The sequence below is a fragment of the Paenibacillus woosongensis genome, from assembly GCF_030122845.1.
GTDB classification, from domain to species: Bacteria; Bacillota; Bacilli; order Paenibacillales; family Paenibacillaceae; genus Fontibacillus; species Fontibacillus woosongensis_A.
In genome coordinates this window covers 2,533,777-2,764,462 of sequence record NZ_CP126084.1, presented here as the reverse complement: position 1 = coordinate 2,764,462, position 230,686 = coordinate 2,533,777, and the positions used below count along the sequence as shown (strand labels likewise).

Annotated in this window: 203 protein-coding genes, 1 pseudogene and 3 riboswitches (2 of these 207 running past the window's edge); of the genes and pseudogenes, 55 read left to right on the top strand and 149 right to left on the bottom strand. The window is 48.4% G+C overall.

Annotated features, from left to right (window positions below):
* Positions 1 to 2,253, bottom strand: the 5' portion of a protein-coding gene (locus QNH46_RS12600; protein ID WP_283924625.1) for a glycosyl hydrolase. Its footprint begins 42 nt before the window's first position; only the first 2,253 of its 2,295 coding nucleotides appear in the window; the start codon lies at positions 2,251 to 2,253; its stop codon lies off the left edge, out of view.
* Positions 2,254 to 2,420: 167 nt separating this feature from the next.
* Positions 2,421 to 2,792 (bottom strand): ArsR/SmtB family transcription factor, encoded by a 372-nt coding sequence (locus QNH46_RS12595; protein ID WP_283924624.1) that lies wholly within the window; start codon positions 2,790 to 2,792, stop codon positions 2,421 to 2,423.
* A 436-nt stretch (positions 2,793 to 3,228) separates the two neighbouring features.
* Between QNH46_RS12595 and QNH46_RS12585 the strand changes: the two genes are divergently transcribed.
* From QNH46_RS12585 to xerS, 5 genes are all read left to right on the top strand, one after another.
* Positions 3,229 to 5,439 carry a heavy metal translocating P-type ATPase gene (locus tag QNH46_RS12585; RefSeq protein WP_283924623.1) on the top strand — a complete coding sequence of 737 codons (2,211 nt, stop codon included), beginning with the start codon at positions 3,229 to 3,231 and terminating at the stop codon, positions 5,437 to 5,439.
* A 65-nt stretch (positions 5,440 to 5,504) separates the two neighbouring features.
* Positions 5,505 to 5,669, top strand: a complete 165-nt coding sequence (locus QNH46_RS12580; protein ID WP_283924622.1) for a class I SAM-dependent methyltransferase — start codon at positions 5,505 to 5,507, stop codon at positions 5,667 to 5,669.
* 273 nt (positions 5,670 to 5,942) lie between these two features.
* Positions 5,943 to 6,506: a pyridoxamine 5'-phosphate oxidase family protein gene (locus QNH46_RS12575; RefSeq protein ID WP_283924621.1), complete on the top strand. Its 564-nt coding sequence runs from the start codon at positions 5,943 to 5,945 to the stop codon at positions 6,504 to 6,506.
* A 48-nt stretch (positions 6,507 to 6,554) separates the two neighbouring features.
* Positions 6,555 to 7,781, top strand: a complete 1,227-nt coding sequence (locus QNH46_RS12570) for a copper amine oxidase N-terminal domain-containing protein (RefSeq protein WP_283924620.1) — start codon at positions 6,555 to 6,557, stop codon at positions 7,779 to 7,781.
* 177 nt (positions 7,782 to 7,958) lie between these two features.
* On the top strand, positions 7,959 to 9,029 hold the full coding sequence (gene xerS, locus QNH46_RS12565) for a tyrosine recombinase XerS (RefSeq protein ID WP_283924619.1): 1,071 nt from the start codon (positions 7,959 to 7,961) through the stop codon (positions 9,027 to 9,029).
* Positions 9,030 to 9,368: 339 nt separating this feature from the next.
* Here xerS and QNH46_RS12560 read toward each other — a convergent pair whose 3' ends face one another.
* The gene (locus QNH46_RS12560) at positions 9,369 to 10,214 is read right to left on the bottom strand and encodes a S1C family serine protease (RefSeq protein ID WP_283924618.1); all 846 of its coding nucleotides are present in this window, start codon (positions 10,212 to 10,214) and stop codon (positions 9,369 to 9,371) included.
* Positions 10,215 to 10,445: 231 nt separating this feature from the next.
* Here QNH46_RS12560 and QNH46_RS12555 point away from each other — a divergent pair, with 231 nt between their 5' ends.
* Positions 10,446 to 12,422: an ATP-dependent DNA helicase gene (locus QNH46_RS12555; RefSeq protein WP_283924617.1), complete on the top strand. Its 1,977-nt coding sequence runs from the start codon at positions 10,446 to 10,448 to the stop codon at positions 12,420 to 12,422.
* Between the two features lie 324 nt (positions 12,423 to 12,746).
* Here QNH46_RS12555 and QNH46_RS12550 read toward each other — a convergent pair whose 3' ends face one another.
* The 12 genes from QNH46_RS12550 to QNH46_RS12490 form a co-directional block, all read right to left on the bottom strand.
* A complete protein-coding gene (locus QNH46_RS12550; protein ID WP_283924616.1) occupies positions 12,747 to 12,989 on the bottom strand; it encodes an XRE family transcriptional regulator in 243 nt (80 codons plus the stop codon).
* Between the two features lie 324 nt (positions 12,990 to 13,313).
* Positions 13,314 to 13,949, bottom strand: coding sequence for a copper amine oxidase N-terminal domain-containing protein (locus tag QNH46_RS12545; protein ID WP_283924615.1), 636 nt, complete (start codon positions 13,947 to 13,949; stop codon positions 13,314 to 13,316).
* 187 nt (positions 13,950 to 14,136) lie between these two features.
* Complete coding sequence (locus tag QNH46_RS12540; protein ID WP_283924614.1) at positions 14,137 to 14,709, bottom strand: TetR/AcrR family transcriptional regulator; 573 nt, start codon at positions 14,707 to 14,709, stop codon at positions 14,137 to 14,139.
* A 419-nt stretch (positions 14,710 to 15,128) separates the two neighbouring features.
* On the bottom strand, positions 15,129 to 16,007 hold the full coding sequence (rarD, locus tag QNH46_RS12535; RefSeq protein WP_283924613.1) for an EamA family transporter RarD: 879 nt from the start codon (positions 16,005 to 16,007) through the stop codon (positions 15,129 to 15,131).
* Positions 16,008 to 16,446: 439 nt separating this feature from the next.
* On the bottom strand, positions 16,447 to 16,863 hold the full coding sequence (locus tag QNH46_RS12525) for a VOC family protein (RefSeq protein WP_283924612.1): 417 nt from the start codon (positions 16,861 to 16,863) through the stop codon (positions 16,447 to 16,449).
* Between the two features lie 63 nt (positions 16,864 to 16,926).
* On the bottom strand, positions 16,927 to 17,223 hold the full coding sequence (locus QNH46_RS12520) for a helix-turn-helix domain-containing protein (protein ID WP_283924611.1): 297 nt from the start codon (positions 17,221 to 17,223) through the stop codon (positions 16,927 to 16,929).
* Between the two features lie 471 nt (positions 17,224 to 17,694).
* Complete coding sequence (locus QNH46_RS12515) at positions 17,695 to 18,198, bottom strand: DUF3600 domain-containing protein (RefSeq protein ID WP_283924610.1); 504 nt, start codon at positions 18,196 to 18,198, stop codon at positions 17,695 to 17,697.
* On the bottom strand, positions 18,188 to 18,751 hold the full coding sequence (locus QNH46_RS12510; RefSeq protein WP_283924609.1) for a sigma-70 family RNA polymerase sigma factor: 564 nt from the start codon (positions 18,749 to 18,751) through the stop codon (positions 18,188 to 18,190). Before QNH46_RS12510 ends, QNH46_RS12515 begins: the two co-directional genes overlap by 11 nt.
* Before the next feature lie 194 nt (positions 18,752 to 18,945).
* Positions 18,946 to 20,118, bottom strand: a complete 1,173-nt coding sequence (locus tag QNH46_RS12505) for an NAD(P)/FAD-dependent oxidoreductase (RefSeq protein WP_283924608.1) — start codon at positions 20,116 to 20,118, stop codon at positions 18,946 to 18,948.
* A 5-nt stretch (positions 20,119 to 20,123) separates the two neighbouring features.
* Positions 20,124 to 20,855: a methyltransferase domain-containing protein gene (locus QNH46_RS12500; RefSeq protein ID WP_283924607.1), complete on the bottom strand. Its 732-nt coding sequence runs from the start codon at positions 20,853 to 20,855 to the stop codon at positions 20,124 to 20,126.
* The gene (locus QNH46_RS12495; protein WP_283924606.1) at positions 20,845 to 21,999 is read right to left on the bottom strand and encodes a type III polyketide synthase; all 1,155 of its coding nucleotides are present in this window, start codon (positions 21,997 to 21,999) and stop codon (positions 20,845 to 20,847) included. Before QNH46_RS12495 ends, QNH46_RS12500 begins: the two co-directional genes overlap by 11 nt.
* Before the next feature lie 186 nt (positions 22,000 to 22,185).
* Positions 22,186 to 22,788 (bottom strand): TVP38/TMEM64 family protein, encoded by a 603-nt coding sequence (locus tag QNH46_RS12490; RefSeq protein ID WP_283924605.1) that lies wholly within the window; start codon positions 22,786 to 22,788, stop codon positions 22,186 to 22,188.
* 445 nt (positions 22,789 to 23,233) lie between these two features.
* Between QNH46_RS12490 and QNH46_RS12485 the strand changes: the two genes are divergently transcribed.
* Entirely contained in the window at positions 23,234 to 23,767 is a 534-nt protein-coding gene (locus QNH46_RS12485) for a CueP family metal-binding protein (protein WP_283924604.1), read from the top strand.
* 108 nt (positions 23,768 to 23,875) lie between these two features.
* Here the strand turns inward: QNH46_RS12485 and QNH46_RS12480 are convergent, their stop codons facing one another.
* Positions 23,876 to 24,229 carry a DUF2200 domain-containing protein gene (locus tag QNH46_RS12480; protein WP_283924603.1) on the bottom strand — a complete coding sequence of 118 codons (354 nt, stop codon included), beginning with the start codon at positions 24,227 to 24,229 and terminating at the stop codon, positions 23,876 to 23,878.
* A gap of 539 nt (positions 24,230 to 24,768) precedes the next feature.
* Here QNH46_RS12480 and QNH46_RS12475 point away from each other — a divergent pair.
* A complete protein-coding gene (locus QNH46_RS12475) occupies positions 24,769 to 25,614 on the top strand; it encodes an aldo/keto reductase (protein WP_283924602.1) in 846 nt (281 codons plus the stop codon).
* Between the two features lie 25 nt (positions 25,615 to 25,639).
* Positions 25,640 to 26,434, top strand: a complete 795-nt coding sequence (locus tag QNH46_RS12470) for an SDR family NAD(P)-dependent oxidoreductase (RefSeq protein ID WP_283924601.1) — start codon at positions 25,640 to 25,642, stop codon at positions 26,432 to 26,434.
* 57 nt (positions 26,435 to 26,491) lie between these two features.
* Here the strand turns inward: QNH46_RS12470 and ppsA are convergent, their stop codons facing one another.
* Positions 26,492 to 29,110, bottom strand: a complete 2,619-nt coding sequence (gene ppsA, locus QNH46_RS12465) for a phosphoenolpyruvate synthase (protein WP_283924600.1) — start codon at positions 29,108 to 29,110, stop codon at positions 26,492 to 26,494.
* A gap of 376 nt (positions 29,111 to 29,486) precedes the next feature.
* Entirely contained in the window at positions 29,487 to 30,488 is a 1,002-nt protein-coding gene (locus tag QNH46_RS12460) for an aldo/keto reductase (RefSeq protein ID WP_283924599.1), read from the bottom strand.
* A 113-nt stretch (positions 30,489 to 30,601) separates the two neighbouring features.
* Here QNH46_RS12460 and pdxR point away from each other — a divergent pair, with 113 nt between their 5' ends.
* Positions 30,602 to 32,014 carry a MocR-like pyridoxine biosynthesis transcription factor PdxR gene (gene pdxR / locus QNH46_RS12455; RefSeq protein WP_283924598.1) on the top strand — a complete coding sequence of 471 codons (1,413 nt, stop codon included), beginning with the start codon at positions 30,602 to 30,604 and terminating at the stop codon, positions 32,012 to 32,014.
* A 237-nt stretch (positions 32,015 to 32,251) separates the two neighbouring features.
* On the opposite strand, the gene QNH46_RS12450 is transcribed toward pdxR, so the two are convergent.
* The 8 genes from QNH46_RS12450 to QNH46_RS12415 form a co-directional block, all read right to left on the bottom strand.
* Complete coding sequence (locus QNH46_RS12450) at positions 32,252 to 32,635, bottom strand: VOC family protein (protein WP_283924597.1); 384 nt, start codon at positions 32,633 to 32,635, stop codon at positions 32,252 to 32,254.
* Between the two features lie 356 nt (positions 32,636 to 32,991).
* Positions 32,992 to 33,456, bottom strand: a complete 465-nt coding sequence (locus tag QNH46_RS12445; protein WP_283924596.1) for a DUF8821 family protein — start codon at positions 33,454 to 33,456, stop codon at positions 32,992 to 32,994.
* A gap of 225 nt (positions 33,457 to 33,681) precedes the next feature.
* Entirely contained in the window at positions 33,682 to 34,065 is a 384-nt protein-coding gene (locus QNH46_RS12440) for a VOC family protein (RefSeq protein WP_283924595.1), read from the bottom strand.
* A 185-nt stretch (positions 34,066 to 34,250) separates the two neighbouring features.
* Positions 34,251 to 36,506: an ATP-binding cassette domain-containing protein gene (locus QNH46_RS12435; RefSeq protein ID WP_283924594.1), complete on the bottom strand. Its 2,256-nt coding sequence runs from the start codon at positions 36,504 to 36,506 to the stop codon at positions 34,251 to 34,253.
* Between the two features lie 134 nt (positions 36,507 to 36,640).
* Entirely contained in the window at positions 36,641 to 37,039 is a 399-nt protein-coding gene (locus tag QNH46_RS12430) for an SRPBCC family protein (RefSeq protein WP_283924593.1), read from the bottom strand.
* Complete coding sequence (locus QNH46_RS12425) at positions 37,036 to 37,365, bottom strand: ArsR/SmtB family transcription factor (protein ID WP_283924592.1); 330 nt, start codon at positions 37,363 to 37,365, stop codon at positions 37,036 to 37,038. Before QNH46_RS12425 ends, QNH46_RS12430 begins: the two co-directional genes overlap by 4 nt.
* Positions 37,366 to 37,490: 125 nt before the next feature.
* A complete protein-coding gene (locus QNH46_RS12420; RefSeq protein WP_283924591.1) occupies positions 37,491 to 38,684 on the bottom strand; it encodes a macrolide family glycosyltransferase in 1,194 nt (397 codons plus the stop codon).
* Between the two features lie 96 nt (positions 38,685 to 38,780).
* Positions 38,781 to 38,885 carry a DUF6254 family protein gene (locus QNH46_RS12415; RefSeq protein ID WP_283924590.1) on the bottom strand — a complete coding sequence of 35 codons (105 nt, stop codon included), beginning with the start codon at positions 38,883 to 38,885 and terminating at the stop codon, positions 38,781 to 38,783.
* A gap of 267 nt (positions 38,886 to 39,152) precedes the next feature.
* On the opposite strand from QNH46_RS12415, the gene QNH46_RS12410 reads away from it, so the two are divergent.
* Positions 39,153 to 40,634, top strand: a complete 1,482-nt coding sequence (locus QNH46_RS12410; protein ID WP_283924589.1) for an amidase — start codon at positions 39,153 to 39,155, stop codon at positions 40,632 to 40,634.
* Between the two features lie 238 nt (positions 40,635 to 40,872).
* On the opposite strand, the gene QNH46_RS12405 is transcribed toward QNH46_RS12410, so the two are convergent.
* The 6 genes from QNH46_RS12405 to QNH46_RS12380 all read right to left on the bottom strand — a co-directional run bounded on the left by QNH46_RS12405 (position 40,873) and on the right by QNH46_RS12380 (position 47,094).
* Positions 40,873 to 41,214 (bottom strand): hypothetical protein, encoded by a 342-nt coding sequence (locus QNH46_RS12405; protein ID WP_347342914.1) that lies wholly within the window; start codon positions 41,212 to 41,214, stop codon positions 40,873 to 40,875.
* A 465-nt stretch (positions 41,215 to 41,679) separates the two neighbouring features.
* Complete coding sequence (locus QNH46_RS12400) at positions 41,680 to 41,895, bottom strand: helix-turn-helix domain-containing protein (protein ID WP_283924588.1); 216 nt, start codon at positions 41,893 to 41,895, stop codon at positions 41,680 to 41,682.
* 10 nt (positions 41,896 to 41,905) lie between these two features.
* Complete coding sequence (locus QNH46_RS12395) at positions 41,906 to 42,388, bottom strand: DUF2975 domain-containing protein (RefSeq protein ID WP_283924587.1); 483 nt, start codon at positions 42,386 to 42,388, stop codon at positions 41,906 to 41,908.
* Between the two features lie 212 nt (positions 42,389 to 42,600).
* Positions 42,601 to 44,985 (bottom strand): glycoside hydrolase family 16 protein, encoded by a 2,385-nt coding sequence (locus QNH46_RS12390; protein ID WP_283924586.1) that lies wholly within the window; start codon positions 44,983 to 44,985, stop codon positions 42,601 to 42,603.
* Between the two features lie 214 nt (positions 44,986 to 45,199).
* The gene (locus QNH46_RS12385; RefSeq protein ID WP_283924585.1) at positions 45,200 to 46,480 is read right to left on the bottom strand and encodes an MFS transporter; all 1,281 of its coding nucleotides are present in this window, start codon (positions 46,478 to 46,480) and stop codon (positions 45,200 to 45,202) included.
* A gap of 92 nt (positions 46,481 to 46,572) precedes the next feature.
* Positions 46,573 to 47,094, bottom strand: coding sequence for a GNAT family N-acetyltransferase (locus QNH46_RS12380; RefSeq protein WP_283924584.1), 522 nt, complete (start codon positions 47,092 to 47,094; stop codon positions 46,573 to 46,575).
* Positions 47,095 to 47,247: 153 nt separating this feature from the next.
* Between QNH46_RS12380 and QNH46_RS12375 the strand changes: the two genes are divergently transcribed.
* Positions 47,248 to 47,922 carry an SOS response-associated peptidase gene (locus tag QNH46_RS12375; protein WP_283924583.1) on the top strand — a complete coding sequence of 225 codons (675 nt, stop codon included), beginning with the start codon at positions 47,248 to 47,250 and terminating at the stop codon, positions 47,920 to 47,922.
* A gap of 55 nt (positions 47,923 to 47,977) precedes the next feature.
* Here the strand turns inward: QNH46_RS12375 and QNH46_RS12370 are convergent, their stop codons facing one another.
* Positions 47,978 to 49,186, bottom strand: coding sequence for an MFS transporter (locus QNH46_RS12370; protein WP_283928425.1), 1,209 nt, complete (start codon positions 49,184 to 49,186; stop codon positions 47,978 to 47,980).
* Between the two features lie 43 nt (positions 49,187 to 49,229).
* Positions 49,230 to 49,607 carry a hypothetical protein gene (locus QNH46_RS12365; RefSeq protein ID WP_283924582.1) on the bottom strand — a complete coding sequence of 126 codons (378 nt, stop codon included), beginning with the start codon at positions 49,605 to 49,607 and terminating at the stop codon, positions 49,230 to 49,232.
* Positions 49,608 to 49,882: 275 nt separating this feature from the next.
* Here QNH46_RS12365 and QNH46_RS12360 point away from each other — a divergent pair, with 275 nt between their 5' ends.
* Complete coding sequence (locus tag QNH46_RS12360; RefSeq protein ID WP_283924581.1) at positions 49,883 to 51,532, top strand: catalase; 1,650 nt, start codon at positions 49,883 to 49,885, stop codon at positions 51,530 to 51,532.
* A gap of 65 nt (positions 51,533 to 51,597) precedes the next feature.
* Here QNH46_RS12360 and QNH46_RS12355 read toward each other — a convergent pair whose 3' ends face one another.
* A complete protein-coding gene (locus QNH46_RS12355; RefSeq protein ID WP_283928424.1) occupies positions 51,598 to 52,413 on the bottom strand; it encodes an undecaprenyl-diphosphate phosphatase in 816 nt (271 codons plus the stop codon).
* A gap of 277 nt (positions 52,414 to 52,690) precedes the next feature.
* Here QNH46_RS12355 and QNH46_RS12350 point away from each other — a divergent pair, with 277 nt between their 5' ends.
* Positions 52,691 to 52,993: an ArsR/SmtB family transcription factor gene (locus tag QNH46_RS12350; RefSeq protein WP_283924580.1), complete on the top strand. Its 303-nt coding sequence runs from the start codon at positions 52,691 to 52,693 to the stop codon at positions 52,991 to 52,993.
* A gap of 24 nt (positions 52,994 to 53,017) precedes the next feature.
* Positions 53,018 to 54,409: an aldehyde dehydrogenase gene (locus QNH46_RS12345; protein ID WP_283924579.1), complete on the top strand. Its 1,392-nt coding sequence runs from the start codon at positions 53,018 to 53,020 to the stop codon at positions 54,407 to 54,409.
* 23 nt (positions 54,410 to 54,432) lie between these two features.
* Here the strand turns inward: QNH46_RS12345 and QNH46_RS12340 are convergent, their stop codons facing one another.
* The 6 genes from QNH46_RS12340 to QNH46_RS12315 form a co-directional block, all read right to left on the bottom strand.
* On the bottom strand, positions 54,433 to 55,323 hold the full coding sequence (locus QNH46_RS12340; RefSeq protein ID WP_283924578.1) for a hypothetical protein: 891 nt from the start codon (positions 55,321 to 55,323) through the stop codon (positions 54,433 to 54,435).
* 151 nt (positions 55,324 to 55,474) lie between these two features.
* Positions 55,475 to 55,975, bottom strand: coding sequence for a GNAT family N-acetyltransferase (locus QNH46_RS12335; RefSeq protein WP_283924577.1), 501 nt, complete (start codon positions 55,973 to 55,975; stop codon positions 55,475 to 55,477).
* 65 nt (positions 55,976 to 56,040) lie between these two features.
* A complete protein-coding gene (locus tag QNH46_RS12330) occupies positions 56,041 to 56,343 on the bottom strand; it encodes a Dabb family protein (protein WP_283924576.1) in 303 nt (100 codons plus the stop codon).
* A gap of 97 nt (positions 56,344 to 56,440) precedes the next feature.
* Complete coding sequence (locus tag QNH46_RS12325; protein ID WP_283924575.1) at positions 56,441 to 57,463, bottom strand: NADH:flavin oxidoreductase/NADH oxidase; 1,023 nt, start codon at positions 57,461 to 57,463, stop codon at positions 56,441 to 56,443.
* A 131-nt stretch (positions 57,464 to 57,594) separates the two neighbouring features.
* Positions 57,595 to 58,041: a MarR family winged helix-turn-helix transcriptional regulator gene (locus tag QNH46_RS12320; protein ID WP_283924574.1), complete on the bottom strand. Its 447-nt coding sequence runs from the start codon at positions 58,039 to 58,041 to the stop codon at positions 57,595 to 57,597.
* A gap of 528 nt (positions 58,042 to 58,569) precedes the next feature.
* Positions 58,570 to 59,661: a glycosyltransferase family 4 protein gene (locus QNH46_RS12315; RefSeq protein ID WP_283924573.1), complete on the bottom strand. Its 1,092-nt coding sequence runs from the start codon at positions 59,659 to 59,661 to the stop codon at positions 58,570 to 58,572.
* A 225-nt stretch (positions 59,662 to 59,886) separates the two neighbouring features.
* Between QNH46_RS12315 and QNH46_RS12310 the strand changes: the two genes are divergently transcribed.
* A complete protein-coding gene (locus QNH46_RS12310; protein WP_283924572.1) occupies positions 59,887 to 60,645 on the top strand; it encodes a YheC/YheD family protein in 759 nt (252 codons plus the stop codon).
* Between the two features lie 208 nt (positions 60,646 to 60,853).
* Entirely contained in the window at positions 60,854 to 61,681 is an 828-nt protein-coding gene (locus QNH46_RS12305) for a collagen-like triple helix repeat-containing protein (protein WP_283924571.1), read from the top strand.
* 13 nt (positions 61,682 to 61,694) lie between these two features.
* On the opposite strand, the gene QNH46_RS12300 is transcribed toward QNH46_RS12305, so the two are convergent.
* The 3 genes from QNH46_RS12300 to pelA form a co-directional block, all read right to left on the bottom strand.
* A complete protein-coding gene (locus QNH46_RS12300) occupies positions 61,695 to 62,786 on the bottom strand; it encodes a tetratricopeptide repeat-containing glycosyltransferase family 2 protein (RefSeq protein ID WP_283924570.1) in 1,092 nt (363 codons plus the stop codon).
* Between the two features lie 107 nt (positions 62,787 to 62,893).
* On the bottom strand, positions 62,894 to 63,874 hold the full coding sequence (locus QNH46_RS12295) for an aldo/keto reductase (RefSeq protein ID WP_283924569.1): 981 nt from the start codon (positions 63,872 to 63,874) through the stop codon (positions 62,894 to 62,896).
* Between the two features lie 254 nt (positions 63,875 to 64,128).
* On the bottom strand, positions 64,129 to 65,088 hold the full coding sequence (gene pelA / locus QNH46_RS12290; RefSeq protein WP_283924568.1) for a pectate lyase: 960 nt from the start codon (positions 65,086 to 65,088) through the stop codon (positions 64,129 to 64,131).
* Positions 65,089 to 65,222: 134 nt separating this feature from the next.
* Here pelA and QNH46_RS12285 point away from each other — a divergent pair.
* Positions 65,223 to 66,211, top strand: a pseudogene (locus QNH46_RS12285) (arsenic resistance protein).
* 15 nt (positions 66,212 to 66,226) lie between these two features.
* On the opposite strand, the gene QNH46_RS12280 reads toward QNH46_RS12285, so the two are convergent.
* The 5 genes from QNH46_RS12280 to QNH46_RS12260 all read right to left on the bottom strand — a co-directional run bounded on the left by QNH46_RS12280 (position 66,227) and on the right by QNH46_RS12260 (position 74,917).
* Complete coding sequence (locus QNH46_RS12280) at positions 66,227 to 69,379, bottom strand: bifunctional cytochrome P450/NADPH--P450 reductase (protein WP_283928423.1); 3,153 nt, start codon at positions 69,377 to 69,379, stop codon at positions 66,227 to 66,229.
* 101 nt (positions 69,380 to 69,480) lie between these two features.
* Positions 69,481 to 70,050: a TetR/AcrR family transcriptional regulator gene (locus QNH46_RS12275; protein WP_283924567.1), complete on the bottom strand. Its 570-nt coding sequence runs from the start codon at positions 70,048 to 70,050 to the stop codon at positions 69,481 to 69,483.
* Between the two features lie 191 nt (positions 70,051 to 70,241).
* Positions 70,242 to 72,140: a beta-glucoside-specific PTS transporter subunit IIABC gene (locus QNH46_RS12270; RefSeq protein ID WP_283924566.1), complete on the bottom strand. Its 1,899-nt coding sequence runs from the start codon at positions 72,138 to 72,140 to the stop codon at positions 70,242 to 70,244.
* 248 nt (positions 72,141 to 72,388) lie between these two features.
* A complete protein-coding gene (licT, locus tag QNH46_RS12265) occupies positions 72,389 to 73,219 on the bottom strand; it encodes a BglG family transcription antiterminator LicT (protein WP_283924565.1) in 831 nt (276 codons plus the stop codon).
* 258 nt (positions 73,220 to 73,477) lie between these two features.
* Positions 73,478 to 74,917, bottom strand: a complete 1,440-nt coding sequence (locus QNH46_RS12260; RefSeq protein WP_283924564.1) for a 6-phospho-beta-glucosidase — start codon at positions 74,915 to 74,917, stop codon at positions 73,478 to 73,480.
* Between the two features lie 308 nt (positions 74,918 to 75,225).
* Between QNH46_RS12260 and cdaS the strand changes: the two genes are divergently transcribed.
* Positions 75,226 to 75,843, top strand: coding sequence for a sporulation-specific diadenylate cyclase CdaS (gene cdaS / locus QNH46_RS12255; protein WP_283928422.1), 618 nt, complete (start codon positions 75,226 to 75,228; stop codon positions 75,841 to 75,843).
* On the opposite strand, the gene QNH46_RS12250 is transcribed toward cdaS, so the two are convergent.
* Positions 75,824 to 79,282 (bottom strand): glycoside hydrolase family 2 TIM barrel-domain containing protein, encoded by a 3,459-nt coding sequence (locus tag QNH46_RS12250; protein ID WP_283924563.1) that lies wholly within the window; start codon positions 79,280 to 79,282, stop codon positions 75,824 to 75,826. The two genes, cdaS and QNH46_RS12250, sit on opposite strands and share 20 nt — an antisense overlap.
* A gap of 578 nt (positions 79,283 to 79,860) precedes the next feature.
* On the opposite strand from QNH46_RS12250, the gene QNH46_RS12245 reads away from it, so the two are divergent.
* Positions 79,861 to 81,711 (top strand): hypothetical protein, encoded by a 1,851-nt coding sequence (locus QNH46_RS12245; protein WP_283924562.1) that lies wholly within the window; start codon positions 79,861 to 79,863, stop codon positions 81,709 to 81,711.
* A gap of 689 nt (positions 81,712 to 82,400) precedes the next feature.
* Here QNH46_RS12245 and treR read toward each other — a convergent pair.
* From treR to QNH46_RS12190, 11 genes are all read right to left on the bottom strand, one after another.
* Positions 82,401 to 83,126 carry a trehalose operon repressor gene (gene treR / locus QNH46_RS12240; protein ID WP_283924561.1) on the bottom strand — a complete coding sequence of 242 codons (726 nt, stop codon included), beginning with the start codon at positions 83,124 to 83,126 and terminating at the stop codon, positions 82,401 to 82,403.
* 74 nt (positions 83,127 to 83,200) lie between these two features.
* Complete coding sequence (gene treP, locus QNH46_RS12235) at positions 83,201 to 85,162, bottom strand: PTS system trehalose-specific EIIBC component (protein ID WP_283924560.1); 1,962 nt, start codon at positions 85,160 to 85,162, stop codon at positions 83,201 to 83,203.
* A gap of 56 nt (positions 85,163 to 85,218) precedes the next feature.
* Positions 85,219 to 86,937 (bottom strand): alpha,alpha-phosphotrehalase, encoded by a 1,719-nt coding sequence (gene treC / locus QNH46_RS12230; RefSeq protein WP_283924559.1) that lies wholly within the window; start codon positions 86,935 to 86,937, stop codon positions 85,219 to 85,221.
* Positions 86,938 to 87,210: 273 nt separating this feature from the next.
* Complete coding sequence (locus QNH46_RS12225) at positions 87,211 to 88,326, bottom strand: DNA alkylation repair protein (RefSeq protein ID WP_283924558.1); 1,116 nt, start codon at positions 88,324 to 88,326, stop codon at positions 87,211 to 87,213.
* Positions 88,327 to 88,467: 141 nt separating this feature from the next.
* Positions 88,468 to 89,618 (bottom strand): IS3 family transposase gene (locus tag QNH46_RS12220; RefSeq protein WP_430691933.1). Its coding sequence is split into 2 segments (ribosomal slippage): positions 88,468 to 89,357 and positions 89,357 to 89,618, totalling 1,152 coding nucleotides; the frame shifts between segments, so codons are not numbered across the junction.
* Between the two features lie 106 nt (positions 89,619 to 89,724).
* Entirely contained in the window at positions 89,725 to 90,294 is a 570-nt protein-coding gene (locus tag QNH46_RS12215) for a phosphocholine cytidylyltransferase family protein (protein ID WP_283924557.1), read from the bottom strand.
* Between the two features lie 18 nt (positions 90,295 to 90,312).
* A complete protein-coding gene (locus tag QNH46_RS12210) occupies positions 90,313 to 90,651 on the bottom strand; it encodes a glycosyltransferase family protein (RefSeq protein WP_283924556.1) in 339 nt (112 codons plus the stop codon).
* Between the two features lie 138 nt (positions 90,652 to 90,789).
* Entirely contained in the window at positions 90,790 to 91,077 is a 288-nt protein-coding gene (locus QNH46_RS12205) for a hypothetical protein (RefSeq protein ID WP_283924555.1), read from the bottom strand.
* Positions 91,078 to 91,170: 93 nt separating this feature from the next.
* Positions 91,171 to 91,797 carry a DUF1796 family putative cysteine peptidase gene (locus QNH46_RS12200; protein ID WP_283924554.1) on the bottom strand — a complete coding sequence of 209 codons (627 nt, stop codon included), beginning with the start codon at positions 91,795 to 91,797 and terminating at the stop codon, positions 91,171 to 91,173.
* A gap of 181 nt (positions 91,798 to 91,978) precedes the next feature.
* Positions 91,979 to 93,817, bottom strand: coding sequence for a UbiD family decarboxylase (locus tag QNH46_RS12195; RefSeq protein WP_283928421.1), 1,839 nt, complete (start codon positions 93,815 to 93,817; stop codon positions 91,979 to 91,981).
* 233 nt (positions 93,818 to 94,050) lie between these two features.
* A complete protein-coding gene (locus QNH46_RS12190; RefSeq protein ID WP_283924553.1) occupies positions 94,051 to 95,535 on the bottom strand; it encodes an MDR family MFS transporter in 1,485 nt (494 codons plus the stop codon).
* Positions 95,536 to 95,721: 186 nt separating this feature from the next.
* Here QNH46_RS12190 and QNH46_RS12185 point away from each other — a divergent pair, with 186 nt between their 5' ends.
* The gene (locus QNH46_RS12185; protein WP_283924552.1) at positions 95,722 to 96,603 is read left to right on the top strand and encodes a TetR/AcrR family transcriptional regulator; all 882 of its coding nucleotides are present in this window, start codon (positions 95,722 to 95,724) and stop codon (positions 96,601 to 96,603) included.
* Positions 96,604 to 96,688: 85 nt separating this feature from the next.
* Here the strand turns inward: QNH46_RS12185 and QNH46_RS12180 are convergent, their stop codons facing one another.
* The 3 genes from QNH46_RS12180 to QNH46_RS12170 form a co-directional block, all read right to left on the bottom strand.
* Complete coding sequence (locus QNH46_RS12180; RefSeq protein WP_283924551.1) at positions 96,689 to 97,408, bottom strand: YebC/PmpR family DNA-binding transcriptional regulator; 720 nt, start codon at positions 97,406 to 97,408, stop codon at positions 96,689 to 96,691.
* Positions 97,409 to 97,503: 95 nt separating this feature from the next.
* Positions 97,504 to 99,231: a proline--tRNA ligase gene (locus QNH46_RS12175; protein ID WP_283924550.1), complete on the bottom strand. Its 1,728-nt coding sequence runs from the start codon at positions 99,229 to 99,231 to the stop codon at positions 97,504 to 97,506.
* Positions 99,232 to 99,618: 387 nt separating this feature from the next.
* Positions 99,619 to 100,809: a cytochrome P450 family protein gene (locus tag QNH46_RS12170; protein WP_283924549.1), complete on the bottom strand. Its 1,191-nt coding sequence runs from the start codon at positions 100,807 to 100,809 to the stop codon at positions 99,619 to 99,621.
* Positions 100,810 to 101,152: 343 nt separating this feature from the next.
* On the opposite strand from QNH46_RS12170, the gene QNH46_RS12165 reads away from it, so the two are divergent.
* Positions 101,153 to 102,592 (top strand): glycosyltransferase, encoded by a 1,440-nt coding sequence (locus QNH46_RS12165; protein WP_283924548.1) that lies wholly within the window; start codon positions 101,153 to 101,155, stop codon positions 102,590 to 102,592.
* A gap of 16 nt (positions 102,593 to 102,608) precedes the next feature.
* Positions 102,609 to 103,667 carry a glycosyltransferase gene (locus QNH46_RS12160; protein WP_283924547.1) on the top strand — a complete coding sequence of 353 codons (1,059 nt, stop codon included), beginning with the start codon at positions 102,609 to 102,611 and terminating at the stop codon, positions 103,665 to 103,667.
* Between the two features lie 87 nt (positions 103,668 to 103,754).
* Here the strand turns inward: QNH46_RS12160 and QNH46_RS12155 are convergent, their stop codons facing one another.
* From QNH46_RS12155 to QNH46_RS12135, 5 genes are read right to left on the bottom strand one after another with little or no spacing between them, the layout of a single operon-like run.
* Complete coding sequence (locus tag QNH46_RS12155; RefSeq protein WP_283924546.1) at positions 103,755 to 104,402, bottom strand: acetyltransferase; 648 nt, start codon at positions 104,400 to 104,402, stop codon at positions 103,755 to 103,757.
* Complete coding sequence (locus tag QNH46_RS12150) at positions 104,395 to 105,504, bottom strand: DegT/DnrJ/EryC1/StrS family aminotransferase (RefSeq protein WP_283928420.1); 1,110 nt, start codon at positions 105,502 to 105,504, stop codon at positions 104,395 to 104,397. The genes QNH46_RS12155 and QNH46_RS12150 overlap by 8 nt, the downstream gene beginning before the upstream one ends.
* Before the next feature lie 17 nt (positions 105,505 to 105,521).
* Positions 105,522 to 106,217, bottom strand: a complete 696-nt coding sequence (locus QNH46_RS12145) for a glycosyltransferase family 2 protein (RefSeq protein ID WP_283924545.1) — start codon at positions 106,215 to 106,217, stop codon at positions 105,522 to 105,524.
* Positions 106,174 to 108,723, bottom strand: coding sequence for a glycosyltransferase (locus QNH46_RS12140; protein ID WP_283924544.1), 2,550 nt, complete (start codon positions 108,721 to 108,723; stop codon positions 106,174 to 106,176). Before QNH46_RS12140 ends, QNH46_RS12145 begins: the two co-directional genes overlap by 44 nt.
* A 57-nt stretch (positions 108,724 to 108,780) precedes the next feature.
* Positions 108,781 to 109,515, bottom strand: a complete 735-nt coding sequence (locus tag QNH46_RS12135; RefSeq protein ID WP_283924543.1) for a glycosyltransferase — start codon at positions 109,513 to 109,515, stop codon at positions 108,781 to 108,783.
* A gap of 201 nt (positions 109,516 to 109,716) precedes the next feature.
* Here QNH46_RS12135 and QNH46_RS12130 point away from each other — a divergent pair, with 201 nt between their 5' ends.
* The gene (locus tag QNH46_RS12130) at positions 109,717 to 110,454 is read left to right on the top strand and encodes a glycosyltransferase family 2 protein (protein ID WP_283924542.1); all 738 of its coding nucleotides are present in this window, start codon (positions 109,717 to 109,719) and stop codon (positions 110,452 to 110,454) included.
* A gap of 53 nt (positions 110,455 to 110,507) precedes the next feature.
* On the opposite strand, the gene QNH46_RS12125 is transcribed toward QNH46_RS12130, so the two are convergent.
* The 10 genes from QNH46_RS12125 to QNH46_RS12080 form a co-directional block, all read right to left on the bottom strand.
* Positions 110,508 to 112,613, bottom strand: coding sequence for a serine hydrolase domain-containing protein (locus QNH46_RS12125; RefSeq protein WP_283924541.1), 2,106 nt, complete (start codon positions 112,611 to 112,613; stop codon positions 110,508 to 110,510).
* Between the two features lie 236 nt (positions 112,614 to 112,849).
* On the bottom strand, positions 112,850 to 114,580 hold the full coding sequence (locus tag QNH46_RS12120; protein WP_283928419.1) for an ABC transporter ATP-binding protein: 1,731 nt from the start codon (positions 114,578 to 114,580) through the stop codon (positions 112,850 to 112,852).
* 228 nt (positions 114,581 to 114,808) lie between these two features.
* Complete coding sequence (locus tag QNH46_RS12115) at positions 114,809 to 115,621, bottom strand: alpha/beta hydrolase (RefSeq protein WP_283928418.1); 813 nt, start codon at positions 115,619 to 115,621, stop codon at positions 114,809 to 114,811.
* A gap of 114 nt (positions 115,622 to 115,735) precedes the next feature.
* Complete coding sequence (locus QNH46_RS12110; RefSeq protein ID WP_430691824.1) at positions 115,736 to 116,770, bottom strand: FecCD family ABC transporter permease; 1,035 nt, start codon at positions 116,768 to 116,770, stop codon at positions 115,736 to 115,738.
* Positions 116,763 to 117,770 carry a FecCD family ABC transporter permease gene (locus QNH46_RS12105; protein ID WP_283928416.1) on the bottom strand — a complete coding sequence of 336 codons (1,008 nt, stop codon included), beginning with the start codon at positions 117,768 to 117,770 and terminating at the stop codon, positions 116,763 to 116,765. The genes QNH46_RS12110 and QNH46_RS12105 overlap by 8 nt, the downstream gene beginning before the upstream one ends.
* An 11-nt stretch (positions 117,771 to 117,781) precedes the next feature.
* Positions 117,782 to 118,807 (bottom strand): ABC transporter substrate-binding protein, encoded by a 1,026-nt coding sequence (locus QNH46_RS12100; RefSeq protein WP_283924540.1) that lies wholly within the window; start codon positions 118,805 to 118,807, stop codon positions 117,782 to 117,784.
* Between the two features lie 672 nt (positions 118,808 to 119,479).
* The gene (locus QNH46_RS12095) at positions 119,480 to 120,475 is read right to left on the bottom strand and encodes an iron-hydroxamate ABC transporter substrate-binding protein (protein WP_283928301.1); all 996 of its coding nucleotides are present in this window, start codon (positions 120,473 to 120,475) and stop codon (positions 119,480 to 119,482) included.
* Positions 120,476 to 120,563: 88 nt separating this feature from the next.
* A complete protein-coding gene (locus QNH46_RS12090; RefSeq protein ID WP_283928300.1) occupies positions 120,564 to 120,923 on the bottom strand; it encodes a mechanosensitive ion channel family protein in 360 nt (119 codons plus the stop codon).
* A 162-nt stretch (positions 120,924 to 121,085) separates the two neighbouring features.
* Positions 121,086 to 121,997, bottom strand: coding sequence for a LysR family transcriptional regulator (locus tag QNH46_RS12085; protein WP_283928299.1), 912 nt, complete (start codon positions 121,995 to 121,997; stop codon positions 121,086 to 121,088).
* A 135-nt stretch (positions 121,998 to 122,132) separates the two neighbouring features.
* On the bottom strand, positions 122,133 to 123,710 hold the full coding sequence (locus QNH46_RS12080) for a sensor domain-containing diguanylate cyclase (RefSeq protein WP_283928298.1): 1,578 nt from the start codon (positions 123,708 to 123,710) through the stop codon (positions 122,133 to 122,135).
* Positions 123,711 to 123,833: 123 nt separating this feature from the next.
* Here QNH46_RS12080 and QNH46_RS12075 point away from each other — a divergent pair, with 123 nt between their 5' ends.
* Entirely contained in the window at positions 123,834 to 123,965 is a 132-nt protein-coding gene (locus tag QNH46_RS12075) for a hypothetical protein (RefSeq protein WP_283928297.1), read from the top strand.
* Positions 123,966 to 124,115: 150 nt separating this feature from the next.
* On the opposite strand, the gene QNH46_RS12070 is transcribed toward QNH46_RS12075, so the two are convergent.
* From QNH46_RS12070 to QNH46_RS12025, 10 genes are all read right to left on the bottom strand, one after another.
* Positions 124,116 to 125,708: a methyl-accepting chemotaxis protein gene (locus QNH46_RS12070; RefSeq protein ID WP_283928296.1), complete on the bottom strand. Its 1,593-nt coding sequence runs from the start codon at positions 125,706 to 125,708 to the stop codon at positions 124,116 to 124,118.
* A gap of 52 nt (positions 125,709 to 125,760) precedes the next feature.
* A complete protein-coding gene (locus tag QNH46_RS12065) occupies positions 125,761 to 126,210 on the bottom strand; it encodes a chemotaxis protein CheW (protein WP_283928295.1) in 450 nt (149 codons plus the stop codon).
* Positions 126,211 to 126,267: 57 nt separating this feature from the next.
* A riboswitch (cyclic di-GMP riboswitch) is annotated at positions 126,268 to 126,363 on the bottom strand.
* A 303-nt stretch (positions 126,364 to 126,666) separates the two neighbouring features.
* Positions 126,667 to 127,140: a NanQ anomerase/TabA/YiaL family protein gene (locus QNH46_RS12060; RefSeq protein ID WP_283928294.1), complete on the bottom strand. Its 474-nt coding sequence runs from the start codon at positions 127,138 to 127,140 to the stop codon at positions 126,667 to 126,669.
* A gap of 39 nt (positions 127,141 to 127,179) precedes the next feature.
* Positions 127,180 to 128,034, bottom strand: coding sequence for a MurR/RpiR family transcriptional regulator (locus QNH46_RS12055; RefSeq protein WP_283928293.1), 855 nt, complete (start codon positions 128,032 to 128,034; stop codon positions 127,180 to 127,182).
* 11 nt (positions 128,035 to 128,045) lie between these two features.
* Entirely contained in the window at positions 128,046 to 128,924 is an 879-nt protein-coding gene (locus tag QNH46_RS12050; protein ID WP_283928292.1) for an ROK family protein, read from the bottom strand.
* Complete coding sequence (locus QNH46_RS12045; RefSeq protein WP_283928291.1) at positions 128,921 to 129,613, bottom strand: N-acetylmannosamine-6-phosphate 2-epimerase; 693 nt, start codon at positions 129,611 to 129,613, stop codon at positions 128,921 to 128,923. Before QNH46_RS12045 ends, QNH46_RS12050 begins: the two co-directional genes overlap by 4 nt.
* 30 nt (positions 129,614 to 129,643) lie before the next feature.
* Entirely contained in the window at positions 129,644 to 130,486 is an 843-nt protein-coding gene (locus QNH46_RS12040; RefSeq protein ID WP_283928290.1) for a carbohydrate ABC transporter permease, read from the bottom strand.
* Positions 130,487 to 130,500: 14 nt separating this feature from the next.
* Positions 130,501 to 131,379: a carbohydrate ABC transporter permease gene (locus tag QNH46_RS12035; protein WP_283928289.1), complete on the bottom strand. Its 879-nt coding sequence runs from the start codon at positions 131,377 to 131,379 to the stop codon at positions 130,501 to 130,503.
* Between the two features lie 90 nt (positions 131,380 to 131,469).
* Positions 131,470 to 132,882, bottom strand: a complete 1,413-nt coding sequence (locus tag QNH46_RS12030) for an ABC transporter substrate-binding protein (RefSeq protein WP_283928288.1) — start codon at positions 132,880 to 132,882, stop codon at positions 131,470 to 131,472.
* Between the two features lie 54 nt (positions 132,883 to 132,936).
* Positions 132,937 to 133,851: a dihydrodipicolinate synthase family protein gene (locus QNH46_RS12025; RefSeq protein WP_283928287.1), complete on the bottom strand. Its 915-nt coding sequence runs from the start codon at positions 133,849 to 133,851 to the stop codon at positions 132,937 to 132,939.
* Positions 133,852 to 134,260: 409 nt separating this feature from the next.
* Between QNH46_RS12025 and QNH46_RS12020 the strand changes: the two genes are divergently transcribed.
* Positions 134,261 to 134,968: a DNA alkylation repair protein gene (locus QNH46_RS12020; RefSeq protein WP_283928286.1), complete on the top strand. Its 708-nt coding sequence runs from the start codon at positions 134,261 to 134,263 to the stop codon at positions 134,966 to 134,968.
* Between the two features lie 20 nt (positions 134,969 to 134,988).
* On the opposite strand, the gene mgtE is transcribed toward QNH46_RS12020, so the two are convergent.
* The gene (gene mgtE / locus QNH46_RS12015; RefSeq protein ID WP_283928285.1) at positions 134,989 to 136,323 is read right to left on the bottom strand and encodes a magnesium transporter; all 1,335 of its coding nucleotides are present in this window, start codon (positions 136,321 to 136,323) and stop codon (positions 134,989 to 134,991) included.
* A gap of 257 nt (positions 136,324 to 136,580) precedes the next feature.
* On the opposite strand from mgtE, the gene QNH46_RS12010 reads away from it, so the two are divergent.
* The 6 genes from QNH46_RS12010 (at position 136,581) to QNH46_RS11985 (ending at position 144,145) form a co-directional block, all read left to right on the top strand.
* The gene (locus tag QNH46_RS12010) at positions 136,581 to 138,008 is read left to right on the top strand and encodes a PTS mannitol transporter subunit IIBC (RefSeq protein WP_283928284.1); all 1,428 of its coding nucleotides are present in this window, start codon (positions 136,581 to 136,583) and stop codon (positions 138,006 to 138,008) included.
* 75 nt (positions 138,009 to 138,083) lie between these two features.
* Complete coding sequence (locus QNH46_RS12005) at positions 138,084 to 140,156, top strand: BglG family transcription antiterminator (RefSeq protein ID WP_283928283.1); 2,073 nt, start codon at positions 138,084 to 138,086, stop codon at positions 140,154 to 140,156.
* 3 nt (positions 140,157 to 140,159) lie between these two features.
* Entirely contained in the window at positions 140,160 to 140,597 is a 438-nt protein-coding gene (locus QNH46_RS12000; RefSeq protein WP_283928282.1) for a PTS mannitol transporter subunit IIA, read from the top strand.
* Positions 140,594 to 141,751: a mannitol-1-phosphate 5-dehydrogenase gene (locus tag QNH46_RS11995; protein ID WP_283928281.1), complete on the top strand. Its 1,158-nt coding sequence runs from the start codon at positions 140,594 to 140,596 to the stop codon at positions 141,749 to 141,751. Before QNH46_RS12000 ends, QNH46_RS11995 begins: the two co-directional genes overlap by 4 nt.
* 202 nt (positions 141,752 to 141,953) lie before the next feature.
* Entirely contained in the window at positions 141,954 to 143,429 is a 1,476-nt protein-coding gene (locus QNH46_RS11990) for a DHA2 family efflux MFS transporter permease subunit (protein ID WP_430691912.1), read from the top strand.
* A gap of 269 nt (positions 143,430 to 143,698) precedes the next feature.
* On the top strand, positions 143,699 to 144,145 hold the full coding sequence (locus QNH46_RS11985) for a GNAT family N-acetyltransferase (RefSeq protein WP_283928279.1): 447 nt from the start codon (positions 143,699 to 143,701) through the stop codon (positions 144,143 to 144,145).
* A 43-nt stretch (positions 144,146 to 144,188) separates the two neighbouring features.
* On the opposite strand, the gene QNH46_RS11980 is transcribed toward QNH46_RS11985, so the two are convergent.
* From QNH46_RS11980 to QNH46_RS11945, 8 genes are all read right to left on the bottom strand, one after another.
* Positions 144,189 to 145,052: an alpha/beta hydrolase gene (locus tag QNH46_RS11980; protein WP_283928278.1), complete on the bottom strand. Its 864-nt coding sequence runs from the start codon at positions 145,050 to 145,052 to the stop codon at positions 144,189 to 144,191.
* A 129-nt stretch (positions 145,053 to 145,181) separates the two neighbouring features.
* Positions 145,182 to 145,643, bottom strand: coding sequence for a PTS sugar transporter subunit IIA (locus tag QNH46_RS11975; RefSeq protein ID WP_347342985.1), 462 nt, complete (start codon positions 145,641 to 145,643; stop codon positions 145,182 to 145,184).
* Between the two features lie 4 nt (positions 145,644 to 145,647).
* A complete protein-coding gene (locus tag QNH46_RS11970) occupies positions 145,648 to 147,024 on the bottom strand; it encodes a fructose-specific PTS transporter subunit EIIC (protein ID WP_283928276.1) in 1,377 nt (458 codons plus the stop codon).
* Between the two features lie 40 nt (positions 147,025 to 147,064).
* Complete coding sequence (gene pfkB, locus QNH46_RS11965) at positions 147,065 to 148,003, bottom strand: 1-phosphofructokinase (RefSeq protein ID WP_283928275.1); 939 nt, start codon at positions 148,001 to 148,003, stop codon at positions 147,065 to 147,067.
* Positions 148,000 to 148,785, bottom strand: a complete 786-nt coding sequence (locus QNH46_RS11960) for a DeoR/GlpR family DNA-binding transcription regulator (RefSeq protein ID WP_283928274.1) — start codon at positions 148,783 to 148,785, stop codon at positions 148,000 to 148,002. Before QNH46_RS11960 ends, pfkB begins: the two co-directional genes overlap by 4 nt.
* A 322-nt stretch (positions 148,786 to 149,107) precedes the next feature.
* Entirely contained in the window at positions 149,108 to 150,178 is a 1,071-nt protein-coding gene (locus tag QNH46_RS11955) for an LLM class flavin-dependent oxidoreductase (RefSeq protein ID WP_283928273.1), read from the bottom strand.
* A 28-nt stretch (positions 150,179 to 150,206) separates the two neighbouring features.
* Positions 150,207 to 151,058, bottom strand: coding sequence for a VOC family protein (locus tag QNH46_RS11950; RefSeq protein WP_283928272.1), 852 nt, complete (start codon positions 151,056 to 151,058; stop codon positions 150,207 to 150,209).
* Between the two features lie 14 nt (positions 151,059 to 151,072).
* A complete protein-coding gene (locus QNH46_RS11945) occupies positions 151,073 to 151,480 on the bottom strand; it encodes a DoxX family protein (RefSeq protein ID WP_283928271.1) in 408 nt (135 codons plus the stop codon).
* A 189-nt stretch (positions 151,481 to 151,669) separates the two neighbouring features.
* On the opposite strand from QNH46_RS11945, the gene QNH46_RS11940 reads away from it, so the two are divergent.
* Complete coding sequence (locus tag QNH46_RS11940) at positions 151,670 to 151,978, top strand: winged helix-turn-helix transcriptional regulator (RefSeq protein WP_283928270.1); 309 nt, start codon at positions 151,670 to 151,672, stop codon at positions 151,976 to 151,978.
* A gap of 119 nt (positions 151,979 to 152,097) precedes the next feature.
* On the opposite strand, the gene QNH46_RS11935 is transcribed toward QNH46_RS11940, so the two are convergent.
* Positions 152,098 to 152,955 (bottom strand): VOC family protein, encoded by an 858-nt coding sequence (locus tag QNH46_RS11935; RefSeq protein ID WP_283928269.1) that lies wholly within the window; start codon positions 152,953 to 152,955, stop codon positions 152,098 to 152,100.
* Positions 152,956 to 153,187: 232 nt separating this feature from the next.
* Here QNH46_RS11935 and QNH46_RS11930 point away from each other — a divergent pair, with 232 nt between their 5' ends.
* Positions 153,188 to 154,366 (top strand): copper amine oxidase N-terminal domain-containing protein, encoded by a 1,179-nt coding sequence (locus tag QNH46_RS11930; protein WP_283928268.1) that lies wholly within the window; start codon positions 153,188 to 153,190, stop codon positions 154,364 to 154,366.
* 84 nt (positions 154,367 to 154,450) lie between these two features.
* Here QNH46_RS11930 and QNH46_RS11925 read toward each other — a convergent pair whose 3' ends face one another.
* From QNH46_RS11925 to thrC, 3 genes are all read right to left on the bottom strand, one after another.
* Complete coding sequence (locus tag QNH46_RS11925) at positions 154,451 to 154,705, bottom strand: hypothetical protein (RefSeq protein ID WP_283928267.1); 255 nt, start codon at positions 154,703 to 154,705, stop codon at positions 154,451 to 154,453.
* 202 nt (positions 154,706 to 154,907) lie between these two features.
* Positions 154,908 to 155,069 carry a hypothetical protein gene (locus QNH46_RS11920; protein WP_283928266.1) on the bottom strand — a complete coding sequence of 54 codons (162 nt, stop codon included), beginning with the start codon at positions 155,067 to 155,069 and terminating at the stop codon, positions 154,908 to 154,910.
* Positions 155,070 to 155,553: 484 nt separating this feature from the next.
* On the bottom strand, positions 155,554 to 156,843 hold the full coding sequence (gene thrC, locus QNH46_RS11915; protein WP_283928265.1) for a threonine synthase: 1,290 nt from the start codon (positions 156,841 to 156,843) through the stop codon (positions 155,554 to 155,556).
* Between the two features lie 130 nt (positions 156,844 to 156,973).
* On the opposite strand from thrC, the gene QNH46_RS11910 reads away from it, so the two are divergent.
* Positions 156,974 to 157,876: a LysR family transcriptional regulator gene (locus tag QNH46_RS11910; protein ID WP_283928264.1), complete on the top strand. Its 903-nt coding sequence runs from the start codon at positions 156,974 to 156,976 to the stop codon at positions 157,874 to 157,876.
* A 33-nt stretch (positions 157,877 to 157,909) separates the two neighbouring features.
* On the opposite strand, the gene aroC is transcribed toward QNH46_RS11910, so the two are convergent.
* Entirely contained in the window at positions 157,910 to 158,965 is a 1,056-nt protein-coding gene (gene aroC, locus QNH46_RS11905) for a chorismate synthase (RefSeq protein WP_283928263.1), read from the bottom strand.
* A 177-nt stretch (positions 158,966 to 159,142) separates the two neighbouring features.
* Here aroC and QNH46_RS11900 point away from each other — a divergent pair, with 177 nt between their 5' ends.
* Both QNH46_RS11900 and QNH46_RS11895 read left to right on the top strand, forming a co-directional pair.
* Positions 159,143 to 160,075 (top strand): LysR family transcriptional regulator, encoded by a 933-nt coding sequence (locus QNH46_RS11900; RefSeq protein ID WP_283928262.1) that lies wholly within the window; start codon positions 159,143 to 159,145, stop codon positions 160,073 to 160,075.
* A gap of 67 nt (positions 160,076 to 160,142) precedes the next feature.
* Positions 160,143 to 160,310, top strand: coding sequence for a hypothetical protein (locus tag QNH46_RS11895; RefSeq protein ID WP_196427160.1), 168 nt, complete (start codon positions 160,143 to 160,145; stop codon positions 160,308 to 160,310).
* Between the two features lie 96 nt (positions 160,311 to 160,406).
* On the opposite strand, the gene QNH46_RS11890 is transcribed toward QNH46_RS11895, so the two are convergent.
* The 6 genes from QNH46_RS11890 to QNH46_RS11865 all read right to left on the bottom strand — a co-directional run bounded on the left by QNH46_RS11890 (position 160,407) and on the right by QNH46_RS11865 (position 166,601).
* Positions 160,407 to 162,026, bottom strand: a complete 1,620-nt coding sequence (locus QNH46_RS11890) for an Ig-like domain-containing protein (RefSeq protein WP_283928261.1) — start codon at positions 162,024 to 162,026, stop codon at positions 160,407 to 160,409.
* 84 nt (positions 162,027 to 162,110) lie between these two features.
* Positions 162,111 to 163,175 carry a hypothetical protein gene (locus QNH46_RS11885; protein ID WP_283928260.1) on the bottom strand — a complete coding sequence of 355 codons (1,065 nt, stop codon included), beginning with the start codon at positions 163,173 to 163,175 and terminating at the stop codon, positions 162,111 to 162,113.
* A gap of 42 nt (positions 163,176 to 163,217) precedes the next feature.
* Positions 163,218 to 164,534, bottom strand: a complete 1,317-nt coding sequence (locus QNH46_RS11880; RefSeq protein WP_283928259.1) for a hypothetical protein — start codon at positions 164,532 to 164,534, stop codon at positions 163,218 to 163,220.
* 310 nt (positions 164,535 to 164,844) lie between these two features.
* On the bottom strand, positions 164,845 to 165,321 hold the full coding sequence (locus tag QNH46_RS11875; protein ID WP_283928258.1) for a pyridoxamine 5'-phosphate oxidase family protein: 477 nt from the start codon (positions 165,319 to 165,321) through the stop codon (positions 164,845 to 164,847).
* 29 nt (positions 165,322 to 165,350) lie between these two features.
* Positions 165,351 to 165,917 carry a peroxiredoxin family protein gene (locus QNH46_RS11870; RefSeq protein WP_283928257.1) on the bottom strand — a complete coding sequence of 189 codons (567 nt, stop codon included), beginning with the start codon at positions 165,915 to 165,917 and terminating at the stop codon, positions 165,351 to 165,353.
* 6 nt (positions 165,918 to 165,923) lie between these two features.
* Positions 165,924 to 166,601: a hypothetical protein gene (locus QNH46_RS11865; RefSeq protein ID WP_283928256.1), complete on the bottom strand. Its 678-nt coding sequence runs from the start codon at positions 166,599 to 166,601 to the stop codon at positions 165,924 to 165,926.
* 243 nt (positions 166,602 to 166,844) lie between these two features.
* Here QNH46_RS11865 and QNH46_RS11860 point away from each other — a divergent pair, with 243 nt between their 5' ends.
* The gene (locus QNH46_RS11860; protein WP_283928255.1) at positions 166,845 to 167,861 is read left to right on the top strand and encodes a hypothetical protein; all 1,017 of its coding nucleotides are present in this window, start codon (positions 166,845 to 166,847) and stop codon (positions 167,859 to 167,861) included.
* A gap of 48 nt (positions 167,862 to 167,909) precedes the next feature.
* Here the strand turns inward: QNH46_RS11860 and QNH46_RS11855 are convergent, their stop codons facing one another.
* The 6 genes from QNH46_RS11855 to QNH46_RS11830 all read right to left on the bottom strand — a co-directional run bounded on the left by QNH46_RS11855 (position 167,910) and on the right by QNH46_RS11830 (position 177,866).
* Positions 167,910 to 168,347 (bottom strand): PaaI family thioesterase, encoded by a 438-nt coding sequence (locus QNH46_RS11855; protein WP_283928254.1) that lies wholly within the window; start codon positions 168,345 to 168,347, stop codon positions 167,910 to 167,912.
* A gap of 28 nt (positions 168,348 to 168,375) precedes the next feature.
* Positions 168,376 to 170,055 (bottom strand): long-chain-fatty-acid--CoA ligase, encoded by a 1,680-nt coding sequence (locus QNH46_RS11850; RefSeq protein WP_283928253.1) that lies wholly within the window; start codon positions 170,053 to 170,055, stop codon positions 168,376 to 168,378.
* 29 nt (positions 170,056 to 170,084) lie between these two features.
* Positions 170,085 to 171,899 carry an acyl-CoA dehydrogenase FadE gene (locus QNH46_RS11845; RefSeq protein ID WP_283928252.1) on the bottom strand — a complete coding sequence of 605 codons (1,815 nt, stop codon included), beginning with the start codon at positions 171,897 to 171,899 and terminating at the stop codon, positions 170,085 to 170,087.
* Between the two features lie 62 nt (positions 171,900 to 171,961).
* Complete coding sequence (locus QNH46_RS11840) at positions 171,962 to 173,164, bottom strand: acetyl-CoA C-acyltransferase (RefSeq protein WP_283928251.1); 1,203 nt, start codon at positions 173,162 to 173,164, stop codon at positions 171,962 to 171,964.
* A gap of 46 nt (positions 173,165 to 173,210) precedes the next feature.
* Positions 173,211 to 175,604: a 3-hydroxyacyl-CoA dehydrogenase/enoyl-CoA hydratase family protein gene (locus QNH46_RS11835; RefSeq protein ID WP_283928250.1), complete on the bottom strand. Its 2,394-nt coding sequence runs from the start codon at positions 175,602 to 175,604 to the stop codon at positions 173,211 to 173,213.
* Positions 175,605 to 175,661: 57 nt separating this feature from the next.
* Positions 175,662 to 177,866 (bottom strand): (Fe-S)-binding protein, encoded by a 2,205-nt coding sequence (locus QNH46_RS11830; RefSeq protein WP_283928249.1) that lies wholly within the window; start codon positions 177,864 to 177,866, stop codon positions 175,662 to 175,664.
* Positions 177,867 to 178,055: 189 nt separating this feature from the next.
* Between QNH46_RS11830 and fadR the strand changes: the two genes are divergently transcribed.
* The 4 genes from fadR to QNH46_RS11810 all read left to right on the top strand — a co-directional run bounded on the left by fadR (position 178,056) and on the right by QNH46_RS11810 (position 182,718).
* The gene (gene fadR, locus QNH46_RS11825) at positions 178,056 to 178,640 is read left to right on the top strand and encodes a fatty acid metabolism transcriptional regulator FadR (protein WP_283928248.1); all 585 of its coding nucleotides are present in this window, start codon (positions 178,056 to 178,058) and stop codon (positions 178,638 to 178,640) included.
* 94 nt (positions 178,641 to 178,734) lie between these two features.
* Positions 178,735 to 179,502 (top strand): electron transfer flavoprotein subunit beta/FixA family protein, encoded by a 768-nt coding sequence (locus tag QNH46_RS11820; protein ID WP_283928247.1) that lies wholly within the window; start codon positions 178,735 to 178,737, stop codon positions 179,500 to 179,502.
* 20 nt (positions 179,503 to 179,522) lie between these two features.
* Positions 179,523 to 180,497 carry an electron transfer flavoprotein subunit alpha/FixB family protein gene (locus tag QNH46_RS11815; protein WP_283928246.1) on the top strand — a complete coding sequence of 325 codons (975 nt, stop codon included), beginning with the start codon at positions 179,523 to 179,525 and terminating at the stop codon, positions 180,495 to 180,497.
* 397 nt (positions 180,498 to 180,894) lie between these two features.
* Positions 180,895 to 182,718 (top strand): ABC transporter substrate-binding protein, encoded by a 1,824-nt coding sequence (locus QNH46_RS11810; protein ID WP_283928245.1) that lies wholly within the window; start codon positions 180,895 to 180,897, stop codon positions 182,716 to 182,718.
* Positions 182,719 to 182,781: 63 nt separating this feature from the next.
* Here the strand turns inward: QNH46_RS11810 and QNH46_RS11805 are convergent, their stop codons facing one another.
* A complete protein-coding gene (locus tag QNH46_RS11805) occupies positions 182,782 to 183,378 on the bottom strand; it encodes a nitroreductase family protein (RefSeq protein WP_283928244.1) in 597 nt (198 codons plus the stop codon).
* Between the two features lie 194 nt (positions 183,379 to 183,572).
* Between QNH46_RS11805 and QNH46_RS11800 the strand changes: the two genes are divergently transcribed.
* Together QNH46_RS11800 and QNH46_RS11795 are read left to right on the top strand one after the other, a co-directional pair.
* Positions 183,573 to 184,727 carry a DUF4062 domain-containing protein gene (locus QNH46_RS11800; RefSeq protein WP_283928243.1) on the top strand — a complete coding sequence of 385 codons (1,155 nt, stop codon included), beginning with the start codon at positions 183,573 to 183,575 and terminating at the stop codon, positions 184,725 to 184,727.
* Positions 184,724 to 184,915 carry a hypothetical protein gene (locus QNH46_RS11795; protein ID WP_155611138.1) on the top strand — a complete coding sequence of 64 codons (192 nt, stop codon included), beginning with the start codon at positions 184,724 to 184,726 and terminating at the stop codon, positions 184,913 to 184,915. The genes QNH46_RS11800 and QNH46_RS11795 overlap by 4 nt, the downstream gene beginning before the upstream one ends.
* An 86-nt stretch (positions 184,916 to 185,001) precedes the next feature.
* On the opposite strand, the gene QNH46_RS11790 is transcribed toward QNH46_RS11795, so the two are convergent.
* Both QNH46_RS11790 and QNH46_RS11785 read right to left on the bottom strand, forming a co-directional pair.
* On the bottom strand, positions 185,002 to 185,277 hold the full coding sequence (locus QNH46_RS11790; protein WP_283928415.1) for a DMT family transporter: 276 nt from the start codon (positions 185,275 to 185,277) through the stop codon (positions 185,002 to 185,004).
* A gap of 38 nt (positions 185,278 to 185,315) precedes the next feature.
* The gene (locus QNH46_RS11785) at positions 185,316 to 185,657 is read right to left on the bottom strand and encodes a DMT family transporter (protein ID WP_213588468.1); all 342 of its coding nucleotides are present in this window, start codon (positions 185,655 to 185,657) and stop codon (positions 185,316 to 185,318) included.
* A 103-nt stretch (positions 185,658 to 185,760) separates the two neighbouring features.
* A riboswitch (guanidine-I (ykkC/yxkD leader) is annotated at positions 185,761 to 185,866 on the bottom strand.
* 165 nt (positions 185,867 to 186,031) lie between these two features.
* On the opposite strand from QNH46_RS11785, the gene namA reads away from it, so the two are divergent.
* From namA to QNH46_RS11770, 3 genes are read left to right on the top strand one after another with little or no spacing between them, the layout of a single operon-like run.
* Positions 186,032 to 187,045 (top strand): NADPH dehydrogenase NamA, encoded by a 1,014-nt coding sequence (gene namA / locus QNH46_RS11780; protein ID WP_283928242.1) that lies wholly within the window; start codon positions 186,032 to 186,034, stop codon positions 187,043 to 187,045.
* Positions 187,046 to 187,065: 20 nt separating this feature from the next.
* Positions 187,066 to 187,767 carry a futalosine hydrolase gene (locus QNH46_RS11775; RefSeq protein ID WP_283928241.1) on the top strand — a complete coding sequence of 234 codons (702 nt, stop codon included), beginning with the start codon at positions 187,066 to 187,068 and terminating at the stop codon, positions 187,765 to 187,767.
* Positions 187,764 to 188,627: a 1,4-dihydroxy-6-naphtoate synthase gene (locus tag QNH46_RS11770; protein ID WP_283928240.1), complete on the top strand. Its 864-nt coding sequence runs from the start codon at positions 187,764 to 187,766 to the stop codon at positions 188,625 to 188,627. Before QNH46_RS11775 ends, QNH46_RS11770 begins: the two co-directional genes overlap by 4 nt.
* 71 nt (positions 188,628 to 188,698) lie before the next feature.
* Here the strand turns inward: QNH46_RS11770 and QNH46_RS11765 are convergent, their stop codons facing one another.
* The 3 genes from QNH46_RS11765 to QNH46_RS11755 all read right to left on the bottom strand — a co-directional run bounded on the left by QNH46_RS11765 (position 188,699) and on the right by QNH46_RS11755 (position 191,582).
* Complete coding sequence (locus tag QNH46_RS11765; RefSeq protein WP_283928239.1) at positions 188,699 to 189,583, bottom strand: radical SAM/SPASM domain-containing protein; 885 nt, start codon at positions 189,581 to 189,583, stop codon at positions 188,699 to 188,701.
* A 37-nt stretch (positions 189,584 to 189,620) separates the two neighbouring features.
* A complete protein-coding gene (locus QNH46_RS11760) occupies positions 189,621 to 190,157 on the bottom strand; it encodes a PCYCGC motif-containing (lipo)protein (protein WP_283928238.1) in 537 nt (178 codons plus the stop codon).
* A gap of 93 nt (positions 190,158 to 190,250) precedes the next feature.
* Positions 190,251 to 191,582, bottom strand: coding sequence for a voltage-gated chloride channel family protein (locus QNH46_RS11755; protein WP_283928237.1), 1,332 nt, complete (start codon positions 191,580 to 191,582; stop codon positions 190,251 to 190,253).
* A 70-nt stretch (positions 191,583 to 191,652) separates the two neighbouring features.
* Positions 191,653 to 191,713: riboswitch (Fluoride riboswitch) on the bottom strand.
* A gap of 110 nt (positions 191,714 to 191,823) precedes the next feature.
* On the opposite strand from QNH46_RS11755, the gene QNH46_RS11750 reads away from it, so the two are divergent.
* Positions 191,824 to 192,942: a chymotrypsin family serine protease gene (locus QNH46_RS11750; RefSeq protein WP_283928236.1), complete on the top strand. Its 1,119-nt coding sequence runs from the start codon at positions 191,824 to 191,826 to the stop codon at positions 192,940 to 192,942.
* Positions 192,943 to 193,009: 67 nt separating this feature from the next.
* On the opposite strand, the gene rpoD is transcribed toward QNH46_RS11750, so the two are convergent.
* Positions 193,010 to 193,906, bottom strand: a complete 897-nt coding sequence (gene rpoD / locus QNH46_RS11745; RefSeq protein ID WP_213588476.1) for an RNA polymerase sigma factor RpoD — start codon at positions 193,904 to 193,906, stop codon at positions 193,010 to 193,012.
* 234 nt (positions 193,907 to 194,140) lie between these two features.
* Complete coding sequence (locus QNH46_RS11740; protein ID WP_283928235.1) at positions 194,141 to 194,296, bottom strand: hypothetical protein; 156 nt, start codon at positions 194,294 to 194,296, stop codon at positions 194,141 to 194,143.
* Between the two features lie 518 nt (positions 194,297 to 194,814).
* On the opposite strand from QNH46_RS11740, the gene QNH46_RS11735 reads away from it, so the two are divergent.
* Complete coding sequence (locus QNH46_RS11735) at positions 194,815 to 195,726, top strand: hypothetical protein (protein WP_283928234.1); 912 nt, start codon at positions 194,815 to 194,817, stop codon at positions 195,724 to 195,726.
* Between the two features lie 271 nt (positions 195,727 to 195,997).
* Entirely contained in the window at positions 195,998 to 198,256 is a 2,259-nt protein-coding gene (locus tag QNH46_RS11730; RefSeq protein ID WP_283928233.1) for an Ig-like domain-containing protein, read from the top strand.
* An 86-nt stretch (positions 198,257 to 198,342) separates the two neighbouring features.
* Here the strand turns inward: QNH46_RS11730 and QNH46_RS11725 are convergent, their stop codons facing one another.
* Positions 198,343 to 198,984 carry a bifunctional 4-hydroxy-2-oxoglutarate aldolase/2-dehydro-3-deoxy-phosphogluconate aldolase gene (locus tag QNH46_RS11725; protein WP_283928232.1) on the bottom strand — a complete coding sequence of 214 codons (642 nt, stop codon included), beginning with the start codon at positions 198,982 to 198,984 and terminating at the stop codon, positions 198,343 to 198,345.
* Between the two features lie 156 nt (positions 198,985 to 199,140).
* Here QNH46_RS11725 and QNH46_RS11720 point away from each other — a divergent pair, with 156 nt between their 5' ends.
* Positions 199,141 to 199,839 (top strand): metal-dependent hydrolase, encoded by a 699-nt coding sequence (locus tag QNH46_RS11720; protein ID WP_283928231.1) that lies wholly within the window; start codon positions 199,141 to 199,143, stop codon positions 199,837 to 199,839.
* A gap of 56 nt (positions 199,840 to 199,895) precedes the next feature.
* Here the strand turns inward: QNH46_RS11720 and QNH46_RS11715 are convergent, their stop codons facing one another.
* Positions 199,896 to 201,122, bottom strand: a complete 1,227-nt coding sequence (locus QNH46_RS11715; protein WP_283928230.1) for an MFS transporter — start codon at positions 201,120 to 201,122, stop codon at positions 199,896 to 199,898.
* A gap of 185 nt (positions 201,123 to 201,307) precedes the next feature.
* Between QNH46_RS11715 and QNH46_RS11710 the strand changes: the two genes are divergently transcribed.
* Entirely contained in the window at positions 201,308 to 202,072 is a 765-nt protein-coding gene (locus QNH46_RS11710) for a DUF4339 domain-containing protein (RefSeq protein ID WP_283928229.1), read from the top strand.
* Positions 202,073 to 202,169: 97 nt separating this feature from the next.
* On the opposite strand, the gene QNH46_RS11705 is transcribed toward QNH46_RS11710, so the two are convergent.
* From QNH46_RS11705 to QNH46_RS11680, 6 genes are all read right to left on the bottom strand, one after another.
* Positions 202,170 to 202,652: a GNAT family N-acetyltransferase gene (locus QNH46_RS11705; protein ID WP_283928228.1), complete on the bottom strand. Its 483-nt coding sequence runs from the start codon at positions 202,650 to 202,652 to the stop codon at positions 202,170 to 202,172.
* Positions 202,653 to 202,663: 11 nt separating this feature from the next.
* Complete coding sequence (locus QNH46_RS11700; protein ID WP_283928227.1) at positions 202,664 to 203,209, bottom strand: GNAT family N-acetyltransferase; 546 nt, start codon at positions 203,207 to 203,209, stop codon at positions 202,664 to 202,666.
* Positions 203,210 to 203,287: 78 nt separating this feature from the next.
* A complete protein-coding gene (locus QNH46_RS11695; protein WP_283928226.1) occupies positions 203,288 to 203,758 on the bottom strand; it encodes a DinB family protein in 471 nt (156 codons plus the stop codon).
* Positions 203,759 to 203,775: 17 nt separating this feature from the next.
* Positions 203,776 to 204,078 (bottom strand): antibiotic biosynthesis monooxygenase family protein, encoded by a 303-nt coding sequence (locus QNH46_RS11690; RefSeq protein ID WP_283928225.1) that lies wholly within the window; start codon positions 204,076 to 204,078, stop codon positions 203,776 to 203,778.
* A gap of 38 nt (positions 204,079 to 204,116) precedes the next feature.
* Positions 204,117 to 205,076 (bottom strand): NAD(P)/FAD-dependent oxidoreductase, encoded by a 960-nt coding sequence (locus tag QNH46_RS11685; protein ID WP_283928224.1) that lies wholly within the window; start codon positions 205,074 to 205,076, stop codon positions 204,117 to 204,119.
* Positions 205,077 to 205,430: 354 nt separating this feature from the next.
* Positions 205,431 to 207,140, bottom strand: a complete 1,710-nt coding sequence (locus QNH46_RS11680) for a glycoside hydrolase family 13 protein (protein WP_283928223.1) — start codon at positions 207,138 to 207,140, stop codon at positions 205,431 to 205,433.
* A 267-nt stretch (positions 207,141 to 207,407) separates the two neighbouring features.
* Between QNH46_RS11680 and QNH46_RS11675 the strand changes: the two genes are divergently transcribed.
* Positions 207,408 to 208,640 (top strand): multidrug effflux MFS transporter, encoded by a 1,233-nt coding sequence (locus QNH46_RS11675; RefSeq protein WP_283928222.1) that lies wholly within the window; start codon positions 207,408 to 207,410, stop codon positions 208,638 to 208,640.
* 110 nt (positions 208,641 to 208,750) lie between these two features.
* Here the strand turns inward: QNH46_RS11675 and QNH46_RS11670 are convergent, their stop codons facing one another.
* The 11 genes from QNH46_RS11670 to QNH46_RS11620 form a co-directional block, all read right to left on the bottom strand.
* On the bottom strand, positions 208,751 to 209,680 hold the full coding sequence (locus tag QNH46_RS11670; RefSeq protein ID WP_283928221.1) for a hypothetical protein: 930 nt from the start codon (positions 209,678 to 209,680) through the stop codon (positions 208,751 to 208,753).
* A 44-nt stretch (positions 209,681 to 209,724) separates the two neighbouring features.
* The gene (locus QNH46_RS11665) at positions 209,725 to 210,651 is read right to left on the bottom strand and encodes a Gfo/Idh/MocA family protein (RefSeq protein ID WP_283928220.1); all 927 of its coding nucleotides are present in this window, start codon (positions 210,649 to 210,651) and stop codon (positions 209,725 to 209,727) included.
* A 132-nt stretch (positions 210,652 to 210,783) separates the two neighbouring features.
* Complete coding sequence (arsC, locus tag QNH46_RS11660) at positions 210,784 to 211,209, bottom strand: arsenate reductase (thioredoxin) (protein WP_283928219.1); 426 nt, start codon at positions 211,207 to 211,209, stop codon at positions 210,784 to 210,786.
* Positions 211,210 to 211,409: 200 nt separating this feature from the next.
* On the bottom strand, positions 211,410 to 211,883 hold the full coding sequence (tnpA, locus tag QNH46_RS11655) for an IS200/IS605 family transposase (protein WP_283928218.1): 474 nt from the start codon (positions 211,881 to 211,883) through the stop codon (positions 211,410 to 211,412).
* A gap of 203 nt (positions 211,884 to 212,086) precedes the next feature.
* A complete protein-coding gene (locus QNH46_RS11650) occupies positions 212,087 to 212,269 on the bottom strand; it encodes a hypothetical protein (RefSeq protein WP_283928217.1) in 183 nt (60 codons plus the stop codon).
* Positions 212,270 to 212,301: 32 nt separating this feature from the next.
* Positions 212,302 to 212,964 (bottom strand): hypothetical protein, encoded by a 663-nt coding sequence (locus QNH46_RS11645; protein WP_283928216.1) that lies wholly within the window; start codon positions 212,962 to 212,964, stop codon positions 212,302 to 212,304.
* 1,375 nt (positions 212,965 to 214,339) lie between these two features.
* Positions 214,340 to 214,813, bottom strand: coding sequence for an IS200/IS605 family transposase (tnpA, locus tag QNH46_RS11640; protein WP_283928215.1), 474 nt, complete (start codon positions 214,811 to 214,813; stop codon positions 214,340 to 214,342).
* Between the two features lie 134 nt (positions 214,814 to 214,947).
* Positions 214,948 to 216,240, bottom strand: coding sequence for an arsenic transporter (locus tag QNH46_RS11635; RefSeq protein WP_283928214.1), 1,293 nt, complete (start codon positions 216,238 to 216,240; stop codon positions 214,948 to 214,950).
* Positions 216,241 to 216,256: 16 nt separating this feature from the next.
* A complete protein-coding gene (locus QNH46_RS11630; RefSeq protein ID WP_155611111.1) occupies positions 216,257 to 216,571 on the bottom strand; it encodes an ArsR/SmtB family transcription factor in 315 nt (104 codons plus the stop codon).
* A gap of 150 nt (positions 216,572 to 216,721) precedes the next feature.
* Positions 216,722 to 218,026, bottom strand: coding sequence for an MFS transporter (locus tag QNH46_RS11625; RefSeq protein WP_283928213.1), 1,305 nt, complete (start codon positions 218,024 to 218,026; stop codon positions 216,722 to 216,724).
* Positions 218,027 to 218,155: 129 nt separating this feature from the next.
* On the bottom strand, positions 218,156 to 218,911 hold the full coding sequence (locus tag QNH46_RS11620) for a glycine betaine ABC transporter substrate-binding protein (protein WP_283928212.1): 756 nt from the start codon (positions 218,909 to 218,911) through the stop codon (positions 218,156 to 218,158).
* A gap of 258 nt (positions 218,912 to 219,169) precedes the next feature.
* On the opposite strand from QNH46_RS11620, the gene chrA reads away from it, so the two are divergent.
* Positions 219,170 to 220,408, top strand: a complete 1,239-nt coding sequence (gene chrA, locus QNH46_RS11615) for a chromate efflux transporter (RefSeq protein WP_283928211.1) — start codon at positions 219,170 to 219,172, stop codon at positions 220,406 to 220,408.
* Here the strand turns inward: chrA and QNH46_RS11610 are convergent.
* From QNH46_RS11610 to QNH46_RS11585, 6 genes are all read right to left on the bottom strand, one after another.
* Positions 220,405 to 221,151: an SDR family NAD(P)-dependent oxidoreductase gene (locus QNH46_RS11610; protein WP_283928210.1), complete on the bottom strand. Its 747-nt coding sequence runs from the start codon at positions 221,149 to 221,151 to the stop codon at positions 220,405 to 220,407. The two genes, chrA and QNH46_RS11610, sit on opposite strands and share 4 nt — an antisense overlap.
* A 24-nt stretch (positions 221,152 to 221,175) precedes the next feature.
* The gene (locus QNH46_RS11605; RefSeq protein ID WP_213588501.1) at positions 221,176 to 221,574 is read right to left on the bottom strand and encodes a hypothetical protein; all 399 of its coding nucleotides are present in this window, start codon (positions 221,572 to 221,574) and stop codon (positions 221,176 to 221,178) included.
* On the bottom strand, positions 221,571 to 222,380 hold the full coding sequence (locus QNH46_RS11600; RefSeq protein WP_283928209.1) for a DUF817 domain-containing protein: 810 nt from the start codon (positions 222,378 to 222,380) through the stop codon (positions 221,571 to 221,573). The genes QNH46_RS11605 and QNH46_RS11600 overlap by 4 nt, the downstream gene beginning before the upstream one ends.
* Before the next feature lie 146 nt (positions 222,381 to 222,526).
* Positions 222,527 to 225,517, bottom strand: a complete 2,991-nt coding sequence (locus tag QNH46_RS11595) for a glycoside hydrolase family 48 protein (RefSeq protein ID WP_283928414.1) — start codon at positions 225,515 to 225,517, stop codon at positions 222,527 to 222,529.
* A gap of 26 nt (positions 225,518 to 225,543) precedes the next feature.
* Positions 225,544 to 228,276, bottom strand: coding sequence for a glycoside hydrolase family 9 protein (locus QNH46_RS11590; protein WP_283928208.1), 2,733 nt, complete (start codon positions 228,274 to 228,276; stop codon positions 225,544 to 225,546).
* A gap of 253 nt (positions 228,277 to 228,529) precedes the next feature.
* The gene (locus tag QNH46_RS11585; RefSeq protein ID WP_283928207.1) at positions 228,530 to 229,414 is read right to left on the bottom strand and encodes an EamA family transporter; all 885 of its coding nucleotides are present in this window, start codon (positions 229,412 to 229,414) and stop codon (positions 228,530 to 228,532) included.
* A gap of 197 nt (positions 229,415 to 229,611) precedes the next feature.
* On the opposite strand from QNH46_RS11585, the gene mscL reads away from it, so the two are divergent.
* Positions 229,612 to 229,992 (top strand): large-conductance mechanosensitive channel protein MscL, encoded by a 381-nt coding sequence (gene mscL / locus QNH46_RS11580; protein ID WP_283928206.1) that lies wholly within the window; start codon positions 229,612 to 229,614, stop codon positions 229,990 to 229,992.
* An 80-nt stretch (positions 229,993 to 230,072) separates the two neighbouring features.
* Here the strand turns inward: mscL and QNH46_RS11575 are convergent, their stop codons facing one another.
* Positions 230,073 to 230,686 carry the final stretch of a glycoside hydrolase family 3 C-terminal domain-containing protein gene (locus tag QNH46_RS11575; protein WP_283928205.1) on the bottom strand. The gene runs 1,681 nt beyond the window's last position, so only the last 614 of its 2,295 coding nucleotides appear in the window; its start codon lies beyond the right edge, outside the window; the stop codon is at positions 230,073 to 230,075.

Sequence of the window (230,686 nt, the reverse complement as noted above, 5' to 3'; positions counted from 1 at the left end):
GGTAACCTGTTCATGGTCTGCGAACTGACTGCTGGAGGCCTTGAACGAGTAATCGTTGGCCTGGTTATAATTGGACCAGTCAGCTTTGGAGAATCGCGCTTGAATTTCTGCGCTTTGGCCCGGATTAAGCGTTCCAGCCGAACTCGTAAAGCCTATTTCCAAATAATAATCGGCTCCGGTAACCGGATTCGCCAGTTTCACGAAATTGCTGGTTACATTTGCACTCCCGATACTGGCCCAGTCGCACCAGAAGTTTTGTGCTTTTTCCCCATCAATTGTATAGTAATAACGGAGTTTTACATCACTAAGCTGAAACGCCGTATTCCCGGTGTTGACTATTTTGAATTTGGGCGAAATTCCGTTGGTAGAGGCGCTTGTGCTGCCGTTAAAGGCTTGGATCGCCAAGCCTCCTGCGGGTATGGGAACACCGCTGTCCACTACATTTACAGTAAGAACTGCGTTTTTTCCTCCGCTGAAATGAAAGGTTATCGCATTTGGGCCCAGCGGCAGCGTGGAAAGATAGGATCTACTCAGCACGGCAGCAGCACTTGACGCTGTATAATCCAGGCCTGACTGAAGAGTATAATTTCCATGCTTTATACTTGCAAGCTGGTGACCGTTTAAGGTGAGGGATACGGAAATATCTTGCTGTAGATTCGCCGCCTTATCAAATGTTATATTCACGGGAGAAATTGCAGCACTTGGTGTTGGAGCGTCAACTTTTAAATTGGGCAGTTCATCCAATGTGATGACATAATCACTTTGATAAAGTGTTGTCAGGGTCTCCGGATAATTAAAGGCAGAACTCATCAGATGCTCGCCATACCAAGGGCAGAAGTAGAGCCATCCCGCTTTTTCCTCGATCAGATTCTGCAGGCTTGGGACGGTGTCGTTCTCCGTCATGGCCACCATTTTCGTGCCGCCGGTTAAATCAACAAGCTGATAGAAAATCGAGGTAATCGCATCCTCATTGGGCACGCCGGATAGACCGTCATGACGGTTGTAGATCGTATTATATTTATCATAGCCGACGATATCCACCTGATCGTCACCGGGATACCATGCGGGAGAAGTGGGATACACGTAGCTGTTGTAGGTCCAGATCAGGTTATGCAAGCCGTACGTCTCGGTCAGTTCGGTATAGAGCAGATCCCACAGCTGCTTGTACACCTCGGCGCCTGCCGAAGCCCACCAGAACCATGCGCCTTCTCCGTTCAACCCGCCGTTGCCCTCAGCCTCATGATAGGGACGGAAAATAACCGGCACATGGTTATCCTGCAGAATCTGCAGCTGTTCTGCTAAATCCTCAATGGTCATCATCACGTATTGATATTCTTTCGTACCAGGAATAACCGCATTAGCTGTATTAAAATTGGTTTCTGTCGGCTTGTAGGTAGCGTCCTTCCAATCCACAAACTCCCCGAGCTGGTAGGTGGTAAAATTTCGGGGCACATTGATATGCCAGCTGGCTGTCGCGATTCCGCCGCGGTTGTTTACCCAATCGATAACCCGATCGGTCGTTCCGTCCTCCCAGCCGTACAACGGGTTATAGTTCATAAAATCAAAGCCGCGGATGGCTGGATACTTTCCGGTTAAGTTGTAGATCCAATCAAACTCCAACTCATAATTGCCGTCATTTCCGCCTCCATAAATCTCCTGCTGGCCGGAAATAATGTGATTACCGTAAACCTCCGTTAAATAATTCATCAAAAGCTGCGTTTCCGGTGTAGCCTCAGGATCAGTGAGGACAGGCTGCACATCCAGAGGGTCAAGATCGGCATAATCCACAGTGAAGGTATCGAAATAAGCGAAGCCCCAACCAGCCTTCAGCTGGATCGTGTTGGTTCCCTGGCTCAACTTATGAAAGCCGAAATCGAAATTCGACCACGTGGTCGTGTAGGGCAGCATATACGAACCCTTGGTAACGCCGTTAACCGTTAAATATTGAAGCCTGCCGTCAGGACTCAGCTCCTGCATATAGCGGGTGGAGATCGCATACATGCCAGTTTCCGGGACAGTCACTGTAAAGGTCATTGTGCCGGAATTCTGCATCCAGACAAATCCACTCCCAGAGAAACCGGGTTTCGGTTGTCCGTAAATTTCCGTCACGACTTGAAGATCGGAGGTGAGCTGAGCGTTTTCGCTTTCAATCGTGAAAAGTGGGGTGTCCGCATGAACGGGCACTGTCATCAAGCCAAGAAGAAGAGTAAATGCCAGCAGCATTGCGCTTGCCTTTTTGAGCCAATTTGTCATGATCAGGCTTCCTTTCCATGTAAGATATGAAAACTATTATACAATCTATCAACTTATGGATACGCTTTCATAGTATCATATATACCAATATATGTAAATCCGTCCATTTGAAGATGAAAGCAAAACAACCCAGATTGCCTATACGCAGTCGGGGTTGTTTTAATCATTCAACTATGATTTGTGTGCTGGAGAGTTTGTATAAAAATTTGCTCAATATGATTATCGTCTAAGGAATAATATACGATTTTACCGACCTTACGGCGTTTTACAATCCTCATATTTCGTAAATACCTTAACTGATGAGAGACAGCAGATTGTCCCATTCCTAAGAGTACCGTCAAATCATGAACGCACAGCTCTCTTTTTAATAATGCACTAATTAATTTAACTCGGGTTGGATCACTAAAAGCTTTGAACCAGTCGGCAAATTGAACAGCTGCCTGATCGTCAATCAGCTCTGCCTTAATTGTGTTTAAATCGGTATCCGATCCAAGGCAAGTTGTGTCACATTCCTCAGCAGAATTTAGAGACTGTGTCATTAAAATCACCTTTCTGTTAGCATCTTTTCCATTATTATAACAAAAAAAAGGACTTAAACGAAATGATTACTATTAACAGCTGTGATATAATCCGAATAAAAAAGAGGAGATTGGGTAGTGCTTCCACTTGCCCTGACCTTGCCAGGGGAGATGGCTACAATTGCAGCGTCTGTCATAGTAACCCAATCCGTTATTGAATTAATCGGGGAGCTAGTATATATCAAATTTGTGCCTAATTTAATTTACCGAGATCTAAAAGTCGCATGATTGCGGCTTTTTTTGTTTTAACGATATATGATCTTGTCAAAGTCTTGGATAACAGCCGCGGGATTAGGGTAAATAAAGCAGTATGTTGACAGCAGTGAGAAGTGAGGAATATACTTTATATGAATAGTTGTTCATGTATAGCTTTTTAATGATGAGGTGAGATAAATATATGGAAACAGGTACTTCTGCCGTTAAGCGAAAGCTGGTGCTGGAGGGTCTGGACTGCGCAAACTGTGCTATGAAGATCGAGAACGGTGTCCAGAAGATTGACGGGGTTTCCGCTTGTTCGGTGAATTTTGCAAACAAAACGTTGACCATGGAGCTGGTGTCAGACCGTTCAGATGACATTCTTGAGCAGACGAAGAAAAAAATTCGTACACTTGAGCCGGGTATCAAAGTACTGGAATACGGAACGGCGGGAAGCCCAAGAGGGGGATCCTTCAAACATAGTCACGCTCACAGCCATGATCACGGTGCCGAAGCGGAGGATGATGGGCATGGACATTCTCATGACCACGGGGCGCAAAGCATCAAAATCATGGTCGCCCGGCTGACCACAGGTCTTGCCATCGGCGTGTTGGCGTTTGCGTTACCGCTGAGCTGGGAGCTTGAACTGATTCTGTTTATTGCGTCCTATCTCATTGTAGGTGGAGATATTGTATTCAAGGCGCTGAAGAACATCGTAAGAGGTCAAGTGTTCGACGAATACTTCCTCATGTCAATTGCGACTGTCGGCGCTTTTGTGATCGGGGAGTATCCTGAAGGTGTAGCTGTTATGCTCTTTTATCAGGTTGGGGAGCTGTTCCAAAGCATTGCCGTCAACCGGTCGCGGAAATCCATTAGCGCATTGATGGATATCAGACCGGATTTTGCCAATTTGAAAACAGGCAACGAGATCAAACGTGTGAGTCCGGAAGAAGTGCGAATCGGCGATTTGATCGTCGTACGGCCAGGTGAAAAGGTACCTCTTGACGGTAAAATTATCGAAGGAAATTCGGCAATGGATACCTCGGCATTAACTGGCGAATCCGTGCCACGCCAAGTGGCCGCGGGCGATAACGTGCTGAGCGGATTCATTAACAAAAACGGGGCGCTGACGATCGAGGTCTCAAAGGTATTCGGGGAATCTACCGTTGCCAAAATTTTGGATCTAGTGGAGAACGCAAGCAGTAAAAAGGCACCGACGGAAAATTTCATTACGAAGTTTGCACGTTACTACACGCCGTTTGTCGTCATTGTCGCTGCATTGCTGGCCGTTGTGCCTCCGCTGCTCTTCAGCGGTGCGACCTTCTCGGATTGGGTGTACCGGGCTTTGGTGTTCCTCGTCATTTCCTGCCCTTGCGCCCTAGTGGTTTCGATCCCGCTCGGCTTCTTTGGGGGCATAGGGGCTTCGTCCAAGAACGGCATCCTGGTTAAGGGCAGCAATTACCTGGAAGCGTTGAATGACGTCAAATACGTCGTTTTTGATAAAACGGGAACGCTGACCAAAGGTGAATTTAAGGTAAACGGCATATATCCGCAAAACGGATGGACCGAACAAGCACTGCTGCGCCAAGCCGCTTTTGCCGAAATGCACTCTACCCATCCAATTGCCGAGTCGATCAGAGAAGCTTACGGACAGGAATTGAATGAAGAGCTGCTTTCGGGTTACAACGAAATATCAGGACACGGCATTCAGGTTGTGCTTGAGGGCAAGGAAGTGCTGGCCGGGAACGCGAAGCTGATGAAACGGGAAAATGTTGATTTTGCCGCGCCATCCGAGCTGGGTACCATCGTGCATATTGCGATCGACAAACAGTATGCCGGATATTTGGTCATTGCCGACGAGGTGAAAGAGGATTCGGCACGGGCGATCCGTTCGCTGAAAAAACTCGGTGTGAAGAAGATTGTCATGTTGACGGGCGACATCAAGACAGTGGGTGAAGCGGTCGGTAAAAAGTTGGGGGTGGACGAGGTTCACTCCGAATTGCTGCCGCAGCATAAAGTCGAAGAGCTAGAGAAGATCGACCGTCAAAAATCGAGCAAAGAAAAGATCGCATTCGTCGGCGACGGCATTAACGACACGCCGGTTCTAGCCAGAGCAGACGTCGGCGTGGCCATGGGCGGACTTGGGTCCGATGCAGCCATTGAAGCTGCTGATATCGTCATTATGACCGACGAGCCTTCCAAGCTGGCTTCCGCCATCCATATTGCGAAGAGAACCCGGCGCATCGTATGGCAGAACATCCTTTTCGCGCTGCTCGTCAAAGCGGTCTTCCTGCTCTTGGGTGCGTTCGGCATTGCGACGATGTGGGAGGCAGTGTTCTCGGATGTGGGCGTTACTCTTCTCGCTGTGTTGAACGCTATGCGCGTATTAAAGATCAAACCTAATTTGGCTTAAAAGGATTGGGGATATGAACAATCGCTGGAATAAATTGATCTATCGGGCGGGGGCTCCGTTTTACGATGTTTTATTTAATGCAGGCTCATTCGCCCGGGCCAGAAAAAAGGTTTTTGCTGATGGATGCGCAGGATCTGCGATTCGCTGACCAGGCCTTCGACCTGGTGATTGCGAGCACAGCCCAGCCATGTTGGGATATGTATCGCAAAATCGTGCTTGAACGAAAATGAAAATGTGTTCTTTCTTTATAGCCAAAATTGTGCCTTTTTAATGAAGGGCCGCAGTTTTGGCTATTTTTACGCCTTAATGATCGAATCATATCTTCCACCTTTAAACCAGACTTCCAAAAAAGTAATCTCTCGCTTTAATCTACAATACTTATGTACTAAAATATGAGTATATATTATATTAATTTTTAGTTAATTAGCCAATCTTAAGCAAATACCATCTCGGCGGTGCTAAGCGTCTTCGAACCAAATTACAAGTTTTAAGGAGGGATTCATTTGGGAAAACAATTTCCGGCCATGCTTCCAGAGCACATGGCCTTTATCCGAAAACAGCATCTATTCTTTGTCGGAACGGCACCTATGTCACGGGATGGGCATGTCAATCTGTCTCCGAAGGGATATGACAGTTTTAGGATTTTGTCCGAGTCTAAGGCAGCGTATTTGGATTTAACCGGCAGCGGCAATGAGACCAGCGCCCATCTCGAAGAGAACGGTCGTATCACGATCATGTTCTGCGCATTTCAGGGGCCTCCGAACATCTTACGCCTGTACGGAAATGGAACAGTAATTCTCCCAGAGGACAGCAAATGGGAGGAGTTATACGAATTATTCGATCCGTTGCCTGGAGTCCGGCAGATCATTACGGTCGACATACATAAAGTCCAGACATCCTGCGGTTATTCTGTGCCGTTCATGTCGTACGAGAAGGAGCGGGACACACTCCGGCGCTGGGCGGAGCAAAAAGGCGAAGAGGGCCTGCAAAGTTACTGGCGTGAAAAAAATATGAGCAGCTTAGACCAATTGCCGACGTCTCTAGGCAAACGCCTAGGGACAAAGTAATCACGGCACAAATTACGGTACAAATTCAAAAAGATGAGGAAATCACCCATGAGAAAATGGCTTGTATGCACGTTAGCTATTATGTTGAGCGTAGCTGCGTTCACTCCCGCTATCTACGCTTCTGGAGTCCGAGTATCCGTGGATGGGCGTAACGTTCAATTCCTGGATGAGCACCCCTATGTCGATCAGAGGTCCAACCTTACAATGGTTCCACTTGCTTTTATATCCGACAAGCTCGGAGCTGCTACGGAATGGGACGGCGAATTAAAACAAATCACGATCTCGCTTAACCGTGACACTGTTATCTTGGTAATTGGCGACCACCATGCACTGGTGAACGGAAAAAGAGTAGACTTTGAAGGGGCCGCAGTGCTTAAGAACGGCCGCACAATGGTTCCGCTGCGTTTTATAAGCGAAGCCCTGCATGCAAATGTAGAGTGGCAGCCCACGCACAAGCTGGTGAGCATTATGAGCTCCGTGGGCAATGTTCCGAAAGGAACATGGATATGGGACACTCACATCATCAAGCAGGATCAAGAGAAAATGATAAGCTTCGCAAAAATGAAAGGTGTCACATCCATTTACCTTCAGGTGAATAGAGATATTGATTCAACGATATATGAGGATTTTATACGAAAAGCCAAACGCGAAGGAATTTTAGTGGAAGCACTTGAAGGGCGCCCCGAATGGGTCTATAAGTCCGGGCAGGAGGATATTCGAAAATTCATCGAATGGGTTAAAACCTACAATTCTTCTGTTGACCCGGAAGCAAGCTTTACGGGACTGCATTTCGATATTGAACCTTATGCGCTTGACGAATGGACAAAGGTCAACAAGGTGATTCTTGAGAGCTGGATGGACAATTTGAGACTGATCGAAAAAGAAACCAAAGGCAGCGGCTTGAAAATTACCATGGACGTTCCGTATTGGCTAAGTACGGTTCATGTCCCCGGAACGAATTACAGCATGAGCGCATGGCTGCTGGAAAAGTTCGATTGTCTCGTCATCATGAATTATCGGAATCATGCGTTAGGCGATAATGGAATTGTGGAAAATGCACAGGACATGCTGAGAGAAGCCTCTACGCTCAAGAAGAAAATTGTTATTGCAGTTGAAACAGTTAAAAGCAAAGAAGGGCCGAGGGTCTCATTTTATTCCATGAGCAATGAAGTGATGGAAAAGGAGCTTCAGTCCGCCCATAATAAATTGGCGCGTTACGCGAGCTATGCCGGCTTTGCCATTCACGATTTCAAAGGCTGGCAGGATATGAAATAAGAAACCGAGGAGCATAATAAATGGTGTGCAAACTGATAACAATTTGCACACCATTTTCGGATAGACGAACAATATGATCTGCCAGTCTGATAGCTAAAGCAACGTAGATAGAACAGGGCCGATAATTACGTAAAATAATAATTTGACGAATAATTATAAATAAACTATATTGGAATTATGGATAAACAAATGAAAATGCACTATATGCAACGAATTGATGAAAAACTGTCAGATTTACCTTGGTATGTTACAGAATTTATCGATAGTAAAAAACGCAAATTATCACCAACGACTCTTCTTAATTATTGCCATGACTACATTATATTTTTTGATTGGCTGATTGCTGAGAATTTAACCTCATCAAGTCGAAAAGAAATAAACTTAGAAACACTGGAGTTATTAACCGTTCGTGAAGTGGAAAATTATTTGTCATTCCTGGATTATCAACTTGGAAACAAGAAACTCACAATAAATCGCAAATTGTCCTCGCTCAAATCTTTGTTTGATTACCTTCAGAATAAAGCTGAAACAAGCGATCTGAAGCCTTATCTTCAACGAAATGTGATGGCCAAAGTAGACTTAAATGCCGTCAAAGAAAGCCAAGAAACCATTGCAAACCGTATTGAAGGAAAAATCCTTAGAGAAGATGATTTTGAATCATTCAGGCAGTTTGTAGCTTATGATTTCGGTGAAATACATAAAGATAATAAGCGGATCTTTACGTTTCATCAATTCAATCGTGAGCGTGACACAGCGATCGTTTCGCTGATACTGGGTTCAGGACTTAGATTGTCTGAGGTTGCAGGCATTAATTTGGATGATTTAGATATGAATAAAGCTTTAGTACGAGTGGTTCGTAAAGGTGATAAAGAACAATATGTTTACTTTAGTAAGCAGGCTTTATCAGATATAGAAAATTATCTGCAGATCAGGGAAGCAAGATATTTACCAGATAAACACGAAAACTATTTATTTATTGCAGCTCCTGTAGGTCGTAAAGGAAGAAGCCGGCGTTTGACACAACGCTCAATTGAAAAACTGGTTGAAAAATATGCAACGGCCTTTGGGAAACCCTCTCTAACAGTACATTCGCTTAGACACTCATTTGCAACGCGATATCATTTAGAAAATAACGATGTCCCAAGATTGAAGAATCAATTAGGGCATTCATCTATTCAAACAACAATGATATACACACACTTAACAGATGAAGAGATGCGTAATGCTGTAAATAATATGGACCGATAACCCGCGTCATTACGCGGTTTTTCTTATACATATTCACAAAATCCGTATTTTGTACATATGTTATAATGTTTCTATTAGACTCTATATAGCTTGAATTTTTTTATGTATGTGATCGAAATAATAATCATCATTATTTTTAAATTCTATGGCAAAAGGTTCTACTACATTTTTTGATTTTTGATAATAGACTAGCCTATCAGAGCCCCTTTGCCCTAAAAATCGATATCATACGAACCTGTAACACTTATGCCAGTAATCCAACCGCCTATGCATATGGGCATATTTCAGGAAAGCTCTCCCCTTTGCATTTATACAAACCTTTAAATCGGCTGCTTACTACTATTGAAACATAATCTTTTCATATTTCTCCAAATAATCAATTGGAATAGCAAGACCTACAGTGATAGATTGGTCCCCCTGTGATGTAATTGTTGTGGCATACACAACTGCAATAACATTCCCCTTATTGTTAATAACAGGGCTGCCGCTGTTTCCGTTATGAATTGGCGCCTGTATCATGAGCATGGGAAGCTGGCGACTCTCTGATGGGGTTAATCCTAGCACAGTGCCTTCAGTGGCGATTCGGTAGAATGCTAGCGGATTTCCAATGACATGAATAGGATCGCCCTCTTGATACGCTATCTCTGTTTCCAATTGCAGTGTAGGTAGGTCGTTCGCATTGTCTCTAATTTTAAGTATGGAGATATCGATCTCGCTGTCACTTACGATAACATCTGCCGGATATGTTTTTCCATTTAAAAATTGGATCATGCCAGCCTTGTCGTCATCCAGGACATGTTGATTCGTAATAATGAGTCCGTTTGGAGCGATATTAAACCCTGTACCTTTCCGACCGCCGGTACTAACATTGACAACGGCTTGCTTATATTGCTGGATCTGTTCATCTTGTGATAACTGTGCATCCTTTTTCAAAAACCGTAGTGTCAGTAGATTATAAATCTGTGGTATAAAAGCGATTAGATTACCGAGTAGCAGAATGGCCAGCATAACAATAATTGTTTTTTTGATCCATGTTCTTTTGGGTCGATAATTCAACTCATCCTCTTCAATGTCATCCTCCGGGTTCCAAAATTCTTCTTCCCATTCAAACGGGACATCGGTATCACTTATTGGATCGACGGATGTTTTGGGATTATTCAGCTCATCGTTACGGATGGAAAACACCTCCCTGCTAATGAGAAATAGAACAAAAACAATGATTCAACATGATTATACCAAACGTTGACAGACTGTGATCGGAAACAAAAGGATATACGTAATGCTATTCTGAGTTTATTCAAGGTAGCTGTCCCGGCTTTACCATAAGCAGTGAGAAAGACAGGTTGCCAAAACTACTCATTCATGAGATAATTTTAGTTTTGCTAATAAGAATATGATAGTGTCGGAGGCGTAAGCGTGGAGCGGTATCCTTTCTCCTATGATCCGTCAGAACCGTTCGTCAAGCAGGTCGGCGATTGGGTTGCGGATATTTTTTATGATGTGTTACCTGAACATGGATTTGATGTCCGTGATGAACAAATATTTATGGCTTACCAATTGGAAAGAGCTTATGCCAGTAAGAAAACTATTTTTGCAGAAGCTGGGGTAGGCACGGGAAAAACACTCGTATATCTGCTTTATGCAGTTAACTATGCCAGATATACACGTAAGCCTGCAGTAATTGCCTGTGCAGATGAGTCGCTCATTGAGCAACTTGTGAAACAGGAAGGAGATATAGCTAAGCTTGCCCGTTATTTGGATTTACAGATTGATGCGCGGCTCGGTAAATCCCCTGATCAATATCTATGTCTCAAAAAAATAGACGGCGCTCGTCTTCAGGATGAAGATGCGGCGGTTATTGAAGACCTGTATGAAAATCTTCCTGATTTTGTTCATTCCCCTGGAACGATGCAATCTTTTTACCCTTACGGCGATCGTAAGGAATACCCACATCTGAATGATGAACAGTGGAATAAGATCAATTGGGATTCATTTCAGGACTGTTTTGTATGTGACAAAAGAAATCGTTGCGGCATGACCCTATCTCGGGACCATTATCGAAAATCTACAGACCTTATTATCTGTTCCCATAATTACTACATGGAGCATGTGTGGACCTATGAGGGAAGAAAAAGAGAAGGTCAGCTTCCCCTCCTCCCGGAACATAGTTCAGTCGTCTTTGACGAAGGACATTTACTCGAATCGGCAGCACAACATGCCCTCAGTTATAAACTGAAGCATAGTGCATATGAAGAGATTATTACTCGTCTTCTAGATGGAGAGATCAGGGAAACGCTAGCCGAACGAATTGAAGATTCCATTGATCAGAGTCAGCTTGTGTTTTCTCTGGTAGCGGAGCAAAGTACAGCGATACCCGGTTCAGATCGTAAACGAATCCGAATGGATGAGAAGCTTCTAAAGGAACTGAATCGCTGGAAAAGTACAATTGAAGCTATTGATGAAGAATTGGTCTTTGAGAGTGGCCTGTATACGCTTGATGAATATAAGCTTCGTATCGTTGAAGAGCATCTGGAGATGATCCAAACTGCGCTTCATCTGTTCCGTGAGCCTGAAACCTACATTTGCTGGGCGGAAGAAAATGAGGATGGTACTGCAACACTCGCCATCATGCCGCAAACGGTCAAGGAAGTGCTGGAGGAACGGGTATTCGGACTTCAGATGCCGATTGTATTCTCTTCAGCAACCTTATCGGTAGATGGATCTTTTGATTACGTAGCGGGAAGTCTCGGAATCAGCGAATTTTTATCTTTTTCTGTGGACTCTCCGTACGATTACGAGAAGCAGATGAAGCTATCAGCACCGAGTCAACTTCTGCAAGATGGAGAGATTCAGAGAGAGGCTGCTGCGTCGAAGAAGCTGGCCCTGGCGGCCAAGCTGATCAAACGTACCGAAGGACGAGCTCTGTTGTTATTCAGAACAATGAATGAGCTGCGCGAGTTTAAGCAAGCCGCTTCGCACCATCCATATTTCGAATCCTATACCATGCTGTATGAAGGTGACCGTGAGATTAGCAGCCTCATAGCTGAGTTCCAAAATACAGAGGAAAGCGTGCTCTGTGCAGCAAACCTATGGGAGGGTCTGGATGTACCGGGACCTTCATTATCCAACGTTATTATTTGGTCACTGCCTTATCCGCCGGAAGATCCTGTATTTATGGCTAAACGGGAAGCCGCTGATTCAGCATATGAAGAAGTAGACCTGCCATATATGCTGCTTCGCTTACGGCAAGGATTAGGTAGACTCATTCGCTCATCGACGGATCAAGGGAGTGCAGCCATCTTGGATGCAGAAGTTTTGCTCAATCAGCATGTCAAAGATAGAGTGGTAGCAGTATTGCCGGCTGGAGCTATACTTGAATTAGAATCGTTGTAGGTAGAAATCATATTCCAATTTTTTAGTTAAAACACGCCTCTTCTGTACGGATTTCTGACCCACTTTACAGAAGAGGTTTTCTACAGTACTTTTCAAATCGGACGACCTCAGTTTCTTGGCTCCCCCCTCCCATTTTCTTCGACCTCTGTGACTCTTCGGTAATATGTCGTCCTCTACATGAAGAAGATCTACTTCAACGGGTCCCGGATTCTCGACCCGCTTCATATGCCAAAATAGCGCCTGCGATTGGAAAAAGCCGTGGAGTGATTCCCTCGCAGCTCTTTCGTCAAACCAGTTTGTATCCGCCTTATTGTTGACTAGCACTTATTCGATTAATCCCCCCATTGCTTCATTATCGTTCGGAATTAATTCATACAAGGCACGAACATCACAACCGATGGAATCGGCGATCGATATCGCAATTTTGAGTGGCATCACTCTTTTGTTTTCAATAAAGTCGTAAACTCGTTCCGGTTTAAAAAGCAAGTCTTTTGCTAGCCATTCCGCTGACTTTCCGGATTCCATCAACCGTTCATTCAGTAAGCAACGCCCTAGTTCATATTTCAAGAAGCGATAACCTCCCGCATAAGATAATACTTAACCTTAAGCGTTGTCCATTGCCAGCATGAATATACTTCATAAGGGGCCCCATAACGATGAGATTCCCCATGGGTCTGCCCAATTTGTTGGACGAGTTCCATCGCCGTGCTATCGCTGAATCGGCGTTCGAATACTCTTTTCCACCGGTGTTGTGTTGGTTTTGAAAAAGAAAAAGCCACCCGATTGAGTGACTTAGATTAGATCATTATCCCTTATTTATCTTTGACTTTCTTCATAGTCCTGTGTTAACCATTCAGCTGTTTCGTTCATCTGCTTTTCAAAATGAGATGGCTAATCTTCTATGTATTCAATTACCGCGTCTGGCGTCAATGTTACTTTATAGTTATGGTTAGTCCCGCTTGAGATGTCTTTTTGATAAACTATCTCTTCTTCTGGTAAGAAATCGAGGAAATCTATCAGAACTAAATTGTTAGTTTTAGTTAATTCCCCTTCTTTGGTGATCTCTAGCGATCCACTTGGAGAGTCATAAATCAGTCCCTCAAAAGATGGGCTGTTTACTAGTACAATATCTACGTCCTTTAGATGTACAACTGTGCTACCTGTCGCTTCCGATACGATACGTAGAGGCACATAAACACTTCCATTTGAATTAAATGGCGCAACTTGGAGTGTTTTATTTACTCCGTTTATGTTCGCCTTCTTGCTCCCTATCGTGAAAGTTACATGCAGTTCCCCCTTAGTGCCTGTTACTTTTTTACTTTTCGAATCATATCCAACTGTTAGTCCTAATTGAGTAAATAATTCTCGAAATGGAACAAAAGTAATATTGTTCTTGTCAATTGCCCCTCCAGATAATGCAAAACCGTCTACTACAACATCTCTTTTCCCCATAAATGCAGATGCTGATATAGGCATTATAGCAAACACCATTATTGCAATCAGCGCTACAAATGATATTTTCTTCATTCAATCTCCTCCATCGTAGGTTTTAAGTAAATTCTACATGAGGGAGGATTTTCCTGCAATAAAATTACCGGCACCATAAGATGCCGGCTATTCAACAAGATATTATTTATATAAGTGAACGTTCATTTACTAATATGCGAAAGCAATCTATGATGACCTCATCGCATCCCCCCTTAAAATGTTAATATTATAGTTTTATAGCGTCCCAGCTCATACCGATAGCTGCGTTTAATTGTCTATCTTCGAATTGGGTTCCATTTTGTAAATGTGCCTTTGCCAGCTTAGCTATAGGCAGGATAGAGTACATGATAAGCATGCGAACATCCTGTTGCTTAAATAAACCTTGGATTTTGCCCATTTCATACATTTCAAAAATAGGTTGGAACAAGCTTGCTGTATCATCCAGACACCATCTCTGAGGCAGCGGTGATGTCATAATTTGCTCCAGAAACAGAAAATACTCCTTAAAGGTTACTATGAACTCGACATAATTGCGGATAATAGAGTCAAACTGCTCTTTAACCGTACGGGTTTTGTCCAATCTCTGAAACATTCGTTCACTCATTTTACTCTTGATTTTCAGGTAAGTTTTAAGCAGTAGGTCCTCCTTATTTTCATGATAAATGTAAATTGTCGCTGCCGATACATTTGCTTTTTTAGCAATTTTGGAGATTGATGCTTCGGCAAACCCAATCTCGTTCACAAGTTGTATTGTTGCATCATAAATGGCTTCAACTTTGTTTTCATCTCTTATTCTCATGAATCATGTAATAAATGATCGTTTACTTATTGTCAAATTCATTTTCAGCAATGGGATCAAGTTCTTGTCCCGAGCAAAGGACAAGAACTTGATCCCATAAAACAAAAAAGCCGCGCGGGGCGCAGGCTCAAATGGGACTATGTTCTTGTCCGCAGACATATGTTGACTGACACTAAACTCCCCTTCATTATTACTCATGTAATAAGATTATATTATACCCTAGATTTCATCTCCACGGGTTACATACACCGAGTAACAGCTGCCTTCGAATTGTTAGCCGTTTTTGTGTGAATTGACTTTCTTATCCTTCTGTCCGCCCGATTATAATCGTTTCCCGTTAACCCCAAACAGAAAACAGCCATCTCCTCCCCAGCGGACGGAAATGGCTGTTATGACGTACCGGGCGGACGTGTTTGCCGTCAGCGCGCCCTCGCGAGTTTCGTGCCGCGAACCGATGCCGCAGCGTATACGGCAAGCGCTGTCCAGATGAGCGCGAAGCCGATGAGAAGAACCGGCGAGACTGATTCCTTGAACACGAATACGCTCAGTAACAGCATGATCGTCGGCCCGATGTATTGTACGAAGCCGAGCGTGGACAGCGCCATCCGGGCAGCCGCTCGCGCAAAGAAAAGCAGCGGTAGCGCTGTTACTAAGCCGGAAAGAAGCAGTTCGACGAACGTGGACACAGGTAGCGTCCATGCCGTCGTCCTCCCCACGGCGGCCAAATAGATCCAGTAGCCGAGCGCAACAGGCAGGACTACAGCTGTCTCCGACAGCAAGCCTACCGAAGCGTCTTGTCTGATCTTCTTCTTCGCGAGGCCGTACAAACCAAACGTCGCGGCCAGTGTGATTGAGATCCATGGGAACCGTCCGTAGTCGATGGCGATGATGAGCACCGCGGCGCCAGCGATGGCTATCGCGAGCCATTGGCCACGGTTTGGCTTCTCACGAAGGAAGACAACCGCAAGCAGCACGTTCAGCAACGGGTTCAAATAATAGCCGAGACTTGTCTCGACGACATGGTCGTTGTTGACCGCCCAGATGAAGATGAGCCAATTAGCAGCGATCAACAGTCCGCTAGCGGTGAGCGACAGCAGGAGCGAGCGGCTAGCCGCAATCCGCTTTATGTCACCCCAGCGACGCTGGAAGGCGACGAGAATACCCATGAAGACGAACGACCAGACAACCCGATGTGACAGAATCTCGCCTGCCGGCACACCGTTAAACAATTTCCAATAAAGCGGGAGAACCCCCCACATGATATACGCGATAATAGCATTGACCAACCCATTGTTCATAATCAATTTCCCTCTTCTCACTCCGATGTCTTAACGGATTATACGCCTCGATCATCGTTTAAGTAAAGGCCCAAAATAATATGTTACGGTATTGTATCACTTATTATAGGAAGGATGGTATCTCGTGAATTTTGCTTCTGTCCGCATCACTTCAATTGTTTTTCCATCCCGATATCCTCTTTTTACTTTGTTTTATCCGTAACTTGGCATGAGGTGGCAATCGGTGAAATCTGAGTGTCAACACCGTTCCCTCCACAACATCTGTGAAGCCTAGGGCGTTCAGCCGTCGTGTGATTTCGTAGCCACAATAAGTAACACGCAGTTTGTCAATGTCGTTTGCACTGATACGGATCTTACATTTTCAACTACACATATCGTTAAAACAAAAAAAGCCGCAGTTATGCGACTTTTAAGTGTGTCAATCCGTGCGGGTTCCATTTCAAATTTCCCATTGCGGGTTCCAAACTACTTCCCATAAATGTCCATCGGGATCTTGGAAATAGCCAGAATAACCACCCCAAAAGGTGTCGTGCGCCGGGACTGTAATAGTAGCACCAGCCTTCTTCGCTTCTTCCATTACCTGATCAACCTCTTCTTTGCTACTTACATTATGACCAAGAGTAAATTCAGCAGGGTTCGGGTGAGTCTGGCTAATTTTCGCATCAAGGGCGAGATTTTTACGTTCAAAAATTGCGAGTCTTAAGCCTGCTTCCAATTCGAAAAAGGCAACGGCACCATGTTCAAATTCTTTTCCAATAATACCTTCAGTAGAAAATCCTAGACCATCTCGATAGAATACCAAGGATCGCTCCAAATCATCTACCCCAATTGTAAGAACCGTAATTCGTGGTTTCATTGAGTCCTCCCTACATTTAATAAGAATTATAATGATAATCTTACTTTAACAGGGTTATTACACCTATGTATTGTAAAAATCGGACATGCTACCAAACTCTCTGATAGCCACACTCAGTGAATCACCATAAAAGCGTTTGAAATCATGTATCATATGTGCTTGATCGAAATAACCATGATCATAAGCAAGGGCATGTTTTTTACCTAACGAATTTGTTATGTCATTAATGACTGCTTGAAACCTAACAATCTCACAAAATCGCTTTGGACTAGTTCCGATCCATCGAATACGGTTCATTTGACGCGTACTTATCACTTCTAATTTGGACAGTTCCTGTACTTTAGCTTTTCCCTTTGTCACAAAGATGTGCTACTCTACCGTTTGCTTGTTTCGGCTGAAATAGAGTATGGATTTGCAACCGCAAGAAGATTGTGTCCCTTCTAGTACTATATTTTTTCAGTTTAACACTTTATTTTTCAGTCCAAAACACTATTTTCTTCCTTGTTTCTCTACCGTAAATTAATCTCCCGGATCTTTTCCAGCGCCACTTTCGGTTTTCGGTCTTCGGTAAGCAGGCCGTTAACCTCAGCTGTACGTCCGTAATCTGCGTATAACAGTAGCCGGAAATAAACGGAATTGAGAGATAGCATTAAAATCATGAGAAATCATGAGGTTTGCGAATCTCTTTGCTTAATGCATTTTTATTCCGTATTGCTCAACAACAAGTTCCACAAACGTTGGCGCTGTATAACAAGAAGCTCATTGCCCAAAGCTCCCTGGACGAGAAAAAAGGGATCCCATCCACATCGGACGGATCCCAGTTTCATTTTCTTACGGATTGGTGGTTCCGTTAATCTTCTCGAAGTACGGGGCCAGCCTGGAGGCGAGCTGCTCAAACTGCTGCTGTTCTTCTTGGGTCAGCCACTCCTCATGTTTGACTCCTCTTTCATCGGTAATCTTCAGCTTTAATTGCACCATCTGCTTGGTCAGCTCCATATACTCCTTGAATTCGTCTTCCGTGAGCTTGCCTTTTGCTGCTTGAAGCATTCCCTCAATCTCTTGATAATCTTCCTGTGAACCGCCGCGCTGTTCAATAGTTGTAACAGAGCCGAATATATCATCGGCTAGATAGGATGAAGCAAATACGGCAGATGGAATCAGAATTGCTGCTGCGACAATACCTGCGAGCATGCGTTTTTTCATAGGAGATCTACCCCTCTTTTCGTTCATATAATGTTGATAGGACTGCCTTACACGTTCGTACAAATCGGGCGGACAGCGCATCGAATCTGACACCTGACGAAGCTCTTCACGCAATTCCTTGTCAATGGACATATTCTTCTCCTCCCGTCATCTCGAATTGTTTTCGGAGTTCTTTCAGTGCCAGATGATGCCTGGATTTCACTGTGCCAACGGGGATCTGCAGAGTCTCTGCGATTTCTTCCAGAGCATAGTCGTGATAATAGCGCAGGATGACAACCACACGTAATTTGTACGACAACTGGCGGACAAGGCTGAACAACTCCTGCTGCCTTTCAGACTGCAGGATAGGTTGGTCCGTCCAGTCGAACTGTTCACTCGTCATTTTGCGGTTTCGTTCAAAGAGGCGAATTCGCCGCCAGGCCTTTCTTCTCCAATCCTGGACAAGACGGATCGTGATCCCGTGCAGCCAAAACCGGAACGGCCGATTCGGGTCGTACTTGTGATAAGACCGCCACATGTGCATGTAAACTTCATTCACGATATCCTCGATGTCCTGTTTGTTGTAGACGAGAAAAGCAACTGTCCGATAGACGTCTTGGTGAGTTGCCTGATAGACAAGCTGAAAGGCGGACTCATCGCCCAATATTGCTTTTTCAATCCACGGAAGTAACTCTTTATCATTCATGGGGGCCCCTCCTGAACATGTTCAACCCTTAATTCGCTCCCGTGGGGAAAAAGGTTCAGTAAAAAGAATAAATTTTTTTCACGGAACTAATTTTTCTATATAGTAAACTATGTTTGCTACAAAAAAACCTCTTCCAAGTTCAACAAACTTAGAAGAGGCCATGTAGTGGCGTATACCATTCGATTGATTTTCAGTCAGCATTCCGTATAAAATTCCAGTGGCTCCAGCGGTTTCAATCTTGTCGCTCGAAATAAACCGTTTGCCAGCAGAGGCGCGAACCGGGCCGCACTTGGCAGAAGCTGCTGAACCGTAGGCTTGTTCATGAGCCATTGCAGCAGACTGCCCCATCTTAAAGGATTGGCGAATTCCTGCCGGATCGCCTGCGTATAGCGTTGTTCCCATTCCAGCAAAGAAATGCTTCCCCGCAAAAAAGCGTCGGCGAGCGGAGCGCATAATGCAGCCGAGCGCAGCGCCATGGACATTCCGTCACCGCACAGCGGAGCGATCATCGCGGCAGCGTCGCCTATGCGAGGAAGCCCGTCCCATGGCGAGGGCTTACGCTGGAGATAGACGGGAGCGATAGCAGCTTGCGTATCGTGCACGGGCACAGCCGTTGCAAGCCGCTCGGCAAGTCTCCGGTTGCGCTGAATCGCCGCTTCCAGAATGGACAACACCGAGTTGCCTTTCTTCACAAATTCGCTACGGTTAAGCAGCGCCGCAGCATTCACGCTGCCATCCTCAACTGGACATAATCCTAAGTATCCACCTTGGAAGAAATACATCTCAATCACCGGTTCCATCTTTAAACCGGCATAATGGGTTTTAATGCCAATGTAGGCTTGCTGGCACGAAGCGGCTGCATCCGGACGATGTCCTGTCTTCGCCATCCGCGAATTCGCACCCCAGGCCGTAATGACAGCCCTGGCATGGAACAGTTTTGTATCCGTCCCCTGTCTAGCTCGAACAGTATAACCTTTTCCGTGCTGCTCAATTCCCGTAACCGTTGTAGTTAAGTGCAGCTGTGCTCCAGTCTGCATCGCGGCTGTATGCAGCGCCTCATCCATCATGTATCGGCTAATTCCCCAGGCAGCGCCAGGGATCAGAAGCTCGATTTCGCGGCCCTGCTCGAAGATGAGCTTAGCCCATTCAATCCGCGTCGGATGAAGAGACACGACCGACTCGGTTAATCCAAGAGCGTGCAGCGTGCTTTGGGCTTCTGGCGAAAGGAACTCCCCGCACACCTTATGACGCGGGAAGTTCCGCCGGTCGATCAAGGCCGTCTCCCACTGCTTTTCCGCGAGCACCTTAGCGATACAGCTTCCCGAGATGCCTCCCCCGAGAACGACGACATCCACATCATGCTTCAATTCGATCAGCTCCGTCCGCTTAAATATGAATCTGGCTTACCGATCACCACTGCATAACGGAACAACGGTCTCCAGGAATACATGAGCTGATTGATTCCCATCGCCTGCTTTAGGCGCTTCCAATCCTGCGAGCGGAAGCCTTTGGCCACGGACAGAGGGCCGTCATTCAAGATATACCTGTTCGATGAAATCGCCCGGGTCGCAAGCCATACCGCCGTCCATGCGATCCAATGCCGATGGATATCATTCACGACAACGCCAAGCCGGGCCGCCCGAAGCATGCTTGAAACGGCATGGGGCACCTCCTCCTCTGAAAAATGATGCAGGAGCTGTGTGCCTGTCACGATATCCGCTCTCGCCTCAGGGAGCGTAAACAAATTGCCGCGTATGACCTGAACGCGCGGCTCATCAATATACAAATGGCGCGCTTCGGCGCAGGCCTCTTCCGTCATATCGACCAGCGTGATCATCAAGGAAACGCCTTGCCGCGATGCCCATTGCAGAACGCGCCGATTCACATCACCAGAGCCTGCACCGACGTCTGTAATGGACAGTTGCTTCGGTTTGCCCGCCGCACGCCACAGCTGCTTAATTCCGTATAGCGTTGGCGAACTTGCCGCGAACAGCCGATTCAAGCGGCGAAGATCCCGCAGTGCCTCGCGAAGCTCCTCGCCACCACTTGTGAAATCGTCCATGAGTTCAGCCGCCGATGCCCGCCGATGCAGCTTAGGAAACATAATGCGCTTTCTCCGTACGGCGCTTGGATGGCACGCTGGAAGCAACATAAGTAATTTTGATCATCTCCGCCGTCAAACCTGGGCCGAAGGCTAACGCAAGCCCGGATGCCCGTTCCTTACCTTGCTCCTGCAGCTGTTCCCTCATCTTCTTCATAACGAACAAAATCGTGGCGGAGGACACATTTCCAATGTCTCGCAGGACACCGAGACTTGGCGCAACCTGTTCATCCCTCAGACCATATTTCGATTGCAGCGCTTCGACAATGCCTTTGCCTCCCGGATGAATCGCCCATAATTCGGGAGGCTCGTCACCACCGAGATGCGCTACTTCGGCTGGAACATGATCGCCAATCAATCTCGGAATATTCGGGGACAGATATAGGTCAAACCCATCATTGCCGATCTCCCAAATCATTTCATCAGCACCCCCAGGCAGCAGCACCGAACGATCATCGCCAAGCTGGTAAACATGCTGTTGCTGCGAAGATGCCACGCCGATTACGCAAGCCGAAGCTCCATCGCCGAAGAAGGAAGCGCCGAACAAAGCTTCCCGATCCCCGGAAGGCTGAATATGGAGAGTGCACAATTCCACACACACAATCAATACGTTCGCATTCCGGTCTCCGGACACCAGCTGCTTCGACAAACATATCGCCTTCATCCCGGCAGCGCATCCGATGAACGTAAGCGGGATTCGCATGACCGAAGGCACAAGCCCTAGCTCTTGAACCAATGCCGCATCGATGCCCGGAAGGAACTGCCCGGTACAGCTAACCGTGATCAGATGCGTGATCTGCTCGGCAGCCATCTTCGCATCCGCTAAGGCCGCTCTCGCCGCAGATAAAGCGAGGGGGACGGATTCCCGCTTATAGACCGCCATCCGTTCTGCTGTCGAGGGCACTTTCGAACGATCTTCTTGCGGCATGTAACGGCATGCCGAAGCTTCTTGCAGCAGTTCCGGCTCGCATGTATACCTGCTCTCGACACCGCATTGCTTGAATATTCTTCTGGCCCAACGGGCTGAATCAGGGCTGCTGCTCAGCGCGTCAACGATCCGTCGTGCCGTATCAGCCTGGTCCATGCGATAAGGCGGCAACGCGGTACCGATACCTGTGATAGCAATCATTGGTCTTACAGCTGCCATAGCATCATTGCCTCCTTAAATATATGTTTACGGCTTCAACTCTACAGTACTTCAAGTTCATTCCAAAGCCGTTCTCATCAGCTTACCCATCTTATGAACATGACAAAACCCAGCCCGGTTCGGACTGGGTTTTGTATAAAGTAGACGCTCGGGGCTCCCCAGGTGGATTAGACTTCTCTCCCCGCCTTATTTCATGTTGTCCGCGGACACAGCCGCCAAGGACGTGAAATAAGCTTGAATCTTCCGGTTCAACCATAGGGAAGCTGCAATAAACAACGCCACGCCAATAAGCTCGACGGGCTGGTGGATAAAATCGGACAGATGCGTTCCGATATAGGAAATGCAGAAGACCATGACTCCTTTGCCTAGAACGACGGCTGCCGCAAAAGGAACCGTCCGCAATCGCGTTAATCCCGCTGCCATGTTAATGACGACGAACGGTCCTATCGGGAGCAGGCTTAAGAGAAAAACGAAGCTAAATCCGTTCCTCTGCGCCCACACCATCGCCTTCTGTACTTTCGGTTTGGCCGCCCAGCGCCGAATAAAGGGTGTATCCGACGCTTTGCGAATCAGCCAGAACGTAAGCAAGCTGCCCATTACGAGGCCGATCCATGAGTATAAAAATCCCAGCCACAACCCATAGATGGCTGCATTAGCGCCAATGATCACGATGGTAGGCAGTGGTGGAACGAAAGATTTCAGAAAAGTTAGCATTATACCGGGCAGAGGTCCCAGCGAGCGGAAACGTTCCAAATAAAGTTCGATGTTTTGCTCCGTAAAATACTCCATTATGCAGATATCAGCACCAAACATTGAATGTGATCCCTCCAATAACTCCAAGTGATTTACATTATATTATAGATCACTAATGGCATTATTTGGGTACATTTGCATATTGCCTGGTTTGTGCTCTATGCTTGGATCAACTCTTCATGTGGAATAAGCCGACGCAGTGTGATGCCTGCCGAATACTCATCCATCTCAAGACTCTCCAGTGCTTTTTTTATCCCCTCTTTCAGTGACTTCATCTGATCAGGCAGAGCTTTCGGAAGAAGTACTGCGATATGCCTATTCCTTACGAGACTCGGCGAACTCTTCTTTCCCATTTTGGAAATGGAACCTCGGCTGCTTGTGAGTGCAATAAATCACTTACTAAATGCCATGAATGGTGTATATACAATTTATGGTACTTATGCAATTCATGAATAATATGAACAATGGGGTGAATAATTCTATGAGAAAAAAATGGTTTTTTATTAGTATTGTCTCAATTATTGTATTAAGTGGATGTATAAGCCAGCAGTCGAAAAACAACAAAGGGCTCACAAGAAGTGACATAGATATTAAACAATTGGTTAGTGATTATAGTAAAGGTAATATTGAAGACCAGTCTGCCTCCATTAATTCCACGCAATTAATAGTGACAAATAAGGATAATAGTCAGTTAACCTATGCATTGCCGAAAGACGAGTTCTTTGTTTCTATTGCACCATACATTGAACAAACTCATCCTTGTGCCACCCATAGCTTGACTGGTTGCCGAGGAGAATTGATAAATACAGAGTTTGAGGTATTTATTGAAGATAGCGAAGGAAACATTTTACGAGATGAAAAATTAACGTCCAATTCCCACGGATTTATTGATTTATGGCTACCGAGGGATAAAGAATATCGTATCTCAATTACCCAAAATGAGAAAAAAGTGGAATCTACATTTTCAACATTTGAAAGTGACGATACATGCATTACAACCATGAAATTGATATAAAAAGAATGAAAATCCTCTTTAAAAATATAAAGGTAAAGGAGCAGCTGCCATCGGCAGATCTGCTCTTTTAATTTTCATAGTGATCGTCGCACTCGAGCACCAAGAACATTATGATTTTCGCAAAATCTTCTCCATTGCTTTTCCCTTTGCTAACTCATCGATCAGCTTATCCAAAAAGCGAATTTCCTGCATCGTGGGTTCTTTGATGTCTTCCACTCGGACACCGCAGACCACACCTTTGATTAAAGCCCGCGAAGGATTCATTTGGGTAGCCTCCGCAAAAAATGTCTCAAAATCTGTTTTTTTCTCCAGATGCGCTTCTAAGTCTTCCTGGCTATACCCTGTCAACCAACGGATGATTTCATCGACTTCTGCTTTCGTGCGGCCTTTTTTCTCTGCCTTTGTAACATAATGGGGGTAAACACTTGCGACACTCGTTGTATAGATCCGATGTTTAGTCATGATATATCCTCGCTTATAACATTTTCTTTATATTTATTATAGTAAAATAACAGTCATTAGGACTATCGGAAACGACCGTGGCAGTCCATCCTGAAAAGGCTATGAGCCGGAGACTGCGATAGCTGCTGAAACGTACCCAGTAATTGAGGTGGTGGTGGCGTAACGCCCGGAGGCAATCCCGCTCAGCCCCTCCCCCAGGTGTTGGAAAAAAGGCGAAAATGGACCGAATGCTCTATTGCTTCTCATGGATCTCACCCTCTCTTATTCGAATCGACATATATGGTTACACTACAGTATGCACAGGCGAAAGCACATGTTCTTCCAACCGACTCTTCCTCCTAATCTATAGGAACAAAAAAGTGCCTATGGAACTATTAAGTATCTATAGCACTTATAAGTGCGTACTTTTCTTCATGACTTATATATTTCATAATAACATTTGCCTGCTGATATTCATCATTTTTTTCATTTCAGCGTATATCTTTATTGCTTAGGGTATGCTGTTTACACTACGCAAAATATTTCTGGAGGTAATTTTTATGATAGCCAAAAACTTGCAAGATAAAACTACTCTGCATAACGGTGTTAAAATGCCCTGGTTTGGAATCGGGGTGTTTAAAGTAGAAGAAGGGCCTGAGTTAGTTCATGCTGTCAAAACAGCCATTAAACATGGATATCGCAGTGTTGATACGGCAGCTATTTACGAAAATGAAGAGGGAGTTGGTTTAGGCATCCGTGAAGGGATGAAAGAAGCCGGCATTTCCAGAGAAGATCTATTTGTGACATCGAAAGTTTGGAATGCCGATTTAGGGTATGAATCTACAATTACAGCCTATGAAACGAGCCTAAACAAACTTGGTTTAGAGTATCTGGATTTATACCTTATTCATTGGCCTGTACAAGGCAAATATAAAGAAGCATGGAGAGCATTAGAGACTCTTTATAAAGCAGGACGTGTAAAAGCTATTGGGGTGAGCAATTTTCAAATCCATCATCTCAAGGACTTGATGCAAGATGCAGAAATTAAACCGATGGTGAACCAGGTAGAATACCATCCCCGTTTAACCCAAAAAGAACTTCAGTCGTTTTGTCAGGAACATGGAATTCAGCTAGAAGCGTGGTCTCCATTAATGCAAGGGCAATTACTTGATGAGCAGGTCTTGAAAGATATCGCTAATAAGTATGACAAGTCTACTGCGCAAGTCATTTTACGTTGGGACTTACAAAACGGCGTTGTAACCATTCCCAAGTCTACAAAAGAACATCGAATAGTTGAAAACGCAACGGTGTTTGATTTTGAGTTAACGAAGGAAGAAATGGAACGAATTAATGATTTGAATCAGAACTATCGAGTCGGTCCAGATCCGGACAATTTTGACTTTTAAAAATACGAATCTCGGAGGGGCAAACATGCATTTGTATTTAAAAGGAAAAACGGCGCTGGTTACTGGTTCCACTTCGGGAATTGGAAAAGCAATCGCCATGTCATTAGTGGCTGAAGGGGCCACTGTACTTATTAATGGACGGCGCGAAGAAAAAGTTATTCAGACTATAAAGGAAATCCAAGCAAAGTATCCTGACGCTATTCTTCAGTCAGTTATCGCTGATCTAGGAACAGAGCAAGGATGCCAAATGGTTATTGAGAAGTACTCTGAAGTAGACATTCTCATTAACAACCTCGGAATTTTTGAACCTGTAGAATATTTTGATATCTCTGATGAAGATTGGTTCAAGCTGTTTGAAGTCAACATTATGAGCGGTGTTCGACTTTCTCGCCAGTACCTGAAACAAATGATTCAAAAAAAAGAAGGCAGAGTCATCTTTATCGCTAGCGAAGCAGCGATTATGCCATCTCAAGAAATGGCTCATTATAGTGCGACCAAAACGATGCAGCTCTCGCTCTCCCGCAGTTTAGCCGAGTTGACTAAAGGAACAAATGTGACCGTAAATACGGTTATGCCTGGTTCCACTTTAACAGAAGGAGTGGAAACGATGTTAAATAGCCTTTATCCTAATGAGAAATTAACAGTGGAGGAAGCTGAAAAGCGATTTATGAAAGAGAACCGGCCAACCTCCATTATTCAAAGGCTTATTCGACCAGAAGAAATTGCACATCTTGTCACCTTCTTAAGTAGTCCTCTCTCTTCTGCCATTAATGGTTCCGCGTTACGAATAGACGGGGGATTAGTACGTAGTGTATTTTAACAACAAGAATGAGCAAGATTCACCGATAACTCATGTGAATCTTGCTCATTCTTTTGGTCATTCCAATATTTCAATATACCCTTCTGTCCCATGCACGCGAATTCGCTGCCCGTCTTTGATCAGATTGGTGGCATTGTCCACTCCGACAACGGCGGGCAGGCCATATTCACGCGCGATAACGGCTCCATGTGTCATCAATCCCCCCACTTCGGTGACTAGGCCTTTTATGCATACAAACAAAGGGGTCCAGCTAGGGTCTGTAAAGGCGGTGACGAGTATATCTCCCTCCTCTAAATCCACATCCTCCATGTTTATAATGACACGTGCTCGCCCTTCGATCACTCCGGAAGAAACAGCTAGACCGGCAATAGCTTCGGCTGGGAGATTTTCTCGTTTATACTCCCCTGCAATGACTTCACCATCAGACGTAATAACACGTGGTGGAGTAAGCTTTGCAAATATGTTGTACTCCTCTTTTCGTTTGCTGATGATCTGGTTATCCAGCTTATTGCTGCTCACGGCCTCGCGGAGTTCTTCAAAAGTGAGGTAGTAAATATCTTCTTTGGTATGAATAACGCCCGCTTGAACGAGTCGTTCGGCTTCTTTCAGCAAAGCCTGCTTATAGACAAAGTAACGATTTACCATGCCGTATTTGGGATATTCCCTATACCCGCTGAAATTCCGGATGAGGTCGATTTTCCGTTTGGTTTCGATCACTTTTTGCTCGCCATCTGGTAACTGCTTCAGTCGATTCAATAACTCTTGTTCCTTTGCCAAAGCCTCCTGCCGTCCTTGTTCAAATTTCCGCTGGCTTTCTTGAGGCTCAACGTTTTTGATGTTGCTCAGAATCAACGGGACAAGTGCGATTGGTTTTTCGCTCCAACGGGTTCTGGTGATATCGATTTCTCCGACACATCGCATGCCGTATTTGACCAAATAAGCATCGATCGCGTCTTTGGTTTCCTGCCCCCCTTCCAACTTGAGCAGTTCTTCTTCAAAGTCATCCTCTTTGACATGCTGCAAATATTCAATGACTTCCGGATAAGGACGGATCGCATCAGCGACATCCAACAACGCCAGGCCCATTTCAGATGTAATATTGCCCGATACAGATTGAGAAAGCGTATCAGCTGCGTTTTTTTCACCCAACCACTCGTACATATGTTCATTGATCCATGTAGAAGCCCCCATAGCAGTCATAATCACGGCTGTACTTTGCGGGTCAAATAACATCTTTTTTAATTGTTGGATATCTTCGAGGATATAATCGAACAAATCCACTCCAGATTTCGTTTGGATGTTTTGTTTCAACTCTTCGACTGAAGCTTGATTCCGCTTTATCAAATCAGAAACGATCGAGGGATCGAATTCGGTTGATTCCTGAACACCCGGAAGCAATGTATCTTTATTGCTTTGACTGGAACTTGGTTCATTTTTTACATCTGGTAGCAGTTTTATAAAACTCCCTCGCTCTACGATGGTCAGAAGCGCGTCTTTAATGAGCGGATCGGACTGTCCCAGGGTATTTAATATCGTTGCCCTACTGTCAGGCGAAGCCAGCATAGGTGTCACATCAACAAACAACCTACCGCCAGCTTTACGCATAGGTGCCGGAGTCGTTAACAGGTAGAAAGAAAGTCCCAATGGTTTCATGGGGTCCGTCATCATTTGCTGATGACCGACAGATACATAGACATGATTTTCTTGATCATTCGCTTCAGGGATCGGGTATAACGTCGTGATTGGCCGACTCTGAACAATATAAAATATATTATCGGCCAAACACCATTCGATATCTTGCGGCCGGCCGAAATAAGCTTCGATCTGCCTCCCGATGCGTGCTAGTTGTAAAATTTGCTGTTCAGTAAGGGTTTGAGTCTTTTGTTGATCAGGTTCGAGCTGCCGAGTCTCGGTTCCTCCTTCTTTTCGGCCATAGATCGCCAATGTTTTGGTTGCTATCCTCTTGTTGACGATTTGCCCTTCTTGAATTTTATAACAGTCGGCGGACACCAAGCCAGAAACCAGTGCCTCTCCAAGTCCGTAACTTGCATCAATGGATAGCACCTTTCGGTTTGAAGTCATCGGATCAGCGGTAAATAAAATCCCTGAAGCTTGCGGAAAAACCATCCTTTGAACGATAACAGACAAATAAACTTGACGGTGGTCGAATCCATTTTGCATACGGTAGATAACCGCGCGATCCGTAAACAGGGAAGCCCAGCATTTGCGGATATGCCACAGAATAGCTTCTGTACCGCTGATATTTAAATAAGTATCTTGTTGGCCTGCAAAAGAGGCATGCGGCAAATCTTCAGCAGTCGCACTAGAACGCACGGCATAAGCATGCTCCTCGCCAAGCTGGGAGAGATATTCCGTCACCGCTTCCACCACATCGGAAGGAATTTCTACTTGCAAAATGATTTGCCTGATCTTCCTGCTGATGTCAGCAATCTGCTCTCGGTCTTCTACGTTTAGCATGGTTAGTTGATCCAATAAGGCGTGGTGCGTAACATTTTGCTCGATGGCTTTTTGATAACCAACTGTGGTCACACAAAATCCTTCGGGGACATGTATTCCATCCATTTTTGATAATGCACCTAAATTCAAACCTTTTCCGCCAACAAGTCTAAGCTGTTTTTTTTGGATTTCCTGGAAGCCGAGTACGAAAGAACTCATTCAACATCTCCCCTAACCATTGGATTGAGAAAAAAATCATTTGACAACAGTTTACCGGCATGATAAAGTTAAAGTGCAAGATAAGTTAATTATGCCTTTTTCTGTATTCTGACAGCGGTGATCTGATTATATCACCGTTTCTGTTCGTGTGCAATAATAAAGAACCTGGTGAATATCCAGGTTCTTTTTTGACTTTCACGATTATTAACTGTCGTCACTTAACTATATTTGAGCCGAGCCAATGAATCTCTCTCGGCTGGTATATTCAAAGCTCGCAATCACCGAAGCACAAAACGAATATAACGAGGTTATTAATAAATATCCAAAATAACCGATACGCTTGCACTTGGTGATAGCGATTCTGGTACTATCCCTACTATGAACTTGCCGTATCGGTCATCAACTGGCTGATTTGCGCCATTTCCGCCGGCGTTAACGGTCCGAATCTCATTGCTTCCGCATTCTCAGTTACCTGTTGTACCGTGCGGAAGCCTGGTATAGGAAGCGTCGTATCGCTTTTTGCCCAAAGCCACGCAAGGGCTCCTTGGGTCAGCGTACGGCCCTTTGAAGTCAAAATATCCCGGATCGCTTGCAGCTGGTGGGTCATCACCGGGGATGGAACTCCATCTTTAAAGTATTTCAACCAGTCCAAGTCGTTTCTGCGCCGAATATCTTTAGGATCTACCACCGTTACTTCCCCCGAATACTTCCCGGTCAGTAGTCCCATGGCAAGCGGTCCCCGATTGATGCTCGACAGTTGATACTTTTCGCATAAGTTCAGCATATCCGTATTGTTGCGAAATAAATTTAACTCGTGTTGAATCGCCGTACAATATGGGCTTTGTGCGAATATTTCGGCTCGGCTAGGCAAGTCGGTTGACCACCCGAAATAACGGATTTTGCCTTCCTGAACAAGTTCCTCAAGCACCCCCTTCACTTCTTGGGCCAGATGTTCGGGGTAATCCCCGATATGGAATTGATACAGATCGATATAGTCGGTGTTCAGTCTTCGCAGTGAAGCTTCGCAAGCCAATCTGATATATTCAGCACTTGCGTTTTGCCCTAAAGCTTCTTTGGTCTGCTCATTTGTAACATTACCGAATTTGGTGGCAATGATCATTCGATCTCGCCTTCCTTGCAACGCTTGTCCGATTACTTCTTCACTGTGTCCGGCCCCATAATTGTCGGATGTATCAATGAAATTAATCCCGTAATCGATTGCGTAGTTAATGGCTGCAATTGATTCACGGTCATCAACCTTTCCCCATCCGTAAGGTTCACCCGTTAACGCATCATGCCAAGGCCCGCCGATCGCCCAACAGCCCATTCCAAGAGCGCTCACGTCCAGACCTGACTTTCCAAGTTTTCTCTTAAACAATGGTTCAATTCCTCCTTTGACGATAAATTCATATTCAGTATAATAGACCATATTGGTAATTTATAGAACCAAAAACGAGTGATTTCGAAGAACCAATTTGGAGGTGTAGAGAATTGTTCGGCTTCATCCCTACAACGGATGGCGGATCGTTTACCAAACAGTTATGCAGCTTTTTACGCGAAAATATTGAAACCGGAGCCCTCGCTCCCGGTCTCCGTCTACCGCCTACGCGTCAGGCTGCCCAAGAGCTGCGTATTGCCCGGAACATTATGGTCGAGGTATATGAGCAGTTGACGGCCGAAGGCTACTTAACGACACGCGTTGGATCGGGCACTTATATTTCTGACGGCATTCAGTCTCGGCCGCTGCGATCTCTTCCCTCCTCCCAGATCTCCCAAACTTCTCGTGTCCCGGCAACTAAAAAGAAAGAAAATTGGATCGACTTCGATGCAGGCTCACCCGATCTTATCCATTTTCCGCGCAGGCTTTGGAGTAAATATGTACGGGATATTACGAATAACGATCCAGACACCGTATTTGATTACAGTGACGTGCAAGGCAAGATAGAATTGAGGGAAACGATATCTCAATATGTATACCGAGTAAAGGGAATACGCTGCAGCAGCGATCAGATCATTGTAACTTCGGGTACTTCCGAGGCTTTTCTGCTGCTTGCGGCATCCTTCTCAGACCTGCTTCGAACCGTTTATGTCGAAGATCCAACGATCGGATTTGTCGCGGATATTTTTCAGAAATGGAAATATAACATTCATCATGTCGACGTCGATCATCAAGGGATGATCATCGACCGCATTCCTGTATCGGAGTCAGGAGGTTTAATCATACTTACACCTTCTCACCAATATCCGACCGGCAGTATCCTTTCAATACAGCGAAGGCAGCATGCCGTGAGACTGGCAGAAACAGCAGGGCATTATTTGTTGGAAGACGACTACAATAGCGAGTTCCGCCATAAAGGAAATCCGATTCCGCCCCTTCAGATATTAGCTCCCACGCGAGTCATCTATGCTAGTACGTTCAGCAAAACCTTATCACCTGCACTGCGGATCGGATATCTTATCGTTCCACCTGAATTGATACAACGTATCCTGCAAACGAAAATGGAACTGAATCTAACCGCTTCGGGCATTACACAGTCGGTATTGACCCGGTTCATTGAGGATGGTCATTATGACCGGCATATCCTGAAAATGAAAGCTATTTATAAAAAGAAACGCATCCTGCTGGTAGAACAATGCCACCGTATCTTCGGCGATGACGCCAAAATATTAGGAGATGAAACCGGGATGCATGCGCAAATCGTATTTCGGCCAGATCTCTATGGGGAGATCGATTGGCAACAGATAGAATCGTTCGGCGTTCGCCTGAGTACTTTCGATGATTATGCAAGTAGTATAGGAAAACACCAGGGTAAAGTTGTTTTGGGGTATGGAAATTTGACGGAAGAGGAAATTACGGAAGGCCTATGGAGGATTCATCGTTTTTTGAAAAGCTTCAAAAAATAATTCGAATATCGGTCTAGTCGACTGAACGGTATGGAACGGGAACGATTGAATCCTGTAATTGTGTATGAAAAATCGTATACAAATCACCATTTGGCGCATGTTTTAACGATTGTATACGAAAAATCAAACAGATCATCTCCCTACTCTGAAGTGTTGAAATTGACGCTTAGACTGATTCCAAAAAATAAGCGACAGTCTTCGGCTGGAAAATGAAGTCCTAGACTGCCGCTTGTTTATTCATTTTTTCTTTCTTGTTTCCATGACAGCAAAATAATTATCTTCATCATCTGCGAAGTTAAAGACTCTTCCAGCCGGAAGTTCTACAATGTCCCCCACTGTGACATTTTTCTTCGTCAAATCACGATATAATTGATCGAGATTTTCCGTAAAATACATTAAAGATGGTGTTCCCAAATTCATTTCAGGATTCATTTGGGCAACAGCCTCTTTATTATGTAGTACAATGCTCGTTGCTGCACCCTTTGGAGCAACTTCGATCCACCTCATCGGACCGTTCGTTTCTTCCGAAATGACCTCGAACCCTAGTTTTTCTGTCCAAAATTCTCTGGCTTCGTCTTGGTTACTCACATACAACATTACTTGGCCAATTCTATTAATCATGATCGATACACTCCTCATATAGAATAATCTATGGGGTTACTTCATTTTATTATGCTGCTAAATCCCGATCATTATGAGAACTCTTTGTCGTGTTTATAGAGTCTAAGCATTGATTTTCCACTTTGTTAGAATTCGTAGGATACGAATCTTTCTTCCGTTTTCCATCCTAAGTCATGAATAAACATGAGGATCTCTTGTAGGTCCTCGTATCTGTTTCCAGTTAAATCGATTAACGGAAATGTTCTAATTTATACACTCTAACCATCGGGGAAGATAGCCCCTGCTTGAATTCCAGAACCCTACGAGTCGGAAGAGAATGTGTTCCCCATGTATCGTTGGAGTTGTCTAACAGTGACTTAATACTCTCCTTTGATGACAAAAAACGAGCCCCGGATTGTTCCCGCTAGTTTAGACTTCTGCCTAGCAAACTTAAACTTCTCTGCTAGCTCCTTAGGCACCTCCATCCCCTCAGAAAGCTTAAAACCAACAGCACGCTTCTTAGGGTCATCTACCGTATACATAACGTTGACCGAAAGTCCATCCTCATAAAAGATGTAGGCTATTTTAATATTTTCCACTTGAAAACGCGACGTTTCTAAAGGTTTGCTCGAAAACTCAATATCGCGTTCTTCTTTTAAAATCCGATTCACATAATCCAAGGTCTCCTGGCTTTCGCTGGCGGGTATAACCGTAAATTCATGCTTGTATTTGTTCATAAAGTAGCGGGCTTCATTAGCGCGTAAACCCGCCAGCGCTTCTGCTACAGGTGAAGACTCTAAACCAACCGTGGACACATCTTTAAAATCAACAATATAGGACATTTCCGTCTCTCCTCACATCACTTGTTTAAAAACCGCAGAATCATGTGACTCAATGTTTTGCACTTCATCATTATTTCCAAATTTTCAAGTGGAGTAACCATGATTAGATATCATTTGGTGTCGCGTCAATGGATAATTGATTTACCTGTTTTATGGCATGTAGAGGTTTTCTGTAAATTAAAACCCTGACTGTTCTACACTCCGCAGAAGAATCAGGGTTACATGTTACTTCTGTACGATCTGAATAAGGTTGCCGCATGTATCATCGAAGACAGCTATGGTGACTTCCCCCGCCTGCGTCGGCTCCATTGTAAATTCCACACCTTTTTCCATTAATCGCTGATACTCTTGGTGAATATCTGCAACGCCAAACATGGTTGCTGGGATGCCCTCCGCGAATATCTTCTGTTGATACTCTTTTGCGGCAGGATGATGATTCGGTTCCAACAAAAGTTCGGTCCCGTTTTGATCATCGGGAGAAGCAAGCGTTATCCACCTAAATTCTCCGACAGGAACGTCCACCTTTTTTAAAAAGCCAAGCTTTTCTGAATAAAACTCCAGCGCCTTGTCTTGATCTTGAACGAATATACTGGTAACAATGATTTTCATACTATTGTTGCCTCCTTGATACTTATGTTGCCCTATACTCTGAACTAAGCCTAAGCTTACAACAAGATGCTTCCTCGGTTTCTCGTAAACGTAAGTTTGACAACGCCTTCTGTCAGGATATCCGCAAAGAGTCGCGTATGTTTAGAGATCCCGCCAGCAACAAAGCAAAAAGCTGCTGGTCCTGTTTACATCAAGTATTTTCCTGTAATCGATTGCTCCGCATGGATGATCTGCGAAGGCAGGCCCTCGAACACGACCTGGCCGCCCTTGCTCCCTCCATCCGGTCCCATATCGATCATCCAATCGGCTTGGCTGATCACCTCAAGGTTGTGCTCAATCACAATCACCGTATTGCCGGCATCGACAAGGCGGTTCATGATCCCCAAAAGGTGGCCGATATCCGACATATGCAGGCCGGTTGTTGGCTCGTCCATTACATAGATGCTGCCCTTCTTATGCAGCTCGCTTGCCAGCTTAATGCGCTGGCATTCCCCGCCCGAGAGCGTGCTAAGCGGTTGGCCAAGTGTGATATAGTTCAGACCTACGTCGTTCATCGCCTGAAGCTTGCGTACTACCTCTTTTAGCTGGAAAAATTCCAAGGCTTGCTCCACCGTCATCTCCAGCACTTCTGCGATCGACTTACCGTTCAGCTTGTATGCGAGTACCTCTTCCTTAAATCGTTTCCCTCCGCATATTTCGCATGGCAGCTTCACACTTTCGAGGAACGAAAGGTCCATATACACAACGCCGAGCCCTTGGCAGTTTTCGCAAGCCCCTTTGGAGTTGAAGCTGAACAAGCTTGGGCTCACTTTGTTCGCAGAAGCAAACGCTTTGCGCACATCATCCAGTATGCCCGTATAGGTCGCAGGATTCGAGCGTGTCGACACGCCTACCGCCGACTGGTCGATGACAATCGCATCCGGATGCTGGCTGAGGAATACGTCGTTAATTAGGGTACTCTTGCCTGACCCAGCTACACCCGTCACTACGGTCAATACACCGGTTGGAATATCTACGCTCACGTTCTGCAGATTATGCAGCTTGGCGCCATGGATGGATAGCTTGCCGGACGGCTGTCTGCACTCACTCTTTAGCTGTATCGGCCGTTTCATATGAGTACCTGTCAATGTGCCTGACTCCAGCAAACCTGAGTAACTTCCTTCATACACGATGTTACCCCCGCGGCTCCCGGCATGGGGCCCGACATCGACGATATGATCTGCCACCTTGATGACATCGGGATCATGCTCGACGACGAGCACGGTATTGCCCTTGTCGCGCAGCTTCTGAAGCAATTCATTTAGCCGGTGTACATCACGGGGGTGAAGGCCAACGCTGGGTTCATCGAAAATATATGTGACATCAACCAGACTCCCGCTCAGATGCTTCACCATCTTGACCCGCTGCGATTCGCCACCAGATAAAGTATCCGTCTCCCGATCCAGTGTCAAGTAGTCGAGTCCAATGTCCACCAGATGCTGCAGCCGCTCCGTCAGCGACTTGACCATCGGCGCGGCCGACGCATCGTCAATCTGCCGAATGACGCTGATGAGCTGACCTACCTCCATGGATGAAAGCTCTGCAATGTTGTGTCCATGGATCCTGCAGCCAAGTGCAGCCTGACTGAGTCTCGCACCGTGGCAGCTGGAGCAGGGGCCCTCGGAAATGTAAGGCGCAACGGTTTTTTGCGTGCGTTCGGACTTCGTTTTCAGATCCTGCTTGATGTATTTGTTGGTGAACTTCTCGATGACGCCCTCAACTGTAATATTCATTGTCTTGCCGCCGAATTGCGTTGCTACTTTCCTCGCCTTGCCGTAGAGAAGCTGCTCCAACTCTTCTTCCCCATAATTACTCAGCTTCTTGCCGGGATCGAATGGCCCCGAGTGCACAAGCATCGTCCAATCAAAACTGTCAACCCCATAACCCGGAAGCATGATTGCCCCTTCCTGGAGCGACTTGGACATATCTACCGCCTTGCTCATGTCAACGCACATACTGCGACCAATTCCGCTGCATTCGGGACACATGCCCTGCGGATCGTTAAATGAGAACATGTTCGCTCCACCGATATGGGGCTGACCTACTCGTGAAAAAAGAAGGCGGAGAATAGGAGAAATATCGGTAATTGTGCCCATCGTAGAATGGGAGCCGCCGCCCAGCCGCTTCTGATCCACGATAACCGCCATGCTCAGGTTCTCGATGGCGTCCGCATCCGGCTGCGGATATTTAGGCAGGAACGTGCGTACGAACATGCTGAAATTCTCGTTCAGCAAACGCGAGGATTCTGCGGCTATCGTATCAAAGACGATCGATGACTTGCCTGATCCGGATACCCCGGTGAATATCGTGATCTTCCGCTTGGGAATTCTCAAGGATATGTTCTTGAGGTTGTTTTCCCGTGCAGCCGAGATGACGATATATTCCTGATTCATTTGACTCATGGCCAACATCCCTTCTGTCATCTTCATTTCTATAGCAAATTTGCTCAGATGATAGGATTAGATCCTCCAAAGCAGACATAAAACCGGCTGCATCGTCTTGCAGCCGGCTTATGTGGTTCTGTTCAAGCGGTCTCCTATTGTTCCAATACCTTTTCAAGCTTAACGACCCAGCTGCTCCAGCCGTACTTAGCACCTTCAAGCCCTTGCGTATTCGAGAATCCGGTTTGTTCAAGATGAAGGTTCACCTTCCCGTCCCCTAAATCCTGCAGTGTCAAGGTGACTGTGTGCTTCTCTTGTCCGGTAACCCATTCATAGGATAACCGGTTTGGTTCGTCGACGCTCAGCACTACACCATCAACGATTCCATCCCACCACTCGGACGGTTGATGGCGAAATTGAAAGCGATATCCTACCTCTGCCTTAAAATCATTGTCCGCAATCCACTGGGCAAGCTTGTTGGAATCGGTAATGGCGGACCAAAGCTTCTCCATTGTTGTGTTGAACTGAAAATCCATAGATAATGATAAACTCATTCATCTTCCTCCTCTAATAGTTGTTTCAGGCGCATCATATTTGTACTCCAGTACTTACTGTAGAAAGCCACCCAGTCTTGTACCTCTTTTAACGGAAAAGCGTTCAGCCGAAATCGTGTTTCTCTGCCGACTTTTCGATCAAGTACCAGCCCGGCCTCCTTAAGCATCGTCAAATGTTTCGATACCGCTGTCCGGCCCATTTGAAAGTGTGCCGTTAATTCATGGAGCGGTACTTCGTCGGCTTCAGCCAACAATTGAATCAATCGGCGCCTTGTTGGATCTGCAATTGCAGCGAACACATCCCGCAACTGGTTATTCTCGCTCACGACACCCTCTCCTACATATTATTACCAAGAGATAGCCGCAGATTTCACAACCTCTTCATAAGACTAACACTTAATTAGACACCATTTGGTGTCGCTTTGATTATATGCCACCGTTTGGTGTCATGTCAACAATGATTTATAAATTGAAAGATCTCATCAACAGCTTGACGATAACCGCCTGATTTTCGGAAGGATTCCCTTATATCTGCAGCAGCTTCCACGAATGAGGAGCTAAGTACATGATCTACGGCTTCACGCAGTTGATTTGCAGTCAAGCTTTGCATCTGTAATTGTATGCCTGCCCCGATATGTGCGACCTGTTTCGCTATAACCGGCTGATCCGCGCTTTGCGGGATTACAATTAACGGTACCCCGTAATACAGACCTTCATGCGCGCTATTCATTCCGCCATGTGTAATGAATAATTTAGCGTGCTGCAGTACATCGGTTTGTGGAACATAATTTTTGACGATGAAGTTCTCGGGAATTTCCCCTAAATCAGATATTGGGGTATTATTCCCAACAGACATGACAATCGTGTATTCCGTGTTCCCTAATGCCTCAAAACAAAGCTTATAGAATTTAGCGGCCTGGTTAAAGACTGTACCCAATGAAATGTAAATGGGATTATTCCCTTGGAATGCCGCAAAATCGAAGTCTTCTTGGGTTAAACGTGACGAGATAGATGGGCCGACGAATTTATAAGTTTGATCGAATGCTTCTCCGTAAGGCTGAAACTCCTTTATTGTATAAACGATGGTAAGCGGCGCAGGATTACAGAACACCTCGTAAGGAGAAGAGATATCCACCTCATATTTTTCCATAATCATTTCCGTCAGGCTTTGAAATTTATCGTTTATAGGTTTAACTATTTCTGCAGGGACATTTTTGAAAAACTGTTCCATGGAATGATCGAATGACTCTTTGGTCTGTGCAAATGAAGTACAAGAGTTGATAGCAGGAAGCTTAAGCATTTGAGCCAGCAATCGTCCGCAGCCAAACATGGAATCATGGATGATATAGTCGTAATGCTCTCCTTTGATCTGCTCAAGAACGCTTGGTATAACGATATCTGCTGTAAGTAAAAGACCGTTGACTCTTTCAAGCAAATAATCTCTCCCCCCTGAGATAAAGGCTTTGATCAGCTTTTGGCCGTTAAAGGTTCGTACCGCAGCCCCGGTCTTCTCCACTCGTTCCCGAAATGCTTCTATACAAAAGTACACCACCTCTTCTCCGCGCGAAACAAGCTCCTCGACAACTCCAAGCGTTGGATTGATATGTCCCTCTGATCCGCCATTAATAAACAAAATACGCGCCATGATTATCGCTCCTTAGAAATTCTGCTCTCTCTATAAATTATAAAAGACTGCCGGGTGCTTAGGCAGTCTTTCTGTTACATGAAGCATACTCTCGTACTAATCGTTGGACAACTCCTTGAACGATTTGATTTTACCATGAGGACGGCGATCTTGCTTTCGCGACTTCCAGGCAGCTTCTTTCCTTCTCTTCTGGTGAGTCATAACAAATTTCCCCCTCTGGAAAATGAGATGTATACCACTTCCTTATGTTGTCATTCCAGGGCTCTGTTCATGCACGAAATGGCTAACAATGTACAAAAGAACTTTCCTGTTATTGTCCATCCGAATCAAATATTTCATGAAGCAGCCTTACAACAGATGAAGCAAGAGCTGCCCATAATATACTATAATAAACAGGACTACGGTCGATGGATCAACAGTGATACGTAAAGCTCCTCCAATTAGGAGTCTCAGAAAGGAGTTTATAAAATGTCTGTATTCCCTTATGCATCCTATGACGCTGTAGGGCTCGCTCAGTTGGTTCGAAATAAGGAAGTTTCGCCTGCGGAGCTCGTACATGCTGCCATTGAACAAATCAATCAGCGTAATCCTGAACTTAATGCAGTCGTGCATACACGGTATGAAGCAGCTATACATGAAGCTGGACAAGTCAGCATCGGCGAACAGCCGTTTGCGGGCGTACCTATTTTGCTTAAAGATATTTCCCAATCCATCGGCGGTGAACCCCTAACCTCTGGCTCCAGGCTGTTCCGGCATTATAAAGCAAAGTCGGATTCCCATTTTGTCGCCAAGATCCGCCAAGCTGGTTTTATTCCCCTTGGGCATACCAACACCCCCGAGTTCGGACTGAAAAATATTACAGAACCGCAATTGTATGGTCCAACACGCAATCCTTGGAATCCTCTCCATTCACCAGGAGGTTCCAGCGGAGGCTCCGCAGCTGCTGTCGCATCCGGTATGGTTCCGCTGGCAGGCGCAAGCGATGGTGGCGGATCCATCCGTATCCCGGCATCATTCAGCGGCCTATTTGGACTTAAGCCAACACGCGGCCGGACTCCGGTAGGCCCTGGCGTAGGCAGACAGTGGCAAGGCGCCTCGATCGATTTTGCTGTATCTAGGACAGTTCGAGACAGCGCAGCGCTGCTTGATGTGCTCCAAGTCCTACAGAACGAAGCTGCATTTCAGGTCCCCTTGTACCCGGGAAAATATCTGGATGATATGTACCCTGCGAAAGACAGAACCTATCGTATTGCCTACACTACAGATTCTCCTGCAGGTACGGAGGTTAGTGAGGAAGCCAAACAAGCCGTGCTTCGATTAGTCAAATTTCTAGCAGCAGAGGGGCATTTTATCGAAGAGAAATTAAGTCCCGTCAAAGGTGTGCAGCTTATGGAAAATTACTACGCGATGAACAGCGGCGAAATGGCTGCCATGGTGCTAAACATTGAGCGCTCACTCGGAAGATCGATTACATCAGAAGATATCGAAATTGAAGGATGGGTGCTGCTTGAAGCTGGACGCAAGCTGTCCGCCGCTGAATATGCGCTCAGCCTTGCGGATTGGGACACAGCTGCTGCCCAAATGAATACGATTTGGGATCGGTACGACTTTTATATTACGCCAGCGACGGCCTTCCCGGCCCCTCGTGTCGGTGAATTAACACCAGGCCCGGAGCAAATCCAACATCTGCTCACTGTAAGCGACCTTTCACAAGATAAGCAGCAGGAACTGATTTACGAAATGTTTGAGCCAAGTCTGACCTATACACCGTTTACTCAGTTGGCTAACCTGACGGGGACACCGGCTATGAGCGTTCCTATATATCTCACCGAGACAGGATTGCCTTTAGGCGTGCAAATCATGTCTTCCAAGGGCCGGGAACATGATTTGTTCTCCCTTGCCCATCTTTTAGAAAGTTCTCCGTTATGGATCAGAACATCAATATTCTAACGATAACGCTTGACGGTTGATGTTACCTAACTTTTGCCGTATGACGGTTCACACTATCTAACGGTTGCTATCGCTGTTATTTCGCGGATGATTCACTATTTGAGATTCTAACGGTTGTATACGCGGCTATTCTAGCTTTTTTTGTATTGTTGCGACGATATTCGCATGAATAACGCAGATTACAACCGTTAGAGTTCCTAAGCTCTCATTTTCGTCGGATTAACGACTGTGGCAACCGTTAGAAATTCTTGCTTAAACGATAAGTGCGGTATCTCAAATTTCCGCTAGCCACAGCGAGCAAGTTCTTGGCCACAAGAGAACGAAGAATAACTCTTGTGCGATTCTCAGACAGAGCCAGATGAGCGGCTAGCTCGCGAGTTTCGAATACGCGCATCCATCTGCGTGCATACCGTAGCGTTTCTTTTTCTGCCCAGTTCAAACCTAACTTTACATCTATCGATACAAATTTCCCGACGAAAGATAGTACCAACTGCTTGCACATCCCGGGGTCGTCACGAATGGACAAGTAGGCTATCGGCAAAAACGACCAATCATCAAGCACCAGCATCGATTGCTTCATGCATATAGGCTAGATCAAGATAACGGTAGCGATTATTAAAATCCCGGACTTCATACTCAGGATGAAGATCGTTCAAGTTGCCAATCACAGGAAACCATATTGAACGCAAAAGTGTGACCGTACCGTGGCTCAATCCTTTTCTTAAAAGTCCACGTCTTCTCAGATTATCCTCTTCTGCTAAACGTGCTCATCTCTTCCCCCCTCGCATTAATTCAAATACAAAAAACCGCTTTAATACGACAAACGCTTGTCCCTGCCAGCTCGACCGTGGTCATTTGTTCAGCAAAAAAGCCAGCCATGCACCTTGTACTATACCTAAGAACGTCAAACAATCCTTTCCACCCATGTGGTTGACCACCGTCATGTAACGCCGGCGACCGCGCGCTGAGAGCTTAGCTTACTAATTTAGCAAGCTAAATAATCTACTTCTTACAGAAACAGGCTTACCTTTGCGCCATTTCATCCTTAAGTGTCCTCGTCCATTCTGTATTCCAGAATATCTCCAGGCTGACATTCTAAAGCTTTACATATTGCCTCTAAAGTGGATAAACGAATCGCTTTTGCCTTTCCATTTTTCAATATGGACAAGTTAGCCATCGTAATTCCAACTTTCTCAGAAAGTTCTGTAACACTCATTTTTCTTTTAGCCAGCATCACATCAATATTGATAATAATGGCCATGTTGTTCACCTCAGACTACTAAGTCATTCTCTGATTTTATATCGATAGCTTCTTGTAACAGCCTTTGAAGAACTGCAGCAAAAACGGCAATCACCATGGAGCAGAAAATGAAGACCATTCCAATGACTATGATCCCTGGGGCATCGTCTCGCTCCGCCATAAGATAGAAAAGTGGCATGCCTACCACAAACAAGCTGCTGATTGTAATTGCACAGTATTTGATCTTCTTTAATGACCGTACAGATAATTCCGAGAAAGCTATGTTCTTGTCAATACAGTTTAAAAGTTTAAAAGCTTGATACAGAGCAAAATAAAATGGAATCGCAGCGGCATACAAATCGATAAATACGAGATATTTCATATAAGTAATCTCTGGGGACAATTCTGCTGCGAAATTCGCGATCTCTGGCACTAAAAATATGCACAAGGCAAGAATCGGAAATCCAATAATAATAATTGCGCTCTTTAAAAAGAGCGTCGAAGCTTGTTTCATAGAAAGCACCTCACTTGTATAGTTCCATTTGACTTTATCACATCATTTATCGTTTTACAATAAAACATTATTGTTTATTATTATTTAATTATTGTTTTCATGCAATTAGCCAAGCAAAAACAGGCGAGCAGGAAGTCTTACGACTTTCTTGCTCGCCTGTTAGAAACAATAGGATTATACTCTCATGAGTTCATGTGAAGTTGCTACCCGGTTTACTCCGGTGTTCCTTGGGTCACGCCATGGATATAAGTGAACCAAGGGGTATCCAAAGCCCCTTGCCCCGGGTTATAGGTGAAGAAGTACTCCACGGTATCCCCATGCTGCAGGTTATTTAGAGGATAAGTATAATTACCGTTTCCCGTTGAATTCATCGCTACGTTCATCTGCCCGCCGTTATTAACCTTATAATGCAGATCGGCAAAAGTTGCTCCATGAACATAGAACTGCAAGTTATCGCCTGTTTTCTTTAACCCCCGCACCTCATCACCGATAATGATAGTCGTGGATGGATTCGGCACATTTCCGTTTCCACTTCCAGGATTCCCAGCACCGTTTTCCTTATAGACCCGCACATAATCGACCTGCATCGTAGCAGGAATATCGGACGGATTCGGCGTAATGCCGCCATCAAAGCTTCCGCCGATCGCCAGATTCATAATGAGATAGAAAGGCTGGTCGAATGGAGCGTTCGGATTGTTCGGTGCAGCTAGCGAATACCACTGTTCATTAGTCACTTTAAAGAAGAACTTGCCATCCACATACCATTTAATGTTGTCCTCTTCCCAAACGACGGAATAGACATGAAAATCATTGTCGATGGTTTGGCCTTCTGGGAAGTTATATTCGCCTGAAATATGCCGGTTCGCCGGCCATGTTCCGCCAAAGTGTACGGCGCCGGTCGACATGCCAGGCAAACGCCCTCTCGCTTCCATGACATCGATTTCGCCAGATGCTGCCCATGTCCCGTAAGGGCTGTCTTGCGGGAGCATCCACAATGCCGGCCACACACCATTGCCTGTAGGCAGTTTGGCGCGGAAGTCGACTCGGCCATATTGAAGGTTAAAATGATCCTTCGTGTTAACTTTGCCGGATGAGTATTGCGCAAACCGGTTTGGATCTTGCGGGAAAGATTTGGAATCGTGCAGAGCCCGGAGGTTCAGCTTACCGTCCTGTACGAATACGTTTTGCGGACTATCGGTATAGTGCTGCAGCTCCGCATTGCCCCAACCCCATGTACCAGGGTCATCATTGAGATAATAGCCCAATTCGTAGTTCCATTTGCTCGGATCCAGCGCAGTTCCATTAAATTCATCCTGCCAGATTAGATCCATGCCCGCTATCGCTGGATCGCTTGGCGTTCCGATGGCAATATCCTCATGGTCGCTTACATCCGGACGAGGAGCATTCGGATTGCCGATAAATGTGTAGTGCACATAATTATTGCCGATGCTGCCGCCCTTTTGTCCGTTTAATGGATAGCCGATACGGATTTGCATATCTTCCTGGATAGGCTGAAACCATAATCCATAAATGTAATCAGACCAGTAGCCCCATTGATTCTTGTCGGACATATTGTTGTAGCCGTTGGCGGAATATGAAAATCCACTTTGGCCCGAATCTCCCAAGTTAACCCATTGCCCGTTGATGTTAATCTCGTATACAAAATTATCAAGCTCCGTGCCAATTGGCGCGCCTCCGTCAATCTTAGGCAGCGGGATGCCAATCGCACCGCTCGTGTCTGCCGTAAATGTCGTTCCCTCATAAGGGGTAATGACATATGAATTCCTTACGGCTTCGTTAAAGTTGATCGTATATACAACGTTAACTAAAGAGGACTTCGATTCCAATTTGACGTTGATTGACTCCGTCACGTTAAACCAGTAGCCGCCGCCACCTTCGGTAAATTGACCAAAGTTTCGATCATAGATCCAGCCGCTCGCGGCATTATTGTCGATATCGATCCATGTGCTGCTGTTTACAGGCTTCACATACACCTTCAGATCATCCGCTACAGCTTCATACGTTACGGCCGGATCGTTATTGAATGTAGGATAGGTGAAGCCGGCTCCACCCGTAAAGCTTGCTGTAATTTCCGGCCCTTGGGTAGGCGTCATCGCTGTAATCGTGGTTTTGTTAATGTTCTGAAACACCAGCGTGTATTCCAGTGTAACGCCATTGGCTTTGGAGTACAGCTGAACCTCGGTTGTTGAAGAAAGAGTGAACCAGTAGCCGGTGAAACCGCCATCACTCCAGTGTCCCCAGTTCTGGTTGTAGACAAAGCTGCTGACACTATCAATATCTACCCAGTTGCCGCCTACCTTCACATTGACGCCTACGTCATGGGCTACATCATTCCAAGTGGCGGAGCCTCCGTTGAAAATAGGCATGACAAATCCGTAGCTGGCTTGTCCAACCCCTGATTTGGAGATGACGGGTCCGTCTGCTGGTGAAAAGTAATCCATAGAGGTAACCGCAGTTTCCGCGGCCTGTGCTTTCGAAGTTGGCCATAGGGCACCACTAGCAAGCATGAGTACCACTAAGAACAAGCTCCATCCCTTCAGCAAAAACCGCCTTTCCGTAGCATGAGATTCCTTCATAAATACACTCCCTTATTCGTAGTAGATGCACCCGGCCTAAGCCTTGTTAGAAAACGCTTACAGCAGAGAGCGTCTTAATTCTATCGAATTCCGAACCCGATGAATAGATGCCATATTTGGGATTGTGTCCCAATATTTCGGATCATTGATTTTATTTTTGCTTCGCCCAAAATGATAAAAAAGAGGAGTTCATAAGCGGTTCTCCTCTGTATCCCTATACAGTATCTTTATTCAGATGCGCCTCATTGGGAATGGAACTTTCCCCCAACGGCAAGCCTGCTTCCACCAATCGTTTATTGCGAGAGAAGAAAACAGTCAGCACGAGCATAAGCAGTCCAGTTCCAATTAATAGCCATTCTATATTCACTACATCGGCAAGCGGTCCGAAGATCAACATCCCAATGGGCATCATGGATGTAGAGATCATCCCAAAGACGCCGAAGATCCGGCCCAAATAATTTTCATCCACCTTCTCCTGCAGCATAACGGTCGTTGGTGTATTAAAGATAGGCAGCGCTACTCCGAATACCGCCATAATGGCTAAGTACATCCAGAAAACTGGCACAATGCCGAGTGCAAATGTGGACAATGCCATCACGAAGCTGGCAATAGCCATGGTGTACACTTTATTTTTGAAGCCGCCCCATGAGGCAATAATTCCCCCTCCGGCCATCATACCCACGGAAAACGCAATTTCGATGGCAGTCAAGCGCCATACATCTTCTCCGAAGCTGCGCGTAACCTGCAGCGGAGTCAAAAAGGCAGCGGGGGCCATGAGTACGAAGAAAAAGGCGAAAAAAATAAAAAATGATTTCAAAAAGGGGTGCTGTTCAATATATCGCAAGCCCTGTTTGAAATCGTTCAGGTAGCCTGTCATTTGCCCTTCAGATGCCTTCTGATGTATCGGAATTTTTAGGAAGACGAGCAATGTGAATATAGCCATTGCCGCTGTAATGACGTCGATGAAAAAAATCGCTTCAATCGATGCCATCGTGAGCAAAGCCGCGCTGACAATAGGCGAGATGAACATGGTGAGCGCTTGAAGGCTTCCATTGATGCCGTTTACTTTCGTTAGCTTGTCTTGCGGCACGATTTGCGGCAATATCGCTCCCACCGCGGGGGTCTGAATGCCAGCCCCGAGCGCGCGCACCGCTGCGATGATAAACAACAGCCATGTTGCTTGATAGCCAAGCAAGAACATGATGGCCAGAACCAGCGTAACCGCAGCGATCATAGCATCCGCTAGCATGATAAGTGATTTTCGATGGAAGCGGTCCGCCCAAACACCAGCAAACGGCGATAGCAGGAACGTCGGAATAAATCCGCAAAGAATATAGAGCGTCATCATGATCCCCGATTGTGTGGTCAGCGTAATGTACCACATAATGGCATATTGTACTAAAGACGAGCCGAATAGCGAGATGGTCTGGCTGCTTAAAAAGAGGATGATATTCCTCTTCCAATGATCTTTCCTGTTATCTTCGGTTTGTAGCATTATTCCAACCCCTTACTATCGACTTGAATATTTGACTTTATCACCAATTCATATTTTAGCCAGCACTGTATTTTAAATATTCTACTGAATCATCATTGACTCAGCAGCTCAGTAACCTTATACACGTTTGTATACAAGATTTCTTTTCGCTGAGTAAACTCTTCATTTGTGAGAATTTGAGGATAGCTCATGATCTTCAGCGGTAAATATGTCTCCCCTTTCTGAAGAGGCGGCTGCACATAATCAAAAGGATTGAGCCGGAACCCTAAGCGCTCATAGAAGCCTATTCTCCGCTGGGCAATGTCAGTGTCAGGATATTCCACCTCCAACAGGATGGGCTTGGATGACTCGTTCATATATGACGCCATGATTTTACCGCCTATACCGCTCCCACGCGTGTTTGGATCAACAGCAATATGTTCGATGAACCGGAACGAAGGAAATTCCCATACTGCCATAAACGCGATCCCTTGGTTATTGCTGTTTGTTTCCGTAATGAGACGGTAATGCGGATCGGTCAGCAATTCCTTCTGTCCGGCGTAACTTCTTCGTTCACTTGTTGGAAATGAGGTTTTCATCAGCGCGAAAATATGTTCAAACTGTTTGTCGTTCATGATCAAATTCTCCCTTATCTAGGTTGTTCTTATATCTATATTATACTCCCTTCTATCCAGTTATCATTTCACACTTCATTCAGATCTCGCCGAAAGCATGAATAACTTTCCTCAACTAACCAAACACTACGGTTATGAGGAGGCTGATCTTTCATGTGTCAACGTTTTTCAATGGCAGCCGAGCTGCCGGAGGTTCAAGAGCATTTTCAGATAGAACGAGTGATGTATTACTATAGAAACCGTTATAATATCAGACCGACGCAGAATATTCCAGTCGTCCTGCAACACAACGGGGAGCGAATTCTGGATGAATTTCGTTGGGGATTCATTCCTTACTGGGGAAAAGATGCGATTAATGCGGATCTTAGAAACGTGCATCAGAATCCGTCCTATCGCAAAATAGTAGACAAGCAGCGTTGCGTCATTCCGTGCAATGGAATGTATTATTGGAAACAGCAAGGAAAGAGATCGTACGCAGTGCGGGTCGTCATGAAGAACCGCAGTATGTTTGGAGTCGCCGGGTTATACGAAATTTGGCGGGATGCCCGCGGGGAACCGCTACGTACCTGCACGCTGGTTATGACAGACGCCAACCCGCTCATTGGAGAATTTGAGAGCCGCATGCCAGCCATACTTTCTCCGGTGAATATGGCCCGGTGGCTCGATGAGCAGACCAACGACCTTGATGCCCTCGATCCGATTTTAACGCCCCATTCAGCGGATGAAATGCATGCTTATGCAGTAACGCCTCAGATCGAGAACAACAGGCATGACACCGATGAATGCATTCGGGAAATGGATTTGAACCGGGCGTGGATCAAGCGCTGATTCCCGCGCCCGGACCGTTGAATTATTTTAAAAACTATACTGCCTATTACTGCCTTTATATGATTTCTTTCCGCTTATATAAATAAGCATATAATATGATTCCCGAAATCGAACTTAACGCTGCACATAAGCCTATAACGCCATAGCCGGCCTGAAGCCCCCGGAACAGGCCAATATACGTTTCGGCCCCGAACATGGCCTTTGTAATTTCGATAACTCCTCCAATGAGATAGTTGCCGATGACGCTACCTACTCCCATCAGAGTAACGGTAAACGTAATTGCAGTATCACTGCCCTTCGGGTATCTTCTGGCGATAAAAGCCATAACTGTCGGATAGATCATGGCAATGCCAATACCTGCAGCTGCAAATAAATATGCTAAGTTCTCTCCGCCAAAGATCGCTGCAAATGTACATACGGCCGAGAAACCTGAGAATACAACTAATGATAAAGTAAAGCCGATTTTGTCGGTTAACGGGCCAAGCAAAAGCCGCGCTAGCGCAAAGCATAGGAAAAATGCCGATAACATGCCTGAAGCGGATACCGTGCTCCAGCCATATGCTTTTTCCAGAAAGTTAACGAGCCACCCTCCAACGGCCAATTCCGATACGACGCCAAAGGTTAACACGAGGACCATCAGCCATAAAACGGGGTCCTTAAGCAATGTTTTTAGAGATAAGCGTTCTTCATGCTCGATGTCATCCCCAGGAAAAGTGCTGAACAAGGCAAATCCAATCGGGATGACGGACAATAGCAGCATAACCAGATACATGCCTCGCCAGTCCAGCGTATAACCGTTGATCGTAACCTCCATCAACCCCGTTGCAATGAGCGGTGCAACTGTCGAACTAAGGCCATAAAAGCCATGGCTTAAATTCATCATCGTTCCCGTATTTTTTACAAAGATGCGGGCACCCAGAATAGCCAGCCCGATTTCCAGCATCCCGTTTCCAATATACATTAGGAAATAGGATGCCGAGAACAGGGAATAGTGCTGCGAGAAGAAGATGAATATACCCGAGGCAGCCATCGACGCAAAAGCAATGATCGTTACCCGTTTTATTCCCCATAACTTTGTTAGATAGGCCGTAAAAGAACAAGCGATTAAATAACCAAGCGCATTTAGGGATAACAAAGTCCCCAGCTGCGATTCGCTTAGCATAAAGTCCAGTTGAATTCGCGGAATGGCAGGACCTTTGATGTTTTCCGAGAATCCGAATATGACAAACCCTATAAAGATGGTAGCCAGCTGCATGACGTACATTTTGTTGATATTCCCTGACCGTTTCCCCACTTTTTAATGCTCCTTATCCATTATTTTTTTTAATGACCCGCAGGTGATAGGCGCGGCTTTCCAACGTCTCCGTGACCATGCCTTTCATGTATTCTTCGTTCGTGTCGTTTTTAACAAAAAGCTTAGGCATGTGCTCTTTGGGGATATATTCCACACAACCCTCATATATTTTTATCAGCTGCGCCTCACGGGGCAGATCCCCTGTTATCGCTATGGACACCGGGTTAATTAATGCAATGATCGAGGTGAGTGTTTGAACCGCCAGCCGGACAAAGCCTTCATCCGTTTGCAATTGCAGCAGCTGCTCCTCTCGTGAGATTCCGAAAGGCAAAAAAGAAGCCTCTCCAGCGAACTTCGTGTTACCGGATAGAATTTGGCCTATCATATTCATATCGTTTTCAACAATCACTGGAAGGGTATATTTCTCTTCCAGGTATGGGCCCAAAGATTTGCCGGCAAGATCAGGAACATCACAAACACCGATTATGCTGCAATGGGCTACCCCAGGCACACCGATCCCAATGGCCTGCGCATTGGAGTATACCTCCCCTATCTTAATTCGTCAATTGCAGCCTCTATATTAAAAATTCCGTCCATATCGTTCTATTGAATATGCTTTTCAGCTATTGGATAAGATGAGATTAACCACTAAAAGGAGGGTTTCATTTGGGAGAGAATAGTGATAAGAAGATCCCTCACGAACAAGACGTGACGCGTGAGACATTGACAACTCGCCAAGGGCATCCGGTGAAAGATAACCAAAATATTCGCACGATTGGTGACCGCGGTCCAGCAACACTTGAGAATTATCATTTTATCGAGAAGATTTCTCATTTTGACCGTGAAGAGGTACCGGAGCGTGTAGTACATGCCCGCGGGACGGGCGCATTCGGATATTTTGAAACCTACGGAAAAGTGGGAGATGAACCCGTCGAGAAATATACCCGAGCAAAGGTCTTCTCTGGCGCCGGAAAAAGAACCCCGCTCATGGTTCGCTTCTCCACCGTAGCAGGAGCAAAGGATTCACCGGAAACCGCAAGAGATCCTCGGGGCTTCGCTGTGAAAATGTATACCGAGGACGGCAACTGGGATCTGGTTGGCAACAATCTGAAGATATTCTTCATTCGTGACGCGATGAAGTTTCCTGATATGATTCATGCTTTTAAAGCGGATCCCGCTTCGAATGTACCGCATCCCCAGCGCATGTTTGACTTCGTCTCCCGCTCCCCGGAAGCAACTCATATGATTACCTTCCTGTTCTCACCCTGGGGCATTCCGGCAACATACCGCCATATGCAGGGTTCAGGCGTGAATACTTACAAATGGGTTAATGACAAAGGCGAAGCCGTACTGGTGAAGTATCATTGGGAGCCGAAGCAAGGAATCCGTAATTTGACGCAAGAAGACGCCAACGCCATCCAGGCGAAAAACGTCGGACATGCGACGCAGGATCTATATGAAGCGATTGAGCGCGGAGATTACCCAGAGTGGGAGCTATTTGTGCAGATCATGGAGGATAGTTATCATCCGGAGCTGGATTTTGATCCACTCGATGATACGAAGCTGTGGCCGGAAGATCAATTTCCATGGCTGCCGCTCGGCCGCATGGTTCTGGACCGGAATCCCGTCGATTTTCATGCGGAGATCGAGCAAGCCGCCTTTGGTACAGGGGTGCTAGTCGATGGGATGGATTTCTCCGACGATAAAATGCTGCAGGGACGTACTTTCTCATACTCCGATACGCAGCGCTACCGCGTAGGCGCGAACTATTTAAAGCTGCCCGTGAACGCGCCAAAAACAGCTGTGCGGACAAATCAGCACCGCGGCCAAATGGATATCCGTGACCCGAAGGAGTCTGGAGAAAATCCGCATATTAATTACGAGCCTTCCATGATTGGCGGTTATCAGGAAGCCGGACAGGAGACTCGTCCGCAGCATCGTCCGATGTATAATGCGGCAGCCATGAGCGCGCCGATAGATCGTCCCAATAATTATGGGCAAGCGGGCGATACGTACCGCTCATTTGAAGATTGGGAGCGCGAGGAGCTGATCAAGAACCTGTCCGAAGCGCTTGCGGTATGCGACAAACGAATTCAAGAGGCGATGATCCATCACTTCACACAAGCGGATGAAGACTATGGCCGCCGCGTGAAGGAAGGGATCGGCAGGGTCATGAAAGAAATGCAGGAAATGAAGAAGGACAATCAGCTCCCTGGCCGGGAAGCAGGACAATCAAAATATGGCCATGGCTCATTAGCTGCGAACGAAGCCACCAAAGAGGCTGTAGAGAAAAGCCACGAAGCCGATCCATATTAATGACGTTAGAAAAGGCTGCAGAACCGTGATCCACGGTCGCTGCAGCCTTTTTCTCCCATCTCTGATTAATAGAAAATAAGCAGTAAAATGCCAACTAAAAAGCAATAATAGGTGAAGTATATGAGCTTGCCTCTCTTCATAATTCCCATAAACCATTTCATCGCAAAGTAGGTCATGAACAGTGTCGCCATAAAGGCCGCAATGTATGGAATGGCCAGTTCGCCTTTATTAGGTTCATTCATAAAATCGGAGAATCCTAGCACAACGCCGCCAAGACTTACTGGAATATATAGCATAAAGGCAAAGCGTAGTGCAGTATCTTGTTTAATCCCCCGAGCAATGGCTGAAATGATCGTGGCGCCTGACCGGCTAATGCCTGGTGTAAGTGCGACGGCCTGGCCCAATCCAACCAAAATGGCATCCTTCAGCGTCATATCCGCCTCGTTTTTAGTGCCCTTCATATTACGGATTAAAAATAAGGCGATGCCTGTAACAAATAACATAATTGCAATCGTCGTCATACTTACACTGTCTGCAATAAAGTCCTTTAAGACGACCCCAAGAACACCTGCTGGAATCGTACCTATAATGATATACAGCACAAATCGGAAATCGCTTTTGTAGCGTGTATCCTTGGTTTTCAGATAGGCGAATGAATTTTGAATTAATCGAAGGATATCCTCGCGATAGATCCACAATACGGCAAGCAACGAAGCGGTGTTCGTTAAAATCGCAAATGTGAACCCTTGCTCGCCTAACCCTAATATCTCACTCGCAATCATCACATGTCCGCTAGACGAAACTGGAATGGGTTCTGTAAAGCCTTGAACAAGCCCAATCACTATCATTTTTAAAATCAATAAAATATCTGTCTCTCCCATAAATCCTCCATGTTCATTACTGTAAGTGTCTTGCTCCACGTGCCTTCTCTTCTTATTTTATATAAAAGCTCACAAACAATCATTTGTTTAATATAACAAAATTACATGGCAAGTGACAACTTCGTCACCTGCCATGTATTAGAACAAATTCATCGGCTATAGAAATGGGTGTAAATGTGATTGTGGTTGCTTCCCTCCGGGTGATGTTGTAATATCAACGGTAAAAGTTCGTCGAAATGTTTAAACATTTAATCCTATAATTGAGGGGATGTTGTGAATGGGAAAAGAAGCTCTAAACATCTTTCGGGAATGCCTTCCCGTTCTTCAAACCCTGAGCGATGCGCATCGTCAGGATATCCTGCTGTTGCTGTCCGAAAACGGCAGTCTGACGGTGAATGAAATTACGGAACGAATGTCCTTGTCGCGGCCGGCAATCTCCCACCATCTCAAGCTACTCAAAAATGCGGGCGTAGTCCAGGTCGAACAACAGGGCACACAGCGGTATTATTCCCTGTCTCTGGAGGAATCCGTGCAGCTGTTAAGAGAATTATTGGTCACATTAGAAAGAGATTGTTTATAAAATCGCCTTATGGGGAGGAAGAAAATGGACGATTTAACATCAAATCAGGCCGCTCAATTTCTGCAGGAACATCGCCGGTATTTCAACCGCGGTCAAACGCGAAGCGTTCAATGCCGTCTGGACCAGCTAAAGAAGTTGTCCGATGCGATCCGGCGCCATGAGCAGAATTTGCTTTCGGCCTTATATAAGGACCTGCGAAAAAACGAATTCGAAGCCTACACGACGGAGATTGGCTATACCCTGAACAACATCCGTCATACTATGAAACACTTGCGCCAATGGGCAAAGCCGCAGAAAGTCAAAACTCCCTTCTATCATATAGGCTCCCGCGGCTACATGTATAAGGAACCCTACGGAACCGTCTTGATCATCGGGCCGTTCAATTATCCGTTTCAATTGCTGATCGAACCGCTGATCGGAGCGATTGCCGCAGGAAATTGCGCCGTCTTAAAACCCTCCGAGAAGACCCCTGCCGTGGCTGCCGCCGTCAAGACGTTGATACAGGAAACTTTCGATGAAGACTATATTCGCGTAATTGAAGGTGAACGAGAAACAACCTCGGTTCTAATACACGCTCCATTTGACTATATCTTTTTTACCGGAAGCGTACCTGTGGGCAGAAACGTCATGGAGGCCGCTGCTAAAAATCTCGTCCCCGTCACGCTCGAGCTTGGCGGCAAAAGCCCTGTCCTTGTAGATCGTACAGCGGATATCGATTCAGCAGCCAAGAGAATCATGTGGGGCAAGTTGATAAACACAGGCCAGACCTGCATTGCTCCGGATTATGTACTCGCCCACACAGATATTAAAGCAGAATTAATCGAAAAGATGAAAATGGCCATTACATCCTTTTACGGCACGGATGCACGACAAAGCAGCGATTATGGCCGCATCGTCAACGAACAGCAGTTCGATCGATTAGCCGCGATATTGGAAAAGGATCAAGCGAATGTGCTGTTCGGCGGTCAAACAATCCGAGAAGACCTTTATATTGAGCCTACCCTTCTTGATGCCGTTTCCTGGTCCGATGCGGCGATGCAAGATGAAATCTTTGGCCCGATACTCCCCATTATGGGCTATGAACAATTAGACGAAGCGATCCAGATGATTATTTCCCGTCCCAAACCGCTTGGCCTCTATTTATTTACGAAAGATCAAAGTGTCGAAAATGAAGTGCTTACCCGCATCTCCTTTGGGGGCGGCTGTATCAATGACACCATCACGCATGTGGCCAATCCAAACCTCCCGTTTGGAGGAGTCGGGGAGGCAGGCATTGGCGCTTATCATGGTAAATACAGCTTTGACCTGTTCTCCCATACGAAAAGCATCATGAAAAAGAACACAAAGTTTGACATGAAGATCTTATTTCCGCCTTACAGGGATAACCTGAAGTGGATCAGAAAAGTATTGCGTTGATGAGAAACATGGCTCACGCGCTATCAACCCAGTCTCTGTTGAAGAAATGCTGCCAGCTCTTCGGCCGTATCCCAAACGATGGGGCGGATCTCTTTGAATCTCACAGGCAGCATTTCGGCATCGCTGCTTTTCACGGTCCAAATCACAGGGATGTTCAAACCTAGCGCATATCCCGCCGCAAAATACACCCCAGGGGATTGTCCGGTTAAATCCGCAATAACTAGCTTACTGTCCGTAATTTGCTCTAAAGAATACGCCTCAGCGTTCTCTGTTGCCGCAGGCGCAAGCAAGCTCGGCAGATAACCGTACTGTTCTATGGTGGGCAGCAGCATTTGCAGCCACTCCGTGCGGAAGCCCTCTCCATCCGCGATAAGCACGGAGCATGGCTTTAACTTTTTTCCACCAGCGGTTGCAGCAGCCTCGCTCCATCCTTTTTCCGTCAGTTGAAAAGCCATTCCCTCCCGGATAAGCAGCTGCTCGCCCCTCAGCTTATCAATAATATATACCAGCTCCTGCAGATTGGGAGAATAGGTCAGGTTATAACTGCTGGAGAGCGGTTGAATAACAACCGGTTCTCCTGGGCCTTCGGAATGTCTATATAAATATTGCAGCAGACGGTTGCCTTTATCTTCAATGGTCACAGGAAGGTTCGGAGAATGGACGATCGCTTCCAAATCGCCTTCTGATAGAGCGACCTTCTCCTCGCGATCTGTGTGCTCCCGGATATAAGCGGAGACGAGATGGAACATATCACGTTTCTTGTGGTGCGGCAGCGAATGAATCGTTTCGTAGCTGTCTCTACGCAAGCTGTAGAATCCATCCGGCGAACAGGAACAGCCTAAATATACATCGTAGTCCCCTTCTGCCTTAATTGGGACTATCTCATCGCAGAACAAACAGTGTTTCTTATTCATACACTCATCACCTCATATCAATGGCTATCCTCTACCTTACCAAGATTTATTGGAAAAATAGACAAGAAGATTCTTCCTGCGCAGCATTGACATCAAAAAAAGCGGCTGTTCACCGGGATCCATCCCGTGACAACCGCTTGCCGCTTCATGCTCAATCCAGCTCTTTTTCCATGACGTAATCGTCCATCACAAAGCCGTTTCCGATATCCGCCACTTGCGTGCGGACAGTTTTAAAGCCTTTTTTCTCATATACCGCGATCGTAGAAGCATTGTGCCGGTTGACCGTAAGCCAGATGGCGCCTAAATTCCGGCTTCGGCAAATATCCACCAGCAGCGCCAGCGCCTGACTGCCATAACCTTTACCGCGATGTTCTTTCTGCAAATAAAACTTGCTGAGAAACAGCTTGCTCTCCTCTGGCTTGATGCCCAGATAGCCGATGGGGTTGCCTTGGACAGTCATAAAATAATATTCGTAACCCTGCTTCGCGATTTGATCCGTTAGCGCTGGAAAGGATTGAAATTTCTCCACCATATAATCAATTTGTTCATTGGAAATCATGCCAACAAAATACTCATGCCAAATGTCCGAGGCCAGCTCAGCCAAGGAGGCAAGTTCCTGCTCGGTTTCAATTTTCGCTAAAGTCAGCTGCATATCGGAATCCTCCAAAATAAAAGTCTCAAATGCAACCATTTCGGCTGCCTTCAGATCATATTTATTTACTTATGGATAACCAAATCAATCTCCTGAAAACGGCTCACTTTTGTATTCCAACGCTCCTCAACATATTTAATATGTACCGGATGGTTATTGTAAGCATCGTAAGCACTCTGATCTGCAAATACCATAGAGAATCCGTAATCAAATTCGTTCTTGGCGCTCACCTGACGAAACACCTCGAATTGTTCAACGCCAGGGATTGCTGCTAGTTCTTCTCTGCTTATCTGCAAAAAAGCCTCTGTCTCTGGGTTATCTTTACCAGAATGCAATGAGAATGTAACCATGTGTTTAATCGAGCTCATCCAATTTCCTCCTCAATTTCCGTGCAATACGTTGCGCTTGATTTCTACCATGGTAACAAAAATTTGCTCATTTATAAATAAGCAGTACTGGAAACGATTAAAATCCTGTAGTGTACTGTTTAGGAACAGTAATTTCCTGCTTTAGAGCTGCTGCTGCTTCAAGCGTCCAATAAGGGTTCCTTAACATTCCTCTTCCGATCGCTACAAGATCCGCGTCCTCATTGCCTATAACGGCATTGGCCAGGATGGGGTCTTCCAGTCTGCCGACAGCGATGACCGGAATATCCAGTGAAGCCTTAATTTCTCTAGCCAAGGGGACCTGGTAAGCTGCATGTGTGCCTGGTTTACCGGAAGCGCCAATCGGGCCTTCTCCGCCAGAGGAAATATGAAACATATCTACTCCAGCCTCTTTAAATTGCTTAGCAAATTGAATGCTCTCGTTGATTCCGTAACCGCCCTCGACATACTCTTTAGCTGAAATACGCATCATTAAAGGCATGTCATCAGGCATCTCAGCTTTAGCTGCTTCTATAATCTCCCGGCCAAACTTCGTAAGATCCTTTCCATATTCATCATCTCGCTGATTGGTTAACGGGGAATGGAATTGATGAATTAAGTACCCATGAGCACCATGAATCTCAATCGCATCAAATCCAGCTTTAACTGCACGTTGTACAGCTTGACGGAATTTCTCTACCATATCTTTAACTTCTGATGTAGTCAGAGCTCGCGGAGTCTTCCAATCCGTGTCAAACGGAATGGCCGACGGGGCGACCGGCTCCGCCGCATCCTCCGCTTTTCTCCCAGCATGAGCAATTTGGATGCCAACTTTGGCGCCGTATTTGTGGCATGCTTCTACGATTCTCGCCAGCGCTGGAATTTGCTCATCAGACCATAATCCTAAATCATAATCGCTAATGCGGCCATCGGGTTCCACATCGGTCATTTCTATGATAATAAACCCGGCTCCCCCAATGGCCCGGCTAACATAATGCAGATAGTGCCAGTCGGTAGCTATGCCATCCTTATTCTCGACGGAATATTGACACATCGGCGGCATGACGACACGATTTTTTAACTCCAAACCTTTAATTTGATATGGGCTAAACAAATGGTTCACGAAAACCACTCCTTTATCATCATAATTAAATGCATGCGCGCGCATATAAATTATCACGGATAAATTTCTTTGTCAACTTCATCAAATACGTTTCGCATAAAGAAAAAACCTTCAGAACGTATCTGAGGTTTTCAAATATCATAATTATGTTGTACAGTCCTAGCGAGTGAACTCAATTCCTGCAATAACTGTTCTTTAGTGAGATTATCCCTCAGCAAAGTCTCAACCGTAGCTAGCGATTCCTGAAACTTCACTTCTCCGAACGGAGTGAGACAAGTGTATATCCCCCTGCGGTCATCTTCGCATACATCTCTTTGCAGCGTACGGCAATTTTTGGCCTCTAATCTTCCAACTAGCCGTGAAATGGCGCTTTGACTAAGGCCAACCCACTCCTGAAGCTCTTGCAAACGCAGCTTTTTGTCCTCTGTTTGCGCTAGGAGATATAAAACAAAAAACTCTTTTAGTGAAAGGTCATGCTTAGCTTGCAGTTCTGCTTCAATGCTGTTATTGATCTGTGTCTGGAGATTTGTTATGGACATCCAGCTGTCTATGAGATCGCTTTTACTGCGGCTGCTCATGCGTACTCCATTCACCTCATCTTTCCCGTCTTTAGGTATCGTATCCTCAATTAAACATGTTAATTCATTATTCTATCTGTCTTATTTTGAATAGTCAAACAGGTTCATGTTTATGGATTGGGAAAGCTTCGTCCTTGGAGACGCGTATCATTTCGCCAGGAAAAAACGACTTAAAATACATTTTAACCCTCAGATGAATATCCTTTTGATACCACTTGGACAAATCATGGGTCTCAAATAAATGAGGCATGCCTAATCTTTCAGAACGCCTGCCCAAGAGACCGTCTCCGATCTCCCCAAGGCATCTCCTTAAACTTTTGAATCGGCATTTCTCTGACATAACAATATTTACACGCAAATGCACAGCCGCTATAGGGGTTCTTCTCTTTGATTTCAGTTGGCACTTGTTTCGTTGTCCCCCTTTAACGACTGAAAAGGGTAATGCCGCCAAGATACTCCATTTTGCCGACATTCCCCTCTTTATGATCTGCAATATTGGTTATGAACCTAGTTTTCATTATGGTACTTCTATCTATGCGCATATAGCGAAGATAGCCTGTCGGCTGTTAGCCGCCATGTAAAATTCTGAATTACGCTGCTTCTTCCCCTTGCTCCAATGCTGCGCCCCAGCTCTTTATTTTTTCCAAGTCTGATCAAATATTGGGCAAACCGTTCGGCGCGCCTGTAATCATCTACTAGAAATCCATTGCTTTCATGCTTCACGATTTCAGGTATCCCCCCAATTCTGGAAGCAATCACTGGCAATCCCGATGCCATGGCTTCAATATTCACTAGTCCAAAGGCTTCGTGCTTTTGTGAAGGGCAAACCAAACAATCCGCTGCCTGATATATTTTATGAATATCGGAATGTTTCTGTTTGCCGAGCCATTTGACAGGCACATTCAATTTTGATGCCAGTGCTCGCAACTGCTTCATGTACGAAGCGCTGCCCCGTCCGGCTATAACCACTTGAAGGGGAATTTCTTGACTAGCAAGGCTGGCTGCTTTTAGTAATATAGGAACACCCTTGCGCGGAATAACCCGCCCAACAAACAGAACCGTGTATTTATCGCCTATTCCATATTTTTTTCTGTAGTTGGCCCGATCTGCGGCTGTCGCGGGGCGAAATCTGCCTGTATCGACCCCCAGTTCAACGGTTTGGATCTGGGCTGCCGCTGCGGGGAAGCGGTGCATTAATTTTTGTCTTAGCGAGCTGCTGTTCGCAATGATGAGCTTGGCATGCTTTAAGCTTCTAGCAATACTGTGATGCGGAGGTACGAATGTGAGTGAATGCAGGAATAAAGTCACCTTCATTTTGGGAAATGCCTGTTGAATGGATGACATGTAGTGAGGACGATTGTCAACCTGTATCACGTCAAAAGCCTTCCCGCGAATAAAGCGGAGAACAGAGGCGATATAAATTTTTGAGCTGCCGGATGGAACCCTGACAATGGTTACTCCGCCTTCATTGCTTTGAACGGGCAGCCCCTTTGCAGCTCTGCTTACGACAGTCACCGTATGTTTCTTTGCAAGCTGTTTCGCTACAGCGAGTATGCTTATTTCCACCGATCCGTTTCCAGGAACAGGAATTTGCTCTGGAGCAACAATTAAGATCCTCATAGTTCGCTCTTCCTCTCTACTGCACGAATTCTGTTAGAACACTACTATACGTATTCAATCTTTTGAAATAGGTATGGTCTGTTCACCTTGCATCCAGCCCTTTTTGCGGCATAGGATTTGTTTTTGCCAAATGTATAAACTGCCTACTCGCAAAAGGGAATGCATACATAGAATGTGAAAGGATAAACGTCATGCAGAACCAGTTAATCAGGAGGGATCCAGAGGATGAGCGAAAAGAAACCACGTCGGGCAGTCATGAGTAAATGGGCAAAAACAAAAGTGCTCCTTAAAAACAATAAGATTCTCCCCTACATTCCGGATACTCAAAAATTCAGTGACTTGACCCTGAAGAACATGCTGAAGCGTTATAGCATGGTATATATCAAACCAGAAGTCGGGACTTACGGCAATGGAGTTATACGCGCACAGCAATTGAAAACCGGGAGATATGCGTATCAAACAGGAACCACGGAGAAATCCTTCAAGGATTATGAATCATTTTCCAAATCCATCCAAAGTCATACACGCAAAAAAAGATACCTTATTCAAAAAGGCATTCATCTATTGAAATACAACAAACGGCGCTTTGACATTAGGGTGATGGTGCAGTTGAATCCCAAAGGAAAATGGGAGACGACGGGTCTCATTGGGAGAGTTGCCCACCCGAATAAAATAGTGACGAATTATCACAATGGCGGCACACTTATGGACATTAACCGCCTGCTGGCCGCTCACATTTCCACTCGCGAAATCCAAAAAAAGACGCGTGAGCTCAACGATTTAGGCGTGACCACAGCAAAATCTCTTCATAAGAAGTACCCAGGAATTCAGCAAATCGGATTGGATATTGGGTTCGATCATACGTGGACGCCATGGATTATTGAAGTGAACACCAACCCGGATCCTTATATATTCAACAAATTATCGGATAAAACGATGTATAGAAAAGTGATTCACTATAAAAAAGCAGCTGCGGCGGTATAAACGCAATCGAATAAAATGAAGCGGCTAACCTTGGACTAGGCCCGTGTAAATCCGCTAAAGTCTACGATACATTCGTCCATTCCGCATCTCCATGTTTGCCATACGATATAGCAAAACAGGAGGTGTAAACCCATTGAGAATCAAGCACTGTAAAGTAAGAAGAATAAGAAAGCCGATATGCCGATTTAAAAGAGGAAAAAACCGCTTTGTGGTCAAGAAAAAACTCGTTTGCCCACCGCCAAAGATTGTTGTTAACGCTCCGACAGGACCCGTTGGACCTGCCGGGCCTGCGGGGCCAGCAGGGCCTGCGGGCCCAATTGGACCGCAAGGACCTATTGGGCCCGCTGGTGCCAAAGGCGCTACGGGAGCTACGGGCCCTGCCGGAGTAACAGGACCTCCAGGATTGAATGGAGCCCAGGGCATCCCTGGACCTCCCGGGCCTACAGGTGCCACGGGCGCTACGGGAGCCACTGGCCCTGCAGGAGGGCCACCGGGACCCACGGGGCCTGCGGGGCCTGCGGGGCCTGTCGGGGCTACGGGTGCTACAGGTGCTACTGGAGCTGCAGGAGCTACGGGGGCCACTGGTGCTACGGGCGCTACAGGTGCCACCGGTGCGCCAGGTGCTACTGGAGCAACGGGTCCAGCTGGAATTTTCTCATCCTTTGACTGTGCGCGATTTAGCGGTATTACTTTAACGGCGGCAGCCCCGACGGCAACACTGGGAACCGTAACGGTCAATGTAGCTGCACCAACCAACCGAGTTTGGTTAGTAGCATCTTCGACATGGACGCCAAGTTCAGCCAACCCGACGATTACTTTCACGATTCTTCGCGATGGAACCACGGTTATTGATACCGCAAGCGATACGCCCGTTTCCGCCAATAGCCCGATTACCACGGCTTTCACTACATGTGATGAGGCACCTCCCACGGGCACGCATACGTATACTTTGCAGGCAACCGGCAACGCCTTGTCAGGTCAACAGACCATTACCATTAATCAGGGAGCAATTACCGCCGCGGATATTAATATCTAACGAATTATTCCCATCAAGGCGTTACTTCTGAAGCGGTAACGCCTTGTTTCAAAGAAACCCCGACTGTCTCCAAATACTCCTTGTTATGCAGAATCCGCGGATCGTCTGGACGATAGGTTCTCGCTAGTTCATTATGCTCGTAAGCCAATTCATATTGTCCTAGGTTGGAGTAACATACGCAAAGCTGCAGATGTGGAAGCCATGTCCAGCATGCGTAATTAATGAATCCTGGCATCTCTTTGGGCAGATCGAGCCTTGAAGCCGTCTTATACCAGAAAATCGACCGATCCCACTGCTTCTGTTGCATGAAATAATATCCGATTCGGCAACAAAGATCTGCCCTGGGAGCATCATAATGAAATGAGCGAAATGCCCAATCCAGAGATTTATCGTGCTCGCCTAAAAAATGACAACAGTCGGACAACTTGCCGCAAGCTTGAATATTGTCCTCCTTCCAGCCTTCGCCCGTTCGAAGAAATCGGAGATAAAATCTCTTCGCTCGTTTATACAACCCATGATCGTACAACTCATTTGCATAATAATACAAATCTCGTGGTGTGAACCGCTTTCCGTCAGCAGCATGTTTCTCATATATTTTAAGATTACGATCGGAAGCCGTTGCTTTTATACTATGATGCTCGACCTCAATATCGGAGTCCATAATATTGCCGCCTACCTCCAGATATTCATGAACGAATCCCTTCCATTTGAAGTCCCTTTCTCTTCGAACGAGCCTATTTCTTTTGACGCTATAACTAGGCTTGCCGTATTCATCCCGATCCAATATATACTTCATCATGACCGAATCCACCGATGCGCCCAGGGCGGTCTTAAGAAGCATTAGTTTATGAATATTGTCCTCGGATAGAATATCGTCGGCATCCAGCCATAAAATATAATCCATGTTGGCTTTACTGAAGGAAAAGTTCCTTGCCGTTGCAAAGTCATCCATCCATGGAAAGTGATATACATGGGGCGTGAATTCGCTGACAATTTCGATGGTCTTATCGGAAGAACCCGTATCTACAATGATCATTTCATCCACGATGGATTGAACGGATGAGAGACATCTTGCAATAGTTTCTTCTTCATTTTTAACGATCATACAAAGGCTTATCGTGGCCAAAGCCTTCCCCACCTCCGTTTCGTCTTCACCTCCAATTAGTTTATGACATACGGATCAAATGGTTCTGCATGGTTCAGGCAAACCTTTTACTTATATCCAACGACATCATGAGGAATATACGGTTTTTCAAGCGAGGCCACTTCCTCAGGCGTTAACTTTATGTCCAATGCAGCTGCCGCGTCCTTGAGATGCGAGGTTTTCGTAGCACCGATGATCGGCGCCGTCACCGGCTCCTTCTGCAAGAGCCAGGCTAGTGCAATTTGCACGCGGGGGACTCCGCGTTCCTCTGCGATGGCTGCAAGACGCTCGACGATCAAGCGGTCAGCATCAGCCATCGCATCGTATTTGGATCTCTGTACCTGATCCGTTTCGGAACGATGGGTTGCTTCTGACCAATCGCGTGTCAATCTGCCTGATGCGAGTGGACTATAGGGGATCACGCCGATTTTTTCTTCCTTACATAACGGCATCATCTCCCGCTCCTCTTCCCGGTATAGGAGATTGTAATGATTTTGCATGGATACAAACCGGGTCCATCCATTTCTCTCCGCGATGTAGTTTGCCTTTAGAAACCGCCAGGCTTGCATAGCTGATGCGCCAATGTATCTCACCTTCCCAGCCTTCACGACATCATGCAAAGCTTCCATCGTTTCTTCAATCGGCGTATTGTAGTCCCAGCGATGAATTTGATACAAATCAATATAGTCCGTTCCAAGCCTTTTCAAGCTCTTGTCTACTTCACTCATAATGGCCTTGCGGGAAAGCCCTGAACCGTTAGGCCCCTGGTGCATCTGGAAATAAACCTTCGTCGCGAGGACAATTTCATCCCGGTTGGCATAATCCTTCAAGGCCCGACCTACGATTTCCTCACTTGTTCCATCGGAATATACATTGGCCGTATCGAAAAAATTAATCCCCTGCTCCAGTGCCTCCTTTATTACGGGACGACTGTGCTCTTCATCAAGCACCCATGGGTGTATCCATCGTTCTGCCACGCCAAACCCCATACAGCCAAGACATAGCCGTGATACATCGATTCCGGTGTTTCCAAGCTTTACGTATTCCATTCGATCCTTCCTCGCTTTCTACTAATAGGGTTATTGTAAGGATTATTGTAAATACCAATATTATGGCATCTGGAGTTAACTCCAAGTCAAGCGAAGAGGATCGTCATTATTTTGCATGCATTGATCGCGGGACGAATACTGGCCATCCAAATCAGAGGGGGCAAATAGACTGCTGCATGCGTTACACAAAATTGAACAAAAAAGAGGCGTTACAGCAAGCTCTGTAACGCCTTAGTTATAATGAACTGACAGTATTATTTCAACACATTGGCAGGCCAGCTGCCGTACCAAGCATAACCGGTTCTTCTTTCTTTCTCAATCTCGCTAAGATTGTATTTCACTACGCCGTCACGGCCTACAAATATAGGTTTGTTCGTACCGATTTCATACAATCGAGCCCAGATTGGTGTCTTTGCGCTGGAGTCTTTCACCACAACGACATCACCATTTTCCTTGACGACCTTGATCCCGGTAATCTGAACCGCCTTGAACCAGTCTTCAGCCGCCTTTATAGAAGCGGTAATTTTAGTATTTGCCGTTCTGGTCTTTAGGAATTTTACGATCGTGGTGCTTTCTGACGCGCTTAAAGAAGGGACTTCATAGACCCGTGCTCCTGCCGGCTTCAAGGTCGATGAGTCATGCTGCTGTCCCCAGGCGGTCAGTTTGCCATTCACAACGACTTGAGTATTTAGGATGCATCCAACGCCTTTATCAACGGCCTGCTTGCTCTTGCTCGCCAAGCTGCTGTCTACGAAAGAGAAATCACCTTTCTTGTTAGCAACCTCATCAAGTAAAATCATGACATTGATCATCGCATCATCGTTATAGGTAATATGTTTATGATAACCGGAGCTTTGATAGACCTGCGGCCAGCCGCCGTTGGAATACTGCATGTTGATCAGGAAATGGATGCCCTTAACCGCTGCCGCGGAATATTTGCTGTCCTTCGTCTTCTTGTATTCACTGGCCAGTCTGCGAATCTCGGAATATGTAGCTTTATTATCGATCGTGGACTTTGCCCATTCTCCGCTAGTTACAGCGTAATCCTTCTTCCATCCGCCGTCCTGCTGCTGGTTCTTCAGGATATCGGAAATACTTGCCGTCGTCCCCGAGGCATCTGCAGCCACAACCGTCGATGACGGATGCAGCACAACTGCCGGCACGGATAGAATCATTGTAATTGCTAGAGCTAGAGATAATGTTGTCTTCTTCATTTAGCAAACTCCTTTTCTTTGATGAAATAGAATAAATTCAGTGAAATACAGACGATGTATACAACAGCCCCATTATCAAAAAATATGCTATCATATGCCTTGTAAAATAATTTTATGGGAGACTAATAGAAATCATGTTATCACGAGATAAAATTGAAATGAATCAAGTATGGATTTATATAATCACCCTGATTGCTGCCGCTGGAGTTGGCATATGCCGGCCAGAATTCAGTTCGAATTTGGAGTCTGCCCTCTCATTCCTGCTTGCTGTTCTCATGTACGGGATGTTTACGCAAATCCCTTTCTTCCGACTAAAGGAAGCTCTGCAGGACCAGAGGTTTTTTATGCTTTGCTGATTATGAACTTTATCGCAGTCCCGCTAATTGTATGGGGACTTTCTCGTTTCTTGCCCACCGATCCAGCCTTGCTATTAGGCGTATTGTTGGTTCTGCTAACGCCTTGCATCGATTATGTCATCGTGTTTACACATCTTGGCCGGGGAAATGCACAACTCATCTTAATCTCGACCCCCCTGCTCTTTGTTACGCAGATGCTTCTTCTGCCGCTTTATTTATGGTTATTTATGGGGAGACAAGCATCCGGGATTGTGAGTGCCGGTCCATTTCTAGAGGCGTTCATTAGCTTAATCGTTATTCCTCTAATACTTGCTTTACTTACCCAATGGTGGTCCAATAAAAAGGCGGTAGGAACGCGCGTTCTTCATGCTGCTGGTTGGCTTCCTGTTCCGTTCATGGCGATGACATTATTCGTTATTGTAGCCTCGCAAATCTCTAAGCTGTATATCTCACCGGATTACGTGCGTTATGCCATCCCCGTATATGTGGCCTATATGATCATTGTTCCAGTAATTGCCCGTATCTTGGCGGGAATTTTTCGATTAGATGTCGGTGCAGGACGGGCGCTTATATTTAGTGCGGGAACCCGCAATTCTCTTGTCGTCCTTCCGTTTGCGCTTGCGCTTCCTGAAGGTTTAAGGGAAGGCGTAACTGTAGTTATCGTAACGCAAACCATTATAGAGCTGATTGGCGAACTAATTTATGTTAGAGCGGTCCCCCACCTGCTCATGCGTGACAGCCCACACGGACTGAATCGGTATAAATGAAACAATACCATCAAGTTAATTATTAGCCCAAACGTCTTTGACATAACGCCCTTCATTCTGCATGATCTCCAGCCATTGCCGGGCTTCCTCTCGGCTTGCTGAATGAATGTTTTGATATGCTTTCTGCAGGCAGGACTCCACATCCGGAGCCATTTTGCTTCCATCTCCGCAAATATACAACTTGCCCTGCTCCAAAATTCGCATGATCTCTGCCGAATTCTCTTGCATCAAATGCTGGACATAGATTTTTGGTTTTTTCTCTTTTCGTGAGTAGGCCGTGTGTACAGTTACAATCCCCTGCTTCTCAAATTGCTCTATTTCCTCCCGGTATATATGGTCCAATTCATTGCGGCAGCCGAAGTACAGATGCGCTTCGCCCAGCGCTTGGCCTGAATTCTTTAGAACTTGCCGAGTCTGGAGAAAACCTCGGAAAGGAGCAAAGCCCGTGCCGGGTCCAACCATAACGATCGGAACGCTCGGATCGTCAGGCAATTGAAATCCGGAATCAGGGGTATTCAGAAACACCTGTACGGAATCCCCGGCTTGCCGGTTAGCCAGGTAATTGGAGGCAACACCGCGATACTCGCCGTTTCCACTCTTCGCCGCCCCGCGTACGATACCGACCGTAATGCTCACCTTGTTCCCTTGCCATTGATACGAGCTAGAAATGGAATAATAACGCGGTTTTAGCGGTGGCAGCAGCTCGACAAAGCGTTCGAACGGAAGCTCGCAAGCCGGATAGCGTTCCAGCAGATCTAGCATCGTCAAGCGTTTGTTCAGCACCTTTTCCTTATAAGCCGTCTCCTGTAGAAGGACTTCTAATTCCTTCTGATGTGGCGGACATACTGTGAATGCGGCAAGCTCGCGAAGCTGCGCCCGGGTAGCAGCTTCCTGCAATTCTAAACAGTGGCTCAATAGATCATGCACGTTAACCGGTCTATCCAGCGGAAGGTGGGCACCGCTGCGTCCGCTGGCCTGTATAATGACATGCTCATTGCCCTGAAATCCATAACGGCGCAGAACACGCTCGACGACCGCAGGATCATTCACTGGGATTATTCCTAGATGGTCGCCTTCCCGATAAGTTTTGCCTTCTGGAAGCATGATTTCAATATGCCGAGTGCTTCGGCTGCTGCCTTCACAATGAAGTTCCCTATTCACCTCTACGACAGCCGGAAAGGCATCATGGCTTGACGCAATTGGAGTTGTTGCCAATCCGTTCACAAACTGTAACGTCAGCCTGCTGCGTTCTTGCGTATTACTACTGAGGTTCAACGTACTCCGCAATTCCGCCCAAAGGGTCTCGTTCCAACTATCCATCTGATTTTCAAAATCGCCGCTCGCATCCCCTTCACCACGAATTGCAACACGTAATGCTCCTTTAGCTTCCAGCATCTTATCAATGTAACGTGGAATGTGCTGATACGTATCTGCCCAGTTATGGTCCCCACAGCCGAATACCGAATAATGGACTCCTGCCAAATCCCCTTGCTCTATATTCTCAAGCCATTGTATAAATCCACGGGCATTGTTCGGCGGTTGGCCATTATAGGAAGCCGAAACTATGAGAACTATCCCTTTCTTAGGCAGCCTGCCCACTCCGTCGTTCAGCGGCATCACCTCGCTATGAAACCCATGACACCGGGCCGTTTCCGCAAGCTCTCGCGCTATCCCTTCGGCTGTTCCCATGTTTGATCCATATAACACCAGAAGAGGAGTGCCGTGCGTTTCAACAGTTGGCACAATGACCTTTTCAGTCAGCTTAGAGTCATTTCCCCCTTTTTCCGCAGTATGGAATACAAAACTACTTTGCCTCATACGAGGACGAACTTGTATTGTAAAGCCTTCAGGTTTTAATGTTAGCGTTTCTTTTACACGCAGCTGATAATTTTTTTGGTCGATCAATTCGAATTGCTTAAGTACCATTCCAAGCACCAGGGTAGCTTCTTGCATTGCAAATTGCTGGCCGATGCATGCCCGCTGGCCGTTTCCAAAAGGCTTGTAAGCGTGGTAAGGAACTTTCTTTGCATCCTCAAATCTTTCCGGCCGGAATTCCTCGACATCTTCCCCCCATGCGCTCGTATCCCGATGGAGCTTGGGAATTAGCACGACTATGGTTTCCTCCTTTTTAAGAGGGTATTTCCCAGCCAGGATCGTGTCCTCCTCTGCATATAACGAGAAAGCCGGGGCCGTTGGCCAGAGTCTCAGAGCTTCGTTCAGGATCATGCGAATATACTTCAGCTCTCGAACTTGCTTGTAACTTGGCACAGGATCCGTAAGGACTCGATCCACTTCTTCATAAGCCTTGGCCAATACGTTCGGATTCTTCATAAGATAGTACAGAGCAAAGGACAGTAGTCCACTCGTTGTTTCATGTCCGGCAATCAGGAACGTAATGATTTGATACCGGATGTTCTCATCATCCAACCCCTCACCTGTATCAGGGTCTTTACCATTTAACATATGCGCAAGCAGATCATCTCCGCCTTTATCACCCGAAGCCTTTCTTTCTGCAATAAGCTTATCCACTAATGAATACATCATTTGAATATCGCGCTTGAATTGCTGCTTCGCTCCTATCATCAGTTTATCTTGAATATTCAAGCGTTGGAGCTGACTCATGGCCTCACCCAGCGCCTGAACCATACTAGTAATAAAAGGATGCGGCTGTTCACGATAAAAACTATTAAATCGATAATTGAATCCGCATAGGCCAATTGTATCCAATGTCAATCGAGTCATGTCTTCCGAGACATCTATACTTTCATCCGAATTCAAGCGAGCCCACTTTTGTACAAGCTGTATGGCGATATCAACCATCATGTCGTGGTATCCCCGCATTGCGCTCTGGCTGAAGCTTGGCAGCAATATATGGTGTGCCTTCTTCCAGTTGGGTTCATTCGTTTCTGCCGTGAACAGACCATCTCCAGCAAACGCGCGAACTTTACGCAGCGCAGCGGAAACGTTTTTATCGAAAAGGGATTCATCGCAAGCTTCAGCAACCAGTTCATGTCCGGAAATAAATATACTGCTTCTTCCAGGTAGGTCCAAACGGAAAATAGGTCCGTATTCATCCGCAAGCTTAACCATGGATTGGATTGGTTTTTCCTTGTCAATGAGAGGAAGATTGCCAAGCGGACCATACGTTTTGGGTTGTGGGATCGTCATCACTTTTAACAAAAACCTCCACTTCCTTCATTATTAATATAAATACATCGCGTGAAAGACTCGGAATGAATATTCATTCCGCAACGTCCATGCTCATTTTGTCAATGAACACGAATCGCATTCCAGCAACATTCCTCAACTTGATCCAGTAAACTCGGCGATTGTTCAATAGCACCTATGCGGATCAATTTAAAGAGTTCAACCAAAGAACCGTAGACAATGGCAATTAGCACATTTGAGGGCAATCGACAGAGTATTCCCTGACTTTTGCCTTCATCAAGAACATGCCGAATCGTATCCAGAAACGACTGGAACATCCTTGTGCTGCTTTCATCCAAAAACTGGGCGCCAGTATGAGAATCAATAAAAGCCAATGCTCGTTCATGATCACAAGCAAACTTACTTATTTGCATAAAAATATGCTTGAATTTCAGCCGGATGGGTACATCTTGGAGTGGCTCATCCCATATCATCGCCTGGGCCAATTGCTGCACGCATTCTTGATATAAACAATTAACGAGAACTTCCTTATTCTCAAAATAACGATAGATGGTCCCGGCCCCTACGTTAGCTTTTTGCGCAATTGTCGGGACTGTCGTTGCATCGTAACCTCTCTCAGCAAATAACTCTAATGCGGCTTCAAGAATATCCTCCCGCTTGTTGTGCGACATTTTTTCAACCCCCTTCCCACCGGAATGAATATTCATTCAGTTTATTTTTACTATTTCAATTTTTAGGTGTCAATTACTTTTGTGTTATTTAATGCCATTTTACTAGCGAAATGAGGAATAAATGCCTAGAAAAGGACTTTATCAAATACAAAGACCGTTTTCCGGAGAAAACGGTCTTTTCCATAAAAAACTTACGATTCATTTTTACTTCCATCACCGATAATATGCAACAGTTTATCCTGCTCACGGATTTGCCCGTTTTGCAGTGGAAGCACGTCGACATAATCCAGCGTATTCGTAACGATAACCGGAGTAACTGTGTGGTATCCAGCCGCCCGGATCTTCTCGATATCGAATTCAAGCAGCAGTTGTCCGGCTTTGACCCGCTCTCCTTCCTGAATGTAGGAGGTGAAAAATTCGCCATCCAGCTTAACTGTATCGATCCCTACATGGACGAGGATTTCCGCGCCTTCATCGGATACGACCGCAAGCGCGTGCTTCTTCTTGAAAGCGACGGTAACCGTGCCGTCAAATGGAGCGACGACTCTGCCAGAGTCCGGCTCAATCGCAATTCCCTTGCCCATAGCTTCAGACGCGAACGCTGGATCAGGCACCTCTTCCAGCGGAACGACAGTCCCGCTAATTGGACTTAAAGCGGTTACGCTGGACTTCTCGCTAGTTTGTCCTTGTTCACGCTTCGCCTTAGGTTCTGTTGAGGCAGCTCCTTCCTCTTCATCTACCGGGTCTTTAAAGCCTAGAATATAGGTCAGTGCAGCCGAGACGACGAACGCTGTAACAATACCTAGGATGAGACCCGGGAACCCTTGCCCGCCTGGTCCGTAAAATATCGGAAGTGTCAGAAGCCCTGGAGCTCCGGAAGCAAAAGCCTGCGTACCCGCCTGGCCGATAATCGCTCCGCCGACGCCTCCACCGATGATTCCCGCGATGAACGGCCGCTTCAATGGCAAGGTTACCCCGTACACCGCCGGCTCGGTAATTCCGAACAATGCGGAGAGTGTTGTCGAACCCGCAAGAGTTCTCAGCTTTTTGTTTTTTGTTTTTAACATAACCCCGAACGCTGCACCTGTTTGCGCAAAGACCGAAGCCGTTGCCGGCGGCTTGATGCTGTCTTTTCCGTATACCGCCACGTTATTGATAAATACGGGAACCAGTCCCCAGTGAACTCCAAATATGACGAGCACCTGCCAGCCTGCTCCGAGAATCGCTCCCGCAAGCAGCGGACTGAAAGAAAATACAGCAAGCAATCCTTCGGCAATCCCGTTTCCAACGTATACGCCGAATGGTCCAAACACAATTAGGGTAAGCGGTAACATAATGACTAGTGAAATTAACGGCGTAATAAAATTTTTGACACTCTCATGAATGAAGCGATTGCATAATTTCTCCAGCTTACTCATCACGATGACGGATAAAATAATGGGAATGACTGTAGAAGAATAACTCATCATGACGACCGGGATTCCGAAAAAGCTCACTCCCCCTTCTGCCGACTTCAATGCAATGACTGAAGGATATAGAAGTGCTCCGGCAATGGTCACCGCCGTAAATACATTGCCTCCAAATTTTCTTGCTGTTGTAACGGCCAGCAGCACGGGCAAGAAGTAGAATAGGCTGTCCGCCGCAGCAAACAGGATGATGTACGTCGTATCCGTAGGTTCCAGCCACTTGAAATTGCTCGCGATAAGCAGGAGCCCCTTCAAAATCCCCGCCCCGGCCATAACGCCAAGCAAAGGAGCGAATATGCTGGAGATTACATCGACGATACTTCCAAACCCGAACTTGCCGCCCTTCGGTTTCTCCTCTGCCTTCGATGAATCGTTCAGAATGCTGGAAACTTTACTGATGGCGCTGTACACCTCAGGAACGGTGTTGCCGATGACGACCTGAAACTGTCCGCCGCTCTCCTTGACCGTAATAACTCCAACTGTCTTCTCCAGCTTCGCTTTGTCTGCCTTGCCATTGTCCTTCAGGACAAAACGCAGACGCGTTGCACAGTGGACGAGAGAAACGACGTTGTTTTCTCCGCCGACGCCCTGTACAATTTCTCTAGCCAATTTCTCATAACTCATGCCCTGCACCTCCACGCTATAGGTCGAAAAAAGGTAAAATTTGGGTAATGCAAGCAAACAAAAAACCTAAGTGATGATAAATGAAGGACCTGTAAAAGTCCAATTTATCACTACTTAGGTTTTGCCTGCATAACCAGTAACAATCCCGTCTGAGATGTTATGATGTTGTGTTGGCAATAGAATATAACGCTTCTCTCAAATTGTCAACATATATCTTTTATTGTTGCAAATTAGCCTAGTCAAAGCCTTTAACGGCTTACTATGCGCTCAATATGTACAGTTAAATACAGCATTTCCTCGCTGGTCAGCTCATGCCCGTACTCTTTCTCCACAAACCGCTTAATTTTCTCGGTGCAGGCGGCAGCCTCCTGATGTTTCTCTTTGATCATCATGTACAAAGCTTCATAGTTGTTGTCGTAATGCTTGCCTTTAAACACCCGCTGAGCAAAAAATTTCAAATGCGTAATGAAACGGAAATAGCTAAGCGATTCCTCGTCAAACTCCGTTTTGTAGTGATATTTAACGATGTTAATAATGTTTTGCATGAACTTGGTAATATTCATCGTAGTGCTGACTTCTTCGTTCATCTCCGCCGTGATGAGGTGAATGGCAATGAAAGCAGCCTCGTCCTCGGGAAGCTCGATGCCCAGCTTCTGTTTAATTTTCTCCACTGTTCTCATGCCGATTTGGAATTCTTCTTTGTACAGCTGCTTGATTTCCCACAGCATCACATTTTTGATCTCCATACCCTTCTGCTGCCTCTCGATTGCAAAATTGATATGGTCAGTCAGGGACACGTAAATGTTCTCGTTCAACTGCTTGCCAAGCTGCTGCTTGGCGAATTGAATAATATCCTCCACAATGACGACAAGCTCCATCGGAACTTCGCGCAGAAGCATTTTAAAATTAGCGGTAGTTTGCTGGTTTTTCAGCGCAAATACTTTCTCAATGCGATTCTCATCAACTTCATCGCCAGGCTTCTTCTTGAACGCAATTCCCCGGCCCATGACGACTAATTCCGCTCCATCCTCCTGAATGACGCTGATGACGTTGTTGTTGATGACTTTGGCTACTCTCATATTCCCCCGTCCTTTACACTTGGCAAGAATCGACTGCATGCTCCCTTATGGATAATAAAAAAACCTAATGCGCAACAAATAAATTAAGACCTTACATCTTAAAATTTGCGGCATAGGTTTTGCCTGCGAGCAGCAGTAACAATCCTACAAATGATAAATTTGAATTAAGTTTAGCTTGTTCAAATGCTGCTGTCAACGCTTTCATGATAAAGAGGAAGCCTATATGCAAAAGGCTTCCTCTTTATCGAATTGGCGCCATTAATTTCCTAAATCTGCACCGTTCGATTGGATCACATTTTTGTACCAATTGAAGCTTTTCTTCTTGATCCGCCGCAGCGTCCCCTGGCCTTGATTATCCCGATCCACGTAAATATATCCGTAGCGCTTCTTCATTTCGCCAGTAGAAGCACTGACGATATCGATCGGTCCCCAGCTCGTATACCCGATAATTTCTACGCCGTCCAGAATCGCCTCATTCATTTCGGCGATATGCCGGCGCAAATAGTCGATCCGGTAATCGTCCAGGATTTCCCCTTCCGGCGTAACTTCATCAATTGCGCCCAGGCCGTTCTCGACGACGAAGAGCGGCTTCTGATAACGGTCGTACAGTTGATTTGCTGTAATCCGGAAGCCTTTAGGGTCGATCGTCCAGCCCCATTCGGACTTCGCGAGATAAGGGTTGGCCACGGAGCCGAATACGTTACCGCTGGTCATGTTCTTTGTTACTTCCGGATCGGTGCTGGTCGTCCGGCTAGAATAATAACTGAAGCCGATGTAATCCACAGTATGATTTTTCAGAATTTCCGCATCGCCCTGTTCCATCTCAATGTTCAGCTGATGATCGCGGAAGAACCGCTTCGCATAACCCGGGTATTCTCCCCGCGACTGCACGTCGATAAAGAAATAAGATTCGCGGTCTTTCTCCATACCCTGGAACACATCCTCCGGATTGCAGGTATACGGATAGAAGTTTCCTGCCGCAAGCATGCAGCCGATCATCGCGCCGGGAATGATCTCATGGCAGGCTTTGACAGCGAGCGCGCTTGCCACGAGCTGATGATGCGCCGCCTGGTATTTTATCTGCATGACGTTATCGCCTTCCTTGAAGACGAGCCCCGCTCCCAAGAATGGAAGATGCAGCAGCATGTTGATTTCATTGAAGGTAAGCCAGTATTTCACCTTGTCTTTATAACGCTTAAGTACCGTTTTAGCGTAAGTCTCAAATAAAGTTACCAACTTGCGGTTTCGCCAACTGCCGTATTTCTCGATCAAGGCCACAGGCACGTCAAAATGAGCCAGAGTCACAACAGGCTGAATGCCATGCTTCAGCAGTTCGTCGAACAGATCGTCGTAGAATTTCAGTCCTGCCTCATTCGGGAGAGCATCTTCACCCGTAGGAAAAATGCGTGCCCAGGATAGCGAGACACGCAGCGCTTTGAATCCCATTTCGGCGAACAATGCGATATCCTCTTTGTAACGATGATAGAAGTCAATGGCTTCATGCGAAGGATAGAATTCCCCTTCCAGCGGATTAAACGAAGGTACATAGCCTTTCATAATGTCTCTTCTCTTGGCGCCCGTAGGGAGCAAGTCCACCAGAGTTAGTCCTTTGCCAGCGGCAAGGTAACCTCCTTCCGCCTGATTGGCCGCAATTGCCCCACCCCAAAGAAAATTTTCCGGAAAAGCAGATTGGTTCATTGATCGTACTCCTTCCTAATCATGTCCTCGCGTCTTGGGACAAGCAGCCTGAACACAAAAAAACCCGAACAACACCTCCCTGCACCTATAATGCAGACAGGAGCGCTCAGGTTATGCCCGGCTGGTAACATCCCTTGATCACTAGTATGATGTTTTGATTTATGTTAAACACTAACAATAATTTAGGGAGCTGTCAACTCCCCCTGGCTGACTTCTTCATTGTAGAGCTGACTCTAAACCATGCGGATAATACTTCCTTCTTCTGGTTAAACTATACGTCAGTCATTCCCAGAATCGAGGTTCAAAACATGGCCGATCCTAACTGCAATTCTTCCTCATTGAAAGAACATTTGGCAATACGTCTCCATGAAATCTCTTCATTGGCGCAGCATAATATCGAACTATTGAACAATGAAAATATATGCCTCGTTCAGCAGTTTGAAAATATGCGAAATATGATGACCGATATCGTGGAGAGCGCAGCGTCTTTTTATTTGAAATGTTATTTATCGCCTTACACGACTAAATACGAGGATTTGACCATTAGCGTGCGGAATTTATCGGAGCGCAAGCATGGCGCGCTCATCGTCGTGGAACGGCAAGACCCCATTGAATCGCTCATTCGTTCCAATATACCGATTGGCGGGACACTCTCTCATGCTCTGATCGAATCGATATTTTATCCCGGAAACCCGCTGCATGACGGTGCTGTGTTGATTCGCTCTACAACCGTTGTATCGGCTGCCAACGTACTTCCCTTGTCTAGCATCCGGGTAACGGATCGAAAATTGGGGACAAGGCACCGCGCGGCGATCGGGCTGACGGAGCAATGCGATGCGATCGTGCTTGTCGTATCTGAAGAAACAGGACAAGCTTCTTTTGCCATCAACGGAACCTTGCATCCCATTAATGTAGAGTCTGGCTGACGAACCGGAACCAGCCGAAGTCAAACTGGCTGCCCGGAAGGAAGATGAAGGTCACCTTACACGTTCCGGTAATTTTCTCAATATCGAATACCCTCTGTTCGTATTCCGTAGAATGCGTGAACTCGACGAGTTGATTGCTCTCGCCCTCCTCAGAGCCGAACCGGATATGAATCGTATTCTTGTCCAGCGGCGAACGGCCGCAAATGATGAGCCTCGTCGCCCCTTCGCTGCCAAAGTCCATCTGCTCGAACACCAGGGAGACGTTATTGCCGATGCCTTCGACGCTGTTATCCGTGATAGTATACTTATCGCCGTAAATACGGTCGCTATGGGCGGCGATATTATGCTCAAAGGCTCTGTTCTTCGCTTCAAAAGAAAACCCCTTGATATGCACCTTCTGCCGCAACACGAAGCAGATCGAGGTCACCCCGCGAAGCGTCTTGGAAAGACGATACGTTTCCTCCTGATACACGTTCCACTGGCTCTCTTTCTGATAAATGACATTGGCGAGAAGCTCGCTGCCTTCCTCTCCCGGCATACCTTCCCAAATTTCCAAGGGATACGGCTCGCTCGACAGGGCAAAGACTGGAATCGTAATCGTATCTGAACCATACGGCCCAAAGTCGATCTCATGGAAGCCAACCTGGGTCTCGCCGTCCCTGCTCGTAGCTACGCCCCGTTCATTTCCATTGCTTACCTCGCCTTTGCTATAATCATAGAGCCCGGCAGAAATGAATTTATACGGATCCTTATAGGCCGAGCCAAGTCCGCTTGCCGTAAACTCCAACTGGGATATGAGCTTAATTTTGTCCGTACCGTTCTTGCTCATGCAGCGCAGCCTGAATTCTCCGTCTCCAAGAGCAGTGATTATCGCTTCATGCCCATTCGCCTCCACTTTCGCAATATTGGACTCAATGCCCGCGTCATTAACAATGGACCATTTGACATCACGGTACGAAGCTGCTGCTGGTTGTAGCTGAGCCCTGACCACGATCTCCCGTCTGGATGGATCAAACTGTTGTCCACCCTCGCTGATCAATTCGATTTTGCGTAGCGGTATTTCATTCGCAGCTCCCATGACGCAAGGCAGCTCTTCATTCTCCGTTCGGGCGCATATTCCGGCATAGGCTCCGTTTGCATCCAAATGAGATTCAAAGACAGCTGTTTGGCTGGCCAGTCCCTGGGAGGTTACTTTCAAATGAATCTCTCCAGCCTCCAGGGTCGCAGCGATGATCGCCATGAGCTTGCCGCTAAACAGCCTGCGGCTTCGGCCCTTATACGGATCATAGTCCGTACTGTCCCCGTTATCGAGCCCAATGAGCCTGCCTGCGCCCGTAACCTCGACATGTACCCGGTTATTGGCGTTTTCTACCGGATGGCCATTGTCGTCCTCCATCGAAATTTCGACGAACATAAGATCCATGCCATTCGCCACAAGCCGATCCTTATCCGCCTTTAAGCAGATTTTGCTTGCGTCCCCGAATGAGGATTTGACGTCGGTGGCTATGATCCGGCCTGTCTCGTCATAGGCGATCGCTTTCAATTCCCCTGGCGCATAAGGAATCTGCCACCAGCCGACAAGTTCAGTTCCATGCTCATGATCGATATTATGCCTGCCAATCGTTTCGCCATTGAACTGCAGTTCGATTCTCGGCGCGTTCGAGCAGACCCGCACGTCGATCAATTGCCCCGGATTGAAATCCCAATAAGGCAGGATGTGCACCATCGGTTTCGTTCTGTAATCGGTCCAGGCCGACTGATAAATGTAGTACGAATCCTTGGGAAAAGTGGCCGTATCAACCTGCCCAAAATATGAGTTCTTCGTATGATACGGCGTCGGTTCGCCGATATAGTCAAATCCGGTCCATATAAATTGGCCTAGTGAGAAAGGCGTATCCCGTTCAGCCAAAATGCAGGCTTCCGCAGATTTGGCTCCCCAGCTCGTAGAGCTGTTGCCGAGTGCAGAGCACTGCTCATCATCATCGGCAAGAATGGATTTCGCAAACGGAAAATGGTAGACGCCCCGGCTTTGCACGACGGAAGCCGTCTCGCTCCCGTAAATGATCCAGTCTGGATGCTCCCTGTGGTGCTGTTCATAGTATTTTTCCGCATAATTATAGCCTGCGACCTTCACGATATCGGCACATTGCTGTGCGTTCTCCCAAGGCATATAGTTCGAGCCAATCGTGACTCTGCCATTCTGCTTCGGATCAAATTCCAATACGGCGTCCATCAGCATCCGGGTGATGTCCTGGCCTCGTTCATCGGCATGGGTATCATAAATCTCATTGCCGATGCTCCACATGATCAGGCTCGGATGGTTCCGGTCCCGCAGTACCCAGCTGCGGACGTCCCGATGTGCCCATTCTTTGAAGAACCTAGCATAGTCATAAGTCGTTTTCGCTCTTTCCCACATATCAAAAGCTTCCGAGACCACAAGCATGCCCATCTCGTCCGCCAACTCCATCAGCTCTTTGGCAGGCATGTTATGGGCCGTGCGAATCGCATTGGCGCCCATTTCCTTCAGAATAATGAATCTTCTTCGCAGAGCGGTCTTATTAAATGCCGCCCCCAAAGCGCCCAGATCATGGTGCTCGCATACCCCGTTCAGCTTCATTTTGACTCCGTTTAATATGAATCCCTCATTAGGGTCCAGGCGGATGGTTCGAAACCCAACAGCATGGGAAACGGTTTCAAGCGTCTCCGGTGCATGGCTCTGAGGCTTCTCTCCGCCTGCTATGGCAGGATATAGCCGGGTTATGAGCTGGTACAAATGAGGCTCTTCCGGGCTCCACAGCTTAGGCTGCTCTACCGTTAGCTTCTGCCGGTTAATCATGGCTGGCCCGGAGCCAGCGGGTATGTGATCCGCAATCTCAGCTATGATCTGGCCTTGGTCCAGAATCGTATGCGAGAGATAGACATCCTGATCAAGGCACAGCTCGGTATCAATTTCTACCTCCCAGCCATGTTCTAACTGCTTTGTCGATATGTATACGCCATCGGAAGCAATGTAATCGGCTGTTCTTTCCTTCAGCCATACATTCCGGTATATACCGGCTCCCGAGTACCATCTGCTGTTAGGGCTCTGGTGCACAACTTTTACGATAATCTCGTTTTCCCCTTCAAGAACGGCGTTTGTGATCTCATGCTCAAAGGAAGAATATCCATACTTCCATTCGCCTACGAATTGCCCGTTCACATAAACGGAGGAATCCATGTACACACCATCGAAGCACAGCAGCAGCTGTTTTCCTGCCTTAGTCCATGTAAATTTCTTACGGTACCAGCCTGTGCTGTTCTCATAAAGATTGAGTGTATTATAGATCAGCCAATCATGAGGAATATCGACCGGCTCAAAGGCCAGACCTGTATGATCCGCTGTCTCTAGGCCGCTTTTGGCAAATTCCCATCCATCATTAAACAATGTTTTTATATTCATAGTCGGCATGCTCGCTTTCTACGTAAAATGGGTTCATTGAATCGCATCTGTGCTGCATCCCCCCTAATATAGCATGTTTCCCAGCTTAGGATGCCAGTTTGGGATTGGATCTAAATTTTTTAAAGTATTTTCTTTAAGCGTTCTAGTTCAGTGATCTCATTAGACGATAGTACTGTTTTCATACATTTTCTTACATAAATCACAAATGAAGTTCCTTTAGACTTCAATTTATCGAATTTTGTCAATAGAGGCTGTCTCAAGACGTACTCATCCTCAGGCGGGAATACGGTGCTATAGGACACCTTTTTAGAGGGTGCGTGTGTCCTTTCAACAAAAATCGCAACTTTTTTCCTGAGCAGCAAGCCTTAATATTTGACATAATTAATTATTTTTCTACATCATGTTAATAAATATCATATATGAAGTAGTTCCTTTTATACCTCTCCACCGATAACCTGCTGCATTCAACCCGTCCCGTAAGAACATGGGCTCATATATTTTTCTGGTATCAATGCTATAATAACCCCGTTCACTTTTAGAGAGAGATCAATTTCTTAGAGAGGAATGGAGGGTAAACCATGAATGTGAAAGGTTGCCAAAAGCTTGTCGTTCTTCTGGTTGCCTTGCTTCTGTTGGGATTTCAATCCCCGGTTTACGGAGAAAAATCTATGATTAAAGCAACTTGGATATGGCAAACGGATATGATTATGGACGGCGGAGAGCAAATTCTTCGTTTTTCGCGGAATGAAGGCATTAACCTGATCTACCTGCAGATCAATCGACGAATGCCGAAAGAAACCTACGAAGCTTTCGTTAAGCGCGCGCATGAGGCGCAAATTGCGGTTCATGCTTTGGGGGGCGATCCAAGATGGGCTCTTGTGGAATATCGCGACGATATGCTTGGCCTTGCTGATTGGGTGATGGACTATAACGGTTCCGTAACGCCTGAAGGCCGTTTCGATGGCGTCCACCTTGATATCGAGCCTTATGTCCTTAACCAGTGGGAAAGCGGGCCCGATGAGATCATCTCATCCTGGGAAAGCAATCTAAAGGAATTTCTTAGCAAGTTATCGGGATCAGGCCTAGAGCGCGGGATAGATATCCCTTTTTGGTTTGACCACTTCACCCTGGAGAATGGCACCAGTCTAAACGAGTGGCTGATAAGCACATTTGACCATGTGACAGTCATGGCATATCGCAACCAGGTGGATTCGGAGAACGGCATCATCAGCCTCTCCCAGGATGAGCTCGAGCTTGCCAGCAAGCTGGGGAAGAAACTGCTCATTGCGGTCAACACCAAAGAAATGCCCCAGCAAGCCTACACCACCTTTCACGGTCACAGCAAAGAACAAATGGAGCAGACCTTGCAGCTATTGTCCTCTTCGTTAAGTTCCCATACATCCTTCGCAGGGCTTGCCATCCATGATGTGCGCAACTGGAAGAACATCTATCAAAATAGTTCGGAAGATGACACGGTACCTGATGGAGAAGAACCTTCGAAACCGGTTCCTGAACCAACGCCAGCTCCTGAGCCAGAGCCGGAACCAGAACCAGAGCCGCAGCCGGAACCCGGTACGGAGCCCGAGCCGGAACCCGTCGATGTTGTGCCTGATGCGCAGCCTGTTCAGCGGGATGAAGTCGTCAGAGGCACATACATTTGGGAGTCCGGCGAAGTTATCCGGAACAGCCAAGACATTCTGGAATTTGCCATCGAAAAACAACTGAACTGGTTATATGTGCGATTGGATCTCCAGCAGCCGTTCAGCGCCTACACTTCATTTATAAAACAAGCGGCTGCGGCCGGAATTGAAGTGCATGCCCTGGGAGGAACGCCGACTTGGGCTATGGAATATGAACTACCCAGAATGATGAGGCTCGTTAACTACGTTAAAGATTATAACCGCGCCGTAGAGCCTGATGAGCGTTTTCACGGAATCCATCTGGATATCGAGCCTTATGTGCTGCCTGAGTGGAGGATGGATCCGCAGCAGATTATTTCCGAATGGACCTCGAACCTGGATGCGTTTGTCACGGAACTGAGGAAGGATTCCAACCTCGAGGCCAGTATGGATTTAGCCGTATGGCTGGACAAGTACAAGGTTACCGGCGAGGACATATCCCTCAGCAAATGGCTGATTGACCGTATGGATCATGTCGCTCTGATGGCTTTCCGGGACTCGGCCGAAGGCTCCAACGGCATTGTGGACGTGACCAAGGAAGAGATTGCATTCGCAGAGGAGCTGGGCAAGCCGATCTATATCTCCGTCGAAATCAAAGCCAGCCATGAAGGCAATCATATTACCTTCTTTGAAGAGGGTGCAGCCTACATGGAGGAAGAACTCGCGAAACTGAAGGAGTTATTGAAGCATACGTCTTTCAAAGGTACGCTGGTGCATGCTTATACTTATTGGAAGAACGCCAAGCCATAAAATATGCTAGAACCTGAGACGATAGAAGATCATTTTCCTGATATCTAAAAAAATGGAGTCTGTCTAGTTAGTCCCAAAAACAAAAAGTTGGATGTAAACACAACCTGTTTATCATCTAACTTTTTTGTACTGAGCTTTTTGAGCTGGATAGCAGCAAGGCGTAAGCCTACCACTTTCAGTAAATTGTGGGCTGTAGCCACAATTCCAAATCCAAACCCGTTGTATATAGATAGTTTTCCTCTGCCACAGCAATTTTAATAGTTGGAACTTATTTAAATGGATTTATAGTAGTTAGTTTCTGCGGCGACGAACGGAAAGTGAATTTAAGTGTATTTCATGTCGTTAGAAGAAGTTAGAAGGCCGTCATGGGCGGGATTCTTGAATTTAGGATCATAAAATCCATTTAATTCCTTGAAGTATGCGCTGATAGCATAATTAGATACATGCATTCCATTTAGTGTTTGAACATAGCTTAGTGTACGATAGTGTACGATATAGCATAGATTACGATATAGCATAGATTACGCGACATAGCTTAGTGCATAGCACCTTAGTGTTCGATAGCAATATAAGATGAGCTAAAGAATGGAATGCAAGCAAACGAGAGGATAGCTTTCTGAAAGAAAAGGGGCGCCCCTCAGTCATCTATGATGACTTCTGTGGCAGCCCCATCTGATCTCAACACTTACTTAGTTCTCCCTGGATATTCTTCTTGCGAAATCAACGAACTGAAACTTGTCCAGCCGATGCCGGGACTCCGTATACTGAAAGAGCGTCGTATCCTCCAGGTGCACATAGCCCCGGACGACTACCACATGCTTGTCCTCTCCTAAGTCCATGCAGCGATAATCCTGCTCAGTAGCCTGATCTACAGAAATCACTTTCTCGGCATAGCTGATTTTCAACTGAAGCTCCTGCTCCAAATAATGATATATCGAATCAGCCGCGATATCCTCTGTCAAATGCGGAACGACTTCGGCAAGCAAATAATCGATATCCAAAATGATGCGTTCGCCGTCGATTTCCCTGGCGCGGATTACTTTCCACACCGGCTGTCCCGGTTCAATTTGCAGCTCTTTGGCAATCGTGTCCCCGGCAGGAACGCGTTCGGTTGTATAGACCAGGGTCCGGCTTGGTTTGCCGAGCCGCTCGGACAACTCTTTATAGCTGACAAGCCCCGATATCGGAAACTTGAGCCGTCCCGTAGCCAGAACGAAAGAGCCCTTCCCTTTTACTTTGTTGATGTACCCATTCTGTGCCAGCAGGTTCAAGCCCTTGCGCACGGTCTCTCTCGAAGTCCCGTAGGTCGCAGCCAGCTCATTCTCCGAAGGGAGCTTGCTGCCTGGCGGCAGCGTACCGTCATCGATTCGTTCAGCGTAATCCTTATAGAGGCTCATAAAAATATTGTTCTTCATCACCTGATCACCTACATCATTGTATCATGATTTGTGGCAATGTCATTACGGCCCCACTCCTTAGAGCCGAATTCTTATCTGAGCGCAACCTGCAGCACTGTCGTATCGCTGTGAACCGCTGGTCCTTCATATTCCTTAACCTGATCGATGACGTCCTGTCCGTCCGGCACGATCACCGGTGTAATGACTGGAAGCCCAGCCTGCTCAATCCGCTCCATGTCGAATTCAAGCAGCAACTGACCCTTGGTAATGGAAGCCCCTGTCTCAACGTGAGCGGTAAAGCCCTCGCCTTTCAAGGAAACCGTGTTGATACCGACATGAATCAAAATCTGAATACCGTTCGTATCTGTTAAAATCAATGCATGCTTGCTCTTGATCAGGTGGGCAACCGTACCGTCAAACGGAGCAAATACCTTGCCCTCCGACGGAACGATAGCAATGCCTTGTCCCATCTGCTTCTCCGCGAAAGCAGGGTCAGGTACTTCGGACAAAGGCACAATTTCCCCGCTTAACGGCGCCGCGATATCAATGGGAAGCTTGCCCGAATTAGCTTGTACTTCAGATTGAGGTTGAACCGCCTCTTTCTTAGGTTCTTCCGCTTCAACGTTGACCGCCGAACCTGTCTTAGACATGCGATACTTGCCATACAAGAGCGTTCCCGCAAAGGGAACCACAAGCACAATTGCCATTCCCAGGAAGAAGATGCCCCATTGGTTCGGGAAAATCGACAGGAAGCCAGGAATGCCGCCGACCCCGATCGAGGACGCTAGAACATTATTAATGGCTAAAATCACTCCCGCGATCCCGGAACCGATCATTCCGAAAATAAAAGGATATCTGTGGCGCACATTCACGCCGAAGATAGCCGGCTCGGTAACTCCCAAGAAGGCGGAAATTGATGATGTTACGGCCAGCCCTTTGGCTTTCTGTTCTCTGGCAACGAACATCATAGCAAGCGCCGCGGCGCCCTGCGCGATATTCGCCAAAGCCAGCATCGGCCACAGGAAGGTTCCGCCTTGGCTGCCGATGAGCTGAATATCGACGGCTAGGAAGGTATGGTGCATTCCCGTGATGACCAGCAAGGAGTACAATCCTCCATAAATCAATCCGCCAAGCGCGGCAAAAGAATCAAAAATGCTGACCAGCCCTGACGTGAGTACGTTACCGATTGCAAACGTGATCGGCCCTACAACGATAAACGCAAGGAATCCGGTCACCAGCAAGGCTACAGGTGCTACGACAAGCAGCTTGATCGAATCATGCACGCGTTTGTTCAGGAAGCTCTCGATTTTCGCTAAAAGATACGCGGAGACCAGGACTGGAAGCACCTGCCCTTGATAACCGATCTTCTCGACATCAAGACCGAAGAGATTCCAGACCGGCACCGTGCCTGCAAGTTTGGCATCGGCATATTGATAAGCGCTCATCAGATCGGGATTGACCAGAATCAGGCCAAGCACGATCCCCAGCAGCGGGCTTCCGCCAAATTGCCGCACCGCGGACCATCCAATCAATACCGGCAGGAAGGCGAAGGCTGTGCTTGCAATCAGGTTGATGATCGAAGCAACGTCTGCCCACTGCGGGTGTACTTCAATGAGTGACTGGCCTGCATAGAAAATGTCCGGTCCCGTCAGTATGTTGTTAATGCCGAGCAGCAAACCCGCCATTACGATCGCAGGCAATATTGGAATGAAAATATCGGCCAGCGTCTTGATCGCCCGCTGAAGCGGATTTTGCTTCTTGCTGGCGAGTGTCTTAACGTCATCTTTGCTCGCTCTCGCTCCCCCGGTAATTTTCAGCATCTCATCATAGACCTGATCGACCAGACCCGGTCCGATTACGACCTGGAATTGGCCCTGGGTCGAGAACTGCCCTTTGACGAGATCATTTTCGTCCAATGCCTTGGAATCAACCTTGCTTTCATCCACAAGGGCAAATCTCAATCGGGTCACGCAATGCGTAGCCGCTTCGATATTGTCTTTGCCGCCAACGGCTTGGATGATGCGCTCCACATTTTTGCGATCTATGTTCGCCATCGTCATCTGCTCCTGACTTTATAAGAGTGAGTGGTAATTCATGGTGTTAAATATTTTTAATTAATCGTGTTAATAATCCACATGTAGGATCCATACGGCGGCAGCTTGATGGAAGCTGCAAGGTCCGGCGTATCCTTCGTATTCCCCAGTAGTAGCTCCTTAGAATGCGCAGCGGAGAGATTCGCTGTGAACCTTCCTGGCAGCTCAAACTGTACCTCTTCACGGCTGAAGTTCGAAATAACTACCAGTATCTGCTCCGCGTTCTTTCTTGCATAAGCATAAACACGGGGATGCCCGTCATCAAGGCGCTCATACGTTCCGTCCGTCAAAACCGGAAGTCTCTTGCGCAGCTCGATTAACTGCCGGTAGTGATGATAGATCGATTCCGGGTCTTCCACCTGCGACTTCGCATTAATCAGCGGATAACGCTCATCGATCTTAATCCACGGCGTACCGGTCGTAAACCCGGCCTGATCGCTGTCGTCCCACAGCATAGGCAGCCGCGAATTGTCTCTGGAGCGAACCCTTACGATATGGGCGGCCTCATCTGGAGTTTTACCCCTCTGCATTAGGATCTCATACATATTAAGTGATTCGATGTCGCGGAATTCGGAAATATCGTTCCATTTCGGGTCAGGCATGCCGATTTCCTCGCCCTGATACACATAAGGCGTGCCTTGCAGGCCATGAAGTGTGGTCGCAAGCAGCTTGGCGCTTTCTTCCCGGAATTCGCCGTCATCCGTAAATCGGGTTAACGCCCGCGGCTGATCATGATTGTTCCAGAATAGCGCATTCCAGCCTCCGCCCTGCTGCATGCCGATTTGCCAATCGGAGAGCAGCTGCTTAAGTTCCTCGAAATCATACGGTTTGAGCTCCCATTTTTGTCCGTTCGGGTAATCCACCTTCAAATGATGGAAATTGAACGTCATCGAGAACTCATGTTCATCCGGGTTTGAGTAACGGATACAATGCTCCATCGTTGTGGAAGACATTTCTCCCACCGTAACCAAATGATAAGGCGCGAACACTTTGGCGTTCAGCTCCTTCACGTACTCATGAACGCGCGGCCCATCGGTATAAAATCTCCGCCCGTCTCCTGGAGGCACCGATCCGTCGTCCATGGGAAAGCTTTGGTCCTTGGAAATAAGGTTAATAACATCCATGCGGAATCCGCTTACGCCTTTTTTCGCCCAGAAGGTGAGCAGATCTACGACCTCCTGCCTAACCTTGTCATTCTCCCAATTTAGATCCGCTTGGGTCTTATCGAATAGAGTAAGGAAATACTGACCCGTCCCCTCATCGTATTGCCATGCCGAACCGCCAAATTTGGACTGCCAGTTGTTCGGGGGACCTCCATCCGCAGCCGGGTCTCTCCAAATATAGTAATCGCGGTAAGGGTTGTTACGAGAGGATTTCGCCTCCTTGAACCAGCGATGCTCCGTGGACGAATGATTCACCACGATATCGATCATCAGATGCATGTCTCTTCGTTTCAGCTCCCTAACGAGCTCATCAAAATCCTCCATCGTCCCGAAAGCGGGATCGATATTGTAGTAATCAGCTACGTCGTAACCGTTATCATTTTGCGGAGATACATACACCGGCTGCAGCCATACAATATCGATGCCTAAGCCCTTTATATAGTCAAGCTTCTCCGTAACCCCGCGGATATCGCCGGTACCGCTGCCTGTCGTGTCCTTGAAGCTTTTGGGGTATACCTGATAAACCGTTGACGTTCTCCACCAATCCCGAGGCAGGTTTCCTTTGCTTTCCATGAAGCATCCCCCTCCTTATTATCTTGTATATACAGGTTGTACGTTAAACATAATATACTTGTATATACAGGTTGTCAACCTTCTAACTATAATTACCCTATTCTTGTTTGCAGGACTAATATTTTATGAAAAAATCTAATAAATAAAAAAACATCTGTACCTTCCCCCTTTATTGATAAAAATCAATTCTTTGACAGGGAATGTAAGATGTTTGATGCGGCCAGCAAATGGGCATCATTGATGTTCATTTTATAATCTAGTATTCGTTTACGCCTAGTTCTGGAATATCACTTCAATAGCTTCAGATGCTACCTCTTGCCCATTAACCAACAGAATGATCCGGTGCTCGCCAGGATAATGGCGGCGGGTCGTCAAATCCTTCCAGCTATGCTTCCGTGAACCTGCATACCGTGCTCCGCCAGGCAAAGTTCGGTCTACTAATCGAAATAGCTTGCGCGATGTCTGTCCGTTTGCCTTCACAAAATCGATGCCGTATTCGATTCGAACTCTAACAGGATCCCCTTCGCGAAAACGAAGCTCATAGCCAAACTCACTGTTGTCTCCGATCGCAACTATGGCTTTGTCCACGGATAATACAGCATTAGACACTAGCGGCACCTTCCCCGCGGCCGCCGTATCCGTATATCCGAACAGCTTCATGATTTCAGGGTCGGCTTTGCGAATTAAATTGCGGCACGCATGCCTGACGATCCAGTCTGTGTCCGGATGTTCGCCAAACCATTCGCCGGCTAACCGGATCACCACGGATGGATGATCCTTCGTAATATCATTCAGGTTATTGGCCACGCTTTTTCGCACATATAATGACGGATCGGCCTTCAATTCTTCCAGCAAGGGAAGCAGCGGCGCAGGGTCGCGTTTATACATCGGCAAAGCTTGTCCCCAAGGCAAACGCGGCCGGCAGCCTTCGCTGGCAAGACGGCGCACATGCTCGTTATCATGCTTCGACCAAATCATCATTTGCTGCATCATCCGCTCCGGATCTCGCAGCAGGAACGGCCGTACTGCAAATTCTGCGGTTGATTTGGACGTAAAACGCTCCAAAGCCTGCATGGAAAGCTCCCAATGCTCGTCGGCCTGACCGTATACCTCCACAAAATCGGGAAAGAACAAATACGGGAACCCTACGCACTGCTCATCTATTTGATAAAGAACCTTGATCGCCTCTTCATAATCGCCGGGAAGACAGTGTCCCAGCGAGGAGCTGATTTTTCTTATTCTGGCTTTTAGCTCTAGTTCGCCCCATGGCTCAGCCAATACTTCCGTGATAAATGAAGCTTCGTCAAATTCGCTATAGGCTCGCTTCACCTTCTTAGCAAATCCGCTTAGAAAATCCTTGTTATACATTAACTTTAACGGCTCGGCCATCCTATATATCCTCCCTGTCTAAATACAAGTTCCTCCAACCATATTAAAGCAACTGCTCTACCAATTGCTACTATAATATGGGTAAAAAAAAGAGACCAGATGGTCATAGCCCCGTCAAGTAGACAGTAAGAAAAGAGTGTTCTAAGCGGCGATCGTTTCCCGGTACTCCACTGGGGAGCGGTCGCCGAGTTTTTTCTGAAACCGTTCGTGATTATAATAATCGATATACTGGGCGATAAGCTCTTGAGCCTCGCCGATCGATTTAGGCTTTTCTAAATGCAGTTTTTCCGTTTTTAGATGAGAGAAGAATGATTCAATACACGCGTTGTCAAAGCAGTTCCCGCGCCTTGAGTGGCTTCCTACGAGTCTTAGGTCGTCCAATAAGGCTGCATAGCTTTTAGTCGTGTATTGAAAACCCTGATCGGAATGTAGAAGGGCTCCAGGAGCGGTAATCTGTTTCACAGTTTCAAGTACGAGTTGGAGATCATTTCGTTCGCTAAGCTTCCAAGCAATGATCTCATTATTATATAAATCCATGACAACGGATAGGTAAATAAAGTCATTACCCGTTCGTACATAAGTGATATCTGTTACGTATTTTTCCATAACAGCTTCAGCCGCGAACTTTCGGTTTAAGACATTGTGAAATATGACGGAGGGTTTATAACCGGTGAAGGGACGCTTCTTCCGAATAACGGACCGTATTCCAAGTTCACGCATAAGCCTGCGGACCTTTTTGTGGTTAACAAGGAGGCCCTCCTTCCGTAAAGCGGTACGCATGCGATAATAGCCAAAATAGGGCCGCAATCGATGAATGGCCAAGATGTGATCCTTTAACATGGTATCTGCTTCTAACATTGCTTCTCGATCTGCCAATGTATTCAACCACTTGTAGTAACCAGCTCGTGACACTTCTGCAATCTTACAGAGCTTCACGAGCGGATAAAGCGGGCTCATTTCTCGAATGGACTCGAACCGGGCTTGCTTATCCAACTTCCCTCCCCGTGTAGATTTGGATTGAGCTTTTTTAGGTATTCCACCTGCGCTTTCAGGTAAGCATTCTCTTCTTCTACGCTGCTAAAATGCTTCTTCGTCCATCGTCCGCGACAATCTTCAAAGCTTTCTCCCCTCTGTGCTTTACGCACCCAGCTAATGATTTGTGCATCACTCTTGATTCCCAACTTTTCTTTGATCATGGAATACGACCAGTTTTCTTCTGTACGTAGTCGTACTGCTTCTTTCTTTGTTTCCTCGCTGTATTTGGCAAACGTCTGCCCCTTCTTTGGTGGCATAGAAAAATCCCCTCCGGTCAACTGTGTTGAATCCATAATACATGGACTCTTTTTTCACTGTCTACCATGAGGGGATAATACCAAGATTAAAAATCTGCTCTTCTTTTTAATCATTAGCAATATTCATGGCCACTTTCAAATCGTCGAAGGTATTCACATTTACCCAGCCTATGCCATCTGTAGACCATGGACGCAGTTTGATTTGCTCGAGGACGTCATTTATGGCATAGGGCCACCAGACGTTTACAATACCTTTGTCTAAATAAGTCGCGACCCGCTTGAAAATGAAAGCTGTATTGGAAGCGGATATTTTGGAAATACCGACGATTTCCCCCGTGCTTTCTTCTACAGAAAGCTCTTTACTTATTTTAGTAATATATCCATCACCATTCACTCTAACCTTCATAGCCCCAGAAGGAATTTCTTTCGTATCATCCACCATGAGAATATCGAACGGCGCTTGAACTGCTGTTTGCAGCAGTCTTGACTCACAATATATATCCGAGCAAATACACAGCAACTCTTCATTTCCGACGTATTCCTCTGCTAAAGAAAAAGAATAAATGTTGTCTTTTACTGAATATTGATCATTATATATAAACTGCAGCCGCACTGTAGGAAATCTTCGCCTCAAAAAAGTCTCAAGCACTTCGTGCTGGTAACCCGTTATTACCATCCCCTCTACAGCATCGGTTTATAGCTTTGCTATTTTCTGAAGAACCTGTGCTGTGACTTCTCCGGATTTTCCTCTTAGCCTTTGAGGGAGAATCTGCCTCATGAATTGCTGGGCTTTTCTGTCAATTCCTTGAATCAAAGCGAGGTCTATCAGTTCAATCATATGGTCGAAGTTGTACGCATGGTAGCCGATTTTTTCACTATAAATTTTTGCGGGAATGGAGTTTGGCCAATCACTCATGACTTTGTCCTTGACAAGCCAATCAGGAAAGATGACGGGTTTTCCCAAGGACCAGGCTTCATAAACAATGCTGCTGATGTCCGAAATCACTACGTCTGTTGCCACAAGCTCTTCCATGGTTGGTTTAGGATGAACCTGATCATAGGGGTGCAAAGAAACACGGAAATGAATATGTGAAGGAAAGCTGTTAAGAAATTCCTTGAATGCAGGATAAGAAGAACAGGATTTAGAATGGGTTGGTGCAGATAATACGGTTCATACCGACCCCGGAACAAGGACATAATCATGAAAGCCGACTTGCTCCCCTGTACGTATCTGTTTGTCGGCAATCCCATGAAACATACTGACATTGATGCCGCAGTGGGCAACCTCGCTCCTGTACTCCTTTTCATTAAAAAAATGAACGTTTACCGCGTCTTTCAACGCAAGGCGATCCGAAACCAGACTGTCTGGCAGGAATTTTCGAATCGGATCGACGATACTTGTTATGATGCGGGTATAGCTTTCGCTTTCAACGGTAATAAAGTTTATCGGTCTGGGCAATTTCTATCCTCTCCCTGATCCTTGCTCCATTCTGTACGAGTAGTTAGTTCATCATATTTGTAGAATATGTCTTTTGCTTGGGCAAATCACCCGTCATTTCTGAATTAATGACACCCCCCGAAAGGCATCGTTCCAATATGAATCACGAAAAAATTCATCTTCGACATCGAGATTTACGTCTACACTGCAAATGCCGTCATCCACCCAATGATGCTCAACGAGTCTGCCTTCCCTCGTATAGTTAATAATTAATAAATGCGTCTTGCCTTTGACCAAAGAAGCTAAGCTATCTCTCAAACGCACCGCATCCTCATAGCTGCAGCGCTCACGGACAAACAAAGCCGAATCTGCTTGGGCAGCCAAGCTTATGAAGCGGCTAATGCGTCTATCCAACTTTTCTTTAAATTCCGAATAATTTGTAATCATCTCATTATCGCCAGAGCGTGGGAAGTCGTGGAAGGAATGCGCCTTGTATTCCGTGTCCTGAACCGAAAAATATCCATTATGGGTGCCCAGGATCTTTAGATTCTGTTCCTCCATATATCCCTGAAAACGATTGTCCAGCAGACGAATTAAGTCGCTTACCTCATGGATAATCACCCAATCGACAGGTCCTGAAAAGCTTCTAAGCGATAATCTCTTCAACTGGTATGCTGTCATGCAATTATAACCAAGGCTCATAACAAGATCATATGGGCGTTGCAGTTCAAACAGTCTCATCCTCATACCTCCCCGTAGTTCCAAATCTCTATATATAATATTCACATCTCTTACTAGGAACTAGATATTAGGAAGGGGGCAAACAAATATTTTATAAGAGTAGAGTGATGACTAGTCCCTTCTGTCACAAAAAACAGCTCCCGTCTCTGAAAGAGACGGGAGCTCATTAACTATCTCAATTCTATCCTATCTTGATCCCACCTAAACTAGCCCCTTTAACAAACAAGCGCTCAATATTTTTCTCCACCGCCGGGTCGGGAATAAGCGGCGGCGCTTGATGTGGCTTGCTGCGGGCATCGATAATGACGTTGTCACAAGCCCAATGCTTGTTGTCGTAATAGCTGTTTACTCCGTAAATATCATGGGACGGATTGCTGCGAGTGAAGGTTACCCAGAGAAAATTACTCAGAGATGCGCTCAGAAACTCGCTGTCGTCGCATAGAATAATCATTGGGCAGGAAGGGAATTCTCCTCTTGCCGCGATCGCCTCGCTGAGCTCATCCATCTCCTTATTCGCGCTCGCGTAATCTCTAAACGCTGGTCCCTGCATGGCGACGATGCCCGGCAGGACGAAACGGACGTTTTCGTAGCCGCGAATGTCCTTCAGTCCGTCAGGAACCTCCGTACAGAGCTCCCTTTTTTTCTCCCCGTATGCTGCAAAAACAACCTTGCTCCCGGTGTTCAGTCCTGTCCCGGAATAATCAAGTGTATCGATTGTCGTGTTCGTATGAAAATGGATATCCCGGTGCAGGTCAATGCGCTCCAGGATATAGCTTAAGAACTCGACTTCGCGATACGTGCTAAGCGGCTGCTTCTCTTCGGCGGTAATAAACAAATATTTCGCCAAGCTCAATTGGTTCGTCCCTAGAATATGATTGGCAATCGTCAACAGCTCGGCCGGCTGCTTAACCTCCTGGTACGGCGTATAGCGCTCGCTGCCGATCGCGAACAGGAGCGGATGCACGCCTGCAGCGTCAACCGCCTGCACCTCTTTCACGCCCGGAACTTCCAGCTTGACGGCATCACCGGTCAGCTCGTGGATCAGCTCGCCAAACGCCGTATCCTCCTGCGGAGGACGTCCGACAACCGTAAACGGCCAGATGGCATTCGGCTTCGCGTATACTTTGTGTACCTTCATGACGGGAAAAGGATGAACCAAGCTATAGTAGCCCAGATGATCGCCAAAAGGTCCCTCCGGCTTTGTCTCTCCGGGATGAATTTCACCCGTTATGACGAAATCAGCGTCATGGCTGATGCAATAACCATCAACATAACTATAGCGAAAACGCCGCCCGGAGAGCATTCCCGCAATCGTCAGCTCGCTCATTCCCTCCGGCAGCGGCATGACGGCAGCTAGGGAGTGCGCTGGATGCCCGCCGACAAAGCAGCTTACCTTCAGCGGCTTCCCTAGCTTGTTGGCCTTGTCCTGGTGAATGCCGATTCCGCGATGGATTTGATAGTGCATACCGACTTCTCTGTTGATCTCATAGTCGTTGCCGCTAAGCTGCACGCGGTACATGCCCAGATTGGAATTCATAATTCCCGGCTTGTCCGGATCCTCTGTGTACACTTGCGGAAGCGTAATGAACGCTCCTCCGTCCATCGGCCAATGATGGATTTGCGGCAAATCCGAAATTTGTATTTCCTGCATGCCAGACGGCAGCCCCCCTGGTTTCTTGAAAGGCAGCGCAGTCAGCGCGGCCAAACCCGAGCTCATGCTCTGAAACGGCTTCTTCAACGCTTGCATCGGGTCATTGCGTAAAGCAATTACGTTCTCCGCAGCCCGCCATGTATTGCGGAAAATGAACTTGCTCCGCTCGATCGTTCCGAAGAGATTAGAGACAGCCCGATACTTCGTACCCTTGACGTTTTCAAATAATAATGCCGGGCCTCCAGCTTCATAGACGCGCAAATGAATCGCGGCCATCTCTAAATAAGGGTCTACTTCCTCGCGAATACGGACCAAATGTCCGTGCTTCTCCAAATCAACGACGCATTCTTCCAAATTGCGATACTTCATATATATACTCCATCCATTCTCCAGAGATATTCGTTCTAACAAGTGCTGTTTGAACATCATCATTGATGCCTTCATTGATGCCTTCCTCATAATAACATATCAGAAGCGGGCTGGAGTAGTTTAATAGCAGGCTCACTTGTGAACAATGTCAAAATAACGCGTAGCGAACATATGAAAGGCCCCCAAACCTTCTATAGAGATAGAAGGTCTGAGGGCCGATAGCTCCATTCTGCTTAATGTGAAATCATGGCTTTGGCATCCGGCATCGACTCGTTCTCGGATAGCTCATCCTCTGACTTGTTCTTCGGCTTGCGCAGCAGGATGCTGAGCAGCAGCCCGGCAACCGCAATACACGCCGTCAGAAAAAAAGTATCTCCAAAGGCCAATGTAGAACTCGCCATGACATCTCCGGCTGTCTCCGGTGCCGTCATATGCTTCGTTATATTTGAAGTTAAATAGCCGGTCAATCCGGCGATAGCAAAGGAAGTGACCACCTGCTGAGTTGCCGAGGTTAACGGGGTGACCCGGTTCACGAGCTTGCGCGGCGCTGAATTTAGAATATGCGTATTCAGCGGCATCATCGTCATGCCCATCCCTGCCCCCATGAGAATGAGCGGCACTACAACCATTATTATCGCGGTGTCCACCTTGATTTGCGAGAGCAGGAACAACGCTGTAGAGATCAGCGTCAATCCGGTCATGGCGAGCGGTCGTGCTCCCCATTTATCAAACAATCTTCCTCCAATCGGCATCATCGTCATGGAAGCCAAGGCCTGGGCCAGCGTCGTGAACCCGCTCTGCAGCGGCGTAAATCCCCTTACGTTCTGCAAATAGAGCGGCACCATCAGAATCGCGCCGAACAGCGCAATTTGCACGATCCAGGACAGAAGCACGCCCCTGGTGAAATCAGAAGATCCAAAGACACGCAGCTCGAGCAGCGGTTCCTTCTTATTCAATTCTACGATGATAAAAATAATGAGCGCAGTGCCTCCGACAAGAAGTGCCGTTAACGTAACCGGGGAAGACCAGTCCGTTCCCCCTTCATTTACGCCAAATGCCAGCGTCGCAAACGCGATCGGTGCCAGGATCATCCCCAGGATATCCAGTCCGGGAACCTTCTTGCTTTCGAACTTAGGCAGGAATTTAATACCGACAATCATCGCAGCGATGCCGATCGGCAGATTGATCAGGAATATCCAATGCCATGAAGCGACTTTAATTAACCAGCCCGATAAAATGGGTCCCATGGCTGGAGCAAGCAGCATCGGAATGCCCAGCATCCCCATGACCGCCCCTCTCTTATCGGGTGGAGCCAGCTTGAACACCATGGCCATGCCGATCGGAGCAACCATGCCTCCGCCCAGCCCTTGAATAACCCGGAAAATGACGAGCTGTTCGGACGTCTGAGCCAAGGAACACAGCACAGAGCCCAGTGTAAACAAGGTAATCGTAATCAAGAATACCTTCTTTGCGCCGTACTTATCCGTCATCCAGCCCGCAAGCGGAATAACGGCGGACAGCGCCAGGGTATATCCCGTTATCGTCCATTGGATGGCCTTTAGCGAGGTGGCGAAGTATTGCTGCAAATTCGGTATAGCCACATTGATGACTGTACTATCGAGAATAACCATGATCATTCCCAGGATAACCGCCAGCAGAGGAGCTATTAACGACTTCATAGAAAACTCTGCCGGTTCATGGATGGCGTCTTTGGACATGAGTTATGTTTCTCTCCATTTCTCTGTGTAATGATTTCCCCAAATATATGTTAGGATATATACGGGGAATAAATGAACTCATCATGACTGCATGGTTTTTTAAAAAACCAATTGGTCATTGAATACAATAATTCTACTTAAATTTGAACCAATGTCAAACATTTTTTAAGGAAAGAGTGAGGGATTTTGAGTGTAACCAAGCAAAAAATTTTGGATTCAGCCATGCGTTTCTTTTTGGAAAAAGGCTATCTTGCTACCTCAATCCAGAACATTGCTGATGACTGCGGCGTAGCGAAAGGCTCCCTGTATAATTTCTTCAGTTCGAAGGAAGACATCCTGATTGAAATATTAATTTCGCAGCAGGATAGCATGATTCAACGGAAGGAGCAGATCCAGAGCGACAAATCGCTCTCGCCGAGGGAGATTTTTATTCGCGAAACGGAATGCCAGTGCGAATTTTTCTTGAATAACAACTACATGATGCAGGAAATCAAGAAAATCTCGACACCTGACGGGAAGGTCGCTCCAATTCTATTTCAAATGAGAGCTAGCCTGCTCAAGAGCAATATCGAGAGCCTCATTCGCGTGTTCGGTGAAGGAATCCGCTCCAATGTCTGGGATCTTGTCTTCATTTATAACGGGATCATTCGCGAGATCATCTTCCTGATGGTATTCGAGAATAAACCACTCAATCTGCGCGAAGTCGCTCAGTTTATTTATCATTGCATGGAGGATATGGCTACGAATACGCAAGCTGCCAGCAGACCTCCGCTGCTGAAAAAGGAAGATATGGAAGCGTACATGCAATCTGCCCTGCAGGGAGAGTCTCTTTGTACCCGCCACAGACTGCCTGACCTGCTCAATGATCTTTTGACAACCATTCCGGAACTGCAGATTACCAATTTCAAAAAAGCCGAGCTGCAGGAAGCCGCGAAGCTGCTCCAGGACGCCCTGCAAGCGGAGCAGCACAAGCCCGTATTGATCCGCTCCTTGATTGGATTCATGGAGAAGGAACATGGCCTTCGTCATATCCTGAAGCAAATCGAGAAGCTCGTATTTGAACGATGATCATTTTCAATATAGCTAAAAAAGCAGCTTATATCTCCCAAACAGGGAAAATAAGCTGCTTTTTAATGCATGGGCGCATACCAGATTAATCCTCGAGCTCCACATTATGATAGACCTGCTGTACGTCTTCCAGGTCCTCCAGCGCGTCAATCAATTTCTCAAATTGCGCCTGCGCGTCGTCCGAAAGATTAACATAGTTCTGAGCGAGCATCGTTAGCTCCGCCACGGTAAACTCGTTAATTCCCGCGCTGCGGAATGCCTCCTGTACCGCGTGGAATTGATCCGGCTCTGCATAGACGATCACATTGTCCTCTTCCTCAATAATATCTCTTACGTCCAAATCGGCTTCCATCAAAATCTCGAAAACTTCATCGATCGTTTTGTCCGCTACGCCAATGACCGCCGTAGCATCAAACATATAGGATACCGAGCCGCTTACTCCCATGCTTCCGCCGTTTTTATTGAAGGCCGAGCGTACTTCGGGCGCCGTCCGGTTTACGTTATTCGTCAAGGTGTCTACGATGACCATCGAGCCGTTTGGCCCAAATCCTTCATAACGCAGCTCTTCATAGGTTTCTTCCGAGCTGCCTTTAGCCTTGTCCAAAGCACGGTCAATAATTGCCTTAGGCACATTATACGTTTTGGCGCGTTCAAGCACGACCTTCAATGCGCGGTTCGACTCAGGATCCGGCTCCCCTTTCTTGGCAGCTACGTAGATCTCGACGCCGAATTTCGCATATATACGACTCGTATTCGCATCCTTCGATGCTTTCTTCTCTTTAATATTATTCCATTTACGACCCATGTTGTTCCCGCTTTCTTTTATTATTTTACGTTCCTATTATAACATCTTCCGCCCGTTTGAAAAATTGTGGAGGACTCATATATTTAGAGGGACGATTACAGGAGCCCCTTAACGCGTTCCACGGCTTCCTCCAGAGTGATCAATTCCTTCTCTCGCTGGCTCCGTTCCATAAATTCAACCAAACCATCAGCAGCACCTTTGCCAACGACGATGCGAATCGGCAAACCAATCAAGTCTGCGTCTTTGAATTTTACCCCCGGCCGCTCATCACGATCATCGAGCAGAACCTCAGCCCCATGCTCCATTAAACGGTCATATACTTGCCAGGCAGTACCCATCTGCACTTCGTCTTTCGCTGAAACCGGAATGATATGCACCTGCATCGGCGCAATGCTTATAGGCCAGATCATTCCGTCTTCATCATGGTGCTGTTCAATGACAGCCGAGAGCAAACGCGAGACCCCGATGCCGTAGCAGCCCATGATCATTTGCTTGCTCTCCCCTTGGGCATCCAGAAAAGCTGCGCCTAAATGCTCGCTGTATTTCGTGCCAAGTTTGAAAACATGTCCGACTTCGATTCCTCTGTAAAACTTGAAAGTACCTTCCTTGCAGCGCGGACAGTGCTCCCCTTCCTTCACATTACGAAAGTCCCCGACATAGTTCAGCGGAATGTCACGCCTCACATTCACATTTCTGAAATGGTAATCTTTTTCGTTAGCCCCTGCAATGGCCTTTGTCATATGGACGACGGATTGATCGACCAATACGGGAACAGACAGATCTTTTGGCCCGATAAATCCTGTAGTTACTCCCGTTAATTTCATGACCGCATCCGGGTCAGCGATGGATAAAGATGCTGCTTTCAAATAGTTTTTTACTTTGACCTCGTTAATTTCGTCACTTCCAGAAACGACGACGGCCACGGCTCGGTCATCCGCGAGAAAGACTACGGTTTTAAGAATTTCAGCAGGATCAATATGCAGATTCTCTATCAGCTCTTCAATCGTGCGAATGTTCGGCGTATAGAATTTCTCGGCTTCGAGCCCGGTTTCCTGCTTAAGCTCATCTGATGATAGCGACTTATTGCTACCGAAGGTCACTCTATCCGACTCCGCTTGTTCAAGATTCGCAGCATAATCACAGAAACTGCATGTTACTACGGTATCTTCGCCGATATCCGCCAGCGCCATGAATTCATGGGTTTCCCCTACGCCTCCGATTGCTCCTGCATCAGCTTCTACCGCACGGAAATTCAGACCGCAGCGCTGAAATATCCGTTCGTAGGCATGGAACATGCTCCAGTAAGCTCTATCTAGCCCTTCCCAGTCCATATCAAAGGAATAGGCATCCTTCATCAAAAATTCCCTGCCGCGCAGCAGTCCAAACCGAGGTCGGCGTTCGTCTCGGAATTTCGTCTGGATTTGATACAAAATGACCGGCAGCTTGCGATAAGTATTAATTTCACTGCGCACAAGCGTCGTGATCACCTCTTCATGGGTCGGGCCGAGAGCAAATTCGCGGTCGTGCCGGTCTTGCAGCCGAATCAGTTCCGGCCCGTAAAGAGAATATCGGCCCGACTCCTTCCACAACTCTGCAGGCTGCATGGCCGGCATTAGCAGTTCCTGTGCGTCCGCCGCGTCCATTTCTTCGCGAACGATTTGCTCGATTTTGCGAAGCACGCGCCTTCCAAGGGGCAAATAAGTATAGATGCCTGATGCCAGCTGCCGGATAAATCCAGCCCGAATCAGCAACTGATGACTCGCTGCCTCTGCTTCACCTGGTGATTCACGCAGCGTGTTTAGCAATAACTTGCTTTGTTTCATTTTGTACACCCTCCTCATTCTTCAATTCGCCGACTAACAAAAGCAACAACAAAAACAAAAAGACACATTCGTCAGGGACGAATGTGTCGTGGTACCACCCTATTTATAACCGCAGCATGAAAGATGCTGACGATCCTCAGTACGATAACGGCGTATGCCGGTAGCGGTTAGTCTCGGCACTTAGAGGGTTCCCGCTACAACTCACAAGGTAGGAGCCGGTTCTCCCGCGATGGGAATCCTTTCAGCCAGGGGATTTCCTCTCTGGACGGCGAGTCAAGAACCGCTGCCTTGGTCTAAGCTATTGTGATATGTTATGTGTATACAGATCTTGGACTATATAAGCATTTAATACAAAATACCTGATTACAAGAATATAGTCAATACGACTTACGCCAAATATAACGGTATTTCCTTAACTCCCCGGACGATCATTCCCGGCCGCCATTCCAGCTCGCTTACATCGACTTTGAGCCGAATATTCGGATATCGCTTCAGCAGAGTGTTGATCGCAATTTCCCCTTCCAGCCGGGCGAGCGGCGCACCGAGACATAAATGGATGCCTTTGCCAAAGGCCAGATGCGGGCTCTTCTCCCTTGAAATATCAAAAAGATCGGGATCGTTGAACTGCTCCGGGTCACGGTTTGCCGAGCTCAGGGAAATAATCACTGATTCTCCTCTTTTCATAGATACACCCTTGAATTCAAGGTCCTCCTTAACCCAACGGCCTGTACTGAATTCAACGGGACCATTGTACCGCAGTATTTCTTCGATTGCCGTATGAATCAACTCGGGCCGGCTCTGTAGTAAACGAAGCTGGTTCGGATGCTGGAGCAGCGCAAGCATGCCATTGCCGATCAAATTGACGGTCGTTTCGTGACCAGCGATGATAAGCAGCATAACCAGATTAAACAGCTCATGTTCTGTAAGCCGATCTCCTTGTTCCTCCGCAATAATTAATTGACTGATCAAATCATTGCCCGGCTGTTGTCTCACTTTGGAAAACCAGTCCGCCAAATACTCCCTGAACTCCATGATTAAATTGCGCAAGTCCTCATCAGGCACCCGTCCAGAGCGCTCGATAAGCGCATTCGACCAGACCCGAAACTTATCTCGATCCGAATTCGGCACGCCCAGCATTTCGCTGATTACGATGATCGGCAGTGGGAATGCATATTCATCGATCAGATGGATCGACTCCTGGCCTTCTACCTCCGCCAGCAGTTCATCGGCGATTTGCTGAACCCGTTCCCTCATGCCGGAAATCAGCTGCGGCGTAAAGGCTTTTTGTACCAATCCTCTCAATCTCTTATGATCCGGCGGATCGGAGAACAACATATTATTATTGATAAAGATCATATCTTCTTCAATCCCAGCATTCCTCGTATCCTTCACAAAACGAGGGTCCTTCAAAACTTCAACAGCATCGCTGTACTTGGCGATAATCCAGCCATGACGCCCATCGGGAAACAGCATACGCATAATCGGTTCTTTCTCTCTCATTTGTTCATAGGTCGGAAACGGATTTTGCGTGAATGCTTCAGTAAACAAATTTTCACTTAAGGACGAATTGGTCTGCATGGAAATAGTCTCCTCTCTCCTCACTTGAAATTGTTGAACAGCTACAAGAAAATATTACCATGTCGTTAACAGCGATAGCAAATATGCGTGAATTTTCCTGTTTTTACAATGCGATAGGCGTCAGACAGGAGATTTCGCCAAAAATCCCCCTCTATCCGCATCCAAGCGATATCCGGGATTCAACCCTGCTGACCGGCATGAAGGCTCATACGATTGATCAACTGGCATCTATTCATACCCATTTTAAATTGTATAGTCTAACAAATAAGCACATTCGAAACATGCATCATATAAAGTGATATGGAGACATACCAAATATGAGAGGAGAACAATGCCATAGGCCATGGACTCACATAAAATATGCTTCATTTATTGCGTCAGCCAACAAGATGTGTTGCAGGAATCACTTCGCCATATTTCGGCTCTCCACATCCCTGACGGATTCGAAATCGAAATTATTTCGATATCCGGGGCTCAAAGCATAACCTCCGGCTACAATAGAGCAATGCGTAAGTCCGATGCCAAATATAAAGTATATCTGCATCAGGATGTTTACATTATTCATGAAAATTTCCTAGTTGATACGATTCGTATTTTTCAACAGCATCCGCATCTCGGGCTTATGGGAGTAATCGGTTCAGCCTACATTCCGCCAAGCGGGATGTGGTGGGAAGCCGCAGAGAATTATGGCCAGGTATACGGAAGCCACTCTGGCAAGATGGAACTCCTTGCCTTCAACAATGGTGAAGCAGGCCGCTCTTACCAGCCTGTCGCTGCAGTCGATGGCTTGCTAATCATGACACAGTCGGATATTCCTTGGCGTGAGGATTTATTTCAGGATTGGGATTTCTATGACTTGTCACAATGCTTGGAATTTGCTAGAGCAGGTTATGAGGTTGGCATCCCTTCACAGGACACCGCATGGACAGTTCATGACTGCGGGGTGGCTGATTTGTCCAAATACGAGGAGAATCGCATACGGTTTATCCAAGAATATGATCAGGATATGCGCAAGAGTTTTTTGTTTTACTATGAGAAGAAATTAAATGAATTTGCTGGAGCACCATCCTTCAAAGAAAATGCGGCTTTGTCCTTAATTGAGAAGCATTCACGTGAATATGAGGTAAACATCGATCCCAAAAAAGCAATCAAAAAGGAGCGCTGGAATACAATGAGTTTGAATGGAGAATATCAGTTTTCCGAAGTGCTTGAAATCGTCAAGAAAACCGAAGGTTACTTAATGGAGCTCGAAATTCTAGGTCTTCTCCATTTGCCTTTGCTTGTAGATCATTTGGACGGGGAAATTGTTGAAATCGGCACCTTCAAAGGAAAGAGCGCAATAGCACTAGGCCTAAGCAGCCAATATCTAACCACGCGCAAACGTTCTATTCACATTATCGATCCCTTCTACCACCCTGCTCTACCTGTAAACTATGAACATGATTTTGACGAAAACATTCGAAATGCCGGGCTAGAACCTCATATTCACAAAATCAAAAAACCTAGCCAAGAGGCTTATGACGACTGCCCGACCAAGATCGCAGCGCTTTTCGTCGACGGAGATCACAGCTACGACGGGGTTGTTCACGATATTGTACACTATGCTTCTAGAGTTGTTCCCGGTGGGATTATCGCCTTCCACGACTACTCGTATAAAGACTGCCCTGGATACGAATGGGCTGAGCTTCCTGGGGTTACACAAGCGGTTGATGAAATGTGCGCAGGCGATGACTATGTTTATTTATGCGACTATAACAGCATGCGGCTTGTCCGCAAGCTATAGGTAACGATATCCATCCATGCGACCAAAGCCCCGCCTTGCCATCATTGATACCCAATTTCCTTGGAAGCTCAGCGGGTTTCGATATTGGGAAAATGTTCAGATGCATGTCCAGCGTCCGGATACCCTGTTTTTTGCCACTGAACCTTACACGGACGATTTCCCTGCGATCGTGCATCCCTTTTCTCAATTTATGGATTTAGCCATTTCTGAACAAATTACAGATGTCTATTGTGTTTTTTTGAATTTGGTCCTAAGTTTGCTGGGAGCATGCACCCTCCCCGATGGAACTCATATGCCGGGGTCAAATCCACATTTGGACATTCGGTCATTTTTGATCGAACGGCAGATTAGGCTGCATACGACGCTCTACCCCGGCGGAGGTCTCGTACAAGATACAAGAGCCGAATTTCTAGACATTGTTGCCAGTCATTGCTCCACCGTCTTCACGAATATTGAAGATGTTCTGTTAAAAATGGAATCGAGTATCTATCAACCTGTTGTCATTAATACAAAATGGTATCATTACGCTGCAAGATCATGGGCAGGTCCCATTCAGCTTGTTTTCTGCGCTTTTAATTATCCTAGAAAAGGATTTCCGCTGCTTGTGCAAGCTTATAATCTTCTTAACTCTGATGATTTCCATCTTCATCTTGTGGGCAATTGGGAGGATCAGCTTGGCTGCTTCATAAATAAACGCATTACCTTCCATGGATTACTTGCCCCCGAGCAATTAAAGATGCTATACCAAAGCTGCCATGTGTTCATCAATTGTAGTACTAGCGATCACATGGCTTTAGATGGTTTTCCCACGACGGCCGCTGTAGATGCCATGGCTACAGGATGTCTTCTGGTGACAACGAATCCGCGCAATGACCAGCTGATATTAAAAGAGGGAATTCATTATATCCAAATCGATGCTAACGAAATTTCTCTACTCTACGCTCTATACTGGATCAGGGATCATATTCCCAAAGCTAGGCAGATAGCGGCAAAAGGCGCAAAAACCGTCAAATCAGTTTTTGACATGAAGAAAATTGTCAAAGCCAAACTGACCCATATATTCGCTAAACGGTAATTACAAAATCCCCTTTCGTAGAACCTTGGGTTGCAACCATGAGGGCATGGTTAGTCAATCCATGTTTTACCGCAAGGGGATTCATCATTAAAGATTCGTCCTTGTCTTCTTGAATACAGCCGGAACTCCTGCATAAAGAACATGAGGGGGGACATCATTTGCAACAAAAGAACCGCCCCCGATCATGGACCAAGCTCCAATGCTGACCTTCTCGCGAATAGCTGACCCTGTGCCGATAAAAACGCCTTCTTCTACAGTGACATGGCCGCTAACGTTGACTCCTGGCGATATCGTACAATAATCAGAAACCGAAACGTCGTGCGCCAGCGTAACATTCGTATTGACGATGACGAAATTGCCGACCTGGACATTTATGCTTACTATAGATCCTGCGCAAAGAATACTATTGACCCCCAGCCGGCTGTTCTTAGGAACGTTCACGGATGGATGAACCAACGCGGGGGCGAATCGAAAGCCAGCCTCCTTCGTTTTGTATACGAATTTCCGCTTCAGGGCCGGGTCGCCTACTCCAGAACAAATGATTTCCGCTTCATTTCTGTATTTAGCGATATGTGCTATATCTCCGAGCACGGGAACATGGTCTACGAATTGTCCCCGCATTTCTATACGTTCATCAAGGAAGCCTATCACGTGTCGGCCTAATGCCTCGCACAGGGCGAGAATTTCCCGCCCCATGCCGCCACAGCCCCAAATCATTAAATTGGGCTTACTCATGGATCAAGCTCCTGACAATACGATCAACCTGTTCCTGCCTTATATCTTCCCAGACGGGCAAGCTAAGAATCCGCCGGCTGATGTCCTCCGTAACCGCTAGCGATGTACGGGGATGGGAATTGAACATTTTATGCCGGTGACAAGGCGGTGAGAAATAAGTTCTGACCTGGATGGCCGATGCTTGCAATTTATCGACGTAATACCTGTTTTCTTGATCATCCGGACATAATACCGGATAAAATTGATAGGCGATTTTGCCTGCAATCGCTTGAACCTTCCAGCCTGATTCTAATAATTTATAATCATTTAACGCTTCCTTGTACCATTCTCCGATCTTCTCCCTAATTTTAATCTTCTCAGAGAACACATCTAAAGTCGCCAGTCCTACGGCAGCCGTATATTCAGAAATTTTGCCATTCAATCCCAACTGCCCTGACGACCGATCCTCATTAAATCCAAAATTCGTGGAGCGTCGTATACTTTGAATTAACTCGCGATCTCCGCTATATACAATGCCTCCTTCGCCAATTCCAAAGGATTTCGTAGCATGGAAGCTATACACGATAGCTCCTCTAAAACTGGTGATATCCTGCTCTTCCGTGGTCGTACCGAAACTTGAAGCAGCATCAATAACAACGGGAATGCCGCGCCGGATCAACGATTCATAGTAAGCCAGATCAAACTGTGTGCCAAACGTTGCGTAAGGAACCACCACGGCTGCCTCATCCCCGAGCTTCTCCAGTGCAAGTTCCAGCTTGTGTTCGTCCATGCACCAGTGTTCAGGGTCGATGTCGATATAATAAGGCTCCAGCCCGCACCACATCGCACTCAGCGGTGTAGCTGGAAAGGTAAAACTGGGCATCAGAGCATATTTGCCTTGCCGCTTCAATTGGGAAATAGCCAATAGTAGACCTATTGTCGCATTGCTGACCGTGACGACGGCCCCCGTATGATTAAAGTGTTCCTTGAGAATACGCTCTTCAAATCTTTTGTTCAAAGGACCATTGTTCGTATATATTCTTGATTCATCGATTTCGTCCAAATAACGTTGATAGTATTGTTTGGGAACCAACTTCGGCTTTAGAAACGGAATATACTCCATTAACACATCACAACTCCCTAATGCTTCTTAGTCAAAGGCTCAGGATGTCTTGCCGTCTTGATTCCAAGCTCTAACATGCGCCGGACTTTATTCCAATCCCCGGGCTCATTGAGCAGGTAGGATTTTGGATCCCAAGGAACACATTTTAACCAGTGATGATAGAACATGGACGAAGTTGTTATTTTGGCGCACATCAGCGGCTCTGCATCATTCACCACCCAGTGCTCCGGAACGACATAATAGTAAAATGGGTGATATATCAAGTCTGCGCGAGTTTCTTTTGCGAAGTTTACCAGCTTCTCAATTCGGTCTTCAGCAAACTCATCATCATCGTCCAGGTGAGTTATAAATTGGCCTGAAGCCAGCTCGAGCGCGCGATTTGTAGGGATGCTTCCAGCCACCAGCCAGTGTTGATAGGTCTCGGCCGGATACTCGCCACGGCTCTCCCGGTTTTCAAATATGATTCTTGGATCATTGAACTGGCGAATGACTTCTTCGGTATGATCGGTGCAGCAATCTCCGATGACGATAATTTCCAAATGCGTGTAGGTTTGCTTCACGGCTGATTTCAAACTGAGGTTCAATAATGAATCGGCGCGGTTATATGTGGGGATACAAATCGTGACTAGCGGCTGTTCCATTTCATAAACTTGCTTGTATTCATCGGTACTAGACGCTTGTAAGTAGTCTAAGCTCGTTACCAATGAGCTCACCCCCAGGCGCGAATGGTCTAAAGTCATAAATATGCTTAAATTTTACCTTCTGTAATAACTCCATATGATTGGTAAAATACAATTGCGGGCCAATCTTGCGAATTCCATGAATCGGTTGGCCCAAATAACTGCCCACGCGGGCAATAACAAGCGTATCCTCGTTGCATAATTGCAGCAGCTTGCGCTGCCATTCTTCCTGCGGATTGTTCCACTCCTCGGGACAGGAAGCAAATACAGCCGTTTTTGAATGGGCAGCGACGATTTCTGCGATTGTATCCGGGTCGGCAATATTGATAAACAAGGATTGAGGCATCTTATGCGGCTCCCACTTTCTGCCCCACTTACTTTCAAAAAAGGACTGATTGTGCTGAAACAAACTGTTCTTCTGCTTTTCATCCCATTGGTTGAACGTTGCACTGCCCTTATGATAAACAAACGCATCCTCCGCTACGGCTAGTCTATAGCCAGCGTGCCGCATTCGCAGGCAGTAATCATCGTCCTCAAACATGCCCGTTCCGAACTTCTTATCCAGTGGTCCTAATTCCTTGAATATCTCTTTCTTAATCGCGACGCAGAAGAAACCAAGCATTTCCGTATATCGGATTCTTCGGTCGTACAACTCATAGAATTCATTGAGCCAAACTTCGTTTGCACCATGATTTTCATCTCCGACAAAGAAATCTAGCTTCTGGTCATTCCCAACATAGTTGGACATGGGACCAACGGCTGCGATTTGCGGATCTGTCTTGAAAGGACGCAGTAAACGAGGCAGCCAATCCTGGGATACGATCGTATCGTTATTCAACAACACAACATAATCCCCGGTAGCATTCAAAATACCGATGTTATTTCCTTCAGCGAAGCCATTGTTTTCAGATAACAGAATCGTTTTAATGTCGGGGTAACTCAGCTGCAGCAAGCGGGCTGGCGTCTCGTCGGTAGATGCATTATCGACCACTATGATTTCAAATCGCGGATATGCGGTGTGCCGCAGCAAACTATTTAAGCAGCGTTCCGTGAATATCCAATTATTGTGAGTCACAACAATTACACTAACTTTTGGATAGAGCGCGGTAAGAATAATGGTGTGAAAGTCCTTGTACCGGTGTTCCCACGTATTCTCAGCTGCAAATTGCCGGCGCCTTTCCCTTGCTCTTGCTTGCTCTTCACCATTCTCTTGAAGTCCTCTAGCGATAGCTGCTTCAAATTCCTTCAGCCCGCTTGCAAGAGATACATATTCATTCATCGGGGCGAGCTCTGGCAACGGCGTGGCTACGACAGGTTTGCCAGCAGACAGGTATTCGTATACCTTTACCGGATTTGTTGCCAAGGTCAGGGAATTGATAATAAATGGAATGATGCAGACATCAAAAGCATGCAGGTATGCTGGCAGCTCGTGATACTGTTTCTCGCCTAGGATGAACACATTTCCCAGCTTCATTATGTTTGAAGTATCGCTATAGTACGTATCGCCAACCAATACGAAATTCCAATCTGGATTGTTTTTTGCAAGCTCATACACCAATGCCATGTCAAACCAGTCAGCAATGGCACCGATATAACCGACAATCGGTTGATGAACCTTCGCAATATCAATGGGCGTGTAACTTGGCTTCATTGAAAAATGTGCAAATTCTCCCGCATTCCGGATTAAATGAACAGACGGATTTAGACTTCGCGCTTTTTGATAGAGTACATCGGACGAAGCAACGATGGCATCGGCCCTATTCATTAGAGAAGGCTCCAGTGCTAGCAGCTCATCGGATGTATTTGAAAACCCGGCATGTTCGTCCATGCAATCATAAATGACTTTGTTATCCTCCAGATCGAATACAAGCATAGACCAGAACGGAAGATCGACGATAGATGCCGTTTGTCCGATATTAAACTTTTGTCTCAGGGCCTCAATCGACCATTTCATATATTGTTTATCAAGCGGATCATGGATTGTATCGCGGTAAGCGTTAAGACTGTTATGCGAGCACAATTGAACAAGCCAGACATTCTCCTCCGCTTCTCGAATCTGCAGCACAGCTTGAATGTCCTCGAATGTAGCCTCAGCACTGCCGATCGGCATTGTTTCTATCGCGAAATAAAACACCCTATACCCATGCCTGGCGAACTGCTGACAAATATGCTGCGGCCTTTGCCATCGGTAACCCCAGTCAATAATCGGAAAACGAAAGAGAGTGATATTGTTAGGATCTAATGGAGAATTCAACGGTTTCAGCTTATAATCATTTTTTGGTGGTTCATATGAAAACGCTGGTTTGATTGATTTTTCGCTCAACGTTTCAACGCTCGCAGGGGATTCCGGCTGAACCGGAATAGCAGGCGAAACTATGGGCAAAGCGGGACTTGGTAGACTTACAGCATCCCGATTCTGCTGGGCTCGAATCCTATTGTTTCTTGTCGCTTCCCAGTACTGTATCTTACGCAGCAACGCCCTTCTTTGTAGTCTTGCCCGTCGTCTGCCTTTCTTCCATCGAATGGCCCCGCTTAACATTCTTAGTAACCTTCGCTGCTCTCTCGTGTACACATTGATCCACCTTTCCGCCTTGGTCTATATTCCTAAATAATTGCGAATGGTTCGGGGATGCTGCCCCGAGAATGGTACAGTTCTGATCTCATATTCGCCGTGCTGGAACGACCAGTCCGGATCGCCTATATTGTCATATAAATTAACATCTCCACGGCGATTGTCGTTAAATTTGAATCTCTTCCCGAAAGCATAATGATAATGATAAATCGGTACTTCAATGCGTTCAGACGGCAGCGCCCAAATGTCGCTTTCGGGCCCCTTAAGTGTACAGTGATGTTTCTGGTCACGATAACGTATGCCGATCCCGTTTCGCCACATACGGATGATATCATTCGACCATCTCTCGTCATTGAGTGCATTAACGCGCACCGTCCATGGGTCCTTCCAGAAATTAACAATCGGGAATCTCAGCACATGGGAGGTCGTATGGGCTAATATGCCGGGGATGACCGATTCGAAGGCATCATCGAATATTTCATCCGCATCAATATTGGCAATCCATTCACCCTGCGCCTGATCCACCAAAAAATTTCTAACTTCAGATTCATTCCATTCATCCGTATAAGCAGTTCCCTGTTTATTGCTAAATAAGCGAATGTTGTGCTTCCTCATAAATGACTTGATAATGGAGATGGAATTATCACTACTTCCCCCATCAACGATAAGAATCTCGTCGGCAAAGGACGTCACCCTCTCCAGAAATAGCCTCAAAAAAGTCTCCTCGTTCAAAACGGGTGTAATTACCGTAATAGTCATCTGTCACCACACTCCAAATATCATATAATTCACAGTCTATTCCCCTGGTTTGAAGGGGAACATCGGCATTTGCCCTTTTACTGCACAAAACAACCTATTGACCGAAAATGGTTGGCTGCCTCAATCATTTGCCGCCCCCTGCGCATATGTTGAAGAAATATGGAACCTAAATGAGATTGAATACAGAAAGGGCGATATCTTGTGCAGACAGATCTCGTGATTGTAACCTACAATTCAGCTTCTTACATTCAGCGTTGCCTTGATGCCATAAGAACATATACGCCATCTGACTATGCCATCATCGTTGTCGATAACGGGAGTACGGACGGTACTATGGAGTACTTACAAAGCTTCCCCGATATCAAGCTGATCCAAAACGGCCGTAACAAGGGGTTCGCCAGTGCGGTTAACCTCGGAATCGTGAACGGTTCCTCAGAAACGATCGTGATTATGAATCCCGACGTATTCGTAACGAAAGGTTGGCTGCCGCCTCTAATAGACGCCCTATGGAGGGATGAACAAACAGCGATCGTCGCTCCCAAATTAATAAATAGCTCCAACCAATTAGTCGGTGTTGGGACGAACATGGATTGGACCTCTCCTTATTTTTTATGTCCCAATGAACCAGGGATCTTGGAAGAAACCAGAGAATGTCTGGCAATAAACGGAGCTTGTTTTTTATTAAAAAGGCAATTGCTGGATAAACTTGGTTTATTAGACGAACAATATTTTCACTATTTTGAAGAAACGGACTATTGCTTTAACGCCATTTATTGCGGTTACAAAATACTGTTCTGTCCAGACAGTACAATTTATCATGAATACTACCCCAATCCGGAACGCGAGGAAGCGATCAAGCAGTATTGGGTGCACAGCGAAGCCCGGTTTAATCGCAAATGGAGCTATCAAGGCAATGGGATCGTTGCTAAAAACGCATGAAAAAGGATGGGCTGATCATTTATCAGCCCACCCTTTTTACTGATCTCTTAAATTCAATTCAACTCGATCTGGAATGTTGCCCCTTTATCGCCCGCAAATACAATCGTGCCGTTGTTCGGCAGGTTTACGGTATTGCTGCCGCTGACGCGTTCGAAGTTCAAGCAGATCCCATGCTCATCATAGACGGCAAACGAACCATTGGATGGCACTGTTACCTTCATCGTCTTACCCGCCGCCGCTTCGGGAACGGAGAGCCATCTCGCAAATCCTTCTTCTTGAATGGTGAGGAAGGAACGCGATCCGGAATAAAGCGGTTTGACGGCTTCTTCGCGAACAAACAAGCTTCCGCCGATTTCTAAATACTCCAGCCCGCTCTGGCTGAAGAAATTATAATCCATCGTATCCCTTCCGCCCATGGCTGGAATTTGCAGCTCGCTGACCGCTCTGTTCGCATCGATCATTTTGCGGTTGAGCAAGTAATTCGGCGCCTCCGGGAATATCTCCACAGTCTGGACAGGCATCATTGCCAAATACAGAACAGAGGAATACTTCTCATTAACCGCGAAATATTTCTTCCCCTCCCTTTCCTTCCAAGCCGCTTGTGCCTCGGCCGGCAAGGAATGCGCCTCCAGCTTCTCTGCGGCATAATGAGATATCGCCGTCTGCCCTAAGCCAGGCAGCGTGGAATAGGCTCTGAGCCATAAATAGGTGCGCCCGTTCTTTTCACGAACAAAACTTGCCTTGGTTGTGCCATCCTCTTTGACAAAAGAACCATCCGCCGTATAGACATACTTCTCGACCGGATAATCCGGTATATTAAGTACGGATACAATCATTTCGCTATCTTCGGTGATGTCCACTTTCATTAGTGCGTTGCTCACTCCGTAGATGCCGGCATGCTCAGCAGCCTCTTTCGGCATGGCCGCCTTGACAGGGAGTCCATGCGATTTCTCCGGTTTCAGTTCAGGAATAACACCTTTTTCTTGAAGTGCGCTAAGGAGGATTTCATTGGCAAGCAATTGATCTGTCATGCTGCTCCCGCCTGATGAGACCACTGCGGCAGCCATATTATGCTCTGGAAGCACCACGAGGGAAGCATGGTACAGCATCGTGTCACCACCCTTGGACAGCGCCTGAATGCCATATTCGCTGAACGGGAACATATTTACCGTGTCCCAGCCAAGCCCGAACCCAAACGCCGAATCCGCTTCCTTAGGCCACAATCCTCTTCTAAATTCTTCCTGCTGCATCGCTTTGACCGATTTTTTACTGATGATCGAATCGACCTGACCCGTAAATATTTGCGAGAATTTTGCCAAGTCCTCTGCTGTAGAATAAATACCGCCCGAACCGATGACATTGACAGTTTCATTTGGCAGCCGCCCTGGATATACCGGAAAGTATAACGGTGCCGACTGGCTCGTTTTAACATGATCCTGCGGCGTTTTCGTATGCTTCATGTTTAATGGCTTTGTAAAGGCCGTGTGAATATAATCCGTGAAGCTGAGCCCGCTGACACGCTCAACTAAAATTTCAGCCAGCGTGAAGCCGTCATTGCAATATACCGAGAATGCGCCCGGGTCAGCTTTCAAATTCTGCTCGGCAAGCTGCGCCAATAACTGATCATGCGCGTAAGTGTCGTTATCCTCGAACAAGAACGTGTTGCTAAGGGCGCCCCCCTGCAGCCCGGAGGAGTGATTCAGCAGCATGCGCGGCGTGATTTGCTTATAGCGCGGGTCTTTCATTTTGAAATCCGTTATGTAGTTGACGACGGGAACGTCCAAATCTACCTTGCCCTCATCAACTAGCTTCATAACTGCAGCTGCGGCAAACATTTTGCTGGTGGACCCGATGCCATACATCGTCGTGGCAGATACCTCAGCCTTTCCCTTCCCCGCATCGTTGCTGGCTACCCCGGAAATTACGATGTCCCCCTGATCGATCAGCGCATACTGCACACTGTTTGTAGCATAGGATTCTACCAGCAGCTTGGCCTTCTTGGAAGCAGTATCTCTAGTAACCTTGTATTCCCGGCTGAAATGCTGTTTGGAGCTCTCATACTCTGTCCCAATCCCACTGTCTGCCGCCACACTTCCCATCGGCATGAGCAGGCTCGCAGCAAGCATAATCGATACGGCGATACGTCCTTTTTTGTTCATCTCTCTCCCTCTCAATCCTAGTTATAATGGCAAATCATAGATAATACGCCGAGAGTACCGGTTTCGTTCAACGGGCCAATAATATTCGTATGAAAATGTATGCGGAGACATTCCGATTCACTTACCAGGAACTCTATGTAAGCCTCCATCGCAAAAAAAAGAATCCGCATCCAATGCGGATTCTTCATATCCATTATAGTTGGTACGGTATAGCATGCTTACCTAGATAAGCCGCATTACAGAGCTCCGACCGCGCTTTGAAACTGCGCTTGATGCAAACGGCTGTACGGGCCGCGAGCTGCGAGCAGCTCCTCATGCGTTCCCTGCTCGGCAATGCCCTCCTCGTTGACGACGACGATGCGGTCAGCATTTTTGATCGTTGCCAGCCGGTGGGCGATTACAAGCGTTGTACGGCCTGCAGACAATTCGGCCAGTGATTGCTGAATGACCTGCTCCGTCTCCGTATCCAGCGCAGAGGTCGCTTCATCCAGAATGAGAATCGGCGGATTCTTGAGGAACATCCGCGCGATCGCGAGACGCTGCTTCTGTCCGCCGGACAGCTTCACGCCCCGTTCACCTATAACCGTCTCCATGCCGTCAGGCTGGGATCGGATAAATTCGTCCAGTCGGGCCCGGCGCGCCGCCACCCAGATCTCCTCTTCCGATGCATTCAGCTTGCCGTACAGTATATTTTCGCGAATAGTTCCTGTAAATAAATACACGTCCTGCTGCACGATCCCGATCTGATGGCGCAGCGACTGCATCTTGATGTCCCGAATGTCTACGCCGTCTATTGTAATCGCTCCTGATTGCACTTCATAGAAACGCGGCAGCAGGCTGCACAATGTCGTCTTGCCGGCACCAGAAGGTCCGACAAAGGCCACCGTCTCGCCTTGACGAATCGTCAGGTTAATATTGATTAGTACAGACGATTCGCTATCGTATCCGAAGGACACACCCTCATAGCGAATCTCCCTTCGCAGTTCGCTGATCTCCACGGCATCCGGCCTATCCGCAATATCCGGTTCGGTATCGAGCAGCTCGACATAGCGCTTAAAGCCTGCGAAGCCTTGCGGGTAGCTCTCGATGATCGCATTGATTTTCTCAATCGGCCGGAAGAAGACGTTCGTCAACAGCAGGAAGCCGACAAACTCGCCGTAGGACAACTGGCCGCGAATGACGAACCACGTACCGCAAACCATGACAAACAGCGTCACCAGGCGCATCATCATGTAACTGATGGCGCTGTTCTTGGCGATCAGCTTATAGGAGAACAATTTCGTCAGACGGAACCGGCCGTTATTCACTGCGAATCTTTCCTTCTCATGCTCTTCGTTCGCAAACGCCTGCACCACGCGAATACCGCCGACGTTATCTTCGACACGCGCGTTAAAGTCGCCGACGTCGGTGAAGAGCTGATGAATCGCCTTGGTCATTTTGCCGTTAAAATACACGACAAGCCAAATGATGACGGGAACGACAACAAAGGTGAGAACCGCCAGCTTCCAGTTAATCGTAAGCATGAGCGTGAAAGAGCCGGCCAGCGTCATGACGGCTATGAACAGATCCTCGGGTCCATGGTGAGCCATTTCGCCAATTTGCATCATGTCGTTCGTCAGTCTCGACATCAGATGCCCTGTCTTCGTGTTATCGAAAAAACGGAAGCTTAGTTTCTGAATATGATCAAACAGCTTTTTGCGCATATCCGTTTCGATATTTATCCCGAGCATATGCCCCCAGTAATTGACAATATACATCAGAACCGTATTTAACAGATATAATGCCAGCAATCCCAGCGATGCCCATACGATCAGATTCCATTCTTCATTGGGCAGTAAATCATCCACAAACCGGTTTACGACCAAAGGAAAACCCAGCTCCAGCAGGCCGGCGATCAAGGCGCAGCCGAAATCAAGCAGGAACAAGCCCTTATAGGGCCGGTAGTAAGCAAAAAAACGGCGAATCATCATACTCATTGGTTCATTCCAGCCCCTCTCTATTTTATTTTTTTCACAGCAGCTAGGCTGGAGATTCCGGAATGGCCGCCCCTCTCCCTCAAACCTGGAGGTGACGGCCAAATATTATTGCCATTGTAACCCACGTTGCTCGAAGCTACAATACACATTTGCGAAATCGCTATTGTACAAACTGAACGATTCTCATAGAAGCTGCTTTCACATGCTAGCTTGGCGCAGCTAGCCGTTTGCTGCTTGAACGAGCGCAAAGCGGACCGCACGACTGATCAAGGCGGGCAGCACCGAGATGTGGCTCTCCCCGGCAAACACGCAATATTCCACGCGCAGCTCAGATCCCTGCTCAGCCAGCTTCGCCAGTCGGTCAGCGAGCCCGCTCGCGTTCTCGACCATTCGGCTGGGATGTGACTGCTCCAGCTCCCCTGCTGTAATCAGCAAGCTTAGCTTTTTGGGCCTGCTTGAGCTATCCGCCTGCCCAGCTCCCTGCCCCATACGGGATACAAATCTCTGCTCCGCTTCAGCCATATAGGACTTGTTCCAATGAATCGAGGGACTGCCCGCAATATAGTTCTGAAATAAATGCGGATGACCGAACAGAGCCTGCAGCACGAACAAGCCGCCAAGGGAATGCCCCATTACAGCCTGTCTGCCGTCATCAATGGGAAATTGACGTTCCACCTCCGGCTTCAGATCCTGCTCGATGAAGGCAATGAACTCATTGACGCCGCCCAGCTCCGGCCACGGCTTGCCCCCCGGTCCCGGAATAATCTGATCAGGCTGCGTCGGCATCGTGTAATCATAGTAGCGCGCAGGATCAAATAGCGCATCGCCCGGATAGCCGATGCCGATCACAACGGCGGGAGACACACCGGTTTTCTTCTGTACACGGGATTGTGCACGGACAGCATCCACCGTAGTAGCAAATAGCGCATTTCCGTCTAGCAAATAGATGACCGGATAGCCGCCTGAAGGCGGCGCTTCCTCCGGCTTAAAGGCAAAAATGCGATAATCGCGGTTCGCTGCCGTTGAGCGCATATCCCAATACTGCGTATTCGGCAATGTAAATGACTGATTAATATTTTCCAACGAAACCACTCTCCTTCTTCATTGATCTAGAGCAACTCGCTAGCTGCTGCGGCAGAGTCGCATTCAGGCAATGCCCCGGCCTTTGGCTCTGTAGAGCAGAAAGATGAAATAGGGCACGCCAAGCAAGGCTATAACAACGCCTACCGGCAGTTCCGACGGAGCAAATGCCGTCCTGCCGATATAATCCGCCAGCATGACCAGCAGCGCCCCCACTATGCCGCAAACCGGCAGCATGTGCCGGTGCGCCTGGCCAACAAGGCGCCTTGCAATATGCGGGGCCATCAATCCGACAAAGCCGACCCCGCCCGAGACGGACACGCAGGCGCTGACAATGCCGATGCTGCACAGCAAGAGCAAGGCTTTTTCTTTTTCCGAGGCAATCCCCACGCTAATCACGCTGTCTTCATCCAGCTGGAACAAATCGAGCATGTACGACTTCCACACAATGAGCGGTCCGAGAAGCAGAAGCCAGGGAAGCATGGAAATGATATATTTCCAGTTGGCGTTATAAATGCTGCCCATATTCCAGACCGCGGCCATTTCAAAATCGCCAGGGTTCATTTTCAAAGTCAGGTACAGGGAAACGGCGCTTAAGCCCGAGCCGATCGCAATGCCGGTAAGCAGCAGCCGCTGCGGCTCCAGCCGGCCGTTTTTCCAAGAGAACATGTAAATCAGCATCGCAGCAATCAGCCCGCCTGCCAAGCCAAAAAGCGGCATCGCCAGAATAGACAGCCACCCGTCCCCTCGGATTTGTCCTTGATAGAAAAAGAGGAACATAACCATGGCCGCCCCTGCGCCAGAATTAATCCCCAAAATGCCGGGATCGGCCAATCCATTGCGGGTAATACTCTGAATGACGGCTCCAGCCAACCCTAGCCCAGCCCCGACAAGCAGCGCAATGACGATCCGCGGCAGCCGAAACTCAAAAATAACCAAATCGTGCTCCGGCTGGGGGTGAATGCGCAGCAGCGTCCGGACGACATCCCGGATTCCGATATCGAAGGTGCCGTTCGTCAGACTGATATACGCCGCCGCGAGAACCAGGGCAAGTCCAATCATAAACACCCCGGCAAAACGTGGATTCCTTGGTCTATACACGCTTCCCATCCCCCCTGGATCGAATTAAATAAAGGAAATAAGGAACACCAAGCAGGGACGTAACTACGCCAATCGGCATTTCATAGGGATAATTCAAAAAACGGCTAAGTACGTCGCAAAGTGCCAGAAACAGCGCTCCGACGATGCCGGAGCAGGGAATGATCCACCTGTAATTTACACCGGTCAGAAAACGGACGATATGAGGCACAATCAAACCGACAAACGCGATTTTGCCCGCAAGAGCTACCGAGATCCCCGTCAGAATGACGACGGTTAGCATGGTCGCGAATTTAATCAAATTCGTTTTTTGTCCGAGACTGAGGGCAATTTCTTCACCGAGGCTCAGTATGGTGATGGACTTGGACAGCCAGATGGCCAGCACAATGCCTATGACGGCAAACGGTACCGCCAGTTTGATCAGCTCCGGGTTCAATTGATGCAGCCGCGCATTGTACCAGAAACTGATATTCTGTGAAATTTGAAAATAAGCTGCAATCGCCGCGGATAAGCTGCTCAGAAACGTGCCGATGATCGTACCCAGAATCGCCATGCGTACCGGGGACAATCCGCCAGGGAGCAGCGAGGCAAGCCCAAAGACGATCACGATGCTGAGCGCCGAGCCGATGAACGAATACAGGATCATTTCCGACGAGGTAGAATCCGGCATAAATACCATGCAGAGCGTGATGGCAAATGCCGAACCGTCCGCGACGCCCATAATAGAAGGGGATGCAAGATAATTTCTTGTCATCCCCTGCATTAATGCCCCGGATATGGCGAGAAAAGCGCCAATGAGCAGTGCCCCAACAGCTCTAGGCACTCGGGAATGGATGATGATTTGATGATTCACATTCCCTGCATCGAAATGAAACAGCGCTTCTCGAATCGTGCCTATATCGATGTTCTTTGCGCCATATATCACGGATATCACAATCGTAAACACGATTAGAAACGGAGAGCTCCCTAGGATCAGGACAGCTGCAGAATGCCTTGCCCGCATACCCGTCTCCGTCACTTCGCTTCAGCCAATTTGCTGTTCTTGATGGCTTCGAGAAACGCAATTTTGCTGTAAGCCGTACCGCCTTGAGCGCTCGGATCAACCATGTTCACGAACAGATTGCCGTTTTTCACCGCATTGATGCTGCTCCAGATCGGGTTGCTCTGCAGTTCTTCCAGCGCTTTTGGCGAGTCCTTGTTCTCTGCCTCTGAGAATTGGACGAACAGGTAATCCGGATTCATCTCAGACAGCTTCTCCAGTGAAATCATTTGCTGCGCCTTCGCCTGCCTTACTTCCTCTGGTACATCCGCTCCCAGATCTTCGTAAAGCGATGGATTAAAGAAGACGTCCTCCGGGTAGATCATCATATTGCCGGCACGCAGCCGGATCATCAGCACACTTTTACCTTTAAGGGCTGGTTCGATTGTCTCCTTCAGTTCAGCGGCCTCTTGCTTGTACGATGCAAGCAATTGATCCGCTTGCTCTTCCTCGCCTGCAAGTTCGGCAAGCAGCTTCAAATTTGCTTCCCAGTCCGTAGAAATATGTGAGACAGGAATCGTCAGGCCGACCTTGCCCAGCTTCTCCAGCGTCTCAGCGGGAAACTTCGTACTGGCCAAAATAACGTCCGGCGCCAGCTTCAGAATCGTTTCGACGTTCGGCTGCGTCTTCTCCCCGATCGCGACTGCTCCTGCAGTTATTTCCGCAAATAACGGCTCGAAAGAACCTCCCATCGTCATCGCGCCCGCCGGTTTAACGTTGAGTACGAGAGCATCCTCCATCGACTCTACCGAACCGGTAATGACGATTTTCTCGACCTCGGCCGGCACTGTGTATTCCTGCCCCAAATATTTGATCGTTCTTGTCTCAGCCGGTGCATGCCCGTCCTTGTTCGCGGAATTGCCGGCAGATGAAGCGGAATTCTCCGTTTGCTGAAGGGTTGTACCCGCGTTAGCCGGCTTGACCTCTTCCTTGGCTCCACACGCGGATAAACCAAGCATCACCCCCAACGCTATAGCTAGAAACGTTGATTTCTTTAACATGTCTTGCTCTCCCCTCATCTTCGATCATCCTTGAGAATTGTATCTTTTTCATCGATAATCATTCTCAATTACAAATTATAGGCCGCCTTTTTCTAATGGAACATAGACTAAATCCAGAAGGTGTTTGGACGATTTCCATCTTGGTCCTGATACGATACAACAGCCAAGACAAGCAAAACAGGAGCTATCCCAATAGTGATATAGATGGCTGCCAGCTCCTATTCTTTAGCTCCTCTTATATAAGCTGTTTGGATATACTAACCTGTCGTACAGGTCTTCGTATAGATCGTATAGGTCGTAAAATAAATGGATCTCATGCATCTAATATGCTCAGAAACGAATGCTTATGGGGATTAGATGGGTTTTATACAGCTATTATCAGAGTCCATTCCATGATTGACAATTTTCCTTCTTCTAATGACATGAAATCCATTTATATTCACATTTCCTTCTTGACCGCAGAAACTAACTACTATAAATCCATTTAAATGGAATTGTCCAAAGCGGTGAGTATGAAATATACTTAAGATGAGCCGCCATGAAGCAAAAAGCGCCATTTCCGGGGCTGAGATAGCCCGAGAACTGGCGCTTTTGTTCGTAAAAATGAATTCATCTGTTCCCGCTATGAAAAAACTACTTTGGAACAGTAGCCATTCGTGTACCTCTCTTTTTCTACTTCAAAATACTATTTAATACATCATCGATAATTTTTCCGTTGGCAATCACACCCGTATAGAGCCAGCTCGATTCATTATCAAATTCGTATATCTGGCCGTGCTTCACCGCCGGTAGTCCGGCCCAGATCGGATCGGCGAGCAGTTCTTCCATCGGTACAGCGGAGCTGACTATGAAAATGTAGTCTGCATCCAGCTCAGCCAGCTTCTCCGCCGAGATTTGATTCCAGTTCGCCGTGGCCGAAGCGGAAATTTCCTGCACGACGGACGGCACCTTCATCCCGAGATCCCGATAGAGAACATCTCCGCTAGACAGCTTCTCATGAACGATGTAAGTGCTCTTGCCTAGAGGCCACAGGACTGCAGCCGATTTCTCGCCGATGGCGGCTTGCAGCTTCTCCTTGGCCTCATTCGCCTTCGCATCGTAATCCGCGAGAGCCATCTTGGCTTCCTCGGCCTTGTTTAGAACGTCTCCGACGGTAAGCAGCTCTTCCCGCCAGTCATTGTTCTGCTCTGTGCCTACGGAATATGTAGGAGCTATTTTTGAATATTGTTCATATTTATCTCCAGCTGCCATGTCGGCACTGTCCATAAGGATCAAGTCCGGCTGGAAGCTCATTACCGTTTCATAAGGAAGCTCGGACGGAATCGTCGGTACATCCTTCAATTCATATTGCAAATAATTCTGTACCGTCTTGCCTTCTGCTACAGACCATTGCGCGACTGGTTTGACGCCTAGGGCTACGAGATGGTCCTCCAAATAGGAAGCGATGATCCGTTCGGGATTCGCCGGTACCTTCATTTCATGGCCTAGTGAATCCGTAAGCACACGCTCTGCCGACTGGGATTCTTCGACTTGATTTCCTCCAGAAGCCGGGCTTGCGTTGCCGTTCGTACTAGCCGGGGCAGACCCGCCGGAACAGGCGCTCAACACCAGAACCAAGCTTAATATTCCTGCTGCAGCAGCATATTTAGGATTTCTGTTTCTCTTCATTCCTGAATCTCCTCACTGTATGACTGATAATGATAATTATTTTCAACAAAAATATTATAACCTGAATTAGCAGAAGATACAATCTAAATTAATTTTCTTCATACATGCGCGCAGGCCTGCCCGACTGTCCCGGTTTCTCCTCAAGGAATACCCGCTGCGCAGGATATGCAAGCTTGATTCCTTCCTCTTCTAGAATTTGCATGATGGTCAAGTTTATTTCCTGCCACACCGTCAAATACTCGGCCCAATCCGTCGTTTTCGTAAAAAAATACACAAAGATGCCCAGGCTGCTCTCATTGAAATCTCTAAACTCGACCATAATCGTCTTTTTATGAGCCTCATCGTGTTCGACCAGCATCTGATCGATTCTCGCCACAGCTGCCGCAAGCCGTTCCCGATCCGAGTCCAAGGCAACGCCAAGCGTAAACGATTCTCTTCTTCTCTCCATCTTGCGAAGTATTTCGTAAACAGCTTGCGAAATAACCAGAATATAAGCACGATTCCCAGCGCGACCAGCAGTTCAATCCAACTGATGCGTTCCGACAATTTAACAATCCAATCCATGATTTTCATCTGCCGACACCTCTGATCAAAAAAAGTAAAGACTGTATCAACCGTAATCCTTGGCTACAGATTCCTTGAGCGCCTCCACATAGGCTGTACCCAGCTTCGACAGCGGCATGTTCCGATGCGAAATCCAGCCTACATTAATTGACTCGTCACAATCCAGGGGCACCGGAATAATGTCGCGTCCGTTCAAATCGGCGCTCAGCACCCCCGTGGAAATCGTATAACCGTTAAGGCCGATCAGCAAATTAAACAACGTCGCTCTGTCGTTGACCCGGATCAGCTTCTTATGGGACAGCGTGCTTAGAATTTCCTCCGAGAAATGAAACGAGTTGAATTCGCCCTGGTCGAAGCAGAGGAACGGATAATCGTCGAGCTGATCAATAGTGACAACGGGCTGTTTCGCAAGAGGGTTCCTGGCGCTAATAAAAATATGCGGCCGCGCCACAAACAAGCTGGTAAATTGCAGCCCGGCATCGTCCAGCAGCCTGTTTATGACCTTAGCATTGAATTCATTCAGATACAGGATGCCGATTTCGCTGTACATATGCTTGACATCCTCGATCACTTCGTAGGTCTTCGTCTCTCGCAGCGCCAGCTCGTACTCGTCATGTCCATATTGATTTACGAGCTCCACAAAAGCACTGACCGCAAAAGCATAATGCTGAGCTGATACCGAGAAATGCTGGGGAGCCGGCTTCACATTCAAATAGCGGCTCTCCAGCAGCGCCGCTTGCTCGACGACCTGACGGGCATAGCTCAGGAATTCCGCACCGTCCTTCGTGAGTACAATGCCCTTATTCGTCCGTTCAAAAATCGTAATCTGCAGCTCCTCCTCCAAATCCTTGATCGCATTGGACAGGCTGGGCTGCGAAATGAACAAGCGCTTCGCGGCTTCGTTCATCGACCCGCGGGTAGCCACCTCAATCACGTATTTCAACTGCTGAAGGGTCATCCTTCACGCCTCCTTTACTGTGATGAATATTGCATCTTTGCAATAAACCGACCAGTCATCCTGGTCGGCTGTCGGCGTAATATTTAAGTGGCTGATACCATAGATCAAAAATGGTTCAATGTATAAATGCTAAGGCTAAGTCTGTATGACATCGTGTGGTTCGAAAGCGACGATCTGATTTCGTCCGCGCCTCTTCGCTTCATACAGGGAAGCATCCGCCTTAGCCACAAGCCCATCGAGACCGGAGGCATGCTCGGGATATGCAGCCACTCCCGCGGAGACCGTTACGATTTCTCCGCATGGACTCACCGTTCTTTCCATCTTCGATCTCAGTCTCTCCGCGACTTTGACTGCGTCCTGCTGCGCCGTGTCTGGCAGCAGGATGACGAACTCTTCTCCGCCATAGCGGCAGCAAATAGAATTCGGCCCTGCCGTTTCCGTCATCTGTATGGCCAGAAATTGCAGCACATGGTCTCCTGCCGCATGGCCGTAAGTATCGTTAACCCGTTTGAAATGATCGATATCCAGCAGGATCAGCGAGAATGGCTTCTCTTCCTCCAGCCACTTCTTCATATGCTCCTCCATTCCGCGGCGATTCGTCAATCTGGTCAGTGAATCAGTCCTCGATTGATGAATGGAATAATTGATGCGATTATGAAGAATCGCGAGGCTGTGAACAAGCGCCTTCTTTAACTGAATGACCTCGTAGTACCAAGCAGGAATTTTCGCGATATGCTTCTCCTGGTTTTTCTCCGTGCTATTCTCTGTATAATAAGCCAGCTTATGCAGCGGCTGCGCGATTTTATTGGACAGCCAGATGATGAATATGAGCGATACGAACAAGAACGGAAAGGAGGTAACGATCATCTTCTTCAGCATTTCCTTCGCAGGAGCCAGTGTTACCTCCGTATCCCGCTGCGATACCACGCCCCAGTCGGCCGTAGGAATATAACTGTATCCTGCCAGCATGTCCTTCTTCTTCGTGTCAATGACCCGCTCGGCCCCCCGCTCCCCATTCATCAGCTTCCGAACGACCGGATTCTCGTCCACGACTTCATTAACGCGGCTTTGATCCTGATGATATATGATACGTCCGTCCTGATCTACTACGTAAACATACGAGCCGTCTTTGTAGAAATGCTCTCCCAGAATTTCATTGAGAATGTTCATTTCCTTCAAATAAAGCGTCCCGCCAACCAGACCCGAATAATTATACTGCTCATCGAAAATTGGATATGAGATAAAAATAATCAGTCGTCCCGTAATCCCCGTGTAGGGTTTCGAAATGAGCGGCCTTCTCTCTTCAAGCGCTTCCTTGCTGGCAGGTGAAGTCAATATTCTACCTTTAAGATCAAGCGAATGCGGATATGTAGCCAATATTTTCCCGCTGGGATCAGTAATCGCCACGGAATTGAAAATATTCGTTTGCATTTTCAAACGATTCGCTTCCTTCAGAAGAGACGCCTCGTCATCCATGACCGTCGAGATTTCCGCCGCGCTAACGCTCAAAGTCTGCAATGTCGTATAAAGGAAGCCATCCGTCGCTTGCGCCAGCTTCTCCGCATACATCCGGTTCGTCTCCAGCGTGTTGGCAATCAGCGTCTGCTTGTTGGTGTCGTATCCGCTCAGCAAGCTGCTTATCAGCGTTAAACTGAAAGATAATAGAGCCACACAAACAATCAAATACCGCAGCGACAGTTTCATTCTTTTCATTTACGAGTCTCCCATTTCAACTGATGTAGGCTAATCCGTTGCATTCTATCATATTTACAAGTGGTTTTAAACAATGATTTTAGATAGGTCGCTGCCGCACGATATTATGATTTATTTGTTCTCTTGCAGCTTGTGAAAGTGCAGCAAAATTATGCCGGAGAACGCGCGTTGTTGATTTTGCCGATTGTCCCCGATGTTGAAGATCGGTTCGCCAAAAGCGATTTCCGTACCTACGATGAGGGGGATATACTGTGACCATCCATAGTATGATATACGACAGCAACGTCGGAAAGTCCAGCCCTAGAATGTTGAAGCCGCCGCCCAGTACATGTTATCAAGAAATATTCTGGTGTGACTAGAAAAAAGTAGGAACCCCTGAATCGGCGAGAGGTTCCTACTTTTTGTTTACCTGACCTTGAAAATAGCTACTGACTGATTCAGTTCCTCAGCCAGTTCGGCCAGGGATTGTGCCGTAGAAGCTGTTTCTTCACTGCTCGCGGCCGATTCTTCCGTAGCGGCGGAAATACTCTCAATCGAGGAGAGCACATCCGAGGATTGTGCAGCCTGCTCCTCGCTGGCGGCTGCAATCTCGGCGACTTTCTGTGCCGAATCATTGACCATGGCCATAATATGCTCAAAAGCTTCGCCTGTCTGCTGTGTGGATCTCACGCCCTCTTCGACCGCGCGGACGCTATGCTTCGTATTTTGCTGCATGCCTTTAATAATCGCAGTAATCTGTTTGGTTGCTTCGCTGCTTCGCTCGGCCAGCTTCCGGACTTCGTCCGCAACGACCGCAAATCCTCGTCCTTGGTCTCCCGCACGGGCCGCTTCAATCGCCGCATTCAGCGCGAGCAAATTCGTTTGATCGGCAATGTCGTCGATCACCTCAATAATTTCCCCGATTCGGTTAGAATCCTCCTCGAGCAAAGCCATCTGCTCATTGACCTGGTTCATTCCCGAGATCGACGAACGAACCACCTCGCCACCGTTCTGGGCAATCCTCAACGTTTGATTCGACAACTCCGATGCCTCCTCTGCACTGTGGGCTACGGAAGTAATCGCGAGGGACAACTCACGGAAAAGCTCATTCATCACTTGAGCATCGTTCGCTTGACTCGTGCTGCTGCTGGCAATTTCCTCCGTACTTGCGGAAATTTGCTCTGCGGCGGCGGAGACGTTCTCCGCCAAGCCTAGAATGCTGCTTACGGTTTCGCGAAGGCTAAGCACCATATTATTGATCGATGCGGCCACTTGCCCAACCTCATCCTTCGTATCGATATTTTCCGTCTCTGTTAAGTCGCCATGAGCGACTTTTTCCACCAGCCCGACAACACGATTTAACGGACGGGCGATCACTTGGGATATCAAATAACCGAAAGCAATACTGAGCAGCATGGCGATAATAATAATGACAAGCGTAACCGTCCGTGACGAAGCATAAAGCACATCCGTATCAATGCTAGATTGCTCTGCTCTATTTACGTTTAACGTCGCAAGACTTGTTAAATAATTGTTGAAGTCTTCACGGATATCCTCGTAATCTCCGTGAAGGTAGTCAAGAAATTGCTCATTTTTACCTTCCATTGTTAATTGAACCGCTTCATCGTAAGCGCGCTGAAAGTTTTGCCATGAGAGCTGAACGTTTTTGTACAGCTCTTCATGCTCTATTGTGTTAAAGCTTCTTGTTCCATATTCCACAATCCGGTCATCAATATCTTTTTTAAATCCATCCAATTTGACCAAATACTTATCTTTATCTTGCTGCGACTCGCTCATATGCAAGTTCAGCAAATCCGCTCTCATTTGCTGGTAGGTGATTTGGGCATTCATTACGTTCGTAATCGGCAATAAGCGATTGTCATACATCTCATTTATACTATTATTCAGCTTATCCATGTTGTTTAAGCCATAGAAGCCTACAAAGGTAACGATGATCGCTAAAACAATAAAAGAACTGATCAGCTTGACTGACGTCTTTAGATTATAAAACCACTTCATTAGGGCCACCTCATTCGATATTTTACAGTTAATTTTGCTGTGATGATGAATATTAAATATACGAATAACCGCCGTTAACATCCGTAAGCAGAGTTTGTATGTCAAGCAGCACAATTAGGGAATCCTGCTGCTGAAACATCCCTTTTAGCCAAGCCTGCTGCGCCATATGCGGCGGGAAGTTGATTCCTTCTTTAGGGAGGAACATGACCTTTTTTACTTCGTCAACGACAATGCCGATATTCTGGTTTGCTTCCTCGGTATGTATAATAATGATGCGGGTTTTCGAATCCAACTCCTTTTCTGCCTCTGAAAATATGGTATGGAGACTTATTATGGGGATCAGTTTTTCTCTCAGCTGGATCATGCCTAGAAATTCCCGGCGCGAATTCGGAATCCAATTCACCGTTTGCATCCGGATAATTTCTGATACTTCTAGGACAGGAATCCCGTAATCATTGCCGTTGATGGCAAAAACAACGTATTGTTCACTCGTCTGGCTCATTTCATCCCCCCTTCCTAAGACAAAAAACCTCCCTAAATAACGGAGGATTCCCTCGATTTCGGCAACTGGCTGGCATAATGTCATTGATTCGGTGACAAAGTAGCCCCTGTAGCTTTGCGTCCTTGCCTTTCGGCAAGTTTGCCCTTCTATTCAGTGGTCACTTCAAAGCTTCGAACAATACACTGTTCGACAATTTAATACAATTTTCAACTTTATTCGACTAAATACTACTTCTCGATTATAGTTCACAAGTACTTATTTGACAATAGTCGTTCGCACCAATATGGGTGAATAAATCTATTAAAATAGGCTTTAAGACCCAATAACATGTCATTCCTATACGCCTGTTCATATTTATGTTCTACTGAAGAACTATCCGCCGAGATTCAGTAAGTATCAGACAAAATGAAAAAGCAAAAGTCCTTAATGCAGAACTTTTGCTTTTGCTTACATGATTCACGATTTGAACATATTGACATGAATCTTAACCACAAGCTTGCGAATGGCCGCCGGCTGCTCAGCCATGCCTGGTCTATGAATATCATGCGGAAAAAATACGGCGAACATTCCAGGCTTCATCGCTAATTTCACTTCTTCATCTGAAGGCTGATACAGCGCATAGTCCCCTTCCTCATCATACGCCTGCACAGGTTGTTCTCCCTCGACTGCAGGCGACCATCCGATAATCTCCTCGCCTTCGATCAGATAATGCACATCGATATAGGCTTCATGCTTCTCCGCTGCCTGCTCTGCAAACGACTTTGCTTCCAGTTCCATAACCGAAGCATACATTTCATTGCCCCGAATCTCGACCCGCCCAGGAGACGGCAGATCGCGAATGATGCTTTGGATCGCTTCAACCGCCTCTGCAATTGCTTGATGCTCAAATTTTTGGTCTTCCTTCCAGGTTGCCAGTGAGCCTAAAATCATATCCGCATCTCCCCATAATTAATGATAAATGAGCTTTGACTATAGTAGCTTCTCGCTGACTGCCGCTGCGGTATTCTCCTTGTTGGCAACCGATTGTTCCTTCGATCTCTTGAAATATTCGGTATATAGCACGTCCAGCAAATAGAGCTGGGAAATTTTCGCCGATAAGGATCCTCCCTGCAGCGGACCTTCATTGGCTCCGCACAGCAGCGTAAGGTCCGAATACGAAGTTAGCGGTGACTTGACGAACCGTGTAATCGATATTACCGTTGCGCCGCGCTCCTTTGCCTTCTTGGCCACTTCAATATTGTCCTTGGTTGAACCTGAATACGAAATGATCACAGCTACATCCCGCTCGGACATGAGAGCCGCCGACATCATCTGCAGATGTGAATCAAAAGTGCACTCCGCCTTATTTGTGATCCGCATGAACTTGACTTTGGCCTCCATGGCCGTGATCAGTGACGAGCCCACGCCAAAGAACAATATCCGGTCGGCTTCGATCAAATAATCGATGGCCTGATCGATCTTCTCGATATTCAGTAGATTAAAAGTCTCATTCAAAGCGCTGATATTGGAAGACAGCACCTTCGATGCGACCTGGTCAATCGTATCATCCATAAGCACCTGGTCGGTCAGCTGCGGAATTTCATTGTCCACGGTAATGCTGTGAGCCAGGGCGATTTTGAATTCCTGATACCCCTTATAGCTTAGTGATTTACAGAAGCGAAATATGCTGGATTCCCCAACATTACAGGCATCCGCTAAATCCGTGATCGACATGTAAACCACGCTTGCAGCATTCTCCAGCACATAGTCGGCTACTTTCTTTTCCGTGTTCGTTAAATTGTTATACTTGGAATGAATCGAAGTAAAAATACTTAATGGCCGCAATGTCTCTCCCCCTATCGAAAAAATAGTGATGCCGCTCCAAGAACGCCCGCTTTATTCCCTAGGGAGGCTTTCAGAATTTTCACATCACGATAGCTTTCCATAACCGTTGCTTTCGTTCTGGCTTCCACAAGCCGAACCAACTCGTCCTGCTCCATAACGCCACCCCCAACTATAACGGCAGAGGGATTAAAGATATGAATGATTGAGGCTAAGCCGTAGGCAACTTCATCCACCCATGCATGCATAACTTGCTCCAGCCGACTGTTCCCCTGTTTGATCTTCTCGAACAATATTCTGCCGTTCGTACAGTCAGGGTCAACCTTCCCAGCCATTTGCACCAAAGCTGTCGTCGAGGCATATTTCTCGTAAAAAAGGGGCTGCGCCACATTGCGGCTATTGGCTCCCGCATGCGTCACGATATGGCCAAATTCAGCTGCCACGCCCTTTGCCCCTTTATAAACCCGACGGTCGATGACGATAGCCCCTCCGATCCCCGTGCCATAGGTCAAACATAGAAAATCGGATAAGTGCCGGGCAGCGCCGAAAAATGCTTCTCCAAGCGCAGCCGCATTCACGTCATTTTCAACCTTTACAGGTTTATGAAACCTTTCCTCAAGCATGTTCTTTATTCTCATACCGGTGTAATCAGGTATATTTTCGTTAGCATAGACGATAAATCCTGCTTCCGAATCAACTTGTCCTGCCGTACTGATGGCAATCGCATCAAAATTGTCATATTCCGCGAGCTTGTCCATCAATCGACTCATCACATGAGGGCCGCCTTGGCGGCTCTCCGTGGCGTACTCCTGGAATTGCTCCAGTTTTCCCTGCTCATCGCAGATGCAGAGCTTTGTATTCGTTCCGCCAATATCCGCGGCTAATATTCTCATTTTATCACTGCTTTCACAAACCGCTGCGTGATTTCCATCGGCCGGGTGATGGCAGAGCCGACAACCGCCGAAAATACGCCAAGGTCGTACATTTTCTTCAATTCTTCCGGTGTAGAAATACCGCCTTCCGAAATAACGGGAACCGATAGACGGCTCACAAGCCGCTCCACTAATTGAAAGTCAGGTAAAGCAGTGCCTCTAGTAGCATCGGTATATCCGCTCAAGGTTGTTCCTACCAAATCAAATCCCAGTTCCTCAGCCATGACGCCTTCCTCGAACGTTGAACAGTCTGCCATAAACAACTGATCCTTGTACATCTCTCTAATACGCGGGAACAACTCGGAAATCGTCGTCCCATCGGGACGGATTCGGTCAGTTGCGTCCATCGCGATAATATCTACGCCTTCATTGTACAGAGCCTCAACTTCCTTTAATGTCGGTGTAATGAACACATCCGAACCTTCGTATACCTGTTTGATAATGCCGATGATCGGCAATTGAACTGTTTTCTTGATTTCTCTAATATCTTCCACGCTGTTCGCGCGAATGCCGGCTGCTCCGCCCAAATAGGCGGCATATGCCATTCTCCCCATAATAAAGGGGCTATGGAGAGGCTCTTCAGGCAGCGCCTGGCAGGATACGACTAATTTATGATGGATCTCTTTTAGCACTTTATGATCTGTATTCATCTGTAAACCACTCCACGTTTTTATATGTTATTACTCTTTCACTGCCCCGGCCGTAATGCCTGATGTAAAGTAGCGTTGGAACATTACAAAAATGATCAGCATCGGAATGGCTGCTACGGTCGCTCCGGCCATTTTGTAAGCAAAGTTAGGGTTGAGATCCTGCATCAGGGTCGCGGTACCGACCATCAGCGTTTTCATCAATTTCTCCTGGCCAACGACCAATTGCCACAAATAGTCGTTCCAGACCTGGACGAAATTAAGGATGAACAATGCTCCAATGCCCGGTTTAACGATCGGCAGCATGATTCTCGTAAATGTTCGCCATTCGCTGGCTCCGTCGATTCTCGCCGCTTCCCTGAGCGCATTCGGTGTCGTATCGAAGAACCCTTTCAATAAAAATACCCCAAATGCCCCTGCTACGTTGGGCCAAATCATTCCGCCGTAAGCGTTCACCATATGGAAATTCTGAACGATGCGGAAGAGCGGTACAATCATGATTTCTTTCGGAATCATCAAGCTTGAGACAAAAATGATATAAATGAGATTACTGAATTTAAAATTGATTTTCGAGAAAGCGTACGCTGCCATCGAACCGATGACAATGACCAGAATGGTTGTAACGCCAGACACGTAAATACTGTTGAACGTCCACCGCAAAGCGGGCTGGTTTTGAAATATATCGACATAATTGGAGAAAGTAATCGTCTTTGGCCACCAGTCTGGCGGCATCTTGACGACGTCCGAGCTGTTTTTTAAAGAGCTTGTAAATAACCAATATAGCGGAAACAGGTTTAAAACAGCGAAGAGGGTAATGATCGCGTTTGAAACGATATCGAACCTTTCCATTTTTTTCTTGTTCTTGATTTGTGACATTGAGCTTATCCCCCTCACTTCTCCTGAAGCATGCTTTTCAATTGAGGTACTGAGAGCAGCAGCGTGATGATGAACATAATCACCCCAACCGCAGAAGCAACTCCGAGCTGATTATATTTAAATGCGTTGTTGTACAGGTAATACATCAGAGTCACGGAGGCATTGTTAGGGCCGCCGCCAGTCAATAACTGGATGACGACGAATATTTTTAGAACAGCAATGATGTTAATGATCGTAATGTACACGGTCGTCGGTTTGACGGATGGAATCAATATTTTAAGGATGACCTGCCATCTGCTGGCTCCATCCACTTCTGCCGCTTCGAATAGATCTTTGGGTACGCCGATCATCGCTGCAATATACAGGATGATTGCTTGACCGACGTTGGTCGCAAAGGTGACGAAAATAATGACGGGCATAACCGTCTTGGGATTACCGAGAAGGTTCACTGTGCCTAGCCCCATATCGCGGGCAAAATACGAAATCAATCCATTTGCCGGATTAAGCAAAAAGCTCCAAACCATACTCATGACAACCATAGAAACCATGACAGGAATATAATAGCTTCCCCGGATGAATGAGACATATCTGGCGTTCTTATCAAAGATTGCCGATGCTACGAATAAAGCAAAACCAACCGTAAGGATGACGATAAATACGACAAATATGACGGTGTTAAATAAGGCCTTGAAGAAGACCGGATCACTAATCAGGGTCAGGTAATTATCGAAGCCGACAAACGTCTCGCTCTGATAGTTGATCCGGTACATGCTCAGCCTGATGCCTTCAATGATCGGATATACAAGGAAGAGCAAGAAAACCAGCATCTGAGGTAAAATAAACAAATAACCAGTCATATTCTCTTTGGCATAAATATTTCTTCGTAGTTTCATATCCATTTTACCTTTCTAATTAGCAGCCCTGAGCCCAGCAATTTCTGAAGCTCAAGGCTGTTAATCGTGTAATGTTGATCAGCCGGCAGACTATTTATTGTAGATGACAGAGCCGGCTTTATTCTGCTCAATCACCTTGTTGCCATTCGTTTGATAATCCTTCACCATTTGCTCAGGTGTTTTTTGTCCCAGGTATAGCGCTTGAAGCTCAGGATACAGCACTTCTCTCAGCTGGCTGTAACCGGGAACGTTGCCCGTAAAATTGAACAGGTATTTGGAGTTGGCATCATATGCCGCGAAGAGCGGATTCTCGCCTTTCAGTTCCTCGGCAACGGAGCTTCTTACAGGAATGCCGTTCTTCGAGGACTTCACCAATTCAGGATCTGTAGAGAAGAATTTAACGAAATCCTTGGCTACTTCTACTTTCTTCGCATTGCCGGATTGGAACACACTGGCGCCAACAACATACGTAAAGGACAGCGGATCTCCGCTTTCAGACGGAATATTGGCTAGGCGTACGTCAAATTTCGGCGATGTGCCATTCTCCATATTCGTCTTCATGTTGCTAAAGAGGATCGGGTTGGTAAAGCTAATGCCCAGCTGCTGATTTTGGAACATGGCATTGGCATCGTTTGAAGATACAGATTCAGCCCCAGGGTTTGTGTAACCGCTGTCATAAAGCTTTTTGAGCCAAGCCGCAGCCTTAGCGCCGTTCGCATCATCCAATACAATGTTGCCTTCGCTGCTGAAGAACTTGTTGCCGAACATTCTCAGGTAAGCCAGATTCCAAGTATCGCCTTGGTTATTCACGGCATACAGTGCCATTGGATAAGCATTCGCATATTTGTCTTTAGGCAGGTTATTCTTCAATCCGTCCAGGATTTGTTGGTACTCGTCCATGGTCCAGGTTTTGATTTCGTTCTCATCGCCAACGAATTTCTCTAAGCCGGCTGCTCTGAACATATCGGCATTGTAGACAAGCGTGCCGGGATTATGCTGGAATGGATAGAAATATACATCTTTTCCGAAAGTAACTGCATCCCAGAAGCTCTGGTCGATGTCCTTTTTAGCCTCATCGTCAACGATGTCTGTTAGCGGAACAAGCGCGCCGCGGTGAACATAGTCGCCCATTGGGAAGACGCTTTCAAAAAACACATCCGGAGGCGTGTTGCTGCTGAGGTTAACGTTGAGAAGCTGGTCGCGCTGATCTCCCGCAATCACTTCCACTTTAACGCTGGCGTCGTATTTATCGTATTGCGTTGCGAATTTCTTAGCCGCATATTTCAAGAAGCTGTCATAGTCAGCGCCTTGCTCCGATGCATCCAGGACGCCCTTCCATTGCGGCGTCAGCCATGCCGTAATTTCGACTTTTTCTTTGCCGCCCTTGCCTGCGTTGGATGATGCCGCACCATTGCCGGCTGTATTGTTTCCAGAGCATCCCGCAATCATCGAAACAATAACCATAAGTGCCACCGTTGTCATTAACAGACGCTTTTTAAACATTTGTAAGCCTCCTTAAGTAATAAAGATCCATCGTGAATAGATTAAGATTCTGGATTACTTGCAGTGACGTTCAACCGCCTGATCGATCATCTGAACGATCCCATCAATTCGGGCCGCATCTTCTTCGCTGATGTTATGCATTGGAGCTCTTACTCCGCCGATATCTATGCCTCTTCTTTTCAGTACTTCCTTGATGACGGCATACATGGAGCCATCCTGAGAGCATAGGGCGATAATAATGTCGTTAATGTCACTCTGAATCGCTGTCGCTTCGGCAAATTTGCCGGCCTTAACCCATTCATTCGCTTGCAGGAACAGCTCTGGCATTGAGGCGTACGTTCCGCCGATTCCAGCGTCGGCCCCCATGATTCTTCCGGATACGAACTGCTCGTCAGGGCCGTTAAATACGATGACGTCTGCACCGCCGACTTTTTTGAACCGCTCAATGTCCATGGTCGGCATCGAAGAATTTTTAACGCCGATGACTTTTTTATTCTCCAGCATTTTGGCAAACAATACCGGACTAAGCGTATATCCCGTCGTTTGCGGAATGTTATAAATAATGAAAGGAAGTTCCGTTGCCTCAATAATGTCGCTCCAGTATTTATAAACGGCATGATCTGGGAGCTTAAAGTAAATCGGCGGGATAGCCGATAGCGCATCATAACCCCGTTCCGCCGCATGCTTCGCCAATTCGATGCTGTCTCTCGTCGACGGAGCTCCCACATGGGCAATCAAGGTCATTTTGCCTTTCAGCTGGTTCGCAACATACGTTAGCACGGCTTTGCGTTCATCGAGGCTGTGATAGATGCACTCCCCGGAGCTTCCGCCAACGTAGACACCTTGCACTCCTTTGTCTAACAAGTAATCGCACAGATCCTTCGTCCGCGCTTCCGAAATATTGCCTTCTTCGTCATAGCATGCATAGAAGGCCGGTAAGATGCCATGAAACTTTTCTAATGAAGCCATTTTCTTTCCTCCTTGGTTGTCTGCATTGTCTTTGTCCTCGAATGGTCATGAGCTCTGGTTTCGTAAATTATTTTCGCTTTTATCTAATATATGAAAAATATTTCCGCCAGAAATCATGACAAGGTGTTCGTGTTCGTGTTAGATCCGATGACCTCCCCCGTTCGATGATACTAATGCGACATGAATCTGGAAGCCCTTACACAACTTTGGGTTGTTAGTATTTAATTTTGGCTCCTTCTATATTCAAGATATCATGAATTTTCGATTTTGTAAATTATTTTCTCCAGAATATAATTGTTGAAAATTTCTTCCCGTGTTAAGAATATTGAATTTCCTTTCCTGTCTTCATCCCCTTCTACAGAATATTGTGTTACCATATGATCAATTCATTCTAAGGAGAGTAAGCCTAATGACACTAGCAGAAGTGATGACGAAGCTCGAGGAACTGGGCACTGAGCAAACGAAGAAAACCTTTATGCGCCATGGAGCTAAGGAGCCCCTCTTCGGCGTCAAGGTCGGAGATCTGAAGAAGCTGGTGAAGCAGGTGTCCAAGGATCAGGAATTAGCTCTGGCTCTTTATGACACAGGCCATTCTGACGCCAAGTATTTGGCCGGACTGTCCATCAACCCGCAAATGATGACATTGCCCCAGCTGGAGCACTGGGTCAAACAGGCTAACTGGTACATGCTGGCCGAATATACGGTCGCAGGCGTAGCGGCAGAGAGCCCTTACGCGCTGAAGCTGGCACGGGAATGGATGCGTTCTGGTGACGAAATGGTCGCGACCTGCGGCTGGAGCACCTATGCCAATTACGTGTCCATTACTCCCGATGACCAGCTTGACCTGGAGGAAATCCGCGCCTTGCTGCGGCTGATCGAATCCACGATTCATGAGGAGCAGAACCGGGTTCGGTATACGATGAATATGTTTGTCATCATTGCAGGAAGTTATGTGACTGCTCTATATGATGAAGCCATTGGCGTCGCGGAAAGCATCGGCAAGGTTCACGTCGATGTCGGCCAAACCGCTTGCAAGGTTCCGTTAGCTGCCGATTACATTCGCAAGGTAGAGCAGCGCGGCAAGCTGGGCATCAAGAAAAAAACCTGCATCTGCTAAGGACAGCCATTCCTTTAGGACTATAGATTGAGTAAAATTCTGGCCACAGTGAAATAGATGATTAAGCCGGTGCCGTCCACGAGCGTCGTAATGAATGGCCCGGAGATCACGGCCGGGTCCGCCTTCAGCTTATGCAGAACGAGAGGCAGGATGGCGGCCACGAAGGAAGCCCACAGCACGATGATCATCGCCGTTAAGCCCACGACTAAGCCTACGTTCATCTCAACGCCGAGCATCCAGGCACGAAGGTAGGCGATAATAAAAATCGTTGAGCCGGTCATGATTCCAGTGACCAGTTCCTTCCGGATTACGCGAAACAGATCTCTAAAGTGCACTTCACCGACGGCAAGCGCCCGGACAAGCGTGGACACGGTTTGGGTCCCGGTATTGCCTCCGGTGCCAATGAGGAGCGGTATAAAGAATGCAAGCGATATGACTTCGGTCAACGTATCCTCAAAATGCCTTAACACCGTCCCGGTATACGCCTCGGCGACAAACAAAATCAGAAGCCAGATGATCCTTTTTCGATAGAGATGAAATACAGAGCTCTTGAAATAAGTACCCTGTAGCGGCTGGCTTCCGCCGAGCATCTGAATATCCTCCGTCGCCTCCTCCTGCATGACGTCGATCAAGTCATCGACGGTAACGACGCCAATCAGACGCTGCTGGGCGTCCACGACCGGCAGCGCAACCCAATCGTAACGCGACAGCAGCTCAGCCGTTTCCTCTTGGCCCATCGTAGCTGGGACGGAGATAGGTTCATCCGCGATTTCCTGCAACAGGGTAGCGGGATCAGCCATAATGATTTTTTTCAGCGAAACGACCCCTAACAGCTCCCCTTTCATTCCAGTTACATAAATATAAGCCGTAATTTCTGCCTCGCGCCCGACCTTGCGTATGTGCTCCAGCGTAGTATCCATCGTCCATTGGCCAGGTGCGGCGATATAATCAATTGTTGCCAGGCTCCCTGCCGTTTCCTCCGGAAACGTCATCAAAGTCTGCAGGCGCTTGCGGTAATCGTCCGGCAGCAAATCCAGCAGCTTGTCCGCCTGATAGCGATGAATCGCCAGCATCATATCCGCTACCACATCACTGGGCAGCTCATTGAGAATTTGCGAAGTCAGATTCACATCCAGATTGTGCAAAATCTTATATTGCATGAGCGGTTCCAGAAACTCCAAAATTTCCGCCGCCACGGCCGGGGGAAGAAGCTCCATCAGTCTAAGCTGCTCCTCCGCCTTTAATTTCTCCAGACTTTCTGCCAAATCAATCGGTCTAAACGCCACCACAAATGTAAGCATCTGGTCCTGATCCGCTGTCAAGATCTTCTGCCTCATTTGATTAAGATCGATCATTATAACGTACTCCTTTGAATTTGTTGTTCATGCCTAATATTCCATTATACCACGGTTGAAAGCAGGCAAAGCATGACTTACTAAGGTATAAGGCGCATGCTTTCTTCAGACAATAAAATCATGTCAACAGCCATCATGAAGCAACCTGCTTTTGATTTCATTGCTACTGAAACCGCTAACAGCTACGATAGTTATAGGATATATGAACTACTCATCAACTTCAGATTCAACAAATTATTATGTGGAGGTCAAAAAATATGGGTACTGCACAATCATCTGGCTTTAAAGTTCTAGTGCAGCGGTTCGGCCGTTTCCTAAGCGGAATGGTTATGCCGAACATCGGTGCATTCATTGCCTGGGGTCTGATTACAGCCCTGTTCATTCCGACAGGCTGGATCCCGAATGAAGGTATGGCTTCGCTTGTCGGACCAATGATCACTTACCTGCTCCCGCTCCTTATCGGTTACACGGGCGGACACATGATTCACGGCGTACGCGGTGGCGTTATCGGTGCCGTCGTAACGATGGGTGTAGTTGTAGGTGCGGACATCCCGATGTTCCTCGGAGCCATGATCATGGGTCCACTTGGAGCTTGGGTCTTGAAAATGTTCGATAAATCGGTTGAAGGTAAAATCCCTGCCGGTTTCGAGATGCTGGTCAACAACTTCTCCTCTGGTATCATCGGCGGTGCGCTCGCCCTAGGAGCATTTAAAGGCGTTGGCCCAGTCGTTCAAGCGTTCAGCAACGTTCTGGCTGCGGGTGTTGAGTTTCTGATTAATACGGGCCTGCTGCCGCTCGCTAACCTGCTGATCGAGCCTGCAAAAGTATTGTTCCTGAACAATGCCATCAACCACGGAATTCTTGGCCCGCTGGCATTGGAGCAGGTGTCCAAGGCAGGACAATCCATTATCTTTATGCTGGAGTCAAACCCGGGGCCTGGTCTTGGTATTCTGCTAGCTTACTGGGTATTCGGCAGAGGAATGGTAAAGAACTCTGCCCCTGGTGCGGTTATCATTCACTTCTTGGGCGGTATTCATGAAATCTACTTCCCGTACATCCTGATGAATCCGCGTTTGATCCTTGCGGTGATCGGCGGCGGCATGGCTGGTACGTTTACCTTCTCGATTCTGGGCGCGGGTCTCGTAGCTGCTCCTTCGCCAGGAAGTATTATCGCCTACATGGCGATGACGCCAAAAGGTGGATACCTAGCCATGTTCGCAGGTGTTCTGGTCGCAACCGTCGTATCGTTCCTGATCGCTTCCCTGCTGCTGAAGACTGCGAAAGACAGCGGAGAAGAAGGCGGGGACCTGGAAGAAGCACAAGCTAAGATGAAACAAATGAAAGCTGACGCTAAAGGCACCAGCACGCCTAACGCTTCTGCAGCCAACAATGAGGTTAAATCCAAAGAAGATGTGAAGAAAATCGTCTTCTCCTGTGATGCCGGTATGGGATCCAGTGCGATGGGCGCATCAATCTTGCGGAAGAAGGTCAACGCTGCCGGCTTGCCGATTACGGTTACCAATACAGCGATTAACGACATTCCGGCTGACGCGGATATTATCTTTACTCATAAGACACTGACAGACCGGGCACGTCTGAAAAATCCTAACGCAGAGCATATATCCATCGAAAACTTCTTGAAAAGTCCTGAATATGACGCGCTCGTCGAAAGATTGAGCAAGTAATCCCAAGCTTGGCGCTGACAGAGTTTCTGTCGGCGTTAAGCTCATTTCTCTCGTGAAGGATGATGCCATATCATAATGTCAACTAGACAACGTCGGATTGTAGAGCTGCTGTTCAATCAACAGAATGAAATTACAGCTGCAGATATCGCTACCGAGATTGGAACCAGTACGCGAACCATTCACAGGGAGCTAATTGATATTGAACCTGCCCTTGCGGCTCATGGCATTACACTTCACAAGAAGTCGGGAATCGGCATCAAAATCGAAGCGGACAGCGAGCAGATCGAATTGTTCAAACAAGAGCTGAATCTATCCGTGCCTGCCGAATATTCTCCCGAGGAACGGAAAATCCTGATTCTGTGCAAGCTCCTGCAGTATGATGAGCCGATGAAGCTGTTCACCCTCGCTCATGAACTAAATGTGACAATGCCTACGATTAGCAGTGATTTGGACCAGCTGGAGGATCAGATCAACGAACAGCAGCTGACACTCGTCCGCAAACGCGGCTACGGGGTTGAATTAACGGGCAGGGAACAAGCGAAGCGGCAAATGATCAGCTTGCTCGCTATCAAATACTTAGATGATTCCGATTTATTTGGACACCAAAATGATCCTAGCGATCATGCCGTTGTACACCCGCTGACCAACCAGCTTCTGAGCATGGTCGGCAAAGCGCAGTTTTTCAAACTAGAGCGGGCACTCTGGCAAATCAACAAGCAATACCCGATTCGTTTGTCAGAGGCGGCTTATACCCGTTTGCTGATCCGGCTATCCGTGGCTCTGACCCGAATCGAGCACGGCTGTCTTATTCGTCAGGATCAGGAGCTTGCTGCCCAACCGGCCACTTCATCCGTCAAGGACAACGGCCAGCTTGCCCGTCTCCTCCAACTGCTCGAATTAGAGCTCCCTCAGGCCGAGGAGGCATATCTAGGCAGCTTGCTCAGGGGCGAAGCACAACATGAGCTGGGATTGCTCGTCAACCATAACGACATGTCGCTCATCGAAACGGTAACCGAGTTGATCCGCTATATCGAGATCAAGACGCAGATTTCATTTATGAATGACCGCTCGCTCGTCGAGGGCTTGATCCAGCATATGCACCCTGCCTTTCAAAGGATTGCCAGCGGCATTGCCATTCGCAACCCGATTCTGACACAGATCAAAAAAGATTATGACGAACTGTTCACTCTCGTCAGGCAGGGCGTCGATCAGTTCGTGCAAACCCTCCACGTCCCGGACGAGGAAATCGGTTATATCGTGATGCATTTCGGAGCCGCCATCGAACGTTCCAAGCAATTTCCGTGGAAAGTTCGGGCCGTGCTCGTCTGCACGAGCGGCATCGGCTCGTCAAAGCTATTGGCGGTTCGTATTCACAAGGAGCTGCCGCAAATCGAGCTGATCGGCCATTTGTCCTGGTATGAAGCTGTACGGCTGCCAGCGGACGATTATGATTTGATTATTTCAACCGTGAATTTGCCGCTGGCCTCCGACAGGTATATTAAAATCAGCCCGCTGCTCACGGAGGATGAGGCCACAAAGCTAAGAGCTTTTATTCATGACATTACTTTAAAAAACAAAGAGCCCTCCCCCGCTGCCGCTGCTGACCCGGATCATGGCCCGCTCGATCGGCTGAGACAGCTGCATATCTACTCAGATATTGTGCTGCAGCTGCTGGAGAACTTCAGAGTTCACAGGATGAACCGAAGTTCCGGAGGGCCTGACCTGCAGAGCCAGCTGCTGCATATGATCTCCACGATTGAACAGCCCAGCGTATTGCTGAACAAAGAGAAGATCGTGGAGCAGCTGCTGCATCGGGAAGAGCAAGGCAGCCTGGTCATGCCCGACACGGAGATCGCCTTAATCCACACGCGAAGCGAATGGGTACAGCAGCCGCTCATTTCCCTGTTTCGCTACGATATGCCGATTAAGCTAAACCATGAAGCCGGTGATGTTAAGCAGGTCCTGTTGATGCTGGGTCCCATGAAGCTGGACAAGGCGAGTCTCGAAGTACTGAGCGAAATCAGCGGAATGCTGCTCCTCACCGACATGGTTGCACTGCTCGAGGAAGGAAGCAAGGAAGAGATCACAGGTTTCATCTCCGGGCAACTGGAGAAATATATGATAAGAAAATTGGATTGGAGAGATTAAACCATGGCTATTCTATCTACAGACAAAGTGAAACTCAACGTGAAGGTTCAAGACAAATACGAAGCTATCCGCATGGTGGGACAAATGCTGGTGGACGCTGGCCATGCCCCGCAGGAATATATCGAGAAAATGATCGAACGCGAAGACTCCCTGTCAACCTATCTTGGCGGCGGACTCGCCATGCCGCATGGCACGAATGAAGCCAAATCCATGATCAAATCCACGGGGATGGCTATTATTACCGCCCCGGACGGTATTGATTTCGGCGGCGATGAGCCTGCACGGCTAGTCATCGGCCTTGCAGCCATCCGCGATGATCACATGGGGATTCTAACGAACGTAGCCGTCCTCGTCTCGGATGATGATGAAATGGAACGAATCGTAAACGCGACTTCGGAAGAAGAGCTGATTTCGATTTTCGAAGAGGGGCTGAGCGAATGAAGGCCGTACATTTTGGCGCAGGCAACATCGGTCGGGGCTTTATCGGCTTATTGCTCTCGAAGTCGGGATACGAGGTGACGTTTGTCGATGTAAACGATACACTGGTCAACCTGCTGCAGAGCAAGCGGCAATATACGGTCACCTTGGCCAATGAGCAAGCCGATTCGATCATCGTCGAGAACGTAACCGCGATTAACGGCAACAATCAAGCCCTTGTCGCCGAAGCGGTCGCGGAAGCAGATATCGTAACGACCGCCGTAGGCGTCTCCGTACTGAAGCATATCGCTGCCGCAATTGCTCAGGGCATTGAACTGAGATTGTCGCGCAGCACCCGCCCTCTTCATGTCATTGCCTGCGAAAATGCCATCGGGGGCAGTACGCAGCTTAAAAACCATGTCTACGACCATCTGTCCGCAGCCGCAAAAGAGCAGGCCGATCAGTCGATCGACTTCCCCGATGCCGCCGTGGATCGAATCGTACCGCTGCAGCAGCATGAGGATCCGCTGCTCGTCACGGTCGAGCCTTTTTACGAATGGACGGTGGATCGGTCGGCCATGCGAGGGGAATTCCAGGAAATCGCCGGCGTCCATTATGTAGACCGATTGCTGCCTTATATCGAGCGCAAGCTCTTCACCGTGAATACCGGGCACTGTATCGCTGCCTATCATGGTTATCTGAACGGTTACGAGACCATCCAGGAAGCGATGAAAGATCCCGCAGTCGTCGACGAAGTTAGAGGAGCCTTGCAGGAATCGGGCGCGATGCTTGTGAAGACGTATTCGTTCGACGAGGCCTCTCACAAGCAGTATATCGAGCAAATTCTCGAACGCTTCATCAATCCTTATTTAACCGATGAGATTGCGCGCGTAGGCCGTTCCCCGATTCGGAAAATTTCTCCGAACGATCGGCTCGTAAGACCGGCACGCCTCGCTCATGAACTGGGGATCCCTGTCCCCCATCTGACAAAAGCGGTTGCCGCGGCTCTGCTATTCGACGAGAGCAGCGATCCGGAATCCGCCGAGCTGCAGGCCTATGTGCGCGAGCACGGGGTTCATGCGGCCATTGAGAAATACACGGAGCTGCCGCAGGATCACGCGCTGCATACCCAAATTGCCGATGAATATGCGAAGCTTAAAGAACGAGCGCAATCATAGATTGATCCAATGACAGACCAGAAGCCGCAGGACGATAGCGAATGATTAGCTACAGTCCTGCGGCTTCTTTCTTATGTAAATTCAATCCTATAAAAAAATTTAATTTTAAATAGCTATAATTTTACGTTTTTCTGTTACAATAGCAATTGCCGCGGACAAGCGGCTCAACCTCAAAAATATAAAATAAGGATAGGGATGAGAATTGAAATCTTCTGCGACTACTCAGCAACAAGATCTTTATAACATCAAGAAGCTGCCCATATTGATATCACTCATTATCGGCGCATTTTTTTCCATTTTGAATGAAACTCTGCTTAATATCGCATTGCCGAAGCTGGAAGTGGCGCTGGAGGTATCCGCATCTAGCCTGCAATGGCTGGCTACCGGCTACATGCTTGTCGTTGGCGTGCTGATTCCCGTATCGGCGCTGCTCGTGCAGTGGTTTACGACGAGGCAGATGTTCCTGGGCGCTATGGTGCTGTTTACGGTGGGGACGCTTCTTTGCGGAATCGCCCCGAATTTTGAATTATTGCTGATCGGCCGCTTGCTGCAGGCGAGTGGAGCTGGTCTTATGCTGCCCGTCATGATGAACACGATTCTCGTGCTGTATCCGCCGGAGACGCGCGGGGCGGCCATGGGCACGATCGGACTTGTCATTATGTTCGCTCCGGCGATCGGCCCTACCCTTTCGGGTTTGATTCTTCAGGTTGCCGAATGGCGCTGGCTGTTTTTCCTGGTGCTGCCTTTTGCAATCATCTCCATTGTGGTATCGTTCATTTTCTTGAAAAATGTCACCACTGTCACCAAACCTAAAGTCGACGTGCTGTCGATTATGCTGTCTACGCTTGGGTTCGGCGGCATCGTATTCGGCTTCAGCAGTGCGGGTAAAGCGGATACGACCTGGGCCAGCACGGAAGTATACGTCCCGTTAATCGTAGGCGGCGTGTCATTGCTTCTATTCGTCATCCGGCAGCTAAGGTCGAAGGAACCTATGCTCGATTTCCGCGTTTTTAAATTCTCGATGTTTACGCTCACGACGATCATGCTCATCATCGCGATGATGACGATGTTTTCGACGATGCTGCTGCTCCCCTTCCTGATGCAAGGGGTGTTCCTGATGACGACCTTCGCGGCCGGGCTGGTCCTCCTTCCCGGAGGATTGCTCAACGGACTAATTTCGCCGGTTACCGGCAAGCTGTTCGATAAATTCGGCCCCCGCGCCCTCGTTATTCCGGGCAGCACGCTTCTGGTCATCATCATGTGGCTGTTTACGCGAATTGATTTGCAGACGACGACAGGGATTCTGGTCCTGCTGCATGTTCTGCTGATGGTGGCCATCGCGATGATTATGATGCCGATGCAAACCAATGGACTAAACCAGCTGCCGCAGCGGATGTATCCGCACGGGACGGCAGTATTGAACACTTTGCAGCAAATTGCCGGAGCTATCGGCGTGGCGTTGTTCATCAGTATTATGACTTCAGGACAGCAGTCTTATTTCATGTCGTTGACGGCGGAGCCGACGCCTGCGCAAATCGCGGAGGGTTTGCTGTCAGGCATTCATAGAGCTTTTGTAATCGGCTTGGTATTCGCGATTATCGCTTTAGTGCTATCGCTATTCACGAAGCGGACGAAAGCTCCTGAGGAGCAGTTCGCAGCCAGCAACAGACCGTCTTAGTAGGCTCTATATGAACAAAAAGGACGATGCCCTCCGCCCTCGCGGGCGGGAATCGTCCTTTTTGCTCGGGACATTTTCTGAATAGTAATTACCATAATAAAAGAAGGATATATTAAATCAGCAAACGAATATCCTACATTAGAATTTTTAATTCTGAGAGGAGTGATGTGGTATGAAAAATATCCATGTTGCCATTGTTTTAAGGAAGGTTACGACCTCATCGTAGAGGTAAAATTCCTCTACGAAGTAAAATTTGGGAGGAATTCCGTATGGCCGTTGAATTAAAGCCAGTCTCTATTGAAAATTGGTATGAATGCACCAAGCTTCAAGTTAATCCGGAACAGCTTAATGTCTTTCCAGCTCCTGTGGTTTTTTGGATTGCAGAATCTAAATATGTTGATGATTTTGAATTGCGTGCTATTTACTCAGAAGAGATTCTAGTCGGATTTCTCGTATTTTGTACGAATCCAGATAAGGATGGTAACTATTGGATTCCTGCAGTAATGATTGACGATAAGCATCAAGGTAAAGGTTATGGCAGAGCAGCAATGGAAGCCTTAATTCAGTTCATGAGTGCATCGAATTGTACAAGAATAATGATTGGACATCGACCAGACAATCAAATTGCGGGTAAGTTGTATGAATCTTTGGGTTTTAATAGAGTTAGTGAAGAAGTAATAGACGGTGAAATCGTATCTCTACTTCGAATCAGTTAACAAATGGACTGCCGGCACCTGTCGGCAGTCTTTATAATATATATCAGATAACTTCGTTCATAAAGTCAATCGTTCGCCGAAAAGCGTCCTGCACCTCAACCTCCGCAAAATGCTGGTCGAAAACATGGTCCGCTCCAGGGATCGTGATCAGCTCCGCCGGCACCCCGAACTTGCACAGCTGTTCATACATCAGGACGGACTGCTCGTAAGGAACGTCCGTATCCTTGTCTCCGTGAAGCAGTAGAGTCGGCGGAAAATCCTCCCGTACGTTGCTGAGCGGATTATACATTTCCAGCAGGTTTCGGTCTCTGACAGGATCAAGACCCGACATTTCCGTCAGCCATACGCCCTGCTGGCGGCAATATAAATAATAATTGAACCGATCCCACTCACCTTCGGATACCGTTATTGCAGCTACTGAGCGCAGAGCTTCCTCCCGGCTCACCATCGGTCTTTGGCAATAATGCTCGCTTGGTTTCATTACCCAGTCGCCAAGGATATCTCCATAACCATAGAAGGACACAATCGCCTTTGGTTTCAACTCCATCGTTCCCATCAACAAGCTCAAGTAGCCGCCCGCCGAGCCGCCCATCAGTACTAGCTTGTCCGCATCAAACCCATACCGCTGCGAAGCATTTGATTTAATCCACCTAATGGCATCTCTTATATCCTGGACGATGTCATAGAGCTTTGTCTGCGGAGCCAGCCGGTAATCGATGCTGACGATCGTGAATCCCGCTTCATAATACAGTTCGATGTGTTGGAGCGGCAGCCAGCTTCGTGAGCCGAACATCAAGGCTCCGCCGTGGATATACATGAGGACGGGCGAATGCTTGCCATTGCTGTATATATCCGCTTGGATTGTACAGCCTTTCACCTGCTTGTATATGTGCGTCTCTTTTTTCATGTCATCCCCCCACGATACAAGGTCAAATGTCTGATAACTCATTTTACAACGGATGCCGTTTATTTCACAATATAAAACGGCCGCTTACCGTATAACGGTTCAAGCGGCCGTTCAAGAAATGATTGATCCTTAAATCGTTTCTAAAAGCTTGAGCAGCTGCCCACGGTCGGAAACGGACAAAAGCTGGCTTCTGAAATCATCGTCCATCAGTTTCCGGGACAGCGCGACAAGAATTTGCAAATGCTCGTTCCCTTTCGCTTCCTCCGGTACGGCAATCATGAAGACAATCGAGACGGGCTGACCGTCGATTGAGCTCCAATCCAGCGGATTCGCGAGCTTAGCGAAGGCTAGAGCCGGTTCTTTCACGCCGGACGATTTGCCATGGGGAATGGCTACCTTAAAACCGATTCCCGTAGAGCTCATTTTCTCACGGTTCATTACCGCTTCTAAATAAGCAGATTTATCGGCAACCGCTCCGGATTGTTCGAGGGCGTCAATCATCGCGTGGATGCATTCCTCCCTGCTTGCTGCATTTAATGGCATCAAAATAGCATGTTCGTTCAGGAGTTCAATAATTTTCAAGTTGTTCACCCACCTAGTTGTTAATTACAGGTTTTTTCAAAACGGATAGTATTAAGGCTGTTACGATGGTTCCGATCGCAATCGCCAGTGCATACAGACCTACTTGCGTTACGGCATTGGGAATCGCCAAGACGAAGATTCCGCCATGGGGTGCTTGCAGCGTAGCCCCAAACAGCATGGACAAGGCTCCGGTTACCGCCGAACCTGCCATAATGGAAGGAATTACGCGGAATGGATCGCCGGCCGCAAACGGAATCGCACCCTCGGTAATGAATGAAATGCCCAGTACGGCGGCTGACTTGCCCGCATTTCTCTCATCAAGCGTAAATTTCTTCGGCGCGATGATGGTAGCCAGCCACAATCCGAGCGGCGGGGTCATCCCCGCGGCCATCACCGCGGCCATCGGACCATAGACACTGCTGGCCAAAAGGCCAACCGCAAAGGTGTAAGCAGCTTTATTCACCGGACCGCCCATATCGAAAGCCATCATAGCGCCGAGCAGCAGCCCGAGCAGCACCGCATTGGTAGAGCCGATCGTATTTAGCCAGTTCGTCAGTCCGTCCATCGTGAATTTGACCGGCTCTCCGATGACGTAGATCATGAGCAATCCGGTAATGCCTGTTGCCAGAAGCGGAATAATCAGGATCGGCTTAAGGCCTTCCAGGTTGCGCGGCAGCTTGATCCAATCTTTAAGCCATTTGGCCAAGTAACCTGCCAGAAAACCGGCAGCAATCCCGCCGATGAATCCCGCGCCGATTTGCGAAGCCAGCATCCCACCGACAAGGCCTGGGGCCAGTCCCGGCTTCTCGGCGATCGAGAAAGCGATGAACCCGGCAAGGATGGGCACCATCAGAGCGAAGGCTGCTCCTCCGCCAATATCCATAAGCGCTGCGGCCAGTGTACCCTTCTCATTAAATGCTTCAATACCAAAAATAAATGAAATCGCTATCAACAATCCGCCAGCAACGACGAGCGGAAGCATCGCCGATACCCCTGTCATCAGATGTTTGTATGGCCCTTTGCGTGAAGCACCACGCTCAGATTTCGCTTGATTGATCTGCTTCAAGTAATCATCAGCAGATGCCGCCTTCATCGCCAAGGCCTGGTCGAGCAATCCGGCAGGGTCTTTCAACGCTTGGGCCACACCCACCTTCACCACAGGCTTACCCGCAAACCGGGATTCAAGGACATCGGTATCCGCAGCGAGAATCACCGCATGAGCCTCGGCAATATCCTGCTCCGTCAGTTCGTTCTCGACTCCAATTGCACCGCGCGTCTCCACCTTGAGCTCGATGTTCTTCGCTTTCGCCGCCTTGATGAGCGACTCCGCAGCCATATACGTATGAGCTACTCCCGTGGGACATGCCGTTACAGCTATGATTTTACTCATTGTTCATTCTCCTCCTCATCATGATGAACTTCCCGCCCGGTTACATCATCGGTTCGATTTCGATCCGGTCAAGCGATTCCTCCACTTGATCCATCGTACAGACATCGGTTCCTGATTTGGATGCGGTGACCGTACCCGCCGCTGAGGTCCAACGTGCCATCTCCGCGGTTGTCTTGCAGTCAAGCAGACAGTATGCCATCGCAGCGACCATCGAATCCCCCGCCCCAACCGTGCTAAGCGGTGTAATCGGGAATGGCCTTGCGCGATACGCTTCCTCTTTCGTAACCAGAATCGAGCCCTCGCCTCCCATGGATACCAAGACATAAGACATGCCTTTGCTAACCAAACCTCTTGCTGCTGATACAATTTGTTCCTCGCTCGTGAATTTCGTTCCAAATAGCGTCTCCAACTCATGAATGTTGGGCTTAAGGGCAAAAGGCACGGCTTCGATTCCGCGGGCCAGAGCCTCTCCGTCAGCATCCAAAATCGTTCGCACCCCCTTGCGATTTGCAATTTCGATCAGACGACGATAGTAATCTGCAGGCGTTCCCGGAGGCAAGCTTCCTCCGAGGACGACGATAGCCGCTTCGTCCAGTCCGGCTTCATAACAGGCAAGGAACTGTTCCAAATGCTCTCGGCTAGGTACGCAGCCTGCTTCGTTAAGTTCGGTCGTTTGCTTTGTATGTTCATCGACGACCTTCAGATTCGTGCGAGTCTCTCCTTCAGCCTCGATGAACCGAGACGGAATTCCCTGTTCACTCAGCTTATCTAAGATGATTTTTCCTTGATGCCCTCCCTGGATCCCCCATGCGATGACAGGAACCGAGAAGCTATGTAAAACTTTGGCGACATTGATGCCCTTGCCCCCGGCATCTGTGCGCATCGTCTTGATCCGGTTCAATTCGCCCGGCGCGAAGTGTTCCACTGTTACAGTCTTGTCTACTGCCGGATTTAAAGTTACCGTATGAATTGTCTTCATCTTGATGTTCTCCCCGCTATCGTGACTTTGATCCCTTCCGCTTCCATCTCGCCGATTGCCTGCTCTGATACCGCTTCATCGACGATACAGTGATGAATTTCCGACAAATCTGCAACCTTCGCAAATGAAACTTGACCGAATTTGCTATGGTCAGCCACTAAAATAATTTGCTTAGCCGCCTGAATCATGCAGCGCTTCGTTTCCGCTTCAGTCAAATTCGGCGTGGTCAGGCCGGCGTCCGTATCTACGCCATTCATCGCCAGAAACAATTTATTTACGCGAATGGCTCCAATGGAACGATTCGCTAGCGGACCAACCATCGCTTGGGTTTCATGACGCAGCGTACCTCCGGTAAGCAGGATCTGAATATGCTTGGCCTGCTTTAGCACCTCTGCGACCATATTCGAGTTCGTGACCACGGTCAGCTCCTGGAAGTCTTTCAGATGCTGAGCCAAATAATATGTTGTCGTACCCGAATCGAGAAAGATCGTATCCCCCTCCTCGATGAAGGCTAATGCGCTGCGGGCGATCTCTTCCTTTTGTGACCGATAGCGGTCTTCTTTCTCGATAAAGGTCGGTTCCACACTATCCTGCTCAATGGCGACCGCACCTCCATGCGTTCTGCGCAGCTGTCTCGCTTCTTCCAAGTCTCTTAAATCCCGGCGTACGGTCGATTCGGATACATTGAACTGTACAGCCAGCTCCGGAACCAATGCCCGGCCTCGGCTTTGTACATATTGCGCGATCTCTCGTTTGCGTTCTTCTTCAAAAAGGGTTGTCATTGTTCTAACCTCATTTCTAGTGCGGTTTCTATCTTTATAATATATATCATAAACTTAGAAGATTACGCTCATACGTGATCGTTTGCTGTTGTTTATGATTATATATGATCGTTTTAATTTTGTAAAGCGTTTACAACTAAATTAATGGCACGAATTCGAGAAAATGTAATCACAAATAGTCAAATATGAGCATTATTTGTTCGAAATACCTTGTTATACAAAAAAAGCCCCTTGTCAGCCAATATAGAGGCTAACAAGGAGGCAAGCCGGGTTGCATAATTCCCGATCTTATTATTGTTCTTCGGAGACTACCGTAAACCGCTTATTTACTCGTTGCTCTGCGGACAACTGGAATTACTTCTGCAGCGAGGAGTTCAATGCCTGAAGCAACTTTATGAAATGGTATGCCGCCGATGTCAATCTGTGCGATGAAACGTTGATGTCCAAAAAGCTCGTACTGACGCAGAATTTTCTCTGCAATCTGCTGTGGGCTGCCCACAAACAGGGCCGTATTCGGACCTGTCATCTGTTCATAATCAGCTCGCGTCATTCTGAACGCCATTCCTCGCTGGCGGTTCACATACGACCAATAATTCGAGTAATAAGGATAAAATTCATCCTTGGCTTGCTGGGTAGTATTCGAGACGTACCCGTGCCCCGTCACGCCCAGCTTAAGAGCTTCAAAATCATGTCCAGCCTCTATCCCCGCGCTACGGTATGCTGCGACAAGAGGCATAAATCGTTCCGGTTCACCGCCAAGCATCGCTATAGCCATTGGGACCCCTAACCGGCCTGCGCGAGCAGCGCTAGCCAGCGTCCCCCCGACACCCACCCAGATGGGCAGCTGCTTTTGTACAGGCCGAGGGGAAATTTCGGCATTCCTTAGCGGGGGGCGAAATTGTCCGCTCCAAGTTATTTTGTCATTCTTGTTAAGTTTTAAAAATAAATCCAGATGCTCTGAAAACAATTCATCATAATCGCTGGTGCCATAACCGAAAAGAGGGAAAGACTCCACAAATGCCCCTCGACCAGCAACAATCTCTGCCCGGCCGTCCGACACTAGATCTAACGTCGCAAAGTCTTCAAACAGACGAACGGGATCTGCCGTGCTAAGCACTGTGGTTGCGCTTGTCAGTTTGATTCGCTTCGTGACTTGAGCAATGGCGGCCAAAATCACCGGAGGAGCGGACACGGCATAGTCCAGCCGATGATGTTCACCAACTCCAAAAACATCAAAACCCGCCTCATCCGCAAGTTTTGCCGCTGCGATGATATCCTTAATCCTTTGCTGTGCACTAACCTTTGTTCCGGTAAGGGGGTCGGGACCTAGATCTGCAAGCGTATAAAGTCCAATTTCGATACCTGAATTTAAAGACCGTTCTCCCTCTTTCATGACACTCCTCCTGTAAAGCTTTTTAGGATCAGACCAGCATTAGAATACGATTCCCTGACGGGTCGGCTGCAGCGAATGCCCCATTTTCCTCTGTAACAGATGCACCTATATTTTTCAAATTTGCGATGACTTGCTCTCGTGCTGCAGCATTGGGATACATTAATGTAAACGCCTTGAGACCGGCACTGTTCTCAGCTGGACGGGGGGCACCCACACCATTCCATGTATTTAATCCAATATGGTGATGGTATTTACCCGTAGAAATGAACATCGCCTGCGCCCCATATCGGTTGACGATCTCGAATCCAAGTCCCTTAACATAAAATTCTTCCGCCCGATGCAAATCAGATACGTGCAAATGGATATGCCCCATCACTGTTTCGGCAGGCAACCCTTCCCATGCTTTGTTCTGATCTGCTCCCGATAGAAGGTCACTAAAATTCAATGGATCCACAGCCATTTCCACTTCACCTTTATTCCATACCCATTCCGAAGGATCACGGTCTCTGTAAATTTCAATCCCGTTTCCATCCGGATCCGATAAGTAAAGAGCTTCACTGACAAGATGATCGGAAGAACCGATTCTTAGCCCAAGATGAGCGAAATGCTGAACGATGCGCGCCAAATCAGAGCGGCTAGGCAGGAGCAAAGCAAAATGGTACAAGCCCGTGGTCTTTCCTTGCATCGGCACGACGTTATCAGGTTGTTCAATGGACAGCAAAACCGTCTTTCCATCTGCGGTCAAGTTCGCTGTTTTTTCTGTTTGGTCCAGGACCTTAAACCCGATGATCTCCTTATAAAATTTCAGCGCACGTTCTAAATGTTGAACCTTTAGATTTACTTGCCCGACATAAATATTGGGTTCACGGTGAAAGCTCATCATACACACCCCTTTTAAGCTTTTTTCGTCTGGAACAAAATATTGTCTAATGCCCAGGAAGTTTTATTCTTCAAGGCGAGATAAACGGAAATGACAAGTAAAATCAAATCCAGCTCATATCCAGCCATTTGTCCATTGCCAAGGAAGCCTATGGCAAGTTTTACTTTAAAAATCGCAACCGCCATGATAATCGCGAATAAACCGGCGACAACCCTTGTTCCAAGCCCTAATATCATTGCAATGCCGCCTAACAATTCAACTAGCGCTACAACATAGGCAGCAAAACCAGGCAGCCCCAAGCTTTCGAAAAAGGTCGCAGTACCAGCAATTCCACTTTGGAATTTGTCCAACCCGTGTATCAAGAATGTGATACCTAAACTCAACCTCAACAAAGTCAAACCCAACTCATCTTTTCTTACCATTGACTAAACACTCCTCCATTATGATGCCAACCGTATAAACCGGAAAAACAAAGCCTCAATTTATCATTTGGTTACTTTATGTAAGTTATTATATTTATATAACTAACAAACGTCAAGTGTGTAATTATGTAAAAGTAATGATAGAACTTGTGGAAAGTGATATACTAAGGATATAAGGAGGGGATTCGATTGGATAAATCAATTTGTCCGGGGTTTGAACAAGCTATGGGTTTACTAAGCCAAAGATGGACGGGATTGATAATTTATCAGTTATTATCTGGCCCGCAGCGCTTTTGTAATATTGAAACGGCAATCGGAATAAGCGGCAAAGTGCTTTCAGAGAGATTGAAGGATTTAGAGAATGAAGGAATAATCAAAAGAGAAATTTATCCGGAAACTCCTGTACGGATTGAATATTCCTTAACGGATAAAGGTTTAGCATTTGAACCTATTTTTAGTGAAATCGAAAAGTTTTCTCAACATTGGCTAAAAACATAATTCCTGCATATTGAATGATGGGGCCGGATAAAGTCCAAAGTTCAGCTCCTCATTAATAAAACACCGAAGCTCAGGAACTTACAGCTCCTAGTGCCTCAGTGCTTTTCTTCGGTGAGTTATTATCCTTTTACAATTAATTGTGTTTGGATCCCGAAAGGATCATTTACTGTAATAGCATTTTCTACGCGTTCGAATGCTAAGCCTGCTTCTATAATCCGGGCCTCCACCTCGGCCAGCGCCTGCTGATGAGGCAGTGTTACGGTGTAATACGCCAAGCCGGTTGCATCAGCAGCTGCAGGCGGCGCACCCACTCCTGCCCAGGTGTTAAGCCCAATATGGTGATGGTAACCGCCCGCGGAAATGAACAATGCAGCCGAGCCGTAATGAGCCGAAACCTCGAAGCCGAGCACATCGCAGTAGAAATGCTTGGCCTGCCGGAGATCGCCTACATGAAAATGAACATGGCCAATTACCGTATCAGCAGGGAGTCCCTGCCACTGCGCCTGTTCGGATATATGCAGCAGCCCCTCAATATCCACAGGATCGGTCGTCATCACATACTCCCCGTCGGCGCTGCGCTGCCAGGTTTCCCGCGGCCGATCCGCATAAATTTCTATCCCGTTATTGTCCGGATCATTCAGATATAGAGCTTCGCTTACAAGGTGATCCCCCTGACCGACTGAAACATTATGCTTGGCCAAGTTGCGCAGCGCCAAGCCAAGCGACACTCTGTCGGGCAGCAATATTGCAAAATGATAAAGACCGGAAGAGCGGCTTGCCGATATGCGATAGCTGTCGTTTGCTTCCAGAACTACGAGCGCATGGCGCCCATCGGCAGCAAGCTCGGCCACATTGCCCTCTTGCTTCAATAGCTTCAGCCCAATCACCTCTTCATAGAAAGCGATTGAGCGTTCTAAGTTTTGTACCTTCAAACGAACCAGGCCAATCTCCGCCTGCGGATGAATAATTTGTGCCATATGTAGGGCCCCTTCCGTCAATATATAAAATGCAAAAAAACTTGTAATCACATCAGTTACAAATGTTGTAATCAGTATAGTTACAATTAAACTTTTTGTCAATAACCACCTTCAGCGTAAATACGGTTAAGACTGGGCAATCAAGTCTTGCTTGTATGCGTGCAACTTTTTTCCAAACAAATCGTCCAAATATTCGAGCAATAATTCCAAATTCCGATGGAAGGAGAACTCCATGAATATCACAAAAAAAGCTTCATCCAAAATTGTAATGATCGGACTGGCGGCCATGTTGTCCATCGCTCCGGTCGCCTTTTCCTCGGCCTCACCAACTGCCGCAGCGGCAAGCAGCAGCAATTCGAAATCGAGTATCAAACTGTTAATTAACGGCCAGGAATACTCACCTTCATCTGCGCCACTATTTTACAAAGACTCTGTCTATTTGCCGCTTAGGGATATCGGCGAACTGCTGGGCAGCGTCGTATTCTGGAACGCACAGGATCACAGCGTGACGATGACCTATCCCAATCGCATGGTGTCCATGAAACTAAATGCTTCCATTGCAACCGTTAACGGTACAACGGTGAAGCTGAATTCCCCGGTTATCGTGCGCAGCGGCCGTACCTTCGTGCCCATCCGCTTCTTCTCGGAAGCGATAGGAGCTGGCGTAGAGTGGAATGCCGCCAAGAAAACAGTATTGTTAACCCAGAAATCGCCCTATGTTCAGGGAATTGGCGTGAATACAAGCATATGGCTGAATAAGAACACAGGCGATTTATATTTTGCTTACCCGTTTGAAGCAAAGCCGGAACACGTGGGCCAATTGAATGTCGATATTCAAGAATTCACGACGATCAGCGCCTACAGCATGCCAAGCGCCCATCAGAGCTATATCATTACGGTTGAAGACAATTATGGTGAACCACATGTCCATACGAATGTGTACACGGCCTTCATCAAAGACAATCAGGTCATCAGCCAGAGCAAAGCTTATTATTTCCAGCGTTATGAGAAAAATGCCGTAGTGGATCAAGATGGGAATGCGGTTCTCACCGATGGCAAGCTGCTATCAATCATTGACGCCGATGGCCAGGTCATCCGGGAATATGATCTGCCTCAGCTTACCGGCAAAGACGAGAACCACTCCGTTCTAGCTGTAAGCTCATCCTATTTGCTAATCCGCCCGAATCTAAGCGGGCATCTGACATTGATCAACTTGAAGGATAACTCGGCAACCTTATTGTATCAGCAGTTCCTGAGCGGTGAAGAACTTGAATATGCCGAAATGAACGATGTCCCGTATCATGGGGATAATCTTGTCTTTTTGGGTGAGACCGGGGATGGCGGTCTGCAATTCGAGAACCGCAGCCTATATGATAACCATAGTAAAAAGTACGTATTCAAGCCGCAATAAAAGAAGAACCGGGTTTTCCCGGTTCTTTTTCTTTTGCATTAGGCTTATGGCGTCTTGTGCCGTATCAAATTCTCACGCAGGTAATTAATATACGTCAACAATGGCCGTTGTTTCATAACCGTTATAAGTTACCTTCAAAGAAGTTCGACCTACCTTCAATCCAATGATGTGACCATCCTCTATCCGAGCGATTGCGGAGTCGCTAACCTCAAAATGGCTTTCGCCAGTAACATCTGCGAGCTTGTTGCCTTCCTGATAATATACAATTAAATCCAGCGGTTCGCCGATGTTAACACTATATTCTGCAGAGTCCAACAGAACAGCCGTGTACGTCCTCACGACAAAGACCGGTTGCTTCTGCCGACATGTTGTTAAATACCGCCCGAATCTTCGTTTGTCCGAGACGATGTCCCGTCAGATTGCCTTCCTCATCAAGAAACAATAGATTCATCTTCCGAGGTATTAGCAGCTTGTCCGGTGACATTGCTCTTCACTCCGCCATACACAGCTGTCACTACCGTATCCAGCCTTTGCCCCTCGACTAGCGAGTAAGCGTTAGAGTCAAAGCTCGGCCAGCTTCCAAAGGAGCTTCCTCATTCGCCCCTTTGAATTTCAGCAGCTTTTGATCCGCGATTACGACAGCTCCTCCGTCCGTTGTAGGAGCCATCTTGCTTAATCCGCTCAGCGTTCGCTGCCATTGCACATTTCCGTTTTATTCCGTCTTTTAAATGCCTTCTGTCGTACCTAGCAGATAACCGCCATCCGCTGCTTCCTCAAGGGATTTCACTTCTCCTTTAAAGGAAAGCGGGAGATACAGCTCCGTCTCGTTTGAGGCTGTATTTTTAATGAATACAACTTCATTCGTCTCGGCATCCGTGGCAAAAATGACGTATCCTCCATCCTTGAATAGAATATTTGAATTAAGTAGAACGCCTGCTGTCTTTTTAAATGATTGATGCTCGCTGAAGTTGCACTACAAATGAATCTCCGTATTGGCTAGAATTCTTAACGTGCTGAACTATCTAAGTTCATGCTTCTAAATTACTCCTCTCCTCCTATCATGTTTAATACTGAAAATTGGACAAGCTCGTATTTTACCACCTCCTGGTTCAACTTATATAATTAGACTAGGATGCACACTGGAACTTTCACTATATTTCCCAAAATTATATAATTTTAGAGTAATATCAAACCGATTTAAATACATGGAGAGCGATTCTGACGGCTTCTGGCGATAAAAGCTCTCCCCCGGGCATATGCGTGATTTCCTCGCTATACAGTTCCTCCAGCGCTGCGACATCCTTTAGCATGTGACCGGTTAGTATGGCCACGGCCGTCTCTTCTTTATCAATAGTCCCATTCGCTCTAAGCTTCTTTAACCCAGCCAGCGTGGCAGCAGAGGCTGGCTCGCAGCCGATTCCGCTGCGATCAATGACCCGCTTGGCCAGCATGATTTCTTCATCGCTGACTGCTACCGTCACCCCTTGCGTTAGTTCCAGCGCAGCCAAGGCTTTCCGCCAGCTGGGCGGATTGCCGATATTCATGGCACTGGCTCGGGTGAAAGGATTAGGCTCCGGCACAAGTGTCTTCCCTTTTTGCTCTACCATCCGATGAAAGGGACTAGCTCCCTCTGCCTGTACAAGCGCTATTCGGGGCAGCTTATCAATCATGCCCAGGCTCCATAAATCGTCCAAGCCTTTGCCTAGCGCGGACACATTGCTGAGAGCGCCTCCGGGAATCGCAATCCATTCGGGCATTTTCCATTGCAGCTGCTGCGCCAGCTCGTAGACGATGCTCTTCTGTCCTTCAATCCGATAGGGATTCAGCGAGTTGCACACATACAATCCAAGATCGTCGCCCCATGTTTCCAAGAAGGCTACCCCGTCGTCGTAAGTGCCATCAAACCGTATAATCTGTGCCCCGTAGGCGGTAGACTGACTGATTTTTGCCGGAGAGATATTGCTGGCTGGCGCAAAGACTAGGGAGAAGCTCCCGGTCCAGGCTGCATACATTGCCAGGGATGCCGAGGTATTTCCAGTCGATGAACAGGCAAAAACACTACTCCCTACAGATAAACCATGCGAAACGGCTGCAGCCATGCCGTTGTCCTTGAAGGAGCCGCTCGGATTCTCGCTCTGCGCCTTCAGCTTCAACTCTCTGATGCCGGCATAAGCTGCACAGGCCTGTGAGAGATACAGTCCCGTGTTCCCCTCTCCCCTTGTCGCCAACACCTTCTCCGGCAATTCCGGGGCAATTAGCTCCTTATATCTCCACACCCCGCTGGCATAGATTGTACCCCGCTCCATAAAGAGCCTCTGTTCAAAAAGCCGCCTTAACCATTCGCCGTCCAAGCCGCTTAAATCCCGCCATATTTCCAAAATTCCACCGCAATGACAGCGGATCCGCCATTGTCCACCGAACTCTCCCCCGCACTCCAAGCATCGCAGCGTGTATTCCCTGCCATTTCCGTTCCCCATTCAAACCTCTCCTCGCTTCCCCACGAATTTGATTTAATAAGACTACAATAATGGATAGCAAGAAATAAATAAAATATATATAATTTAGGAATGAATAAATATTATTTATATATAAGAGAGGGCTTGTCCCATGAATATCCATGCTTTACGCATTTTTTATGAAATTTCACGAGCCGGAGGGGTCAGCAAGGCGGCCGAGCAGCTTAATATCAGCCAGCCGGCAGTGACGATGCAGCTTCGCAAGCTGGAAAAGGAATTGCAAATGCGCTTAACGCGCCTGGAGGGAAGAAATGTAGTATTGACCGATGCGGGGAAATGGCTGGCGGCTCAGGCGGACCGGCTGTTTGCCCTCGAAGCCGAAATCGACAAGCAGTGCATTGCCTATCAGCGAGGAAGCATTGGCAGTTTGAAAATATCAGCCACTTATTTGCCGGCAAATTATTTGCTGCCTGATTGGCTCGCGCAGTATCAGCGATCGCACGCCGCGGTTGAAATCAGCATGGTGTCTGGAAATGTGCAGTTTGCACTAGACAGGCTGCTTCGTTATGAGACCGATATGGCCTGGATTGGCGGTTCGCATCAGCAGCTTCCGGCGAACATCGACTTCATCCCGGTTCATGAAGACGAATTATGGTTCGTAGCGCATCGCGATCATCCCCTTGCCGGACGAAGCATTTCTCCTGTCGAGTTGTTCGTCTCCCCTTTTATATTAAGGGAACCGGGGAGCTATACGCTTCAGGCGCTGATGTCGCTCTGCCGGGCAGCAGAAATACCCGAACCGCTGCCCGCGGTTCGGGTAAATGGGCCCCAGGAGGCGCTGCGCGCTGCGCTGGCCGGTCTTGGTATTACCTTCATTTCGGCCATCGAGGCCCGCTCATACGTCAACAGCGGAGCGTTAGTACGCATCGAGGCGGGCGAGCTCAAGGCCAGCAACGTTATTTCATGCTGCGTGCGCGCGGGCGACCCTCTGCCTCCGCAAGCCCAGGCTTTCCTGGAGCTTGCTTTGCACGCATCATCAACGGAGGCTACATAGCGCCTTAAGGCCTTAAAGGGCTGCCGGTTCTGCTTATCCAAGCATCGCGGCCTGCCGTTTGTAATGATCCTCCAGGACAAGGCAAGCCATCGCTTCAACTACCGGAATAATCCGCGGGCAGATGCTTGGGTCATGTCTGCCCTCCGTAATAATTTGCTGCTCTTCGCCCCGAACATTCATCGTTTGCTGCGGAACAGAAATCGATGAGGTCGGCTTAACGACGATACGGAACACGATTTCGCTGCCCGTGCTGATTCCGCCGAGAATCCCGCCGGCATTATTGCTCAAAAATCCGGAAGCATTCATCTCATCGTTATGCTCGCTGCCCAGCATGTCCGCTGCAGCAAAGCCCGCGCCGAACTCGATGCCTTTCACGGCGCCGATCGAGAGCATCGCCTTGGCCAATTCGGCATCCAGCTTATCGAATACAGGCTCGCCCAGCCCGGCCTTCACGCCGCGAATCCGGCATTCGACGATGCCGCCGCAGCTGTCTCCCACGGCTGCCAGCTGCTCCACCCGTTCAATCATCCGCACGGCAGCTTCGGGATCGCAAGCCCGTACCGCATTTTGCTCAATGATTTCCTCGTTGTAGGTCTCACAGCGGATTCCGCCAAGCTCCTTCGTATAAGCCACCACTTGCACGCCGCGATGCTCCAGCAGCTTGCGCGCTACCGCTCCGGCGGCTACTCGGCCCGCCGTCTCTCTGCCCGAAGCCCGGCCGCTGCCGCGGTGATCGCGAATGCCGTATTTTTGCAAATATGTGAAGTCAGCATGCCCGGGGCGGAAAGCGTTCTGGATGTCACTGTAAGCCTCTGGTCGCATATCTTTATTTTCGAGCATGATAAATAGCGGCGTACCCGTCGTCTTCCCTTCAAACATGCCGGATTTAATGCTTATGATGTCATACTCTTTGCGCGGCGTAGTCACCGAAGATTGGCCCGGTTTGCGGCGGTCCATCTGCGCCTGGATATAAGCTTCGGTCAGCTCCACTCCCGGCGTGACCCCATCCACGATAACCCCAACGGCCGCCCCGTGCGATTCGCCAAACGTCGTAATCTTGAATACTTCTCCAAATGTATTGCCTGCCATATCGATCTCTCCCTCATTCGCTCAATGTTGACATCTTCTTATACCTCTCATTATAATTTGTTCATTGATATAAATGAAATTCAAAAACTAATCATTTGGCATAGACTATATCTATGTCTGATCAATTTGAACGATTTGAACGGTATGAACAAAATAGATCTAGAAGGAGAAGCGCAAATGGATCCAATGGCTCCAATGAATCAAGTCAACATCGAGCTGTATCGCATTTTCCTGCATACCGCGCGCCTCGGCAACTTGACCAAAGCTGCCCAGCAGCTGCATATTACGCAGCCTTCGGTCAGCTACGCCATCAAGCAGCTGGAATCACGCCTCGAAGTCAAATTGTTCGACCGGCTCTCCAAAGGCGTACAGCTGACACCGGAGGGCAGCGCCTTGCTTGAGTATGTCGAGCAATCCTTCGCGCTGCTCAAAGCAGGGGAAGAGAAAATTGCCAACCTTAAAAATTTATCAAGCGGCGAGCTTCGCGTCGGCGCCAGCGGACCGATGATCAAACATCTTCTTCTGCCGGCATTGGATGAGTATCACAGCCGGTATCCGGATGTCCGAATTCGTTTATCCCAAGGAAAGAGCAGCGACATTCAAAGCCAGCTTCTTGACGGTCAGATCGATATCGGACTGGTTCACTTGCCGCTCAGCGACGATAGGCTGGTCTCCAACCATCTTATTTCACAGCAGCATGTTTTCGTCGTCGGACCTGCCTACCGCCATTTCGCCGGACAGAAGATGACCGCCAGCGGGCTAAACCATATTCCCCTGCTCTTGTTCTCCAAAGACAGCAGCACGCGGCATTTCGTGGAGAAATGGCTTCATGATTACGGGATCGAAGCTCAGGTCGACATCGAGCTTGGGAGCCTGGATATGCTGATCGAGTTCGCCAAGCGCGGTTATGGAGCCGCCTTCGTCGCCCGCGCCTTTGCTGCCGAGGAGCTGCGCGACGAGACGCTGTTCGAGCTGCAAATCGCCGAGCCGATCCCCTTGCGCTCTATTTCCGTGGCGACACGGCGAGATATGTCTTTATCTGTCGGGGCTAAACAGTTCATGGAGCTCCTTATCGATTCGCTGCGCTCTTCTTACGGATCATGTTTGTAATGCCCGGTTAAGGGTAACTATAAATAGGGACAGAATCAATTATGCCGAAAAGAAGGAGGCTACCATAATGGATCACCAATCTGAGGATCAAATCCGCAACAAGCTTGACGAGAAAGGCGATTCCTTGGCCGAGAAGAAAAAAATCGAAAGCGGCGTAGACATTGAGCCGCAAGCCGATGAATGGGTAGGCAAGCCCGTGGCGTTCGTCGACGACGACAAAACCAGCGGCAAATAAAATACGCTCCAGCATTTGCACCATTAAGCAGTAAATCTGCGCCCAGCTAAAAATAAGCCCATCGTTTGTCCAATGCGAACAAACGATGGGCTTATTTCACTTGTATACCACAACGACTGCCATGGCTTCCAATCCCTCATAAGTAGCGGTAACGCTCGTCCGTCCCTCTCTTATGCCGGTCATATTCCCCTCGGGATCTATAGCAACAATCGTTGAATCAGATACCGTGATAACGCTATCCCGGGTAACGGTCATACGGTGCTGCCCGCCTCGATTGTAAATCACGGCCAAATCCAGCGTCTGGCCCACGATCAGACTGTATTCTCCGGAATCCAGCTGCAGCCGGTCTATCGGTACAGAGCCGTAAACATATACTTCTGCACTGGTCTTCACCCCGGACAACTCGGCGCTGATCGTTGTGACGCCATGCCGCAGCCCTGTAATGTTGCCAACGGAGTCTATGGCAACGATATCGGGGTCTGCGGAAGAATACCGAACTTGCCCGCTGACATTGTGAACCTCCCCCTGACCGTATACAGCGGTGACCACTGTATCCAGCGTTTGGCCGATGCTCAGGCTATAGCTGTCCGAATCAAAGGCTAAGGATTTGACTTTTTCGGATCGCGGTGGTGCAGACAGCTTAATCATGTTGCCGTATTCTGTAAGCACTATTACGGCACCTTCACGGGTAGCGGCAACCCGGAGTACCCGATCCACATCCGTTTTTGCCCACTCGAGTCTGCCTTCCTCATCCGTCTTTACCGCTCCTTTTACCGTTCCGATCAAGTATCCGCCATCATCGAGCTGCTCCACGGATAGAACCTTGCCCTGAACCCCGTAGTTCTGAGTCCACAGCGTCTCACCCCGCGCGTCCGTAAGCGTTAATGTCATATCCGTAAAATAATCGGAAGAAGCTATGGCATATCCGCCATTCTTGAGAGGAATGCCAACAGAAGGCTTGACGCCGCCATAACTTTTCGTCCAGATCACATCCCCCGCCCCGTTTAAATTCCAAATGTCCAGCTTTCCGCGATTACAGCCTATTACTAAATAATAGCCCTGGGGCGACTGCTCGATCGATAGCGTATCCATATTCCATAATTCAACGAAGCTGCCGGTCTTTAGCGTCGTTTCCCAAACGGGCTGACCGTGTTCATTCCATTTGCCAGCAACGAGGGTCATCGGTTCACCTGAATTCACTGCAGCGTAAATGTAGCTGCCATCGGGATTCTCCCGAATATCATACAGCTCGGCGTAACCCACATCTCTGGCCAAATCCTTGCTCCATTCCACTTCTCCGGAAGGATTGACCTTGGTCACATAAGGAATCCAGTCGAAATAATAAAATTCGGGATAGGTTCCGCTTAGAATAAACCCGCCGTCCCGGGTAGGGGTCGCCGACGTAATCGCAACGCGTTTACCGTTATCTCCAGTTAAGTAAAACGTTCTGCTGCCCTGAAGCAGCCCGGATTGATCCACCTTCGATAAATTCACCGCGTCCCTTAAAGCCACCCCTGCCAAATCATATCCGCTTTCCGTTTCATTTAGATGAAAAATCTTGGTATAACCGCTATACTTATGGCTCCACTCCACGATCGGCGGTTCGTCAGAGGAGGTCGCCGCATGCAAAGCGGACGGCCATAGGGAAATCAGCGCAGCAGCAAGCAGGCATAGAACCACTCTTCGGCTTACATCAGTCATTGAAGCGTACTTCATAATTCTCTCCTCCGGGATATAAGAATGATAGGGACTGTTCTCGCTGTTGCTAGGTATCGTGTTTGATCGTTGTTCGAAATTCGGTTAGAGTCCGGAACTGCCCGTAAGCTTTACCACCTTCTCATACGAGGCGATATATACGGCTCCACCGTCATGCGTCGGCAGCGCTTTTGTCAACAGGCTTGCCGGCTTGCTCCATGTTACGTTCCCCTGTGCATCGCAGGCAATAACCGCATTGGAGAGGCCGATCAGGTAACCGCCGGCCAGCGCCGACTCAATTGACCTTGCTGTGCCGTTCATGCCGAGCTCCTTGGTCAACTGCTGCCCATTGAAATGGCCTATGATCAGAACGGATTGATTGAGCCAGCGATCATAATTAACGATGGCATAGCCGTTATTTGGCGCAGGTACGGCCCACCCGATCCCGTCGCCATAATAGTTGATCCATTCAGATTGACCCGAGGCGCTCAGCTTCCATAGCATATAACTGCCGCTGCGGAAAGCCCCGGCAATGTAGCCGCCATCTGCCGCCGGACGAACGGATTCTATGGATACGTGAGGGTCGTATTTCGTCATGGCAAGCTCATTTTTCCACTGGTCATTCCCTGTGGCGTCAAGCTTCACCATGTAGGCAGTGGACTGGCCCGAATTATAAGAATAAATAATTCCCTGATCGAATGTCTCCCGAATCTCATTAAATTCGACATAATCGCGGCTGAACTCTTCCTTCTCCCAGAGGATAATCCCATCCGCATCCGTCCGGGCTATATAATAATAGGAATCATATCCAGGGACCGTGCCGCCAAGCAGGTATTCCCCGTCGCGCGTATAATGCGCAGCTGTGACAATGACTTGATCCCCCTCGCTGGTTCGGAGATCCAGCGTTTTCTCCCACATGACGCTGCCTTCTGCGTTCAACCTGGCCAAAAAGGCTTGCTGTTTATTTTTCGTTCCGATGATCGTATAACCCTGATCCGTCTCGTAGATCTCGAATATCTTTATGCCGGTGCCGCTAAAATCAAGCTCCCATTCCTGGACTGGCTCGTGCCCGCTTGCAGCCATTGCCGTTTCAGACGCGAAGCTTGCCACAAGGACCGCAGCCAATACGAGCAAGCCGTACACTTTTCTCAACCGGAGTGCTAATGTCATCTTATTCCTCCATTCTTTAACACTTCCTTGGCTTTGGCACTATTAATACACATCAACAGCCGCTTGGGCTTCAAGTCCATTATAGGTCACCGTTAACATTGTCCGCCCCCGCTTCACGCCAATGAGGTTCCCTTCCTCATCCACATATGCAATCGATGGATCGCTAGTGCGGAACGAACTCTCCTTGGTAACATTAAGCGGCGTAGCTCCTTCGAAATAAGTCACGATCACATCGATCGGCTGCCCGATGTTCACGCTATACTCGCTGGAGTCCAGCTGTAAAGACTGGACGCTGCCGAGCTTGATGATTCTTCCTTCCACGAGAACGACGGCGTTACCGTCTGAAGTCGGAATGGCCTTATCCAGACCGCTGACCTCATAAACCCGCAATATATTCCCATCTGAATCTGTCTGATATACGCCTTGGGAAGTTCCCAATATATAACCTCCGCCCGCCGTCTCATAGAGGGAGCGAACTTGCCCCGTCAAATCAAGTTGGACGACATTGCTCTCTTGATGGCCGCTGTTTACGTACAACCTGACATAGCCCTGCTGCGTTGCTCCGGCCAGCGTATAGCCTCCATCAGCAGTAACTGAGGCTTTTCCCGTAGAGAGCTCCGTATATTCCTGTTCATCTACAATGCTAAAATCATCAGCCAACCTCCATGTATAGAAGATTTGATCCTTGCCTCCGACAACCAGGTAACTGCCATCCTTTAATTCAAGGATCTGCCGGGCATAAGGGGTAGTGAATCTTCCATTTGCAACGGTCTTCTCTATTTGTACCTTGCCATTAGCATCCATTCTCCCTGCGGAAGTCTTGGAATAATCGGCCAGATACACCTCCGTATTATTCAGAAATAAATACCCCCCATCATCAGCCTGATGAATGTAATTAAAGGAAGCATGAGACCCTGATAAGTATTCATTAGTCCATTCTATCCTGCCTTCAGCGCTAAGCTTGGCCGTATAATAATCGCTATACCGGTAATGAATACCACTTACGGTGGCCCCTACAATATAGCCTCCATCCTTCGTTGTACCTGCTGCCTCGGGTACAGCCCGCTTTCCGTTTGCGGCAATCAGCGGCAGCTCTTCTTCCCAATAAACCGTTCCGTCGGCATGGAGCTTCGCCATATACACGAAATTAGTATTCTTGTTCAAGCCGACCACCGAATACCCATTCCCATATTCGGACACATCCAGCAATTTCAGATTTGCTCCCAAAGCGCGTTCCCATTCCAGAGTCCCCGTCGCTTCAGTAGCCGCAGCTTGTGCTGCTGGCAAAGTCCATACGATCGTCATAGTTAAAATCAAGGTGAATATCCTTTGGTTCCACAGTACATTTGTTCTTTTCATCATTCTCTCCTCCAGGATTTAAGAATGTATGACTGTACTTGATGAACAAGACATTCGAGAAATTCATGATGACCGGTACGCTTTTAGCGATCTAGAACAGGATCATGCCTCATTACGCTCCTTAATCACCTCCAAGAAACTAGGGTATGGGCTTACCACGACCAGAGAGCTATTATACTGGAAGTTTAATTTTATTTTACCAACTTTTGATAGGTTAAGAGAATGAATCGAAGTACTCAGATCACGAAAAAAACCACTTCTTCCCGAAGTGGCCCCTTAGCACTGTCAAACAATTATAAATGAACCATGTTCAAGATTTCAGCTCCTCAATCGTCTCCTGCCAACGCTGCAGTACTGTCTCCGGCTCCTTCAGCCGAATTTGCACGCCGGAAATAATGTCGGCATATTGCGCAATGTCCTCCCGGCAATCCGCGACTTTAGCTTCAAAGCGGGTTCGCGGATGCTTGGCATTGGCAAGGTCAGGCAGTCTCATTAGCGATAACCGGATATAACATGCGGCCTGGCCCGAAATAACGACGAGCATCGCTTGTCCTGTGCGGGTCATATTGCGCGTCGTGACCGTATTTTCCCATAAACCGAGCCTAAGTGTGGACGGATTTAAAGCGACGATTTCGCCTGCGCTGATCATCGCCGTATGCGGCCAATTTTGCTCCGTAACGGTGAGCAGCATAAAGGCCACATGCTGTTTGTCCGGCAAATCTGTCCCGTTTAGCAGCGAATATAAGTGAGGAGACAGAACCGCAGCGTCATTATCGTGATTACGCATTATTTCCCTCCTAATCCTTCCTTCAGCGGCTACTTCACCGCCTTCGAATATGCTTCCTTCATGATATTATGATCGATCGCTCCCTGAAATCTCTGGGTGATTACGCCTTTGGCATTGAGCACATAGGTCGTTGGATAGGCAATGACCTGATACTGATCGGTGATGCGCCCCGTCTCATCGAGCGCATGTGGAAACGTCAAGCCGAAATCCTCGAGGAAAGACTTCACATGTTCCTTGCCTTCTTCCAAGTGAGTCATATTGACCGCCAGCACAACCGCATCCTTATCAGCATATTTCGCATAAAACTTCTCCATATGAGGCATCTCCAGCCGGCATGGCGGACACCAGCTAGCCCAGAAATTAAGCAGCACCGTCTTGCCGCGATAATCGCTTAGCTTCACTTCGTTTCCATCCAGATTGTACAAAGTGAAATCCGGTGCACGATTGCCGACCTTCAAGCCGATTGGAACAGAATCATCCTCCATGGCTGACTCCCCAGCCGTTATCGGGTTGACATCTGCTTTAGTCATGTAATCATACACACCCCAACCGATCAAGCCCAGAAGCACGATGATGGCGATCCAGTTTTTTCTCATTTGATTTCACTGCCTCCTTTGACTTCGATCATAATCGTTGGGATATCGTGAGCGATTCCGGCGATTCCCTATTGAATCCAAGACGAGCATCGCCACTGCCAGGAGAATGAATAGCAGCTGCTCCAGTGAAAAACCGGCCAACGCGATATGGCGATTCCCGTCCAGAAAGGGAAAAACAGCAGAGCCAATGCTATACCACAAAACGAGCGGTACGAAGGAGCTTAGCGGGAAATCGAATTTCAACCAGGCTGCAATCGACAGGACTAGAGATAGAAGCGCGTAAAGCAGAAGCTTCCAGCCTAACAAGCCTTCCCACAGAAAGACCATCGTGAACCTGGCGGCCTGTACCGCGGCAAATGCCAAAACTGATGACTTAATAAGAAGTTGAATCAGCGGCCGATTTCTACTGCCCTTGTAAGCAAGATAGGCCATCCCTCCAAGCGCGCCAAGCCATAAGCCCCTTTGCCCTCCCGAGAAGTACAGCAGCGACAGGGGATTCGCAAGCGCTTCTAGCGGATCAAAAATCAGCATGCTAAATTTCCATAAGAAAAATCCGATTCCCAGAGCAGTGACATAAGAATCCTTGATCCAGCGGCCCTCTTCCCGATGGCGCAGCCGGATGCTTAGAACGCAGTAACCGATGACGGCCGACAGCAAAAAAATGAGCAAATCCGCTCTTAACATTAGTGGCCCGAGTGTAATTGTTCCGACTTGTATTCCCTCCGCTCTATCCAAGAATCTACCCGCAATACCCCTAGGGGTATACAAAAAGAATAGGTCTTTTGCTATTTCGTGTCAAGCCGCACCCATTTCGTCAGCTTCGAAATTTTCAAATCAGTTTAAAAAGACTATAGTCCTATCTTTCGGTGCTTGCGAAACCAGTCCAGTGCATACTCGTATAACACCATTTATATAACATATATCACATTGCCAGGGAGTGGGGGCTATTTTATATTTGAAAAAGAGGGGCTTGGAGCTGCGCTATGTATTTTCGTAGGAGTCGTCATCGTATGGGCGACGCGCATGATGATCCTGGGGAGCAAACTGCATACCGATTTTACAATAGTCAGCGAGCTGCGAAACGATGGCTATTATACCTATTTCAAAAATATAAAAAGCGGCCATGAACACGAGCATTTAATCCCGTTCCAGTGCATGCAGGAGGTACTCATCGCACGCAAGACGCAGTATGTCTCTTCTGGAAGATCCAACACACCCGGCTATTATGTCGTCTGTTCACAAATTATTATGAAATGGCAGGACGAGCACGGAAATGTCGATTATGCTCTGTTTGGCCTAGGAAGCCGCAGCGATCTGACGAAGTGGGTGCATAAATTTTGGGAGCATCACGTTCCCGTATACCATACGCCTCAAAATGTCAGCGAAGCTTCAGCGCAGAACTATGCTGCGGGGTACGATGAGCTCGATAAAACACCGTTAAGCTCCATGGACGCCTTGTCCGACATCGAAACAAGACAACGCAGAAATATTCCAATTTGGCAAAGTACCGATATGAAGCACCGCAAGGCACAGCGGCATGCTGCAAACGACCGGCGGATTTTCCGCCCGTTGTTCGCAGGGGTCCTGCTGTCCCTATTTCTCATTGCCATGCTATGGGTCCCCTATTGGCCGATCGAGGAAGAAATGTTTCCCGACCGCTCGCCTTCACCGGTGGTTTGCATGTTAACCGTATTAAGCATTGTCGTTTCGAGAACTTACTGGAGACGGGGGCAGAAGTGGTATATTCCCCTTGTCGATACCCTGTTCATTTTAACGGCGTATTTTGCCGGACTGCTAACTGCCGGACTGGGGCTGCCTATTACTTCAATTTATATTGAAGCGGTTTTGATCGACGTGCTGACATCCGGATTTTTCCTGATCATTATATTCCTGGTATTCAAGCTCATCTATTTCCGCGATCGGCTGGAGAAGCGGAGCAAATAACAATAAACCGACCTTGCTCTAAAGGTCGGTTTGTTTATCGCGCAGCTTTTACCCTGTTCCGTTAATGACGCGAAACGTCCCGCTGCCGAAGGCGCAAAGCTCTCCGTTTTCCAGCCGGGCATAAGCCTGGGTCGAAATGGATTTGCGGGAACTGTGTACGATTTCAGCGGTAACGACGATACGTCCCTGTTCGGCCTTCGCTACATAGTTCATGCTGAGATTGGTTGTCACGATGCTGTCATGAGGGCGCGCAAGCATAGCGGTCAGTCCCATCGCCGAATCGACAAGCGTGGCATATACTCCGCCGTGGACGATGCCGATGAGGTTCAGATGATGGGGCTGAATGTCCAGCGTCACGATGACTTTTCCTTCGTGAATCTCCGCGATTTCGCAGCCCAAGTAATCCCAAAACGTATTCTGGGCCATGGCATTCCATTTCTCAATATTACGCTGCAAAGCGTCCTTGTCTTCTGTATCTGCATTCATAACCTGCTTCTCCCTTCCTCCGGGATCATCATTGCGGCTTCTCGTTCTCTTCCTCAACCAGTTTGCGGCGCAGCACCTTGCCAGCAAGCGTCTTTGGCAGACTGTCGCGGAACTCGTAAATTTTGGGCACTTTATAGGCAGCGAGCTTCTCTTTGCACCATTGCTTCAGCGACGCTTCGTCAGGCACCGCTCCGCTGCGCAGGACTACGTATGCTTTCACCGTCTCTCCGCGATAAGGGTCGAACACGCCGGCGACGATCGCCTCGATTACGTCGGGATGCTCGAAGAGCACCTCCTCGATCTCCCGGGGATATATATTGTAGCCGCCCGCAATAATCAAGTCCTTGCGCCGATCGAGAATGTAGAAAAATCCCTCCTCGTCCATGCGCCCCAAATCCCCGGTCAGCAGCCAGCCTTCTTTTAGCGTTTTATACGTATCTTCCGGCCTGTTCCAGTAGCCTTTCATGACCTGGGGGCCACGCACGGCCAACTCGCCGATTTCGCCAGGCTTCACATCCTCCAGCGTATCCGGAACTACGATGCGGGCTTCCGTATCGGGCAAGGGGATGCCGATGGAACCGCTCTTGCGCTTCTCCCAAATGTTGTTGGCATGCGTCACGGGAGACGCCTCTGTCAAGCCATACCCTTCGATCAGCTTGCCTCCCGTCAATGCCTCGAACCGGGTCTGAACCTCAAGCGGAAGCGGCGCGGCACCGCTGATACATACATTGATGGAGGATAAATCGTATTTCCGGACATCCGGATGGTTGATGATCGCCACATACATCGTTGGCGCCCCGGGGAATACGGTCGGCCTCTGCCGATCAATCGCCTTCAAAATCTGATCTACCTCGAACCTCGGCATCAGGATCAGCGTTCCGGCCATATACACCGCTTTATTCAGAAGCACTGTCATGCCGAACACATGAAAAAACGGAAGCGCCGCCAAATATTTCTCCTCTGCCTCTCGGCCGCGGTAAAACCACAGATGTGTCTGCAGCGTATTCGCCACTAAGTTGGCATGCGTCAGCATCACGCCTTTCGCGAAGCCTGTCGTCCCTCCCGTATATTGTATTAGCGCCAGATCCTTTTCGCCGTCCACCGAAGCCTCGCAAGGCTCTGGTGAGGCTCCCTTGATTAGTTCTTTTAAAGAAAGCACCCTGCGGTCGTAGTCTATCTTCACGTACATGCCGTCCTTTTTGGCCTTGATGGGATACAGCACGTTTTTGGGAAAAGGCAAATAATCCTTCACCGAGGTGACGAGGATATAGTCCAAGCCGTCTCCACCCACGCCAATTGCTTTCTTAACGCGAGCGACGAGCGCATCCAAGGTGACGATCAAGCGCACGTCGGCATCCTTAAGCTGATGCTCCAGCTCCCGGGGCATATAGAGCGGGTTCGTCATGACGACGATCCCGCCCATCAGCAGCGTCCCGTAATAAGCGATTACGGACTGGGGGCAATTGGGCAGCATGACCGCGATCCTCTCCCCTTTCCCAACGCCCAGCTTCAACAGTGCATTGGCAAAACGATAGCAGTGATCAAGCAGTGTGCCGTAGCTTATTTTGGCGCCCATAAATTCAAGAGCGATTTTCTCCGGATGACCTGCTGCGGAATCTACCAGAAACTTTGCCAGATTATGTGCGGGATATTCAAAGGTCGGTGGTACTTCAGCGGGATAATGTCTCAACCAAGGTTTGTTTGACATTGCCGTCCACCCCTATCTTCGGATGTTCGTTACACAACGTATTTCTCGGCAGCGATGACTTTTCCGGCAATTCGCCGCTTCAAGCCTATCAGGTCGACCAGCGTTCTGCGCGTCAGCTTCTTGAGCACGGACAACTGCGTCCGCAGCGTATCCCCCGAATCCATCGCCGCCAGCAGCTCCTTCGCCCATCCTTCCAGCTGCCCGAACTGCTCATGAATAAACAACGTTGTCATGTTGATCGGGAGCTCCGCCTTCGCCTCATGGGACGTCTCCATAATTTTGAGGGTTCGCAGCAGCGCGCTTTCCATCGCATAAATCGAAATCATCATATCGGCAAGCAGACTCAGGATTTCCTGCTCCTGCTCCAGCTTCATTTGGTACTTCTGCACCGCGCCCGCACCGGTCATCAGGAATATCTTCTTGGCCATGGCCAGCATATGGGCTTCCTGCTCCAATGTCCCTTCAAAGGAAGCAGGCGGCGTCATGCCGAGCAGCTCCGACTGCAGCGCCATCGCCTTCTGCATTAGAGGGAGCTCGCCCTTCAGTGCCCGCTTGACAAGCGTTCCCGGAATGAGCAATCGATTAATTTCGTTTGTCCCTTCGAATATGCGGTTAATCCGCGAGTCACGGTATATCCGTTCGATCGGATATTCCTGGATATAGCCATAGCCGCCGTGGATCTGAACGCCCTCGTCGGCGACGAAGTCCAGCACCTCGGAACCGAACACCTTATTGATCGAGCACTCCAGCTGATATTCGGCGATCGCTTTGGCCGACTGGTAGCCGACATCCGCACTTTGATGATCCACCTCGGAGAGGCCGACGTCGAATAGTCCAGCCGTTCGATACACCATGCTTTCCAGCACGAAGGTGCGGACGTTCATCTCCGCCAGCTTCTGGCCAATAAGCGGAAAAGAGCTGATCGGACGGCCGAACTGCGAGCGTTCGTTGGCATATTGGGCTGAGTGCTGGATCGCGTCCTTCGCTGCGCCGACGCAGCCGGCAGCCAGTTTGAACCGGCCGATGTTCAGAATGTTGAAGGCAATCAGGTGGCCTTTGCCAACCTCCCAGAGCAGGTTATCGGCAGGCACCTTCACGTCCTCCAGAATGAGCGGGCAGGTCGAGGAGCCCTTAATCCCCATCTTCTTCTCCTCAGGCCCGATGCTGACGCCCTCCATTTTGCGTTCGACGATAAATGTGCTGAAGTCTTTACCGTCAACTTTGGCATATACGATGAACACGTCGGCAAAGCCCGCATTTGTGATGAATTGTTTTGTTCCGTTCAGCACGTAATGCAAGCCGTCTTCGGACAGCACAGCCGTGGTCTTGGCGCCAAGCGCATCCGAGCCCGAGGACGGCTCCGTCAGGCAATAGGCGGCGATTTTCTCCCCGGTCGCGAGCAGCGGCAAATATTTCTGCTTCTGCGCTTCTGTCCCGAAATATACGATGGGAAGGGTGCCGATGCCGACGTGCGCACCGACAGAGAGAGCGAAGGAAGACGCCTTCGTTAACCGTTCATTGATCAGCGTTGTGCTTACTTTATCCAGCCCCATCCCGCCGTAGCTCTCCGGTACCTCAGCGCCCAGCAGCCCGAGCTCGCCCGCTTTTCTAAGCAGCTTCACCGTGAGTTCATAGTCCAGCTTCTCGATCTCTTCGTCGCACGGCAAAATTTCCGCGGCCACGAAATCCTCCGTCGTTCCGGCGATCATGCGGTGCTCCTCCGTGAAGTCCTCCGGCGTCGTTACTCTGCGCCAGTCCAGATCCTCAATCACGAAGGCTCCGCCTAACACTTTACGTGCGGATTCCCGTGTTGTGTCCGCCGCTTTGACCGTATCGTTATTCATCCTTGATCAGCTCCTTTTTTCTTTCCGATTTCTACTTGACGGCAAATGCAAACCCTGATCACTCACTCGGATACCGCCTGCTTCCTGCCATGCACTTCGAAGACGCTGGCTGCGCCCATCCCCCCCCCGATGCACATCGAGACGACACCATACCCGCCGCCCCGCCGCCGCAATTCGGAAATCAGGCTGATGGACAGCTTCGTCCCCGTGCAGCCAAGCGGATGACCAAGGGCGATCGCTCCCCCGTTTACGTTGACCTTCTCCTCCTCGATCCCTAGCTCGCGGACAATGTGCAGACATTGCGAGGCGAACGCCTCGTTGATCTCATAGATTGCAACATCTTTCTGCGAAATGCCCGCCAGCGCCAGCGCCTTCGGAATGGCTTTGACTGGACCGACACCCATCATCTCCGGTTCCACGCCGCTCAGCGCAAAGGAGCGGAAGGTCGCCAGCGGCGTCAACCCCTTCGCCGCAGCGCTCTCCTTGCTCATCACAACAACCGCTGCCGCTCCATCGCTCATTTGCGACGTGTTGCCAGCCGTTACCGTCCCGCCGAGCTTGAAGCCCGGTTTCAGCCTGGACAGCGCCTCAAGCGTCGTATCCTGCCTCACCCCTTCGTCCTCGTCAAAAACGAATGTCCGGCTGCGGATATGCCCGCTCTCATCCACGGTCTTCTCCTCCACCTGCACCGGAACAATCTCGTCTCGAAATTTCCCGGATGCGATCGCCTTTGCCGCTTTACGGTGCGAGCTTAGTGCAAAACGATCCTGGTCTTCTCTCGCAACGCCGAACCGCTCCGCAACACGCTCAGCGGTATGGCCCATCGCCATATAAATTTCCGGCTGCTTCTCCACGATCTGCGGATTCGGGGACACCTTGAAGCCGGTCATGGGCACATGGCTCATACTCTCCACGCCGCCTGCGATAATTACGTCAGCATGGCCCAGCATGATGCGTTCCGCCGCCAGGGCGATCGTCTGCAGCCCCGAGGAGCAGAAGCGATTAACGGTCATTGCCGGAACAGTTACCGGAAATCCGGCATATAACGCCATAATGCGGGCAAAATTAAGTCCCTGCTCCCCCTCCGGCATGGCGCAGCCGATGAGAATATCCTCGACCTCTCCTTTATCCAGGCCAGGAGCCCGTTCCATAACCGCCTCCAGCACGGTGCGGCCGAGATCGTCCGCACGGACATGGGCCAGGCTGCCCTTCTTCGCTTTACCGACAGCAGTTCTCGCCATCGCTACTATTACCGCTTCCCTCATCCTTGCTCCCTCCCCTGTTTATTTGAACACCGTCATGAGACCAAAGCTAATTGCGCAGCGGCTTGCCGGTAGCCAGCATATGCTGCATCCGCTGCCGGGTCTTCGGTTCGCCGCAGAGGCTGAGGAAAGCCTCGCGCTCCAAGTCCAGCATAAATTGCTCGCTCACATAGCTGCCCGGCGGAACGTCTCCACCGGCCAGCACATGAGCCAGCTTCTTCGCGATGAGCAGATCGTGGTCGCTGATATAGCGGCTCTCCCTCATACCGATCGCGCCCATTTGCAGTACTGCCTTGCCTTCCGAGCCGGCCACGCGGATCAATTCCTCCTGCGGCGGTTCATACCCGGCGGCCGACATCCGAAGCACCGCCTGCTTCGCCTCATGAATCAAGTAATCCGGGTTGACAACGACCCGATCGTGCTCCTTGAGATAACCGAGCGTCTTGGCATCATGTCCACTGCTCGACACCTTGGCCATGCCAATCGTCTCAAAGGCCCGGTTGAGCTGAGGCTGCAAATCCCCGTCTGCTCCCGCATGCCTGCTGGCCCGCAGCGCAAGTTCCTTGCACCCTCCGCCGGCGGGAATCAGCCCGACGCCGGCCTCCACCAGCCCGTAGTATGTCTCCGCCGCGGCGATCACCTGATCCGCAGGCATGCACGCTTCCACACCGCCGCCGAGTGTCATTCGGTGCGGAGCTGCCACGACAGGCTTCTCGAATCGCTTCAAATTGTACATCGTGCTCTGAAACAGGCGGATGATGTCGTCGATCTCATCCCACTCTTCATCCTGGGCCTCCATCAGCAGCAGCATCAGGTTTGCGCCGACACAGAAATTACGTCCCTGGTTGGCAATGACCAGGCCCGCAAAATTGCGCCGCACCTCCTCTACGCTCTGCGAGATCATCGCCAGAATGTCGCCTCCAATGGCATTGTTCGGCGAATGGAACTCGAGGCAGGCCACGCCGTCACCCAGGTCGATCAGGCTCGCTCCGCTGTTCGCTTTAACGACCTTGTTCTGCTCTTTAAGCTCTCGCAGGGAAATTCTCTCCGGCGGAATGTCTACCTGCTTATATTTCAGCCCCGAAGCCTGGAATAAGACGCCGCTTTCCTTCTTGTAGAACGTCTCATTTCCTTGCGCGAGCCAATCCTTCACCCAGGCTGGAATGCTCAAGCCTTCGGCTTCCATACGTGCGACAGAGCGGGGCAGGCCGACGGCATCCCACGTCTCAAAGGGACCGAGCTCCCAATTGAAGCCCCATTTCATCGCTTCATCGATTTCGCGGATACTGTCCGCGATTTCGCCGACCTTCTCCGCGGAATACAGGAGCACCTGCTTCAATACGTCCCAGGCAAAATCCGCATAACGGTCTCCGCCTGCCAGCAGCGCCTTTGTCTTGGCCTTGGCGCCTTTCGCGAGCTTCGCCGCTTCCAGCGACCCGGAAGCCGGTTTCCTAACCGGCCTATACTCCATCGAATCCAGATCAAGCGCAAGGATCTGGCTGCCCTCGGAACCCTTCACCTTTTTATAGAAGCCTTGCCCCGATTTCTCCCCCAGCCTGCCTTGAGCGACCAGTTCTTTTAATACATTGGGAATGGCAAACACCGCTCGTTCCTGCTCATTCGCTGCATGCTCGAATACATTGCTCGCCACATGCACGAACGTATCCAGACCGACCAGATCGAGCGTGCGAAATGTCGCGCTCTTCGGCCGCCCCATCGCCGGACCGGTCACGGCATCGACCTCTTCCACCGACAGCCCCTTCGCAATCATTTCCCGCAGCGTAACGAGCAGCCCATATGTTCCAATCCGATTGGCGATGAAATTCGGCGTATCCTTGGCCTGGACGACCGTCTTGCCGAGCTTCCTTTCCGCAAATTCGGTCATCCGGGCCACTACGCCGGGATCTGTGTTCTCTCCGGGGATAATCTCCAGCAGCTTCATATACCTCGGTGGATTAAAGAAATGCGTCCCGAGGAAATGACGCCGGAAGTCCTCTGACCGCCCCTCCGTCATCTCGTTGATCGAAATCCCGGATGTGTTGGAGCTGACGACAACGCCGGGCCGCCAATACCGCTCGATATCGCTGAGCAGCTTCCGCTTGACCTCCAGATTCTCGACAACGACCTCGATCACCCAGTCCACGCCAGAAATGCGGTGAAGATCATCCTCCAGATTTCCGGGGGTAATCCGTTTGGCGAAGCGCTCGTCATAGAGCGGCGCCGGTTTGGTCTTTGCCAGCTGCTTGATGGCCGACGAGGCAAGCCGGCTTCGTACAGCCGGTTCCTCCAGCGTCAGCCCCTTTGCGGCTTCGGTCTCGGTGAGCTGTGTCGGAACGATATCCAGCAGAAGGCACGATATTCCCACATTCGCCAATTGCGCTGCAATCCCCGAGCCCATAATTCCGGAGCCGATGACGGCCGCAGTTGTAATCGGTTTGAACATACTCCTTCCCCTCCCATACACATTTTGCTGTTTTAGGTGGTTTTGCTCGAATGGCAGCTATATGCTTCTCTCAGGAACAATTATCATTTCCGGCTGTCCCGTAACTGCCGTATCACTGCCAAACACGGACAGCGCCAATATTTCCGCGACATCCTTTGTTTTGACCGTATCATCGGCCTCCTTCAGTTTCGTGCCATCCTCCAACATCGTAAGGCAGTAAGGGCATGCCGTGCTGATCAAGCTCGGGTTTACCTTAAGCGCCTGTTCGGTTCTGGCCACGTTGACCCGTTTCCCGCTGTTCTCCTCCATCCACATCAGCCCGCCCCCGGCTCCACAGCACATACCGTTCTCCCGGCTGCGTTCCATTTCAACAAGCTGAACGCCGGGAATGGCACGAAGCACAGCTCTTGGCTCCTCATATACGTTGTTGTATCGGCCAAGATAGCAGGAGTCATGGTAAGTAATTCGTTCGTTTACTTCATGTCTCGGGACCAGCCGCCCCTCCGTCACCAGCCGGCTCAGCAGCTGTGTATGATGCAGCACATCCACCTCCTCCAGCCCGAAATCGGGATATTCGTTCTTCAGCGTATTGAACGTATGCGGACAGGCGGTCACGATTTTGCGTACGCCATACTTGCGGAAGGTATCGATATTCTCCTGGCACAGCTGTTGATACAGAAGCTCATTGCCTAGCCGCCGCGGCGTATCGCCGGAATTCCTCTCCTCATTGCCGAGAATCGCAAAGCTCACACCGGCTTCGTGCAGGAGACGGACGAAGGCTCTCGATATTTTGCGGCTGCGCTGATCATAAGAGCCCATCGACCCGACGAAAAACAAATATTCGAACTCCGGATTCTCCCGGACCGTAGGGATGGAAATTCCCTCCACCTCTCCCGTCCAGTTCGCCCGGTCGGTACGGCTAAGCCCCCACGGATTTCCCTGGCGTTCGATGTTCGTCATTGCACGTTGTCCTTCCTGCGGGAGACGGCCTTCCATGAGAACGAGATGGCGGCGCAAATCGATGATTTTATCAACGTGCTCATTGCCGACAGGACACTGATCCTCACAGTTCCGGCAGGTCGTGCAGGACCAAATTTCCTCCTCCGTCATCACTCCGCCGATCAGGGCGACATCCTTGGGAGATGATTCATTCTGAAGCCTCCAGGTGGCTTTATGCCAATCCATCGTAGGCGCGATATTGGTTATACCGGCCTTGTCGCACCAAGCTGGCTGAAGAGATTCAGCTGCGGGCGCAAACTCAAGGGCATGAGCGCCGTGCATGGAATTGGCGAAAGCTGGCACATGGGGTGATTTCCCGGTAATCACTTTCCCTTTCTCCTGTAAATGATCGCGCAGCTTCGTGATTAGATGCATTGGCGACAATGGCTTGCCGGTATTCGATGCTGGGCAGGCGTTCGTGCAGCGGCCGCACTCCACGCAGGCGTAGAAGTCGAGCATCTGCTTTTGCGTGAAATCCTCGATCCTGCCGGCGCCGAAGCTCTCGGCCTCTTCATCTTCGAGATCCAGCTTCTTCAAGCGCCCGGGGGGGTCGCTGCGGCGCAGCCATAGGTTAATCGGTGCAGTAATAATGTGAAAATGCTTCGATTGGGGTACGTAAACTAAGAAGGATAGCAGTATGAGTAAATGCAGCCACCAGAACAGGTAAAAGAAGTAAGCTGCGGAAGATTGCGGTATCCTGGCAAGCGCTGCTGCGATTAATGAGGAAGTGGGGGCGTAGCCGGATGGCTCCAGCCCGAGCCAAAGCCGTTCGAAGGCGAGCGATAACAGAATGGTCAACATGAGCGAATAGATGAATATAACGACGATACTGGGCTTCCAGCCCCTTTTCAGCCGGGCCAGCTTCTCGCCGTAACGGCGATAAGAAGCATAACCCATTGCCAGCAAAATGAGCAGAACTGTAATCTCCTGCAGCAGGACGAAGGACTCGTAGGCTGGAAGGGGCAAATGCCTGCCTTTGGCCAGTCCTTTGACAATCAGATCCAAGGCGCCGAACTGCAAAATAATGAATCCGTAAAAAATGACGATATGCATCAGGCCGCTGCGCAGGTCCTTCAGCAGCTTCTTTTGGCCGAATACCTCGGACAAATATTCAGCCGCCCTGCCCATGCCGCGTTTTCGCGGCTCAGTGCTTTTTCCGAGCCGCAGATAGCTGTAACGGCGATGGACAACGACCGCGAACAAATATAGGCCGAGCCCGGTTGCCGTCAGAAATAAAACCAAGTTAATGAGCTGCCACGTCATATGCTTTCCGTCCTTTCTTCCGTAATGGTTAAACTAAGACGACAAGCTTTAGATAGCGTTTACAACCGATTGGACTTCTCGACGATGAACGAACAAACATTGACTTTTCCCATCATTTCCCCTAAGATAATATCAAAAATGAATGAGCGTTCATTCAGTTGGTTTAAATATTAGCATTGAGGTGACCTGATGACAAGTAGAAAACAGGAAAAATTTGAAATGATTTTGGATGCGGCGCAGAAAGTCATTGCCGAGAATGGGTTTCACGGGTCTCAGGTGTCCAAAATCGCGAAGGAGGCCGGAGTAGCGGACGGTACGATTTATTTATATTTCAAGAAGAAGGAAGATATCCTTATCTCTTTGTTTGAGGATCGCCTGGGCAAGCTGGTCGACAGATTCAACAGCAGCATTCAGGAGACCGATACGGCGGAGCAGGCGCTGCGCAAAGTATGCGAGATCCATTTCACCGAACTGGAGAACAACGTCGATCTCGCCTACGTTACCCAAATCGAGCTCCGGCAGAGCTCCATTGAGCTGCGCAAGGCGATTGGCTTATCCGTGAAGCCCTATATTCAGCTGATTGAGCATATTGTACAGAAGGGGATTCATGAGAAATCGTTCCGTCCCGAGCTTGATCCCAAGCTTACGCGCCACCTGATCTTCGGCGCAATGGACGAGGTCGTGACCTCGTGGCTTATTTCCGGGAGGAAATATTCCCTCTCCGCCCAGGTTGACAAGACGGTCGATTTCTTCCTCAAGGCCTTGATTTCGTAGCGTAGACTGGCTTCGGCTTTGGGATATCTGGCGACAAAGTTGACAAGTACGTATGTCAATAACGCGGTCATTCATGTGAAGGAGGAGAAACGGCATGAACATTTTCGTGCTTTTGAAGCAAACCTTCGATACCGAGGAGAAAATCGTGATTCAAGGCGGGGAAATCTCCGAGGATGGCGTCAAGTTCATCATTAATCCTTACGACGAGTACGCGGTAGAAGAGGCGCTTCGCCTAAAGGAGCTGCATGGCGGCCAGGTCACTGTCATTTCCATCGGCCCGCCAAGGTCTGCCGAGGCGCTGCGAACCGCCCTGGCCATGGGCGCAGATGAGGCGGTGCTGATCTCGGATGAGCGAATTCCAGCAGACGAATATAGCCTATCGGTCGTGCTCGCCGCGTATTTGTACAAAGTAACCGCCGATGTTGTGCTCGGCGGCAATTTTTCCGTGGATCAGGGGTCGGGGCAAGTCGCCGTCCGTTTGGCCCAGCTGCTCAATCTTCCCCACGTCTCCTCGGTCACAAAGCTGGATATCGCTGACGGCAAAGCGAAAGTGCTCCGGGATGCGGAAGGCGACGCCGAGACGATCGAGGTCGCCCTGCCTGCCCTGTTTACGGCGCAGCAAGGATTGAACGAACCCCGCTACCCTTCCCTGCCCGGTATTATGAAAGCGAAGAAGAAGCCTTTTCACCAGCTTGGACTAAGTGAGCTAGGCTTGTCGGATGCGGAAATCGCCCCCCGCACGGAGCGAATCTCCCTGTCTCTGCCTCCACAGAGACAGGCCGGACAAATTCTGCAGGGCGAGCTGAAGGAACAGGCCGCACAGCTGGTATCCCTGCTGCGTTCCGAAGACAAAGCGATTTAATAACCCAGGGAGGAATATCGATGAGCAAACATTATGTGGTCATCGCGGAGGTGCGCAGCGAGCAGCTCCGCCAGGTCAGCCTGGAGGCGATCGAAGCGGCGCGGCTCTCCGCCCATGAAGGCGATACGATCTCCGCCCTGCTTCTCGGGCATAATTTGTCCGAGCAAGTCAGCCAGCTGTCCCGATACGTATCCGGACAAGTGCATGTCTTGGATCATCCTGATTTGGAGCATTATTTAGCCGAAAGATATTGCTCCGCCATCATTCCCGTCCTGGAGTCCTTGGAGCCCTACGCCATTGTCCTTGGCCATACTGCGATGGGGCGGGATCTCGCCCCCATGCTGGCCGCCCACTTTCAGGCCGGGCAAATCTCCGATGTGACGGCCATACACAGAAACGGCTCCGAGCTTCTTTTTACACGGCCTGTTTATGCGGGTAAAGCCTTCGAACAGAAGCGATTCATCGACGGTCGGCATATTATCACTGTACGGCCCAACAACATCCCCCCCGCCGCGGAAGCCGGCTCCCCTGGGGAAATTGTTCAGCATGCTTACACAGCTCCCGTCAATCTTAGAACTATAATTAAAGACGTCATTACCAAAGCATCGGGTCGGGTCGATTTGGCCGAAGCGCAAATCGTCGTCTCCGGCGGCCGCGGCGTGAAGAGCGCGGAAGGCTTTAAGCCGCTCGAACAGCTTGCCGAGGTGCTGGGCGGAGCAGTCGGCGCTTCGCGCGGGGCATGTGATGCCGGATATTGCGATTACGCGCTGCAAATCGGCCAAACCGGCAAAGTCGTCACGCCACAAATTTACATCGCGTGCGGAATAAGCGGTGCCATCCAGCATTTAGCGGGCATGAGCCAATCCCGGATCATTATCGCCATCAATAAAGACCCGGAAGCCCCGATTTTCAAAATAGCGGATTACGGGATCGTCGGTGATTTATTCGAGGTAGTTCCCCTTTTAACGGAAGAATTCCGCAAAGCGCTCGCTTGAGGTTATCAATTTCAACTTTTCGCCGATTTCTATTTAAAACAAAGACGAGGCGACGACGGGGTTTCCCCGTCATCGCCTTAGAATTTCACCAAGCTGGCGAAAGAACGCAGCAAGCGAAGTGCTGCCCTCCTCTTCATTGGCCGCCTCTTCAATCCAACGATTTTGCCTTCCTCATTCACTCTGTATTGCTGTGGATGATGATGAAACAACTTCAAATCTCTTTCTAAACGATATAACTCCTCTGTGTACATTCTCTCCCACCCCTTACTTTTGGACCCTTTATATATATTTCCATTATCTGCTTCAAAATCAGGAAGAAAAAGAGTACACTATTGAACAAGTAATTCCCCTTTTAGAGGAACAAGTCCAATTTATACCGCAATGAGGTGGTATTTTTATGCTTACAGAAGAACGTTATTTGACACTATTGAATGAATATATCGCGAGGGATATCCCGGCTGGCTCTGTCATGGACAAGGAAATCACTTTAAACGAATTGACCAAGCTGTTTCATTGCACAGAGAGGAATGTCAAGCTGATCGTTCGCAAGCTCGAAGAGGAAAAGCTCATTGTATGGCACCCTGGACGAGGACGCGGCAACCGCTCGCGGATCGAGTTCCGCGTCCCGCGAGACGAGTTTCTTCTTCAATATGCACAGCGCCTGGCCGACAAAGGCGAATACCGGACCGCGTTTGAGGTGCTGAATCAGTATGAGGAGGACCAGGTGGTTCTCGATCAGTTCATGAAGTGGCTCAATGGCCAGTTTGGCTACAGCGAAGAGGAAAATTCCAATTCAGCAGGCTGCATCGATTTGTTCCGCTTGCCGGTATACCGCGCCCCGCTGACGCTTGATCCCGCCAATCTGTTCCATAGCTTTGACGCTCATCTCACACGACAAATATTCGATCGGCTCGTGCAATACGAATCCGATGAAAATTCGAAGGTTGTACCGATGCTCGCCCATCATTGGGAGAGCAATGATGATGGAACACAGTGGGTTTTTCACCTCCGAAAAGGCGTGCGTTTCCACCATAAACGCGAGTTGACTGCTCATGACGTCGTATTTACCTTTAATCGGCTTCGGAATCGCTCAATGAACGAATGGCTGCTTTTTACAATGGACCGCGTTGAGGCGCTGAACCCGATTACGGTCAAAATCGTTCTGAAGCAGCCCAATTGGCTGCTCCCGCGTATGCTCTGCTCCGCATGCGCGGCGATTTTACCCGCAGATTTGGTTAGCGAGAATGAAGAGATGTTCTGGAGGATGCCTATCGGAACGGGCGCCTTTCGGCTGACGCATTGGAGCTCGAACCTTATCAACCTTTCCGTGAACACCGAGTATTTCCTAGGGAGGGCTTACCTGGATGCGGTGAGTATCGTCATCCTTCCCGAAGAGGTCCCCGGTTCTTCCCGGCTGAGATGGGAGAAGCTTATCGACAACGAGGCACGGTTTCCAAGCAAACCGGAGAAGGATTGGAACCAAATCGAGGGCTTGGAGAAAATTTGCAGCCTAATTAGCTGGAACCGCAACAAACCAGGCCCGCAGCAGTCCTTATCCTTCCGACAGGCCGTCAATCTCATTATCGACCGGAGGCAGCTGATTCAAGATGTAGAGCGAGGCGCTCCTGCCCGAGGTTTCTTGCCCCGCGAGGAACGCCTCGCCAGCAGCGCATTCCGGTATGACCGGAACGCCGCCCTGCAGCTGCTCCAGGAATCCGGCTATGACGGAACCCCACTTAACCTGGTTACGACCATTCAACAGAGCGAGGATGCCAGCTGGTTTGCGGAGCAATGCGCTTCAGTCGGTATTAATGTCCAAATAAATTATGTTTCGTTCAACGTGTGTAGCGACGAGGATATCAGCGCGGAAGCCGACTGCATATTGGCCTCCCTTGCCTTCGCAGATGATGAGGTGTGCCAGTTGGAAACTTACCTTCAAAGCCAAGGCTTTATATATAACCATATGGAGCACAATTTGCGTAAATGGATATTTGGGATCACCGAGGAAATTTTGGCGACGGCCTCCATCGAAGCGCGCAGTGCTCTTTTTCAGCAAATCGAGTTCCGGCTGCAGGACGAAGCTCAATTTTTATTTCTCGTTCACCGCAAAATCAATACCTATGTTCACCCCTCCATCCGCGGAATCGGCATTAACCGCCTGGGCTGGATGGATTTCAAGGACATCTGGCTGACCTCGCCAATATGTGATTGCGACGAATAACCGAATGAAAAAAAGGGAAAGCATCCTAACGATGCCTTCCCTTTTTATATAGCGCAGTCTGAATTATTTAAATACTTTCATCCGGCTTTCAATCGGATTGAATGGCTTCTCTCCCGGCTCGGCTACCGGCTTGCCGAACGGCATTTGCCCGATCAGCTTCCAGGAAGCCGGAATATTCCATTCCTGCTGAATCTTCTCGTCGATCAGCGGATTATAGTGCTGCAGCGAAGCGCCAACGCCTTCGTTAGCCAGGGCTGTCCATACTACGAATTGCAGCATGCCCGAAGATTGCTCGGACCACACTGGGAAATTGTCTTTGTACAGCGCGAATTGTTCTTGAAGCCCTTGAATGACTTCTTGATCCTCAAAGAAGAGTACTGTTCCGCGGCCGCTGCGGAATGCAGCCATCTTCTCTTCGGTCGGTCCGAAGCTGTCCGCCGGCACGATCGCTCTCAGCGTTTCTTTCGTAATATCCCACAGCTTGTCGTGCTGCTCACCGAACAGAACGACTACGCGCGCGCTTTGCGAGTTGAAGGATGACGGCGTGTGCAGTACGGCCTCGGCAACGATTTCTTCTACACGTTGATCGGAAATAACCTCTTCCTTGCTAATAGCGTACACACTGCGTCTTACTTTGATCTCGTCCAAAAATTGGCTCATACTGAAGTTCTCCTTATCTTTTGAATATTCACTTACTTTTATTTAGTAACACTGTTTTATATATTACATGATGAAAAAAACAAATGCAATAGGAACAACTACTTAACCCATTTATCCTAAAACGACGCTATCTATCCCCATCCAACTCGTTTATAATGGGAATAAAACCCAACTTAAGGGGGTGACTCACTGGCGTGGCGAGAACTAAAGTGTTCATTAGCTCCGTAAATGAAGATGGCCTGAAACCGCTTCGCCGAGCTGCTTTCCGCGAGCTGGTGTCCCTTGGTCATGATCCTCTGATGTGGGAGGAAAATCTAGGTCCTTGGCCAGCCCATATCGATTCAATCAAGAAATGCCTTGAAGCGGTTGAGGCATGCGATATTTATTTGCTGTTCCTGGGGAGCAAATCGGGAACTTATAATGCTGCGTCCGGAATCACGGTAACGCATATGGAATTTATCAAGGCGCATGAGAAGGGCAAGCTTATTCTCGTATTTGCGGATACGGAGATCAAATCCGTTTTTTTCACCATAATCAAACCGCTGATCGATCAGTTCATCGACCAATACATTAATGACGAGGAACGTTTCCCTTCCCCATTACATATTATGGATTTCCTTAGCGCAAATCATACCATCCCTTCCAACGTTGAGCCTTATGTATGGTATTTTCTATACGACATGACCCTCCGCAAAATATACATCGACGATTTGTCACTGGGCGTACCGATCGACTGGAAGGCTTATTTCAGCGATTTGCTCCGCCGCGGTTCGCTGCTCCTGCCCCTCGAACAATCCATAGAGCAGACTAGCTTCAGGCTTGAGCAATTCGACGAAGCGGTCGATTTGCTGTACCAGCTTATCCCGCAGCTCGAAATTACGGGCCTGCAGCAAAGCGAGGAATTTCTGGAGATCATCAGGTCGCGAATGGCCGGCGGTCGCATTGAGCACAGCTACGGCTCCTATGTTGCAGAGACCGTTGGGTTTTACGGAGAATGCTGCGCGGCTACCTTATATCGGCAGGAGGATGATTGTCTCCGGTTAATTGCCAAGGTAGGCAGCGCGGCAGGGGCAGCTTGCTACAAGCTCGACGATCATAGCTCCTATAACGTGCTTACGTATCATATGGGAGATCAAGAGGAGCAGGTATTTTTCAAAGCGTCGAAGAACATGTTTTATTATTGCATGCGAACGGGTAACTTAGTACTGACCCTTCATTTTCCGGCCGACCCGGATTGGGATTATAAGAAATTCATCCACTACAAAGAAGCCGCAAACGATGCTATAATTAGTAAAAATCCTTTGATGATCGAGTTTATCAAGCTGATTCTAGGAGGGATGCAGTCGTGAGCACCGGAGTATTCGTCTCGAAGAACGGGAAAGTTACCGAAGCTATAGGCACCCAGCCCAAGGAAGCGCTGTTGTTCGCTCCTTCCAAGAAGAGCTCCTCGCAAATATTGCGCGAGCAGCGCACCGCAATGAAACGCAATAGCAAACGGATCAAAGACCGGTTCAGCGAAGCAACCAAACGGGTTTGACCCGTTCAATACACAAATAAAGCGACCGAAGCTCCTTAGTGAGAGTTCGGCCGCTTTTTTTACGCTAAATGAGGATGGTGAATGCTTTACGAGACTAGCTTTAAACCAATAGCAGCTCCTAATACCATAGCTATAAAAAAAATTCTTTTCCAGTCTTTTGACTCGCCATATAGCAACATTCCTAATATCGCTCCGCCAGATGCACCAATTCCTGTCCAAATTGCATACGCGGTCCCCATAGGTAAGGTTTCCATTGCATAAGCAAGAAATAGAAAGCTTGCTCCAAATCCAAGAATTAACAGCGCTATTGACTGCCAGCTACGATCTTTATGCAATTTATTTATCATGGAAACACCAAACATTTCAAACAAGCCTGCTGCGACCAAAGAAGCTCACGCCATTAAGATTCAACCCCTTCTATACCTTTGTCATTAGTAACTAATTTCAAGCCCATGACCCCTGCTAATAAAACCACAATTAAAATTAATTTTGCTAATTTAAATGGTTCACCAAAGAATACGATATCTGAAAAGACAGTTCCCGCTGTACCTAGCCCAACAAAAACTGCATATACAGTTCCAACAGGCAGTTTTTTGCCAGCCATAATCATTAAATAAAAACTAACAATAATGGAAATAACTGTACCAGCCCAAGTCCAAAAGTCATCTGCATGTTTTAATCCAATAACCCAAAAAACTTCAAAAAAAGCAGCAATAACTACTTTGATCCAGTTGTTATTCATCGAACAGCACCTCCGATTTTATTCTATCCATGGAACTCCTCCTCCCCTGTGCTCTCATATCTCTCAGGCAGACAAAAGCCCGGAAAGATATCGGCGAATGATATCCTCCCGGGCTTTTGTCCCTCCGTGTCCACAGGATATTTCCTGCGCGTCCTCTCTTGGACCAGGCCGGCTGCAGAAGCTGCCGCGGAACCCTAGAGAACAATTGTGACATATATTTTACAAGATAATGAGCTCATGGTCAACGGGAATGTCGTTCCCTGCCCTTGTTCCCGCAAACTTGTCAACCCTTCCCGTATAGTCTAACATAGTTTTCAGGAGGGAATTTGCACCTTCTTTCCATGAGATAACCCTATAAAAAAAGGAGAGTAACCATGACCCAAACCAAATTGTTCTCGCCTTACACCATTAAAAATGTAACTCTAAAGAACCGGATCGTCATGTCGCCGATGTGCATGTACTCCTCCTATAACCGCGACGGCAAAGTCACCGACTGGCATCGGGTGCATTATCCAAGCCGCGCCGCCGGACAGGTTGGCTTGATTATGCTTGAAGCAACCGCCGTGGCGCCCGAAGGCCGGATCTCCTATCAGGATCTGGGCATTTGGAGCGACGAGCATATCGAGGGGCTGCAGGAAATCGTCCGCCTCATCCATCATCACGAGGCCAAAGTGGCAATTCAGCTGGCTCATGCTGGAAGAAAAGCCGAGCTGGAAGAAACGATTATCGCCCCTTCCGCCATTCCCTTCCCAGGCATGAAAACGCCAAAGGAAGCTTCCAAAGACGATATTGCTCATATCGTTGCGTCTTTTAAAGACGGGGCGCGTCGTGCCAAGGCAGCCGGGTTCGATATCATCGAAATTCATGGCGCCCACGGCTATTTGATCAGCGAGTTCCTCTCTCCGCTTGCGAACAAGCGCAGCGATGAATACGGCGGCAGCGCAGATAACCGTTATCGCCTGCTGCGCGAAATTATCGAAGCGGTGAAAACGGAATGGAGCGGCCCCATCTTCGTACGCGTCTCCGCGAATGAGTACCATGAGGAAGGCAACTCCCTGGAGCAATATATTGAATTCGCTGCGCACATGAAGGAGCAAGGAGTGGACCTGATCGATTGCAGCTCTGGCGGGATCGTACCAGCTTCCATCGACGTATATCCCGGCTACCAGGTCAATTTGGCCGATCGGATTCGAAACGAAGCCGGCATCCCAACTGGAGCAGTCGGCCTTATCTCCAGCGGCCTGCAGGCGGAAGAAATCCTCGGCAACGGCCGGGCTGATCTTATTTTCATCGGCCGGGAACTGCTGCGCAATCCGTATTGGCCGCTGAACGCAGCTAAGGAGCTGGGTGCTGAAATCGAGCGTCCTCAGCCGTACCATCGCGCATAAGAGAAGGAGTGGCTCACAGCATGAATTATGACAACAACTCCAAGAAAGACAATCCCCCTCGTCCTCGCCGCGTGCTCATCATGACTGCGGTCGAAGCAGAGCGGGATGCGGTGCTTCGCGGATTAAACGGTGCGCCCGGAATTGAGGTGCGGCTGGCAGGTGTCGGCCCGATCGCGGCTGCGGCCAATACAGCGGCAACGCTTGCTTCAGCAGACGGGGCGAAGCCCTATGATTTGGTGATCAGCGCTGGCATCGGCGGCGGATTTATCGGCATAGCAGACATCGGCTCCATCGTCATCGCCACCGATATTATCGCCGCCGACTTGGGCGCTGAATCGCCGGAGGGCTTCTTGAGCCTGGACGAGCTCGGCTTCGGCTCGTCGCGCCTCAAAGCCGATGAGCACTTGTTGAGCCAATGGGCGCAGGCGGTTCTGAAATCTGGGCTTGCCGCCTGCACAGCGCCTGTTCTGACCTTGTCCACCGTTACGGGATTGGCAGCGACGGCAGAGCATCTCAGCCATCGCATTCCGGGAGCTGCTGCGGAGGGAATGGAAGGATACGGCGTGGCCTTAGCAGCACACCATCTAAATCTGCCCGTAATGGAAATCAGGGCCATCTCCAATCCGGTCGGCCCGCGCCAGCGCGAGCTGTGGAAAATCGGCGATGCCCTATTAGCCTTGGAACGAGCTTGTTCCTTATTGCCGGAGGTACTGGAATTATGAAAATAGCTTATTCTCCCTGTCCGAACGATACTTTCGTGTTTCATGCCTGGGCGCATGGCTGCATTCCCGGAGCGCCCGAGCTGGACATTACCTATGCGGATATCGATGTAACCAACGGTCTTGCCGCCAGCGGCAAAGGCCCCGATGTATTGAAGATTTCTTATGCCGCCCTCCCCTGGGTGCTTGATGAATATGCGCTGATTCCCTGCGGAGGCGCACTCGGCCGCGGCTGTGGACCGCTAGTGCTGACCGCTGGAGACAAATCTGCCGCTGACTCGGGGTCTGATACGGCGGCGGCCGACCCTTCCATGCTGTCTGGGCGGCGCGTCGCCGTTCCGAGTGAACGTTCCACGGCTTACCTGCTCTTCCGGTTATGGGCCGCCCAGGCGGTTCCTGGCGGCGTAGGCGAAATCGTAGTCATGCCCTTCGACCAGATCATGCCTGCAGTCCGCGACGGCCAGGTCGACGCTGGACTCGTCATCCATGAAGCCCGCTTTACTTATCCTGCGTATGGGTTAATGCTAATGCGAGATCTCGGCAGCTGGTGGGAAGACGATACCGGCCTGCCGATCCCTTTAGGGGCCATTATCGCCCGCCGCTCTCTTGACCTGGCGGCCATTGCGAACTGGACGCGGCAATCGGTGCAATATGCCTGGGCTCACCCGGAAGCGTCGCGGGAATATGTCATGAGCCATGCGCAGGAAATGTCGCCGGAAGTGACCGACGCGCATATCAACCTGTACGTAAACCGTTATACGGAATCGCTAGGCGAGGACGGATACGCGGCTGTTACTGCGCTCCTTAGCCGTGCAGCACGCGAAGGGCTCGTACCCGAGATAGCCCCCAGCCTGCTCCGTTAGAAACAAAACAAATAGCCGACCAGTAACAGGAACTCTTGCCTGACGCTGATCGGCTATTGTAATATGATTTGCTACGGCCTGCCGCCAAACCGCTTCCGGTAGCCGCATTTGCGGCATAACTCCTCCACGGCGGTTCTGCGCGAGAATCCTTCATAAAGCCGGGTTGCCCGCTCTCCTTCAATAATGTCTGAGAATGGCGTCTGATAGACGTTGCCTAAATTTATTACGCCTTCCCCATCCAAACAGCATGGAATGACCGTGCCATCCACGAGAATGCCCGCTTGATTCCGCAGCGCGTGGCAGAAGCCCTGACCGTCGTCCTCCTCCGCCCGTAAATCCGGCCAGTCAAACTCGTGGTCCTGGTTCAAATACACCCGGTCGGCAAGCTTAATTCCGCCCCCTGGTACTACTCTCTCCTCGATTTGATAGTCGAGCCCGAACTCTTTCTCGATCATTTCCAATGTTGCCCGGTTGCGGCTCCGCTGTAAATTGGTCTCGTTGTTCTTATCCAAATTCCACAGGCGGAACGAAACAATCAAGTCAGAGGTACTGACCGCCTCCCGCACGAAGGACAATATATTTTCGATATACCCTTCGCGGTCCGTCGAACCCTCATGACCATCAAAGCTGTGCAGCGAGAAGTTCATTTGTCTCAAAGCAGGCTTGTTGATGATTTTGGGCCAGGCTTTGCGAATCAAGGTTCCGTTCGTCGTAATATTCACCTTGAGGCCCTTCTCATGGCTTAAATCAAGCAGCTGGTCGATCTTCGGATGCAGCAGAGGCTCACCTTTGACATGCAAATAAATATAGTCGGTGTGCGGTTTTACCTCGTCCAGTACTTTTGCGAAGTCCTCAACTTTGATGAACTGGGATTTCCGTTCCGTAGGCGGACAGAAGCTGCAAGCCAAATTGCAGATGCTGGTCGTTTCAATATAGAACTTTTTGAATTTTTTCATCTTGTCTTATTCCTACTTGTCTCATATTATTTGCGACTTATGATGGAAACGGCGTATCCGTCGGCTTGGCGTAGCCCTCCCGATACTTCTCGTCGATCCATGTACGGATGTCCGCGGCCGATTTGCCAGTCTGCTGCAGCTGAATCGATTCTACGGCGATTTCCAGACATACGTTGCATTTTGTCCCGTGGTCATCCCAGACGATAGAGCCGTCCTCCTTCAGCTCGTGAATGAAGCAGTCCCGATTGCTGCGATGACCTGCCGATTCCCCGCAGCCGCAATAGCAGGGCATTCCATCCAGCAGCTCGGGATGCTCACTGACAGCTTTGTACGCGAGAACGACATATTCATGCTGACCCTCCAAAAAAGAAGGCAGGACCTCCCGGCTAGCCGTTCGTTCCTGGAAGTCCCCGCTAGTGGTAATATGTAACTCGCCATGCTGCATTTGATTCGTATCAGTTCCGCCGGCTGCGCCCTTGCTCCCACCGCCGCAGGCGGTTAACGAGAGTAATAGAAGCGTAGACGCCAGCAGCGTAGCAAACGCTTGTCTCATCGTTCCAAGTCCTCCATTCATTTCAAGAAAATATGATTATAATCACATCATCGCTAGCTCTATTTTATCTCAAATGGAATGAAACGCCTAATAAAATATACCTCGCTTGTTCCCCTACCGCTTCGTTTTACTGCCATCCAGTCTTGTATCGGGCAGAATGCTCAGCAGCGAACTTTTGGAGGCGCCGATTTGCTGGGAGCTGTAAATACCGCTATGACCCGAAAATACATAACTGACCAGGCAGGCAATGAACATGTATAGCGCCCCCTCCGAGCCGAACAGCTCAATGCCCATCATGAAGCAGGCCAATGGCGTATTGGCTGCCCCACAGAACACCGCGATGAAACCAAGAGCCGCGAGAAACGGGCCATGGAGATGAAGCCAACCGGACAGACTGTGCCCCAGGCTGGCTCCAATCGCAAAAAGCGGTGTCACCTCTCCTCCCTGAAATCCCGAGCCCAGTGTAACCGAGGTGAACAGCAGCTTGCCCAGAAAAGCAAACGGCGAAACACCCTCGCCAAAGGAATCGGCAATTAACGGCAGGCCAAGCCCCAAATAATCCCGGGTTCCTGCCGCATAGACCATAACGATGATGAGACCGCCTCCTAGCGCAGTCTTCAACACTGGATTAGGGACTGCGCGGCTGAAGGTTCTTTTTAAATAGTGAGTCAGTTTACTGAATAGCAGGCTCGTCAACCCAAACAGGATGGATGCGGCTACGACCTTCAACAGCACTGTGCCGGATAAAGCCGGAATTTGCCCGATTTGATACGTATGGTGCTGAACCCCCCATAGATTAACCGTCGTCAAATGCCCAACGAAACTCGCGGCAAAACAGGGGACAAGCGCCCGATAGCTGATCAGCCCGAGCACGGCCACCTCTAGTCCGAACATCGTTCCCGCCAGCGGCGTGCCAAATACAGAGCCGAAGCCTCCGCTTATCCCGCACATTAACAGGATCCGGCGGTCCAGCGGATCCAGCCTAACGAGCCTGCTTAACGAATCGGCCAGGCTTCCCCCCATTTGTACAGCTGTTCCTTCCCGGCCAGCTGAACCGCCTAGCAAATGGGTGACCAAAGTTCCAAACAGGACAAGCGGCGCCATTCGAATGGGGATGCGTTCATTTCCGTTCTGGATTTGCTCCAGAATGAGATTATTGCCCTTGGCGCTGATTATTCCCCATTTCATATACGCATAGCTTACTAACGCCCCCCCGAGCGGAAGCAGCCATAGCAGCCAAGGATGCATATACCGCCAATCCGTAACAGCATCAAGGCTGATCAGAAAAAAAGCGGAAGCCGTACCGGTAAGCAGTCCAACAATACTCCCAAGCAGTATCCATTTTATAAATGAGCCAGGAAAAGCTGCAAAATTCTTTATTTCCCCGATAAGATAGCTGCCCTTTGTTCGCTCATTATTTCGAGGCGATGATTCTTGAGCCGACATGAACTTAATCCTCCTAGCAGATGAAACTGGTTAATGAACAAAGACTCCTACCAGTGCGCAGGCAAAATACGCACTGATAGGAGTCATTAGCCTCATTGGCGGTTATGGCGAACTCCATCGCCTTCGCTTTTTTGTTGGAATCATTGTATATCAATTTGCTCTCCATAGTCAATCGTCCCCCAAACCAAACCCTAATTCCCGGCATAAGATACAAAAAACCAGAGAGAAAAGGTGATTTCCATTGGTAAGCTTCCGCAAAGCGTATCAAATAAAGCAGCGATTAGCCGCAAATATACTGAAGCGGCACGGTGTTCACGGCATTGGCGTTGGACTATCCGATCCGCGCCGCCCGAGCAAGGGCGCAGCAATTATTCTCTATGCCAACGCTCTGGCGGCAACCGCAAAATCCAATCAAAAGGCCTCGTCCAAAAGAAAACCTATAAATTGCGCCATGCTGCAGACCAAATTGGGCGTTCCAGTGCGCATCGTTCGTTCGGCTGGCTTTCATAAACACAGCAGCTCAGAAAGCGTTCGGTTCAGAAGAAGAATCCGGCCGGTCATCGCGGGTTACAGCGTCGGAACTCCTGGGGCTTCCGGTACAGCCGGACTGATCGTGACCAAGAGAAAATGCGGCCAGAACCGCTACTTGCTCAGCAATAATCATGTGCTCGTGAACGAGAACAGCAACCGCTGCTCCAAGACACTCCAGCCGGGAGGTGCCGACGGAGGCACGGTACGCAAGGATCGCATCGGAGAACTGCATCGTTTCGTAAGATTAAGCAAGAAAAGGAACAATTACCTAGACGCAGCGATGGCCAAGCCGCTTCGCCCCGCGCTGCTCAGCCCCCGTTACGCCGTGTTCGGAACCGTTCCAGGCCATCTGCGCTCCTATCGTGTAGGAGACCGGTTCAAGAAGGTCGGCCGTACGACGGGAATAAGAACAGGACGCGTAGAATCGATCCATACTGATATTCGCGTCGGCTACGGTTCATACGGCAATCTAGGGACAATTACCTTCAAGAACCAGAGCGTTATTCGCGGCAATCGGCCCGTCTCCTTAAGCGGAGACTCTGGCTCCGTATGGCTAACCCGCCGCGGGAACTTGGCAGCCGCAGTCAATTATGCCGGCTCTGCCGACGGATTTCTTTCGATTTCGTATCCGATTGAATGGTTCATGCAGGTATTCGGTACAAGGGTAGCCACCCCGTCCAGCCATCATCGGCGGAAATGTCATGCCCTGCATCGTCCAGGCCGGAGCCGGCTGCGGAACTATGCCTTTACGCAGCCTTTGCCGCCTAAGCTGCTGCGCGCAATCAGGCCTATTACCGCCGAGCACTGCCCCCCTATGTGCCGCCGTTAAAACAAAAGGGAGCTTCCTTGATTTGAACTCAAGCGAAAGCTCCCTTCATATGTCAAACGATAAGCTATTATTCCATAAAATCTTTCAAACGCTTGCTGCGGCTTGGATGTCTCAGCTTACGAAGCGCTTTGGCCTCGATTTGTCTGATCCGTTCCCGGGTCACGCCGAACTCCTTGCCTACCTCTTCAAGCGTACGCGTCCGTCCATCATCCATCCCGAAACGAAGACGAAGCACATTCTCCTCACGTTCGGTCAGCGTATCCAGCACTTCCTCCAGCTGCTCTTTCAGCAATTCGTACGCTGCAGCATCCGCCGGTGCAAGTGCATCCTGATCCTCAATAAAATCACCCAGATTGGAATCATTTTCTTCCCCAATCGGCGTCTCTAATGAAACAGGCTCCTGGGCGATCTTCATGATTTCCCGAACCTTTTCCGGAGTAAGATCCATTTCCTTGGCGATTTCCTCCGGAGTTGGCTCACGCCCGATCTCTTGAAGAAGCTGGCGGGAAACGCGGATCAGCTTATTAATGGTCTCTACCATATGAACTGGAATCCGAATCGTTCTGGCCTGATCGGCGATAGCTCTCGTAATAGCCTGGCGAATCCACCATGTAGCATAGGTACTGAATTTGAAACCTTTCTTGAAATCGAATTTTTCGACGGCTTTAATAAGCCCCATGTTCCCTTCCTGAATCAGGTCGAGGAACACCATTCCCCTGCCGACATATCGGCGGGCAATACTAACGACGAGACGCAGATTGGCTTCGGCCAGTCTGCGTTTGGCTTCTTCGTCCCCCTGCTCTATTCGCTTCGCCAGTTCGATTTCTTCTTCCGCTGACAAGAGCGGGACTCTGCCGATTTCCTTCAAATACATGCGGACAGGATCATCGATCTTTATACCTGGCGGCAGCGTCAGGTCATCCGTATATTCTGATTCAGTATGAAGCTTCAAATCCTCTGTCACGATTCAGACCCCCACCCATGAATTGACATACAACTTATCTCGATCTATATTTGGTTTGACAATTGCCAGCTTTTATGCTATTATAAAAGCGATCCAAAAATCGTTGCTTCTATTTGACTATCCGTCATTTTAACACATAAATAATAATTAATCAATCAATAGTTTTGCTTAATTCATGCAAACAACGCTGATCCCTGACGGGTCGGCGTTTTTTAATGGGTAACGATTTTAGGATCAGCGAATTAACCCGAATTCTCGGGCCTGTTCCTCCGTTAAAATGAACTGTTCCTTGTCCCATACCTCATCATCCTTATCCAAACCGAATGCGCTCATCACTTTCGGCCAAATCCCTTTCTCTATCGCCTCGCTTTGCGTGATGATAATTTTCATGCCAGGATCGCTCCTTTTTCCGAGGTCTTTTATACCTATATATTTAAATTTTTAATAATAGTTTAGCCAATATATCGGTTTTGAAACAGTGATTTGCATGCCTAAATCGGCATCTAAGCACCCCCTCCATTTGTAATCGCTTACAAACCACTCCGCGAACGTTAACAGGAACAAGTTCCCTATAGGCGTACAGCCTCTTTACCGTGCACTGGCTATATGTATGTCATCCTATTTTCGCTGACAAATTACTTCACTCAAACCTGAATAAATACCCAAAAAATGTGCAGATGAAACGATAATTTTGAAAAATCATACTAAAGAACTAGACAAATTTCGACAAAATTATCAATTTATATGATATAGTGCATTTATAACCAATTCTTTCATGTATTTTTCATACGGTAAAGAAAAAATAGGAGGTAGGGCCTGGGAGTAACAGCATATCATGAAATCATTTCATCTTCCCGCCACCATAGTCCTATTTTTGTGAATAATTTATTATTAAGGAGCTGGACAACATGAGTTTACCTGCAAATCCTTCCCTCCGGCGTCTCTTCTTCTTGCTCATCGCAAGCATGATCATATTCGGTACTATAACTGCCCCCTCTGCAACCAAGGCCGCTGCAACCGGCAAGCTTCCCAAAGCTACATGGCTGTGGAATACTAAACTGATCGAAACGCAAACCGAAGAGCTTCTGGCATTTTCCGCTTCGGAAGGCATTCGCATGATTTATTTGCAAATCAGCACACGTGTAGACATCCCTTATTACAAGCAATTCATCTACAAAGCAAATGCGCTCGGCATCCAGGTTCATGCCTTGAACGGAGCCCCGAACTGGGCGCTGGAATCTAACCGCTCTCAACTGGCAAGCTTCATGAACTGGATTCGCAGCTATCAAACGACAGCTGCTGAAGAGGAACAATTTACGGGCGTTCATGTGGATATTGAACCTTATCTTTTGCCCGAGTGGAAGAACGACATCAATAAGGTTATTAAGCAGTGGCAGTCGAATGTAAAGTATCTCATTCAGGAAGCCGCGAACCTGAAGCTGCCGATCGCTGCCGATTTGCCTTTCTGGTTAGATAAATATGCGGCAAGCGATTCAGAAATGTCATTAAGCTCCTGGATGATCTCCCAATTTGATTCTGTGACCCTGATGTCTTACCGCGATAGCGCCGATGCCGTCATTAAACTGGCCAAAGAGGAGCTCCAGGAGGCGGAGAAATTGAACAAGCGTATATATACCGGCGTTGAGACCAAGTATTCCTCGGAAGGCAATCAGGTATCCTTCTACGAGGAAGGATACGACTATATGAACGCACAGCTGCTCTATTTGGATCAGCTCGGCAGAGCTTACAGCTCGTATGCGGGCATCGCCGTTCATGACCTCGTGGGAATGATGGAAATGGCCCAACGCAGCAAGTCGTAGTCCGCTGTTCATCTTAAACATTAAAGCCTGTCTCACTCTGAAGCTCTCTCCAATTTTGGAATGATCCATATTCATCCAAAAGCGGAAAGAGCTTTTTTGGATATCCTGAGCCGTAATATGGTCGATTTAAGGCCGTTGCCCTTCTAAATTTTCAACCGCTACAATGGATGCTGTAAACGTTTACAAATATTGGAGCGGTGTTGATCCCGCGGAAAGAGAGGGATTCACGATGTCATGTCAAGCGACAGGCAGGAAGTCACGCGTCCTCCCTTTGCTATCCAAATGGCTGGTCATGATGCTCGTCGTCGGTATTATGCCGTTGTTCCCCGTTCATCAGCTTCCGGTAGCCCGGGCCGTTTCGCAAATCACGATCGATTCCCATAGCGATGGGGCCCAAGTAGAAGCAGGCCAGGTCATCATTTCCGGGCATTATACGGACGTCTACGATATCAAGCTGATCGTGAACGGGCGGGAACAGCTCGATACGCACATGAACAATTTGAGCGGAACCGAGACAGGCACATGGCATGCCGAGCTGGACACCAGCCGGTACCACGGCGAAATCAATCTCGTCGCGCGTGGACTGGACAGCGTTACCAGATACGGAGTAACAACCCCGGTCAAACGGATCGAGGTGGATAATCAAGGCTCCTCCCCTCCCCTTGTACGCATTGATCAGCCGCTTGACGGCTCCCTCGTCGAAGGACAAATATCCGTAGCCTTATCCGTCTATGCTTTAAATCCTGTGCAAACCGTTGAAGTCAGGTTGAACGGCGGTTCATGGAATGCCGCGAGCGTTTCCGGGGAGAACTACGAGTATATGTGGGATGCCGATTCGGCTCCAAACCGAACCTCAAGCATCGAGGCCAGAGCAATCGACCAATTCGGGAATGTCGGCCGTAGCTTGACCGTATACGTAAAGAACGGCGAAGTGATTCCGGAAGAGATGGTTTTGGAACGGCAGGACCGGGCCATATGGATTTGGGAAAAAGCCGCCTATAATTTATTCCTCAACCCAGGATCGCGCAGCGCTCTTAAGGCTTTTGCAGACGATACGGATACCTTCGGCTCCGACTCGGTAACGACCTTCTACCTGGGTGTATTCCCATACGAAGGCATCGACATCCTGGAGGATGAACCCGGCAAAGTAAGGGAATTCGTAGCTTGGGCCCACGATAACGGCTTTAAAGTCCATGCCTGCATCGCCGGTGGTACGGTCCCCCCCTATTTCGGAGCATTAACCCCCTATCACGAGCTGGCGATCCGTGAAATGGAAAAGGTCATTAACTACAACCTGTCGTCAGCTGCTAACGAGCAATTCGACGGCGTAAACGTAGACATCGAACCGTATATCCTGCCGGACTTCAGATTGCAAAAGCCCTCGGTTCAGCTTCAGTATCTCGATATTATGGAACAGCTAATAGCTCGCAGAGATACTGCTGGGATCGCCTTGCCGTTCGGCCCAGCCATCCCCAGATGGTTTGACAGCAACGACCCGGCCAAAGATATTACGTGGAACGGACAAACGAAATGGCTGTCTGAGCATATTCAGGACATGAGCGATTATATTACAATCATGGACTATCGCGATAGCGCTGAAGGCAGCGCCGGAATCATCGCCCATGCTCAAGGCGAAATCGATTATGCCAATTTGATTGGCAAGCCGAATTCGGTCGTGATTGGTGTCGAAACGCTCGATATTGCCAACAGCGGAGACCCGGAAACCATTACCTTCCGGGAGGAGGGCCGGGCATATATGGAGAGCGAGCTGGATAAGGTCTATGCCTGGTTCAGCGGGAATCCCGCCTTCGGAGGCATCGCCATGCATCATTATGATTCGATTCGCTGGCTGCCTTCAGCTTGGGGGCCAGGCGCAGTAAAGTGGACGGTAACGCCTGAAGATGTGAATCCGCCGACCGCCGTGAGCGAACAGCCATCTGCCGAAGCCTTCGACTACCAGAGCATTATTCTCCGATACGGCAGGGCATTCGACGATTCGGATATTGAGGAATACGTCATTTACCGCAGCACTGAGCCCGATTTCGAACCTGACTCCACCAACATGGCTGGCCAGTCCCGCAACCTGACCTATAAAGACCGCGGCCTGCTGCCTGATACGACATACTATTACAAGATTGCGGCCAAAGACATTAGCGGCAACGTCGGTCCCGCTTCCGAAGTCGCTTCGGCCACGACCTCCAGCTCAAGCCTCCGCCCGATGATCATTAGCGGAATGAATATCGTCCGCGAGGGTACGCGTTCGAAGGTAACGCTAAAAGTATGCGATTACGAAACGGGTGAACAAATCGTCGCCAGAGTTTACGGGCGCTTCACCTTTAATGGAGGCAAATACGTCGAACTAGCGCCTGATGCAAGCGGTATGCTGTACGCCCATTCGGAAGCATTGCCTGACGCCGCCGGAGAAGTCGGCTTCTGGCCGCAGCGAGTTCTATCGGGCGACTACTACTGGGCAAGCGCTTACGATCACCCGCGATCCACTACAGTGACCGTAAGCTGGCCCACTCCGTAAACAGAATCCTGAACACCAACCAAGCTCCCTTGGCCAATGGTCAAGGGAGCTTGGTTGGTGTGCTTCATAGTAGAAGCAGCTTCATTTCATTTACCGTCAGCCCGCCGGGCCGCCTGTACGAGCAATGCTGCATTCCGCTCGATTTCATCAAAGCGACCTTCTTTTACGAGATCCATGTTGACGATGCTTCCGCCAAGTCCGACCGCGGTCGCTCCCGCCTGAAAAAACTGATGAATATTATCCAGCCGGACGCCCCCGGTCGCGATCATCGGAATATGGCTAAGCGGAGCCCGAATTTCGCGTAAATAGGCGAGCCCCATGGAGGCCATGGGAAATATTTTTACTGCGGTTGCTCCCGCGCTCCAGGCCCTGACGATCTCGCTTGGCGTCATGGCGCCTGGATAAACGTCAATCGATTGTTCACGCGCATAGTTCACGACAGCTTCATCCAAATTCGGGGCGATTAGATATTCTGCCCCTGCGGACACGGCTTCCTTGGCCATGTTCACATCCAGGACCGTGCCGGCTCCGATACGCATCCGGTCGCCATACTGCTCGCGCCAGCGCGAAATCATGCCTAAAGCGCCATCGCTGTTCAACGTAGCCTCCACAAACACTACTCCAGCACGATCCAAAGCCGCAATCAATCCGTCTGCCTGTTCATCGGGCACATGGCGAAGGATGGCGATGATCCTCTCTTGTTTCAGTTGCTCAAACGCAGTGCTCATTCTGCTCCCCCTCTCGCTTCAAAACGTAGCATGTTCGAGTCTCGAATACAATACTATCCTTTATGATTTTGGCATAAATTAGTTGAAATGTGACTCTAGTGCCCAAGTCAGTTATAATTTAGTAGGGATTCGACTACGTTTATTGAGGTGATATTAATGAAGCTGACCTATTTAGGACATTCTACCGTTCACATCGACACTGGCGAACACAAGCTGATCATCGATCCGTTCCTGACGGGCAACCCGGTCGCCACAGTTTCCGCTGAAGAGGTTGAGGCCGATTTCGTACTGCTGACGCATGGTCATTCCGACCATATCGGCGACGCCGAGGCCATTGCTCGCAACAATCAGTGTCCGATCATTGCCGTTGTGGAACTAGCGAACTATTTTGCAGCCAAAGGACTGGAAACGACGGGCATGAATCTTGGCGGCTCCTTCACGTTTCCGTTCGGTAAATTGAAATTCACTCCGGCCTTGCACAGCTCCTCGGTAGAGGTAGATGGCACGAATGTCTATCTAGGAAATCCCGCGGGGATATTGCTGGAGCTGAACGGGTTTACCATCTATCACGCTGGAGACACGGCTCTGTTCACCGACTTGCAGCTGATTGGCACGCGCCACCGGGTCGATTTGGCCTTTATCCCGATCGGCGATTTCTTTACGATGGGGCCGGAGGATGCTTTGACCGCAGCGGAATGGGTCAGCGCCCGCCATGTCGTGCCTATTCATTATAATACCTTCGGTCTGATCCGGCAGGATGGCGATCTGTTCGTCAGCGAACTCAGCAAGCTGGGCATAACGGGACATGCACTGAAGCCCGGGGAAGAGCTGCACCACCATCAGTTAAGTTTATAATAAAAAGCAGCCCCTGGCTGCCGTTCCCGGCAGCCCAGGGGCTTTACTTATGCTAGCTAATCCTCCAGCTCTTTGCCTTTCGTTTCTGTCCCCAGCCACAGCACAGCTGCCGCACCGATGAGGATGGTCACAAAAAAGATGCCGAAAATGTACCCGATCTCATAATGCCTGGCAACAAGCATCCCGACCATATATGGCGCAAGTATGCCGCCGACCCGGCCAAACGAGGCCGCCAGCCCGACGCCCGTGGACCGTACGCTGGTCGGATACAGCTCAGGGGTATAAGCGTACATCCCGCCCCAAGCACCAAGATTGAAAAACGACAAACAAATGCCGGCAGCGATCAATGCGCCTTCCGTAGTTGCGAGGCCAAACCATGCCGCACTCACAGCAGTAAGCACAAGGTAGAGAACGAGAACGAATTTACGGCCAAATTTCTCGATGAAATAGGCCGCCGTAAAGTAACCGGGAAGCTGGGCCAGCGTCATGATCAAAACGTATTCAAAGCTCTTGACGAGACTGAACCCTTTAAGCATCATAACCGATGGAAGCCACAGGAACATACCGTAGTAAGAAAATACGACGGTAAACCAGAGCAACCACAGCATGATCGTCGCACGGCGATGAGGCTTGGCCCACACGGATTTGAACCTCTGGCGAAAAGACGCTGCCCGGTTTCCCTTCTCTGCCGTTTGCTTCGTATATCTCGGCGGATCCTCGATCGCCCTGCGCAAATATAGGGCATATAGCGCTGGCACCCCGCCGATGATAAAGGCTGCTTGCCAGCCGTATTTCGGGATCACGAAATAGGCGATCAAAGCTGAAGCAATCCAGCCTGCCGCCCAGAAGCTCTCCAGCAGCACAACCGCTCTGCCCCGGTCCTTAGACTGAACCGATTCCGATACCAGTGTAGAGGCAACGGGCAGCTCTCCTCCCAGGCCAAAGCCGGCAATAAACCGAAGGACGCACAGGACCGCAAATCCGGTGGTCGCGGCCGACAAGCCTGTCGCGAGCGAAAATATCAGCAGCGTCCATAGCAGCACAGATTTTCGGCCATATTTATCCGCCATGTAGCCCGCGATGGCCGCACCGAAGACCATGCCGATCGAGTTAATGCTTGTAAAGAGGCCGGTCTGTTGGGGGGACAGCTGCCATTTCAGGCTTAAGTCGGCGATGATGAACGACAGCATGCCGACATCCATCGCGTCAAACATCCAGCTCAGCCCCGCGCTCATCAGCAGCTTGCGCTGCTTCGGCTGGCGGATCGTCTCCAATATGCTCATTTTTCTACCACTCCTACAGGTTCGATTAGTTTCTCTCTCTTCTTAATATGGATTAATAATAGCAAATAATGACTATTTTCGCTCAAAAACTTCAGTTCCTTCGTTACTTCTATGTCATTCCATGGTACTATTGAGGATATTATGCTATATTTTGCAAATCTTTTTCAAAAGGCAGGAAGATATTCATGGGAAACAATTATAACACCAGTCCGGTTCCCTGGTACTATGTACATAACGACATCATTAAAGGACCGGTTACCATCGGACAGATGCAAAGAGACTATTACATCTACCGCGAGCTGCATCCGGGTACAATGGTTTGGACCGATGGAATGACCGAATGGACGCCGCTATCTTCAACGGATCTGATTAACCATATCATGTTTGCGCCCGGCAGCGGCTCGCAAGCAGAGCCAGCGCGTTCTCCGTATAATGGAGCATATCCGAATCAAGCGCCCGCAGGCCAAGCTTATCCCGGCTCACAGCCCGGTTCGGTTCCTGGACCAGCAGGATATCAGCCAGGAGGCTATATCCCCGGTGCGCAGGCTTATCCGGGTCAGCATACCGGAGCTCAAGCCCCACCCGGGCCATATCCATTGCAAAAAATCAGCAATACATATATGTGGTTGGCCGTTACAGTTGCTGGAGTCGGTAATCTTATATATCTTCTCGCCAGAGACGCTGGCGCTTCCTTCGGGTTAAAATTCATGGTAACCATCATCATGGTCGGGCTATTTGCTCTGTTTTGCTCGCTGGACAAAAACGAACTGCAGCGTTTAGGTCACCGAACGACATCTGTCTGGTGGTTTTTGATCATTTCGGTTTATATGTTTATCCGGGCATACCGGTTGCGCCAATTTCCATCCTATGCGATCGTAATGCTGCTCATTGGCTTTGCCGTCGGTTTTGTTTATGGTTTCCTCAAAGGTTTTTTCAGAGTGTTCATATAAAGTTAACTGACTTTAAACGAATTACATAACAAGAGCTGTTCCCTTGACGGGCGATCTGCCCTTGGGAACAGCTCTTTAGCTATATATGCTCATTACTCTAATCTAGCGCCAGATGGTAAATATGCTGCGGTCCGATTGGACCTTCGATCAATCTGCCTTTATCTTGGAAGCCCGCCGCCAGATACACGGCCTGGGCTGCTTTATTGCGCTTATTTACGGCCAACACGACTTCAGTTCTCCCGGGAAATCGGGATTTCATGAATTCGGGAAGCTGAACCATCGCCATTTTGGCAATCCCTTGCCCTTGATAGCGGTAATCGATGGAGAAGGAACGGAGCAGCATGGCATCAGGATTTGCGGTAAATTCCCCGATATCCGGTCCTTCATGCAGGATAAAAAAGCCGGCAGGAATCTCCTCGTAAGTAATGACCACCGCATAACGACAGTTATCCTGAATGGCTTCTGCCAGCACGTCCTTCGGCAAAGCGCTGTAAAGAACCTGTTCCTCCGGAAGCTCAAAGCGCTCCAATAACTCTTCGTCACTCGGCAAATACATTCGCAAATTCACTTTACTATACATAGACCAGCCGCTTAATTGCTGCCTGCCCTCCTTCCCATGATCACAAGATCTCTCTCGGTACCGTCCAAGTTGGCGACCTGCGGCAGCAATCCCCACTGTTCGAACCCGTGCTTGCGCAGCAGCGCCAAGCTTCCGGCGTTATGGCCGAATACGAAGCCGAGCATCGTTTTCACTCCAATACGGGGACAGGAGGCTATCGCCTGCTCGATTAACATACTGCCGATTCCCTTCCCGCGATACCCTGAGGATATGTAAATACTTATTTCCGCTGTGCTGTCATAGGCAGGACGACCATAAAAAGACTGGAAGCTAAGCCAGGCGATCACCGAATTTCCATACTCATTAGCCGAACCTGCCCCTTTGTTTTCTCCGGCTCTGACTACCCATAGCGGCCTACGGTCCGGCGTATGCTCCGCAAACCATTTCAAGCGGCTTTCCACCGTGACCGGCTCCAGATCAGCCGTAACAGCTCTGCTGTCGATCGTCTCGTTATAGATGGCTACGATTTCCTGTAAATCATCAATTGTCGCATATTCTATGGCATATGATGTCAACATTTATGCTGCTCCTATCCGTATCAGTTCCCAATCCAACCAAAGATAACAAAAAAAAATAAAAATAGCTAGCCAGTAAGGCTAGCTTTGAATCAATTTCTTATATATTTTAATCACGCTAAAGTGCATACCTTCATGATAGAGGCAGAAATTCAAAAATCCTCCAATCGTGTCCAGCGTAAATCCCGACGATGTCGTATACGGCTTACTCACGCGTTCGTCCAGTTTTCCTGGTAAAATCGAAGCAATCTGCTTCGGCTGCTGCTCCAGGACCTTAACGATATCTGCTAGCCTTGGCACGTCTTCCGTCCAGTTTTCTGGAGATGTCCCGTTAGCAAAAAAACTCCTATATTGGGCTGAAATCAGCGAAGGGCGTCCGTTTAGCTGAAATGCAAATGCGTCCTGTACAAAGGCGATATGCCCAAGATTCCAGCGAATATTGTTGCGGAACTTGGCAGGTATAATATCAGCCTGTTCCTCTGATAAATCCTGAACCATTTTTAATGTCTGACCGCGAATGAATTCCAATTGACTAAAAATAATCTCCCCCATGGACTAGCCCCCTTAAATTAATCAATAAGCTGCTTGATCTGAACATAGTGCTGGACTACGGGAAACGGGTCGTAGAAATGGTGAAGCAGCGCTTTCCATTCTTGATACTGCTCCGATTTCCTGAATCCGACCTCATGATCGCTAATCGACCGCCATTTGACGAGAAGAATGTATTTATTCTCCTCTTCAACACATTTATGCAGCTCATGGTCGATATACCCTGGCATGCCCGAAATGATTTTGGACGCTTGCCGAAAGCTGCTCTCAAAGTCATTGATCGTTCCTGGCTTCACATGCAGCTCGGCTACTTCAAGGATCATTCTTTCCCCCCTAACCAGCTCAAAAGAAGCATAATTGGTTATGTTGTCCTTATTATACCATCATTATATGATTTACGTTGATCGAATTTTCCTTTCTGCGCCCGCAAGGCTTTATTGATCCATATCGCGGCGATCGAGCCTTCGCCCATCGCCACAGTGGCCTGCTCTGCGTGCAGGGCGATATCGCCAGCGGCCCATACGTTATCGACACTCGTCTGCTTGCTTCGCGGATCACTTTCCACATGGCCGTTATCACTGAGCACAGCCCCAAGCTGCCTCGCGAGGTCAGAATGAACCTTGTTTCCGCCAAAAGCAATAAAACCCCGTTCGGCGGGCAGAACAGTACCGTCATGAAGTATGATCTGCTCAATTTGCCCTTCCGCAGCTGACCGTATTTCCACGATCGCCGCCTCGATATAAGAAATACTTGCATGACCCATCTGTTCCAACAGCTCTGGAGATATACGGGAAGACTCATGGTTCACATAAGTCAGACTGTTTGTGCGTTCTGCCAACAGAAGCGCCATATTGGCACCGGCATCTCCAGATCCCATCAAAACGGTACACTTGCCTTCAATTTCATACCCGTCGCAATCCGGGCAAATATATACGCTGCTTCCGAGCAGCGGAACTAGTCCCGGGATTTCGGGAATGCGATCGCTCACTCCTGTCGCAAGCAGCGTCGTATAGGTCTCGTATGTTTGTCCCGTTTCCCCCTTAAGAAGTATCGTTCCGGCTGCGGTTCGAGCCGCTGTTACGATCCTGTCCTGAGCAAAGCGGACACCAGTGCTCTCAGCCTGATGCCTTCCTCTTGCACGCAATTCTTGTCCCGATATTCCGTCTGGCCAGCCTAAAATATTGTGATAACCGCGGCAAAGCGTAGATCTGCCTTCCCCAGCGTCAACGACCAGAACATCATAAGCGGAATAACGGCCTAGTTGGATCGCGGCTTGCAGCCCAGCGATTCCACCTCCGACAATAATGCAATCACGCGGCATAAACATAAACTCCTTCATTTAGAATTCGGCAGTTGCTGAATATCTTGCGGGACATACTGGGAATCATGAGTATACATCTTTATAAGGAGGATACGATGACCAAACGGATTGTTGCCAAAATCGTCTGGAACAGCTTTTAGCCTGACGATTTTCTAGCCTACCTGTTTATTTGGGCGATAGCAGCCAATAACGGCTGGTCGAATGACGCTGATGGAGGTGCTCACTGCCGCGGTCGCCGTAACCGTCTTCGAGTATGTGTACCATGACTGGCGTATCAGAAATGGAATTCAGCAGGACAAGCAGATGAAAGTGGAATGAGCGACAATGCGCAACGACCGCGAAACGCGGTCGTTGCTATTGTTCATTCGCAGATTTGGGCAGACGCTGCAAATATACCCTTGCTTCATAAGGCCGCAGCTTCAATTTACACAAATCTTCATTTTTTTCCGGGGGGTAATTCGAAATGAGCAGTTCCATTCCCTCGGGTGATACATCCTTCGGCAGTTCAAAGAGCGGCTCCCGTTCAAAAAAGTTAAGGATCACCAGCAGCTGATCGTTATCTAGAGTTCGAGTGTAAGCATATATTTCCGAATGAAGCGGCAGCAGCAGCTTATATCTGCCATAAACGATAACCTTATGCTGCTTGCGAAGCTGAATCAGCTTTTTGTAATAATGAAAGATAGAATCGGGATCATTCAGCGCATCCGCTACGTTAATCTCCATATAATTGGAATTGACTTTAATCCAGGGCGTTCCCGTAGTAAAACCAGCATTTGGTGTCGTATCCCACTGCATCGGAGTTCTTGCGTTGTCCCGGCTCCTTTTGCGAAGAGCCTGCATGATTTCTTCTTCCGGCACCCCATTATCGCGCTGTTCCTCGTAGTAATTCAGCGTCTCCACATCGCGGTAATCGTCGATAGACTCGAATGCGATGTTTGTCATTCCGATTTCTTCGCCTTGATAAATATACGGCGTGCCTTCCAGGGTGTGAATGAAGGTGGCCAACATTTTCGCCGAAGGCACCCGGTACAGCACATCGTTCCCGAAACGGGATACAGAACGCGGCTGGTCATGATTGCACCAGTAATTCGCATTCCAGCCCCGGTCGTGGAGAACGTTCTGCCAGTTGCTGATGATTTTTTTCAGCTCCAGCAGGTTCCAGGGAACGACGTTCCATTTACCGCTCCCTGAAGAGGCGGCATCTATGAACATATGCTCGAACTGGAAAGTCATATTCAATTCGCGCCGGCCGTCCCCTACATAATCCAGCGCTTGCTCCGGACCGAGTCCCGACGTTTCCCCGACGGTCATGATGTCGTAATAGTAAAGTACTTTGTCATGCAGATTTTGCAGTAAGGTATGGACATTCTCCAGATTGGAGAACATTTCATAGGCCCGTACCGTCTTCGTCTGATGAGGATTGTCGGCGTCCGGAAGGCCTTCGGCTTTGACGATGTGTGATATCGCGTCGAAACGAAAACCGTCCACTCCCTTTTTGAGCCACCATTCCACCATGTTATGGAGTTCATCGATCACTACGGGATTGCTCCAATTTAAATCCGGCTGGTACTTGGAGTATAAATGCAAATAGTATTCGTCCGTCTGCTCATCGTACTCCCAGACCGAGCCGCTGAAGTACGATTCCCAGTTGTTAGGCGGACCACCGTTTTTCCCTTTCCGCCATATGTAGTAATCCCTTTTCGGATTATCTTTGGACTGACGGGATTCTATGAACCATGGATGTTTGTGCGAGGTATGGTTCAGTACCAAATCCATCATGAGCTTCATCCCACGGGAATGCATGTCCTGAAGCAATCGGTCAAAATCCTCCATCGTGCCGAACTGCTCCATAATATCGCAATAATCGCTAATGTCATATCCGTTGTCATGGCCGGGGGATTTGTAAATGGGGCTCAGCCAAATGACGTTGACCCCCAGCTCCTGTAAATAGTCCAGCTTGGAGATGATCCCTTTAAGATCGCCGATTCCGTCGCCATTGCTGTCTTTAAAGCTAATCGGGTAAATTTGATATACTACGCTTTCTTTCCACCATTTCGGTTTCATTCTATATTCTGCCTCCTTATCCGGACTGAGCCTCATCGGGCCGGCAAGCGGATAATTCATTCTTCCTAGATTGCAACTAAACCTGATATGCGCTTTGTTATATCTATAAACGAGTGAAACGTCCGGTATAACAGACAAAAAGAGCTTTCGACGGAATGGCATTCTTTTGCCGCTTATTTTCACTGATATAGTATAATGAAATAATCTGCGTCTATACGTCAGACTATGCAAATTATCGTTATGTTTCGAAAGGGTGTTCCTACAGCAATGAATTCATTAACCAGCGATTCTTCGACGTCTTCGCATCCCCTATCCCGTTCGGCACGCTTGAGGACGGCTTTTATTCTCGGCAGTCTGTCAGCTTTCGGTCCGCTTTCGCTTGATATGTATTTGCCCGCGTTGCCCAAGCTCGCCGAAGAGCTAAATGCGACAGCTTCCGTTACTCAGCTTAGCCTGACTTCCTGCCTGCTTGGACTCGCGCTGGGCCAATTGGCAGCAGGGCCGATGAGCGATGTGCGCGGTCGCCGCGCGCCGCTGATCATTTCCCTTTGCATTTACGCGATAAGCTCGCTGCTTTGCGTATTTGCGCCTTCGGCCTGGGCGCTTATTGCCCTGCGGTTTCTCCAAGGCTTGTCCGGTTCGGCTGGAATCGTAATTTCCCGTGCCGTTGTACGCGATTTATACTCCGGTTCGGAGCTGACGAAGTTTTTCTCACTCCTCATGCTCGTTAATGGTGCTGCGCCGATTCTCGCTCCAATCTTTGGAGGGCAGCTGCTGCAGTTTACGTCTTGGCGAGGTGTATTCGTAGTATTAGCCTTGATCGGCGTTGTTATGATGATCGCCGTATTATTCGGACTTCCCGAGTCCCTTCCCAGGGAGCGCAGGCAGTCCGGCGGCTTCGCTGCCACGTGGACAACCTTTCGGCGGCTGCTCGGAGACCGTCTGTTCATCGGCTTCTGCCTGACACAAGGCCTTGTGTCCGCTGCTATGTTCGCATACATATCCGGCTCCTCCTTCGTCATGCAGAATGTATTTGAGGTTTCACCACAAATGTACAGCTTTATTTTTGCTTTGAACGGCGTCGGCATTATCATTGCAAGCCAAACTACAGGCCGTTTGGCAGGAAAAATCAGAGAAGCGAAGATGCTGCAATTCGGACTGGCTCTGGCGCTGACAGGCGCCACAGGCCTATTAACGGCGATACTGCTAGGAGGCAAGCTGATCGCTGTCCTGATTCCTTTATTTTTAGTCGTATCCTGCGTAGGAATCATCTCCACATCAAGCTTCTCGCTGGCGATGCAGAGTCAGGGAAAAGCTGCCGGCAGCGCCTCCGCTCTGCTCGGACTAATCCCATACATCCTTGGAGCGACCGTCGCCCCGCTTGTTGGTTTGGGCGGTGAGCACACCGCGGTGCCGCTGGGCATCGTCATAGCGATCGCCGAACTTGGCGCGATATGCAGCTATTTGTTCCTGGTGCATCCAAGGCTTGCAAGCAAATAATTCAAGCTATGCTCACCACATTTTAAATTGATTTGAAGACTAGGTGCGTTAGCCAATAATAAGGGACCGCGAATCGCTGCTGTTGCGATCACGGTCCCTTTTGAATAATGTTATTTATATTGCTCTATGGTCTGGACATATCTGCGTCGCGAGGAATCCAGCGCTGTCCCGACTTTGCGCTGCAATGCAGCTAGATCTGACAGTATTCTGTTTACCTCTGACCGCTTACCTTCCACCTGATGCAGCATATCGTTGATTTTACCCTGAACGATCCAATCCATAATGAAACCGTCAAAGAAATAGTCGGAGAATTTGAGAAACCCGCTGATTTCAATATGAACCGGCATCTGCTCGCCCACGTCCCGCAGCTCCTTCTCGAAATGCCGCAAACTATTCTGGGCACGGTATAAACAATCCATCGCCTCATCCAGACGGCTGTGCTTCATATGCGTCGAGATCATGCCGCCGCCAAGCATATCATAGGTGCCCCAATTTTTAGCTGACAGCAGCTTGTCAATGGCGCTGTCCAGATCGTGAGCGACCGAGCGGCCCGCCCGCAGCGCTTCTTCTAATTCCTTGTTCTGTACACTTAGGGCTGCCTGTTCTTCCGCCAATGTCCGCAGCTCCTCATTTTCCTGCAGCACTTGACGCTCCTTAGCCTCAAACACTTGATCATAATCAAGCTTCCAGAATTTCACTTCCGCCAGCTGCTTCTCGGCAGCAGCGATTTGCTGCACGGTATGCTGCACCGCCTGATCGGCTTCATCGTATTTGAGTTTAGCTTCGACCACCTCGCGCTGCTCTTGATCCAGCTTCTCTGTCTTTTTGCCAAGAATCGTATGCAGCAAATTGGATAAAGACAAGCTGGTCAACTGCTTGACGTCCTTCTCTTCCGCAGCAAGTCTCCGGCCAGCCTCTTCTCTTGCACGCTCCAACGCCGCGAGCTCTTCCTGCAATTGTTGATGGCGCTTCTCCCACTTTTCTTTTTTCCGTCCCTTCTCTTTTAGCTCGGCTAAACGCTCATTCATGTCCTCATACATAACGCATCTCCTCCTACTAAAAAAAGTACCCGGATGGCGGCCGCCTAACCATGCCAAATATCAGCACCATGCTCTTCGGCATGCTTGACGACTAATTCACAGAGTCGATGCGTTTCCAGCGCATCACGCGCGGATAACTCCAGCTTCGAATTGCTGCGGACCATGTCCAGGAATTGACTGATGATTTGATGAAAACCTCTACGGTAAAGCACCGGATCCCAGTCGTTAAATTTGATCAGCTGCTCTTTGCCCGCATGAAAATGTCTTGTTGTATTTAAACCGTCAATAAGCCATTTATTTCCCGGACTCATCACTTCCAGCGTCTCTTCGGTTATTCCGTTTTCGCGATTCATAATAGCTGTGCTTGTAAAACCGTCACCCTCCAGTTGCAGAGTAACATGGTGCAGCTTCCCATTTTGCTGATAGGTTGTGATTTTGGTGTCCTTAATTTCCCCCGGCGCTAAGAAGCGCACTGTATCGACTACATGAATAAAGTCATCCAAAACAAAGCGGCGTGCAAAATCGGGAGAATTCACGCGATTTTTCTGCATAATAACAAGACGCCGTTCGTTCTGTTCCTTCATGGCCGCAACCATCGGGGCATATCTCCGGTTGAATCCGACCATTAGCTGAACTCCCATGGATTCGGCCAGCTCTACCAATCTGGCGGATTCCCCGTAATTATAAGAAATAGGTTTGTCTACATATACATGGATGCCGTGCCTGATCAGAAGTTCAATGATCCCGGCATGTGATTCCGTCGCTGTATGTATAAACGCTGCATCTATCCCGGCAGCAATGAATTGCTCAGGTCGATTAGCCGTTTCACCAATGCGATATTGATTTGCTGTTTGGCGGAGAACCTCTGAATTGCGGGTGCACAGTACAAGTTCTATATTCTCGATTGCCGTTATGACCGGCAGATACGCTTTGCGCGCAATATCCCCCAGACCGATGATCCCTATGCGCATATGGATCCCTCCAATGGTTAATTGATAATAACGTTTATCATGTAGTACGCATTTTACCTTATAAAGTTACACCCAAAAAAAGGCACCCTGGAGGTGCCTTTAGATCTTTTTTCTAACGCTCATATTTCGGCATTACTGGCCTTCCGCAACAAATCGTTCAATGCGGGCCTTGATTTGATCCCTGACTTCCCGAAAACGCAGCATAATTTCTTCCTCGGTTCCTGTCGCCTTCGCGGGGTCTTCAAATCCCCAATGCCATTTCACACCAATTCGGTTAGGTACAGCCGGGCAGTGATCGTCCGCATGACTGCACAACGTAATAATATAATCTGCACGCTTTAGAATGTCTGGATCAATCACCTCTGACCGGTGAGTACTAATGTCGACACCTGCCTCATCCATGACCTGAACGGCGCGAGGATTCAATCCGCGAGCCTCCAATCCCGCACTGAACACTTCAAACTGATCACCGCCGATTTTCTTGAGCCAGCCGTCTGCCATCTGACTCCGGCATGAATTTCCCGTACAAAGGAAATATACGCTTTTTTTATTGTTCATCTAGCATTCCTCTTTCCGAGGTTAATAGAAGTTAAGTAATGGTGCCTTCTAGCCTATAAATCATAACCACCCGTCCAACGGGTGGTTTGCTCTTGGGGTATAACCCCTTGTTGCCAAACTGCGCCTAAAGACGCTAGCCTGACAATAAAATTGTTCAGGCTCAGTGTAATTTGTCACCTTCACTTACCAGTTAAACTGGTTTACTTTTTCTTGGCACTGTTTCTGTTGAACGGATCTTCATACTCTTTCTCACTCAGTTTGTCAATTGCCTGGTCATGTGCTTCCTGTTCGCGGATATATTTAGCGACGGTGGCCTCATTTAAGCCTACTGTGCTGACGCAGTATCCCTCCGCCCAAAATTTTCGATTGCTATATTTATACTTCAAGCTAGCATGCTTTTCGAATATCATTAGTGAGCTCTTTCCCTTCAAATACCCCATAAATGAGGATACTGAGATTTTGGGAGGAATTGCCACTAGCATATGTACATGATCGGGCATCATGTGGCCTTCTATTATCTCCACTCCCTTGTATTTACACAGACGCTTAAATATTTCGATCAAGTTTTTCCTCACTTGATTATAGATCTCTTTCCGTCTATACTTCGGGGTAAACACGATATGGTATTTGCACATCCACTTCGTGTGAGCTAAACTATAGCTCTTGTTTGCCATCTAAGACCATTCCTTTCTTGAATTGAGCCTGAACATCTCAATTTTATGGGAATGGTCTTGTTGGTCAAACCTTGGTTCCCTCCACCCGCATAGCGGGTGGTTTTTTTGTTTCGCACGCTTTGCGAGCTCAACTGGCTAAAGCCGTAATGAATACAGCCATGATCCATTTGAATCATGGCTGTTGCACGGGGGAACTACAAGCTCTATTTAAAGTATAAGAAAAGAAGAAGTCCTACAATGATAACAATGGTGGTCAAACAACCGCCCTTTGCTAAGACGTTCCAATCACCGATTTCAGCACGATTCATCGAATCAGCAAAATTAATGAAAGGCTTGCGTTTATACTCTTCAAACTTATCCTTTTCTTGTTTTTCCCAGTTGTCCATTGCGATCCCCCCATAATTATGTGTGCAGCTCTTTAAATTCTTACATGCACTTCAATATTATAATACGCAGTCATTCCATTAACCCGTATGGTTGCCCATGAATCTGCACCTGTACCAGAGTATGCAGTGCTGGGATAATATTGAACGTATCCCCAATTAGGGTAGTAGGTAAACGAATTAGATGAAGGATACTTTTTCTCGGTTTTTCCTGCAGTGATGGAGTCTGCTCTATAGATCACTTCTCGATCTGTAATATAATACAACGAGCTTTCGGGAGTCCATCCTCCGGATACCGTTTGTAAATCAATAAGGTCACCCTTCTTATCATAGGTAACTGTAATTCTTGCTGTTGCCCCCACTTCGGTTTTTGAACCTCCTTGTGAAGATTGGGGCGTAATCCTTGAAGACGGTTGTTCGCTACTTGGGACATAGTAGGTAACCTTGTATGACTTAGTAATGTAACCATTATCTGATGTCCGATTAACTGAATAATTGTTCGGCTCTTCTTCAATAACAGCTTGAACTGATTCATTAGGATCACTACTCTTAATGGAAGCTTCGATGGTAGCTCCGCCGTCAATAGATTTAACGGTTACGTAACCTTCATCGATATTACTTTTAGCATATGAGGTGGGAATTGATATAACCAGCGGGACTACAAGAACAGCTAATAAAACCGATAAGAGCTTTTTCATCTTGTTCCTCCTCGGAATTTTTTTTTGGTTATACGGTTGCTTTTTAAACAGATTCCCAACGTCAAATCATAGTCATTTGATAATCACCACCATTCTGATATGTAAGAAGTGGAATAATTTCCCTTATTTTATTATAAAAAATTGGTTTTGATTTTTCAAATGAAATTGTAATATTCTACAAATGATTGAATGTTGATTATAAAATGGTATTTTTGTAAAGAGGAGGCGAGGACGATAAAGACGCGTGGCTTAGCTGCATTCGGAAGCAGGTAAGCGTGTGAGAGGTTTGAGTGCTTGCATTCCGGCTCCCTTATCAGGCGATTTTATTTTTACCCTACTGTGATCCTCTCCCCAGCTTGGTAGTCCCGAAATTTTGGAATTGTCTTTGAGTGTAAGGATAACCTCTTTGTTCTCCTTTATTGCCTTAGCTATGTAAGTCAACATTATCTCACCTCCCCACATTTTAATTCCATATATTTACATGAAATCCTTCTTTTTTGGATGTTTTATTGATTATCTTTCTATCATCTCACTGAGATAGTTCCGAGGTCTGAAAATAGGTATATAGATTCATTAAAACAGCAGGAAAATGATTCCTTATGGCGAAAATACATACTGAGCGTCAGATAATGTTGATTTTTGGTAGGATATGTTTTCTTGGTGAGCATACATGAACTGGAGTAGATACTGAAATGAGTAATTCTCTTTTATCTAAGGACAAATTATCAGAGGCATATAAGAGAGAACTGAAAGAAATCAGGAATATCGTTGGGAAATCCCTAGAGCAACGAAGGTATACCATTGTTGCTGAGGTTAAGTTCATTAATGAGGGTAAGTATGGGACAAGCTTTGTTACTGTTTTTGATGAAGATGGTACAGAGATTCAAATGAAGGTGGCAGAACAACTTGCTAATGAACTTGAGCGTGAGAAAACCTACATATTCTCCGGTCACTTTGAAATTGGCTACTCAGAGAAGTTTGGTGCTCTTCAATTTAAACCACAGCAAATTGAAGTGTTTGGGAGCAGCTTCAGGACAATGCAACAGCAGATTGCTTCAAGAGAACTTATTGAAAGTCAATACCTGAATAAATACAAAGATGATTTTTCTTCTTTTATGGGAATGCAGGAATGTCATGTGGCTCTGGTTACCCCCCCCCCGGCCCTCGCCGGGAGGCGAGCCCGAATGCTTTTTGCATTTTATAGAGGCAAAGAGCTGTATAGTTTGCTTAGAAATTATAACCACCCGTCCAACGGGTGGTTTGCTCTTGGGGGTATAACCCCTTGTTGCCAAACTGCGCCTAAAGACACTAGCCTGACAATTAAATTGTTCAGGCTCAGTGTAATTTGTCACCTTCACTTACCAGTTAAACTGGTTTACTTTTTCTTGCCGCCGTTTCTGTTGAACGGATCTTCATACTCTTTCTCACTCAGTTTGTCAATTGCCTGGTCATGTGCTTCCTGTTCGCGGATATATTTAGCGACGGTGGCCTCATTTAAGCCTACTGTGCTGACGTAGTATCCCTCCGCCCAAAATTTTCGATTGCTATATTTATACTTCAAGCTAGCATGCTTTTCGAATATCATTAGTGAGCTCTTTCCCTTCAAATACCCCATAAATGAGGATACTGAGATTTTGGGAGGAATTGCCACTAGCATATGTACATGATCGGGCATCATGTGGCCTTCTATTATCTCCACTCCCTTGTATTTACACAGACGCTTAAATATTTCGATCAAGTTTTTCCTCACTTGATTATAGATCTCTTTCCGTCTATACTTCGGGGTAAACACGATATGGTATTTGCACATCCACTTCGTGTGAGCTAAACTATAGCTCTTGTTTGCCATCTAAGACCATTCCTTTCTTGAATTGAGCCTGAACATCTCAATTTTATGGGAATGGTCTTGTTGGTCAAACCTTGGTTCCCTCCACCCGCATAGCGGGTGGTTTTTTGTTTCGCACGCTTCGCGAGCTCAACTGGCTAAAGCCGCAATAAAAGCCATAAATAGAGTCCGGTTAACGTAATGACTAGCGTTGGTATCGTAAGAATAATTCCGGTCCGGAAATACTCGCCCCATGTAATTTTGATGCCCTTTTTGGACAGCACATGCAGCCACAGCAAAGTAGCCAGGGAGCCGATCGGTGTTATTTTCGGACCGAGATCCGAGCCGATCACGTTCGCGTATATAAGTGCTTCTCTCATGACCCCCGCTGTACTCGTACTATCTATTGCTAATGCGCCAATCATGACCGTAGGCAGATTATTCATTATCGATGACAGCAGCGCCGCCAGCAGACCCATGCCTAACGTGGCTGCGTATAGCCCGTGACCCGCAATGGCCTGGATCCAGCTTCCGAGCTGATCGGTTAATCCGGCGTTGCGAAGCCCATATACGACGACATACATTCCGATGGAAAAGACGACAATGGACCAAGGCGCTTCTTTGATGACTTTGGATGTCCGTATTGCCGGGCTCTGCCGGGCAGCAATAATAAATATGACCGCCACTGCCCCCGCCGCCGCCGAAACAGGAATGCCGATAAATTCGCTGGATAAATACGCCGCCAGCAGCAGAACAAGGATAAGCCAGGATAACCGGAACATCCGGGGATCCCGGATCGCTTCCTTTGGCTCCTTGAGCTGTGCCTCGTCATAATGGCCCGGAATTTGTTTGCGGTAGAACAGGTACAGCACGAGCACGCTGGCACTAATCGAAAATAAATTTGGTATGATCATTTTGATAAAATAGGCGCCGAACCCGATTCCAAAGTAATCCGCTGACACGATATTGACCAGGTTGCTCACAATAAGCGGCAGCGAGGCCGTGTCCGCAATAAAACCGCTCGCCATAATAAATGGCAGGACCATGCGGTCCTCGAACTTGAGCGCCCTGACCATGGCCAATACGATCGGTGTAAGGATTAGGGCAGCTCCATCATTGGCGAATAAAGCGGCGACCAGCGCACCAAGCAGAATAACATAGATGAACATCAATTTTCCGCTGCCGTTCGCCAGCCTGGACATGTGCAGCGCAGCCCATTCAAAAAATCCGATTTCGTCCAGCAATATAGAAATTACTATAATCGCAATAAAAGCGAGTGTGGCATTCCATACGATAGCTGTGACATCAAGCACGTCTTGAAAGCCAACCACGCCAAACAGCAATGCCAGTATGGCGCCCCCCATCGCCGACCAGCCGATGCCAAGCCCTCTGGGCTGCCATATAACCATCGTTAATGTAAGCGCAAATATGCTAAAAGCAATGTATATCATCCGTTCTCCTCTTCCATCAGCAGCAGTTGTTCGTTGAGCATTTCTTCATCCATTCCAGTTGTTCCACAGGTACAGGAACATGCTCCATCAGAGCCTGGACATGCGGCTTGCCCTCAAGTGTCAAATCATAATAGACCCATGATCCGCGTTTATCTTCAATGACCAGACCTGCCTCCTTCAGCTTGCGCAAATGCTGGCTGACGTTCGGCTGCGTCGTCTGCAGTGCATCGACCAGATCACATACGCAGCGTTCCCCTTCCCTCAAGATGGCCAGAAGTGTCAAGCGCGTCCTGTCGGCCAGCAGCTTCAAATCCCGAATGATCTCTTCCATCGGGCAGCCCCTCCTCCCTTAGAATATATTTTGATAGATTATATTATATAATCGAACAATTATATAATCAATTGATTATATATATTTAGTGGCTTATATGAACTTTCTTCCATCCAATTAAAAAAGTCGCCTATTAGGCGCCTCTTTCTACTAAGGTTCCACGATATGAACTTCCTCTCGGAAGGAGCTTCGATTGACTATGCCTGTGCATATCGCAAGTAATGTAATACCGGCGGCGAACAAATACATATTTACGATCCCAAGCCACTCGGCGATGCCGCTCATTGCGAGCAGCGATATGCCAAAAACGGTATTTAGCAACGTCGCTTGCGCCGAAAAAATCTGGGGCAGCCGTTCCTTGCTTGCGCTTCGCTGTATCAATGTCCGGCGGGATACCGCAGCAAGCTCTGTCGTCGGGCCGGTCAGCAGAACGAGGAGCAGCGCAAGCGGCGCATAGGAATTGACCGCAAACAGAGTCGTCAGCAGTGCATAGCCCAGCATCCCTGCGAGCATTGCCGCAAATATCCTCTTCTCCAAACGCCCAACGAACGCCACGACAAGCAGTCCGCCAATCACGGCGCCGGCAAAATAACTCGCATTGATATAACCCCACCACTGCTCATCCCTCAGCAATACTTCCTTGACGAAGACAAGCATGAACGCTCCGGCCCACACAGAGCCTCCGAACATATCCGTCACGTCCATCACCGTTAAAGCCCGCAGCCTCGGCGATTTCCAGATTAGCACCCAGCCTTCCTTAAGCGTATCCCAGTGGGAAGGCGACCTGATTTCGCTGCTCGGATCACTCGCTGTCTGCGCCTCCTTCATCGCCATATAGCCTTGTTTTGAGGCAGTCCGCCAATCCCATATTCCCCGCCTTTGCGGTTCTAGCGGATCTTCAATCCAGAAGGTCACAAGCATGGCCAATCCATAACCGGCGGCAACGATAACCAGTACCGGAAAAGCCCCCAGCTTCGCGACCATCAACCCGCTTAACGCCCAACCCGCAAACTGAACGACCTGATCAGTTGTAGCCACCATTCCATTGGCCTTCATCAGTACCTCGTCTGACACAAGACGCGGAACGAGCGCATTTCGCGCGGGAGTTGTCCAGCCGTCCAAGAAAGAAATGCAGGCAATAATACCGTAGATCAACAGGAAACTGTTTCCCCCAATCCAGGGTGAGAGATAGAAAGCCAGCAGACTAAACAAGAGAAACTGCCCGCTCTGCGATATTGTCAGCAGAAAGGGCAGTCGATAATTCGCAACCATCAGCGGGGCAAGAAATCCGCTCGTTAACTGGGCTGTTACCCGGATGAAAGGAACCAGGGTCGCAAACATGATCGAGTTCGTAGTGCTCAGCACGAATGTCATCAGCGCGACCAGGTAGAAGACATCTACCGTATTAGACAGCGCCTGCGAGCCCCACAAGTAATAAAAAGACTTCTTGAACATGAACCGTAAGCCTCCGTGTTCTATAGTATTAAATTTTTATGATCAGCTTGAATGCTGCAGCTTACAGTTCATAGTTAAATCGGTCTCATCGTATACTCCTATCCGTACAAATATTTAATACTATATATACTAGCCTTCTATCAACCCTTTTTCAATCAAAAATTGGCGTGCGACCTCTTCCTCCTTCAGCCCTTCCACATCGACGTCCGCATTCAGCTTCTGCATCTCCTCGTCGCTGATCAAACCGCTCATTAGATTCAACACCTCTTCTAATTCAGGATATTGCTCCAAGGTCGCTTTACGGATGACCGGTCCGGCATCATATGGCGGAAAAAATTCTTTGTCATCCCGCAAAATGACTAGATCATGCACCTTGATTTGCGCATCGGTGGCATATGCATACGTCACATCCGTCTCTCCACTGGCGATCGACTGATACATAATGACGTGGTCCACCCCCTTTTTCTGCTTGATTTTCATGCCGTACAGCTTCTGAATTCCCGGAAAGCCGTCGTCCCGATCAAGAAATTCGAATTCTACGCCAAGAATCATGTCCTCGGCTACCTTTGCCAAATCGCTGAAGGTCTCAAGGTTGTGCCGTTCTGCAGTCTCCCGTGTTACCGCCAGTGTGTATGTGTTATTAATGCCGAACGGCTCATCCATCAGGATAATGTCCGGATCGGCCGCTAAGGCTCTCGCTACGCCAACCCGCTGCTGCTGGCCGCCGGACAGTTGTTTGTCTTCGATGGTGTAATGGGGGAACAGTCCGATTTGCTGAATGACGTAGCCGATGTTATTGCGCAGCGTTACGGGGTTTTCCTGCGTAATATCCTTGCCCTGGACGTATATTTTGCCTGATGTGTGCGGAATCAGACGGTTAGTCATCTTCATAAGTTGTATGTTAAAAAATGGGCTTACTCCAACAAAAAAGAGGCCTCCCTGGCACTATCTGCCTAGGAACAGCCTCTTTTACATCATCATGTTATCCAGTATAGCTGCTTTTACCCGGCAAATAAACTAGCCGCCTTACACAGCGTTTTCTCGTATTTTACGCTAGGTTAACAGACCTATGATAATGTAGACGAACGGTTGAAACAGGCCGGGTTCTCTAGGCACCACACTTTGAAAGGAACATGACATGCTATGAATACAAAAAATACAGTAAAAAAAGAGACTGCCGCCCAGTCTCTGCCACGCATTACCGTGCTTGATATTTTCCTCGCTTCAGCCAAATTGGGGCTGACCTCCTTTGGCGGTCCTGTTGCGCACCTGGGGTACTTCCATCAGGAATATGTCGTCCGCCGCAAATGGATGGAAGAGAAAGCCTACGCTGATTTGGTTGCCTTATGCCAGTTCCTTCCCGGACCGGCCAGCAGCCAAGTCGGGATCGGAGTCGGCCTGCGCTGCGCCGGGTTGATGGGAGCCATAGCAGCCTGGGTTGGGTTTACACTGCCATCCATCCTCCTGTTAGGACTGTTCGCTATCATCGTGCAGCGCATGAATGTCGGCGAAGCACCTTGGCTGCACGGATTGAAGCTGACCGCCGTGGCCATCGTCGCCCAGGCTGTATGGAGCATGGGGACAAAGCTAGCCACAACCCGAAAGCAGGCCGGCGTCGCTGTTGGTGCAGCAGCGGTTGTGCTGCTCTGGCCAGGCACGTATAGCCAAGTAGGCGTTATCGCCGCGGCGGCATTACTGGGGCTCATCATGTATCGCCATGAAGCGGCTGCGGAATCCGTAAAGCCAGCTGCCGCGGCAAGTTCGCGGGATGCTCATAGCTGCAGGCAGTCCTTCATCTATCTAGGATTCTATTTCGCATTGCTCCTGCTTCTCCCCTTGTTCAGCCAATGGTCAAACGGCGGATGGCTTTCCCTGGTCGACGGCTTCTACCGGGCCGGTTCCCTCGTCTTCGGTGGAGGACATGTGGTGCTTCCGCTGCTGCAAGAAGAAGTCGTCGCACACGGCTGGGTCAGCCAGTCCGATTTCATCGCCGGGTACGGCGCTGCTCAGGCCGTTCCTGGGCCGCTCTTTACCTTTGCCTCCTATTTAGGCGCCATATTTGGAGGAGTGCCGGGTCTGGCATTAGCGACAATCGCCATCTTCCTGCCAGCCTTTCTGCTGGTCGCAGGCGTTCTGCCCCTGTGGGATCGGCTAAGCCGGAGCATAACTATGCAGCGGGCGCTGCAGGGTATCCATGCAGCAGTGGTAGGAATATTACTGGCTGCGCTGTACGATCCCATTTGGACCGGCGCTGTTCGCGGCACGGCGGACTTCGTTATCGTGCTTTGCTTGTTCGCGATGCTGGTGTTCTGGAAGCTGCCGCCGTGGAGTGCGGTTATCGCAGGCGCGGCAGCAGGCATGCTTGCGCAATTGTTCGTCTAATCTTCATAAATCATTTTTCGGGTCATTCCGCCGTCGACGACGAGATGGATGCCGGTCACGAAATCATTAGCCGGATCTGTTAAATAGAGACAAGCCCGGGCGATATCCTCGGGTTTGCCTACCCGGCCCGCCGGATGCTGGCTATGATCGGTCTCGCGGAGCTCCTCGTATTTCCCCGTTTCTATCCATCCGGGGCTGATGCAATTCACTCGTATCCCGTCAGGGCCGAGCGACATCGCCATCGCGTGGCTTAGCGATACGATGGCCCCTTTCGAGGCGGCATATGCCTCGGAGTTCGGTTCGGACATGAAGGAGCGGGTCGAGGAAATATTGACGACCGATCCGCCGCCATGCTGTTTCATCAATTTTGCCGCCTCCCGCGTTACGAGAAAGCAGCTGCGCACATTTGTATTCAGCACATCATCCCATTCATCCACCGTCAGCTCAAAGGGCGATTTGAACCGGGACACCCCTGCATTGTTAATGACGATATCAATTCTGCCATATGTATGTTCAACCTGCTTCATTATGCCGGATATGTCCCGTTCGCTGCGGACATCGCAAGAGATGAATTCGGCTTGTCCCCCCTTTTGCCTTATTTCCTCAGCCGATTGCTCCCCAGCCGAGGACGGCAGATCGGCCAGGATTACGACAGCGCCGCAGCAAGCGTAAGCTTCCGCAATTCCACGGCCAATTCCCTGCGCAGCACCGGTGACTAATACGACGAGTTTGGCAAATGACATAACGAATACAGCCTCCTTTAAATATTAACGGGTCGTAAAGAAGCTCTTCATCAGCGTTAATCCGCTCATAAGACCAAAGAAGAAAAATTCGCGTTCCCGGACCAAATGGTAATATTCGGCCATCGCGATAATTTTAATATATGAAGAGGCAATTGGATAAATCAAGATCAAAAAGCATGGCAAAAACACGCCGAAAAACAGCGGTTTAATCATTTTTCGCCGGGCCGGCCATCCGTTAAGCAGACTTAAATACAGGCCAAATGCGAAGGCGTAAATCATGTTGGCCAGCAGCATATTGTCAGTTTTGTAAAGTATCGTCCGCTGTTGATCCATCATGGCGAAGAAGCTGCCGCTATAGTAAACAAGCAGACAGGCGCCGATCATCCATGCAATATAATAGAAAATCCCTTTTGAGTTATTCATGTGCGACTCTCCCATTTTTCGGAGGACACGCCTTGCGGGGCGTCGCTCCTTCCCTTTTTAACATGCTTCAGCTGCGCAACGATGATGATGCTGATCACAACGAGCAGCATCCATGAGCTGATTTTTCCGATATGAACGAGCCGCCATACCTCTTCCTGATTCGGGTATTTCCAGGCTCCCAGGAAGGTGGTCACATTCTCGGCAATCCAGATAAAGAAGCCGATCAGCAGAAATGACATCAGCAGCGGCATTCGAAAGGTGCGCTCTTCCAGCGTAAAATATACCGTGCAGCGGAAAAATACGGCAACCAGGAGCAGCATGAGTATCCAGCGATAGTCGCCGATAAAATGATGCGTGAAAAAATTAAGATAGATTGCCGTGCTGATGGCAACGGCGTAAATCGAATTGGGCCAGCCCGTAATTTGCAGCTGCAGCCGTCTCCAGGCCTGGCATATGTAGCTGGCGACGCTGGCGTACATGAATCCGCTGTATAGCGGGACACCGAACACCTTGCTCCATGCAGGTTCCGGGTAAGACCACGAGCCCATATGAACTTTGAATATTTCGAGTGCAAGGCCAATGATGTGGAACATGCAAATGACCTTCAGCTCATCCAGCGTTTCCAGCTTGCTGATCATCATCCCTGCCTGTGCGAGCAAGCAGATCAACAAAATCCAGTCATATCGCGGAAGAGCCGGCAGCTGGATCACTTTCGTCAGAGCGAGGGCTCCGAAGATTATCAGCGGAAATATGCAGGATAGCGCTTGGAGCCAAGCAAACACGAACAGCTTGCGGATAAACATCATAACGGGACATCAGCCTCCTGTTTCTACAATTGGATTTTATCACAATTCATACCTTGAAGTGACCAGACTGTAAAAATTAAAAACAGCAGGAAAGCGCCCAACTTGCCATGGTCAGCAAGTTGGGCGCTCCGTTATGCTCTATGCGATTAAGGCTCAAGTCCCCATACCAGATCTCCGTTCAAATGCAAAGTTGCCTTCTCCCAGCTGGCAAAATTGGTCTTAGTCGCATCATATGAATAGTCATCTGATTCATTATAGTTGGACCAGTCCGTCTTGTTGACCCGCACCTGGATTTCGCCGGAATTCGCCCCCGGTGCCAAGCTGCCCGCACCAGCGCCGAACGAAATTTCCAAGTAATAATCCGCCCCCGGCTTGACTGATGGCAGCTTGACGAAGTTTCCGCTTACGTTGCTGCTGCCGATAGCGGCGTAGTCGCAATGGAATTGCTGCGGTTTATCACCGTCGATGGTGTAATAATAGCGAATCTTCACATTGCTTAGCGATACGGCAGTGTCACCCGTATTCACGATGCGGAACTGCGGCCGGAATTGGTTGTCTCCTGGATTCGTGTCATTCGTACGGTATTCAAGCTTCAGATTGCCCTGTACCGGAATTGGAGTGGATGCAGGCTTGGCGCTTGCCTCCGGCGAGTTCGGGCTCTCCCCAACGCTGTTGGATGCGCTGACTACATAGTAATACGTCGCGCCATTGACAACGTTTGAATCGGTATAGGCAGCTTGCGCTGTAGTGCCTAACGTCGTGTATGGACCGCCGCTCGTCGTGGCCCGCTTCACCGTATAGCTGGTAGCGCCGCTAACGCTGTTCCAGGACAGATTGACCACAGCGTCGCCAGCCACCGCGTTCGGCTTGGATGGAGCTTTTGGCGCTACTGGCTCCACCGGTCCGCCTTGATTGCTGTTGATCAGGCGATCGTATTCGGCGTACGCCGTGGCCATATCAACTTGAGACCAGAAGCGGTGATAAGTGAACTCAGGGGCCCCGTTCGTCCATTTCTTCGTTTGCGGGTCCCAGGAAGTGCTGTATTTGTTCTCTAAATATTGCCATTGAGGATCGTTTTTAATGGCTGGTCTTACATCCGTATAACTGGCATATACGCCATTGCCTCCCTTGGCTGGATCAGATGGCACCGTAGACGATCCCGGGAGCGTATTGCCTTGTCCGAACAAGCCCGTCCAGCCATTAGGGAAATAAATTTCCTTCGTGAAGTATCGGTAGTAGTCTTCGCGCGGCTCAACTGTCGTGATACCGATGCCGTCATTGTATCCCCACGCAGCATCCAGCAGCGCCTTGGCCAACTGTTCAGCCTGGCTGCCCAGCACAGTGTAGCTGCCGGTTTCCGCTTTCGTTCCGGCCGCAAAGAAGGTCAGCGCTTTGATATAGCTGCCGAGCACTCCCGCATCCTGCCCCGGGTTCTTTGTTACTACACGCAAGTTAGGGTTGCCGTTATGGCTGCTGAAGCCGTTCCAAGTCGCCGGCTGCCCGGACCATTCCAGGTTGCTTGGAACCCAGAATTCCCCAGGCGCTGAAACCGTGGCAATTGCTGGGTTATTTCCGCCGAGCACACGGTTGCCCTGGCTATCTAGATAATAGCCTTCAGAATCGGTTACCGGACGTTGGTTAGCAAAGACGTAGTCCATGGACCAGTCGATCCATTTCTGTACGACCTGCTTGGCCATTTGGAAGTTCTCCGAGGAGGTATCTCCATTTGATGCCAGAATATAATAAAGCTCAGCGATCCGCTCTACCGGCCAAGCCTGCATGCCGAACCAGTTATTGGATGGCGGGTCATGATACACAGGCGCATCATCATAAGCTAAGCCGTAGAAAGTGCTCTTGCCGGCAGGATAAGCTTTGTAGGAGCCGTCCCAGCTGTTGGTCGCTCCGCCCGCAATCGCCCCTTCTGCGGATTGCAGCCAAGTGTAGAACTCCAGTTGGCGTTTCAGCGAAGTCGTCCAATCTTGTCCTGCCGTTGGAGAATTCGGCACCAGGCCGCCGCTTGGATTGGAAAGCGCGTAAGCCGCTACGACGTTCTGATAACCTTGATGAGCGTGGCTCGCTCCGATTCGCCAAGCCCAGTTGCCTGTTTGTCCCAGGCCGCCGCCCCAGGCTGTATACCAAGCCATGAGATAATGGCTGGCATCCTTGCCGGTACCGGCTGTCGGCGCTCCATTTGAAGCGCTTCCAATCTTCTGGAAGTATTTATCGTACATTCCGTAGCGCAAGTAGTCGCCCATCTTTTTGGCCTTGTTCAAATATACGGAGTTGTTATAACCCAGTTCCTTAGCCCAGTACATGGCTTGAATGGCCCGCGCATCCGCATCGGTCGCATTCGTATACCGCCATTGCTCGGCCGGAGCGTTGCTCTCCTTCGTAAACAGAGTCATGAAGCCTTCCCCTGCTTTACCAAACGTTTTATTGTCTTGCGATGGATGTGGTATGGCCTCCCATACCGACTCCTGCTCACCCCGCTGGAACGTATTCACATAAGTTGCCGTGTGGCTTGGATTGAGCAAATTGCCGAATCCGTACCAATTATCCACATCCAGCAGCCAGTGCATCAAGTACGTCTGGTTATTTCCGTACGTCGCTTTTAGCTCTGCATCCAGCGGGTCTCTTCCTGCCGCATATTGACCGCTAAGCTGGCTCGGATATTGATCCGGCTGCGAATATTCTGCGGCATAAGTTGCCGGGCTATTGGGGTTGTAGTAGCTCATCGTTGGCTGTTCTTCCTTGCCGTCTCCCTCATTCACCGGGATAATATACTTCTCCATATTGTCCCACGCGGCTTCAAGCTTGCTCCAATCCCCGGTGTAATGGCCGTAGAGCACCTCGAGCCACAGCCAGTAGCTATACGCCTCCGACGTCGTCATATGCCCATAGTCCGGCGCCTCGCTCATTAGGGTCTCAACGGAGTGATAAGGAATTCCTTCGGGCGAAAAGTAGCCATTGGCCGGATTTTTAAGCTGCTGATACATTTGCAGGAACCGGGTTTCCTCGGTGGACGATGCTGCGAATGCCTGGCTGGAATGGACGGTAAACACACCCGATACGATCGTAAGCGACAGTGCCGCACTCATTAAGAGCGATACCGGCTTCTTCAAAGCTGACCATTTCATCATATACATCCTCTCTATTCTTGGTTTTAGGGCTCAATCCCCCATACAAGATTACTGCCTAGATGCAATGTCACTTTGTCCCAATCAGCAAAACCGCTTTGTGTTCCGTTGTACGAATAATCATTAGATTCGTTATAGTTCGACCAGTCAGTCTTATTCACCCTGGTCTGAATCTCACCGCTATCCGCTCCTGGCGCCAAGCTGCCTGCGCCTGGCCCGAACGAGATTTCCAAATAATAATCCGCCCCGGGAACCGCGTTGCCAAGCTTAACGAATTTCCCGGTTACATTTCCGCTGCCCACAGTCGCATAATCGCAATGGAACTCTTGAGCCTTGTCCCCGTCAATCGTGAAATAATAGCGAATCTTTATATCGCTGAGGGCAACAGACGTCGTTCCCGTGTTAACGATGCGAAACTGCGGACGAAACTGATTGTCGCCCGGATTCGTATCATTCGTACGATATTGCAGCTTCAATCCACCTTCAACCGGCGCTGTCCCTTCCCGGGGCTTTGCGCTGACTTGCAGCGAATTAGGACTATCCCCGGCCGAGTTCCTGGCAACAACCACGTAATAATAGGACGTCCCATTGATCACTCCATGATCGCTATAGGCTGTCCCCGTCGTTTCGCCAACCACGGTATAAGGTCCTCCGTCGGCTTGCGCACGCTTCACCACATATTGGCTGGCACCGCCCGATGAATTCCAGGACAGATCAACCTGGCCGTCGCCTGCCGTTGCCTTGACGCCTTTGGGCGCAGCAGGAACCGTCGGCGTTCCCGGATTGCCTCCTCCGGAAGGAAGTTGTCCAAACACATGAACACCGGCATCATAGACCGGAATATTGTTCATCTTTACAGGAGCAGCCGCATTCAACGCAATGCCCTGGTAAGAAAAATCATTGCTGTTATCCCAGAAATTTGTGTTCAGCGGAGCGGAGATCCGGAATTGTACTTCCTTGCGGTGCGCCGACTGTCCTCCGGGATAAATTGCGGTTCCTGTAAAATCAATGGTCGTATAATAAATATGTTGAGCTGCATCAAACGGCTTAAGCGGTGATACCGTCGCTCCCTGGTTATACCCGCCGGCAGAAACTGTAATATCCTCGGGGCCGTAACCAGCCGCAATTGCTTCGCTGATATCGATATAGTAATCGAAGGACAGCTTGTCGCTCGAGCGTGCCGGCCAGCCCGAACGGTTATTGAGCAATGCTCTAATCTCCACAAAATTACTGCCGCTTACGTTTACAGAAGCTTCAACGAACATTTCATCCTCGCGCACTTCCGGTGACGGGAAGTTCGGAAGAGGCTGCTGCCCCTGTCCATGAAGGAGCACCATCTTCGCAAGCGCCCCCGTAAAAGCGGCATTATAATCCGTGGCTACCTCGTTTGACACATAATCTCCGATCGAATCAGTATAGCTATCGTTCTTGGTTGGCCCGCCAACGAGCGCACCGTACAGAATATGCCTGTGATTCGCTGGAGTTTGCTGGTTGTCGGCCCAGGAGCCGTGCGAGGTTCGATGATGCGGATGCTCTGGCGCATTGTTGCCGAAACCGACCACGTAGCTGCTGTTTCGAGGATTATCCCCCAGCATGTACAATATTTGGCTCTCGGCAAAAGAACGCGCACGCGATTTCTTGACAGGATCCGTCACCCAATCCGAATAAACAAAAGCAAGGAATGCCTGATTGGCAGCATAACGAAGCGCCCCCCATTGATCCAAATGAGCGAGCCCTCCTGGCGTGTACGTGACTCGTTCACCGGTTCCCGATACGCCTGTCGTCCAGAACTCCATGCTCCGCTCCGTAGACTGTACGAACCGTGGATCTCCTGTAATTCGGGCCAGGAGAAGCTGGGCGCCATATTGCTTGTTATCCCAGTTTTGTGTCCACTTATAATCCCAGCCACCGGACTGCAGAGTTCCCCACTGGCTGCTTGCGGCTATGGCCTTATTAAGATAAGTCTCGTCGTTCGTAGCGAGATAGAGCCACACGCCTCCCCAGCTCAATTCATCGGCATAACCGCTCCAGGACTTGTAGTACTGGGCAGCGTCAGTAATGCTGTCCGAATATGCTCCGCGGTATTGATCCGCGAATTGATACAATTGCTTCGCATGCTTAAGCAGCTCTTCCGAATAGGCGGCGTCCGTATCCTTGAAAATGATCGAGGCGGCAGCCAGCGCTGCGGCTGTCTCCCCGGCAAGATCCGAGCCCGGATGGGCTGCATCAATTTTATAGGCCGGCCGCGCCATAGGCATGACTTCTGCCGGGCCCCACCAGTTATGGTCCGCTGTGCCGTTCCCTACTTGTCCCCATAATTCATTGGGAGCCGTATGAGCTTTCATAAAATAATCCGTCGCCCAGCGGATATTATCCAGGATGTATTCGAGCTGGCCGGACTGCTCATATCCATCGCGGTACTCGTACACGGACCATGCAAGCATTGTTGCGGTGTAAGCCATCGGAAAACCGAATTTGACATGATCGCCTGCATCGTACCAGCCGCCCGTCAAATCATGACCGACGTCAGCCCCGTCCTTCAGCCCGGAATCGCCGCGCCATTCGACGCGATTATTGTCCGGCAATTTGCCAGAACGCTGTGTCTCGTAGAAATAAATCGATTTCTGCAACGCTTCGGCGTAGTTATAATCCGAGGCCGCGGCTTGAGCGCTTGGCACATTTGTTAGCACCGCACTCCCTGTAAGCGCTAACACTAAAGCGAATGAAAATATCCCGCTTCGTTTCACCCATTTTCCCATAATATCATTGCCTCCTTTCTATACGATAATATCCACAAAATCACCGACAGGCTGCCTCAAGTACCACCTTCTTTCAATAAATTAGGATTGTTGTTAGAAAGTTTCCAATTAATTACAACAATTCCTAGCCATAATATAACATATCAATCTATTAATTACTATATTTTACATATAAATTGTTATTTAGTGTTAGCGTTAATGAAAAAAAGAGCGATATGTCATAAAGACATACCACTCTTGCTTCAAATTGCCGTTAGAAAACTCGTAGGGCAATCATGCCAACAATGCATATAGACATGCCAATGACTTCAAGCCTTCTAAATTTCTCTTTGACGAAGACGCGAGTATAAAGAAGAATTAATAGCACATTCATTGCGACAACGGCCGACACGAGCCCTGTAATACCATATTTAAAGGCGGTTATGATGAGGATCATTCCGAAAAAGTTCGTGAAGCCGATCGCCATGCCACTGAAGAAAGTTTGTTTTTCATTCCACTTGCCCAGCTGCGCAGAGAATCCGTATGTACCGGAAACCGCTAATTTCCGTTTGCGATTTGTATCGATCAGCCACCAAGCAGCAAAGCAGGCCGATCCGACGGAGAACATGTAAAACAATGTTGGAAATAGCGCTGCTTCTAAACGTGTCGACATCTTGCCCGCCATATCATTTAAACCGAAAAATACCATGGCCAGCAGACCCCATTGTGCGCCCTGCAAATTCCCGATTCGCAGGTCATTCGAATATCTGACGGTTAGAATCCCTGCAACAATGAGAAAGAACGCAAGCATCTGCCCCAGGGACAGCGACTCCCCCCACAACAAGTAGGCAAGCGTAACGACAACGACGGGTGGAAGCCCGGTCAGAATCGCAATGATCGAAGGTTTCCCGACAGCGAAGCCTTGGAACATGCAGGCATTTGCTACGAATGAAAACGCCCCCATAAATACGCCCGTAAGCGCGCTCAGCGTCCAGTTCTGCCCAAACAGGAAGCTGCCTATTAAACTAGCAAGGGCTCCAGTAAAAAATACGCCGAATAACATCAAATTACGATCCATTCCTTGTTTTGATGACCAATGATACAAAATACCGCGCAGACCAAAACTGATCGCAGCGAGAGAAGCGAATAACAGCCACATATTTTTGTAAACTCCTTCTTCCGGTTGAACTTCTTATCAGAAGCCGCTAATTAAGCATTATACCATCTTCCTAGATATTGGCCATCACCATGGTTACTATTTTTATAGCAGCCACTGTTTGGGGTTTTTCTTGTTGCCAAGCAACTTAGGCTCATTTAATCTTATATTAAGTTTGAACACCGTCAGGAGGGACATTTATGTGGAAAGAGTTCAAATCATTTGCATTTAAAGGCAATGTGCTAGACTTGGCTATTGCCGTCATCATCGGCGGGGCATTCGGAAAAATCGTCAGCTCCGTCGTCGAGGATCTAATCATGCCGCTTTTGGGTATCTTGTTAGGCGGGCGCGATTTCTCGAACATCGTGATCCAGGTTAATGAAGCAACGATCAAAATCGGATCGTTCATGCAAACCGTCATTGATTTCCTGATCATTGCTTTCTCGATTTTTCTATTCACCAAATTGCTCAGCAAATTCAAGCGGAAGGATGACCCCAAACCGGACAAACCCGCAGAACCCAGCAAAGAAGAACTGCTGCTCACTGAAATCCGCGATTTGCTGAAGAACAAGCAGCTTTAGGAGAGCGAGTGCACACTGCAGCTATTCTACATAACAATCCCCGCAGCGGACCAGTCCTGCAAGCTGCGGGGATTGTCTTGTTATGCCCGGGAAGAAGGGGAACTTGCTGCATTCAGCGTTTCGATCATTTCATCCATCATCTCTTCCGTAAACGTACCTCCGCCAAAGTTAACCAACGCGCGCAGCGGCATATATTTCATCATCGCCGCCAGCATTTCGGCCATATTCCCTTCATCGCCCATCTGTGCAAATGGGTGGGTCTCGTTTACTTTATCGAGCAGCTTCTTTGCTGTCGAAGAAAGATGCGGATCAGCAAGCAAGTCTCCGACCAGCGTATTCCGGTTCACCTTCATTTTGACGGCTGTGCCCGAACGGACGAGCAGCGTGTCGCGCAGCACGATTTCACGAGAGGATTTTCCTATTAATATTTCGAATTCGCCCGTTTCCACATGCCAATCCTTTAACTCGACATTGTAATAAGCGAAGGAGCGCTTATCGAGAGTAAAAGTAACCTTCTTCTCCTCCCCTGGCTTCAGACTGATCTTCTCAAAACCTTTCAGCTCCTTCTCCGGTCTCCTTACACTGCTCTGAATATCTCTCACATAGAGCTGGACAATCTCTTTGCCGGCAGTTTTTCCTGTATTTTTGACGAATACGCTGATTTCCACAGTGTCTGAATCTGCGATTTCCTTCG

Bases quoted from the DNA above. Each gene is read 5' to 3' on its own strand.
- QNH46_RS11830 (WP_283928249.1), bottom strand. From the start codon at position 177,866: ATGACGTGGCAGCTCATTAACTTGGTTTTATTTCTGACGGCAACCGGG.
- pfkB (WP_283928275.1), bottom strand. From the start codon at position 148,003: ATGAAGACAATTCATACGGTAACTTTAAATCCGGCAGTAGACAAGACT.
- QNH46_RS11625 (WP_283928213.1), bottom strand. From the start codon at position 218,026: ATGTTCAAGAAGTCTTTTTATTACTTGTGGGGCTCGCAGGCGCTGTCT.
- QNH46_RS12545 (WP_283924615.1), bottom strand. From the start codon at position 13,949: ATGAAGAAAATATCATTTGTAGCGCTGATTGCAATAATGGTGTTTGCT.
- QNH46_RS12430 (WP_283924593.1), bottom strand. From the start codon at position 37,039: ATGAGTTTATCATTATCTATGGATTTTCAGTTCAACACAACAATGGAG.
- QNH46_RS12450 (WP_283924597.1), bottom strand. From the start codon at position 32,635: ATGATTAATAGAATTGGCCAAGTAATGTTGTATGTGAGTAACCAAGAC.
- QNH46_RS12030 (WP_283928288.1), bottom strand. From the start codon at position 132,882: ATGTTTAAAAAGCGTCTGTTAATGACAACGGTGGCACTTATGGTTATT.
- QNH46_RS11630 (WP_155611111.1), bottom strand. From the start codon at position 216,571: ATGGAAGAGATCATTCGGGATTTGAAGCTGCTGGCCGACAGGACGCGC.
- QNH46_RS12495 (WP_283924606.1), bottom strand. From the start codon at position 21,999: ATGGCAGCTGTAAGACCAATGATTGCTATCACAGGTATCGGTACCGCG.
- QNH46_RS12155 (WP_283924546.1), bottom strand. From the start codon at position 104,402: ATGAGTAAGCCCAATTTAATGATTTGGGGCTGTGGCGGCATGGGGCGG.
- QNH46_RS11665 (WP_283928220.1), bottom strand. From the start codon at position 210,651: ATGCGCATAGGGATCATCGGTCTGGGGGATATTGCGCGCAAAGCGTAT.
- QNH46_RS12490 (WP_283924605.1), bottom strand. From the start codon at position 22,788: ATGGAGTATTTTACGGAGCAAAACATCGAACTTTATTTGGAACGTTTC.
- QNH46_RS12070 (WP_283928296.1), bottom strand. From the start codon at position 125,708: ATGAAGTGGTTTTATAATCTAAAGACGTCAGTCAAGCTGATCAGTTCT.
- QNH46_RS11810 (WP_283928245.1), top strand. From the start codon at position 180,895: ATGCTTACAGAAGAACGTTATTTGACACTATTGAATGAATATATCGCG.
- QNH46_RS12300 (WP_283924570.1), bottom strand. From the start codon at position 62,786: ATGATCGTTAAAAATGAAGAAGAAACTATTGCAAGATGTCTCTCATCC.
- mscL (WP_283928206.1), top strand. From the start codon at position 229,612: ATGTGGAAAGAGTTCAAATCATTTGCATTTAAAGGCAATGTGCTAGAC.
- QNH46_RS12140 (WP_283924544.1), bottom strand. From the start codon at position 108,723: ATGTTAAGCGGGGCCATTCGATGGAAGAAAGGCAGACGACGGGCAAGA.
- QNH46_RS12500 (WP_283924607.1), bottom strand. From the start codon at position 20,855: ATGTTTCCTAAGCTGCATCGGCGGGCATCGGCGGCTGAACTCATGGAC.
- QNH46_RS11705 (WP_283928228.1), bottom strand. From the start codon at position 202,652: ATGTATAGTAAAGTGAATTTGCGAATGTATTTGCCGAGTGACGAAGAG.
- QNH46_RS12065 (WP_283928295.1), bottom strand. From the start codon at position 126,210: ATGAGCCAGACGAGTGAACAATACGTTGTTTTTGCCATCAACGGCAAT.
- QNH46_RS11685 (WP_283928224.1), bottom strand. From the start codon at position 205,076: ATGCCGCGTGATTGCATTATTGTCGGAGGTGGAATCGCTGGGCTGCAA.
- QNH46_RS11680 (WP_283928223.1), bottom strand. From the start codon at position 207,140: ATGAAACCGAAATGGTGGAAAGAAAGCGTAGTATATCAAATTTACCCG.
- QNH46_RS11670 (WP_283928221.1), bottom strand. From the start codon at position 209,680: ATGTATGAGGACATGAATGAGCGTTTAGCCGAGCTAAAAGAGAAGGGA.
- QNH46_RS11820 (WP_283928247.1), top strand. From the start codon at position 178,735: ATGAACATTTTCGTGCTTTTGAAGCAAACCTTCGATACCGAGGAGAAA.
- QNH46_RS12280 (WP_283928423.1), bottom strand. From the start codon at position 69,379: ATGACGATCCCACAACCCAAAACGTATGGTCCGCTTGGCAATCTTCCT.
- licT (WP_283924565.1), bottom strand. From the start codon at position 73,219: ATGAGAGTAGCCAAAGTCATCAACAACAACGTCATCAGCGTCATTCAG.
- QNH46_RS11785 (WP_213588468.1), bottom strand. From the start codon at position 185,657: ATGAATAACAACTGGATCAAAGTAGTTATTGCTGCTTTTTTTGAAGTT.
- QNH46_RS12470 (WP_283924601.1), top strand. From the start codon at position 25,640: ATGCATTTGTATTTAAAAGGAAAAACGGCGCTGGTTACTGGTTCCACT.
- tnpA (WP_283928218.1), bottom strand. From the start codon at position 211,883: ATGGCAAACAAGAGCTATAGTTTAGCTCACACGAAGTGGATGTGCAAA.
- QNH46_RS12585 (WP_283924623.1), top strand. From the start codon at position 3,229: ATGGAAACAGGTACTTCTGCCGTTAAGCGAAAGCTGGTGCTGGAGGGT.
- QNH46_RS12295 (WP_283924569.1), bottom strand. From the start codon at position 63,874: ATGGAATACGTAAAGCTTGGAAACACCGGAATCGATGTATCACGGCTA.
- QNH46_RS12125 (WP_283924541.1), bottom strand. From the start codon at position 112,613: ATGAACAAAAAAGGACGTATCGCCGTATCGATTATGCTTGCTGCGAGC.
- QNH46_RS11880 (WP_283928259.1), bottom strand. From the start codon at position 164,534: ATGAAAAGAACAAATGTACTGTGGAACCAAAGGATATTCACCTTGATT.
- QNH46_RS12385 (WP_283924585.1), bottom strand. From the start codon at position 46,480: ATGCTACAAACCGAAGATAACAGGAAAGATCATTGGAAGAGGAATATC.
- QNH46_RS11760 (WP_283928238.1), bottom strand. From the start codon at position 190,157: ATGAATGGAGGACTTGGAACGATGAGACAAGCGTTTGCTACGCTGCTG.
- QNH46_RS11815 (WP_283928246.1), top strand. From the start codon at position 179,523: ATGAGCAAACATTATGTGGTCATCGCGGAGGTGCGCAGCGAGCAGCTC.
- QNH46_RS12335 (WP_283924577.1), bottom strand. From the start codon at position 55,975: ATGCAGCTGACTTTAGCGAAAATTGAAACCGAGCAGGAACTTGCCTCC.
- QNH46_RS12045 (WP_283928291.1), bottom strand. From the start codon at position 129,613: ATGAATACAGATCATAAAGTGCTAAAAGAGATCCATCATAAATTAGTC.
- tnpA (WP_283928215.1), bottom strand. From the start codon at position 214,813: ATGGCAAACAAGAGCTATAGTTTAGCTCACACGAAGTGGATGTGCAAA.
- QNH46_RS12105 (WP_283928416.1), bottom strand. From the start codon at position 117,770: ATGCGGGCAAGGCATTCTGCAGCTGTCCTGATCCTAGGGAGCTCTCCG.
- QNH46_RS11845 (WP_283928252.1), bottom strand. From the start codon at position 171,899: ATGAATAACGATACGGTCAAAGCGGCGGACACAACACGGGAATCCGCA.
- QNH46_RS11980 (WP_283928278.1), bottom strand. From the start codon at position 145,052: ATGAAAAAAGAGACGCACATATACAAGCAGGTGAAAGGCTGTACAATC.
- QNH46_RS11585 (WP_283928207.1), bottom strand. From the start codon at position 229,414: ATGTGGCTGTTATTCGCTTCTCTCGCTGCGATCAGTTTTGGTCTGCGC.
- QNH46_RS11960 (WP_283928274.1), bottom strand. From the start codon at position 148,785: ATGACAACCCTTTTTGAAGAAGAACGCAAACGAGAGATCGCGCAATAT.
- QNH46_RS12420 (WP_283924591.1), bottom strand. From the start codon at position 38,684: ATGGCGCGTATTTTGTTTATTAATGGCGGATCAGAGGGACATATCAAT.
- QNH46_RS12410 (WP_283924589.1), top strand. From the start codon at position 39,153: ATGTCTGTATTCCCTTATGCATCCTATGACGCTGTAGGGCTCGCTCAG.
- QNH46_RS12035 (WP_283928289.1), bottom strand. From the start codon at position 131,379: ATGAAACTACGAAGAAATATTTATGCCAAAGAGAATATGACTGGTTAT.
- QNH46_RS11955 (WP_283928273.1), bottom strand. From the start codon at position 150,178: ATGAAAGAGGGAGAACGGTCTTTAAATTCAGGTATCGAAATTGGACTT.
- QNH46_RS12570 (WP_283924620.1), top strand. From the start codon at position 6,555: ATGAGAAAATGGCTTGTATGCACGTTAGCTATTATGTTGAGCGTAGCT.
- QNH46_RS11850 (WP_283928253.1), bottom strand. From the start codon at position 170,055: ATGTCAAACAAACCTTGGTTGAGACATTATCCCGCTGAAGTACCACCG.
- QNH46_RS11715 (WP_283928230.1), bottom strand. From the start codon at position 201,122: ATGAGCATATTGGAGACGATCCGCCAGCCGAAGCAGCGCAAGCTGCTG.
- QNH46_RS12190 (WP_283924553.1), bottom strand. From the start codon at position 95,535: ATGTCCAAAGACGCCATCCATGAACCGGCAGAGTTTTCTATGAAGTCG.
- QNH46_RS12215 (WP_283924557.1), bottom strand. From the start codon at position 90,294: ATGGTAATAACGGGTTACCAGCACGAAGTGCTTGAGACTTTTTTGAGG.
- QNH46_RS11700 (WP_283928227.1), bottom strand. From the start codon at position 203,209: ATGTTGACATCATATGCCATAGAATATGCGACAATTGATGATTTACAG.
- QNH46_RS12085 (WP_283928299.1), bottom strand. From the start codon at position 121,997: ATGACCCTTCAGCAGTTGAAATACGTGATTGAGGTGGCTACCCGCGGG.
- QNH46_RS11910 (WP_283928264.1), top strand. From the start codon at position 156,974: ATGAATATCCATGCTTTACGCATTTTTTATGAAATTTCACGAGCCGGA.
- QNH46_RS12080 (WP_283928298.1), bottom strand. From the start codon at position 123,710: ATGAAAAGAATGAAACTGTCGCTGCGGTATTTGATTGTTTGTGTGGCT.
- QNH46_RS12200 (WP_283924554.1), bottom strand. From the start codon at position 91,797: ATGAGACTGTTTGAACTGCAACGCCCATATGATCTTGTTATGAGCCTT.
- QNH46_RS12310 (WP_283924572.1), top strand. From the start codon at position 59,887: ATGAGCGAAAAGAAACCACGTCGGGCAGTCATGAGTAAATGGGCAAAA.
- QNH46_RS12095 (WP_283928301.1), bottom strand. From the start codon at position 120,475: ATGAAGAGAAACAGAAATCCTAAATATGCTGCTGCAGCAGGAATATTA.
- QNH46_RS12480 (WP_283924603.1), bottom strand. From the start codon at position 24,229: ATGACTAAACATCGGATCTATACAACGAGTGTCGCAAGTGTTTACCCC.
- QNH46_RS12340 (WP_283924578.1), bottom strand. From the start codon at position 55,323: ATGAATAAGAAACACTGTTTGTTCTGCGATGAGATAGTCCCAATTAAG.
- QNH46_RS11930 (WP_283928268.1), top strand. From the start codon at position 153,188: ATGAATATCACAAAAAAAGCTTCATCCAAAATTGTAATGATCGGACTG.
- QNH46_RS12315 (WP_283924573.1), bottom strand. From the start codon at position 59,661: ATGAGGATCTTAATTGTTGCTCCAGAGCAAATTCCTGTTCCTGGAAAC.
- QNH46_RS11755 (WP_283928237.1), bottom strand. From the start codon at position 191,582: ATGTCGGCTCAAGAATCATCGCCTCGAAATAATGAGCGAACAAAGGGC.
- QNH46_RS11600 (WP_283928209.1), bottom strand. From the start codon at position 222,380: ATGATGTTTATCCGCAAGCTGTTCGTGTTTGCTTGGCTCCAAGCGCTA.
- QNH46_RS11695 (WP_283928226.1), bottom strand. From the start codon at position 203,758: ATGGGGGAGATTATTTTTAGTCAATTGGAATTCATTCGCGGTCAGACA.
- QNH46_RS11710 (WP_283928229.1), top strand. From the start codon at position 201,308: ATGGGAAACAATTATAACACCAGTCCGGTTCCCTGGTACTATGTACAT.
- QNH46_RS12510 (WP_283924609.1), bottom strand. From the start codon at position 18,751: ATGAATGATAAAGAGTTACTTCCGTGGATTGAAAAAGCAATATTGGGC.
- mgtE (WP_283928285.1), bottom strand. From the start codon at position 136,323: ATGATCGATCTTAATCAAATGAGGCAGAAGATCTTGACAGCGGATCAG.
- QNH46_RS12365 (WP_283924582.1), bottom strand. From the start codon at position 49,607: ATGAATATGATAGGCCAAATTCTATCCGGTAACACGAAGTTCGCTGGA.
- QNH46_RS11985 (WP_283928279.1), top strand. From the start codon at position 143,699: ATGGCCGTTGAATTAAAGCCAGTCTCTATTGAAAATTGGTATGAATGC.
- treP (WP_283924560.1), bottom strand. From the start codon at position 85,162: ATGGCGAACATAGATCGCAAAAATGTGGAGCGCATCATCCAAGCCGTT.
- ppsA (WP_283924600.1), bottom strand. From the start codon at position 29,110: ATGAGTTCTTTCGTACTCGGCTTCCAGGAAATCCAAAAAAAACAGCTT.
- QNH46_RS11935 (WP_283928269.1), bottom strand. From the start codon at position 152,955: ATGGCACAAATTATTCATCCGCAGGCGGAGATTGGCCTGGTTCGTTTG.
- QNH46_RS11775 (WP_283928241.1), top strand. From the start codon at position 187,066: ATGAATTATGACAACAACTCCAAGAAAGACAATCCCCCTCGTCCTCGC.
- QNH46_RS11595 (WP_283928414.1), bottom strand. From the start codon at position 225,517: ATGAAATGGTCAGCTTTGAAGAAGCCGGTATCGCTCTTAATGAGTGCG.
- QNH46_RS11900 (WP_283928262.1), top strand. From the start codon at position 159,143: ATGGATCCAATGGCTCCAATGAATCAAGTCAACATCGAGCTGTATCGC.
- QNH46_RS11805 (WP_283928244.1), bottom strand. From the start codon at position 183,378: ATGAGCCAATTTTTGGACGAGATCAAAGTAAGACGCAGTGTGTACGCT.
- QNH46_RS11635 (WP_283928214.1), bottom strand. From the start codon at position 216,240: ATGATATACATTGCTTTTAGCATATTTGCGCTTACATTAACGATGGTT.
- treR (WP_283924561.1), bottom strand. From the start codon at position 83,126: ATGAAGAACAATATTTTTATGAGCCTCTATAAGGATTACGCTGAACGA.
- thrC (WP_283928265.1), bottom strand. From the start codon at position 156,843: ATGGGGAACGGAAATGGCAGGGAATACACGCTGCGATGCTTGGAGTGC.
- QNH46_RS11870 (WP_283928257.1), bottom strand. From the start codon at position 165,917: ATGAGAAAAAACTGGATCGCCATCATCGTGCTTCTGGGCTTGATCGGT.
- treC (WP_283924559.1), bottom strand. From the start codon at position 86,937: ATGGAAAGCAAAGGAAACCTGCCTCGGGATTGGTGGAGAACGTCAACG.
- QNH46_RS12350 (WP_283924580.1), top strand. From the start codon at position 52,691: ATGGGAAAAGAAGCTCTAAACATCTTTCGGGAATGCCTTCCCGTTCTT.
- QNH46_RS12275 (WP_283924567.1), bottom strand. From the start codon at position 70,050: ATGTCGCACAACAAGCGGGAGGATATTCTTGAAGCCGCATTAGAGTTA.
- QNH46_RS12025 (WP_283928287.1), bottom strand. From the start codon at position 133,851: ATGGCTTCATTAGAAAAGTTTCATGGCATCTTACCGGCCTTCTATGCA.
- rarD (WP_283924613.1), bottom strand. From the start codon at position 16,007: ATGAACAATGGGTTGGTCAATGCTATTATCGCGTATATCATGTGGGGG.
- QNH46_RS11885 (WP_283928260.1), bottom strand. From the start codon at position 163,175: ATGACATTAGCACTCCGGTTGAGAAAAGTGTACGGCTTGCTCGTATTG.
- QNH46_RS12100 (WP_283924540.1), bottom strand. From the start codon at position 118,807: ATGTTAAAGAAATCAACGTTTCTAGCTATAGCGTTGGGGGTGATGCTT.
- QNH46_RS11855 (WP_283928254.1), bottom strand. From the start codon at position 168,347: ATGAATGCAGATACAGAAGACAAGGACGCTTTGCAGCGTAATATTGAG.
- QNH46_RS11675 (WP_283928222.1), top strand. From the start codon at position 207,408: ATGAATTCATTAACCAGCGATTCTTCGACGTCTTCGCATCCCCTATCC.
- QNH46_RS11835 (WP_283928250.1), bottom strand. From the start codon at position 175,604: ATGTTCAAACCGATTACAACTGCGGCCGTCATCGGCTCCGGAATTATG.
- QNH46_RS12475 (WP_283924602.1), top strand. From the start codon at position 24,769: ATGATAGCCAAAAACTTGCAAGATAAAACTACTCTGCATAACGGTGTT.
- QNH46_RS12000 (WP_283928282.1), top strand. From the start codon at position 140,160: ATGGCTATTCTATCTACAGACAAAGTGAAACTCAACGTGAAGGTTCAA.
- QNH46_RS12400 (WP_283924588.1), bottom strand. From the start codon at position 41,895: ATGGCCATTATTATCAATATTGATGTGATGCTGGCTAAAAGAAAAATG.
- QNH46_RS11950 (WP_283928272.1), bottom strand. From the start codon at position 151,058: ATGAGCTTTCACCGTGAACCCAATATTTATGTCGGGCAAGTAAATCTA.
- QNH46_RS11735 (WP_283928234.1), top strand. From the start codon at position 194,815: ATGAGTTTACCTGCAAATCCTTCCCTCCGGCGTCTCTTCTTCTTGCTC.
- QNH46_RS12165 (WP_283924548.1), top strand. From the start codon at position 101,153: ATGGACTCACATAAAATATGCTTCATTTATTGCGTCAGCCAACAAGAT.
- QNH46_RS12405 (WP_347342914.1), bottom strand. From the start codon at position 41,214: ATGAAGCAATCGATGCTGGTGCTTGATGATTGGTCGTTTTTGCCGATA.
- QNH46_RS12225 (WP_283924558.1), bottom strand. From the start codon at position 88,326: ATGGCCGAGCCGTTAAAGTTAATGTATAACAAGGATTTTCTAAGCGGA.
- QNH46_RS12150 (WP_283928420.1), bottom strand. From the start codon at position 105,504: ATGGAGTATATTCCGTTTCTAAAGCCGAAGTTGGTTCCCAAACAATAC.
- pelA (WP_283924568.1), bottom strand. From the start codon at position 65,088: ATGAAGAAGACAACATTATCTCTAGCTCTAGCAATTACAATGATTCTA.
- QNH46_RS12395 (WP_283924587.1), bottom strand. From the start codon at position 42,388: ATGAAACAAGCTTCGACGCTCTTTTTAAAGAGCGCAATTATTATTATT.
- QNH46_RS12180 (WP_283924551.1), bottom strand. From the start codon at position 97,408: ATGGGTCGTAAATGGAATAATATTAAAGAGAAGAAAGCATCGAAGGAT.
- QNH46_RS12390 (WP_283924586.1), bottom strand. From the start codon at position 44,985: ATGAAGGAATCTCATGCTACGGAAAGGCGGTTTTTGCTGAAGGGATGG.
- QNH46_RS12010 (WP_283928284.1), top strand. From the start codon at position 136,581: ATGGGTACTGCACAATCATCTGGCTTTAAAGTTCTAGTGCAGCGGTTC.
- QNH46_RS12260 (WP_283924564.1), bottom strand. From the start codon at position 74,917: ATGAACCAATCTGCTTTTCCGGAAAATTTTCTTTGGGGTGGGGCAATT.
- QNH46_RS12170 (WP_283924549.1), bottom strand. From the start codon at position 100,809: ATGCAGACCAATTCGTCCTTAAGTGAAAATTTGTTTACTGAAGCATTC.
- QNH46_RS11865 (WP_283928256.1), bottom strand. From the start codon at position 166,601: ATGTTAAGAGCGGATTTGCTCATTTTTTTGCTGTCGGCCGTCATCGGT.
- QNH46_RS12115 (WP_283928418.1), bottom strand. From the start codon at position 115,621: ATGCGCTCAACGGCAGCGAACCGCGATTATCGCATTTTTGCCTTTAAG.
- aroC (WP_283928263.1), bottom strand. From the start codon at position 158,965: ATGGCAGGCAATACATTTGGAGAAGTATTCAAGATTACGACGTTTGGC.
- QNH46_RS12485 (WP_283924604.1), top strand. From the start codon at position 23,234: ATGAGAAAAAAATGGTTTTTTATTAGTATTGTCTCAATTATTGTATTA.
- fadR (WP_283928248.1), top strand. From the start codon at position 178,056: ATGACAAGTAGAAAACAGGAAAAATTTGAAATGATTTTGGATGCGGCG.
- QNH46_RS12020 (WP_283928286.1), top strand. From the start codon at position 134,261: ATGACACTAGCAGAAGTGATGACGAAGCTCGAGGAACTGGGCACTGAG.
- cdaS (WP_283928422.1), top strand. From the start codon at position 75,226: ATGGCCGATCCTAACTGCAATTCTTCCTCATTGAAAGAACATTTGGCA.
- QNH46_RS12580 (WP_283924622.1), top strand. From the start codon at position 5,505: ATGTTTTATTTAATGCAGGCTCATTCGCCCGGGCCAGAAAAAAGGTTT.
- QNH46_RS12135 (WP_283924543.1), bottom strand. From the start codon at position 109,515: ATGACTATTACGGTAATTACACCCGTTTTGAACGAGGAGACTTTTTTG.
- QNH46_RS12050 (WP_283928292.1), bottom strand. From the start codon at position 128,924: ATGAGAATATTAGCCGCGGATATTGGCGGAACGAATACAAAGCTCTGC.
- QNH46_RS12375 (WP_283924583.1), top strand. From the start codon at position 47,248: ATGTGTCAACGTTTTTCAATGGCAGCCGAGCTGCCGGAGGTTCAAGAG.
- QNH46_RS12355 (WP_283928424.1), bottom strand. From the start codon at position 52,413: ATGGGAGAGACAGATATTTTATTGATTTTAAAAATGATAGTGATTGGG.
- QNH46_RS11895 (WP_196427160.1), top strand. From the start codon at position 160,143: ATGGATCACCAATCTGAGGATCAAATCCGCAACAAGCTTGACGAGAAA.
- QNH46_RS11995 (WP_283928281.1), top strand. From the start codon at position 140,594: ATGAAGGCCGTACATTTTGGCGCAGGCAACATCGGTCGGGGCTTTATC.
- QNH46_RS12060 (WP_283928294.1), bottom strand. From the start codon at position 127,140: ATGATTTTAGGCTCACTGGCAACCTGGAAGGAAGACCAAAAATTTGAG.
- QNH46_RS12160 (WP_283924547.1), top strand. From the start codon at position 102,609: ATGCGACCAAAGCCCCGCCTTGCCATCATTGATACCCAATTTCCTTGG.
- QNH46_RS12270 (WP_283924566.1), bottom strand. From the start codon at position 72,140: ATGAGTTATGAGAAATTGGCTAGAGAAATTGTACAGGGCGTCGGCGGA.
- QNH46_RS12005 (WP_283928283.1), top strand. From the start codon at position 138,084: ATGTCAACTAGACAACGTCGGATTGTAGAGCTGCTGTTCAATCAACAG.
- QNH46_RS11875 (WP_283928258.1), bottom strand. From the start codon at position 165,321: ATGCGTAATCACGATAATGACGCTGCGGTTCTGTCTCCTCACTTATAT.
- arsC (WP_283928219.1), bottom strand. From the start codon at position 211,209: ATGAACAATAAAAAAAGCGTATATTTCCTTTGTACGGGAAATTCATGC.
- QNH46_RS11605 (WP_213588501.1), bottom strand. From the start codon at position 221,574: ATGAATAACTCAAAAGGGATTTTCTATTATATTGCATGGATGATCGGC.
- QNH46_RS11650 (WP_283928217.1), bottom strand. From the start codon at position 212,269: ATGGACAACTGGGAAAAACAAGAAAAGGATAAGTTTGAAGAGTATAAA.
- QNH46_RS12320 (WP_283924574.1), bottom strand. From the start codon at position 58,041: ATGAGCAGCCGCAGTAAAAGCGATCTCATAGACAGCTGGATGTCCATA.
- QNH46_RS11590 (WP_283928208.1), bottom strand. From the start codon at position 228,276: ATGGGAAAATGGGTGAAACGAAGCGGGATATTTTCATTCGCTTTAGTG.
- QNH46_RS11890 (WP_283928261.1), bottom strand. From the start codon at position 162,026: ATGAAGTACGCTTCAATGACTGATGTAAGCCGAAGAGTGGTTCTATGC.
- QNH46_RS12345 (WP_283924579.1), top strand. From the start codon at position 53,018: ATGGACGATTTAACATCAAATCAGGCCGCTCAATTTCTGCAGGAACAT.
- QNH46_RS11690 (WP_283928225.1), bottom strand. From the start codon at position 204,078: ATGATCCTTGAAGTAGCCGAGCTGCATGTGAAGCCAGGAACGATCAAT.
- QNH46_RS12210 (WP_283924556.1), bottom strand. From the start codon at position 90,651: ATGGAAGAGCTTGTGGCAACAGACGTAGTGATTTCGGACATCAGCAGC.
- QNH46_RS12380 (WP_283924584.1), bottom strand. From the start codon at position 47,094: ATGAACGACAAACAGTTTGAACATATTTTCGCGCTGATGAAAACCTCA.
- QNH46_RS11970 (WP_283928276.1), bottom strand. From the start codon at position 147,024: ATGAGTAAAATCATAGCTGTAACGGCATGTCCCACGGGAGTAGCTCAT.
- QNH46_RS12540 (WP_283924614.1), bottom strand. From the start codon at position 14,709: ATGAGAATAAGAGATGAAAACAAAGTTGAAGCCATTTATGATGCAACA.
- QNH46_RS12120 (WP_283928419.1), bottom strand. From the start codon at position 114,580: ATGATTCGCCGTTTTTTTGCTTACTACCGGCCCTATAAGGGCTTGTTC.
- QNH46_RS12090 (WP_283928300.1), bottom strand. From the start codon at position 120,923: ATGGAGAGAAGAAGAGAATCGTTTACGCTTGGCGTTGCCTTGGACTCG.
- QNH46_RS12435 (WP_283924594.1), bottom strand. From the start codon at position 36,506: ATGAGTCAAATGAATCAGGAATATATCGTCATCTCGGCTGCACGGGAA.
- QNH46_RS11740 (WP_283928235.1), bottom strand. From the start codon at position 194,296: ATGAAAATTATCATCACGCAAAGCGAGGCGATAGAGAAAGGGATTTGG.
- QNH46_RS11720 (WP_283928231.1), top strand. From the start codon at position 199,141: ATGAAGCTGACCTATTTAGGACATTCTACCGTTCACATCGACACTGGC.
- QNH46_RS12525 (WP_283924612.1), bottom strand. From the start codon at position 16,863: ATGAAACCACGAATTACGGTTCTTACAATTGGGGTAGATGATTTGGAG.
- chrA (WP_283928211.1), top strand. From the start codon at position 219,170: ATGAATACAAAAAATACAGTAAAAAAAGAGACTGCCGCCCAGTCTCTG.
- namA (WP_283928242.1), top strand. From the start codon at position 186,032: ATGACCCAAACCAAATTGTTCTCGCCTTACACCATTAAAAATGTAACT.
- QNH46_RS11610 (WP_283928210.1), bottom strand. From the start codon at position 221,151: ATGTCATTTGCCAAACTCGTCGTATTAGTCACCGGTGCTGCGCAGGGA.
- QNH46_RS12415 (WP_283924590.1), bottom strand. From the start codon at position 38,885: ATGACTCACCAGAAGAGAAGGAAAGAAGCTGCCTGGAAGTCGCGAAAG.
- QNH46_RS12595 (WP_283924624.1), bottom strand. From the start codon at position 2,792: ATGACACAGTCTCTAAATTCTGCTGAGGAATGTGACACAACTTGCCTT.
- QNH46_RS12440 (WP_283924595.1), bottom strand. From the start codon at position 34,065: ATGAAAATCATTGTTACCAGTATATTCGTTCAAGATCAAGACAAGGCG.
- QNH46_RS11765 (WP_283928239.1), bottom strand. From the start codon at position 189,583: ATGAAAAAATTCAAAAAGTTCTATATTGAAACGACCAGCATCTGCAAT.
- QNH46_RS11840 (WP_283928251.1), bottom strand. From the start codon at position 173,164: ATGAGGGAAGCGGTAATAGTAGCGATGGCGAGAACTGCTGTCGGTAAA.
- QNH46_RS12195 (WP_283928421.1), bottom strand. From the start codon at position 93,817: ATGAAGTATCGCAATTTGGAAGAATGCGTCGTTGATTTGGAGAAGCAC.
- QNH46_RS11620 (WP_283928212.1), bottom strand. From the start codon at position 218,911: ATGACTAACCGTCTGATTCCGCACACATCAGGCAAAATATACGTCCAG.
- QNH46_RS12445 (WP_283924596.1), bottom strand. From the start codon at position 33,456: ATGTCCTATATTGTTGATTTTAAAGATGTGTCCACGGTTGGTTTAGAG.
- xerS (WP_283924619.1), top strand. From the start codon at position 7,959: ATGGATAAACAAATGAAAATGCACTATATGCAACGAATTGATGAAAAA.
- QNH46_RS12370 (WP_283928425.1), bottom strand. From the start codon at position 49,186: ATGTACGTCATGCAGCTGGCTACCATCTTTATAGGGTTTGTCATATTC.
- QNH46_RS12040 (WP_283928290.1), bottom strand. From the start codon at position 130,486: ATGTCACAAATCAAGAACAAGAAAAAAATGGAAAGGTTCGATATCGTT.
- QNH46_RS11790 (WP_283928415.1), bottom strand. From the start codon at position 185,277: ATGTTTGGTGTTTCCATGATAAATAAATTGCATAAAGATCGTAGCTGG.
- QNH46_RS12330 (WP_283924576.1), bottom strand. From the start codon at position 56,343: ATGAGCTCGATTAAACACATGGTTACATTCTCATTGCATTCTGGTAAA.
- QNH46_RS11945 (WP_283928271.1), bottom strand. From the start codon at position 151,480: ATGGTAAGAAAAGATGAGTTGGGTTTGACTTTGTTGAGGTTGAGTTTA.
- QNH46_RS12250 (WP_283924563.1), bottom strand. From the start codon at position 79,282: ATGAATATAAAAACATTGTTTAATGATGGATGGGAATTTGCCAAAAGC.
- QNH46_RS12245 (WP_283924562.1), top strand. From the start codon at position 79,861: ATGAATGTGAAAGGTTGCCAAAAGCTTGTCGTTCTTCTGGTTGCCTTG.
- QNH46_RS12515 (WP_283924610.1), bottom strand. From the start codon at position 18,198: ATGTCCATTGACAAGGAATTGCGTGAAGAGCTTCGTCAGGTGTCAGAT.
- QNH46_RS11770 (WP_283928240.1), top strand. From the start codon at position 187,764: ATGAAAATAGCTTATTCTCCCTGTCCGAACGATACTTTCGTGTTTCAT.
- QNH46_RS12175 (WP_283924550.1), bottom strand. From the start codon at position 99,231: ATGAAACAAAGCAAGTTATTGCTAAACACGCTGCGTGAATCACCAGGT.
- QNH46_RS11645 (WP_283928216.1), bottom strand. From the start codon at position 212,964: ATGAAAAAGCTCTTATCGGTTTTATTAGCTGTTCTTGTAGTCCCGCTG.
- QNH46_RS11725 (WP_283928232.1), bottom strand. From the start codon at position 198,984: ATGAGCACTGCGTTTGAGCAACTGAAACAAGAGAGGATCATCGCCATC.